Consider the following 200,000-nt stretch of genomic DNA (forward strand, 5'->3'; position numbering starts at 1 on the left):
GGGAACCCCGTGCTGCCGGCCCCCGTACTGACCGACATGGACTTCACCTGGAAAGGCGTCACCGAGCGTGACCTGAGCAGCGGGCAGAACCGGCTGGAAGTCATCGAGTACAGCGCCGAGCCCATGGAGGCCGCGCTGAGCGGGTACCACCAGACGCTGAGCCGCCCCGCCCGCTGGCGGCAGCTGGCCGTGCACGTCGCCGGGGACGGCAGCGCCGGGAACGCCGTGCTGGAAACCGGCGCCCTGCAATACCTGCGCGGCACTCTGGAGATGCAGGCCGTGAACGCCGCCGGAGGCAGTGGCCTGGGCGGCTTCCTGCGCGGGGCCGTCACCGCCGCCGCCAGCGGCGAGGGCCTGTACAAGACCGCCTTCCGGGGCAGCGGCACCCTGTACACCGAACCCACCCGCCTGCACCTGCTGCTGGGCGAACTGCGCGGCGAGAGCCTGATCGTGGACGACGGCGCGTTCGTCGCGTGCGTCGGGGACATCACCGTGGGCCGCCACGTGAACCACGGCTTCGCGCAGGCCGTCGGCAGTGGCGAGGGCCGGGTGCAGCCCAAACTGACCGGCAGCGGCCTGTTCGCCCTGCAGAGCCCCGTCCCCCCCGAGGAATTTCAGGTGCTCGACCTGCGCGGCGACACCCTGAAAGTCGACGGGAACCTCGTGGTGGCGTACACCGACGGGCTGGAATTCAAGGTGGAGAAGAGCGCGCGCGGGCTGCTCGGCAGCGGCAAGACCGGCGAGGGCTTCGTGCAGTCCTACCGCGGCACCGGCCGCGTATGGCTCGCCCCCACCCTCCCCCTGCACACCACCCACTGACCCGTCTGCACCTGAACGCCGCCCGCCCCGCCACGCGTGACAGCATGGCGGGGTGCTTCAGGCCCTGAGTAACGTCCTGCTGCCCGTCATGCTCGTCGCGGGGCTGGGCGCGCTCGTCTCGGCGCGCTTCCCCATTGATCAGGCGACCATCGCGCGGGTCACGCTGTACCTGCTGTCCCCGGCACTCGTGCTGAACGTCCTGCTGACCACCCGCGTGCAGGCGGGCGAAGTCCTGACGCTGGGCGCCGCGTACGCCCTGACCGTCGCGGGCAGCCTGCTGCTGGGCTGGCTGACCGGCCTGCGCGCCCCGCAGGCGCAGCGGCGCAGCCTCACCGCGAGCGTCGGCATCTGGAACAGCGGCAACATGGGCCTCCCCATCGCGCTGTTCGCCTTCGGACAGGCAGGCTTCGCGCACGCCACGCTGCTGTTCCTGATGTCCTTCGTGGGCATGTACGTCATCGCGCCCGTCGTGTACACCGCCCGCGTGCGCCGCCCCGACCAGCCGCCCCCCAGCGCGGGCCGGATGCTGCTAAACATGGTGCGCCTCCCAGCCGTGTGGATGGTCGCGCTGGGCGTCACGCTGCGCGCCCTGCACCTGCAACTGCCCGAGGGCCTGACGCGCGGCGTGGAGTTGCTCGCACAGGCGACCCTGCCGATGGTACTGCTCTCACTGGGCCTGCAACTCGGCTCGGGCGGCTGGCCGCGCCTGGACACCCGCGTGTGGCTGGCCACCGCCGCGCGGCTGATCGGCGGCCCCCTGCTGGGCGTCGCCGCCGGACTCATCTGCGGCCTGCGGGGCGAGGTGCTGGCCGTCCTCGTGCTGTCCGCCAGCATGCCCACCGCCGTCAACGCCCTGCTGATCGCCCGCGAGTACGGCGGGGACGCCGACACGGTCGCCCGCACCGCGTTCCTCAGCACCGTCCTGAGCGTGCCGACCATCGCAGCGGTCGTGGCGCTGCTGCCCCGCCTGACCGGCTGACGCGACTGCATACGCCGCATACCTCCAGACCAGAAAACACGTTCAGCACACGGTTCCCGGAACCCATATACCAGGGTTGACACGCCCTGCATACCACGATATCCTTTCCCTATCACCGTCCGCGAAGGACGGATTTTTCGTTCTGGAACCCCGAACGCTACAACGGAGGCTGCACCGGCCGCATCAGGATTCCCGAACCGCACCGGCGGGGAGCATAGGCCACCACACCGGTCCGCACGCCGCCAGAGGCCGCTACGCTGCGCTCATGACCGAGAATCTCTCGCTGGTGCCCGTGACCGAGTGGGCGCCGCTGGTGCCTGAGTTGATGACCCGTGACCTGGGGCGTTCGCTGGACGTGTACACGCGCGTGTTCGGCTTCACGCTGCACGACACGCGGCCCGGCTTTGCGTACCTGAGCCTGGGCCGCGCGCAGTGGATGCTGGAGCAGGCGCAGCCGGATGGCGCGTGGCTGACCGGGCCGCTGGAGGTGCCGTTCGGGCGCGGCATCAACTTTCAGATCGTGCACCCGGAGCTGGACGCCCTGCACGCGCGGCTGGTCGCGGAAGGCTATCCGCTGTTCCAGCCGCTGCGGACCGAGACGTACCTGGAGGGCGAGGTAGCGAACAAGCAACGCCAGCTGCTGATACAGGACCCGGACGGGTACCTGCTGCGCTTCACGGACTGATCAGGGCGTCACGCGCTCCTCGTGGATGTAGCCGTCCAGCCGGGCGAGGCGGCCCCGCAGTGCCAGGACGTACACCGCCGGGGGCACCTCCTCCCCCATCGTCCAGGCGCGGATGTCGTGCGCCTCGCCGACGGTCAGGAGCCGGTCGAGGAGGCACAGGAGCATGCGGCGGCCCTCGGCGTGCTCGGTCAGCAGCTCCGGGAGGGTCATGTCCGCCAGGGGCGCGGTGGGGCGCAGCGGCAGGCCGTCCAGGTGCCCTTCGAGACCGATGCGCATCTCCATCTGGATCTTGCGTTCCATGCCGGTGCAGTCGCGCAGGGTCTCCTCGGCGCCCGCACGCCAGGTTCCGGGCTCCAGCGTGGGGAGGGGACGGGCGTTCAGGTCGCGCTGCACGGCGCGCGGGTCGGCGTGGCGGGCCTCCTCGCGCAGCAGGTCCAGCGGGTGGGGATCGCGGGTGGTCATGCCGGACAGTCTGCCGCACGCGACTGTGGCCGGGTGCCGCACCTCGCCTATGCTGGCAGGCATGCAACACACCCGCACCTGGTCTGACGTGTATGGCAGTGCCCGCGCCCTGTTCGAGGGTCGCGCCGGGGGGCACGCGTGGCTGATCGCCGCGCCGCCCGAACTGGCAGGCGAACTCGCGGCAGCCATTGCGGGTGTGGACGGGAAGGGCCGCGCCGCGCTGGTCGTGCACGAGGGGCTGACGCCGCTGCTGGCCGCCGTGCAGGAGGAACGTCCGCGCGGCGTGATCGTGATCGCGCACACCGCGCTGGCAGGTGGCCCGGCGGTGAGCGTACCGGACACGCTGGTCGAGGACGCGGGTGGCCTTCCCTACCGCGAGGGCGGCGAGTTCCCCGCCTGGACGGGCGAGGACGCCGGTGAGGGCGCGCAGGGCGAGTGTCCGGCCGCGTCCGCCGTGGCGGGGCTGGGCGTGCCCGTGACCGTCACCACGCCCGCCGCACTGGCCGCCACCCTGACCGCCTGGATGGACCGCACCCCGCACGGCCGCTGACCGCGCCGGAGTGGGGATTCAGCGCAGCAGGAGGCAGGTGGTGGTGGCGTGCGCGTACAGCTTCCCGGCGTCGTCGACGATGCGGCCCTCGGCGATGGCGGTCTGGCGGGTGACCTGCACGACCTGTCCGATGGCCTGCACCTCGGGGCCACCCGCAAGCAGGGGGCGGATGCAGTTGAACTTCAGTTCCAGCGTGGTGTAGCCCACCCCGGCGGGCAGCGTGGTGTGGACGGCGCAGCCCACGGCGGAGTCGAGCAGCGTGGCGAACACGCCGCCGTGCACGCTGCCGATGGGGTTGTGGTGGAACTCCTGCGGTTTCAGGCGGAAGACGGCGCGGCCCTCGGTGAAGTCCTCGGCACGCAGGGGTTCCATGCCGAGCGTCATGCCGATGGGTGCGGGGGGCAACTCGCCGCGAGCGATGGCGTGCAGGTACTCCAGGCCGCTCAGGCGGCGGGCGGCCTCCAGGGCGGGGGTCATGTCGGCCCAGGTGTAGGTACGCTCTCGGGGCTGGTCAGTCATGCGCGGAGGATACGCGCGGGCCGCAGCAGGTTTCTGGACTGCCCCCCCTCGGGCTTCCCGCGCCGGGCGTGGAAGGCGGGTCACGGTTCGCGCGGGGGTGGGCGGTACACTGCCGCGCGTGAGCCTGCCTGCCCCCTCCCCCGCGCTGGATCCGGTGGTGCGGCACCTGTACGTGCACGTACCGTTCTGCCCGACCATCTGCCCGTACTGCGATTTTCACGTCCTGACGCGCCGCACGGGGCTGGTGGAACGCTACCTGGAACAGCTGGAGGTCGAGGCGGCGGGGCTGGCCGCGGTCTACACCGTCGAGCTGGACACGGTGTACCTGGGGGGCGGCACGCCCAGTTTCCTGCGGGACGAGGAACTCGCGGCGCTGGTGGGCAGCGTGCGGCGGCACCTGGGCTGGGGCCGCGTGGAGAACACGCTGGAGGTCAACCCGGGGACGGTCAGCGGGCCGCGCGCGGGGCACTGGCGGGCGCTGGGCTTCGACCGGGCCAGCGTGGGCGTGCAGAGCCTCGACGACGCCACATTGACATTCCTGGGCCGTCAGCATGACGCGGCGCAGGCGCGTGAGGCCGTGACGACCCTGATCGGTGAGGGCTTCCGCGTGAGTGGTGACCTGATCACGGCCGTGCCGGGGCAGCCGCTCCTGAGTGACATTCAGGGGCTGGTGGACCTGGGCGTGGGGCACGTCAGTGCGTACACGCTGACCATCGAGCCCGGCACCGAGTTCGCCCGGCGCGGCGTGACCGTGCAGGAGGACGACGAGCGGCGCGGCTTCGAGGAGACAGAGGCCGCCCTGACCGCGCTGGGCTTCGCCCGCTACGAGGTGAGCAACTACGCGCGGCCCGGGCAGGAATCCCGGCACAATCTCGCGTACTGGCAGGGCCGCACGTACCTGGGGCTGGGGCCGGGCGCGGCCGGACACTACCCGGCGGAAGGCGGGGCGCGGGGCACAGGGGACATGTTGACGGTCCGCCGGACGAATCCGCACCTGCACGGGTGGCTGACGGGGGCGGCGGGCGAGGCGGAGGCCATCGACGCGACCGAGTTCGTGACGGACGCGCTGTTCATGGGCCTGCGCCTGCGCGCGGGGGTGGATCTGGCGGACCTGTCGCGCCGCAGCGGTCTGGACGTGGCCGGGGTGTACGCCGCGCCCATCGCGCAGAACGTCGCGCGCGGCCTCCTGACCCTGGACGGCGACCGGCTGCGCGCCACGCCGGACGGCTGGTGGGTGCTGAACCGCGTGGTGACGGACTTCCTTGAGATCTGAGTCTTTTCTCCATCACCGATCAACCATCACCCATGTTTGACCAGTGGGAGTTGTGAATGGCGCCTGTCCAGCTATGGCGGCAGGTCAGTGACGGCTCACGGGGGGCGCGTTAGACTGCCAGCATGACGAAATCCTATGACTACGACGTGCTCGTGATCGGCGCGGGACCCGGCGGGTATCACGCGGCGATCCGCGCGGCGCAGCTGGGCCTGAAGGTCGCGTGCGCCGAGCGGGAGAAGGTGGGCGGCGTGTGCCTGAACGTGGGCTGCATTCCCACCAAGGCGCTGCTGCACGCCGGTGAGCAGATTGCCGCGGCGCGGCATGCGGCGGACTTCGGCCTGACCTTCGGCGAGCAGCGGATGGACATCGCCAAGCTGAACGGCTGGAAGGACGGCATCGTGAAGAAGCTGACCGGCGGGGTGGGCGCGCTGTTCAAGGCGAACAAGGTCACGCACCTGACCGGGCAGGCCAGCTTCGTGGACGACCACACCGTCAGGGTCGGCGAGCAGACGGTGACGGCGGCCAGCATCATCATCGCGACGGGCAGCGAGCCCGCCAAACTGCCGGGCCTGGACGTGGATCAGGAGAGCATCGTGGACTCCACGGGCGCGCTGGTCATGCCGGACCCGGTGCCCGCGCGCATGCTGTGCATCGGCGGCGGCGTGATCGGCTTCGAGTTCGCGCACGTGTACAACAACATGGGCAGCAAGGTCAAAGTGATCGAGTTCATGCCGAACGTGGTGCCCGGCGCGGACGCCGACGCCGTCAAGGAATTCACGAAGGCCATGAAGAAGCAGGGCATCGAGATCGCCGTGCAGACCAAGGCCAACAAGGCCGAGAAGAAAGCCGACGGCGTTCACGTGGAACTCGAGGACGTGAAGACCGGCGCCAGGACCGTGGAAGTCTTCGACCGCGTGCTGGTGGCCGTGGGCCGCCGCCCGCGCACCGACGGCCTGAACGCCCAGGCGGCGGGCGTGACCGTCACGGACCGGGGCTTCATCCCGGCGGACAGGCAGCAGCGCACGAACGTCCCGCACATCTACTCCATCGGGGACGTCGCCAGTAACCCCATGTTGGCCCACAAGGCCATGAAGGAAGGTCTGGTCGCGGCCGAGGTCATCGCCGGGAAACCCGCCGAGCAGGACGCCGTCGCCATTCCCGGCGTGGTGTACACCAGCCCTGAACTGGCCTGGGTGGGCCTGACCGAGCAGGAAGCCAAGGACAAGGGTTACACCATCAAGACCGGCGTGTTCCCCCTGTCCGCCTCGGGCCGCGCCATGACCCTCCAGCAGACCGACGGCTTCGTGAAGATGGTCGTCGAGAAGGACACGGACCTGCTGCTGGGCGTGCACATCGTCGGCCCGCACGCCAGCGACCTGCTCGGCGAGGCCGGACTGGCGCTGGAGATGGCCGCGACCGCCAGCGACATCGCCCTGACCATCCACGCGCACCCCACCCTGGGCGAGAGCGTGCTGGAGGCCGCCGAGGCGGTGCATAAGCAGGCGATTCATATCATGAACAGGTAATCGCCTCGCCGCCCGAAGGGCCGAGCAGAGCGAGGAGCGAACGAACCCCCGGGCCGCCCCGGGGGTTTGCCATACCTGAAGTGGTGGTCAGTGACCCTGAGGGGCAGGTGGCAGCTCGGGCGGCGCGGCGGGGAGAGTGAACCAGAAGGTGGTGCCCTGGCCGGGCGCCGAGGTCAGGCCCATGCGGCCGCCGTGGCCTTCGACGATGCGGCGGGCGACGGACAGGCCGATGCCGGTGCCGGGGTATTCGTCGCGGCCGTGGAGACGCTGGAAGACCGTGAAGATCCGCTCGTGGTATTCGGGGGCGATGCCGATGCCGTTGTCCTGCACGGTGAAGCGGACCTGTTCATCTTCGTGCTGCGCGCTGATGTGCACGTGGGGGGGCACGCCGGGGGCGTGGAATTTCAGGGCGTTCCCGATGAGGTTCTGCAGGAGGCGGCGCAGCTGCGTGCCGGAGGCCAGGACGTGCGGCAGGGGGTCGGCGCTGAGCGTGGCGCCGGCCTGTTCCAGCGGCGCGGCCAGATCGGCACGCAGCTGCGAGAGGACGTGGGTGGGGTCGGTGGGCCGCAGGGGTTCGCGCTGGGAGGTGACGCGCGCGAAGCTCAGGAGGTCCTGGATGAGCTGCTGCATGCGGGCGGTGCCGCTGCTGATGTGCGTGACGTACTGCGCCACGCGGGGGTCCTGGTGGTGGTCGAAGCGCCGGGCGAGCAGTTCGGTGAAGCTGGTGATGGTCCGCAGGGGTTCTTGCAGGTCGTGACTGGCGACGTACGCGAACTGTTCGAGTTCGGCGTTGCTGCGTTCGAGTTCCTGGGTGCGGCGGTGCAGGGCCTGGGCGTGCTCGGTGCGTTCGAGGGCGAGTTGCAGGCTGGAGAGGACCGTGTCGAGCAGGCGGCGGTTCACGCTGGTCCAGGGTTCGGGGGTGTGGCGGCCCACGACGAGGACGCCGCGCACGCGCTGGCCGCTCTGGACGGGGAAGGACGCGGTGGCCTGGATGTCGGTGATGTCCTCGCGGGCGGCGGCGACGGTGGCGGGGTCAAAGCGGTCCTGGTAGTGGGGGGTGCGGGTGGTGAAGGGCCGGTCAACGTTGACGGTCTGGCCGCGCGGCAGGCCGCGCTGGAGGACAGGCAGCAGGTTGGGGTTGCGGAAGTGGCCGCGGTGGCTGCGCAGCCGCCAGCGGTCGCCCTGCGGTTCGTAGTAGGTGGTGACGGCGTGCGGCAGGAGGCTCACGATGATCTCCTGCGCGCGTCCGACGAGGCTGACCGGGTCGGGTTCCAGGGTGAGGTCCCGCGAGAGTTCCGCGAAGGCTTCCAGGGCGCGGGTGCGGATTTCGAGTTCAGCGGCGTGTTCGCGCAGGGTGCGGGCCTGTTCGGCGCGTTCGATGGCCAGCCCGAGGCTCTGGGCGACGCTTTCCAGGACGGCCTTGTCGGCGCGGCGCCAGGGCTGGGCGTGGTTCAGGCCGAACGCGAAGATGCCGCGCGGCGCGCCCTTCACGCTGACGGGCAGTGTGGCGGTCGTCTGGAGCTGCTCCGTGACGGCTTCCAGACCGTCGGCGGCGCGGTCGTAGTGTTCCTGGTAGTGGGGCAGGCGGGTGCGCCAGGGGATCAGCAGGTTCGGTGTGCCCTCAAAGGAGATCCCGGCGTCCAGGATGGCCTGCAACTGCGGGTTGCCCAGGTCGCCCACCTGGGATTTCAGGCGCCACAGGTCGCCTTCGGGTTCGTAGTACACGGCGAAGCCGCTGGGCAGGAGCTGCTGGGCGAACTGCTGGGCGCGGCGGATCAGGGCGTACAGGTCACCTTCCAGGGTGAGGTCGCGCGTGAGGCCCGCGAAACCTTCAAGGACGGCGGTGCGGGCCTCGAGTTCGGTGTTCTGCCCGTGCAGCTGCGCGGCCAGCTGCGCCAGATCGGATTCGTTGCGGCTGAGCTGCGCCTGGGTGTCGGCGGCGCGGGCCTGCCGCTCGAGTTCCAGGGCGCGGCGTTCGCGCAGGTCGCGGACGTACCCGATGACCAGATCGTCCGTCTGGTCGTGGTACCGCAGGAGCTGCACCTCGACCGGGATGGCCTGACCGTGGCGGTCGAGCATGGTCTTCTCGTACCAGCCGCTGGCGCCGTGCGTGAACGCGCGGGCGAAGGCGGCCTCGTCCCCGGCGCGTTCGCTGTCGGGCGTGAGGGTCACCCAGTTGATGCGCCCGGCGTCGAAGTCGGCGCGGGTGTAGCCCAGCAGGTGCAGGTACGCGTCGTTGACCTCCAGCAGCTGCCCGTCCAGCGTGCCCGCCGCGATCCCGATGGGGCTGAGGGTGGCGAAGGTCTGCGCGCGGGTCAGGGCGACCTGCCCGGCCTGGGCTGATCCGAGCAGCGCGGCGTGCTGCAGGGCCAGCGCGGCGACCCGCAGCGCGGAGAGCAGTTCGCCACGTTCCTGCGCGCCGGGCGGGGGTCCGGTCAGCAGGGCCGCGTCGTCCGGCGTGACCCGCAGCAGCAGGCCGTGCGGGGTGACGCTGATGGCCGGCAGCGGCTCGTCGCCACTGTCCCCGGGGGCGGGGGCCTGGACGGGCGCAGCGCCGCTGTGGCTGGCAAGTGTCCAGGGCTGCTCGGCGCCGCGCCTCCAGCGCAGCCACGCCATGTCGAGCAGGGCTTCCAGTGGGCGCAGCAGGTGACTGTCCAGGTCGCCGGGGGCCGCGATGGCCGTGGCCGCGCCGGTCAGGGCGGGCAGGTGGTCACGCAGGCGGGAAGGGGTCACGCGGGCACGATAGTGCAAGTACGCCTGGTGGCGTGTCACCGCGCGCCGAGACGGAGGTCGTCCCCGGCTCACGGACGGCGGAGGTGGGGGGCGCCTAGACTCTTCGAATATGGCCACTTCCCTGTCCGACCGTCTGACTGCCGAGCTGTCCGGCCTGCGTGAGAGCGGGCTGCTGATCCATCCGCGCGTGCTGGACAGCGCGAACCGTGCCCGGACGCGCGTGGATGGGCGCGAGGTAGTGAACCTCGCCAGCAACAATTACCTGGGCTTCGCGGACCACCCGGCCCTGAAGGCCCGGGCCGCCGAGTACCTGGACCGGTGGGGGGTGGGGGCGGGCGCGGTGCGCACGATCGCCGGGACGCTGCGGATCCACGAGGAGTTCGAGGCGCAGCTCGCGGCGTTCAAGCACACCGGGAGCGCGCTGGTGCTGCACAGCGGCTTCACCACGAACCAGGGGGTGCTGGGGGCGCTGCTGCGCGAGGGTGATCTGGTCGTCAGTGACGAGCTGAACCACGCCAGTATCATCGACGGGCTGCGTCTGACGAAGGCCACGAAGAAGGTGTTCAAACACGCCGACCCGGACGATCTGGAGCGCCTGCTGAAGGAGCACGACACGGACGGCCTGAAACTGGTCGTGACGGACGGGGTGTTCAGCATGGACGGCGACGTGGCGCCGCTGGACCGGCTGGTGGCGGTCGCCCGGAAGTACGGCGCGGTGACGTACGTGGACGACGCGCACGGCAGCGGCGTGATGGGCGAGGCGGGGCGCGGCACCGTGCATCACTTCGGCTTCGAGTACGCCGACGACGTGATTCAGGTCGGGACGCTCAGCAAGGCGTGGGGCGGCGTGGGCGGCTACGCGGCCGGGCACGGGGACCTGCGGCAGCTGCTGATCAACCGCGCCCGCCCGTACCTGTTCAGCACCGCGCAGGCCCCCGCCACGGTGGGCGCGCTGGCCGCCGCGCTCGACGAGGTGCAGCGTGACCCCACCCTGATGGAGCGCCTGTGGGCGAACACCCGGTACTTCAAGGCGGAGTTGCAGGGCCTGGGCTTCGACATCTTCGGCAGCACAACGCCCATCACGCCGGTGATCTTCGGCGAGGCACCCGCCGCGTTTGAGGCAAGCCGCCTGCTGTTCGACCGGGGCGTGTTCGCGGTGGGCCTGGGCTTCCCGACCGTGCCGCGCGGGCTGGCCCGCATCCGCAACATCGTGACCGCCGAGCACACCCGCGACGACCTGGATCACGCCCTGCAGGCGTACGCTGAGGTGGGCCGCGCGCTGGGCATCATCTCCTGATCACCTGCCGCGTCCGCGAGTGGCCGGATCTGCCCGCGCTTGGGGAGCTCCGGTCGCTCGCCTGGGGGGGCGCGGACGACGGGGCACGCTGGGCAGCGGTGCTGCCGCGCAGCCTGACCTGGGTCACCGCGCATGACGGGGCGCGGCTGGTGGGCTTCGTGAACATCGCCTGGGACGGGGGCGCGCACGCCTTCCTGCTGGACACGACCGTCCACCCGGACTGGCAGCGGCGCGGCGTCGGCACGCAGCTGGTGCAGGCGGGCATCCGCGCCACGCGGGAGCACGCGGGGGTGGAGTGGTTGCACGTGGATTTTGAAACTCACCTGACGGCCTTCTACGCCGCGTGCGGCTTCACACCCACGGCTGCCGGGCTACTGCGCCTGCACCCGTAACTTCCGATGCGCTGCACCCTACCCGTCTGCGCGTTTCTCTACGAAATACAGCCGCTGCGCGTGAAGCGCGGTGCCCGCCTGGCTTCAGGAGCGGCCGGAAGGCAGGAGTGGTCAACTCAGGCGATCTTTCCAGTGACATCACTCGACTTTTAACGGGTGCATTGGGCAACCTATCGGACTGGGATTCTGGCGATACCGTCACGGATGGACATTGAGGAAGGGCTGGACATTTTGCCCGCCGGGGCACGTGACAACCTGCAGAGGGGCGTGGAGATCAATCTGTCGCCTGCTGCTGAGTTCGAGGACAGGGGTGAATGATCGATGAGGCCCGATCGTGCGCGGGATGCCAAGACATTTCAGTTGTGTCGCGCGTGACTGCCTCAAGTACGCAAGGTATAGGACTGTCTGCCAGGATGGCGTGATCGGCCACCGTTTCCCTGCCGGGTTCTCCTCGTCAAATCTTTCAGGGGCAGTCTCTTGCACAGGGAAGTCGAATGGATGAATATCCGCCGCTCTTTACTTGATGCCTTCCTGGCAGTCATACTCCTGAATCAGGAGGATATCTACTTATGGCTTACAAGAAACTCAGTGAACAGGTGATGGAACTCAGCAACCCCCAGCGCAGCGATACCTTCGTGAAGCTGTTCCAGGAAGCCGTGCGGTCCGGCAAGATTGACGGCGCGTACCTGCCCGAGCGCTTCACGATGCCCAAGCAGTTCACCCGCCGCGGCAGCACCGACACCTACCAGCGCGACACCCGCGAGATGATCTTCGACCACACGCCCGACTTCGACGCGTGGTTCGAGGAGACCAACCGTGACCTGGCCGCCGCGCGCCGGGGCGGGAACATCAAGCCCAGCATGGAAGCCGTCGAGTCCGGTCTGGTGGACTTCCAGACGATGGTCGAGGAGACGCGCCGCAAGATGCAGGCCAGCTTCGAGAAGGGTCAGGCGCTCGGCAAGGGCCGCGCAAAGACCACTTCCGGCAAGAAGAAGAAGTAAGCGAGGAGCCGGCGGGCGCGTGGCCTGTTCCCTGATGGGGCGGGCCGCGCGCCTGCTGCGTGCGGGTTTCCAGTCCTGGGGCCCCCCAGGTATGGTGTGGGGATGACGGTTTCCGAGACTCCACTTTCCACTCCTGCGCGGCGCGGGCTGCTGCTGGTCATGACCGGCGCGTCCGGCGTGGGCAAGGGCACGCTGCGTGAACGCTGGCTGGCCGGGCAGGACGTGTTCTTCAGTACCTCCTGGACGACCCGTTCAGCCCGCCCCGGCGAGCAGGACGGCGTGCACTACGTGTTCGTGAGCCCCGACGCGTTCGAGGAGAAGGCGCAGGCGAACGGCTTCCTGGAACACGCGGCGTTCGTGGGCAACCGGTACGGCACGCCGATCGAGCCGATCGAGGCGGCCCTGAGTCGCGGGCAGGACGTGGTGCTGGAGATCGAGGTGGAGGGCGCGATGCAGGTCAAGGCGCGCGTGGGTGAGGAGGCGATCCTGATCTTCATCATGCCGCCCAGCCTGACGGAGTTGCGCCGCCGCCTGGAGGGCCGCGCGACCGAGACGCCCGAACGGATCGAGAAGCGCCTGGCACGCGCCCGTGAGGAGATCCGCGAGGCGCACGAGTTCCGGTACGTGGTCGTGAACGACGACCTGGACCGCGCGGTGGAGGAACTCCTGGCGATCCAGCGGGCCGAGCGGGCGCGGCAGCTGCCCGAACCCGAGTGGACGGAAGCCGACCGGGAGGCGCGCGTGCGGGCCGATCACCTGCGCAGCTACACCTTCACGGACGCGCGGCTGGCCCAGGTCACCGGGGAGTAAGAGAGGCGTGCCGCTGGAACTGGTGCAGGGGGACATCGCGGCGCAGGACGTGTGTGCGGTGGTCACGGCGGCCAACAGGGAACTGGCGGGTGGGGGTGGCGTGGACGGCGTCATCCACCGCGCGGCGGGCCCGGAATTGCTGCGCGCCATCCGAGAGATCGGGGGAACACCGACCGGAACGGCGGTGATCACCCCGGCGTTCGGTCTGTCGGCGCGGGGCGTGCGGCACGTCATTCATGCGGTCGGGCCGATCTGGCGTGGGGGCACCCAGGACGAGCCGGAGTTGCTGGCCGGGGCGTACCGCCGCAGCCTGGAACTGGCCGCGCAGGCCGGATGCCGCAGCGTGGCGTTCCCGGCGATCAGCACCGGGGTGTACGGCTACCCGCTGCCGTCAGCGGCGGAGGTGACCCTGCGGACGATCACCGCGTTCCTGGCGGATCACCCGGACCTGCACGTGCGGGTGGTGCTGTTCGACGCGGGCACGCTGAACGTGTTCCGCCGGGCGTGGCAACGGCTGGAGGCCTGAGCGGCGGGTGTAGCCTGCGGGCATGGCCGACCTGACGCTGCCCACCCCGCTGGTTTCCGTGTCCTGGCTGCGCGCGCACCAGCGTGACCCGCGCGTGCGGGTGCTGGACGCCCGCTACGCCCTGAGCGACCCGCTGACCGGGCGGATCGCGTACCTGGGCGGGCACGTGCCGGGAGCCGTGTACGCCGATCTGGAGACGGACCTGAGCGGTCCGGTACAGCCGGATGGGTCGGGGGGGCGTCATCCGCTGCCGGACCCGGCGGCGCTGGCCGCGTGGCTGGGGAGCGTGGGCTTCGGGAACGACAGCCTGGTCGTGTGTTACGACGACCCCAGTACCGGGCAGGGCTTCTACGCGGCGCGGGCGTGGTGGCTGCTGCGCTGGCTGGGGCACGCGGGGGTGGCGGTGCTGGACGGCGGCTGGCCCGCCTGGGTCGCGGCAGGCGGTGACGTCAGTACAGAGGACCCCTCCCCCACCCCGGTCAGCTTCGTGCCGGACGTGCAGGCGGACCTCGTGGCGACTGCCGCCGACGTGCAGGCGCGCGGGGCGGGCACCCTCCTGATCGATTCGCGCGCGCCGGGCCGCTACCGGGGCGAGGTGGAACCCATCGACCGCAAGGGCGGGCACATCCCGGGCGCCGTGAACCGCGACTGGGCGGGCGCGCTGGACGGGTCGGGCCACTGGCGGGACGCGGGGGCGCAGGCGGCGCGGCTGGACGCGGGGGGCGCGCCGACCGTCACGTACTGCGGCAGTGGCGTGAGTGCCACGCCGAACCTGCTGGCCCGCGAACTGGCAGGTGTACCGCTGGGCCCGGACAACCGCCTGTACGCCGGGTCGTGGAGCGACTGGATCAGCGACGACACGCGCCCGGTGGCGACCGGCGAGGAATGAGAGTCACTCCTCGGCTCGCACGGGCACGCTGCCGTCAGTCCATTCCAGCGTGAGGGGCTGCCCGGGCGTGACCTGCGCGGCGCGGGTGACGGGTTGCCCGTCCGGGCCGCGGACGAGGGCGTAGCCGCGGGCCAGGGTGCGCTGCGGGGTGAGGCCCAGCGCCTGGCGCATCAGGGCGTCCACGTCCTGCGCGGCGCGGTCCACGTGCCGTCCGGCCGCGCTGCGGGCGCGGTCCAGCGCCCAGTCCGCGCCCGCCTGGGCGTCCACGAGGATCTGCGTGGCGTGCGCGCGGATGGTGCGGGCGTCCTCCTGCGCCTGCGCGGCGGCCCCCGCGACGGTGCGGACGATCAGCGCGGCGGCCTTGCTGGGCGTATCCACACGGGTATGGGCCACCTCGTCGGGGAGGGTGTCGTCCCGCGCGTGCCCCAGGCCCGTGATGACCGGCACGGGGAAGGTCGCCAGCGCGCGCGCGAACGCGAGGTCGTTCAGCCACGCGAGGTCCGTGACGGCCCCGCCGCCGCGCAGGACGACCAGCGCGTCCAGCGGTTCCTGCTCGTGCAGCGCGCGGGCCTCCCCGGCGGCGCGCAGCAGGCTGGGCGCGGCGTCGCGGCCCTGGAAGGTGGCCTCCAGGTAGACCGGGCGCAGCACCCCGGCGGCCTCCAGCGGGTCGATCTCGCGGCGGAAGTCGCCCAGACCGGCCGCCTCGCGCGGGGCGATCACGGCGAAGCGCCCGAAGTCCCCGGGGGCCGCCAGCAGGCGGTTCAGGCCGTAGACGCCCTCGCGGACCAGGGTCTCGCGGTGCTCGGCGAGGCGCAGCGCGGCGTCCCCCAGCGTGAATTCCGGCGCGACGTCCAGCACGTTCAGCGAGAAGCCGTACTGCTCGTGGAAGGTCGCCTCGGCAAACAGCAGCACCTTCAGGCCCGCCGTGAGGGTGCCGCCGGTCGCGCGGCGGAACTTGCCTTCCAGGCTGAAGCGTTCGCGGGCCCACACGGTCGCGCGGCACTTGGCGACCTCGCCGTCCTCTGCGGCCTGCACGAGATCCAGGTAGAGGTGGCGGCGGTCCGTGACGCTGGCGATCTCGGCGCGGACCCACACGGCGCCCGGCAGACCCCGCGCGACGACCTGCCCCACGTACGCGAGGAGTTCCGACAGTTCCAGGAACTGCTCCGGGGGTCGGGTCGCGCCGCTGCCTCCCCCCTCCCCGGTCTTCTTCTTGCGGCGGGTCACAGGCGTCCCCCCAGCGTGCGGCCCGCCACGGCCGCCAGGACGCCCAGCGTGACGCTGAGGCCCGCGTACAGCAGCGCCGCGCCGCCCCGCCCGTGGGCGAGCAGGTCGTCGAGTTCCACGCTGAAGGTGGAGAACGTCGTGAAGGCGCCCAGCACCCCGGTCCCGAACGCCAGCCGCGCCGCGTCCGGCCACACGCCCCGGCCCACCAGCGTCAGCGTCAGGCCCAGCAGGAACGACCCCAGGACGTTGATCAGCAGCACCGGCACGGGAAACGCGGCGCGCAGCGCCAGCGGCGCCAGCAGCACCTGCGTACCGTAGCGGGCCGCCGCGCCCACGGCGCCGCCCGCCATCACCCACAGCCACGCGTTCACCCTTTCAGCATAGTGGCCGGGCGGGAGTCTGCCATCCTGCGGGCATGATCAGGGCGCGGCGACTCAGCGACGGGCAGGACTTTCCCTGGAACGGGGAGCACGAGAACGTCTGGGTGGACACCCAGGACCCCACTCCGGCTGAACTGGCCGCGCTGCGCGCCGCGTTTCCCCTGAACCGCCTCGCGCTGGAGGACGCCCTGGAACGCGGGCACTGGAGCCGCGCCGAGGTGTACCCCGAGCACGCATTCATCACGGTGCGCTCTTACGTGAATCCGGATCAGGTGGACGAGTTCACGGAGCGGCTGAGTATCTTCACCTTCGATCACGCCGTGCTGACCCACAGCCCTGGCGGCACCCGCGCCCTGAGTGGGGTGTGGCCGCTGGCCGGACGCGACAGCGTGAACACCGCACAGGAAGTCACGTACGAGCTGCTCGATCACACCGCCGACACCTTCTTCACGGCTGCCGACGCGCTGGAGGCCCGCGTGGACGACCTGGAGGAACGCGTGTTCCAGAGGGTGCGGGAGAACCCGGTGCCGCACGTGTTCGAACTCAAGCACCTCGTGTCGCAGGCGCGGCGGCTGGCGACCGACGCGCGCGAGGCGACCGCGCTGCTGGGCCGCCACGCCACCTGCACCCCGGCCGACCTGGTGCGCTACCGCGACGTGCAGGACTCGTTCACGCGCGCCGCCGCACGCTTCGACACCCTGCGCGACCTCCTGACGAACCTGCTCGACCTGCACCTGAACCTCCAGAGCCAGCGCATGAACGAGGTCATGCGCACCCTGACCGCCGTCAGCGTGATCTTCCTGCCGCTGACCTTCCTGGCGGGCGTGTGGGGCATGAATTTCGAGTTCATGCCCGAACTGCGCAGCCCGCACGGCTACGCGCTGGCCTGGGGCACCTTCCTGCTGATCGGCGCGGCCCTGAGCGTGTACTTCAAACGCCGGGGCTGGTGGTAAACGAAAAGCCCCGCCGCAGGGGCGGGGTTCGTGGTGCACTCGCCGCGATTCGAACGCGGGGCCTGCCCCTTAGGAGGGGGCCGCTCTATCCAGCTGAGCTACGAGTGCGCGCGTGGGCCGGCGCGCGGCTGGCCGCCGGAAGTATAGCAGGGGCCCCCGTGCGGCGTTCACGTGCGCTCGGATGAGATAATCATGTAAGTCCGGTGTACCTATACTGGCTTGAGGTCCCTCATGACGAACGCTGTGTACACCATGACCGTCCGCGCCCTGGCTGGCGTGGTCTCCGAACGGGCGGCTGAAACGATGGTGCGGTCGGTGCTGCGCGAGCAGAACCTGCTGCCGGAGAACGTGAGTGCCCAGGAGATGCAGCGCATGCTTTCCGGGCCGCTGCTGTCCCGCCTGAGCACCGTGATGCCCGCCGCCCGCGCCCGCCGGGAACTGCTCGCGCTGTCCGCGCAGATGGCCGACCGGTACCCCAAGGCGCCCACGCTGTTCATCGAGAGTGGCCCCAGCGCCACCTGGGATGACGCCCCGGACACCGAGATGTGGAACGACCTGGGCCTGGGTGCCGACGACTTTGAATTCGACGATCCCGAGTACGCCGCTGGCCTCTCGGGCCGCTCGTACGACCTGAACACCACCATGGATCAGGACACGCTGATCCAGACGCTGGGGCGTCTGAGTGGCGTGCAGGGCGTGATGGTCTGCCGCGCGAGCGGCGAGGTGCTGCGCGTGCGGGCCGTGCGGGACGCGAACGGCCTGGCGGGCGTCGTGGCGGCCAGCGCGATGCTGTTCCAGAAGCGCGCGCTGCGGCTGCTGTCGGCGGACCTGGGCGGGCAGACGGTGTGCGTGTGCCCGCTGGGCGAGCACTGCGTGGCAGTGATCGCCAGTTCGCAGGCGAACGTGGGGAGACTCCTGGTGGAACTGCAGCAGATCAAGGTGGCCGCGTGACGCGCGGCGTGACGGCCGGGCGGCTGCGCCGGGCCGGGCTGGCCTGGGTGACGGCGGCCCTGATGGGCGCGGCGGGCGCACAGAACCTCACGGCGTACAGCGCGCTGGCCGGCAGTCTGGACGGAGCGGTGCAGGTACGCGCGCAGTCGGCCGAGCAGGCCCTGAACCGCCTGGACGCAGCCGGTCAGGCGCTGGATGAACTGGCGCCGACGCTGCGCAACCAGCAGATCGTGAGTGGGCTGCGTGACGCGCTGGGCCGCAGCCGCGCGGCGCTGGCGCGCACCCCGGCGGAACTGGAGGCGCAGGTGCAGCTGGCACGCGGCCTGATGCGCAAGGCGCTGTACGACCAGAGTCTCGCGGCACTGGGCGCGCAGCCTACGAACGCCGGCTCACAGCTGACGCTGCTGACGCGGGAATTCGGCCTGAGCGGCGACGCGGCCAGCGCCCTGAGCGCCGACGCGAAGGCCGGTCGACTGGAGCGCGTCGCGTGGCGGTTGCAGCGCGCGGCGGTGCAGAAGGTCAGCGCGGCCCTCCAGGCGACGCGGGCGCAGCAGACGACCGGGTCGTACGTGAACCTAGCGCGCGCGACCGGGTGGTTCACGGTCGTGCAGGATTCCACCAGTGTCGGCGACCTGAAACTCTCGCAGTTTGGGAACGCGCTGCGGCAGCTGACGTCCGGGGACACGGCGGGCCTGACCTCGTCGCTGGGCACGCTGCGGCGGGGCACGCAGGTGTTCGCGCAGGCGCTGGCCCAGCCGCCCGCGCTGACGCCCGCCCGGCCCACTGCGGGCACCCCAGCGGGCGCCGCCACCCCGGGCACCACGCCAGCCACCACCCCCGCGACATCAGCTCCGACTGCGGCCACTGACCCGGCTGCGCCGGCCACACAGCCCACAACGCGGGCTCCCGGCGCCGAGGCGGTGTACGCCGCGCTGGGCCGCGCTTTGGCGGCGAGCGGGCACGCCGACGGCCTGACCGCCCGCGCCGCGCTGCAGGACGCCAGCACGCAACTGGCCCGCGCGGGCACCCCCCTGCGCGACACCGCCGAGTACCTGACGCTGCAACAGGCGCTGGAGGGCGCGCAGAACCGTACCGCGCCGCGCCCCAGCGACGTGCAGGCCCTGATCGCGGGCCTCGCGAACGCCGAGCGGGCCGCGCGGGGCGAGCCGGTCAGCGCGCTCGACCGCGCGTCCCTGGGCACCGCCGGGTGGTTCAGCGGCTGGCTGCGTGCACTGATCTTCCTGCTGCTGGGCGTGGGCGTCGCCGCGCCGCTGTACCTGCTGAACCTGGCCTTCGGGGGACGCAACGTGTACTGGCGGGCCATCACGGCCGGACTGCTGCTGCTGCTGCTCCCGCTGTTCCTGGAGGGCGTGTTCGGGTTCCTGGGTGCGCTCGGGGACGCGATGGGCGGCGGCGCCCTGGCGGGCCTGACGAACGTGACGCTCTCGCAGGGCGCGTCCGCACTGCCCGTGTGGGCGCTGCTCGCGCTGGGCGCGCTGGGCCTGCTGGCCTTCGGGTTCCGGGGCCTGTGCCTGCAGTTCGGGCTGCTGGGCGACCAGGGCAGCACACACACCACCGCTCAACACACCGTGATCGACTGGGATGAGGACGTCTGATGGCCAGCCTGCACCGTTTACCCGTCCAGATGCTGGGGGACCTCGTGTCGCCCCGCGCGCTGGAACGCATCCTTCAGGAGGCCGCGCAGGCGCGCGGGTCCACCCTGGAACTGCTCGACATCGCGACCCTTGAAGACATCCTGAAAAAAGAGGTCTTCAAGCGCCTGCAGCTCAGCGTACCCGCCCCCCTGGCGAAAAAACGCGTCTCGGAGGTACTGGGCGAGCTGATCAAGGCCACGCAGGAACGCCTGCTGCCCGCGCAGGGCAGCCAGATTCCGGCGCTGGAGGAGGCCGCGCGGCGCTTCTCGCTGTACTTCGACTGGCCCGAGACGCAGCGCCTGCGCGGCGTGCTGACCGTCGCCCGGCAGGAGGAGAAGGACGGCCGGGACGTGGGCGACCTGGTGCGCGAGGCGCAGAACCTGATCGACGCCATGGACCGCCGCCTGCAGGAGGGCCTGATCGAGCAGGGTCAGGACCTCGCCGAACTCCGCGCGGCGTTCGAGCGGGTGCAGGGCATGGGCGGCAAGGACGTCCGCCGCCTGGACACCCTGATCGGACAGATCGACGAGGCGCAGAAACAGGGCACGCTACTGCCCGGCGAGGTGGAACGCGCTCGCACGATCACCTTCAACCTCCGCAAACTGCTGGAATCGTCGGTCGTGCAGACCGTCCCGTCAGATCAGGCGGTCATCCCGACGAGCGCCACGATCCTCGACCCGGACGCGCAGGCGCGCGTGCTGGCGCTGGAACAGGAGCACGCCGCGCAGCAGCTGAACCTGACCGAACGCGAGTACACGCCGCTCCTGCAGGGCCGCGCGGACCTGCGCGAGCAGCACGACCGCCTGCGCGCCCTGCACGCCCAGGGGCAGCTGACCGCGGAACTCGTCGAGGACTGGCGCACCCAGCTGAAAGTCGAGCGGGAACGCACGCTGGGCGAGCAGCGCGCCCAGCTGGCCCGCCTGGAGGACGCGCTAGCCCAGGCGACCGCCACGGCCGACATGCGCATCGCGCTGGACTCCGCGCGCCACCTGCTCGACAGCGGCAGCCTCGCCACGGACGAACTGCAGGAACTGGCCGGCATGCAGGCCGCGCTGGCCGCCGGCGTGAATGCCGCGCAGCAGCTGGAAACGCAGCGTGAACTGCTGGACATCGAACGCTCGGCCCGCAACGTGCCCGGCGCCAGCGAGGAACTCGCGCCGCTGATCACGCAGGCCCGCGCGGCCCTCGCGCAGGGCGCCGGGGTGGACATCACGGACCTCTGGACGCGCCTGGAACGCCGCATGGGCGCCGCCGCGCAGGAACGCGAGGACTTCGACGCCCGCGCCGACCGGGTCGTGCGCGAGTACGACATGGTCCGCGGTCTGGCCGGCGAGACCACCCAGCGCCTGGGCCGCATGGCCGACACGCTGCGCGCCCAACGCCGCCTGGGCCGCATGAGCGCCCAGGCCCGCGAACGCTACGAGCAGACCCTGCACGACGCCGAGGCCCTGCTGGCCGAGGCGCACGCCGAGTACCGCGCCGCGCAGGAAGTCACCGCCACCTTCGGCCAGGACGCCCTGAGCGGCCTGCTGGACGTGTTCGACTTCCAGGAGAGCAGCATCCTGGATACCGACCCCGGCCCGGCCATCGCCGCGCGCACCGACCCGTTCGGCTTCGCGTCCGCCCCGCCCAGCCCGGCCCAGCCCAGCCCCGCCGTGTCCAACCCTGCGGCGTCCGACCCGGCGATCCCCGCCGCCAGCGCCGCGTCGCTGTTCGACACGCTGCTCTCCGGCGGCGCCGCGCCGGTCACCACCCCCACGCCCACCACCCCGGACCACACGCCGGCCCCCAGCAGTGCCTTCTCGTTCACCGGGACCGCACCGGCTGAACCGGTCGAAACGTGGCTGTTCGTGCAGGGCCAGATCCAGCACGGCGCGCACACCCTCGCCGCGCAGGGCATGGGCGCCCTGCTGCAACAGGCCAGCGCACTGGGCCTGCACCGGCTCGACATGGGCGACGCCTCTCACGTCTGGTCCGCGCGCAGCAGCACGCCCGGCGAGTGGCGCGTGGGCCGCGCGCTGAACTGGACGGACCTGGACGAGCAGGTCGGACCCTGGCTCGACACCGGCGAGAGCTGAACCCCGGAATCAGGCAGACCCGTCCCGGCCGCGAGATGGCCGGGACGGGTCTGCCGGTCAATGTCGCGTGACCGTCCCGCCGAAATGACCTATTGTCAACCTCATTGCGGAGGACAGGTCATGTTTGAGCGTCAGGGCGCCACGCGCGCCAGGAACATCCCGAGATCCAGCACCCGGCACGCCGGGGAACCCGAACAGCTCCACCCGTTGCCGCTCGCCGCGCCCTTGCAGCGGTTCCTGAGCACGCCCACCCGCGCGCAGGGTCAGGCTGCCCAGCCTGTCCTGCGCGCCGCCACGCTCCAGCGGCAGGAGGAGGCCCGCCTGTCCGGCGCGCGTGCGGCCGTCCAGCAGCAGGTCGCCGCCTTGGGTGACGTCGCCCCCGTCCAGCGGCGCGCCGATCTACCCGTCCCCGCGAAGCCCGTCACGCCGTCCGACTGGGTCACCGTGATGCGCCACCGCGCCGAAGGTGTGGACGGTCAGCGTCTGGATACCCGCGCCTTCGGCGAGTTCCAGACCCTGCAACGCCAGGTCGCCCAGTCGCTGGGGCAGGGCTTCCGCGCGGACCGCGGTGACCCCGCCGCCCGCTACGCCACGTACGGCGAGCACCTCGCCACGCTGCAGCGCCACGCCCTGAGCGCCCCGGTCTCCCGCGTGGTCCTGGGCCTGGTCCCCCCGGCCGAGCGAGTGCCCCTCCAACGGGCGACGGATGAGGCGCGGCAACGCCAGATGGCGCGGGAGCAGGCGGCGCTGAACTTCGACACCCATGCAGCCTTGCAACGCCAGCTGGCCGGGCTGGATGCCGAGGCGACCCAGCCTGTCCTGCAACGCATTCAGGCCCGGCGGGGCGCGGGGAACCCGCTGCCGGAGGCGATCCGGCGGCATCTGGAGCAGGGATTGAACCATGACCTGAGCCGCGTACGGATTCACGACGATGCGGAAGCGGACAAGTTGGCCAAGGGCGTGAATGCGCTGGCGTTCACGACAGGGACGGACATCTTCTTCCAGTCGGGGCGGTTCGACCCGAACACGCGGGGCGGGCTGGAGTTGCTGGCGCACGAGGTGACGCACACGGTGCAGCAGAGCCAGGGCCGCGTCGGGCGGGGCATCGACCCGGACGCCGGACTGGAAGCCGAAGCCCGGACCATGGGCGCCAGACTCGCGCAGAGCGGCCCGCAGTTCGGCACCAAGCATCCCCCCAGACCCCGCGCGGCCCTCCTCACCCCCACCGCACCGACCGCCCCCACCGTGCAGCGCTGGGGCCTGGGCGACCTGAACAAGCTGGCAGGCAGTGCCGCCAACAACCTCAAGAGCGCCGTCAGGAACGTCCAGAAGGCCGCTCAGAAGCGCGTCCAGAAGACGGTCGCCCGCGTGAGGAAGGCTGCCGCACCGGCACTCAGGGCTGCACGTCAATCCATCAGTCAGACGCTCAGAACTGCACAGAAACTCCGGGCACAGGTCGGCGCGAGGATCACGAAGGCAGGACAGACCGCGCGTGAGTACGGGCGGCAGGCATTTCAGAACGTCAAGACGAAGGCCCGCGCAGCAGCGCAGCAGGTCAGGAGGCAGGCCACCCAGTTGCGCACACGCGCCCACCAGCTGGCCTTCCGTGCCGCCACCGCAGTAGCCAACACGAAACATCGTCTTCAACACCGGGCGCGCGCGGTGACCGGCGCCCTGCGGCAGGCAGCTTCGGTCACCGCGCTGCATGTGCGCGACAAAGCCAGAGCCGCCGGGCAGACCCTCAAGAAAGTGGCGACAGGCATTGTCGACGGCATCAAAACCCAGGCGCAGCGCACCCGGCTGCGCGCTCAGGCCCTCAGACAGCGCGTCCAGACACGGCTGAGCACCGCAGCCACCGTCGCAAAAACCCGAATCGCCGACGTGAAGACAGCAGCCAAGGCCAGAGCCCAGAGTATCCGGCGCCGCATCGGTGCCACCGCCACCCGCGCCCTGCGCACCACCAAGGGAGGCATGGGCAGATTCCTGAAAAGCCGCCCCGCCACCGCCCTCCTCCTCGGTGGAGGCGCAGCCCTGACCGCCTTCCAGGCCATCAAACAGGGTGGTGCCAGAGGCCTCTGGAATGCCGCCAAGGGCAAGGCCTCCGAAGCGTGGAAGTGGGCTTCCTCCACCGAAGGCAAGGCCACCCTGGCCCGCCTGGCCGTCACGGTGGGGGTCACGGCAGGCGCAGCCCTCCTGACGGGACTGACCGGCGGTCTCGCCGCGCCGCTTCTGATCATGGCTGCGGGCAGCGTCGCCGGAGGTGCCCTGGGACGCCTGACGCAGAACGCCGTTCTGCGCACCGATGACAGATACAAGGCCAAGTTGCCGCTGATGCGCGGCGTTCTCGATCCCAAAACGATGGCCCTCGACGGCGCACTGGGCCTCGTCATGGGGCCCGGCGGCGCGCTCGTTGGCGGCATCGTCAAAGGGGCCGCCGGAAACCTGGGCCGGTACGCCCTGCGCCCCGCAGGACAGGGGCTCGCCCAGGGTGCGCGACGCCTGCTGGGCGGACGTGCTCTTGCTGGTGCGACCTCTCGCACGGGCAACGTCATCACCACGCGCTCTTCCGCGTCCGCACTATCGATCCGGCAAAGAACTCAGCTGGTCTGGAAGGACATGAAGCAGTACAACGCCAAGCTGGCCAGGGAAACCTGGACGGACATGCAGCAGAGCCTCTACGGCAGTGCAGGTGTGGCCGGTCGTGCGACCAGGGACATCAGATCGCTGCTGGGTGGCCGGAAAGCACTGAGAACCCGGCAGTTCACTGTGGCACGCGATCGGGTGGCCGCCATGGACCACCGTGAGGTGCTGACGCTGGCCTCGCAACTGAAACTCCCCACGCGATTCCAGCAGGACAAACTGAGGGAACTGGTCGCGCAGGGCCTCGTGAAGACCAACCACCGGCTGGTCGCCCGCCCTATCGCCAGGGAAGCCCGCAAGGCGGCCCTGCGCGCCTCCAGGAAAGACCTCACCCGGGCTGCGTTCGGTGCGCCCCGCCAGCGCGGCGAGTCCCTGACACGCAGAGGCCTGCGAGGCACGGGCAATCTGTTGATGGCCGGCCCCCGAGCCACCTACCGTACCATCCTGGAAAAGGACGCCGGGTGGAGCAAGGCCATCAGCCAGGGCGTCGGCACGGGGCACCTACTCAGTTCCGTGAGCAATGAGGCTGCCAAAGGCGCGGCGCTGGTCGTGAAGACCGAAGCCCTCAAACCTGATGGGGAACAGCAACCTGTCAACGGCCAGAAGGTGATGACCGACGCCGTCCTGAACTCGCTGGGCTTCAACCCCGACTACCTGAGTGAAAAAGCCCTGGGCGCAGGCGCAACCGATGGTGCCAAAGCGGTCAACGCGGGGGTCGGAGCCGGTGGCATGAACGATCCCGTACAACTCGAAGACGCGCCACAGGTCGCCACCCCCTGATTATGTTCTGGAACAGAAAAAAATTTGTCGCCGCTCCCCCCTACACGGGTTCCGCTTTCGACTGCGCTGTCCGCTACTGCGAGCAGCACGAAACGGTGACTCACCGCACCGACTCAGAGATTCATGTTCAGCTTGATGGTCACACGGTCTGCATCTACCGCAATCAGGACGACGGGTGGCTAACGGCGCGCGCTCCTTTTGATAAGCCTACCATGGGAACCATGAACTCTGCCTATGCAGATCATGCAGATCTACAATTCAAGAATCTGACGCTTATTCTTGATCTTGAGCAGACAGGGAATGTAGCCCGCTACAGTCAACTCATGAGACATCAGGGCAACCCGGAGATGCAGGTCCGCAACATGCTCTCCACATACGACCACTTCTTTCATGGGCGCGATTCAAGAATATACCCTGTCGAAGAACTCAAATTTGGATGTAACGGCAGATTTTTTAGCACGGCATCAGATGCGCTCTTTTATTACATGGAAAATATAAGAAAAAGCCGGACTATCGAGGTGACACGTGGATATATTTCATATGAAACGGCAGGAGCATGCGCTTTGGCTGGCCGCACCGAGTTGTCACATGAGTTCACCATCAGGTACGCATTTTCAGATTTTGAAAAGCTGCTTCATGGGAATCAGCGTGCGCTCACCCCTCATTACTTCGCGGCAGCGTACCGGAAAGCTCCGCTCCACACGGCTTCGTACTGCTTCAGGAACGGCATTTCCGAACTGGCGATTTCAGGGACGCTGACGGCCGGCACGGAGGCGCGGCCCATCTTCACGGCGACCCTGGCGGCGCTGTATCAGGTGCTGCTGGACAGTACAGAGCGGATCAAGATGAATCCGGGCCTGCTGACGGGCAGGCAGCAGCTTCAGTCTGAGGAGGAGTCCATTCTTCAGGCGAAACAGTTCGAGGGCGACCGGACAGGTGGCGTGGAATTTCTCCGCGACGCCTGACATTCATTCCAGAGGAGTTCGTATGACTCAGACCATCAAATTTGGCCGTCAGGCTATTCGTCGTCCTGCGTTTTCGATTAATGAGCTGTCGTTTTCGTCGTTGCCGTTGTCGCTGGCCGAGGAGCAGCGGCTGGCGGGGGCTGGGGAGGGCGTGGCCGAGGACGCGGTGATGACCGGGGTGCTGGGCGTGCTGGTGGAAGTGCTGAACGCGCGGGCGGAGGGTGAGCTGGTGGATGCAGCGTGGTTGATGGAGAACCTGACGCCGTCGGATCTGGAGGGGATCGTGTCGCACCTGCGGGGCGAAGGCTAAGGAATCGGGGGCCGCGCGTCCCCGTGCCCACTGTCAGAATGTGGGCATGTGGACTCTGGTGCTGAATTGCGGGTCGAGCAGCGTGAAGTTCGCGCTGCTGGACGTGCAGGGTGGGCAGGTGCGGCTGTCGGGGCTGGCGGAGCGGTTGGGGTCGGCGGGCGCGTCGGCGCGCGTGGAGGTGGACGGCGCGCGGCGCGTGGTGGATCTGGCGGGCGGCAGTTACGCGGAGGCGTTCGCGGTGATCGCGGGTGCGCTGGATGAACTGGGCGTGCGCGCACAGGTGGGCGCGGTGGGGCACCGGGTGGTACACGGCGGGGAGCGCTTCAGTGCTCCGGCGCTGATCACGCCGGAGGTGCTGGCGGAGATCCGGGCGTGCGTGCCGCTGGCGCCGCTGCACAACCCGGCGAACATCGCGGGGATCGAGGCGGCGCAGGCGGCGTTCCCGGACGCGGCGCACGTGGCGGTGTTCGACACGGCGTTTCATCAGAGCATGCCGGAGGTCGCGTTCCGGTACGCGGTGCCGGGCGACTGGTACCGGCAGCACGGGGTGCGCCGATATGGGTTTCATGGGACGAGTCACGCGTTCGTGGCGGTCCGCGCGGCTGATCTGCTGGGGCGGCCGCTCTCGGAGTTGAATCTGGTGACGGCGCACCTGGGGAACGGGTGCAGCGTGTGCGCGGTGCAGGGTGGCCGCAGCGTGGACACCAGCATGGGCCTGACGCCGCTGGAGGGGCTGGTCATGGGCACCCGCAGCGGCGACGTGGACCCGGGGCTGCATGATTACATCGCGCGGCAGGCGGGCCTGAGCCTGTCGGAGATCACGGCGGCACTGAACCGCGAGAGTGGCCTGCTGGGCCTGTCGGGGTTGAGCAACGACATGCGCGAGCTGGAGGAAGCCGCGGGGCGTGGGCATGCGGGGGCGCGGCTGGCGCTGGACGTGTTCGTGCACCGCCTCGCCAAGCAGATGGCGGGGATGGCGGCGGCGATGGGCCGGGTGGACGGGCTGGTGTTCACGGGCGGCATCGGGGAGAACAGCGCCTGGGTGCGCGGCGCGGTGCTCGCGCGGCTGGCGGTGCTGGGCGCGCGGGTGGACGAGGCGGCGAACGCGGCGGCGGTGCGTGGACAGTCGGGCGTGATCAGCGCGCCGGGCGCCCTGGCGGCGCTGGTCGTGAACACGAACGAGGAACTGATGATCGCGCAGCAGACCCAGACGTTGCTGGCCGAGCAGAAGGGAGTTCAGGCATGAAAACGCTCTTCGTCGCCCCGACCCGCAACGGCGTGGGCCTGAGCAGCACCGCGCTGGGCCTCACCCGGGCGCTGGAACGGCAGGGCCTGAAGGTCGCGTTCCTGAAACCCATCGCGCAGACGCACGAGCTGAGTACCGACGACAGCGTGCATTTCGCGCGGGCGCTGGCGCACCTGAGCGTGCCCGACCCGATCGCGCTGGCGCTGGCCGAGGAGCAGCTCAGCCACGGAGGCGAGGAGGACCTGATGGAGAGCGTCGTGGCGCTCGCGCAGGAGGTCACGCAGGGGGGCGCGGACGTCCTGATCGCCGAGGGGCTGGCGCTGAACGAACGCAACACGTACGCCGGGGCGCTGAACGCCAGCCTCGCGCGGAACCTCCAGGCGGACACGGTGCTCGTGTCCAGTCTGGCTGGGGTCACGCCGGGCGAACTGGCCGATGAGCTGGAGATTGCCGCGCAGGCGTACCGGCGCAGCGACGGCTCGGGCCTCAGCGGGTACGTGCTGAACTTTGCCCCGCCGGGCCTGGATTACGGCACGCTGATGGCGGAGCTGCGCTCGCGCAGCCGCGTGCTGGCCAGCGGGGAACTGCCGCTGCTGGGCGTGGTGTCACAGTCGGTGGGCCTGAACGCGCCGCGCACGCTGGACATCGCGCGGCACCTGCGCGCCGACGTGGTGAACGAGGGTGAGGCCAGCGTGCGCCGCGTGACGAGCACCGTCGTCACGGCCCGCACGGTGCCGCGCATGGCGCACCTGTTCGTGCCGGGCGCGCTGGTCGTCACGCCCGGCGACCGCGAGGACGTCATCATGGCCGCCGCGCTGTCGCACCTCAGCGGCGTGCCGCTGGCGGGGCTGATGTTCACGTCCGGTAGCGGCCCCGAGGACAGCATCGAGCGGCTGTGCCGCGCCGCGCTGGGCAGCACCCTGCCCGTCCTGCGGGTGAACACGAATTCCTTCGAGACGGCCTCGCGCCTCTCGCGGCTGGACGCCCGCGTGCCACACGACGACCCGCAGCGCATGGACCGCATGCTGGACTTCATCGCCGACCGGCTGGACACCGTGCCGCTCGGCACGCGCCTGCGCGCCCCGCTGGACGGCGAGCGCCGCCTGCCGCCCAGCGCGTTCCGCTACGAACTCATCCAGAAGGCCCGCGCGGCCGCCAAACGCATCGTGCTGCCCGAGGGGGACGAGCCGCGCACCGTGAAGGCCGCGATCCGCTGCGTCGAGAAGGGCATCGCGCGCCCCGTGCTGCTCGCCAGGCCCGAGCGGGTGCGGCAGGTGGCCGAGGGGCAGGGCCTCACGCTGCCCGAGGGGCTGGAGATTCTGGACCCGGACACCATCCGCGCGCTGTACGTCGCCCCGATGGTCGAGCTGCGCAAGAGCAAGGGCCTGACCGCCCCGCAGGCCGAGGCGCAGCTGGAGGACACGGTCGTGCTGGGCACCATGATGCTCGCGCTGGGTGAGGTGGACGGCCTCGTGTCGGGCGCGATCCACACGACCGCGAACACCGTGCGGCCCGCGCTGCAGCTCATCAAGACCGCGCCCGGCTCGAAACTCGTCAGTTCCGTGTTCTTCATGCTGATGCCCGAGCAGGTCCTCGTGTACGGCGACGCCGCCATCAACCCCAACCCGAACGCCGAGGAACTCGCCGACATCGCCATCCAGAGCGCCGACAGCGCCCGCGCGTTCGGCATCACCCCACGGGTCGCCATGCTGTCCTACTCCACCGGGGAGTCCGGCAGCGGCGAGGATGTCGAGAAGGTCAAGGCCGCCACCGCCCTGGTCCGCGAACGCCGCCCGGACCTCCTCGTGGACGGCCCCATGCAGTACGACGCCGCCAGTGTCCTGTCGGTCGGGCAGCAGAAAGCCCCCGGCAGTCCCGTCGCAGGCCGCGCCACCGTCTTCATCTTCCCCGACCTGAACACCGGCAACACCACCTACAAGGCCGTGCAGCGAGCCGCCGGGGTCGTCGCCGTCGGCCCCATGCTCCAGGGCCTGCGCAAACCCGTCAACGACCTCTCCCGCGGCGCCCTCGTGGACGACATCGTGTACACCATCGCCCTGACCGCCATCCAGGCCACGCAGGTCTCAGGGGCGGACAGTTGATGGTTGATGGGTGATGGACAGAGAGGGGCGCGTGATCGACATTCACGCGCCCCTCTCCCCTGTCCGGTTACCGGCGGGCGCTGAGCCAGAGCAGCAGGCTGCCTGCGAGGACGGCGACGAGATCGGGGGCGTACGCGGCGACGGCACCGGGCAGGGCGCCCTTCTCGCCCATGACGTTGAAGACGCTGTACGTGGCGTAGTACGCAAAGGTCAGCATGAGGGCCCAGACGAAGCCGACGTTGCGGCCCGAGCGGAAGCTGAACACGGCGAGGCTGACGCCGAAGAACGCCAGGGCCAGGGCAGCGAGGGGCGCGGCGAATTTCTGGTGCAGCGCGGTGAACTCGGCGGGCGCCTGGATGCCCTGGGTGCGGTAGGTGCTCAGGCGGTTCCACAGGACGGGCAGGGGGTCGTTAACGGGCCGGGCCTGCGCGGCGCTGCCGAGGTCGGTGCCGGTGTCCTGAAGGGGCAGGGTGCCGGTCTCGAAGCTGAGGATGGTGACGGGCCGGGCGTCCTGGTACGTGACGCGCTGCCCGCCTTTCAGGGTGAGGGTGGTGCTGCCGGGGATGAGGCGGCCTTCGCGGGCGGTGATGACCTCGCGGGGGGGCAGGCCGTCTTGCATGGTGACGATGCGCAGGTCGCGCAGTTCCCCGCCGGGGAGGATCTGCCCGATGCTGATGGCGCGGCCCAGCGCGTCGCGCAGGACGACGTTCTGCTCGCCGAGACCCAGGACGCGGGGGTTGGCGAGGACGATCTGCTGCTGCACTTCCCGGATCTGCGTCTGTGCGCGGGGCACGAGGCCCTCGCCGAGCGCGAAGGCGAGCGCGGTGACGACCCCGCCGAGAATCAGCACGGGGCGGTAGAGGCGCGTGGCGGGAATGCCGGCGGCCAGGGCGCTCTTGATCTCACTGTCGGCGGCCAGGCGCGAGAGCCCTAGCAGCACGGCGAACATCAGGGCGATGGGCAGGGCGCGGGCGGCGGCCTCGGGGACGTTCAGGGCGAGCAGCCGCGCGACCAGGAGGGGCGGCGCGCCCTTGGCGAGCAGCGGCGCGAGGTAGCGTTCCAGGCTGGCGACGACCAGCAGGGCGATCACGGCGGCCAGCGCGCCGAACAGCAGCGGCGCGATCTCCGAGAGGACGTAGCGTTCGAAGGTCTTCAGGCGCGGCGCGGCGCGTGGGGCGCGCGGGGTGGCGGGGCGGGTCACCGGAGCCTCCAGGCGAGCGCGGCGGCGAGGATCAGGAACGCGATGTTCGGCGTCCAGGCGGCCAGGTCGGGCTGCACTGCCCCGGCGCGCGCCAGGCCGGGCATGGTCGTCCACAGGGCGTAGAACCCCACCAGGAACACCAGCACCGCGCCGAACGCCGCGGCGCGGTTGCGCAGCAGCAGGCCCAGCGCCCCGGCGGCCAGCGCGAAGATGATGGGCGTGACGGGGTCGGCGGTACGCTGCGCGACGGTAAACGCGGCCTCGCGGCGGTCGGTGCCGGGCAGGCCGGGGTCGGCAGCCCGGGCCCGCAGGACCGAGGTGGTGGTCTGTTCCACCTCGATGATGGCGGGGCGCAGGCGGTCGGTCTGCGGCACGGTGACCGGTCCGGTCAGGGCGCGGGGGGGCTGGCCGGGGCGGGTCTCCCAGGGGGCCAGCAGCGTCCAGGTGCGCGTGCGGGTGTTCCAGGTGCCGGTGCTGGCGGTCAGGATGGTCTGCCCGCGCTGCACCATGACGCCCTGCAGCTGCGCCTCGTCGCTGCCGGGCGGCGTGATGACCTTCCCGGCGTAGTACAGCGCGCCGGGCGGGGCGTAGGTGTAGCGCAGCTGTTCGGGGGGTGGGGGGGTCATGTTGTACACGCCGTACCAGGTGTTCCACCAGCGGGCCATGCCCTGCGGCGCGAACTGGTTGGCGTTCGCGTACGTGATGGCCGCGACGAGCAGGAACGGCAGCGCGATGGGCCACACGAGCCGCAGGGGGGGCACACCCCCGGCGCTGATGGCCTTGAGTTCGTTGTCGCTCTGCATGCGTGCCAGCGCCAGCAGGATCGCGAACGGCACGGCGAGCACGAGGCTGCGGTTCAGGAAGCTGGGCGCGAGGCTCAGGAAGGCTCCGGCGGCGGTGCTCAGGGCGGGTTTGTACGTGATGAGGTTGGCGACGGTGCTGCTCAGGGCGTCCGTGAGTTGCAGCGCGAGGAACAGCGCGACGCCCGCCGCGTACCAGCGCGTGACCTCGGCCAGAACGAGGCGGATCAGGAGTGACGGCACGTGCCGGATTCTAGCGGGACTGCATGAGGGCGGCGGGGGGCTTACGCGTCCACCCGCCGCCCACGCTCCTGGTTTACCCGGCCTGGGGAGGCTGTGCGCCGTGCCAGCCCTGCCGTTCGTGCCGCGCGAGGTGCTCGTGCACGCGGAGGATGGCGGCGTTGCCGTGCGCGCCGCGTTCCTGGATGGCGCGGGCGGTGGCGGCGTCGAGGTACGCCAGGCGCAGCAGTTCGGTGCTGCTCAGGCCGTCGCGGGTGTGCTTCACGCCGCGTTCGCGGCGGATGGTGGCGCTGTCGGTGCCCAGAACGCTGCGGTTGCTGATGCTACCCAGCTGGCCGAACACGTTCCCGGCGCCGCCGTGCCGCGCGACGGTGCTCATGAGTTCCCGGCGGGCGTGGGTGCTGTCCAGGCGGGCGGCCAGCCAGCGGCGCGCTTCGGGGTCGGGGTTGCGTTCGGCGATACTGGCGGCGAGGCGCACGTCGCCCTGCAGGGCGCGGGTCAGGAGTTCCTGCGCCCGCTTACGCCAGCGGCGGGCCTGGGTGGTGTCCAGCGCGAAGCACAGGGTGGTGAACGCGGGGACGCTCAGGGCGTCTTCCGGGCCGGCGCCGAAGTCGGCGCTGTCGGGGCTGAAGTCGTGGGCGGCGAGGGTCGTGCCGTGCGCGTCGGCGGGGACGCCCAGCTGCGTCAGGGCCGCCGCTGCGTGGAGGAGTCCGTCCGCGCTGACGGGCAGCCGGACGGTGCCGAAATCGAGGGTCAGGGGTACGTTCTTCACAAGAAAAGTATAGCATAAATTCTGTTAAAAGCATAATGACCCATGGGTAATCAGACTGCCCGAAAGGGCGAGACCTCCAGGCCAATCTGTCCTCCAGCAGCAGGAATTTCGCTCAGCCCCGGCACGCGGCAACCCGGATCCCACCCCCTCCACGTACACTGAGGATCACGCACAACCCACGCCCCTTCCCACCTGCCGGAGGACCCACCCATGACGGATGCCCCACGCCCCGACCGCTGGTTCGTACCCCAGTCCGTGCTGCGCCGCCTTCAGGGCAACCCCGACGCTGACATCGAGGCCGCCCGGCGCGACCCGGACGCCTTCTGGCTGGACCAGGCCCGCAGCTTCGAGTGGACGAAAGTGCCCACGACCGGCCTGACCTGGGACCGCCCGCACATGCAGTGGTTCGCGGACGGCGAGACGAACGTCACCCTCAGCGCCCTAGACCGCCACGCACGCGGCGAGGCCCGCACGCGCGCGGCGCTGATCTGGCTGTCGGAAACCGAGGAGGCGCAGGTCATCACGTACGGCATGCTGCACGAACGGGTCGAGCGGACCGCCGCCGGGCTGCGCGCGCTGGGCGTGACCGCAGGCGACCGCGTGGTGATCTACATGCCCCTGACCCCAGAGGGCGTGATCGCCATGCTGGCCTGCGCGCGGCTCGGCGCGGTGCATTCGGTCGTGTACGCGGGCCTGGGCGTGGGCGCGCTACGCGACCGCATCACGGACGCTGGGGCGCGCGTCGTCATCACGGCCGACGTCGGGTACCGGCGCGGGAAACTCGTGGACCTGTACGCCATCGCCTCGGAGGCCATCGCGGATCTGGGCGGCGTGGAGCACCTCGTGCTGTGGGAACGCATCAAGACCTACCAGCGCGAACACGACGCCCGCACCGTCCCCTGGGAGAGCCTCTTCACGCACGGGCGCGCCGGGGCCGTCCCCGTGAACGCCGAACATCCCCTGTACGTGCTGTACACATCCGGCAGCACCGGGAAACCCAAGGGCGTCATCCACACGCACGGCGGGTACATGGTCGCCAGCACCTACCACCTCGGGCAACTGTTCGACGTGCGGGCCGGGGACGTGTTCTTCTGCACCAGCGACATCGGCTGGATCGTCGGGCACAGCTACATCGTGTACGCGCCGCTGGCCGCCGGGGCGACCGTCCTCTTCCGCGAGGGCGCCCCGGACTTCCCGGACCCCGGCGTGTTCTGGCGCACGGTCGAGCGCTACGGCGTGAACGTGCTGTTCACCGCGCCCACCGCGCTGCGCCTGTTCATGAAACTCGGCCCCGACGTCCTGAAGGGGCACGACCTGAGCAGCCTGCGCGTGATCGCCTGCGCGGGCGAGGCCCTGAACCCGGAGGCGTGGCGCTGGGCGCAGGAGCACCTCGCCGGAGGCCTGGAGGAGGGCGCGCACGCCGTCGTCATCGACCACTGGTGGCAGACGGAACTGGGTGCGCCGATCCTGGGCACCCACCCACGCTGGCCCGCCCGGCCCGGCTTCGTGGGCCGCCCCCTGGCGGGCGTGGACGCCGACGTGGTCGACGAGCAGGGCCACAGCCTCCCCGACGGCGTTCAGGGACACCTCGTGCTGCGCCGACCCACGCCCGGCATGATGCGCGGCATTCACGGTAACCCCGACAAGTACGCGCAGGTCTGGACCGAGAACCCCGCCGGGTACCTGTCCGGGGACCTCGCCGTGCGGGACGAGCACGGGTACATCAGCATCCTGGGCCGCGCGGACGACGTGCTGAACGTCGCCGGGCACCGCATCGGCAGCGCGGATGTCGAGGACGCCCTGGTCGCCCACCCCGCCGTCGCGGAGGCCGCCGTGATCGGCGTGCCTGACGACCTGAAAGGCGAGAGTATCGTCGCGCACGTGATCCTGCGCCGCGGCTTCGAGGATCAGGTCGGGCGGGGCCTGCGCGCCAGCATCAGCGAACACGTCCGGCGCGAACTCGGCCCCATCGCCACGCCCGGCGAGATCCGCGTCGTCACGGCCCTGCCCAAGACCCGCAGCGGGAAGATCATGCGCCGCGTCCTGCGCGCCCAGGCGCTCGGGCAGGACCCCGGCGACCTCACCACCCTGGAAGGCTAGGTGGGGATAGAAATAAAAAAGCCGCCTCGTGGGCGGTGATGTCCAAGAATATAGCGCGGTATGCAGGGGCGGTCAAGCCTATCCACCCGAATCCGCCCTGCCCCGGTTCAGGTGCTGGGGCCTTCGCGGCGCAGGATCTCCAGCCAGTTCCCGGCGACCAGCCACGGCAGGAACGCGACAAGCACCCCGACGATGTTCACGATGGTGAGGAGAAGCAGGCTGGTGAGGTTGCGGGAATCGGAGCTGAACAGCGCGGGCACGAATTGAATCAGGAAGAACGGCAGGACGCCGCCCAGCACCACGGCCCCCAGGACGCCCTGCGCGGCCCGCCAGCCGGTGTCGCGGCGGCCCAGCCACACGCCGTACAGGAAGATCAGGCCCGCGGCGAGAATGCCGAACCCGACCACTTCACCGCCAAAGTTGAAAGAGGTACTCATGCCCTCACGCTACGCGGCCTGAACAGCCCGGGTTGCCGCACCTGCGGCACGGCCATGAGATCAACCATGGGCTCAAAACGAAAAATCCGCCCTTCTCGGACGGTGATAGAAACAGGATAACGCGGTATGCGGCGCGTGTCAACTCATGCACATACGCCTGAAAAATGCGTGCAGCACGACCTCTGCCTGATGCTTCACCTGGCGGTATGCAGCGATCATGGGGTGATCACGACCCGCCGCGTACTCTCCTGGCACATCACCAAGGAGGGCACCCCCATGAAGACACTGTTGACCCGCGCCGCCACCCTCACCCTCGGCCTCGCCGCCCTGAACGGCACCCCCGCCCACGCCCTGTGCGCCGCGCCCCCCGACCTGAACGGCACGTGGCGCGCCAACGACGGCGGCACGTACCACGTCCGGCAGATTGGCACGCAGGTCTGGTGGGTCGGCCTGAGCAGCGACGGTGGGAAAAGCTGGACGAACGTCTTCCACGGTACCCGCACCGGCAACACCGTCACCGGCAGCTGGGCCGACACGCCCCGCGGCGCGGCGCGCAGCAGCGGCACCCTGACCCTGAAACTCAGCGGTGTGAACGCCGTGCTGGGCTTCAAACGCACCGCCGCCACCGGGGGATTCGGCGGCAGCACGTGGTTCATGCCCTGCGACGACACCGTCCTGAACCCCGTCAACTGAACCCCGAAGGCAGCCGCCACCCCCGCTGCCTGCACTGTTCTCTCTGATCGCTCCAGCAGTGACACCAGTGCACGGCCCAGCCATGACCCGCTGAAACGTTCCTGCCGCACCGATGCCCGCACGGCCCGGTGCGGTAGACTCGTCTGTCGCAGGCCCCCTCACCGTGAGGCGCAGGCCGTTTCGGCGGAACCCCCCAGACGCCCGGGGTGGAACCGACACCGTACAAGGAGCGTCACCATGCATAAAGTCGCCATCGTCGGCCGACCCAACGTCGGCAAGTCCAGCCTGTTCAACCGCCTCATCGGCCGCCGCGAGGCCGTCGTCGCCGACTTCCCCGGCGTCACCCGCGACGCGAAAGAAGGCCTGATGCTGTACCACAACCACCGCATCACCCTGATCGACACCGGGGGCCTCTGGAGCGGGGACGAGTGGGAAGACGCCATCCGCCAGAAGGCCGAGTGGGCCATGGAAGGCGCGCAGGCCATCATCTTCGTGCTCGACCCCCGCGAAGGCCTGTCCGCCGCCGACTACGAGGTCACCGACTGGCTGCGCCGCCTGAACAAACCCGTGATCATCGCCGCGAACAAGATCGACAGCCCCAAGCACGAGGTCTACATGGCCGAACTGTGGGGCCTGGGCTTCGGGGAACCCGTCGCCATCAGCGCCGAGCACGCCCGCGGCCTCGACGACCTGCTCGACCGCGTCATGGAGCACCTGCCCGAGGACACCGAGGACGTCCCCGAGATCGCGCCCATCCGCATCAGCCTGATCGGCCGACCGAACGTCGGCAAGAGCAGCCTCCTGAACGCCATCACCCAGACCGACCGCGCCATCGTCGCCGACCAGCCCGGCACTACCCGCGACAGCCTGGACGTCGAATGGGACTACGGCGGGCAGCGCTTCGTGCTCGTGGACACCGCCGGGATCCGCAAGAAACCCGATACCGCCATTGAGGACTACGCCATCCAGCGCTCACAGGCCGCCATCGAACGCAGCGACCTGATCTGGCTGGTGCTGAACGCCGGGGAGCTCGGCGATCACGAACTGAAACTCGCGAACCTCGCGTACGACAGCGGCAAACCCGTCATCGTGGTCGTGAACAAGTGGGACCTCGTGCCCGACGAGGACCTCAAACGCGTCGAAAAGGAACTGAACCAGAAACTCAACCACATCAGCTACGCGCCGCGCGTGTACACCAGCGCCATCAACGAGTACGGCATTCACGACATGCTCGCCGAGGCCATGAAACTCCACGAGAAATGGCAGAGCCGCATCCCAACCAGCGAACTCAACCGCTGGCTGGAAGTCTGGCAGATGCGTCAGGCCGTCCCGAACTTCCACGGGAAGAAACTCAAGATGTACTTCATGACCCAGGTGGAAACCGCGCCCCCCACCTTCGCAATCTTCTGCAACCGCGCCGACTTCGTCACCCGCGCGTACGAAGGCTTCCTGCAAAACCGCATCCGCGAGGACCTGCAACTCGCCGGGATTCCCGTCCGCCTGAAATGGAAGGAAAAAGGCCCCTACAAACGCGAGAAGAAAAACGAAGCCGCCGAGTAACCACACAGCCCCCGCCCCGCGCGGGGGTTTCTCATGGCGCCGGATTCAGGCCCAGGAAGGTGTTGAGGTTACGGGACAGCGAGAGGGTTCCGGCGGGCTGCGCGGGATCGCTGAAGGCCAGGAGGGCCAGCGTGCAGGGTTCTCCCGTCTCGCTGTGGCCCTCGGCAGAGGCGCGGGTCAGAACGTCACTCAGGTCGCGGGCCAGCCGCGCGTAGCGTTCCGGCGTGAGGCGCAGCGTCAGGCGGTCCAGGTGGGCGCGGAAGGGTACGGGGATGGGGTCGGTCACGTCCTCGAGAGGCTGGGCAGGATGCTCCCCGTTCCCGAAGCCGAACACGTCCTCCTCGCCGTCGCGCATGTGGGCCCAGCAGCGCCCGTACGCCGCCAGGAACCGGCCCGTGAGGTCACGCAGGTCGCCCCGCCCGTTTCCGTCCGGGTCCTGTGGGGGCAGCAGGTCGCTGGGCACCCGAAAGGTACGGGCGCGCAGCTGGTAGTACACGCGTCCGGCCTCGCGCCGCTGCTCGAACAGCAGGCCCAGGCCCGCCAGTCGCCGCGCGTGGTGATGCGCGAGGTTCGCGGGCATCCCGGCGCGGGCCGCCACGTCACTGGGCGAGGCGGCGCTCAGGAATAGGCCCAGCAGGTGGGTGTCCTGCCGCAGGGCGCGGGCAGCGGATTCATCGGTGACGCGCAGGCTCTCCAGCTGGGCGGGGGTGAGTTCGGGCATGGGCGCAGCATGACCCGGAACGCTTTCAGCGCGCGACCGGCACCGCTGAAACGAGGCGTTCCAGTATGCCCAGCAGGTCCGGGGGCGGGGTGGTGTGGACGTGTCGGACGTTCCACAGACCGCTGCGGACTATTTCGTTGGTGGGGGAGTGACGGCCCAGCCAGTCACTGGAGGCTGGGTCGCCGTGCTGACTGAGAAGGCCAATGACGCCACGTTCGATCAGGGCGCGTTCGCTGTCCGGACCGGGTGGGTCGGGGATGGGCAGCAGGAGCACCTGCATGGCCCCGACCCGGCGGCTGACTTCCTCTTCCAGCGGGCGTTCCTGCGTGCGGCCTTCAGGCGTGCCGCGTGGGGTACCCCAGCTGGGGACCACGAAGTCCCCCCGGGCGATCAGTGCTTCGCCTACGTGGCGGCGCAGGATGGACGCGCGGTGATTGCCGCTGCCCGCGCGGCTGCCCCGGTGCTGCGCGAGTCGCGTCCAGAGGCTCGCGCGCGAGCCCCGGCTGACGGCGTGCGTGCCGACCCGCACGACGCGCGGTCCGCTGCCCGTGACGGCGCGGTCCTCGCCGGGCTCGTACATGAAGTACACGCCGCGCGGCGGGCAGTGCTCGCGCCGCAGGTCACTCAGGAGCCGCATCCCGCCGTGCCGAAGGGCAAGGTCGTCCAGGAGGGCATAGACCCTCAGCAGATCAGCGATCTGGCTGGGCGGAGCATCAAGTGAAGAGGGACACTGCATCGCTACAGTGTCCCTCTTCGTTTTCTGGTGGAGCTGAGGGGATTCGAACCCCTGACCTTCTGAATGCCATTCAGACGCGCTCCCAACTGCGCCACAGCCCCTGAGTGCCTCAGGGCTCAGGGAATGTATCACCCCGTGCGGCGCGTGTCCAGTGGGGGCGTGTGTGGGGCCGGTCCTGCGCGGTGGGGGTCGTCCGCGCTACGCTGTGGGGATGTCGGACGCACTGCTTACGCTGGAAATTGAGAAACTTGTAGCCGGGGGGCTGGGGCTGGCCCGGGACGAGTCCGGCGTGGTGCTGGTCCGGGGGGCGCTGCCGGGTGAGCAGGTCACGGCGCGGGTGCGCAGCGGGAAGGGCGTGCGCCAGGGCGTGACGGTGGATGTGCTGCGCCGCAGCCCGGACCGTGTGGACGGCCCGGACCTGCCCACGGCGGATCTGGCGCACGCGAGTTACGAGGCGCAATTGGGCTTCAAGCGGGCGTTCGTGGAGGAGGCCCTGAGCCGCATCGCGAAGGTGCGGCATGGGGTGGCGGCGACGGTGCCCAGCCCGCAGGAGTGGGGCTACCGGAACACCGCGCAGTACCTCGTGACCCCGCAGGGTCTGGCGTACCGCGAGCGGCGCGGCAGCGACCCGCTGGTGGTGCGCGCAGACCCGCTGGTGATGCCGGAGATTCAGGCGGTGCTGGACCGCATCGATCCCGAGCGGCTGGACCCGGCGACCGAGGTGGCGTTCCGTGCCAGTCGCCTGACGGGCGAGGTGGTGGCGGCGGTGATCGGCGCGGGGGAACCGAAGGCGTTCCTGCGTGCCAGTGATCACCTGATGGAGGCCGGGGTGGTGGGCGTGAGCCTGGCGCAGCCGGCGGGTCGGCGGTTCAGTGCGGGCGTGCGCCTGATCGCGGGTGAGGGGGAGATCACCGAGCAGTTCGGGGAGGTGCAGGTGCGGGTGTCCGCGACGGGTTTCGCGCAGGTGAACCCGGAGGCGGCGGGTCTCGCGTACCGCCGGGCGACGCAGCTGGCCGGTGAGGGCGAGCACGCGGTGGACCTGTACGGCGGGGCGGGCGCGATCGGTCGTCACCTTGCGAAGCACTTCCGGCGGGTGACGGTGCTGGATTCGTCGGCGGAGGCGCTGGCGCGTGGGCGGCAGGACGTGGCGAACACCGGCGAGGGGAACGTGACGTTCCGCAACGGGGACGCGGCGCGCTTCAGCGAGCTGGGCACGGACGTGATCGTGGTGGACCCGCCGCGCGCGGGGCTGGAGGAGGCGGCGCGGGATCACATTCACGCGAGTACCGCCGACCGGCTGGTGTACGTGTCGTGCGATCCGGCGACGTGGGCGCGGGACGTGGGGGATCTGGTGCGGCGCGGCTGGAAGCTGGGTGAGGTGGTCCCGCATGACTTCTACCCGCAGACGAGTCACGTGGAGATCGTGAGTGTCCTGAACCGCTGACGCGCCCGTCCCTGCTCGCCCTGCCCGGCCGCTCCAGTGGCCTGGGTGGGGCGACCTTCATGAAGCCCTCCATGAGCGGACGCTGACTCAGGCGTCGCCTTCAGGCGCTAGGCTGCCGCGCGTGAAGGCGCTTCCCCTGCTGCTGTGTTCCGTCCTGCTGTGCGGCTGTCAGGACCGTGAGGCCCGCGCCGAGAACGCGGCGCTTCAGGCGCGCGTGACCGAGCTGGAGGCGCAGGTCAGGGCCATGCAGGGCGAGCAGGAGACGGCCCTGCCGCCGGACGCGCAGAGCGTCACGGTGCGCGCGGCGGGGCAGAACTGCGCGAACGCCCTGACCCGCACGCTGGAGGTCTTCCGGGAGGACAGCCTGGATGACCGCTACCCGTCCGCGGCGCAGACGCAGCTTCCGGCGGAGTGCGTGGACCTGCGGGTGAACTGGGTGGTGCGCAGCGAGCGGGCGTACACGTTCACGGTGACGGACGGCGCGGGGCGTGAGCTGGCCCGCCAGAGCGGCGGGGCGCCTGCTACAACCTCGGCCAGCGGAGGCTGAGACCTGCGACCGGATCATTGCCGGTCTCCCCTTCCCGCAGGATCACGAAGGTACTCACGCGGGGCCCGGTGAAGCCGATGATCAGCGCCCAGACGGTCGTCGGGTCGCGCTGGAAGGTGGCGCTGCGGACGTAGAACGTCTCGCCGTCCTGGGTCAGGGTGCGTTCGCCGACCTGCTGCCGCTGCGCGCCGAAGGTCTGCACACCCGCCTCGCGGTACGCGCGGAAGTCCGCCAGGGTGCCCCACTGCGCGCGGACCTCGGGCGTGAAGGCCTGCCACAGGGCGTCGAGTTTCACGGCGTAGAAGTCCGCCAGCAGGGCGCGGCCACGGGTCAGGGCGGCCTGCTCGGCGGCGGCCTGCGTGGTCGGCCCGGCGGGGCGGGCCTGCGCTACGGAGTTCCGTGCCACAGGGGTCTGTGTCACCCCGGTCTGCGCCGCAGCGGTCGGCGTGGCGAGCAGGCAGAGGCTCAGGCCGACTCCCCGGCCCACGGTACGGCACACGTTCCGGATGCTGGCGTCCATGAGCCAGCGTACGCCCACCACGTCGGGGGCGCTGTCAGCGGGCGGACAGTTCCGGCAGCGCCTCGATCACAGCGGCCACGCCGTCCTCATCGTTGCTGGCTGCGACCTCGTCGGCGGCGCTCCGTGCGTCGGGGTGGGCGTGCGCCACCGCCACGCCACGCCCGGCCCAGGCGAGCATCTCAGCGTCGTTGGGCGCGTCCCCGAAGGCCAGAACCTCCCCCTGCTGGATGCCCAGGTGGGCGCACAGGCGCGACAGGCCCCAGGCCTTGCTGACGCCCGCCGCGAGCACCTCAATGAACGGCGCGCCGCTGTGCGTGACCGCCACGCCGGGCAGGTCCAGCGCGCGGGCCTCGCGCAGCAGCTCGTCGGGACCCAGGGTGGGGTGGCGGACGATCAGTTTCAGGCTGGGCGCGGCCAACACGTCCGCCAGAGGCAGGGCCTGCATCTCGTGCGGCCAGCGCTTGTGATCCTCGAAGTGCGCCAGCTCGGCGTACCCGGCCTGCGCGGCGAACACCTCGCCCCGCTCACGGACCGACACGAACAGCAGACCCCCGATCCGCTCGGTCAGGGCCGCCGCGACCGCCCGCTGGGCGAATGGCTCCACGTGCGCCTCGAACAGCGTCTCCCCGGTCCCCAGGTGCACGCCGTGCGCGCCGTTCCCGCACAGCGCCCAGCCGGTGAAGCCCGCCTGCGCCGCGATCAAGCCCAGACCACGCGGCTGCCGCGCCGTGACCGGCACCACCTCAATCCCCGCCGCGCGGGCGGCGTCCAGCGCCGCGCGGGTGCGGGCACTCACCTGCAGGTCCGAGTCCAGCAGCGTGCCGTCCAAGTCGGTGGCGATCAGGCGGGTCCTCAACGCGCCTCCAGGATCACGACCGCCGACGCGTGTTCCTTGGTGTGGGTGAGGGTCAGGTGCGCCACCCAGCCGCGCTCGGCCAGTTCAGCGGCGATGTCGGGCGCGAAGCCCAGCACGGGGGGCGCGAACGGGAAAGGGCCGCCCGGGGTGCGGTCGCGCTGCACCCACACGTCTCGCCAGCCGTGCGGGCGCGGCCAGACCTTCTGGAAGGCCTCCTTCGCGGCGAAGCGCGCGGCGAGGCTGGGAGCGGGATCCTGCAGGCGCGCGCAGTACTCGAGTTCGGTGGGCGCGAAGAGTTTCTCGGCGCGTTTCCCTTCGCGTTCGAGCATGCGCCGGATGCGGCTGATCTCGATCAGGTCATGCCCCACGGCGACGATCATGAGGGTCAGCATAGCGGCTGGCCCGGCCCGCGCCCCCTATCCTGGGGCGCATGCCCGCCGCCGAGCCGCTGTTCCCGGATCTCCGCCTGCCGACCATCGCGGGGGCGCTGCGGGAGGCGCGGCCGCTGTGGGAGGCGCTGGGCGTGGCGCGCGTGCGGGTGTTCGGGTCAGTGGCGCGCGGCGAGGCGGGCCCCGAGAGTGACATCGACGTGCTGATCGACTTCGGGCCCGGTCCGGCGCGGGGCCTGCTGGACCTGATGCGGGTGCGGGACCTGTTCGAGGACCTCCTGAAGCGCCGCGTGGACGTCATGACGCCCGGCGCACTGCGGCCGCCGCTGCGCGGGGAGATCCTCGCGGACGCGGTGGACGTCCTGGCAGTGCCGGACCCCGCGCCACGCTCGCACCGCCCGAAACGGTGGCGCTGGCGGGTGTTCGACCTGCTGGCGGCCATTGACCGGATCGCGGCGTTCACGGACGGACACTCCCTGACCACCTTCGAGCGGGACGAAGTGGTCCGGGACGCCGTGCTGCACAATCTGGCGCGGCTGGGCGAGACGACGAAGTTCATCCCGCAGAGCGTGCAAGACCGGCATCCGGAGGTGCCGTGGGTGCTGCTGCGCGACATCCGGAACACGGTCGCGCACGACTACTTCGGGATCGAGGCAGGCCTGATCTGGCACACGGCGTGCGTGGACCTCCCGGCGCTGCGGCCCGCGCTGCAGACTCTGGCGGACGGACCGCGGGAGGCCGGTGGGTCACTGCCAGGGCAGCGCTGAGCGGGCCGCCCAGTAGTCGGCCGGAGGGGAATTGAGGTCATGCAGCGCGTCTGCTGGGAGGGTCAGGCGCAGCGCGGCGAGGTTCTGCGCCAGTTGCATGGTGGTGCTCGCCCCGCTGAGCACCACGTCCGCCCAGGGCTGCGCGAGGACCGCCGCCAGGGCGATGGCGTCCGGCGTGACGCCGTGCTCGTGGGCCAGCCGGGCCACTGGCGCGGGCACGTCCCCCCGACCGGTCAGTCCATGGGCGGTCAGGCGGCCGTTCGCCACGCCCTCCTTCACCACGACCGTCCAGCCCGCCGCGTGCGCCTCGGCCAGCGCCGGGCCCGCCGAGGACTCCAGCACGTTCCAGGTGGCCTGCACCACGCTGAAGGGGTTCACGCCCTCCACCTGCGCCGCCAGCGCGCGGCGCAGCGTGTCGGCCTGCGCGGGCCCACTCGTGGACAGGCCCACCCGCACGCCCGACGCGACCAGTTCCGCCAGTCGACCCAGCACCCCCCGGTTCTCCAGCACACCGGAGTCCAGCGTCGCCGAGTGGATCAGGTACACGTCCGGCGTGCGCCCCAGCGCCGCCAGGGTTTCCGGCCACTGCCGCGTCAGGGTGGGCAGGTCGTGGGTCTTCACCTCGTGCGTCGGCGCGTCCGGGCGCCAGTCCGCGACGTACGTGTACCCCCACTTGCTGCCCACCCGCGCGCCCGACCCCGGCCCGAGCCCGCGCGCGGCCAGCCAGCCACCCAGGAACGCCTCGCCCAGCCCGTAACTGCGCGCCGTGTCGAGGTACCGCACGCCCGCCGCCCACGCGGCGTCCAGCACCGCCCACGCCTGCGCGCGCAGGCCCTCCACACTGCGGTCCGCGAGGTCCGCGCCGTGCCCGAGATTGATGTACCCGGGGCGGCCCAGCGCCGCCAGTCCCAGCCCCAGTCGGGGTGACTCAACAGGAAGGAAGGTCATGGCCCCAGTCTGCCGCGCCGCAGCTCCTGCGCCAGCCGGTCGTCCAGTGCGAGCCCCAACCCCGCTGCCAGGTCCAGCGTCCAGCCGACTGCCGCCGCGTACCGGCGTTCCAGCTCGTCCAGCGGGCCGGTCAGCGCCGCGAAGCGCGCCAGGGCTGCCGGGCTGAGTTCCTGCTCCGCGCAGCGGGTCGCGTTGCCCCAGTGCCCGGTCGCGCCCTCGTGCAGCCGTGCCAGTCGCAGCAGGCCACCCTTGACCCACCACAGCGTCTCGTGGGCACGCAGCCGCTCGCCGCGCGCCAGGACGTTCAGGCCCAGCACCAGCCAGTTCACGCTGCGCTCCAGGGTGGGCTGCGCCTCGGCGGCCGGGTCGGGCGACCGTCCGGCCAGCGCGAGCAGGTGCCGCGTCAGCTGCCCGTCCTCGTCCCGGACGCACATGGCCTCCGGGCGGACGTGTTGCGGCGTCCACGTCTCGACCTCAGGCAAGCGGGAGGCAGGGGCGACGTGCAGTTCCACGCGGCGCAGGCCGGGCAGCACCGCGACCGCCCCGCCGAACTCGGTCGTCAGCACCAGCAGGGGCGCGAGGTGCCCGCGCAGCCAGTCGGCGGCGTCCACGGCCGCGCCGGGCCTCAGGAACGCCCAGTACTTCAGGTCGCTGAACCGGTCGGCGTAGCCCTGCGGCACGCTGCCGTACGCCACAACGTGCGAGAAGCGCGCGTCGGCCCGCAGCGCGGCGCGCAGCCGGTCGTCCAACCGCCGAAGTTCACCCAGGGCACCCTCGGTCATGCGTTCCAGCGTGCCACGCGCCACACCGCCTGCCCAGCGGGGATGCCCGTCAGGGGATGATCGCCTCGGCCTCGATTTCCACGAGGTGCAGTGGGTCGATCAGCGCGGCGACCTGCACCATGGTCGTCGCGGGGCGGATCTCGCCGAAGACCTCGCCGTGCGCGAGGCCGATCTCCTCCCACTGGCGGATGTCCGTCACGTAGATGCGGGTGCGGACGACATCCTCCAGGCGCGCTCCGGCGGTCTCCAGGGCGCGGCGGATGATGCCGAGGACCGCGCGGGTCTGCTCGGCGGGGTCGCCCTCGCCGACGACCTCGCCGTTCACGGTGGCGGTCGTGCCGCTGACGTGCACGGCACTCCCGACCCTGACGGCGCGGGCGTATCCGATCTTTGCTTCCCAGGGGCTGCCGCTGCTGATGTTCTGCCGCATGCCCCAGGGTAGGGGCGGTCCCGGCGCGGCGCAGGGGATCTCGTCTGCACGGGCACTGTCACCCCGCGCGGCACACTCGCAGGCCAGGGCTGTTACCCCAGCGCCTTGACTTCGGCCTGCAGGGCATCCAGGTCGGCACGCAACTCGCCGGAGCGGGTGCGGGCCGCGTCCAGCCGGGCCTGCTCCTGCCGGGTGAAGCGCGTGAAGGGACTGATCGCGTCGTGCAGGCGCGTGTCGGCGCGGTCCTGCTCGCGTTCGAACTCGCGCCGCACGATGCGTTCCAGCGCCTCGCGCAGTTCCGCCACGCGGGCGCGCAGCTGCCGGTGCGCCTGGATGCGTTTGTTCGGCAGGACGAACAGGCCCAGGCTGCCCAGTGTCAGGCCCGCCAGGATGCCCCCGGTGAAGTCCAGCGCGCTGGCCCCCACGAGCGCGCCGATGCCCGCGCCGATCCCGACGCCGCCCGCCAGACCGCCGATCACGCCCTTCATGGCGTCCTCCGCGTCCCGCGAGAGGTTCCGGGCGAGTTCCTGCTCGGTGGTCGTCGCAAGGTGCTCGCGCGCCGACCCGGCGATGCCGTCGAGCAGCGCGGCGCGGTCGTACGAGAAGCGGGTGCGGGCCACCTCCTGGCTGGGCTGGCGGCGGATCAGGAACGCCTGCACGTCCTCCCAGAAGTGCAGGTTCGCCTCCACGAACCGGTCGATCATCGTGCCGAACTGCCGGTCAATCGCCTCCGGCAGGTCCGCGACCGCCTCGCGCCGGAAGTCCTCCTCCAGCTCGCGGCTGTTCAGCAGCCCCCGCAGGTTCGAGAAGCGCAGCCGCGCGTCGATGAAGCGGTCGGCGCGGACCTCGAACTCACTCAGGAGGCGAGAAACGCGGTTCAGCTGCCCGTCCAGTTCACCCAGCATCGTCTCGCCGTGCGTGGCCCGCTGCGCCTCCAGGTCGCCCAGCACGCGCAGGTCCTCCGTCAGGGTGGCGCGCGCCCCCTCCGCGCGGGTCGCCTCGCCACTCAGGAGCTGCGACACGGTGTTCAGCGGACTCAGGAGTTTCAGGCGGGTGCGTTCCGTCTCGGACAGCCGCTCCTGCAGCAGGGTGCGCAGCGCCGCAAAGCCCGCGTCCCCGCCGCGCTGCTCACCGCGCGCGCTGATCAGCAGCACCGGCGGGGTCAGGCCCAGCACGCCGCGCGCACCGGTCTCGACAAACGCGCGCACCTGCTCGCGCTGATCGGGGGTTTCCAGAAGATCGGCCTTGTTCACGACCATGATCACGCCGCGTCCCCAGCGGGCCGCGAGTTCAAGGAACTGCCGTTCGGACTCCGTGAATGGCCGGTCCGCCGACGTCAGGAACAGCACGAGGTCCGCGCGCGGCAGGAAGCCCTCGGTCAGCGCCTGATGCTGCCGCACGATCGCGTTCGTGCCCGGCGTGTCCACCAGCGCCACGCCCTCCAGACTCGGCAGCGGGTACGTCAGGCGACTCACGAAGGGATCACTGGTCGGTTCCATCTGACCCGGCTGCTCGCCATGCACCAGCACGTAAATGCGGTCCGTGGTGGGGGTCACGCCCTCGGGCAGCACCGCCGCACCCAGCAGCGCGTTCACGAACGAACTCTTGCCCGCATTGAACTCCCCGACCACCACCAGCAGGAACGCCTCATCGAGGTTGCGCAGCGCCTGACGGGCGTGCCCCACCACCTCCGGCGGCGCGCCCTGGGCCTCCAGAAACGCCTGCACGTCCCCCAGCAGCCCCCGCTCCCGCGACAGCACCCCCTGCACCCGATCCGATACCAGCATGAGACGTAGCGTACGCGGCCGGACCTGACGGCACCTTCAGGAAAAGGTCACGCCCCGCAGGCGCCCCCCCCATCCAGGGCCCACCCCCGGGGGAAGTAGCGATGGGGGTATTTTTGAAGAAGTTCACACGCTGCACACGTCGCCTGCCAGAAACTTGCAAGAGCGCATACGCGATATTTCCCACAGTGACCCGGGTGTCAGTCCCTGCCACCCACCCACAGGAGACCACCCAGAGATGAACATCCCAGCCCGCCGCCCCACCCCTGCGGCCCACACCACGCCGTTCAGCACCGTGCAGGGCATGAGCACCCTGATCACGGTGCTGGGCGCTTGCCTGGTGATCGCCGTGCTGCTCTCCATGACCGCCACCGTGATCCTGGGCAGCCAGCGCGGCGTGGCCGACAACCGCGCCGCACTGGAAGCCCAGTACGCCGCGGAATCCTCACTGGCCCGCGCCCAGGCCACCGCCGACGCCTTCGCGGACGTCCTGAACAGCATTCAAATCGCCAAGGGTACCCAGCAGGACGAGATCCTGACGGGCCTGGGCGCCGTGTGCGGCATGCCCGGCAAGGTCACCCTGCCTGCCAACGTGCCGAACCTGCCGCCCGCCGGGAACAAACTCTGCACCCCGCCCGGCCTGAGTGGCGCTGCCAAGGACAACCAGCTGGCCTTCCTGCGCGACCGCACCAAGATCCCCCCCGGCCTGACCGACGCCCAGTGGAAAGGGCAGTGGCGCAACATGTTCAGCGGCAGCAGCGGCGTGCTGGTCACCACCAGTGCCAGCACGCAGGGCACCGCCAGCGGCACCCTGACCACCGAGGTCCGCGGCGGCCTGAGCATCCAGTCCGTGACCATCACCCCCGACAACAAGGTGCGCCTCGTGCTCCAGAGCACGCCGCTGGTCTCCACCGCCACCCTTCAGCGCGGCGGGCGTATCGTCGCGCAGCGCCGCTACTCCTCGGGCGGACTCACCACCCGCGAGATCGTCATCTCACAGCCGCCCTTCTCGCAGTACCAGTACTTCGTGAACCGCCGCACCCTACCCGGCACCACCGCCACCGGCAACGGCGGGCGCCTGGTCTTCTGGGACGAGGACACCTTCGAGGGCCGCGTGCACGCCAACGGCGCTTTCGGCAGCACCGCCCCCGTGTTCTGGGCCAGCGCCGCCAACCGGGGCCCCCGCTTCCTGGGCAAGTACACCTCGACCAGCGCCACCCTGGAGTACTCCACGGCCGCCAGGCCCAGCGCCGACACCATGTTCACGGGCGGATACCAGCTGGGTGTGGACGCCATCGACCTGCCCACCAACGCCAACGATCAGCGGCTGGCCACCACCGGCATTCAACCCGGCAACTGCCCGAACACCGCCGCGTGCCTGAATACCGTGTTCGGCAGTGGCGCAGCCACCAGCGGGGTGTTCTACGCTCCTGGCACGGCCGCCACGCCCAACAGCGGCGGCAGCTTCGGCCAGAGCGGCAAGGGCGGCATCTTCGTGAAAGGCAACGTGGACAACCTGACTCTCTCCAAGACTGGCAGCTTCCAGCGGATCGAGATCGTGCAGGGTGGCAAGACCACCCGCTTCGACCAGACCGGCCCGAACAGCTGGAACGTGTACGAGAACGGTGTTTTGAAGAAAACCATGGGCGGAACCTTCAACGGCATGGTGTACGTGGACGGCAACATCGGCACCCAGACGCCGGCCGGCAGCGGCGGTCTGAAGGGCGACGGGACCGGCAATCCTGACATCGCCGCCACCAGCCAGATGACGGTCGCGGCCACCGGGGACATCTTCATCAAAGACGACATCACCTACACCGACGCGCCCAGTGTGTCCGACTCGAAGAACGTGCTGGGCGTGTACTCCGAGAAGGGCAACGTGAAGGTGAACGGCCCGCTGAACCGCGACATCACCATCAACGGGACGCTGATGGCCGCCACGACCGGCAAGGGCTTCGGGACGGTGGACTACACCACCGCGCGCACCACGGGCACCACCACCCCCAAGATCAACCTGACCGGCGGCATCATCGAGGAGCAGTCCCAGGGCGTGGGGCAGGTCGGCACGCCTGGACGCGGCTACTCCCGCAACTTCAAATGGGACCCCCGCCTGGCCAGTGGACTCACGCCGCCCTTCTTCCCCACCCAGGGCGCCTACGAGGCTGCCCCGGACTTCACCGAACTGACCATGCCGCGCACTTTCCGCGCCGAGGGTATGTAGGTGCGGCAGGGTTTCACCCTGGTGGAACTGCTGGTCACCCTGGCAATCCTGGGAATCGTCCTGGCGATCGGGACCTCTTCCATGCTGAGCTACTGGAACTCCCGGCAGTTGCAGGAGGGCGCCGCACAACTCGCCGCCGACGTGGAACGCGTCCGCAGCGGCGCCCTGCGGTACAACACCACCGCCACCTTCGAGCAGGTGACCGCCACCACGTACCGCCTGACCATCAACGGGGCCAGCAGCACCGTCACGCTGCCCCACAGCCTCTCGCTCACGAACGCGCCTGTTACCCTGACGTACAGTGCGCCGTACAGTGAACTGACCAGCGCTCCGGCGACCCTGGTGCTGCGCCACCCGCGCACCGCCCGCACCGCGCAGATGCGGACCGTCGGGGTGACAGGTAAGGTGATCCAGGATGGCTCCTGAACGAACGCAAGGTTTCACCCTCATCGAAGTGCTGATCTCCATCGTCGTGCTGGCGGTCGTGCTGGCCATGGTGTCCTCGATCATGACCGGCCTGTTCCGCGACAACCGCCAGGCCGAGCAGCGGCAGAACCTCAGTGCCCGCATGCAGACCGCCGCCGAGGACCTGCGCCGCCACTGGCTGGATCCCGCCGCGTCCGGCGTGGACCCCGACACCCGGGGTCGCTACCGGCTACGCCGCGCCTGCGTGGACGGCTTCAGCGTCCCGGCCGGGATGACCGTCACCGTCTGGGACGTCACGCCCGACGGCAAGGGTGATTTCACGGTCAGCGCCCCGTACGGCCTGTCGGCCAGTTGCGCCTCGGCGGCCGTGCGGCCCGCACGCAGCGTGCGGCGCGTGCGGGTGCAGAACGCGGCGGGCGGCACCACGAACGAGATCACCTTCGAGATGTATGGCGGCTGACGTGCGGACCCTTCAGCGGCCCCAGGCGGGCCTGACCCTGATCGAGATCCTGATCACGCTGACGCTGGGACTGCTGATCCTGGGTGCGGCGTACTCCCTGACAACCAGTACCGCTGACGCCAACGCCCTGCTGACCGCCCGCACGCAGCTGCGCGCCGACGCGATGGTCAGCACCCAGTTGCTCAGCGCGCGGCTGCGCGAGGCGTGCAGCGTGATCCCCGCAGGGACCAGCGTGACGCTGCCGAGCGTGCCGGGAACCAGGAACGCCGCCGGGACCCGCAGCTGGACGGTCGGTACCAACTTCGTGGGCCTGGTCGTCCCGGCGCGCGTGACCGATGCCAGCAGCACCCCGGTGCTGTATGCGTACTACCTGATGAACCGCGCCACGTACAACGACCAGATGCCCGCGCAGCAGAAGATCGCCTCGACCGGGGCCACGTCGCTGGTCCTGATGGAATTCCAGGTGCCGCTGCCGACAACGCCGAATCCTTGCGCCGTCCCGGCCTTGACGGCGGTCACGCTGCCGTCCAGCGGCGCGCGAGCGCTGCTGTTGGCTGAGCACGTGCGTCCCCCCAACGCGGCTGAGGTCGCCCTGACGGCCGAATCGGATCTGGCGTTGACGTACCGCCTGCGTTTCGAGAAGACTATCAGCGGGCGCGCCACGGTGTACCCGCCGCTGGCGGACACGCCCCTGCGGGCGTCCATCGTGGGACGCAACGTCCGCTGAAGGCCCGATCCTGGGTGGCCCGCGACACCGGTCGGAGCGGGCCACTTTGTTTTTCACTGTAGGTGGTAGCCTGTGGGGGTGACGTGGCTCAAGCCGGTGGAGATTGGTCAGGACGCGCAGGCGACCTACAACGAGTTCCTGCGTGATCTGGACGCGCGGCTGTCGGATCCGGGCACGGACCGGTTCGAGCTGGCGGCCGGGGTGCTCTCGGAGCTCATGTACGGCCGCTCTGTGGAGCAGCTCCGGGCGGACGCGCCGCTGGCGGCGCTGAACGTGGACGCGCGGAACGTGACGTTCGAGGCGGAGTATTACATGGCGACGGACACGGAGGCGTTCACGCGGGTGAAGCCGCTGCTGTGGCTGTGGAAGAACGCGGACCTGACGCCAGTGGGGCAGAATCCGGTGCTGGGTATTCCGCTGCGGCGGGTGCTGGCCGGGCACGTGTTCCGGCGGGTGGGGCGTGACTTCAAGTGCTGGCAGAACGTGGAGTTCAGCGTCGGGTACAACATGGAGGTCGGGAACGACGTGGTCGTGCACCGGCACGTGCTGCTGGACGACATCGGCGGCATTGAGCTGCATGACAACGCGAGCATCAGCGATTACGTGAACGTGTACAGTCACACGCACAGCGTGCTGGACGGGCCGGACGTGACGCTGCGGCGCACGGTGATCGGGCGGGGCGCGCGGGTGACGTACCACTCGACGGTGCTGGCGGGCAGCGTGATCAGTGACGACGCGATGCTGGCCACGCACGCGCTGCTGCGCGGGGATATCCCGCCGCATGGAATCGCGATGGGTGTCCCGGCGCGCACCACGCGCTTCAAGGTCCGTGAGCCGCAGGAGGTGCACGTGGATTCCCGGTCGTTCGTGCGCGCGGCGGACCGCAAGGCCAACCCGGAGTTCCCGGACCCCACGCCGAACCAGACGCGACTGCCGGAGGAGCAGGAGCAGCCGCGTCCGCTGGTGACCGGGCAGGGCTGAGGCCGAGCAGAACAGAGGGGGGCGACCGGGATTACAGTTCAGTCGCCCCCTCTCCCCTGTCCGGTGTTACAGCGGCGTTACATTACAGGGTGGTGTGCTCGCCGGGCTTCAGGATGCGGACGTCCACGCCGCGCGCCTCGCCCTCACGCTGGAAGACGGCGGGGTCGCCGGTCAGCGGGGGGAAGGTGCCGTAGTGCATGGGGATCGCCACCCTCGGCTTGAGGAGATCCAGGGTGCGGGCGGCCTCCTCGGGGCCCATGGTGTAGTGGTCGCCGATGGGCAGCAGGGCGGCGTCCAGGCCGCGCTGGCCGATCAGGCTCATGTCGCTGAAGAGGTTGGTGTCGCCCGCGAAGTACACGCGCTTACCACCCAGTTCGATGATCAGGCCGGTGGGCATGCCGCCGTAGGTGCCGTCCGGGAAGGACGAGGAGTGCCACGCGGGCGTCAGGGTGACGCTGCCCCACCCGGCGCGGTAGGTGCCGCCGATGTTCATGCCGACCGGCTGGGTCGCGCCGTTCTTCCCGGCGTACCCGGCGATCTCGGCGGTGGCGATCAGGGGCACGCCGGCCCGGGCGAAGTCCAGGGCGTTGCCCCAGTGGTCGCCGTGCGCGTGGCTGATCAGCACGGCGCTGAGCGTCCACTCCAGGGCTTCTTGCAGGGAGACGCTGGCCTGCGGGTTGCCCTCGATGAACGGGTCGATGAGCAGGCGGTGCCCGCCGCTCTCGAGCAGGAAGGTGCTGTGGCCGATGAAATGGATGTTCATGTGGGACCTCCGGTCGGGTCAGCTTCCCGCGTGGGGGTGGCGGGCGACTGTGGGCGTTCCCGCGTTCCGGCCCTGAACGTGCCCGGCGTCCATCTTCCGGGGGACGCGCGGGGCGTGGCCGCGACGTTCTCATGGGGCGCAGACCGTATAGTGGGCGCGACTTCGCTTGCCCAGCCCTGCCCCTCCGCCCCCGCGCCCGTGAAAGGAGTACGCCGCTGATGCCCCCGCTTGGACAGGTCAGTGTCCGGGACGTTCTGGACATCCTGCTGGTCGCGTTTCTGGTGTACCAGGGGTACCTGCTGGTCGCGGGCACGCGCGCCGTGAACGTCGTGCGCGGCATCCTGGTGTTCGCGGGCGTGTGGGTGGCGGCGCAGCTGCTGAACCTCACGACCCTGTCGTACCTGCTGGGCCGCGCCGGGACGGTGGGGATCTTCGCGCTGATCGTGCTGTTCCAGCCGGAGCTGCGCGCGGTGCTGGAACGCGTGGGCCGCCCGCGCGGACGCGACACCGGGGCGAGCGGCGCGGCGCTGCAGGACCTGGCACGCGCCATGGAACGCCTCGCGGAGCGCAAGACGGGCGCGCTGATCGCCATCGAGCGCCGCACGCCGCTGGGCGAGTACGCCGCGACGGGCGTGTCGCTGGACGCGCTGGTCAGCGTCCCGTTCCTGGAGGCGTTGTTCGCCCGCAACGCGCCGCTGCATGACGGCGGCGTGATCATCCAGGGGTCGCGGGTGATCGCGGCCGGGTGCCTGTTCCCGCTGCAGTCCAGTGACGGCACGTACCGCCGATACGGCACGCGGCACCGCGCGGCGATCGGCCTGTCGGAACTGACCGACGCGGTGGTGCTGGTCGTCAGTGAGGAGCGCGGCAGCATGCGCGTGGCGCTGGGGGGGCGGCTGGGCCCGGACCTGACGGGCGCGGAACTGCGCGAGCACCTGCGGACGCTGGTGTACGACCCGGCCGGGTACAGCCCCCTGCCGGACCCGGCGCCGGAGGTGCAGCCGTGAGCGTGGGGGACCGCGTGCAGGGGCGGCTGCACTGGCTGCGGCGCTGGCTGAGCCCCCGCTACGCCTGGGGGAGAACGACGCACAACCTGCTGCCGAAGCTGCTGGCGCTGGCGGTATCGGTGACGCTGTGGGTCGTGGCGACCGCCGACCGCCGCGCGAACGTCGAGCAGGGCTTTGACGTGCCGGTCACCGTGCGCGACACGACGGGCAACGGGCAGGAGAAACGCGCGACGAGCAACCTGAATCCGGCGTCCGTACGGGTGATCCTGTCAGGCCGCCCGGAGCGGCTGCGGGACCTGCAGCCCGACAGCATCGAGGCGGTGGTGGACGTCACCGACGCGCCGGAGGGCAGTTTCACGCGCACGGTGACCGTGACCGCGCCGGGCGGCACAGCCCTGCAACGCGTGACACCCACGCGGGTGCAGGGCTTCGTGGACACGCAGGTGGCGCGCACGCTGCCCGTGACGCTCAGCGTGACCAGTCCGCCCGATTCGAGCCTGCCCCGCTATCAGGTGACGCCGGGTGAGGCGACCGTGTCCGGGGCGGGGCAGATTGTCGTGAGCGTGGCGCGGCTGGCGACGAGTCCGGCCCCGCTGGGCGTGAATGCCGAGCGTGAGGTGCCGCTGATTGCACTGGACGCTGCCGGTCGGCCCGTCACCGGGGTCACCATGCGGCCCAGTACGGTCACGGTGCGCCGGTTGGATACCGGGGAACTGCCAGTCAAGACGCTGCGGGTGGTGCTGAACGACCCGCCGTCCGGGCTGCAGGTCACGGCGGTCAGCGTGCAGCCGGGCACGGTGCGTCTGGTCGCGGCGCCGGAACTGCTGGCCCGGCTGCGGGAGGTCGCGGGGCAGGTGACGTACCGGGAGGGGACGTACACGGCGCCCGTGCGCCTGAACGTCCCGGCGGGCGCGCAGGCGCTGGAGACCGTGAGCGTGCGTCTGACGGTGACACGCCGCACGGCCCCTTGATGCACCGGGCGGCCCTGCCCCCCGGAGGGCAGAGAAATGCCGCGTGACACGCTGATCAGACGGACGTCAGAAAGTGACCCGGGTGTCAGCTCGGTTCGGGGAAGCGGCGTATAGTCAGGGTCATGATGTGGGGAAGCGGCCACATACTCGCGTGATTGCCCAGGTGCTGCCCCCGCCCCCCGGCGTGGCGGCCTGGACAGGCTGGGAGGAACGGGTGCGGCTGATGGTCAAGCCGCGCCGCTACGAGCACGTGCTGCGCGTGGCGGAACTCGCGGCGCAGATCGCCCGGGCTAACGGCCTGGACGACATGCGTGCCTACGCCGCCGGGGTGCTGCACGACATTGCCCGCGACCTGCCCGATCACGAACTGCTGCGTCTCGCGCCTCCTGAATGCGACATCGACGCGGCGCACCCACTGGCCCTGCACGGCCGTGCCGCCCGCACCCTGCTCGAACGCTGGGGGTACCAGGACCGCGTGGTGCTCGACGCCGTCGAGGACCACACCACCGGCCCGCGTGGCGGCAACCCCGTCTCGTCGTGCGTGTACATCGCCGACGTGTCCGAACCCGGCCGCGGCGTGAACGCCGACATCCGCGAACTGGCCCTGACCGACCTGACGGCCGCGCTGGAACGCGCCATCGTCTCCAAGGTCACGTACCTCCAGGGGCGCGGCATTCAGGTCCACCCCCGCACCCTGAAGGCCTACCACGCCCTCCCCTGCAACGCCCACCTTCCCTGCCCCACGTGAACCTGTGACCCACCCCCCTGCCCCCCGCATCGCCGGGCTGCGCGCCCTGCAGGCGTTCGGCCTCTCCCTCTCCGCCCTGTCCCTGGGGGGCTTCGCGCTCCTGAGCGGCGCGGGGCCCTCGGCCGCCGCCGCCGTCACGCCCGGGCAGGCCCCCAGCTTCACCCTGCTGATCGCCGGGCGGGACATCGTGTACTGCTACTACCGCCAGCCCTGCAAGGACCAGGACCAGCGCACCGGGCTGGCACAGCCGCCGAACACCGACACCGTCATGGTCGTCAAGGTGCAGGGCACCACCGTGCACGCCCTGAACATCCCCCGCGACACCAATGTCGGCCCCTTCGACCGGTACCGGTCCGTGGCCCTACAGAAAATCAACAGTCAGTACTTCTCCGGCGGGCCCGAGGCTCTCGTGAAGGCTGCCGAGACCATCACGGGCGAACACATCGACTCGTACGTGATCGTCCGCACCGACTACGTCGAGCGGGTCATCGACGCGCTGGGTGGGCTGGACGTCACCGTGCCCGAACCCGGCATCGAGTGGATCGACAACGCGGCGGGCGTGAACCTGAACCTCGCGCCCGGCGCGCACCACCTGGACGGCAAGGACGGCGTGCTGTTCCTGCGCGTCCGCAAGGGATTCGGGGACGACTACGGCCGCATCGACCACCAGAAACAGGCCCTGACGCAGCTGGCCGGAAAGCTCCGCACGCCGCAGGGCCTCGCGGCGCTTCCCACCATCCTGGGCGGCATTGGCAACGGCGTCGAAACCAACGTGAACCCCGCCACCATCGCCGCGATGCGCCCCTACCTGAGCCAGATGAAACTCAGCTTCGCCACGCTGCCCACCGACGACATTCCCGGCACCTTCAACCTCGCCGTGAACCGCGAGCGACTCGCGCAGGTGTGGGGCGACGTGCCCGCCACACCCCCCAACCCGGACCTGAAGGTCACGGTCGTGGACGCCAGCGGCGAGAACCTCGGCCCGGCCCTGACCCGCGCCCTGACCGCGCTGGGCTACCGCAACGTGCAGGTCACGCCCGCCCCCCGCAGCGGCGAGGCCAGTCAGGTGTTCACCCAGCAGGACGTCGCCGACGCCGCGCAGCTGGCCGACACTCTGAACCTCGCCCGGCTGCAGGGCGAACGCTTCCCGGTCAGCGCGGGCGAGGTCGGCATCCTGCTCGGCGCGGACGCCGCCGAGAGCCTCGCTGGACTGAAAGGCCTGGGCGCCCCCACCATCCCCTGAGGCGCCACACCCCTGACCCCCGAAATGAAGTCACGGCAGGGGCAGCACCCGCCCCGCGCCCTGTAGACTGACCCATTGCAGCGCGCCCCGGCCCGCTCAGGCCACCCCAGGCCCGCGCCGCGCGCCCGACCACCCCCCGCCCCCACTCAACACCCGGAGCCCCCATGACCCCCGACACCAACACCATGAACCAGCTGCGCGCCATCGTGGACGCCGCCCGCGAACGCCGCGCCGAAGACGTCACCGTCCTCGACCTGACCGACGTCAGCAGTACCCTCGAATACTTCGTGATCTGCACCGCCACCGCCGGCCTCCAGCTGAACGCCGTGCAGGAGAACATCCGCGAGAAAGCCCAGGCGACCGGTCTGCCCCGCCCCAGCGTCGAAGGCCCCAGCGAACGCTGGCTGCTCCTCGCGTTCGGCGGCAGCGTCGTCGTGCACATCATGACCAAGGACGCCCGCGAGTACTACGATCTCGAAGGCCTCTGGAGCGACGCGCGCGTCCTCGACTTCCCCGAACCCGAAGTCAAGGCGTAATCACTCCGGTTGGATGGGGCGCAGCTCCGTTCAACCCGAGCGGATGCGAGTAGGAGTCAGGCGGGTTCCGGGAGTGGAGGTGGCCGATCGGCGCCCTTCCGATCAGCCACCGAAACGGACGGAATCCGCTCAGAAAATGCGTCCCAGCCCTCATTCGGCGGGGACGCTTTCCTTGTGGGTCACTCCTGCGCGGCCTGCGCGATTCCGGCGGGCAGTTCGCGGGCCACGCGCTCCAGGGTGCGGGCAGCGGCGGCGCGGATCATCTTCTCGAAGGCCGCGCCGCCCCAGCCCTGCGCGTCCGGCGTGGCGAGGTGCGCGCGGAACTGGAACGCGAAGTGCAGCGCACCCCCGTCCAGGCGGGCCTGACCGGCGACCTCCACCCAGGCCCGCTCGCCGCTGATGGCCTGCGGGGTGAGCGCCCCCCCGTCCGGCGTGGCGGTCAGGGCGCTGTGGAAGGGCAGGTCCACCTCGCCCAGGCCGGGGAGCGGCACGAGCAGTTCGCCGCGCACGCCCTCGCCGTCGGCACGCAGGTCCCGCAGGAAACGCACGCGGGCCAGCGCGCGGGCCGGGTCGCGCACGAACGCCAGCGCCGCCGCGTCGTCCCCGGCCCAGGGCAACGTGAAGTCCTGCGTCGCCTCAACGATCACGCGAGCACCGGAATCAGTCGACCCACTCGATCACGACTCGCTTCTCGGCCAGCGCCGCCTGCAACTCGGCGTCCCCGGCGCTGCGCAACCGGGGCAGGTGCGCGAATCGGGGCGTGGCGGACGCGAAGCCCAGCCGCACCACGACGTCGTCGCTGGCCTCGTCCTTCCCGATGCGCCACACGAGCTGCCCGCCCAGCGCGTCCAGCGCGCGCGCCAGTTCCGGCGAGGCGGCCTCCAGGGCACTGGAGTCCGGCAGCTCGGCAGGGTCGCCCGGCAGATCGGTCATGCCCGCCATTGTACGCGGCCCGCCGCGCAGCGTAGAGCAGTTCTCCGAATTCCGGCATCAGAACAACGGACTTCTGATGCCTCCATTCTCCATCCTGCTCGGCAACATTCACTCGCTCTGCTCGTCCATAAAGAACAGCTCTTTATGGCAGATGCTGTAGAACGGTGGGCATGACGAGCATCAGCTGGCGCGCCCTGGAAACCCACGTGGGCCTGAACGACCTGCCCGCCTTTCACCGCGCGTTCCTGACGTGGCGCGGCGTGGACGGCGCGGAAGGCATGCCGCTGCGGCGCGTGCAGCAGCGGGTGGAGGCCGAACTGAACCGACTGGTGCAGGCGGGGCAGGCCACTCGCGACGGCGAGGACTGGCAGCTCCAGCCCGGCGCACTGGACGGCTTCGCAGCTGCCGCGCCTCACCTGGGCTGAGCCGGGCCAAGTGCACCGTGCTCTATCCTGAAGGGATGACGTTCCCCTCCCCCACCCACCTCCGCAGGGGCCAGCGATGAAGCGGATTCCGTCTGTTCCGTGGCTCCCCCGGAACCCCACCGGGGCAGCCACTCCACGCCCGGAACCCGCACGACTCCCACTCGCGTCCGCTCGGGTCGAACGGCAGGCCGTGCAACCGGAGGGGCTGTGAGCCTGCGCATTCTGGGCGGCACCGCGAAGGGCCGTAGCCTGCAGGTGCCCGACAGCGCCCGGCCCAGCGGCGCGCGCGTCCGCAAGAGCCTGTTCGACCTGCTGGCTGCCCGCGCGCCCGCCGGGCGATACCCGGAGTTCATCGACCTGCACGGCGGGAGCGGCGCGATCGGGCTGGAGGCCGCCAGTCGCGGGTACCGCGTGACGCTGGTCGAGAAGGACGCGCGGGCCGTGCGGGCGCTGGAGACGAACGCCCGCGCGCTGGACCTGCGGGTGCGGATCGTGAAGGGGGACGCCGGGGCGCTCCTGAAACGCCTGGGGCAGTTCGACGTGGTGTTCAGCGACCCGCCGTACGAGGCGGACATCCCGAAACTGACCGCGCAGATCCTCGCCAGCGGCGTCCTCGCGCCCGGCGGACTGCTGGTGTGCCAGCATCCGGACCGGCTGCACCTGCCCGAGCACGCGGGCTTCACGCGGGAGGAACGCGAGTACGGCAGCAACACTTTGACGCTGTACTGGCACCCGGACGCCCCGGAACTGGACGCGGACAGCGACGATGACGGCGAAATCGGGTAAGGTGGCGGGGTTATGAACGCCGTTTTCCCGGGCTCGTTCGACCCGATCACCAGCGGGCACATGGACGTACTGACGCGCGCCGCGCGGATCTTCGACCACGTGACCGTGACGGTCATGCACAACGCCCGCAAGCAGGGCCGCCACCTCTTCACGCTGGACGAGCGCCTGGAGATCCTGCGCGAGGCGACCGCGCACTTCCCCAACGTCAGCGTGGACACCTTCGGGGGCCTGCTGGTGGACTACATGGCCCGCCAGGAGACCGGCAGCGTGATCGTGCGCGGCCTGCGCGCCGTGTCCGACTATGAGTACGAGTTGCAGATCGCGCACCTGAACCGCCAGATCGGGGACGCGGAGACGGTGTTCATCATGGCCGCCACCCGCTGGAGCTTCGTGAGCAGTTCCATGGTGCGCGAGATCGCCAGTTACGGCGGGAACGTCAGCGAGATGGTGCCCCGCGCCAGCGCCAGCGCCCTGCGCCGCAAGCACGCGGACGTGTACGAGGAACGCGAGGCAGAATTGCAGGCCCAGACGACCAGCCTCTAAAAAACAAGAACGCGAAAACAAGAGCGCGCCGCCCCCAGCCTGAACCGGGGGCGGCGCGGCCGTGTGGGTGGGTCAGTCCTGCTGCGCGGCGGCCTTGAGGGCCTCGGCCTTGTGGGTCTGTTCCCAGGGGAATTCGGGGCGGCCGAAGTGGCCGTACGCGGCGGTCTGCGCGTAGATGGGGCGGCGCAGGTCGAGTTCCGCGATGATCGCCTGGGGGCGCGCGTCGAAGTGCTCGGCCACGATCACGGCGAGGCGGTCGTCGCTGACGGTGCCGGTGCCGTACGTGTCGACGCGCAGGCTGACGGGCTGGGCGCGGCCGATGGCGTACGCGACCTCGACCAGCGCGCGCCGGGCGAGGCCCGCGGCGACGATGTTCTTGGCGATGAAGCGCGCGTAGTACGCCGCGCTGCGGTCCACCTTGGTGGGGTCCTTGCCGCTGAACGCCCCGCCACCGTGGGGCACGGCGCCGCCGTAGGTGTCCACGATGATCTTGCGCCCCGTGAGGCCGGTGTCGCCGTGGGGGCCGCCGATGACGAAACGTCCCGACGGGTTGATGAAGTACTTCGTGCCTTTGGTGAGGTACTCGGCGGGAATCACGGCCCTGATCACGTGCTCGATCATGTCGGCGCGGATCTGTTCCTGGCTCACGTCCTCGCTGTGCTGGGTGCTGATGACGACGGTGTCGACCAGCGTTTCGGTGGCCTCGTGGGGTTCGCCGTCGCGGACGACCGTGACCTGCGCCTTCGCGTCGGGGCGCAGGTAGGGCAGCGTACCGTCCTTGCGCAGCTCCGCGATGCGCCGCGTGAGCTTGTGCGCGAGGCTGATGGGCAGCGGCATGAGTTCCGGCGTCTCGTCGGTGGCGTAGCCGAACATCAGGCCCTGGTCGCCCGCGCCGACCATCGAGTGCGCGTTCTCTGCGAGGGCACGCTGCTCTTCGGTCATGCCGCGCCACTCCTCGCTGTGGTTCACGCCGCCCGCGATCTCGGGGCTCTGTTCGTGCAGGCTGACCAGCACGGCGCTGTATTCGGCGTCGAAGCCGTAGTTCGCGCGGGTGTAGCCGACCTGCTTGACGGCGTCACGGACGGTCTTCTGGACGTCCACGTGGGCGGTCTCGGCGGTGACCTCGCCCGCCACGACGGCCATGCCGGTGGTGAGCAGCGTCTCCACCGCGACGCGACTGCCGGGTTCCTGGCGCAGGAACTCGTCGAGAATGCTGTCCGAGATGAAGTCGGCCAGCTTGTCGGGGTGCCCTTCGGACACCGATTCCGAGGTGTAGTACTTCCGCATGTTCGCTCCTTGCGTGCGGGGGGGCGTCTCACAGAACCACCTGGAGAGGGATGTCGCTGCGGTCCCTGCACGGCTCCCAGCGCCGGGACTGGCGCGCGGTTGCACCCAGCAGCGTACCGCAGGGCGCCATGAGGCGACAGGGGCGAACGCCACCGATGTCCAGCCCGCGCCGCCTCACCCGAGGGGTCCAGGGCCACTGCGGTCCGGGTCAACTGTGGGCACGGGCTGACACTCGCCTGACCTGAGCCTTAAGAATGAAGGGACATGAGCCACGTCGTTGTCATCGAGGATGAGGGAACGGTCCGGGACGTCCTGCGCTTTCACCTGGAGCGGGCGGGGCTGCGGGTCACCGCCCTGGAGTCCGTGACCGGCGCGTTCGACGTGCTGCCCGGCGCGGACGCGCTGGTGCTGGACTGGATGCTGCCCGGCGAGAGTGGCCTGAGCTTCCTGCGCCGCCTGCGGGCCGACGCGGAACTGCGCCGCATGCCGGTGCTGATGCTCACCGCCCGCGCCGCCGAGGCCGAGCGGGTCGAGGGCCTGGAGTCCGGCGCGGACGACTACCTGACCAAGCCGTTCAGTGCGGCGGAACTCGTGGCGCGGGTGCGGGCGCTGCTGCGCCGCACGCAGCCGGACGTGCCCGCCGTCCTGAGCAACGGCCCCCTGAGCGTGGACGTGAGTGCCGCCGAGGCGCGGGTGGGCAGCCGCCGCATGAACCTCACGCGGCGCGAGTTCGACCTGCTGGCCTTCATGACGCAGCACGTGGGGCGCGTGTACTCCCGCACGGAACTGCTCGACCGGGTGTGGGGCGCGGACTTCCTGGGGGGCGAGCGGACCGTGGACCAGCACGTCACGCAGCTGCGCGCCCATCTGGGTGACGATCCGGGCAAGCCCGGCTTCCTGGAAACGGTGCGCGGCAAGGGCTACCGCATGCGCCCCTGGACGGACGGCGCGTGACGGCCCCGGACGCCACCGGCCGCGCGGTGGGCGCGCCCGATCACTGGATCGACGCGCTGCCGCAGGCGGTCCTGCTGACGGACGCGGGGCTGGTCACGCGCGTGAACGCCGCCGCCGCGCGGCTGTGGGGCGTGCCGCAGGAGCGCGCCTCGGGCCGCCCGGTGCTGGAGGTCGTGCGCCGCCACACCCTGGAGACCCTGCTCGAACGCGGCGGGGAGCTGGAACTGGAGGTCACGGGCCGCACGCTGCGCTGCACCGCCACCCGCGACGGCACGCTGGGCGCGCTGATCGTGGAGGACGTCACCGAGCACCGCCGCCGCGAGGCGGAACTGCGCGAGGCGACCGCCGTGCTCTCTCACGAGTTCCGCACGCCCGTCGCGGCGCTGCGCGGCGTGCTGGAGGCGCTGGAGTACGACATGCCCCGCGACCTCGCGCAGAACTTCGTCCGGCAGGGCCTCCAGGAAACCGAGCGCCTCGCGCGGCTGGCGGAGGACCTCGCCGTGGGCTTCCGGCCCACCCGCGCCCGCACCCTGCCGCTGGCCGAGGCCTTCGCGCGCGCCGAGCGGCTGCTGACGGCTGACCTGAACGCCCGCCGCGCCAGCGTGACGTTCGGGCAGGATCACCTCGTGCGGGCCGATCCGGACAAGCTGCTGCAGGTGCTGCTGAACCTCATCGAGAACGCCCTGAAGTACGGCCCGCCCGCCCAGCCCATTGAGGTGCAGACCCATGAACGCGGCACCTGGATCGAGGTGAGCGTCCTTGACCGGGGCACGCCCATTCCCGACACCGAGAGCCTGTTCAAGGCGCACACGCGCGGCCGCGCCGCGACCGGGCAGGGCAGCGGCATGGGTCTGTACATCGTCCGGAGCATCGTGCACGGTTGGGGCGGGCAGGCCTGGGCCGAGCGGCGCGGCGACGCGAACGCCTTCTGCTTCACCCTGCCCGGCGTGGGCGGCATCGGCTGAGCCGCCACATGCTGCCCCCGCGAAGCTGACCGTTCCCTGACACTCCCCCGCCGTGCGGGGTGCTACGTTCAACACAGGAGTCCCCATGCGTGAAGCCCTCGAAAACGATCTGCGTGCCGTCCTGAACGGCGCACTGAACATGCTCGGCACCGTCGAGCGCATGCTCCCCGTCGCCGGGGACGTCCTGCTGCGCGAGAACGTCGAACGCCTCGCGGAGGTCAAGGCCCTCGACCGCGAGGTGGACGCCCAGGAAGCGCAGATCGAGGCCGAGTGCCTGCGGATCATCGCGCTGCACCAGCCGGTCGCGCGGGACCTGCGGATGGTCGCCCTGATCCTCAAGAGCCTCAGCGACATCGAGCGCATGGGCGACTATGTCGTGCACGTCGCCGAGGACGGCGCGGAACTCGCGCAGGCCCCGGCGCTGAAACGCTACGTGAACCTCGCGCGGATGCTCGACCGGCTGGGCGAGATGAGCCAGAACCTCCGCACCGCCATCGCCGACCGTGACGTGGCGCGCGCCGAGGCGACCGTGCAGATGGACGACGAGGTGGACGACCTGTACGAGCAGATCCAGCGTGAACTCGTGACGTACATGCTCGAGGACCCGCGCAACATCAGCAAGGCGCTGATGCTCATGCGGGTGGGCCGCAGCCTGGAACGCGTCGGGGATCACATGGAGAACATCTCCGAACGCGTCCGCTACTGGGTGACCGGCCAGCGCGAAGGCTGACGCCCCGCCCACACACGCCGCCCCTTCCGGAAACGGGGGGCGGTTGTTTGCGCCTATCCTGTACCCGTGAGAACGGCTGATGAGCGTCCGTGCGTGCTGGTGATCGTGGGGGGGAGCATGGCGGCGGTGAAGGCCCCGTCGGTGCTGCGCCGGTTGCGGGAGCGTGGGGCGGAGGTGCGGGTGATCGCGACCCGCGCGGCGCTGGCGTTCGTCACGGAACTGAGCCTGAGCACGGCGGCGGACGGTCCGGTGGGCACGGACGCGCACTGGTTCGAGGCGCGGCCGGACGCGCTGCACCTGACACACGCGCGGGTGGGCGCAGCGGTGGTGGTGGGCGCGTCGGCGGAGTTGCTGGCGGGGGCGGCGCACGGGCACGCGGGGGATCTGGCGCTGGCGACGCTCCTGAGCGTGCGCGCCCCCGTATTGTGGGTGCCCGCGATGAACGAGCTGATGTGGATGCACCCGGCGGTGCAGGCGAACGTGGAAACGCTGCGCGGCTGGGGGCACGCCTTCCTGGGGCCGGAGGTGGGGGCGTTCGGCACGCGCGGCGAGGGGCGCGGCGTGGGCCGCATGAGCGAACCGGATGACATCGCGGACGCGACGCTGGCCCTGCTGAAGGGGTACACCTCCACTGCCCCAGTGCGGGATCTGGTGGGCGTGCGGGTGGTCGTGTCGGCCGGGCCGACGCGGGAGTACCTGGACCCGGTGCGGTTCATCAGCAACCCGTCGAGCGGGAAGATGGGCTTCGCGGTGGCGGAGGCCGCGCGGGACCGGGGCGCGGACGTGACGCTGGTGACCGGCCCGGTGAATCTGCCGGACCCGGCGGGCGTGCGGGTGGTGCGGATCGAGTCGGCGCTGGAGTTGCGGGACGCGGTGGTGGACGCCGCGCGGGACGCGGGCATCGTGGTGATGACGGCGGCGGTCGCGGATTACCGCGCGGCCACCCAGAGCGGCGAGAAGCAGGCGAAGGTGGCGGGCGACGTGACGATTCACCTGACGCCCAACCCGGACATCCTGGCGGAACTGGGCCGTGAGAAGGGGGACCGGGTCCTGGTGGGCTTCGCCATGGAGACACACGCCGGGGTGGAACGCGCGGCGGGCAAGGCGCAACGGAAGAATGCGGATTTCATCCTCCTGAACTACCCGACGCGGGAGGGCACGGCGTTCGGCGGGGACGACAATCAGGTGACGCTGGTGCGCGCCGACGGCTCGCATGAGGACTGGCCGCGCGTGAGCAAGCGCGAGGTGGCCGAGCGCCTGCTGACCGAGGCGGCGCGGCTGCTGCCCCGTCAGGGCTGAGCGGGGTTCTGCTCGTCGGGACGCCCGTCATTGAATTATGCAGTGCATATGCATATGCTGTGTGGAATGGCGGGTACGCTCAGCAAGGAACAACGTCAGAAACGCATTCAGGACATCATCGCCCGCGACAGTGTCAGTACCCAGGGAGAACTCGTCGAGCGCCTCCAGGCCGAGGGCATCCGGGTCACGCAGGCCACCGTCAGCCGCGACATCAACGAGCTGCGGCTGGTGCGCCTCCCGGTCGGGAAGGGCCGCCACCGCTACGCCCTGGCGCAGACGGCCGGGCACGTGGGCGCGCAGGAGGAACTCGCGCGGCTCTTCCAGAACTTCGTGCACGACATCGACCGGGGCGAGAACATGCTCGTGATCCGCACGGCGGACGGGCACGCGACCGGCGTGGCGCTCGTGCTCGACCGGGTGCGGCGGGATGACATCATCGGCACGCTGGCGGGCGAGGACACGATCTTCGTGGTGGCGCGCACCACGGCGGACGCGGAGAACATCATGGAGGAGTTCCACGCCATGATGCTGGGGTAAACATTGCGGTGAGTCGCAGACGAACCCGACCGGAGGGAGTAGCAATGAGGAACGGTATTCAGGAGATGGACGGTTATCCGGTGTGGTTCCGGATAACCGGGAATCGGATGAAGCCGTGACGGGGATGGACACGTCGGCCCTGCTGACCGCCGCCGAGGCGTTCGCGGGGCCGTTCTACGCCGAAGTGGGCCGGGCGTACCACACCGGGGCGCATGTGCGGGCGCTGCTGGACGCCCTGGCTGGGTGTGGGGTGTTGACGCCCGCGCTGGCACTGGCCGCGTGGGGCCATGACCTGATCTACGACCCGCGCGCGGCGGACAACGAGGCCCGCAGCGCGGACGTGTTCGGGGCGTGGCTGGCCGCGCAGGGAGCACCCGGGGAGCTTCAGGCGGAGGTGCGGGCGCTGATCCTCGCCACCCGGCACACCGCGCCGACGACCACGCGGGTGGAGGCGCTGTTCGTGGACGCCGACCTGAGTGTCCTGGGGGCCGATGCCGCCACGTTCGATGCGTACGACCGGGCCATCCGGGTGGAGTACGCGCACGTCCCCGAGGCTGCGTACCGCACCGGGCGGGCGGCGGTCCTGCGGAGCTTCCTGAACCGCGAGCAGCTGTACCTCACGCCGGAGTTCGCGGAGCTGGAACCTCAGGCGCGGGTCAATCTGGCTCGGGCGCTGAACCGCCTGAGCTGACGTCCGCACTGAGGCCCAGTTCCGCCAGCACCTCGCCGGTGTGCTGCCCGGGCGTGGGGGGCGCGCGGCGCACCTGGAGGGCCTCCCCGCCGAAGCGCCAGGGGGGGCTGGTGACGGTCGTCTCGCCCAGGGTGGGATGCGGGACGGGCACGGCAACGCCGCGCGCCTGCACGTGCGGGTCGCGGAAGACGTCGGCCAGGTCGTTCACGGGGCCGCAGGGGACGCCCGCGACCTCCAGGCGGGTCATGAGGTCGGCTCGGGTGTGGCGGGCCAGCGCGGGGAGCAGGCGCGTGTCGAGGTCGGCACGGTGCGTGACGCGGCCCTCGTTGGTGGCGAAGCGGGCGTCCGCGCCCAGGTCAGGGTCGTCCAGCGCCGCGCAGAAGCGCCGCCACAGCGCGTCGTTCCCCACGGCGATGTTCACGAACCCGTCCGCGCAGGGGAAGGTGCCGTACGGGACGATGGACCGGTGGTCGTTCCCGGTGGGCACGGGGACCTCCCCGGTGGCGAGGTAGCGCCCCACCTGCGAGGAGCCCAGCGCGATCACGCTTTCGAGCAGGTTCACGTCCACCCGCGCGCCGCGTCCGGTGCGTTCGCGGGCGTACAGCGCCGCGAGGATTGCCTGGGTGATCAGCGCGCCGCTGTAAACGTCCGCGACCGCCACCCCGACCCGCAGGGGCTCGCCGCCCGCCTCGCCGTTGTAGCTCATGAGGCCGCCCATGCCCTGCGCGATCACGTCATACCCGGCGCGGTCGCGGTACGGGCCGCTCAGGCCGAACCCGGTGATGCTCGCGTAGATCAGGCGGGGGTGCGTGGCGTGCAGGTCGTCCCAGCCCAGCCCCAGGCGCTCCAGCGTGCCGGGCCGGAAGTTCTCGACGAGCACGTCGCTGCCCGCGATCAGGCGGCGGGCGGCCTCCAGCCCCTCCCCGGCCTTGAGGTCCAGGGTGACGCTGCGCTTGTTGCGGTTCACGCTCAGGAAGTAACTGCTTTCGCGCGCGCCGTCCGGCCCCGTCTGGAAGGGCGGCCCCCAGGCGCGGGTGTCGTCCCCGCCGGGCGGCTCGACCTTGATCACGTCCGCGCCGAGGTCGCCGAGGAGCATGGTGCACAGCGGGCCGGTCAGGACGCGGGTGAAGTCCGCGACGCGCACGCCACTCAGGGGCAGGTCTGGGGTCATGTGCCCGGATGCTAGCGCGGGCGTAGACTCCGGAGGTTCCAAGCTCGCCCCTCTCCCCCTTCTTCTGGAGGTTTCACCTGTGACCACGCCTGAACTGTCGGCCCGCACGCACCTGGGCCGTCCGCGCAAGATCATCGACGGCCTGGAGAAACTCGTGGGCCGCGCGCCCTACGTCGCCGACCAGTGGCTGCCGGGGCTGCTGCACGCCCGGCCCGTGCTGTCCCCGTACCCGCACGCGCGCATCCGGGGCATTGACCGGACGGCGGCGCTGGCCGTGCCGGGCGTGCACTCGGTGCTGCTGGGCGCGGACCTGAACGTGAAGCCCATGCACTCGCGCCCCAGCCTGCTGCTGGCAGAGGACCTGGTGGTGTTCGCGGGTCAGCCGGTCGCGCTGATCCTGGCGGACACCGAGGCGCAGGCGGCGGACGCGGCGGCGCTGCTGGACGTGGACTACGAGGTGCTGGACGCCGTGGAGGACGCGGAGGCGGCCCTGGCGGGCGGGACGCTGGTGTGGCCGCAGGGCGTCCCGAAGGCCGACGGCGGCATGGCCGGGCTGCACGGCGGCGAGGCGGGCGCGCAGGTGGCGCGCGAGCCGAGCAACGTGGACGAGGACCGCACCTTCGGGCGCGGGGACGTGGACGCGGCCCTGGCGGGGGCGGCGTTCACGGCGGGCGGGTCGTTCCGGGTGGCGGGCGTGCATCAGGGGTACCTGGAGCCGCACGCAGTGGCGGCGCAGCCCGGCGCGCGGCCCGGCGAGGTCACGGTGTACACGAGCACCCAGGGGCAGTACGTGGTGCGCAGTGAGGTCGCGGGCGCGCTGGGCCTGCGTGAGCGGGACGTGCACGTGGTGCCGCTGACGGTGGGTGGAGGCTTCGGCGCGAAGTACGGGATCATGGACGCGCTGGTGGCCGCGGCGGCGCTGCATGCGCGGCAGCCGGTGCGGCTGGTCCTGACGCGCAGCGAGGACATGCTGACCACCATGCCCGCCCCGGCCATCGACGTGACGCTGCGGCTGGGCGCCGACGCGGACGGCACCCTGACGGCCGTGGACGCGGACGTACGCATCGAGAACGGCGCGTTCCGCTTCGGGCACGGGGGGATCATCGCCACGATGCTGGGCGGCCTGTACCGCTGCGAGAACGTGCGGATCCGCACGCGCGAGCTGCTGCTGAACCGCGCGCCGGTCGGGGCGTACCGGGCGCCGGGCGTGCCGCAGGCGCTGTTCGCGCTGGAGTCCGCTGTGGACGACCTGACCCGTCAGCTGGGCGCGGACCCGCTGGAGTGGCGGCTGCGCCACGCCGTGCAGGCGGGCGACCCGATGGGCACCGGGCGGCCCTGGCCGGACATCGGGCTGCGCGACTGCCTGGAGGCCGCCCGCGCGCACCCGCTGTGGCAGGGGCGCCGCGACCTGCCCGCGCACGAGGGGGTGGGGCTGGCGGTGGGCGGCTGGCCGGGCGCGTTCTCCCCGGCGGGCGCGGTGTGCCGCGTGGACACCGACGGCACGGTGCGGCTACACGTGGGCAGCGTGGACATCAGCGGCGTGCATTCCAGCATGGTGCTGATCGCCGCCGAGACGCTGGGGGTGGACCCGGATCAGGTGGAGATCGTGCAGGGCACCACGGACAGCGGGCCGTACGCGCCGAACTCCGGGGGGTCGCAGGTGACGATCAGCCTGTCGGGCGCTGTGCTGGACGCCAGCACGCAGGTGCGTGACCAGCTGCTGGACCTCGCGGCGCGGCATTTCGAGGCGCACCGTGACGATCTGGAACTCACGGGCGGGCAGGCGCTCGTGCGGGGGATTCCGGACCGCGCCATTCCGATCGGGAAGCTGGCGGCGCAGGCGCAGCGCGCGCCGGGCGGGCCGGGCCCGGTGGTCGCCGAGGGCCGCGCGGCCCTGAAGGCGGGCGCCCCGGGGTTCATCGCGCATCTCGTGCACGTGCGGGTGGATCCGGACACCGGGGCGGTCACCCTGCGGCGGTCGGTGGCGGCGCAGGACGTGGGCTTCGCGCTGAACCCGCTGCTCGTCGAGGGGCAGATCCAGGGGGGCAGCGCGCAGGCGCTGGGGCTGGGGCTGCTGGAGGGCCTGGACTACGCGGGCGGCACGCTGGCCAACCCGAATTTTCTGGAGTACGCGTTCCCGACGAGTACGGACATGCCGCCGCTGGAGGCCCTGCTCGTGCAGCGGCCCAGCGAGCACGGGCCGTTCGGCGCGCGGATCGTGGGGGAGCCGCCGATCACGGCGGGCGCGGCGGCCCTGGCGAACGCGGTGCGTGAGGCGGCGGGTGTGCGCGTGACCGAGCTGCCCTTTACCCCCGAGGCGGTCTGGCGGCTGCGGCAGGCGCAGTCCGGGGACTGATACGGACTCCGATGGAATGGCTTGCACAGCCGTTCCATCCGAGCGGCGCGAGTAGGAGCAGAACGGGTTCCGGACGTGGAGTTGACAGCTCGGTGGTGTTCCGGTCTGTTAACGGAACAAACGGACCCCGTATGAGGCCGGTCGAGGCTCTCACCACAAAACTGGACACCGGAGTAAATCAGTTTAAGTTCTAAAGCTAAGATGGGGCCATGACGACCTCCACCTCCTCCCCCACCCGGTCCGGTCAGGCCCCCCCGGACCGGGTCACCCAGACCACGCTGCTGCTCCTCTCGGCGCTTACCATCATGTCCGGGGCCACCATCGCCCCGGCGCTGCCCGCCATGCAGGCGCACTTCGCCGACACCCCGAACGCCGCGCTGCTCGTGAAACTGGCCCTGACCATCCTGGGCATCGTGATTGCCGTCACCGCGCCACTGTTCGGGGTGCTGGCCGACCGCTACGGCCGCCGCCCGGTCCTGCTGGCCTCGCTGGCGCTGTACGTGGTGGGAGGCGGCAGCGGCCTGATCGCGCAGAGCCTCGGCGCAGTGTTGCTGGGCCGCGTGGTGCTGGGACTGGCCGTGGCAGGGACCATGACGGCCGCCGGTGCCCTCGTGAACGACCTGTTCAGCGGCGCTGCGCGGGGCCGCTTCCTGAGCCAGCAGGCGGCCTTCAACAGCTTCGGCGGCGCGGTGCTCCTGCCGCTGGGCGGCGTGCTCGCCGCTGCAGGCTGGCGCGCGCCCTTCGCGCTTTACCTCGCGGCCGCGCTGCTGCTGCCGCTGCTGCTGCGCCTCCCGCGCGGCATTCCCGGTGAGGCCCACGACCCGGCGGCGCCCGCACAGGCGCCGCGCTGGGGCGTGATCACGCTGGTGTACGCCCTGGCGCTGGGGTACATGATCGTGTTCTACCTGATGCCCGCCCAGGGACCCTTCCTGCTGCGCGCCCTGCACGCCAACCCCGGCCTGACCGGGCTGATGCTGGGCAGCTCCACCCTGATGGCCGCCGTGACGTCCCTGGTGTTCTCGCGCTTCGCCGGGCGCTTCGATCCGCGCCGCCTGGCGGGGCTGGGCATGCTGGTCGTGGCGGTGGGCTGGCTGCTGGTGTTCCGCGCGCCGGGCCTGGTGGTCGTGGAGGCCGGGCTGCTCGTCGCCGGGCTGGGCGGCGGGCTGATCTTCCCGAACCTGTACGCGTGGCTGGCCGACCTGACGCCCCCCGCGTGGCGGGGCCGCGTGACGGCGGGCATGAGCAGCGCGATCTTCCTGGGGCAGTTCCTCAGCCCGCTGGTCCTGGCCGCGCCCGCCGGGCACGAGGCGCAGGGCTTCGCGGCGGGCGCGGCGCTGGCCGCCGGGATGGGCGCGCTGCTGCTGATCCTGAGCGTGCTGGGCCGCCGCGCTCCCACAGCCCCGGTGCCCCAGCAGGGCTGACAGCAACCGGCAGCACAGGAAACCGCCCCCCGACCAGGGGGCGGTTTCCTGTGCGGTGGGGCTTCAGTCGGCGGCGCTGCCGTGGCTCTGCGCGTTCTGCGCGTCGCGGGCGGCCTCGGCTTTCGCCTCGATCTTCGCCTTGATCTTCTTCTGGGTGAATCCAGCCTCGCGTTCGCGCTGGTCGAGCACGCTGCGGATGAAGCGGATGTCGTCCTGAATGCCGGGAATCACGACCTGCTCGAGCGCGTTCACGCGGCGGCTGGTCTTCTTGATTTCCTCGCCGATGCGGCGCAGTTTCGTCTCGGTCGCGGCGACCTTGACGATCGCCTCGAGGACACCGCCGAAGTCGGTGGCGGCCTGGATGGTGCGGGCGCCGACGTTGATCGGGCTGAAGTTCGCCTGCGCGGCGCGTTCGGGCACGCTGATGCGCGGCACCTTCACGCCGTACAGGTTGTCGATCTGCATGTCGATCTGGTAGTCGCCGCTGCCGGCCAGCGAGAGGCTCTCGACGGCTTCGGGGCTGTCCCAGGCTTTCGCGCTGAAGAGGCTGGTGTACGCGCCCTTGCTGACGCCGCTGAGCTGCTCGCGGGCGGCCAGCGCGTCCTTGACGAGCGCGAAGAATTCGCCGATGAGGGCGTCACGCTTGCGCTTGAGGAGGTCCGCGCCGCCGGAGGCGGTCTTCAGGCTGGCCTTGCTGGCCAGCAGGGCGCTGCGGGTGGGGCTGATCTGTTCTGCCATGTGTGTTCACCTCCTGACGTTCTGGCGGTCATGGTCGGGGGTTGAAGGGCGAGTCCGCAAGCGGCGGGGTCACCCTTCAGCCCCTCAGGGGGGTTACTTCGTGGAGCGGCTGCCCTTCCACATCTCGTCCATCTTCGTCCCGTAGTACTTGTCGATGGAGTCCTTGCCGATACGGGTCAGCTGGCTCTGGGGGAGCTTGCTGAGGATGCCCCACGCGACGGTCAGGCTGTCCTCGATGCTGCGGTCCTGGTCGCCCTGGCCGATGAAGTATTCCTCGAAATCGTTGGCGAACTTCAGGTACAGCTTGTCGGTCTCGGTCAACGCGTCTTCACCGGTGATGGCCACCAGTTTGCGCAGGTCCAGGCCGTTGGCGTACGCGGCGAACAGCTGGTCGGAGATGTTCTTGTGGTCGGCGCGGGTCTTGCCCTTGCCGATGCCGTTGCCCTGGAGGCGCGAGAGCGAAGGCAGGGGGTTGATCGGGGGGAACACGCCCTTGGAGTTCAGGGTGCGGTCGACCACGATCTGACCTTCGGTGATGTAGCCGGTCAGGTCGGGGATGGGGTGGGTGATGTCGTCGTCGGGCATCGACAGGATCGGCACCTGGGTGACCGAGCCGGGCTTGCCGTCCACGACGCCCGCACGCTCGTACAGGCTCGCGAGGTCGGTGTACATGTAGCCGGGGAAGCCGCGGCGACCGGGGATCTCTTCGCGCGCGCCGCCGATTTCACGGAGGGCCTCGCAGTAGTTCGTCAGGTCGGTCAGGATCACCAGCACGTGGTAGCCGTGCTCGAAGGCCAGGTACTCGGCGGTGGTCAGGGCCATGCGGGGGGTGAGCAGACGCTCGACGGCCGGGTCGTCGGCCTTGTTCAGGAACAGGACGGAGCGGGCCAGGGCGCCGGTGCGTTCGAATTCCTGCGTGAAGAAGCTGACTTCGCGCTGGGTCAGGCCCATCGCGGCGAACACCACGGCGAAGTCACCCTCGTGGCCGGGCACCTTGGCCTGGCGGGCGATCTGCGCGGCGAGTTCGTTGTGCGGGAGGCCCGAGCCGCTGAAGATCGGCAGCTTCTGGCCGCGGATCAGGCTGGTCTGCACGTCGATGGTGCTGATGCCGGTCTGGATGAACTCCTCGGGCTTGGCGCGCGCGGCGGGGTTCATGGGCTGGCCGTTGATCGAGAGGCGCTTCTCGGCAACCACGGCGGGCAGCCCGTCGATGGGGCGGCCCAGGCCGTCGAAGCGGCGGCCGATCATTTCCTTGCTGACGCCCAGGCGGGCCACGTCTTCGACGAGGCTGACGCTGGCGGTCGCGAGGTCCAGACCGCGGGTCTCTTCGAACACCTGAATGACGGCGTTCTGGTCGGTCACGGAGATGACCTGACCGCCGCGGAGCTTACCGCTCGCGTCCTTGATGTTCACGATGGCGCCGTACGCGAGATCGCTGGCGGCATTCACGAACAGCAGAGGGCCGGAGATGTACGCGACGTCGTTGTATTCCTTCTGGAGGAGGGTCACGCTTTCACCGCCTTGAAGCTGCTGTCGAGCTCGCCGAGGACGCTGTCGGTGTACGCGGCGAAGTCACCTTCGGGCGTGTAGCGGGCGCGGGCGAGACGCTCGATGATGGGGCTCTGGATGATTTCGTCGATGGTGCTGCCGCTCTTGAGGGCCGCGTCCGCCTGGTCGTAGAACTTCAGGAACATGCGCATCAGGCCGTAGTTCTTGGGCATGCTGGCGCTGGCGTCGACGGGGTCGAAGCCGTTCTGCTGCAGGAAGTCCTGGCGGAGCATGCGGCCGGTCTCGATGATCAGACGCTCGTTGTCCTGCAGGGCGTCGGGGCCGACGAGCTGCACGACTTCCTGCAGCGCGGCCTCTTCCTGGAGGATCGTGCCGATGCGCTGGCGCAGTTCCGGGAAGTCCTCGCCGACGTTGGCGCGGTACCAGGAGTCCAGGATCGGGGTGAACAGGCTGTAGGAGCCGTTCCAGTTGATCGCGGGGAAGTGGCGGCGGCGGGCGAGGCCGGCGTCCAGACGCCAGAAGGCGCCGGTGATGCGCAGGGTGGCCTGCGTGACGGGCTCGGACATGTCGCCGCCGGCGGGGCTGACGGCGCCGATCACGGACACCGCGCCGTCTTCACCGGCGAGGGTCTTGACGGCCCCGGCGCGCTCGTAGAACGCGGCCAGCTTGGCGCCCAGGTAGGGCGGGTAGCCTTCTTCGGCCGGCATCTCTTCCAGGCGGGAGGAGATTTCGCGGAGGGCTTCGGCCCAGCGGCTGGTGCTGTCGGCCATCAGGGAGACGCTGTAGCCCTGGTCGCGGAAGTACTCGGCCAGCGTGATGCCGGTGTAGACGCTCGCTTCGCGGGCGGCCACGGGCATGTTGGACGTGTTGGCGATCAGGATCGTGCGGTGCATCAGGGGCCCGCCGGTCTTGGGGTCTTCCAGTTCGGGGAATTCCACGAGCACGTCGGTCATCTCGTTGCCGCGTTCACCGCAGCCCACGTACACGACGATGTCGGCGTTGCCGTACTTCGCCACGCTCTGCTGGGTCACGGTCTTGCCGGAGCCGAAGGGACCGGGGATGGCGGCGGCGCCACCCATGACCAGGGGGAACAGGACGTCCAGGATGCGCATGCCCGTGAGGAACGGCAGGCTGGGGTCGAGTTTCTTGGTGACGGGGCGCGGGGCGCGCACGGGCCAGTAGTGGGCCATGCGCAGCTCGGTGCCGTCTTCCAGTTTGGCAATGGTCTGGTCGATGTTGTACTGACCGGCCGGGGCGATCCAGGCGACCTTGCCACCCTTGTCGGGGGGCGTCAGGACCTTGTGCGTGAAGCTGAACTCGGGCACGGTGCCCAGGATGGCGCTGCCGCCGACAGTGTCGCCGACCTGCACGCTGGGCGTGAAGTCCCACAGCTGGGTGCGGTCCAGGCTGGAGACCTCGATGCCGCGCGCGATGAAGTCGCCGCTGGCCTCGCGGATCTTGCCCAGGGGGCGCTGGATGCCGTCGTAGATGCCGTTCAGCATGCCGGGGCCCAGTTCGACGCTCAGGGGGAGGCCCGTGGTCTCGACGGGTTCACCGACGGTCAGGCCGCTGGTGTCCTCGTACACCTGGACGAAGGCGGTGTTGCCGTCCAGTCGGATGATCTCGCCCACGAGGCGTTCCTGGCCCACGCGGACGATGTCGTACATTTTCGCGCCGTACATCCCGTCCGCGATGACGGCGGGTCCGGCGATGCTCTTCACGACGCCGCTCTTGTTCTGCGTCATTACGTTCTCCTTCGGAGAGGTTGATGGTGGAAAGTGGATGGTTGACGGGTCAAGCGTTCAGTCACTGAAAGTCCTGTGTACCATCATCCCTCTGCTTTCGACCATCAACTCCTTACAGTTTGATATCGAAGCCGATGGTGTCGCGCACCAGTTTGCCCATGTAGGCCTTCGCGTCGACGGTGTCCGGGTTGAACGCGTCGCGCAGGCTGGGGATGGGCAGCAGGATCGGCAGGTCACGGCCGCGCATGACGCGGGCGGTGGCACTGGCCGGGTCCGGGATCAGGCCGGTGTCGACGGCGACGAGGCCGTACTGACCTTCGGTGATCAGGCGTTCCAGGGTGGCGAGGGCCGTGTCGGGGGTGGCCTCGATCACGGCGGCTCCGGCGAGGCGGTAGCCGGTGGCGGTCTCGGCGTCACTCAGCACCGCGACGCGTTGCGTGTTGGGCTGGGTCATGCCTGCACCTCGCGGCGGATCTGGTCGGTGGGCAGGTCGTAGAACTTGCCGCGCCCGATCAGGCGGAGTTTGGCGATCTCGATTTCCTTGCGGCGCAGGAAGTCCAGGATCACACCGACACCTTCCGGGTCACCGGCCGCGACGTTGCGGGTGGCGGTGTCCAGGGCGGTGCGGGCGGCGACCTCGGCGTCTTCGAGGCTGGGGGCGTCGAGGATCGCGCTGACGTCACTCAGGCCGCCCGCGTCGCCGCCGCTCAGGCGGGCGTAGCCGGCCGCGTCGAGCTTGCCGCCGGCGACGAACAGACTGGGGTCCAGGGGCTGTCCGGCGCCCGCGCGGGCGATCAGGGCGTTGGTGATGTCGATCTCGCGGCTCAGGTAGCGGCGCAGGCTGGTGTTGCGCGCCACGCTCAGGGCGTGCCGGTAGTAGCCCTGGTCCAGCGCGACTTCCAGGTCCAGCATGCGGTTGCTGCTGGCGTAGGCCTGCGCGGCCGTGCGCATCGCGGCGGCCAGCGGGTGGCCGCTCAGGGCGATGGCGGCGGCGGCGCCGGGCAGGTCGGTGCTCTGCGCGGCGGCCTGCAGCGCGGCGGGTTTCAGGGTGCCGCCGGGGATCAGGTTCGCCAGGATCGCGTCGGTGCCGCGGCCGGTGATGATGCCGCGGGCGACGGTCTTGAGGTTCACGAGGTCCCATTTCATGAGCAGGGCCTGGATTTCGCGTTTGGCGTCGCCGTCGGCGAAGCCCAGGACCTTGCGGGCGGTGTCGAACAGGTTGCGGCTGAGCGCCTGGTCCAGTTCGGCGAGGCCCGCCTGCTCGGTGGTGGTGTCGCGCAGGTTCGCGGCGAGGTCCGTTTCGGTCAGGACCCGCAGGAACTCCTGGTAGCTGCCCGCGGCGAGCGCCGAGTCAAGCGAGCGTCCGTCGAGCAGTTTGGTCCGCATGATGCGGACGCGCGTGTTGATGTAAGCGTAGTCGTCGGGCATGTCGGTCCTTACTCGGCCAGCAGTCGGCTGATCTGCGGGGCGAGGTCGCCGCGCACGCGGTTCAGTCGACCCACGAGCGTGTTCTGAATGCTGGCCTTGCCGCCCTTGCCGACCAGGCGCACGCCGGTCTTGACCTGCTCGTTGGGGCGCACGTCCAGGTGCCGGCCCAGCTGTGCCAGGGCCTGACGGACGGCGTCGTGTTCGGCCAGGGCCGCCTCGACCACCTCGGCGTCGGGCAGGACCTGCAGGGCTTCTTGCAGGAGCTTGCTGACGATCATGGGGTACTCGGCGGAGGTGGTCACGGAGTGCAGGTACTGCTCGGAGACCGTGAACGCCTGCGCCTGGAGGCTGTCGGCGGCGGCGAGACGCTGCGCGCTGCTGTCGAGGTCAGCGGCGCTGCGGGCGCGGACCAGTTCGGCCTGACGCGCGCCTTCCAGCTGGCGGGTGCGGGAGTCGATCAGGGCCTGGGCCTGTTCGTGGGCCTGGGCGACGATCTGCTCGGCGCGGCCCTGGGCCTCGGCGCGGATGCGCTCGATTTCCTGCTGGGCTTCGTTCTCGAGGAGCTTGTCGAGCGCCATATCAGTTCAGGATGAACAGCGCGAGGAAGCCGAAGATGACGAGGGTTTCGGGCAGCAGGAAGTACAGCAGCAGGCTGCCGGCCTTGCTGGGGTCCTCGGCGACGGCGCCGACGAGGCTGGAGCCGATGCGGGCCTGGGCGATGCCGGTGCCGATGGCGCCGAGGCCGAGGGCGAGGCCGGCGCCGACGGCGCGCAGGCCCTGGTACAGGCCGTCGTTGTTGGCGGCGCCGGCTTCAGCGGCGAGACCGGTGCTGACGAGGGCGAAGGCGAGGGAGGCGAGGACGATCTTGTTGTACTTGGTCATGGTGAACACTCCTGGGTTATTTAACCTGCCCCTGGGCGGGGCTGAGGCGACGAAGGGGGTTGTAGCGGGGGCTGGAGTCGGCGTTGAATCCGGTGGGGTTGAGGAACTCCACCATGTGAAGACGCAGCGGCTGCAGCACGTGGCCGATCAGGGTCAGGGCCAGCACCAGGAAGTGCAGGACCAGGCCCAGCAGGATACCGATGATGATGCCGAGGAAGCCGATGTTCTCGTACAGGCTCCAGCCCAGGTCGGTGCAGAGCTTGGCGAGAATGGCGGACACCAGACCCACGGCGAAGATACGGGCGTAGCTGACGACCGCGCCGCCCTGCGAGAGCAGTTCGATGGGCAGCAGCGGGTAGTGCTTGATGACGCGCAGCCAGCCGACCACGAAGGCGGCGAAGCCGACGTACATCAGCAGCACGCGGGGGTCGCTGAAGTTCGTAAAGGCGCTGAAGTCCTTGCCCGCCTTGGTGGCGAAGGCCATCAGGATCAGGGCGCCGACGCCGCCGAACAGCGCGATGCCTTCCCAGGTGTGCACGGGGTCCTTGTGCTTGAGGCCTTGCTGGATGCGGATGGCCCAGCCCCACAGGACCTGCAGGATGCCGAAGCACAGCGCGAAGACCAGGGCGACGTTGCTGAAGTACCCGGTTTCCAGGCGCGGGAAGAGGATCGGGAAGAGGTGGAAGAGTGTCTTGTGGGCCTCGGCCTCTTCGGGGTAGCGGATGCCGGTCCAGCCCCAGAGGCTGTTCAGCAGTTCCGGGTTGATGTAGAAGATGCCGAAGTGCTCCAGGAAGGTCCCGAAGAACTCGCCGGTCAGGAAGCCCCACAGGATGGTCCAGGCGGCCATGACGTTGGTCACGAAGCCCAGGTCGCGCAGGGTGGCGGGCGGCACGTACGCGCCGAAGAAGCTGAGGTCCCAGCCCTCGTTGCGTTTGGCCTTGCCGAGCAGCCACATGCCGAACCACAGGAACAGCAGGCCGTAGCCGATGTCGGCCATGATGATTCCGAAGAACAGGGGGAAGAACAGCGCCACGACCCAGGTGGGGTCGAAGGTGCCGTACTTGGGCGGCGTCATGAGGCCCATCACGGTCTGGAAGGGCTTGACGTAGCTGTTGTTCTTCAGTTCGACGGGCACGAGGTCGTCGTGGTGGTCGTCGACGGGGTGCAGGTCGTAGCTGACGGCGCTGCCGAAGCGGTCCAGGGCGCCCTTGAGGGCCGCCAGGCGGTCCTCGGGGACGTAGCCCTGCAGCGCGAGGCTGTACTTGCCGCGCGCGGAGACGGCCCGGACGTCGTGGATGGCCACGCGGTCTTTCAGGGCGTCGCGGATAGCGTACAGCGCAGGTGCGTGCGCCTGGGCCAGGCGGTCGCGCTCGGCGTTCAGTTCACCCAGGCGGGCGGTGCCGGTGCGGGCCACGCGGTCCATCTCGGCGGCGGCCTCGCCCAGCGGCAGACCGTCGAAGCGGCCTGGCAGGCGCAGTTCGCCCAGGCGGACCTTGCCCAGCGCGGCGCGCGCGAGGTCGCGTTCGCTGCGGCGGGTGGCGATCAGCCCGACGCGGTTGGCGCCGACGGTTTCGGTGGCCAGGACGTAGCGGTCGGCCAGTTCGGCCTTCAGCGCGGCGTCCAGTTCGCCGGAGTTGTCGGTGGCCTGCAGCACGAAGGGCAGCAGCGACACGCGCTGGCTGCGGTCCAGGCTGCCGGCCATGCGGCCCAGGGCGCGCACGGCGTCGCCGTAGGCGCTCTCGGCGTCCAGGTCGGCCTGGAGATCCTGACGCTGACGGGCTAGGGCAGCGGTGGGCTGCGCGGCCTGTTCGATCAGGTCGGCCCAGCCTTCTGCGGCGGGAAGGGAGGCGGGCGCGGGTCGGTAGCTGCCGAGTTCCGCGAGGGTGCTCTCCGCGCGGGCGAGCAGGCGCTCGTCCTCGCGGCGGCTCTGGGCGTCGGCCCCGGCGAGGCTGCCGGTGCTCAGCGGGCCGCCCGTGATGGGCTTGAGGTGCAGCACCCCGGCGTCCTGCAGCGCCGCAATGACCGCTTCACTGTCGCGTTTGCGCGTGGCGATCACGACCTGCTGCATGGGGTTGATCACGGAAGCACCGCCCTCATGATGGTGTCCACGGCCTCGCCCAGCTTGGCTTCCGCGCGGGCGCGGATGGCCTGCGCCTGCGTCTGGGCCTGCACGCTGGCGTCCTCGCGAACCTGCTGCACGTCACGTGCCAGCTGCTGGTCCTGCTGGGCCTGCATGGCCTTCACGCGGTCCTGCGCGTCGCGGAGGATGCTGGCGGCCTGCGCCTGGGCAGCGTCCACGGTCTCCTGCGCCTGCGCGCGGGCCGTTTCGATCTGCGCGTCCAGCGCTGCCTCGCGGCTGGCCAGTTCACTTAAGACTCGACTTGAGACGTCCAAAACTCACTCCTCCTTTCCCGTCGTGACTCAAGCACCCCGGTCAAGCGCCCCATGAACGTCATGGGGTGTGGCGGGGGTGCGGTGAGTTTTTCGGTGGCCCGACCCTGGTAATGGTGATGTCAGACTCACGTTGCATCCTAACACACCACCTTTCTGCTTCAGGCAGGGCAAGCGTCCCTGAGCGCCCCGACGCAAATCCCCCCGGGCGCGGGTCGGCCGGGGGGGGCAGCTGATACGGATTCCGTCTGTTTTGTTCACAACCCGGAACCACACCGGGCTGCCAACTCCACGCCCGGAACCCGTTTTTCTCCTGCTCGCTCCGCTCGGGTTGAAAGGTTGTGCAAGCCTTTCAACCCGAGGCCATATGAGGCGTGGGCGGGGTCAGTCGTGCCCGACGAACACCGGGGCGGCCAGGGGACTCTGGGCCTCCTGGTAGCCTTCCTCCTGGTGTTCGCTGAGGTCCACGCCGCGCACCTCCTGCTGCTGGGTGAGGCGCAGCGGGGTGATGAGCGCCGTGAGTTTCAGCAGGACGAAGGTGCCCGCGCCCGCCAGGGCGGCAGCGGCCAGCACGCCGATCAGCTGCTTGCCGACCTGCGCGGGGTTCCCGGCGAGCAGGCCCGTCCCGGCGGGGTTGATGGCGGGGCTGGCGAGCACGCCGGTCAGGAGCGTGCCGACGATCCCGGCGGTGCCGTGGCAGGCGAAGACGTCCAGCGCGTCGTCGGGCAGCAGGCGGTGCTTGTTGGCGACCAGGAACCACGAGACGGTGCTGGCGACCGCGCCGATCAGCAGCGCGCCGCCGGGCGTGACGAAGCCGCAGGCGGGCGTGATGGCAACCAGACCGACGACCGCGCCGGTCGCGGCGCCGATGGCGGTGGGTTTCCCGCCGCGCAGCTGGTCCCACAGCAGCCACACGAGCAACGCGGCGGCGGCGGCGGTGTTCGTGTTCAGCAGCGCGTACGCGGCGGTCTGCCCGGCCGCCAGGGCGCTGCCCGCGTTGAAGCCCAGCCAGCCGAACCACAGCAGGCCGGTGCCCAGCAGGACCAGCGGGACGTTGTGCGGCACACTGACCATGCGCGGGAAGCCCAGGCGCGGCCCGAGGACCAGCGCGGCGACCAGACCGCTGACGCCGGAGGCGACCTCGACGACGGTGCCGCCCGCGAAGTCCAGCAGGCCCAGCTTGAACAGCCAGCCGTCACTGCTCCAGACCCAGTGGGCCAGCGGGGCGTAGATGAGCAGCACCCACAGCGTCCCGAACAGCACGAACGCCGGGAAGCGCATGCGTTCCACGACGCTGCCGCTGACGACCGCCAGGGTGATGACCGCGAAGAGGATCTGGAACACCGCGAACAGTGGGGTGGGAATGGTGCCGGTCAGTTCACCGGCCATGTTGCCCAGGCCCGCGTGGCCCAGACCGCCGATCAGGGCGTTCCCGCCGGGTCCGAAGGCCAGGGTGTACCCCACGGCGACCCAGGCGACGCTGGCGACGCCCATGGCGGCGAAGCTCATCATCATGGTGTTCAGGACGCTGCCCGCGCGGACCAGACCGCCGTAGAAGATCGCCAGTCCCGGGGTCATGAGCAGGACCAGGGCCGAGCACAGCAGGATGAAGGCGGTGTCGGACCCGCTGAAGGTGGGGGTCTGGGCGGCGGCGGTACCGCCGAGCAGGGCCAGCAGGGCCAGCGGGCGGCGCATCAGGGCTGGTCCGGGCTGAGCTTGGTCTCGGTGACGGGCGTCAGGGCGGCCGTGTCCTCCTCACCGGTCCGGATGCGGATCACGCGCTCCATGGGCTGCACGAAGATCTTGCCGTCCCCGACCTCCCCGGTCCGCGCGCCCTTGCAGATCGCGTCGATGGCGGCCTGCACGAAGGGTTCGCTGACGACCATGCGGAACTCGACCTTGTCGTGGAATTCCACCATGACGCGGGTCCCGCGGTAGTGCTCCACGACGGACTGCTCGCCGCCGTGCCCGCTGACGCGGGAGAGGGTGATGCCACTGATGCCCGCCTGGAACAGCGCTTCCTTAACCTGCTGCACCCGCTCGGGCCTGACGACGGCCGTGACCAGTTTCATGCCCCGAGCGTAGCGGCGCGTCAAGGCCAGAGTGAAGATTTGTCCAACATCCGGCCTTCGACACGCAGCATTTCCGGTTTTTCAGCGCAGATTGTCACCGATCAACACACCATTCAGCCAGATCGGAGGAGACAAAGTGCTGGACCCCGGGGATGCGGTCGGGGGCCAGCGGACGTGGAGGGTCTGGGATTGAGGGTCGGGCCAGGTCAGGCCCCGTGAAGGTCAGGAAGGAGGGGTGGTTCAGTCGCCGCCGACGAAGACGGGGGCGCCCAGGCCGGTCTCGCTGTCGGAGTAGCCCTGCTCGCTGTGGGCGCTGACGTCGATCCCGGCGATCTCCTGGCTGACCGGCACGCGCAGCGGCATGACCAGCCCGACGAGTTTCAGCAGGATGAACGAACCCAGCCCGGTCCAGGCGATCGCGGCGGCCACACCGATGATCTGGATGACCATCTGCTCGCCGATGGGTTTGCCCGCTCCGGTCGTCCAGGCCAGCGCGCCGGTCAGCAGCGCACCGACGATCCCGGCGACGCCGTGGCAGGCGAAGACGTCCAGCGCGTCGTCGGCCTTCATGCGGGTCTTGAGCTGCACGGCGGCGAAGCTCGCGGCGGCGCCCAGCACGCCGACCAGCACCGAGGCCAGCGGGGAGACGAAAGCGCAGGCGGGGGTGATGGCGACCAGACCGACGACCAGACCGGTGGCGGCGCCCACGGCGGTGGGTTTCCCGGTGCGCACACTTTCCAGGCCCAGCCAGGTGAGCATCGCGGCGGCGGGGGCGATCAGGGTGGTCATGAATGCCAGCGCGGCGGTCTGGTTGGCGGCCAGGGCGCTGCCCGCGTTGAAGCCCATCCAGCCGAACCACAGCAGGCCCGCGCCCAGCAGCACGAAGGGGACGTTGTGGGGCACGTGCGCGGTCTTCGGGAAGCCGATGCGGGCACCCAGCACGGACGCGGCGACCAGCCCGCTGACCCCGGCGGCGATGTGGATGACGGTGCCGCCCGCGAAGTCCAGCGCGCCCAGCTTGAACAGCCAGCCGTCGGCGTTCCAGACCCAGTGGGCCAGTGGCGCGTAGATCAGCAGGCTCCAGAGTCCGCCGAACAGCACGAACGCCCCGAAGCGCATGCGCTCGATGACGGCGCCGCTGATCAGGGCGACAGCGATGATCGCGAACATCGCCTGGAAGGCCGCGAAGATGTAGCTGGGGATGGTGCCGGTCAGCTGCCCCGCCAGGCCGTTGAAACCGAAGTTGCTCAGGCCGCTGAAGAAGGCGTTTCCGCCGGGCGCGAACGCGATCGAGTACCCGCCGAGCAGCCACAGCACGCCGACCAGGCCGATGCAGACGACGCTCATCATCATGGTGTTCAGGACGCTCTGGGTGCGGCTCAGGCCGCCGTAGAAGAACGCGAGGCCGGGGGTCATCAGCAGGACCAGGGCGGAGGCGACGATCATCCAGGCGGTGTCGCCGGTGTCGAGTGTGGGCGCCTCGGTCTGCGCGAGGGCCGCGCCGCCCAGCATCAGGGCCAGCGGAAGGGTCTTGCGGAGGTGGGTCATGGGTGCACTCCTGTGGATTCCGCCTCAGGCGGGGGTGAGGCGGGTCTCGGTGACGGGGGTCAGGGCGGCGTTGTCGCGCTCGCCGGTGCGGATGCGCACGACCTGCTCGAGCGGCTGGACGAAGATCTTGCCGTCGCCGACCTCGCCGGTGCGCGCGCCGAGGCAGATGGCGTCGATGGCGGCCTGCACGAAGGGTTCGCTGACGGCCATGCGGACCTCGACCTTGTCGCGGAACTCGACCATGACGCGGGTGCCGCGGTAGTGCTCGACGACTTCCTGCTCGCCGCCGTGGCCGCTGACGCGCCCGAGGGTGATGCCGCTGATGCCCGCCTGGAAGAGGGCTTCCTTGACCTGCTGGACCCGTTCGGGCCTGATGACAGCCGTGACCAGTTTCATGGCGTCTCCTTTTTTCCGCGCAATTTGCAGTGACCGCATCCCTGCATGCCCCCAGCTTAGGAAGATGTGTGCGGAATGTCAAAATTTATTTGAGCATTTGGCTAGTCTTCTCTGAACAAGATGCAGCGAAACTTCATCCCGGTGCGCCAAGTGACCCTGCCACCGTGCACGGTGAACCGGAAACCGCGCACGACCTGCACGCCCCCCACAGCGGTTTCCAGTTCCATTGAAGGGCCAACGGCACGCCCCTGGGCTCCACTTCCAACCGCTGATGTTGACGGCTTCTCGCTCTGCTCGGGTTGAAAGATTTTGCAAACCTTTCAGCCGGAGTCCGTATCAGAGGCATTGAGCACACCCCTCAACGCCTCTGAACACCGCTGTCACAACGCAGCGGGGAGAGGCCACCCGCTCGCCTCTCCCCTCCCCTGTTCCCTGTCCCGGCCTACGTCAGGCGCCGCACGCGCCGCGCCGACCAGAAGCGGTACACGCCCACCACGATCACCACCAGCAGCAGCGCGGCCACCAGCGGCGCGAACACCGCCAGCGCACTGAGCAGCAGACTCGTGCCGTCCTCCACGGTGCTCACCACCGGGTTGCCCAAACCGGCCGTCGTCGCCGTCGCGACCGGCCTCACCGCCGTGCGGGTCGCCTGCACGCCCCCCGCCACGATCAGGCCCAGCGCCATGCTCAGCGCCGGGGGCACGTCCGCCACGCCCGACTGCGCCGCGAACAGCACCGCGCCCGCCGCCGCGTTCACCACCCCGCCCGCCACGTGCAGCACGTGATCCACCCCCGGAATCTTGTCCCCCACGAAATCCAGCAGGCCGACCACCGCCACCCCCAGCAGCACCCACGGATTCGCCAGCAGATCGAACGGCGCGTTCAGCTGAATGACATCCGCGCGGGACAGCAGCCCCACGACCAGCAGCGGGATGAAGGCGTTCAGGCCCGCCGCACCCGACAGACCCAGCGACGACAGCAGACCGGACAGGAGTTCCATACGCCCCCATTACGACCCGCGCCGCCCCCCGGTTGCCAGGGGGCGGCGTTGGGTGAACCCTGACGCAGCAGGGGGCCAGGATGCCCGGCTCAGCGCAGGTAGGCGACGAGCAGGTCCACCCCGGCGCGCAGGTCGTCCACGTGCACGGCCTCCACGACCGTGTGGATGTAGCGGGTGGGCAGGCTGAGGGTCAGGGTGGGTACGCCCTCGCGGCTGCGCTGGATGGCCGCGCCGTCCGTGCCGCCGAGCGCCAGGACCTCCAGCTGCGCGGGAATGCCGCGCTCCTGCGCGAGGTCCCAGAAGCCATCCACCAGCCCCCGGTGCGAGATCATGCTGGAGTCGAACACCTTGATGCCGATGCCCTGCCCCACCTGCGTGACGGCCTCGTCCGGCGCGACGCCGGGGGTGTCCACGGCCAGGGTCACGTCCAGGCCGATGCCGACCGTGGGCTGCACGCCGTACGCGGCGGTGATCGCGCCGCGCAGGCCGACCTCCTCCTGGGTGCTGAACACGGCGATCAGCTCGTGCCGCAGCTCCTGACCGCGCAGGGCGCGCAGGGTCTCCAGGAGCAGGAACACGCTGGCGCGGTCGTCCATGGCCTTGCCGCACACCAGCCGCCCGACCTGCCGGGCCGTCTGGTCCAGCGTGACCATGTCCCCGACGCGCACCTGCGCGCGGACCTCGTCGGCACTCAGGCCCAGGTCGATGAAGAACTCCTTGACCTCGGGGATCTTCTTGCGTTCCTCGGGGCTGGCGATGTGCACGGGCTTCCCACCGGGCGTCATGATGCCCGGCAGCGCCCCGCCGCGCGCGTGCACCGTGACGTCCCGCGCGAAGAGGTTGCGGGTATCGAAGCCGCCCAGCGCCTGCACCCGCAGGAAGCCCCGCTCGTCGATGAAGCGCACGAGGAAGCCGATCTCGTCCATGTGCGCGCTGATCATCACGCGCTCGGCCACCTCGCCCTTCCTGGGCTTGCGGGGCGCGCGGCGGGCGATGACGTTCCCCATGGCGTCCACGCGGACCTCGTCCACCAGGCCGTCCAGTTCGGCCAGCACGAGATCTCGCACGGCGTCCTCCTGCCCGGGCACGCCCGGCAGGTCCGACAGGCGCATCAGGAGATCCAGCCGCAGGTCCGTCATGGTCGCGGCGGGGACGGTCGCAGCCGGGGCCGCGTCAGCCTTCTTCTGTTTTTTCGACACGCCCGCCAGTATGCGCCGCCGTCCCCGCCGTGTCCTGCGGGGTTCGCCCAGCCGGGACAGCGTCCCCGTCCGGGGCGGCTTTCGGAGGTTCCGGCGGGGCGGGCGGTTTCGGGCGCAGGTCCGTTCCGTTGAACTGCCCCTGCGCCTCCGCCAGCCCGGACGCGGCCCAGACCTCGGCGGCGTTCGCGCCCAGCTGCACGAGTTCCGCCAGATCAGCCTTCTCCTCCTCGCGCCAGCGGCTCAGGACCCAGTCCGGCACCGCCCAGCCCGCTGGCGGGCGCGAGATCCCGATCTTGAGGCGCGCGAAGGCCTCGTGCCCCAGCAGCCGGATGATGTCCCGCACGCCGTTCTGCCCGCCGTGCCGCCCGCCCATCCGCACGCGCAGCAGCCCGAACGGACTGTCCAGGTCGTCCTGCAAGACCAGCAGCGACTCACCGCCCAGCTTGTAGAACGACACCAGCGGCGCCACCGCCTTCCCGGACGCGTTCATGAACGTCAGCGGGCGCACCAGCAGCACCTTCACGCCCACCCCGGGGCCCAGGCGCACCTCGGCGACCTCGGCGTCCTTCCCTTCCTTGCGCCAGGACGCCCCGGCGCGGCGGGCCAGTTCGTCCAGCACCAGCCAGCCCACGTTGTGCCGCGTCTGCGCGTACTGCGCGCCCGGATTGCCCAGGCCCACGATGATCTTCACGCTCATAATCCGGCTTACGCCTGGATGCCCCCCAGCAGCTCACGCCACTTCGCCTCGGTCTCGCGCACGCGGGCGTCCCCCTTGGCGCGGGTGTACCCGCCGCGGAACTCCGCGAAACGCGTGTCGGTCTCAGCGAACAGCAGGCCCAGCGCCTGACGCACGTCCGTCAGGTTCCGTTCGGTCAGGGTGGTGTCCTTGGCGTCCAGCACCTCGTCCAGGGTGGCCATCAGGCCCGACAGGGGCCGCAGCCACTGGAACTGCGGGTGGTTCATCACCAGCGAGTACAGCTCGAAGGGGCCCTTCACGGGGCCGTTCATGAACTCGTACTCGCCCTTGGCGACGTCCAGCAGCGCCGAGTGGAAGTGCCGCAGGGCCGGGACCAGCGCCGTGAGTTTCGCGCGGACGTCCGCGTCAGAGGAAGCAGTCATACCCGAAAGCGTAGCAAGGCCCCCGCCTGGCCCGCGCGTCCCCTTCCCTTCATCCCGCCCCGGCCGGTCATGTTGGCGTGCACCCGCGCGCCCCGCGTGCAACGCTGAGGGTCACCCCAATCCAGCCCACCGGGAGCCCCCATGACGGACGACCCGCACCGCGACCCGCGCGATCCCCAGGCGCCACCTCTCCAGGTCCCGCCCACCCTGACGGTCGCGTTTCATCCGCCGCAGTACGCGCAGATCCTGCCCACCGCCGCACTGGCCCGGCTGGACGCCCGGCTGGCGCACCTGCACGCCCGCACGCCCGACGATGTCCTGCACGCCACGCTGCGCGACGCGGCCCGCCTGCTGAGCGCGCACCTGACCTTCCGCGCCGCCGGGCGGAGTGCCCACGCGCACCCCTGGCAGACCGACGCGGCCCTGATCGGCGTCAGCGTGCGCCGCGCCGCGCACCTGCTGCAACTGCGCGGCGCCGCCCGCCACGACCCGGCCGCATGCCGCGCCGCCGTGAGCCGCTGGCCCGCCGGGACGCTGCTCGTCGCGCGGCGCGGCGTGATCTGCGCGCAGCTGAACCTCGCATGCGACCTCGACCGCCTGTCCCTGGACGAGGTGCAGACCAGCGGCGTGGCCCTGTACGCCCACCGCCTGCGGCCCGGCGGGCAGCTCGAGGCGTGGCGCACGCCCGGCTGGCCCGACCCCTGACCCCCGCCTTCAGGAGCGGTTCAGTTCAGCAGGGGCTCGCCGTCCCCCGCCCCGGCACTCCGCTCGGGCAGGTTAAGCGGCAGCGGCCCGCCCAGGTGCGGCGTCCACATGCTCGCCGGGCCCGGGCGGCCCGTCAGGTAGCCCTGCACCGCCCCGCAGCCCAGGTCCCGCAGGACCCGCAGCTGCTCCGGGGTTTCCACGCCCTCGACGATCACCGTCAGGTTCAGGCTGCGGCCCAGGCTGATCAGCGCACTCACCACCCGCTGCTCGATGGGGGACTCGGCGACACCCGTGATCAGCGAACGGTCCAGTTTCAGCTCGTTCAGCGGCAGTTGCAGCAGTGTACTGACCGACGACTGCCCCGTCCCGAAATCATCCAGCGACAGCTGCACGCCCAGGCCATGCAACTGCGCCAGCTGCCGCGCGGCCCGCTGGAGGTCCTGCACGCTCAGCCGCTCGGTGATCTCCAGTTTCAGCTGCCCGCCGTCCAGCCCATGCCGGCGAAGCGTCGCGTGCACCCGCTGCGTGAAGTCCTCCTGCGCGACCTCCAGCGCAGACACGTTCACCGCGATCGGCACGCGCAGGCGCCACTCGGCCGCCTGACGGCACGCCTCGTCCAGCACCCACGCGCCCAGCGGCCCGATCAGCCCGGCCTCCTCCGCCAGCGGAATGAACCGCGCCGGGGACACCAGCCCCAGCTGCGTGTCCGTCCAGCGGACCAACGCCTCGAAGCCCAGCAGCGCGCCCGTCGTGGTGTCCACCTGCGGCTGGTAGTGCAGGTGCAGCCCGCCCGCGTCCAGCGCCGCGCGCAGCCGCGCTTCCAGGTGCAGCTGCCCGTGCACCGCCGCGTCCAGGGACTTCTGGAAGAACTGCACACCGTTTTTCCCCTCGCGCTTGGCCTGCGTCATCGCCAGGTCCGCCTGCCGCAACAGGTTCGCCGGGAGGCTGCTGTCCGGCGGGCTGACCGCCACGCCCATGCTGCCGCGCACGTTCACCGGCTGGCCGTCCACGTCGATCGGCTGCGCCAGCGCCGCCTGAAGCCGCCGCGCCACGCCGCCCGCCTCGGGCCGCCCACCCACGTCGGGAATCAGGACCACGAACTCGTCCCCACCCAGGCGCGCCACGGTGTCCGACGGGCGCACGTCCTCCTGCAGGCGCCGCGCCACCTCGCGCAGCACCGCGTCGCCCACCGCGTGCCCTAGCGTGTCGTTCACCCGGCGGAACCCGTCGAGGTTCAGGTGGATCACCGCCAGCGCCCGCCCGTCACGCGCCGCGCGGCGCAGTTCCACCTGCAGGCGGTCGAGCAGCAGCGTGCGGTTCGGCAGGCCCGTCAGCGCGTCATGCTGCGAGTCGTGCGCCAGCTGCGCCGCCAGCAGCCGCAATTGCTCCTCGGTCCGCTTGCGGTCCCGGATGTCGCGGTCCTGCCCCAGGATCAGTTCGCGCCCGCCCACGGTCACCACGCTGCTGGCACTCTCGATCGGGAAGACCGTCCCGTCGCGGTGCAGGTGCGAGCCCTCACCGTGCACCTGCCCCTCCTCGCGGATCCAGGCGAACAGCTCGCCGCCCTCCTCGGCCATCATCGGGTACGGGTGCAGCAGGTCCACGGACTGCCCGACCAGCTCGTCCCGGGCGTAGCCGTTCATGCGGCAAAACGCCTCGTTGCAGTCCACGATCCGCCACGGCACCTCCGGATCGTGCGGGTCGATCAGCACCACGCCGTCCGCGGACTGCTCGAACAGCGCCCGGAAGCGGTCCTCGGTCTCCTGCCGCGCGCGGCGTTCCTCCCGTTCCCGCGTGACATCCACGCCAGTCGCCACCACCAGCGCCACCCGCCCCCGCGCGTCCAGCAGCGCCGTGTTCGACCACAGGATGTACCGCCACTCGCCCCTGCGGGTCTGCCAGTGGTTCTCGTACCGGTTCGGGTAATCCCCGGCCGCCAGGGACTCGAAGGCCTGCACGACGCCCGCGACCTCATGCTCGGGCAGCACGAACGGCCACAGGACCTGCCCGCGCACCTCCTCGAAACTGAACCCGCTCAGCCGCTCGGCCGCCGGATTGAACCGCACCACGCGCCCCTGCGGGTCCAGCACGACCACCAGCGTGTCGGTGATGCTCAGCACGGCCTCGGCCAGGCCCGCCCCACCAGGCTGGGTGGCGGACGCAATCGCGGCAGTCAGGCGGGTCAACATGCCTCAGCGTACGGGCACGGACCTCACAGAACATTGAATATTGACCAGCGTGAATGCACCTTAATCCTCGCGGCGGCCCCCACCCGCCCCCGGACGGCCCGGCGCCCCCTGCCGTTGCAGCGCGCCCGTGCTCCACAGCGCCCAGGCCACCAGCACCGGCTGGAAGAACAGCCGCGTCAGCCGCTTCTGATCCGTGTCCAGCCCGAACGCACTCTGGCGCGACACGTACTGCGAGACGTTCCCCGGGAAGATGAGCACGAAGAACGCCGCCAGCGCCAGCCCCACCGTCCGCCGCCGCCGACCCGAGAGCATCGCCAGCCCGAACGCCACCTCCAGCACGCCCGATCCCAGCACCACGGCGTCCCTGTTCACCGGCAGCCACGTGGGCACCTGCGCCTGGAACTCCTGCCGCTGGAACGTCAGGTGCCCCACGCCCGCCAGAGTCATGAAGGCCCCCAGCAGCACGCGCGCCGCCGAGCGCGGACGGGACGTGGAAGGGGCAGCAGGGCGGGTCGTCATGCCCCCACCCTACCGGGCGACCCTGGGCGGCGCGTGACACCCGCCACCGGGAAGCCTTGACCAAACGCCGCGCGGCCCCCCGCCCGGTGGGCAGAGGGGCCGCGTGACGCGCTGGGTTAGAGGGTGCCTTTGAGGGTCGTGGCGACCTTGAAGCGCACCTTCTTCCCGGCGGGGATGGTGATGCGTTCGCTGGTGCCGGGTTTGACGCCGGTGCGCTCGGCGGTGTGGGTGACGCTCAGGGTGCCCAGGCCGGGCAGGCCGACGCTGCTGCCGCCGCGCAGGGCGTCGACGATGCAGTCGATGACGGTCGCGACGGCGTCCCCGGCCTGCTTCTTGTTCAGGGTGGTCTTGTCGGCGACCATGTCGATGATCTGCGTCTTGGCGATCTTCCCGGCCTCGGCTTTCGGGGCGGGTTTCGCCGCGCCTTTCTTGGGGGCGGGTTTCTTCGCGGCGGGTTTGGTGCTCTTGGCCATACGTGCAACCTCCGGGAGTGGACTGCGAGCGGCACAGGGCGAACGCAATTGAATTGTGGGCTCAGGCGCACAGTAACACAGCTGCGGCGGGCGTCAAGAGGGGCTGGAGGTGCGCCCAGTGGGGGTGCAGCCCTGCCCAGGTTGCCCGCGGACGTGCTGGGCGGCGTGGCGTGGTCGGTGCAACCGGAAGAACGCCGATCTGGATGGCCTTTACGGCGTGTCGGCCTGGGCGCGCGCGCGCAGGGTGAGGGTCCGGGCGCGGCCGGTCAGGGCGTCGAAGGTCCACAGGCGGCCGCGCAGCGGCTGACCCACCCCGCCCAGGACCTTCAGGGCCTCCAGCGCCATGAGCTGCCCGGTCAGGGCCGGGACGGGCCCCAGCACGCCCGCCTCGTCGCAGCTCAGGTCGTCGCCGGGATCGGGGAACACGTCGCGCAGGCCCGCGTGGGGGCCGAACACGCTGACCATGCCCGCCGTGCCGCTGGCCGCGCCCCAGATCCACTCGCGGCCCTGCGCGGCGCAGGTGTCGGCGATCAGGTAGCGCGTCTCGAAGTTGTCGGTGGCGTCCACGACGAGCGTCACGCCGCCCAGCAGTCCCGGGAGGGTGTCCGGCGTGACGCGCGGCGCGGCGCGCACCTGCACGTGCGGGTTGATGCTCTGGGCGCGCGCGGCGGCCAGTTCTGCCTTGGGGCGGCCCACGTCGGGTGTGGCGTACAGCGTCTGGCGGTGCAGGTTGCTCAGGTCCACGCGGTCGTCGTCCGCGACGGTCAGGGTGCCCACGCCCGCCCCGGCGAGACTGGCGATCACGGGACTGCCCAGACCGCCCGCGCCGACCACGAGAACGTGCGCGGCCTTCACGCGTTCCTGCGCGCCGGCGTCCAGCCACTCGGGGACCAGCAGCGCGCGCGAGTAGCGGCGCAGCTCGGGGCGGGTCAGTCCGGGGGAGCGGGGGCCGGTCATGCGGGCAGTGTAGCGGGCGCGGAGGTGCACTCTAGAATGCGCGGCGTATGCCCGACCTGACTGACCTGCCGCCCGCCCCGACGCTGCTCGTGACGGTCCTGGCGTTCCTGCTGGGGTCGCTGGTCAGCGGCGTGCTGTACTCCCGCGCGCGCGGGGCGGACATCCGTGACCGGGACCTGCCGGGCGGGAGCGGCACGTGGCGGCAGTTCGGGCGCGGCGCGGGGATTCTGGTGTCGGCGGGGGACATCCTGAAGGGGATCGTGGCGGCGCTGCTGGCCCGCGCGCTCGTCCCGCAGGGCGGTGAGGCGCTGGCGGCACTGGTGACGGGCGCGGTCGTGGCCGGGCACTGCTACCCGGTCTTCTTCGGGTTCCGGGGGGGCGGGGGGATCGCGCCGCTGCTGGGGGCGCTGCTGGTGTTCACGCCGGGCGTGCTGCTGGCGCTGCTGCTGACCGCCGCCGTGGTCATTCCCACGTATAAGGCCACGCTGCAGGCCCGGCTGAAGCTGAACGCCGTGCCGTTCACGACGGCGGTCGCCGTGCCGGTGGGGCTGCTGGTGGGCGCGCTGACCGGGGGCTTCTGGCCGCTGCTGGCAGGCGGGGCCGTGATGGCCGTGCGGGCCGCGCACCTGCTGCGGGGCGGCGCGTGAAGCGCGTGCGGGCGCTGCTGGCGGGCCTGACCCTGACGGCGCTGCTGGGCACCGCCGGGGCGACCACCACCCTGGAGGGCCGGGTCCTACGGCACGAGGGCGCGGGCGGCACGTGGCAGCGGACCCTCCCGGACGCGCTGGGCCCCCTGAGTGGCCCGCTGGAGGTCGGGAACCTGGTGCTGCTGGGCGCCGGGCCTGCCGTGTACGCGCTGGGTGCGGGGGGCGTCGTGACGGGCCGCGCGGACCTGCCGGGTATCGTCAGCAGCCTGGACGCCGGGGGGGACGTCGTGACGGCCAGCACGCTGCTGGGCGGCGTCACGGAGCGCTTCACGCTGAACGTGAACCTGAACGCGCAGGGCGGCGGGCTGAGCGTTCAGGAGCGGGTGGCGCTGCCGCCCGACCCGGTCGTGACCGGCTGGCTGGCCAGCGTGGCCGATCAGGTGCCGCCCGCCACCCTGGCAGACGCGGCGCGGCTGGATCCCCTCAATCCGTTCCTGACGCTGCGGCTGGCGCAGGCGCAGGCCGACCCCTACGAGGCGCTCAGCCTGGTGCGCCGCACGCTGGGGGGCACGCTGCCCTTCCCGGCGTGGGTGCAGCTGGCCGCGCGACTGGACGGCGCGGGCTTCCCGTCGGCGGCGGATCTGGCACTGACGCAGGCGCAGGCGGACGCCTCGGCGCGCGGCGTGGACCCGGAGATCGCCGTGAGCCGCGCGGCGCTGGGCGCGTTCGGGAACCCCAGCGGGTACGTGGGGGCGCTGCTCGCGCAGGGCCGCGTGGACCGCGCCGGGGTGTGGATGACGTACCTGCGCCAGCTGCACCCGCGGTTCGAGGGCGGCGGCGCGCTGTACGAACGCTACGCGCGGACGCTGGACGCGCAGGGCCGCGAGGGCGAGGCCGCCGAGTGGCGGCAGTTCGCGCGGTCCCTGCAGCCCGGCACGCTGTACAACCTGGGCCTGGAGGGCCTGGGCGCCGTGCGGGACGCGGCGCGGCTGGCGAGTCTGGCGCTGGGCCTGAGTCTGCTCGCGGCGCTGCTGACCCTGGCGGTGCGGGCCTTTCCGGCGCAGGCGGACGACACCCGCGACCTGGGAGGCCGCTACCGCTCGTGGCTGCGCCGGCCGCTGGCGCGGGCGCGGCGGGTGTTCGTGGCCTACGCGTCCCCCAGCGAGCGCCTGACGGTGACGCTGCTGGCGCTGGCGCTGCTGGGCACGCTGGGCGGCGTGCAATGGGCGAACCTGTCGGGCGCGGCGCTGCGCTCGCCGGTCCTGTCGAGCGGCACGTACGGCGGCGGGTGGTGGAACGCGCAGCTCGAAACCCTGACGCTGCGGCCCGGCCCGGACGCGGCGCTCCTGACGGCACTGGGCGCGCAGCTGGACGGCGAGGACACCCGCGCCCGCGACCTGTACGGCGCGCTGGGGGACGCGTGCGTGCGCAACAACCTGGGCGTGATCGCCCGCACGCGCGGAGACGAACCGCAGGCCCGGGACCTGTTCCGCTCGGCGCTGGCGGCGCAGCCGGACCTGATGGCGGCGGCCTTCAACCTGGGCCTGAAGCCCGCGTCGCCCGAAGCGGCGTTCCAGCAGCGGCTGCGGCCCGGTCAGCCGCGCCTGTGCTACCCGGACCAGCGGCGCCTGACGCGCGCCGTGACCGGGGACCTGAGCGTCACGCTGCGCGCGGGGCTGCGCGCGCCGCTGGCACTGCTGGACCCGTCGGCGGGCGGGTCGGCGCGGCTGGGGCTGGCGCTGCTGGGCGTGTCGGGCCTGGGGGCGCTGCTGCTGCTGTCGCTGCTGCTGCCGCGCACGCCGCTCCCGGCGGCACGGTCGCGCCCGGCGGGCTTCCGGGTGCTGGGATTGCTGCTGCCGGGCGCGGCGCTGCTGGATTCCCCGTGGGGCGGGGTGCTGCTGGGCGCGTGGGGCGCGGTGGTGGCGGCGCTGCTGCCGCTGTCAGGTCTGGTGGTGTTCGCGAACCTGCCGCTGGTGGGCGCGCAGGCGGCGCTGCTGGGCGCGCTGGGCGGCACGTACGCGCTGAACACGCTGGCGTTCGTGCTGGCCGAGATCCGGCACGCGCGTAGCGCGGGACGCGAGCGGCGCGCTGAGGGGAACTGAGCGGCGCGTACCGTTGCAGCGGGGCGGGCCTGTTAGCCTGCCGGGCATGAGGCTGGTGGTGGGGGTGTCGGGCGGCAGCGGCATGCCGTACGCGGAGTCGATCCTGCGGGCGCTGCGCGACCTGGGCGTGGAGTCGCATCTGGTGGTCAGCAGCGGCGCCAAGCGCGTCATGACCGCCGAGGAGTCGGGGCCGCAGCTCCCGGACCTGACGGCGCTGGCGTCTGTCGTGCATGACGACCGGGATCTGGCGGCGGGCGTGGCAAGCGGCTCGTTCCGGACGGACGGGATGCTGGTGGTGCCGTGCAGCGCGGGGACGCTGGCGAAGATCGCGCAGGGGTTCGCGGACAATCTGGTCGCGCGCGCGGCGCACGTGACGTTGAAGGAGCGGCGGCGGCTGGTGCTGGTGCTGCGCGAGGACCCACTGCCGCGCCCCATGCTGCTGAACATGCTCGCCGCTCATGACGCGGGCGCGACCGTGATGACCGCCAGCGCGGGCTTCTATCACGCGCCGGGCAGCGTGGACGAGCTGCTGCATTTCGTGACGGCGCGGGTGCTGGACCAGTTCGGGCTGGACGTGCCGGGCTTCCGCCGCTGGCGCGAGGATGGCGCATGAGGGTCGCGGCGCTGATCCCGGCGGCGGGGTCCGGCACGCGGCTGGGCCTGGGCCCGAAGGCGTTCGTGGAGGTCGCGGGCCGCAGCCTGCTGGGCCGCAGCGCGGCGGCGCTGGCCCCACACGTGGCCGAGGTGCTCGTGGCCCTCCCGGCGGGCCTGGACCTGCCGGGGGACGTTCCGGCCCGCGCCGTGACGGGTGGCGACACCCGGCAGGCAAGCGTGCTGGCGCTGCTGCGCGCCACGGACGCCGAGGTGGTACTGGTCCACGACGCGGCGCGACCCTTCCTGCCGGGCGCGGTGGTCGGCGCGGTGATCGCCGCGGCGCGTGAGGTGGGCGCGGCGACGGCGGCGCTGCCGGTGGCGGACACCCTGGTGCGGGCCGGGCCGGGCGGCGACTGTGGCACCCTCTGGGGCACCCTCACCCCGCGCGAGGGGCTGTGGGCGGTGCAGACCCCGCAGGGCTTCCGGCGTGACCTGCTGCTCGCCGCACACGGGGCGGCGCTGGCCGACGGGTTCGCCGCCACGGACGACGCGGGCCTGATCGCCCGGACCGGCGGCGCGGTGCGGCTGGTGCCGGGGGACGCGCGGCTGTTCAAGGTGACCACGCCCGGCGACCTGGCCCTGGCGCAGGCGCTGGCCCCAGTGTGGGATGCGCAGGTGTGGGATGCTGGGGGGGCATGAGCGACCCTGCTGCCGTCACGTACTTCGCGCCCGCCAAGGTGAACCTGGGCCTCAGCGTCCGGGACCTGCGTTCGGACGGGTACCACGAACTGCACTCGCTGATGGTGCCCCTGAGCGTCGGCGACGACCTGGAGATCGCCCCGGCCGACACCCTGACCCTGCGCGTCGAGGGCGCCGACCTGCCCGAGGACGACGGGAATCTGGTGCTCCGCGCGGCGCGGGCGTACCTGGACGCGGCGGGTGTGGCGGGCGGCGCGGCGATCACGCTGCACAAGCGTCTGCCGCTCGCGTCGGGTCTGGGGGGCGGCAGCAGCGACGCGGCGACCACGCTGATGGCGCTGGCGCGGCTGTACCCGGCGAGCGTGGACCTGCCGGGCCTGGCGCTGCGGCTGGGCGCGGACGTGCCGTTCTTCCTGCTGGGCCGCGCGGCGGTCGCGTCGGGCGTGGGCGAGGTCCTGTCTCCCACCCCGGTGCCGCGCGCCGCCCTGGTGCTGCTGAACCCGGGCGTGGAGGTCAGCGCCCGCGACGCCTACGCGTGGCTGGACGCCGAGGAGACCTTCACGCCCGCCCTGGACATCGAGGGCATCCTGGCCGCACTCTCCAACGGCCGCCCGGTGCCGTACGTCAACGCCCTGCAGGGACCGGTCGCGGCGCGGCACGCCCCGATCCGCGAGGCGCTGGCCGCCCTGACGGGCGCCGGGCTGCACTCGCCACTGATGAGCGGATCCGGAAGCACCTGCTTCGCGCTGGCCCGCGACGACGCGCACGCACACGACGCCGCGCAGGTCCTCGCGGGGCAGCACCCCGGCTGGTGGGTGCAGCCCGCGCAGGTGCTCGGCTGACCCGGCCGTCTGCCTGCCCTGGACCCGGGCGGGCAGACGGGTGGCCCTTCAGGTTCCGGGTGGTAAGGGGGCGGTAAGGCGCGGCGGCCTACGCTGCGGCATCCCTGCGCGTGACTCCTGCGCTGGCGCCTGCCGGTGCGGGCCACCGCCCGGGGAACGGAGCCTGCGCGTGACTCGACATGAATCCCCGACCCTGATCACGAATCCCGCCCTGTTCGTGCCCACCCCGCCGTTCGAGCGGGTCAGTGCGCTGCCGCAGCGGCACACGCTGCCCGGCGCGGAACTCATGGTGTTCCAGTTCTCGAACGGGTACGGCGCCGCCGTGACCCGGCAGCTGTCCCGCCCCGAGGAGAGTGCCTTCGAGTTCTGCGTGCTGGACTGCATGCAGCCCACGCCGCAGCCGTGCTTCTCGACGACGGTGGCGACGTCGTTCCTCTCGGGCCTGTCGCACGAGGGCACCGAGGGCCTGCTGATGCTCACCGAGCGGCTGGGCCTGCACCCGCGCCGCGTGAAGGCGAACAGCAGCCTGCTGGACGAGGAATTCTGATCTCGGCACTTACCTAGAAGTGAACTGACCGCGCGGCGGGGGCATGCTACCCCCGCCGCGCGTTTTGGCAGGGCTGGGCGCGGGGCTATGCTGCGCAGGTCACATGAACACGAAAACGGTGGGGCCGCTGCGGCGGAAGGGGTCGTGGGGTCGCCGCGTGGCGACCGGCGTGCTGGGGACGCTGCTGCTGCTGGGCGCGGCGGGCGGCGGGGCGTACGCGTGGCTGCGCGCGACCAGCGAGCCGCAGCGCGCGGGCAACGTGGACCTGACCGGCCTGGGCGGGCGCGTGCAGGTCACGCGCGACGCGTGGGGTGTGCCGCACATCCGCGCGCAGACGGACGAGGACGCGGTGTTCGCGCTGGGGTTCGTGCACTGGCAGGACCGCGCGTGGCAGATGGACTTCCAGCGGCGCGTGGCGCAGGGCCGACTCGCCGAGGTGCTGGGTGAGGCCGCGCTGCCGCAGGACCGGTTCCTGCGCACCTGGGGCTTCCAGCGGGCCGCGCAGAGTGCCCTGCCTGCCCTGGACGCGCGCTCGCGCCGCCTGATCGCGGCGTACACGGCAGGCGTGAACGCCGCGCAGGGCCGGGGCAAGAAGGCGCTGGAATTCCGGATCCTGGGGTACACCCCGGAAGCCTGGCAGGACGTGGACACGGTGTCCTGGAGCAAACTGATGGCCTTCGACCTGGGCGGCAACTACGACGACGAGGTGATGAATGCGCGCGTCGCGCGTCGTCTGGGGGCGGGCGGGCTGGATCAGGTCACGGCGCCGTACCCGGCGAATGGACCGACGATCCTCAGCGCGGACGAGGTGGGCGCGCAGAGCGCCGCGCCGCAGACGGGCGCAACCTCTGACGCGCCCCGCCTGCCGGACACGCCCAGCCTGCCGGTGGAGACAGTCGCGGCGCTGCGGGCGCACCTGCGGGCCGCCGAGGCGCTGGGCATGCAGCACGTCCCGGGGAAGGGCAGCAACGACTGGGTGATCGCCGGGTCGCGCACGGCGACCGGGAAACCCATCCTGGCGGACGACCCGCACCTCGCGCTGACCGCGCCGATGCTGTGGTACCTCGCGGACGTGCAGGGCAGCGAACTGAAGGCCATCGGGGCGAGCATCCCGGGCCTCCCGGCCATCGTGATCGGGCGCAACGCGCGGGTCGCGTGGGGCGTGACGAACATGAACCCCGACGTGCAGGACCTGTACGTGGAACCCGAGGGGGCGCGGCTCACCAGCCGCCAGGAGGTCATCCGGGTCAAGGGCCAGGCGGACGTGACGATCACCGTCCGCGAGAGTGAGCACGGCCCGGTCATCAGCGACAACGGCGGGGGCGGCCTGAACTTCGCGGACGCCGGGCCGCGCGTGGCGCTGAAGTGGACGGCGCTGCAACCGGGCGACACCACCATGGACGCCTTCCTGGGCCTGAACTACGCGCAGAACTGGCCGGACTTCACGCGGGCGCTGTCACGCTACGTGGGGCCCAGCCAGAACTTCGTGTACGCCGACGTGGACGGCAACACCGGGTACTACGCGCCGGGCCGCGTGCCCATCCGCGAGGGCTGGGACGGCAGCCTCCCGGTACCGGGCGACGGCAGCCGCGAGTGGAGGGGCTTCATTCCGTTCGGTGAGCTGCCGCACACCTTCAACCCGGCCGACGGACTGGTCGTCACCGCGAACAACAAAGTCGTTCCCGACGGCTACCCCTACCTGCTCGGCAACACGCGTAACTGGGCTGAACCGTACCGCGCGCGGCGCATCACGGACCTGCTGACCGCCACCCCGAAACTGAGTGTCGCGGACGTGCAGCGCACGCAGCTGGACACCCGCAGCCTCGTGTGGGCGGACTTCCGGCCCATCCTGCTGGCCACGAAACCCGGCAGTGACCGCGCCCGGCAGGCGCTGGGCACCCTGCAGGGCTGGGACGGCAACATGACCACCGGCAGCGTGGGCGCCCTGCTGTTCGAGGCGTGGCTGATGCAGCTCCAGGAGATGGCCAGCGACGAACTGAACGACGCGACCGTCATGAACAGCCTGTCCGTCCTGAACCAGCTGCGCGGCGGTGGGGAACTGTGCGCGCAGGGCGGTCAGGGGGACTGCGCGGCCCTGCTGACCCGCACGCTGGACGCCGCCATAACCGACCTCCAGGCCCGCCTGGGGGACGACATGACCGGCTGGACGTACGGCACACTGCATCAGGTCGCCAGCAACCACCGCGCGTTCGGGAAGGTCAGCGCCCTGGCGTGGCTGTTCAACCACCACGCGCCCACCCCCGGCGGCACGAACACCGTGAACGTCGCCCGGCCCGAACACGGCACCTACGCGCAGACGCACGGCGCCAGCTACCGCCAGATCGTGGACCTGAGCGACCCCGACCGCAGCCTGTACATCGGTAGCCTGGGGCAGGCGGGCAGTCCCCTGGCGCCGCACGCCACCGACCAGATGAACCGCTGGATCGGCGGGCAGTACCTCCCCATGAGCACGAAACCCGCCGACTGGGGAAACACGCAGACCCTCACCCTTCACCCGGCCGGGCAGTAGGTAGACTGCGGTATGGCCGAACCTCACCGCGTGCGCGACGCCCTGCGCGCCAGCATGACCGCCTGGGCCACCCTCACCGTCCGGGACGACCAGGCCCGCGTGACCCTCGCCCCCGACCTCGACGTGCTCGCCCTGCAGCTCGACGCGATCGACCCCGGCTGGAGCCTCACGTGGGCGTGCGACCACCCGGCGCCGCCCATCGTGCGCGCCCGCCTCAGCGTCCTGGGCGCGGCCCGCGAGGGTCTCGCCACCGCGCACACCCTTCAGGACGCGAAACTGGCCGCGCTGGCCGACCTCGCCCGCTCGTACGGCGTCACCCCCACCAGCGACCCCATCTGGGTCGAGTACGACCCGGAAGACGGTGCGAACACCAGCGAACTGGAAACCGACACACCCGCCCCCCGCCCCGCCGCCGAGCGCCCCCTGCCCCCGCAACCACCCCGCGACCCGCAGATGGAAAAAGCCCGGCGGCATATCGAGGACCTGCTGGAACAGCTGAAAGTCGCCGGGCGCGGCGGGGAAGCCGCCCGCATCCTCATGCGCGGCTACGGCGAGACCCTGGAAGAAAGCCGCGCCATCTACAAGGACCTCCACGCCCTCCTGAAAGGCTGACCCCATGCGTAAATTCCTCGCCTTCGGCGACGTGCACGCCGACTTCGACCTCCTCTGGGCCGCCCTGCGCGCTGCCAGTTGCGCCACCCTGGACGGCCTCCCCACCCCGCCCGTCCAGGCCGGGCTGTTCCAGGTCATCCTCATCGGCGACCTTGTCCACCCCAAGAACGAACGCGACTACGCCCGCCTGACCGGCCTGCCGCGCTTCGACCACAAGAACCCCGACCACCTGTTCCTCGCGGCGCGCGAGCAGATCCGCCACCTGGAAAAACTCCGCGCGTACCAGGAGGCCGCGCCGCACGCCGTGCACATCATCCTGGGCAACCACGACGACGCCGTGCTGAACACCAGCTACGTCCTGGGCACCAGCGGCGGCATGGTCCACGTGGAATTCGACCCGGACCACGGCGGCCTGATCCTCCCCGACCACCTCGCGGCGTGGATGCGCAGCTTCCCGCGCGAGCTGCGGGTCGGCACCGTGCAGTTCGCGCACGTCTCGCCGCTGCCCGCGCACGCGCACTACGACGACCTGTTCTACGCCGACCACGGCCCCAAACGCTGGTTCCGCGAATCCCCCGAGTACGTCCGCATGGCCGGACTCGACTACGGCGTGTACGGCCACACCCAGATCGACGGCGGCATCCACCTCGACGAGGACCACCACCTCGCCATGATCGACGCGCTGCACGCCCGCGAGTACCTCGAGCTGCTGCTCGACCCCGGGCAGGACGAGCCGGTCCAGAATGTCCGCGCCGTCCCCTTCTGACCCCGCCCGCCCCGACCCACGCACCCACGCATTGACAACCGTGAAGTGCGCCGCTATCCTTAACCCCGCTGCTTTTGCAGCCCCCTTCAAGGCACGGTCCGGTAGTGTAGCGGTTAGCATATCTGCCTGTCACGCAGAAGGTCGCGGGTTCAAATCCCGTCCGGACCGCCAAGGAAGGCTAGGTAGCTCAGCTGGTAGAGCAAACGACTGAAAATCGTTGGGTCGCCGGTTCAAGTCCGGCCCTGGCCACCACCAAAGGAAACGCCCCCACCCGCGCGGTGGGGGTTTTTCATGTCCTCATGCGCGCGCGCCATGCTGGGCATCATGCGCCCACAGTTCACGCCTGAAGCCCTGCGCGCCGTCGCGGCGTTCCTGCCCGTCATGGCGGACCCGGCGTTCCGCTTCACGGATGGCCAGCCGCCCGCCGTGGTCCTGCCGGACGGCGGCGTGCAGATGCGTGGGTACGCGTACGACCCGCAGGTGGCGCGGCTGCTGCGCACGCTGGACGAGTTCGGGTGGGTGTATGGGGACGAGCGGTTTCAGTGGCCGCAGTGGGCGCAGTCGCCAGAGGCGCGCGCCCTGCGGGACGACCCGGCGGTGCTGGCCCGCGCGACCCCGGCGCAGCTGGCGCGGCTGTTGACTATCTTCGCGCGGCAGGAGCGGTTCAACGACGGCGCGCGCCTGGGCTTCTGGGAGTCCGGGCTCCTGCTGGGCATCCTGCGCCGCGCGGCGGCACTGGCGGACGCAGCGGGCTGAGCCCTCTCCCCTGCCGGGTGCCTGCACGCCTTTGTTCCCCGCCCCCTGGCAGGGATGCATGGACTTGTGGATAATGCGCGGTTGAGGTCGCGCCTGCGGGTGCGGACTCCCACAACCGGGTGACCTGTGCTGTCACCCCAGGCCCGCGCCGTTCAGGGTGCGGACCTGCCGGGAGGAAAGACATATGACGAACGTGACTGCCGGGGCCGACTGCGGACCCCAGAACCCTGGTTTTGACCGCCGCTACGACGTGCAGGGCCTTGACGCCATCGACGTGGCGGTGCTGGGCACCTTCCCGCACGTGCGCGAGGACGACCCCGTCCGCTACCCGGGCGAGCCGATGCAGATCGAGATCGTGACGGACGAGTTCAGCCCGGTGTGCCCCTGGAGTGGCCTGCCGGACTTCGGCCGCCTGGAGATCCGGTACCTGCCGCGCGAGGCGTGCGTGGAACTCAAGAGCCTGAAGTACTACCTGACCAGCTACCGCTTCGTGGGCATCTACCACGAGCACGCGACACGGCGGGTGCTGGCGGATCTGGTGAACCTGCTCAAGCCCCTGAGCATGGAGATCCGCTGTGATTACGGCATGCGTGGGGGCCTGAACACGATCTGCACCGTGAAGTACGTGGCGCCCGACCATCAGCCCCAGGGGGCGTAAGCGGATGCCGTGGAAACTGAGTTCGGAGTTCACGTTCGATTCGGCGCACGTGATCACCGGCTACGACGGCCCGTGCGGGCGGCTGCACGGGCACACGTACCGCGTCCGGATGGAACTCACCAGTGACCGCCTGCGGCCCAGCGCACACGTGAAGCGGGCCATCATGGTCGCGGACTTCAAGACCCTCAAGTGGGCCAAGAAGGACGTGGACGCGGGCGGCCTGGACCACGCCTACCTGAACGACCTCCCCGACCTGGGTGACGACACGACCGCCGAGGTCATCGCCGCGTACCTCCACCGCAGGACCATGGACCGCGTGCGCGCCGACCTGCCGGGGGGTGACGACGGCGCGGACCTGCGCCTGCACGTGACGCTGTGGGAAACCCCGGACAGCAGCTGCGAGTACTGGGAGTGACCGCATGAAATACCCGGTGTACGAGCGGTTCTACACCTGGCAGGGCGAGGGGGTGCACCTGGGCCGCGCGGCGTACTTCATCCGCCTGTACGGCTGCCCCCAGGCCTGCCCGTGGTGCGACAGTGCCGGAACGTGGCACCGCGACTACCGGCCCGACGGCGTGACCCTGATGGATACCGACGAGTTGGCCGAGGTGGTGCGGAACGAGAGCCCCGACGGTGCCGTCGTGGTCGTGACCGGGGGCGAGCCGATCCTGTTCGACCTGAAGCCCCTGACGGACGCCCTGCACGCCCTGGGCCGCCGGGTGCACCTCGAGACGAGCGGCATTGCGCCCCTGCGCGGGGATCTGGACTGGGTGACGCTGTCCCCGAAACCCTTTGGGCAGCCCCCACTGCCCGAAGTGGTGGCGGTCGCGGACGAGGTGAAGATCATCGTCCACGAGCCGGGCGACATCCAGGCCGGACTGGACACCCTGACCGGTCTGCCCGATGAAGCGGTGATCTGGCTGCACCCCGAGTGGAGTAAGGCCCGCGAGCGCGACCTGAAGGTGCTGAACGCGATCACGCAGGCGGTCAAGGAGAACCCGCGCCTGCGGGCCGGGTACCAGATGCACAAGCTGTACCGCGCCGACGACCTCGACGCGCACAGCGACAAACGCCTCATCCCCCTCGGCGGGAACGCCGAACTCGGGTACTGAACAGGGGTGCGGGCTGTAGGGTGTGGGAACGACAGCCTGCACCTCAGCTTTTCTCCTCCCCCTTGAGGGGGGAGGTCGGGTGGGGGTGAATCCCACCGGAGGACTGAACATGACGGAAGGGAAGAAGCGGGCAGTGGTGCTGCTGTCGGGCGGGCTGGATTCGAGCACGGTGCTGGGCATGGCGACCCGCGACGGGTACGCGTGCACGGCGCTGTCGTTCCGGTACGGGCAGCGGCACACGGTGGAACTGGAACGCGCGGCGACGGTGGCGGCGCACTTCGGGGCTGATCACCGGGTGATTGATATCAACATCGGGTCGTTCGGGGGGAGTGCCCTGACGGACGAGTCGATCGTGGTGCCAACGGACGGAACGGAAGATGGCGTGATTCCGCCGACGTACGTGCCGGGGCGGAACACGGTGTTCATCGCGGTGGGGCTGAGTCTGGCGGAAGCGATCGACGCGGAGCGGGTGTTCCTGGGGATCAACGCGGTGGATTACAGCGGGTACCCGGACTGCCGCCCGGAGTATCTGGCGGCGTACCAGACGCTGGCGGACCTGGCGACGAAGGCGGGCCTGGAGGGACGCGGCGCGGTGCTGACGGCGCCCCTGGCGGAGCTGACGAAGGCGGACATCGTGCGCGAGGCGCTCGCGGTGGGCGTGCCCATCGACGTGACCTGGAGCTGCTACCAGGGCGGCGAGGAACCCTGCGGCGTGTGTGATTCGTGCCGCATCCGGGATAAGGCGCTGATCGAGGCGGGCCGCCCCGACCTCGCCACCACCTACGCCCAGGCCCAGCTGTAATCCCAGCAGGAGAGGCGGGACGCGCCGGGGTCTCCCCACGCGTCCCGCCTCTCATTGACCTGCTTGCCTTACAGGACGCTCTTGACGACCTTGCTGACGTTCTGGACGCTGAAGCCGAACTTCTCGAACAGGACGCTGGCGGGGGCGCTGGCGCCGAAGGTGTCCATGCCGATGACAGCGCCGTCGGTGCCGACCCACTCGTACCAGGGACCCTTGGCGGCGGCCTCGATGGCGACGCGCTTGACGCCGGGGGTGAGGACGCTGTCGCGGTAGCTGCGGTCCTGCGTGCGGAAGACTTCCATGCAGGGCATGCTGACCACGCGGGCCTGGATGCCCTCGGCGGCCAGCGCCTCGGCGGAGTCCAGGGCGAGGCTGACCTCGCTGCCGGAGGCGATCAGGATGATCTGCGCACCCTCGGCGTCGCGCACCACGTAGGCGCCCTTCTTCACGCCCGCGTGGTTGCGGGGCAGGATCGGGAGGTCCTGGCGAGTGAGGGCCAGGGCGGTGGGGCCCTTGTCGTACTCGAGGGCCATCTGCCACGCGGCGGCCGTCTCGTTGGCGTCGGCGGGGCGGATGACGTGGGCGCCGGGGACGGCGCGGAGCATGGCGATCTGCTCGATGGGCTGGTGGGTGGGGCCGTCCTCGCCCAGGCCGATGCTGTCGTGCGTGAGGACGTACGTGACGGGCTGCATCTGGATGGCGCTGAGGCGGAAGGCGGGCTTGAGGTAGTCCGCGAACACCAGGAACGTGCCGACCATGGGGTGCAGGCCGCCGTACAGGCTCAGGCCGTTCGCGGCGGCGGCCATCCCGAACTCGCGCACGCCGAACAGCACGTTGCGGCCGGCCATGCTGCCGCTCTGCATCTCGCCGCCGTCCTTGATGGTGGTCTTCGTGCTGCCCGAGAGGTCCGCGCTGCCGCCCATCAGGCCGGGGAGGACCTTGGCCAGGGCGTTGATGACCTCACCGCTGGCGTTGCGGGTGGCGACGCCCTTGCCGCCCACCTCGTAGCTGGGGAGCGCGTCGGCGAGGTTGGCGGGCAGTTCGCGCTTCAGCATGGCGTCCACTTCGGCGGCCAGTTCGGGGTGCGCGGCGCGGTAGCCGTCCATCAGGGTGTTCCAGTCGGCTTCCTGTTTCGCGCCGCGTTCACGGGCGTCCATGTGCGCCTTGACTTCTTCGGGGACGGTGAAGGGCGGGTAGTCCCAGCCGAGGGCCGCTTTGGTCTCCGCGACGCCCTCGGCGCCCAGGGGTTCGCCGTGGGCCTTGCTGGTGCCCGCACGGGGGCTGCCGAAGCCGATCACGGTGCGGACCTGGATCAGGGTGGGGCGGTCGCTGGTCTGCGCTTCCTTCACGGCGGCGCGGATGGCGTCCAGGTCGTTGCCGTCGGCGACCTTCTGGACGTTCCACCCGTACGCGACGTAGCGGGCGGCGATGTCGTCGCTCTCGGCCTTGCTGGTGGGCGTGTCGAGCTGCACCTGGTTGTCGTCGTGCAGCCAGATCAGCTTGTTCAGGCGCAGGTGTCCGGCCAGCGCGGCGGCCTCGTGGTTCACGCCTTCCTGCAGGTCACCGTCGCCCAGGATGGCGTAGGTGTGGTTGTCGAAGATGGGGAACTCGGGGCGGTTGTAGCGCGCGGCGAGGTGAGCCTCGGCCATGGCCATGCCGACGGTCATCGCGGCGCCCTGGCCGAGGGGGCCGGTGGTGGCGTCGAGGCCGGGGGTGTGGAAGAACTCGGGGTGGCCGGGGGTCTTGCTGCCCCACTGGCGGAAGTTCTTCAGTTCGTCCAGCGAGAGGTCGTAGCCGGTGAGGTGCAGCAGGCTGTAGATCAGCATGCTGGCGTGCCCGGCGGACAGCACGAAGCGGTCACGGCCGGGCCATTCGGGGTGCACGGGGTTGAAGCGCAGGTAGTCCTGCCAGACGACGTACGCCATGGGCGCGGCGCCCAGGGGCGCGCCGGGGTGGCCGCTGTTGGCGGCCTGCACGCCGTCGATGCTCAGGGTGCGGATGGTGTTGACGCTCAGCTGTGGGATGTCGCTGGACATGCCGTTCATCCTACCCCGAGAAGAGTATGTGTACCGTGTACACTTTTTGGCGCTTTCTAGACGCTCGGATGAAGCGCTCCCACGACTGGCGCGGGTCCGCGGGACAGAAGAAGCGCTCCCGGCAACACGGGAGCGGGGAGAATACCGATTCAGAGCCCTCCGTCCTGGGGAGCAGGCGCACCAGCGGCACCTCCATTCCGGTACAGGCAGAATACGCCAGATACAGAATAGACGCAAGCTCTTCCGTGAATATCCACTGAGTCAACATGCAGTGACCATTGAGCCCGCCTTCATCCCAGGTAGGCCAGATGGCGTACCCGCGCCATTCGCGCCGCGCCCACACGCCAGCGCACAGTGAACGCATGCACCTCCGCTCCCCTGAACCGGCAGACGCGTACGCGGCCGCCCTGCTCCTCAACAGCACCCAGGAACCCCACTTCCATACCACCGCCACCCGGCTGTGCACCACCTGGGAACGCCACCCCACCCGCACGCTTGTCGTGGGTGAGCCCGGTCGTCCACGCGGTCTGCTCACATGGTGGGCACCGGAGTTCCACCCCACCCACCTGTGGACCGGTCTTCACCTGCACCCCGACCACCGCGCCGACGACACTGGTCCCACCCTTCTGCACGCCGCACGCGACGCCGCACGCGCTCAGGGCCGCACGCACCTGTGGCTGAGCGTCCGTGAGGACTACCTGGGCGCCGCCCCCGATCTGCCTACCCTGGGCCTGCGCGAGGTGCACCGCACCTTCGGCGGCGGGCTGCACCTGCGGGGCTGGACTGACCCCACCACCGACCTCCGCCAGCAGTTGGTGACCCAGGGCTATCACTTCACGCCCGCCCAGCCATACACCGACGACCCACGACTGCACGACCTGTACGCCCGCACCCGCGACCACAAAGTCACGGCAGCGCCGACCATTCCCGCCGCCTCCCCTGTCCTGGCCAACGGGGACGCCCTCTGGGACGCCGCGCATCTCGCGTGGCAGGGCGAGACCCTCGTCGGCATCTCCCTGCCGGAACGCTCGCGGCTGAACGCCTGGAACGCCGTCCTGACCGTCACTCCTGACCACCGCGGCCGGGGGGTGGGCCGCGCGCTGCTGGCCCTGACGGCCAGCATGCTCCGCGAGCAGGGCTTCACCTTCCTGAATGCCGCCGGCAGCGCCCGCGACGTGGCGTACCTGCGCGCCCTGCGACAGGTGGGCGCGCACATCGAACCCGACTGGATCGCCTGGGAGACGCCATGCTGAGCACCATGCGCCACCTCCGCCCGTTCCGCGCCGCCGACGCCTCAGCCGTCGCCCGCCTCGTGACCGCAGGGGTCCGCGGCCACTGGACGTACACTCCAGCGCACTTCCGGGAGGCGCAGCCCGGCACTCGCCCCACCCGCCTCGTCGCCGAGCAGGACGGCGTGGTGGTCGCCACCGCGCGCCTCGCGCCGTTCGGGGCGGGCGTGCCGGACGCGCTGCGGCTGGACGTCGCCGGGGACGGTGCGTCGTTCACGCCGCTGCTGTTGGCGCAACTGGCCGAGGCGCCGGGCGGCTTCCGGCGCGTGCTGGGCGTCACCCGCGAGGACTTCACCGAGCAGATGACCTTCTTCGCGGCGGCAGGTTTCCGCAACGCGTGGCAGTCCTGGGGAGCGCACCTTGACCTGACGACCTTCGACCCTGCCCCCTTCGAGCCGTTGCAGGAGCGGCTGTTCCTCGCCGGGTACGAACCCGGGCGCCTCAGCCCAGACGCGCCGGACGCCGACTGGGACGCCCTCTACGCCCTGCATCAGACCGGCGTGCGCGACCAGCCACGCAACCCGACCACCACCCCCGATCCCCTCACACGTGATGGCCTGCGGGACGTCCTCCGGCGTGAGGAGTCCGCGTTCGTCACGCGCTGGCGCGGGCAGATCGTCGCCCTGACCCGCCTCACCCCGCGCGGGCCCGAGGTGGACAGTGAAGGCAGCGTCACGCACCAGGGGCACCGCGCGCGCGGCGTGATGACCGCCCTGAAAGCCCACGCGCTGACCTGGGCGCAGGGGGCGGGCCACACGCACGCCGGGACGGGCGGCACCGTCCTGAACCTTCCCATGCTGCGCGTGAACACCCGCCTGGGCTACCGCGTGGACCACATGTGGATCACCTGGGAAAAGGAGCTCTGAGCCGTGAGCTCTGAGGGCAAGCGACAGCCGGAGCGTCCACTCTTCTCCTCATAGCCCATGGCGCACAGCCGGAAGCCTCCCCCCTGCGCTCAGTTCAGCATCCGGCCGCCGGTGCCGCCCTGCTGCGACAGGAGCGCCTCGGCCTTGCGCAGGTGCTCCAGCAGGGTCACGTGCCAGTCGTCGCTGTCGGGCGTGTGGGCCAGCGCCTGCTGCGCGTGCGCGTACGCGGCGGCCGGGTCGGGGAAGCCCTGCTGCGCCATGACGTCGGCGGCCATCTGGTGCGCGGTGACCCAGTCGCGGCTCTCGGGGGCGGCCTCGCGGATCACGCGGTCGTAGTGTTCAAGCGCCTCGTCCAGCTGGAAGTAGTCCAGCGCGACGCTGCCCAGCACGAGACTGGCGGGGATCACGGCGCCCTGCGCGAGGGCCTGCTCGGCCTCCAGCTGCGCCTCCTGCAGGCGGCCCAGGCGGTAATCGCACTCGGCGATGTCGGCCAGGACCTCCGGCTGGTACGGGTACTCCGGGTCGGCCAGCACAGCCTCCAGTTTCTCTCGGGCGTCCACGGGGCGGTCCAGGTCCAGCAGGGCGACGCCCAGTTCGTGGTTCGCGTAGGGCCGGTCGGCGTCCGTGGCGAGTTTCAGGGCGTCCTCGAAGGCGTTCAGGGCGTCCTGCTGGCGGCCCAGATGGGTCAGGACCTGCCCGCGCACGAGGGCCACGCCGTAGCTGGGGTCGCCGTGCTGCGTTTCCAGGCGGGCGGCCTCGCGGATCATGTCGTGCGCGGCGTCCGGCTGGCCCAGGTTCAGCAGCGCCTGTGCCCGCAGGTAGTGCCACGTGGCGAGGTTCAGCCCGGCGTCCTCGGCGTCGTGCACGCCGGGGCGCGTGGGGTACAGCAGCCGCGCCTGATCCAGGGTGTTCTTCGCGGCCTCGGCCTGCCCGAGCTGGAGTTGCAGCGCCGCCTGTTCCTGAAGCATCACGGCGCGGTTCAGGCCCTGCGCGAGGTGCGCGGCCTCGCCGTACAGGTTCGCGGCGTCGGCGGTCTGCCCCAGGCCCTCGTTCGCCTCGGCCTCCCAGGACCGCAGGCGCCAGCGCAGGTGCGGCGGCAGGTCGGACGCCGGGAGGTGGATGTCCAGCGCCGCCTGCCCCTCGTCCATCAGCACCAGGGCGCACAGCGCGTGGAAGCGGGCCAGTGGGTCGGCGGCCTCGCGGGCGGCCGCACTGGGGGGGGCGGCGTCGGGGCCGCGCGTGCGGGCGTCGAGTTCCGCCATGAGCGCCTGGTACAGGGGGTCCTCGCGCAGGCTGGGGTCGATGGTGCGGGCCTCGCGCAGCGTGGCGCCCAGGTCGGTGGTGGCGGCGTCGCCGTACAGGGCGTGCAGGCTGCCGAGCAGGAGGGTCAGGCGGGCGCGTTCGGGGCGGTGGGCTTCGCGCATGGCGGCGTCCAGCACGCCGAAGGCCTGCTCGTAGTCGCCGCCGGCGAGCGCCTCGCACACTTGCTGCCAGGTGGTGGCCACGTCAATCATTCCCCGTCAGGATACGGCACGCGCGCCCACAGGGGCGGACTCCCTGCACCTTTCGTCGCTTGCAGGCCGCGCGGGGGCTGGGGTGTCATGGGGGGATGAGACAACGTGGAGCGTGGGGGACCGTGGCGGGCGGCGTGCTGGCACTGGGCCTTCTGGGACTGGCGCTGCTGGCGGCGCTGGGCGTGTGGGGCCTGTCGTGGTGGTCGGGCGCGCGGGCGCAGGCCGTGCCGTACGCGGAGTTCCGGTCACTGCTGGAGGCCGGGCAGGTGGCGCGGGTGGTGGTGCGGGGCGAGACGGCGACCGTGACGCTGGAGCAGCCGGTCCCGGTGCCGGTCCTGACCCCGGGCGGCCCGGTGACGCGTGACGCGCGGAAGCTGCGGATGCGCGTGCCGGATGAGGTGCTTACGTCAGACACCCACCTGATGGCCCTCTTTCAGCAGCAGCGCGTGGACCTGCGCATCGAGCAGCCCACCCAGTGGCTCGGGATCCTGCTGAATTTCCTGCCAGTGCTGCTGTTGGTGGGCTGGGCGGGCACGGTCGCGGCCCTGCTGGTGGGGCTGGGGTGGTGGGCCGCGCGGCGCCTGAAGGTTGCCAATCCCTAAAGCACAGGTGTGAGGTGGGACAATTTCATACACCTTGAGTCTGGTAGACTCAACTTCAGCGGGGGCCTGCCCCCCACCTCGCCCCATTCACCCTCTTCTCTCCCTCCGGAGGACCTGTTCTTGAAACGGCTCAATCCCTGGCTGATCGTCCTGTTCGTCCTGGCCCTGTTCCTGATGTTCTCGCAGGCTCCACTGAGCGGGCGTTCCAGCGTGAACTACACCCAATTCAAATCCCTGCTGGAAGGCGGGCAGGTCGAGCGCGTCATCGTCCGCGAGAACAACGCGAACGTGACCCTCAAGCAGCCCACCTCCATCGATGTGAACACCGCCAGCGGCCCACAGGAGCGTGAAGTCAAGGACTTCAGTGTGCGCCTGCCCGGCAGCGTCGCCACGCCCGACGACAACCTGATCCCACTGATGCAGCAGCAGGGCGTGGATCTGCGCTTCGAGCAGCCCAGCCAGTGGCTCGGCATCCTGCTGAACTTCCTGCCCATCATCCTGCTGTTCGGCATGATGTACTTCTTCTTCATGCGCGCCCAGGGCGGCCAGAGCGGCGTCATGCAGTTCGGGCAGAGCAAGGCCAAGAAGTACGGCAAGGAAAACCGCGTGCCCACCAAGTTCACCGACGTGGCCGGGCATGAGGAAGCCAAGCGGGAACTCGTGGAGGTCGTGGACTTCCTGAAAAACCCCGGCAAGTACCACCAGATCGGCGCGGAAATTCCCAAGGGCGTGCTGCTCGTGGGCCCTCCCGGAACGGGTAAGACGCTGCTGGCCCGCGCGATCGCCGGTGAGGCCGACGTGCCCTTCTTCAGCGTGAGCGCCTCGGAATTCATGGAGATGTTCGTGGGGGTCGGCGCCAGCCGCGTCCGCACGCTGTTCGAGGACGCCCGCAAGAGCGCACCCGCGATCATGTTCATCGACGAGATCGACTCCATCGGCCGCAAGCGTGGCGCGGGGATCGGCGGCGGGCACGACGAGCGCGAGCAGACCCTCAACCAGATCCTGTCGGAGATGGACGGCTTCGACAAGAGCAGCAGCGTCATCGTGCTGGCCGCCACCAACCGTCCCGACGTGCTCGACCCGGCCCTGCTGCGCCCCGGCCGCTTCGACCGTCAGGTCACCATCGACCTGCCGAACCTCAAGGAGCGCGAGGCGATCCTGAAGGTGCACCTGCGCAACAAGCCCCTGGCGAGCGGCGTGGATGTCCCCGAAGTCGCCAAGAGCACGCCGTACTTCAGCGGCGCCGACCTGAAGAACGTCACGAACGAGGCCGCCCTGGAAGCTGCCCGCGTCGGCAAGACCCAGATCGACATGAGCGACTTCTACCGCGCCCTGGACAAGATCACCCTGGGCCTGGAGAACGGCAGCCTGACGATCAGCGACCAGGAGAAGAAGGCCATCGCGTACCACGAGGCCGGACACGCCGTCACCGCCGCCGTCATCCCCGGCAGCGACAAGCTCCAGAAGGTCAGCATCATCCCGCGCGGCCGCGCGCTGGGCGCCGCGTTCTACCTGCCCGAAGAGCAGGTCCTGATGAGCAAGGAGCGCCTGGAAAACCAGTTGATCGTCGCGCTGGGTGGCCGCGCCGCCGAGGAAGTCTTCATGGGCAGCGTCACCAGTGGCGCCGCGGACGACTTCCGCAAGGCCACGAACATCGCCCGCAAGATGGTCCTCGAGTGGGGCATGGGCGACAACTTCAAGAACATGGCCCTCACCACCGACAGCGGCCCCGTGTTCCTGGGTGAGGACATGGCCAAACCCAAGGCGTTCAGCGAGCACACCAGCCAGCTGGTCGACGAGGACGTCAAGCGCATCCTGACCCGCGCGTTCGAACGCGCCCGGGAACTCGTCACCGAGTACCAGCAGGCCATGCACGAGGTCGCCGACGCCCTGCTGACGCAGGAACTCATCACCGGCGACGTCGTGCGCGAAGCGGTCAGCCGCGTGGGTGGGCAGGCTCAGCCCATGCCGCAGACGACCGCCTGAATCTACAGCCGCACTCCGCGAACCGCTCCCAGATCATCGGGGGCGGTTTTTCATGGCCTGGACAGAACTTGCGGCAGCGGTCACCCGACGACCTGAACCTGTTGACGTGCAGTACGCGGGACGCTCACGCCCTCTCCCGATGCGACAGAGTGAGCGGGAAGGCGAGGGGGACACCAGGGAACCTGCAAGCTCGCGCCGGCACCTGAATCCCGTCGGGCCTCTCCCCCACCCTGTCCCGGCAGCAGGGCGCCGCCCCCGCATGTGGACGGGGGCGGCGTGGGTTCGGCTGCGGTCACTGGAGGCTGATGTGGACTTCGTTGCCGTGCTGGTCCTGCGCGTCGATCAGCGGGCCGGGGTAGGGGCTGGCCTCGATCAGCAGGCGCAGGGCGTCCAGGGTGAAACCGGCGCTCTCCAGGGCCGAGCGTCCGTGGGGAGGGATCAGGCGGTCGAGGTGCGGGGCGAGGCTGACGGGGATGTTCGCGTTGTACTCGTCGCCGTGCTGACTTTCCACCTTGATCCGCAGGATGCGGGGACCGGGGGGCATGTGGGGGTGGTGCATGTCGGGGTGCTGGCCGTGCAGTTCACGTTCGACCTGACCGGTGATGTTCTCGACCATGCTGTCAATTCCTCCGGTGATGCGGTCCACGAGGCCGTCGAGACCGCGGGGGCGCTGGCCGCCGATGACGACCTGGGGGCGGCGGGGCGGCTGTGGGGGCTGGGGCGGCTGGGGTGGGGTGAAGCCGAATCCGGCGTCCCGGACGCCGCGCAGCAGCATGATGTGCTCGGCGACCTGCCCCGCGTCGAGTTCGGGGCGGTCCAGCAGCGCGGAGATGAATTCGCGGTCGCTTTCGGTCAGGGCGAGTTTGGGGCTCAGGGCGGCCAGGAGCGGTCCGGCGTCGTCCAGGGTGAGTTTCCCGGCGCGGATCAGGTCAAGGATGCGGCGGATCTTCTCTTTCATGGCCGTCCTCCGAGCAGGGCGCGCTGCATGCGGGCGCGGTGCGCCTCGGCGTCCAGGGTGCGGCGCAGCTGCGTGCAGGCGTGGGCCTGGGCGGCGTCGGGGGTCAGGAGGCGCGTCAGGTGGGCGCGCAGGCTGGCGCGGAGTTCACGCAGGGTGGGCAGGTAGGGGGTGGGGTGCAGGGTGGTCATGCGGTCACGACCTTCAGGTTTCCGGCGGTGATCTGGCAGTGCAGGCGGGCGTCGCCGCTCCCGATCTGGCCGGTGTGGTGGGTGTTCAGGAGTCCGCCGCTGCGGCCCGTGGGGAAGTCGGCCTTGAAGGAGCCGAGGGTGACGCGGGCGTCGAGCTGGACGCTGCTGCCGGGTTGAAGGTGCAGTTTCGCGTTCCCGGCGTTCACCTCGACGCGGTGGTCGCCGCCGCTGAGCGTGCCGGCCCAGGTGAGGTTGCCGCCGTTGACGCTGGCGTTCAGGGTGGCGGCGCCGGTCAGGGTGAGGTTCCCGCCGTTGACGGTGACGGTGCTGGGGCCGCTCATCTCGGCGGCGTTCAGGTTCCCGCCGTTCACGTCGGCGTGGAGGCTGTGGGCGCGGCCCGCGCGGACGTTCCCGCCGTTGACTTCGGCGCGCAGTTCTCCGGCGAGGTCGGGCAGCGTGAGGTTGCCGCCGCTGATCTCGGCGTGGGTGTGGCCGGGCGTGAAGGGCACCGTGAGGATGGCCTTGAGGTTCGGGACGTGCCCCTGCTGGCCGGGGGTGCGGGCGACGCGCCAGCCCTGCGGGGTGTGGTCGAGGCTCAGGTGCCCGTCGAGGTTCACGGCGAGGTGCGGGGTGCTCAGGGCGGCGTCGGTCAGGACGGTGAGGGTGTAGCCGCGGACGAGCAGGTGCAGGTCGCGGGTGGCGTCGGCGGGGTGGTCGCCCGGCGCCAGGGGGCTGGTCGGCTGGGTCTGGGCGGTGGGGGTGTCCTGGGTGTCGTCCAGGAGTCCCTGGGCTTCCTCGGGGGTGAGTTTGCCTTCGGCCACCAGACGCTGGACATGGGCGTGGAACTCGCTTGCGGGATGCTGGTCATTCATGCTGCCCTCCTGAGCACCATAGAAACATCGATCTTCCAATCTGTCAAGTTCAGTTTTACAGACGATGAAGCTGGGCTTTCCGGTATCAACCCGGGGACCAGAAACACACCGGCCAGCACAGCAAACCGCCACACGCGGCTCCCTGAACACACCGCCGCCACCCCGACAACCTTGATAGTCGGATCAACGAATAGCAAGTCCGGCTTTCCATGCCCGCCCCGGGCCGCCTCGGCCCTATGCTCTGGGGCATGACCCTGCCCGACCTCACGCCCGCGCAGCGCACCGAGCTGGAACTGCTCGCCCGCGGCAAACAGGACAAGAGCCGCACCATGCGCGACCTGAAGCAACCCGAGACGCCCGAGGCCGCGCACGCCCTGCTGCTGCGCGCCGGACTGTGGACCGACGCCCGCACGCCCTACGCCGACCGACTGGGCGCCGCCCTGAATCCCGTCACGCTGGACGTGCCGCCCTTCACGCCCGAACAGCGGCTGGACCTGACTCACCTGGACGTGTACGCCATCGACGACGAGGGCAACCGCGACCCGGACGACGCCGTGGGCATCGAGGCGCTGCCCGGCGGCCTGACCCGCCTGTGGGTGCACGTCGCGGACGTCGCCGCGCTGGCCCCTGCCGACAGCCCGCTGGACCTAGAGGCCCGCGCGCGCGGCGCGACCCTGTACCTCCCGGACCGCACCATCGGCATGCTGCCCGACGCGCTGGTCGAGCAGGCGGGCCTGGGGCTGCACGACACCAGCCCCGCGCTGAGCATCAGCCTGGACCTCGACGAGGACGGCAACGCCGACGCCGTGGACGTGCAACTGACGACCGTGCGCGTGCAGCGCCTGACGTACACGCAGGCGCAGGAGCGGCTGGACGCAGGTCAGGAGCCGTTCGTGACGCTGGCCCGCCTGGCCGCCGCGAGCCGCGAGCTGCGCGTGCAGGAGGGCGCCCTGAGCATCGACCTGCCCGAGGTCCGCGTGAAGGCCGACGAGGCAGGCGCGACCGTCACGCCCCTGCCCAAGCCCGAGATGCGGGTGGTGGTGCAGGAATGCATGACGCTGGCCGGGTGGGGCGCCGCGATCTACGCGGACGACCACGCCATTGCCCTGCCGTTCGCCACGCAGGACCCGCCCCACCGCGAGGTGCGCGGCGACACGCTGCCCGCCCAGTGGGCGCGGCGGCGCACGCTGGCCCGCACCCGCTTCCAGCCCGCGCCGGGACCGCACGCCGGGATGGGCCTGGACCTGTACACGCAGGCGACCAGCCCCATGCGCCGCTACCTGGACCTGGTGGTGCACCAGCAGCTGCGCGCCCATCTGGCCGGGCAGGACGGCCTGAGCGGCAAGGAGGTGGCGGCGCGCGTGGCGCAGGCGCAGATGAACGCGGACGCCACCCGGCAGGCCGAGCGCCTGAGCCGCAGGCATCACACCCTGCGCTTCATCGCCGCGCAGCCCGAGCGGGCTTGGGAGGCGGTCGTGGTGGAGCGCCGGGGACCGCAGGCAACGCTGCTGATCCCGGATCTGGCCTTCGACCTGCCGCTGAGCACGCCCGCCGCGCCCGGCACGGCGCTGCGCGTGCGGCTGGGCGACGTGAACCTGCCGAACCTGACGCTGCGCGCGCGGGTCGTCACGGACTGACAGCAGTGTCCAGTTGCACTGAAGGGCCAACACCACGCCCTTCAATTCCACTTCCAACCGCTGGTGTTGTCAGGTGCTCGCTCTGCGGCGCAGCTCTTCGAGTCGGCTCGTTCGGGAATCTTGAAGGTGCCCTTCAAGATTCCCGAATTCTGCTGTGAGCCGATCAACCTGGGGTGGTGCGGGGAGCTGCATAAAATCACAGCGCCGAAGTTAGCAAATAACGAAAAACAGCGTGACAGACGCACAATCTGCTTCCCGAAACCTGATTCATCTTTCATTCATCCACCCCCGCGCATGACTACACTGCCAGTCATGTCCGCCGCGAGCACCCTCCCCAGCGACATCGTGTCCCTCCGCATGAGCCACTGCAGGGCCGAGCACGCCGCGCGTGAAGCGCAGTACCACCTCGCCGTGCTGCACTACCGCACCTGCCTGGAGGCCGCCGAACGCCGTGAGGACTGCCGCGCCGTGGAATTCTTCGCGCTGAAACTCGCCGGGTGCTACGACCAGATGGGCCTGAACGCTAAGGCCGCCAGCTTCCGCGCGCTGGCAGGCAGCGGCGACGCCCTCCTGCTCGGCTGAGCCGACCCCTGAACTGACCGCCGCGCCCCGTGAACCTGCAGGGGCGCGGCGGTCAGTTCCCCCTCAGCTTCGCGCGGCACACTCGGTGCATGACCAGCCTGTCCCTCACCCTGCTGCGCCGCGCTGTCCTGCCCCTCGCCCTGTTCGGCAGCGCCCACGCTGCCACCCTCGACCTGAAAGTCGGCCAGACCGGGCAACTGGGGGACGCGACCGTCACGCTGCTGCGCACGCAGGACAGCCGCTGCCCCATGAACGCCCGCTGCATCCAGGCCGGGGACCTGATCACCAGCGTCCTGGTGCGCGAGGGCAGCCGCGTGCGCCTGCTGCGCCTGAAACTCTCGGACACGACCGCCCACTCGGCAGGGCTGCATATCAGCGGCGCGACCGCCACCATGGCCGGGCAGCGCCTGCCAGTGACCGTGACCTTCAGCGACGGCGATTGATCAGAGGGAGGCGTCGATCAGAGGGTGGGGCGCTGACGGGAGGGGGCGCAGCCCAGCCCGCGTGAGCCATCCGGCCGGGTAGGCACCTCCGCCTAAATGTGGATACCCTCACGGTCACTTTTCCATACAGTGGGTCACATGAGAACCCTGCTGCTGAGCGTCGCGCTGACCCTGGGGGGCGCGTCCGCCCTGACCCTCTCCAAACCCGCCGTGTACACCGTGCCGGGCGCGGACTCGCACCTCGCGGCGTTCCTGCCGGGCGGGCAGGTGGCCGTGGACGCCGACAACGCCGTGATGATCCTCGACCAGAACCTGAAGACCGTCCGCGCGTGGTACGGCCTGCAGGGCGCCGTGCAGGCCCTGAGTGCCAGCCCGGACGGCACCCGCGTCGCCGCGCTGGGCCGGGACCGCTGGGTCGTGTGGGACGCCCGCACCGGCCAGGAGGTCCGCAGCGGCACCCCCGAGTACGACACCACCCTGGCGTTCGCCGCCGACGGCGCCCTGCTGATGCTGAACGACGGCACCCTGACCCGCATGGACCTGCAGAGCGGCCAGACCACCGACGTACTCGGTGACGGCGAGGCGTACGACGTGCGCGTCAGCGCGGACGGCACCCTGGCCGCCGTCATCTACGAGGACCGCGTGGACCTCGTGGCGCTCGCCGACGCGCAGGTCATCGCCAGCAGCGCGATCAGCGACGAGTGGGACGGCCTGGAGGCGACCTTCAGCCCGGACGCTCAGGCCGCCGTGATCCGCACCGGGTCCGAGACGCTGATCCTGCGCGGCGGCGCCGAAGCCACCGAGGTCGAGGGCGGCGAGGACCTCAGCCTGGACGGCAGCGTGGTCTTCCTGAACGACGCGCAGTTCCTGTACGCCGAGTACGGCGATGGACAACTGTTCGACGCGCAGACCGGCGAGGCCATCGGCGAGACGCTGGAACTCGACAGCTTCGACACGCTGGTCGGCGGCCCCGGCGGGCAGGTACTCAGCCTGGGCGGCAGCGTGGGCCGCCTGACCCTGGACGCCCTGGACGCCCCGGCGCGCCCACAGGTGAAACTGCCCAGCGGCAACACCTGGACCGGCGCGTTCATCGGCGGCGTGCCGCACGCGGGCCTGGGCGAGTTCATCAACCTGAAGACCGGCAAGGGCCTGAACGTCGGCAACCGCGACCGCCTGTACGCCGCCGAGACGCAGGGCGGACAGGTGTGGACCCTGAACGGCAGCGGCGCCGTGAACGTGTACCGCGCCGGAAAGATCGTGAAACTTCCCGCGCTGAGCAGCAAGGTGGACTTCGAGACGCTGCACACCTCCCCTGACGGGCGCTACGCCGCCCTGAGCGGCTACGAGGGCCTGGCGCTGCTGGACGGGCAGACCGCGAAGATCGTCGCGCAGTTCACGGCGGCGCAACTGAAAGTCGAGGACATCCACGACGCGCTCCCCACCACCGACGGCAAGGCCGTGCTGGTCATCCCGCACGAGGGCAACCCCCTGCGCCTGGACGTGAAAACCGGCAAAACCCAGGCCGCCGTGAAACTCCCGGCCGACGCCTCCAGCGACGAACTCCAGCAGAGTCGAGGCGGAACGCTCGCCGTGGCGTACTCGGTGGACGACGCGCCGTTCGTGGCCCTCGTCAAACCCGGCGCGACCACCGCCTTCAGGACCCTGAAGTTCACCGCGGACGTGCGCGCCCTGCGCTTCAGCCCCGACGGGAAACTCCTGGCCGTCCTGACGAACGACGCGAAGAACGCCCTGCACGTCTTCGACACCGCCAGCGGCACCCTGCTGGCCCGCGCCGGGCAGTTCAGCCTGCGCACGAACCTCCTGACCTGGTCCGACACCGGCACGCAGCTGATGGTCGGCGCCGGACAGGTCGGCCAGCCCGGCAGCGTCAGCGTGTACGACGTCAAACGCTGATACCCCCAGCAGAATGCAGAGGCGCCCCCACTGGACTGGGGGCGCCTCTGCACATCACCCACCCGGCGCATAGGCTTGACCGCCCCTGCATACCGCGCTATATTTTCGGACATCACCGCCCGAGAGGCGGCTTTTTTATTTTCCCGCCTTCTTCTTCGGCGGGGCGAATTGCTCGGCGCCTCCGGCCGCCGCGAACGCCGCGCGCAGCTCGTCCAGGGGCTGCCCGGGGCGGCTGGCCGGGTCGCCGGGAAGGGTCTTCGCGTGGATCTCCAGCGCGTCCGGGTAGCTGTCGCCGTCCGCGTCGGTATCGGCCTGCAGGAGGGTGGACAGCGCCTGTGGGAAGGTCAGGTGCCGTCCCTCTTTGGCCTCGCTTGCGAAGGTGGCCTGGATGGCCTGCCCGAAGGGATTCCAGGGGGCGCCGCCGTCCGGGTTGACGTGGCAGTACGTGCAGGGCATGACGCGGCGGTCCAGTTCCCACAGCTCGTTCCCTTCGGTCAGGTGCAGCTGCGGCGCGGCCTGGATGCGGTAGCGGGGCAGCGCCCCGGCGGTGCTGAGCAGGGGCGAAAGCAGCACCAGCCCCGCCAGCGTCAGTCCGACCCCCTTCACGCTGGCCCTGTGCACATGGGCGCCGTGCACGCGAGCGTTCACGCGATCCAGCGCGGTCCGGTGAAGGTGCCGCCCAGGATGCCGCGCGCGTCCAGGTTCAGCCAGCGGGTCAGGGCCTCGGCGTACACGCCCCGGAAGTCCTGCCTGTACTTGATGTCCCCTTCGGACAGGTCTTCGAGGTCGGGGCTGCTGCCGTGCACGCCGCCCTTCACACCCTGCCCGAACGCGAACATGACGCTGCCCTTGCCGTGGTCGGTCCCCGCACTGCCGTTCTCCGCGACGCGCCGCCCGAACTCGGAGAAGCCCATCACGATCACGTCCTTGGCGAGGCCCTGGCGTTCCAGGTCGGCCTGGAAGGCACTCAGGCCCCCGGCGAGGGTGCCCAGCAGGCCGTCCTGCTCGGCGCGCTGCCCGGCGTGCGTGTCGAAGCCGCCCAGCGACACGTAGATCACGCGCTGCCCCACCCCGGCGGCGATCAGGCGCGCCGCGTCGCGCAGCTGCGAGGCGAACTTCGTGTCCGGGTACGTGGCGCCCGCCTTGTACTTCCTGACGTTCTCCTGCACTCGGGCCGTGTTCTTCAGCATCTGACGGGTGGCGCGGGTCAGGTACGCGGCCTCGCCGCTGCGCGGGGAGTTCAGCAGGGACTGGAAGGGGGTCTCCATCCCGCCCGGGAGTTTCAGCTGGAAGTTGTCCACCGAGTCGATGCTGGGCAGGCTGAAATCGCTGGCCTGGAGGGCCTGCGGCGTGGCGGCCCCCAGATTGCTGGCGCAGAACGGGTCGCCGATCTTCTCCGCGATCCGCCCGATCCAGCCGTCCGCCTGCGCCTGCGCGGGGTCGGCGGTGTGCCAGATGGCCATGCTGGCGAAGTGACTGCGGTTCGGGTTGGGGTACCCGACGTTCTCCATCCACGCGAGGTGCCCGTCGTCCCAGAGTTTCATCAGAGGTCGCAGGGCGGGGTGCATGCCCAGGTCGGGCGTGACGGTCAGCACGTCCTTTTTCGGGATGGCGATGTTGGGCCGCGCGGCATAGTACGCGCCGTTGCTGTAGGGAATCAGGGTGTTCAGGCCGTCGTTCCCGCCGGTCAGCTGCACGACCACCAGGGTTTTCGTGCCGCCGGCCTGGGTGGCGGCGCGGGCCAGGAAGCCGGGCATGCCGCTCGTGGCGGCGACCGCCAGGGCGGACAGTTTCAGGAAATCACGTCGGTTGGTCACGGGGCACTCCTCCGGGGGGTCAGGCGAGCTGGAATTCGGGGCTGATCAGGCTCAGGTACGTGCGCTGGCGGCCCTTGAGGCTGCTCAGGAGCACCGCGCCCGCCGGGCGTTCCTGGCCGGTCAGGGCCAGCAGGCTGGGCGGGGTGTCGAGGTTGGGGGCCTTGGAGCCCATGGTCAATGCGGCGGCGACCTGCATGCGCAGCAGCAGGGTGGTGTCGTTGATCCACTCGCGGCCGCCGTCCCAGCCCTTGACGGTGTCGGGTTCCAGCAGCACCTGTCCCATGCGCCCGGCGGTGCCGGCGAGGTTCAGCAGGGAGCGCGCGTCGATCTTCGGCTGGCCCAGCGTACGGATACCGCCCACCAGGAACTCAATGGGCGAGCGGATGATGCGCGAGCGGCTGGCGTAGAAGGCCTCACTGGCGAGCAGTTCGGTCAGGACGGCCATCACGTCGCCCTTTGTGCGGGTCCAGGTCTCGGCGCTGCTCCGGATGGCCGCGTCGTCGGGGGTGTCGGCCAGGAACGCGCGGTGCAGTTTGCGGCTCACGAAGGTGGCCGTGGCGGGCTGCGAGGTGGCGATCCGGACGATGTCCTCGCCCTTCAGGGCGCCGCTCTGGCCCAGGTACGTCTTCTTCCCGTCGTCGTGCTGCTGCGGCTGGTACATGAAGCGCGGCTGCTCGAGGTACTGCTTGTTGCCGCGCCCCCCCTGGTAGGACCAGCCGGTCAGGGCGCGTGCGCCCTCACGCACGTCGTTTTCCGTGTACGCACCGATGCCGGTCGTGAACAGTTCCAGCAGTTCCCGGCTGAAGTTCTCGTTCGGCTTGCCCTTGCGGTTCTGGTCGTTGTCGAGGTACCGGAGCATAGCCGGGGACTGCGCGACCTCCAGCGTGAAGCGCTCGAAGGACCGCGTGGCGGCGTGGCGGCGCAGCAGGTTCAGGTAGTCCACCACGGCGGGCACGTTGCGGACCTTGTCGGTGGCGATCACGAAGTGGTTGCTCCAGGTCAGGGCCAGTTTCTCGCGCAGCGGGTGCGGGCCGTACGCGAGTTCGTACAGCCACGCGCCGCGCCCGAGTTGCAGGGCCGCGCCGGGCGTCGCGCCCTGCATGGGATCGAAGGGGTTGCCGGGCGCGACGCTCTGATCGAAGGCCAGGGCCGCGCGGGCCACGTCCTGGGCTTTCTGGCCGACCAGGGCGCGGATCTGCTCGTCGGTCGCGCCGAAGGCGGTGCGGCGCAGGAAGTGCGCGGCGTCCTCGGCGGTCAGGGGGCGGGTCAGGGGGGTCAGGGGCATGCGGAACTCCTTGAAAGGGGGCGTTATGGATTGGAGTCAGGAGAGGCCGAAAAAGTTCCCAGCGGGTCCGGGGTCGCGCTGCGCACCCCCGCCAGGGCCGCCTGAAGCGTCGGCTGCGGCAGGTTCCCGACCAGCCACACGAACACCTTCCCCACGCGGCGCGAGGCGACCCCCGGCGCGGCCTTCACGTCCTGCGGCGCAACGACCAGTGTCAGGCCGTTCAGGCCGTCGGTCAGGGCCACCTCCAGCCCCTGCCCGCGCGGCTGCACGCCCACGGGCGTGAACCCGGGCGGGAGCCTCAGGCCCGGCAGGGCGCGGGTCAGCGCGGCGCGTAGGCCAGCGGGCGCGGCCGGCGGGGCCGGGCGGGTCACGCGGGCCGTCTCTGACTGCACGCGGGTCAGGGCGGCGCGGCGGGCCAGGGTGCCGTCCGCGCCGCGTTCCTCGAAAGCCAGCGGCACGTTCCACTTCAGGTCCACCCACAGCGTCCAGCGCGCCGCGTCCCCGACCTTGGGGGTCAGGGTGAAGCGCGCCGCGTCGCGCCCGGCGACCTGCTCGGTGCCGGTTCGGGTCACGCTGAAGTTCTTCGCCAGCAGCGCGGGCCGCACGGTCAGGGCGGGCAGCTGCGCGGCGGCGCGGGTGGGGGTGGCACGCGGGGGGAACAGGACGGTCACCTCGGCCTGCCCGCGCGCCACCTGGGTGCGGGCCTGCTTCAGGGCGGCCTGCACGTCCTCCAGATCGCCCGCGTGCGCGGTGCCCAGCGTCAGCAGGAGCAGGGTCAGGGAACGTGTCACCAGTCGGCTCCCCACGCACTCTGGTAGGCGTCGTACGCGGCGCTGCTGGGCAGCGGGCCGGGCAGCGGCGCGGCGGGGCGCAGCACGGTCAGGCCCGCCACCAGGGCCGCCGAGGCGAGTACGCCGGTCAGCCACCCGGCGCGGCTGCGGGTGCGGGCGGCCCGGCGGCGGGTCAGGAAGCGGTCGGCGGCGCCCAGGTCGGCGGGGGTCAGCTGGCGGGCCTGCGCGAGCAGCGTGTCGAGATCGTCGAAGTCGTCTGTGTGACGGTCGGTGGGGTGGGTCATGGGGTCACTCCGGCGCGGGTGAGCAGGGCGCGCAGGGCCGCGCGGCCCCGGCCAATGCGGCTCTTCACGGTGCCGAGTTCCGCGCCGGTCAGCGCGGCGATCTCGGCGTAGTCCAGGCCCGACAGTTCCCGCAGGGCGACCGCCTCGCGCTGGTCGGGCGGCAGCTGCGCCAGCGCGCGGGCCAGCCGCTCGCGGACCTGCGCCTGCTCGCCCGCGCGGGCCGGATTGTGCGGCGCGTGGGGTTCCGGGGTGTCCGAGAGCGGCACCGCCTGCCGCGCGCCGAGGGCCCTGTGGCAGGCGTTCAGGGTGATGCGGTGCAGCCAGGTGCTCAGGCTCGCCTCGCCCCGGAAGCCTTTCAGAGACTTATGGGCGGCGATGAACACCTCCTGCACGATGTCATCGGCCGCGCCCGGCCCCACGAGGCTGGCGGCGAGGCGGTGCACCTGGGGCGCGTGCGTTCTCACGAGCGTCTCGAAGACCCGCTCGTCCCGCGCGGCCAGGCGCGCGAGGTGCAGGTCGGACAGGGTGTCGTGCGGGTCATTCAAGGGCACCTCATACCTTAGAGGAGGGGCGCCACGAAAAAGTTCCCATCTGCGGTGCCGCTACACTGGGCGGCATGACCGGCCGTTCCCTGTCCCGCTCGGCGGAGGATTACCTGAAGCACCTGTACACGCTGGGGCAGGCGGGGAAGGTGAACACCCAGGCGCTCGCGGCGGCGCTGGAGGTCGCGCCCGCCAGCGTGACCGGCATGCTCCGCAAGCTGACCGAGCAGGGCCTCGTGTCGCACGCACCGTACCAGGGCGCGCAGCTGACCGCCGAGGGCGAGCGGGTGGCGCTGGAGGTCCTGCGGCACCACCGGCTACTGGAACTGTTCCTGCACCGCGCGCTGGGCGTCCCGCTGGACGAGGTGCACGAGGAGGCCGAGCGCCTGGAGCACGCCCTGAGTGAGCGGCTGGAGGCGCGCATCGCGGCGTGGCTGGGCGACCCCACGCACGACCCGCACGGCGACCCGATCCCCACCCTGGCGGGTGAACTGCCGCACCAGCCGCAGCGGCGCCTGTCGCAGCTGGCCCCCGGGGACACCGCGACGGTGGCGCGCGTCCCGGACGGCGACACCGAGCAGCTGCGGGCCATGATGGCCGCCGGGCTCACGCCGGGCGCGCCGCTGCGGCTGGACGCCGTGGACGCCGCGCTGGGCACCCTGACCGTCTGGGCGACCGACCACACCCTGACCCTCTCGCTGGGCGTCGCCGCGCAGATCCACGTGCAGACGACCTGATGAGGAGGCCGCCTGTCCTCCCCCTCTGCGGGGCAGCTCTGCGAGTCGCCTCCGCTCGGATGAAACGGTCCGGGCAGAGCGTTCCACCGGAATGGGCCTGATGCGCGATCAGCTGCGCGCGGCGCATCTGGCGCTGACGTTCCTGACGACCCTGCCCCTGCCGCACGTCACGGAGGTGCGGGACGGGGACTTCGCGCGGGCCAGCGCGTACTACCCGCTGGCCGGGTACGCGGTGGGCGGCGCCGTGGCGCTGCTGCTCTGGCTGGACGCGCCGCTGCCGGGCGGGGTGATCGCCGCGCTGGGCGTGGGCGCGTGGCTGCTGCTGACCGGCATGCTGCACTTCGACGGGCTGGTGGACAGTGCCGACGCGCTGTTCGCCATGAAGACGCCCGCCGAGCGGCTGGTGATCCTGCGGGACGTGCACATGGGCGCGTTCGGACTGGCGACCGGTGGGCTGTACCTGCTGCTGCTCTGGAGCCTGCTCTCGGCCCCCATCCCGCCGCTGGCCCCGCTGGTGGCGGCCGTGGCGGCGCGGACGCTGCTGCTGCTGCCCATGAACACCTACCCGGCGGCCCGCGCCGAGAGCCTGGGCGCCCGTTCACGCGAGGGCCGCATCTGGGCGGCGGCGCTGATCGCCGCGCCCACCCTGCTGATCCCCGGCGCGTGGCTGGCGTGGCTGGCAGCCCTGGTGGGCGCGCTGCTGGTCGCGGCGTTCGCGGCGCGGCGGCTGGGCGGCGGCCTGAACGGCGACACGTACGGGATGATCGTGGTGACGGCCGAACTGCTCGCGCTGGGCGCGTTCGCCTGGGGCCGCTGAGCCGTGCCGGACGCCCTGACGCTGCACCTCGTGCGCCACGCCCCCACCCTCCCGAACGCGCAGCGCCGCTACCCGCACCCGCACGAGGACGCACCCCTCACGCCCGCCGGGGAGGCGCTGGCCCGCACCCTCGGCCTGCCCCGGCGCGCGCTGGCGTTCACGTCCCCGCTGGGCCGTGCCCGGCAGACCGCGCGACTGGCCGGCTTCCCGGGCGCCCTCCCCCACCCGGCGCTGGCCGAGGCGGAGTTCGGCGTGATGGCCGGGCACACCTGGGCCGAACTGGACGCCGCGCACGGCGACGCACCCCGCACCTGGATCGAGGCGCTGGCCGACCCCACCAGTCCCCACGGGCCCCCCGGCGGCGACACCGGGCAGGGCTTTCATGCCCGCGTGCAGGGGTGGCTGGATACCCTCCCGGCGGGCGAGGTGGTGGCCTTCACGCACGCCGGGCCACTGCTGGCCGCGCTGCGCCTGACCGTGAACCTCGCGGCGGTCGCCGCGCCGCCCGGCACGGTCGCCACCCTGCGCCGCGAAGCCGGACACTGGTGGCTGACCGGGCTGCGCCCACCCGCCTGAACGGGCAGAATGCGCGCTGATGCTTCCTGACCTGACGGCCCTCCTGACCGCCATCCAGCCTGCCGACGCCGACGCGATGACGCGGGCGCGGGCGCGGCAGGCGCAGCTGACGAAACCGGCGGGCGCGCTGGGTGACCTGGAGGAGCTGTCAGTAAGGCTGGCGGGCGTGCTGGGCAGCGAACGGCCCGATCCACGCGGCGTGGCGGTGATCGTGGCGGCGGGGGATCACGGTGTGGCGCGCGCGGGCGTGAGTGCGTACCCGCCCGAGGTGACGCCCGCGATGGTGGCGAACTTCCTGGCGGACACGCCCGCCGGACCGGGCGGCGCGGCCGTGAATGCGCTGGCACGGGCAGTGGGCGCACGGGTGTACGTGATGGACGCCGGGGTGAACGCGGCGCTGCCCGAGCACCCGGCGCTGGTGCGCGCGGCCCTGCGCCGGGGCACGCATGACCTGAGCGGGCAGGCCGCCATGAGCGCGGATGAGGCGCAGGCGCTGATCCTGGCGGGCGCGGCGCTGGCCCGCCGGGCGATCGCGGACGGCACGGACGTCCTGATTCCCGGTGAGATGGGCATCGGGAACACCACCCCGGCGGCGGCGATCACCGCCCGCCTCCTGAACCTCGACGCCGCGCAGGTGACGGGCCGCGGCACAGGCGTGGACGACGAGCGGCTGGCGCACAAGGTCGCCGTGATCCGCGTGGCGCTGGAGCGCACCCCCACCACGGACCCGCTGGAGGTACTCGCGGAGTTCGGCGGCTTCGAGATCGCCGCGATGCTGGGGGTCATGCTCCAGGCCGCCGCCAGCCGCCGGGCGGTGATCCTCGATGGCTTCGTGGAGGGCAGCGCCGCCCTGATCGGCGTGACCCTCGCCCCGCACCTGCGTGACTACCTGTTCCCCGCCGGAGAGTGCGCCGAGGTGGGGCACGCGGCGCAGCTGGCGCACCTGGGCCTGAAGCCCATGTTCCACCTGAACCTGCGCCTGGGCGAGGGTACGGGCGGCGTGCTGGCCGCGCCCATCCTGCTCGGGGCCGCCGCCACCCTGCGCGAGATGCAGACCTTTGCTGAGGCCGGGGTGCCGGGCGCCTGAGGGCCACCGGCGGGGGCTAGGCAGCCGCACCTGACCTGCGGTTCAATGGCCCATGAAGACCTTGAAGACGTGGGCGTGCGCGGCGCTCCTGCTGGCCTCGGCGGCTGGCGCTCAGGCCCTGCCGAAGGCCGTGCGGGAGCGGATCATCCAGGCGACCGTGATGCTGCTGCCCACGGACGCGAACGGCGACCTGGACGGCTCGCGCGGGTCGGGCAGCGTTATCAGCCCGCAGGGGTACATTCTCACCAATTACCACGTGGTCGGGGATCCGGACACCCGGCAGCTCTCGCCGTGGATTCAGGTGCGCGTCGTTCAGTTCGCCGACCGGGAACCGGAATTCACGTACTGGGGCAAGGTGGTCGCCGCCGACCCGAACCTCGACCTGGCCATCGTGCAGATCGTGGAAGACCGCAACGAGAAGCCGGTCGGGAAGCTGAACCTGCCGTTCGTGGAGGTCGGGGATTCGAACGCGCTGAGCATCGGCGATGACGTCTTCGTGTTCGGCTTCCAGGGGACGGGCGGGATGACGCTGTCGTTCTCGCGCGGGTCGGTGGGTGGCTTCACCGGGGAGGACCTGAGCAGCAGCGGACGGCAGTGGGTGAAGCACGACGCGCAGACCGGCCCGGGCAACTCGGGCGGCGGGGTGTTCGACGACAGTGGCGTGCTGGTGGGGGTGCACTCGGCGGGCGTGGCCGGGAACAACAACTCGCGCACGTCGTTCATGCGGCCGCTGGCGCTGGCGTGGGGGCTGATCACGCCGAACGTGACCGGGTTCGTGGTGCGCAAGGGGAGCGGCGCGGCCATCACGCCGGGCACGAAGGTGAGCGCCGGGTCGGGGGGCGGCGTGTGGCCCCCGGCGCTGGCGACCGGGCGGGCGGGCGTGACTGGCACGGTACGCGTCACGGGCGGCGCGGCGGCGGGCACCTGGACGACCGAGTTCACGGAAGTCATCGACGACGGCAGCCTGAAGGGCCGCGCCCGCAGCGGCAGCCGGGACCAGACCGCCTTTTTCTACTACGACGAGGACAACAACGAGGTCTGGGTGGAGTGGACCCCGGACGGCAAGGCCTACAGCAGCTGCGTGGTGGAACCCGGCGGTGTGAAGGCCGGCAGCGCCGACTGGACGGGCAACCTGTACAGCTTCACGGGTCTGGACTCGAAGGGCACGCGCACCGGGGACTGCGTGGTCAGCCTCAGGGCCCGGGCGGCCGGGACAAGCAGCGGGCCCGTGGCCGGGACGCCGGCGGCCTCCTCCGGTCCGGGCCTGCCGGCACTGGCGGCCGGGCAGACCTGGACGGTCACGTTCTCGCAGGGCGGGGCGTACAGCGTGACGCTGGGCGCCAGGGACAGCGACGGTGATTATCCCGGCCTGGCCACCCAGAGCGGCAAGACCGGCGACGCGCTGTTCACGCTGGACACCGACTCGCTGATCATGATCGTGGGCCGGGCGGACAAGACCTTCCTGACCTGCACGGTCGACCGGACGCTGCGCGGGAGCGCCAGGGCGTACCAGAACAGCAAGGATCCCGGTTCGGCGGCGGGCACCTGCACCCTGGCCAGCGGCGCAGTGGGCGCCACCAGCACAGGCACCTCCAGCTCAGGTGCCGCCCTGAAGTGGCCCCTGACCCTGAAGGTCGGGCAGCGGTGGGACGTGGCCTTCCCCGGCGTGGGGACCTTCACGGTCAACCTGACCGAACCGGATGAGGAGAGCGGTTTTGACGGTACGGCCACGCGCGGCAGCGAGAAGGGCAGCGTGCTGATGGACGCCGACGCGGACGAACTGCTGCTGATCGTGCAGCGCGCCGATCAGACCTTCCTGATCTGCAGCGCCGGAAGGAGCGGCCTGGGCGCGGGCAGCGTGAGGGGAGACGCCACCAGTCACCGTGACAGCACGGACAGGGGCACGGGTCTGGGCAGCTGCACCGTCACGCCCCGCTGACCGGTGCAGGCAGCAGGCGGCGCAGGTGCCACAGGTGCGCGCCCGCCCACTCGCGCCGGTCCTCGACCGCACCCTGAATCCCGTCGAAGTAGCCCAGGGCGCGGTACACCTCTCCGGCCAACGTGGCGTCGGCGTGCAGGGCACGCAGGTCGTCCAGCGGGGCGAGGTCGGTCCATTCGCGCAGGTACGCGTCCCTCGCGGTGTCCAGCATGGCCGGGTCGGGGTCGGTGCCGTCCGGGAACAGGTAGGCGGGGTTCGCGTCGAGGAACGGGTGGGTGAGGCTGGCGTCGGACCAGTCGAGCAGCGTCACCTGCTTCCCGCGCGTGGTGACGTTCCCCCCGTGCAGGTCGCCGTGCCCGAGGGTGAGAGGGACCGGGCTGACGCGCAGCCGTTCCAGCGCGGCCTCCAGGTCGGGGCGGCGGGCGCGCAGCGCGCCAGCCTCCTCGGGGGTCAGGGCGTCGGGGTGCGGGCCGTGCTCGTCGGCGTAGAGGCTCGCGTCACTGAACAGGGCGTCCAGCTGGGCCAGCAGGTACGCTGGGCCACGGTCCCGCAGGTCCAGCTCCGGCAGCAGGGGCAGGGTGGCGCGCTGCACCTGCGCCAGCTGCCGCAGGACAGCGGGGGGATCACCTCCGGCCTCGCCGCAGCCGTCCAGCAGCAGGAGGCCCCGCCGCGCGTCGGCGGCCAGAACGGGCGGGGCCGCGCCGGGCACCCCGGCCAGCGCGCAGGTGACGGTCACCTCCCGCGCGAAGAAGTCCGGGACGGCCTTGACGTACACGTCCCCCTGCCGCGTGGGTACGCGCCACAGCAGGCTGATCTGCCAGTGTTTCAGCACGACCGGGGTCCCCAGGCGCGGGCGGTCCTGCGCGGCGAGTTCGTCATCCAGCCAGCTCAGGGCGTCCGCGTGCCAGTGCGGCCCGAACCAGGGCGTGCGGGTGGAAGCCCGCGCGGCGTCCGCGAGTTCACGCAGCTCGTCCGGGACGGGCGCCGCACCGGTCAGGTCGGGGGTGAACAGCTGCCACGCACAGGTGGCGCGGGTCACGCCATCCTCCCCTGTTCCGTGCCCGGTGAAGGCCAGCCGCCGCCCCAGCCAGCCCTCCACGCCCGCTGCCCACGCGGCCTCCAACACATGCTCGCCGTAGTACGTGGGATGATCCACGGTCAGGGTCCGGCAGGCGACCTCGGTTCCGCCGGGCTGCGTCAGGAGGAGATGCAGGGTCGTCTCACGCCGTACGGGCTGGGTCATGCGCGCAGCCTCGCACGCGCCGCCCCCGGCGGGCATCCGTCAGATGACGCAGCCGCACGGCACCGACCCGGCTACGCTGGGCGCATGACCCGCCGGGCGGCCCTCCGTGCGGTCCTCTCGCCGCGCGTGGTGCTGGGGACCGCGCTGGACGCGCTGCTGATCGGGACGCTGTGCCTGCTGTGGCTCACGCAGCTGTACTGGGGGCGTCCCTACATGCGCGTGACCGATGAGTGGATGAAGTTCACGTTCTTCGTGCCCATCGCGGTTTCCGTGAGCGGCGCGGCGTGGCTGTGCAGCCTGGGGCTGGCGGCGTGGCACCGCCCGCTCGACAGGGCGAGGTGGCGGGTCGCGACTCAGGCGTTGATCACGGGCGCGCTGGTGTCGTTCGTGGCGGGCGCGCTGTTCACGCTGGCGGGCCTGTCGAGTGCGCCACTGATCTCCCTGATGCTGCTGCCGATGACGGCTGGCATGGCGGTCATCTTCGCGGCCGTGTCGGGCCTGCTGCCGGTGGTGGGCTTCCTGACGAACCGCAGCGCGGCGTGGGTGCGGCGCTGCTCGGGGGAGTCCGGCGGTGACGATCATAGTGGGGGGCGTGCCATTCAGGGAGAATGACGCGCATGAGTGACCGGGAACTGAATTTCGCGCGGGAGATCATGGGCAGCCGTTCCTACCGGGACGTGCCGGACGCCGAGGTGCTGAAAGAGGCCGAGCGGCTCCTGGACGGCTGGATGAGCGGCGAGCTGCGCATGGAACGCCCGAAGATCTACGACCATTACGCGCTGCTGCTGCTGGCCCTGACCCGGCAGGTGCGGACGCTGGAGGCGCGCGTGAGCGAACTGGAAGCCGCGCGGGGGCCGCAGTGACCGTGCAGGTGAAGGTGTGCGGCACGACCAGCGTGCGCGACGCCGTCCTGAGTGCCGAGGCGGGTGCGGACGCGCTGGGGTTCATCTTCGCGCCGGTCAGCAAGCGGCTGGTGACGCCGCGGGTGGCGCGTGAGGCGGGCCTGAGCGTCGGGCCCAGCGTGGCGCGGGTGGGCGTGTTCCTGGACCAAGGGCTGGACGAGGTGCTGCGCACAGCGGAGGCCGCGCGGGTGAGCGCCGTGCAACTGCATGGGCACGTGTCAGGTCTTTACGTGACCGCGGTCGCCGCGTATTATCCCGTTCTGCGTGTCGTGCGCCCCGCCGATCTGGCGGCGCAGGCGGACATGTGGCACGGGCACCCCAGCGTCACGCTGATGCTGGACGCGCCCGAACCCGGTGGCGGCATTCCGCTCGACTGGGACGCGCTGCGCCCCCTCTTTCCCCACGGGGCGTGGCTGGCTGGAGGCCTGGGTGCGGGGAACGTGGCGGCCGCCATGACGGCCCTGAGGCCCGCCGGGGTGGACGCCGTGAGCCGCCTGGAAGCAGGTCCTGGCATGAAAGACCCGGCCGCCGTGCGGGCTTTTGTACAGGAAACGCGCCGAGCAGCCCAGAGTTATCCACAGTGAAACGAGCACCTGTGGATAACTTTCCTGACCGTGGAACTCTTCCACGCAACCTCTGAAAAACGTGTTTCACACGAACAATTGATCGGTTCCTCAGGGGTGGGGAGTCGCGCTTATCCACAGGCTGTCCACAGCGCCTGTGGATAAACCTGTGGATAACCCAGTCCAGCGGCCCGGAAGATCGGCCCTGCGCGTGGTCCCTGCGGACCCTCTCTCACGTTGAACGGTTGCAGGGGGCACTCTAGCAGCGCCGCCCCCCACCCGGTCAAGCGTCCGGCAGGGGCGTGGGCAGCCCGAACCACCCGGCCAGCACCCGACCGGCCTCCACGACGTCGCCCGGCTGTCCCACGTCCACCCCGGCCCCCGCGAACGGCACGCGCGCGTGCGTGTGCCCCTTCGTCCGCAGGTCCTCCAGGTTCCCGTGGTCACTGCTGACCACCACCCGCGCCCCCGCGCCCAGCAGGCCTGAGAGCAGCGCGTCCACCCGCCGCAGGTACGACCGCCCGGCGGCCAGGGCGTCCCCCGGCACGTCTGGCGCGCCCGCGTGGCCCAGCAGGTCACTGAACCACAGGTCCAGTGCCAACAGGTCGAATGCCGTCGCCGTGCGGGCCAGCGCCGCCCCGTGCCGGGCCAGGGCGTCCAGCGCCGCCCCCTCCTCCCCCACCGCAGCCCAGGGCCGCGCGTACCCCAGGCCCAGCGTCGCGCCCAGAAGCGGCACGCCCGGCGGGTTCAGCGGCAGGCCCGCCGCGCGGAACGCGAACGGAAAGCAGCCCATGCGGTTGCGGCGACCCGCCCCCGATTCCAGCGCCTGAAAGTACGCGGGCACGTACTCGTTCCCCAGCGCCACGCGCGCCCCCGCCTGCGCCAGCCGCACCGGCAGCGCCTCGGCCTGGAGCAGCCGCTGCAGGGTCGGGCCCGGATGCGGCCCGAAATGCTCGCCCATCACGCGCACCGCGTCCCGCCCGGTCAGCCAGCACGCCTGCCCCGTCCCGGACTGCGGCAGGCCCGGCACGCCCAGCGTCGCGTCCAGGCACAGGCCCGCGTCCACCAGTGGCCGCAGGGTGTCCAGCGGCTGATCCCAGACACTCCCGACCGGCGCGTCCTGCGGGTGCCCCACGCCGTCCAGCGCCAGCCACACGATCCCGCTCAAAGCGTCCTCACGGGCCCAGGATACGCCCGCATACCCTTGACCAATCCTGCATACCGCGTTATATTCTTGGACATCACCGCCCGAGAGGCGGCTTTTTTATTGTCTGCCTCGCCTGCGCCGGATGGCGGATGCTCCGGCGCCCATAACCCGGTAGCGTGCGGGGTATGACCCGTGACCTGCCTCCCGGAACGCGCGTGGCGCTGCATGTGCCCCTGCCCGGGCTGGCGCAGGGCACCTGGGGCGTGGTGACCGGCGGGGCGGGCAGCGTGTACGACGTGGATTTTGCCGGGACGGTGCGGGCCGTGAACCGCGTGCACCTGAAAGTCGCCCGCGCGGACGCCGAGGCGATCCCGGCCGCACATGAGGACCTGCGCCCCTTCGTGCAGTACGCGTGCGTGATGGGCAGCCGCGCCTTCGGGCTGGGCACGGACGCGTCCGACACGGACGTGCGGGGCTTCTACCTGCCGCCCGCCCGGCTTCACTGGAGCCTCACGGGGGTGCCCGAGCAGCTGGAGTTCGAGTCGCCAGGCCGCGAGGAGGTGTACTGGGAGGCTGGGAAGTTCGTGCGGCTGGCCCTGAAGGCCAACCCGAACGTGCTGGAGGTCCTGGCCTCACCGCTGCCGCTGACGGTCACGCCGGTCGCGGCGGCGCTGCTGGACCTCCGGGACGCGTTCCTGAGTCGCCTGATCGTCACGACGTACGGCGAGTACGTCCGGGCGCAGCTGCGCCGCCTTGAGAACGAGCGGCGCACGCACGGCGAGGTGCGGCTGAAGCACCTCGTGCACCTGCTGCGCCTCCTGATCAGCGGCACGCACGCCCTGCGGACCGGGGAGGTCCTCGTGGACGTCACCCCGCACCGGGACGCGCTGCTGGCCATCAAGCGCGGCGAGATGACCTGGGCCGAGGCGGACGCGTGGCAGCAGGCCCTGCAGGCCGAGTTCGAGCACGCCGCCGCCCACACCCGCCTGCCCGAACGGCCCGACGCAGCGCGGGTCGAGGCGTGGCTGCTGGACGCCCGCCACGCCGCGCTGGACTGGTAAGCCGCCGCCCGGTGCCTCTGCCATCCGGCTCAGCGGGTGGTGCGCAGCTGGCCGATGCAGGCCCGCACAGGGCGCGGCTAGGCTGCCGGGCGGTGATGCTGCGTGAGAGTCAAGTACCCGTCTACCCCCCACCTGCCCTGGTCGCCCGGGCTTCAGAACGATGACCGACGCATTCCGTCCCTGAGGGACCTGGAGGGACAGGAGGTGGTCGTCACCGAGAAGCTCGACGGCGAGAACACCAGCCTGTACCGCGCGGACCTGCACGCCCGCAGCCTGGACACGCGGCCTCACCCGTCGCGCACGTGGGTGAAAGCCGAGCGGGGCCGCTTCGGGCATGAGATTCCGCCCGGCTGGCGCCTGTGCGGAGAGAACGTGTTCGCGGTACACAGCCTGCGGTACGAGGCGCTGGCCGGGTACTTCTATCTGTTCAGCGTCTGGGACGACCGGAACGTGTCGCGCCCGTGGGCCGAGGTGCGGGACTGGGCGGCGCGGCTGGACGTGCCCACCCCGCGGGAACTGTACCGGGGCGTGTGGGACGAGGCGGCCCTGCGGGCCCTGACGGTGGACACGGCGCGGATGGAAGGTTACGTGGTGCGCGTGACGGGCGAGATTCCGTACGCGCAGTTCGGGCGGCGCGTGGCGAAGTGGGTGCGGGCCGGGCACGTGCAGACCGACGAACACTGGCTGAGCCGCCCGGTGGAACGCAACGGCCTGCGGGACGAACCGGCATGAGGGGGCCAAGTGGGGCGGAGGCACTCCTCGCGCGGCTGGAGGCTGGGGAGGGGGTGCCGTTCGAGGCGATCAGCGGCGAGCTGACGTCGTTCGTGCCGCTGCTGGCCCAGCTGCCGGAGACGCGGCAGGACGCGCAGTGGCACGCGGAGGGCAGCGTGGCGGCGCACTCGGCACTGGTCGTTCGCTGGGCGCATGAGCTGGCGGACGGAGCGGACCTGCGCGGTGAGGCCCGGGCCGCGCTGATCCTGGCGGCGGCGCTGCATGACGTGGGCAAGGCCCTGACGACCCGGGACGTGCCGGACGAGGGGGGCGTGGTGCGGGTGCGTTCGCCGCAGCATGCGCGGCGCGGGCGGGACGCCCTGTCGTTCCGGCTGCTGGATTCTGGACTGCCGCCCAGCCTGATCCGGACCGTACTGGCGCTGGTCGCGGCGCACCACAGCCTGCACCGCGCGCTGGACGGCACCCTGGAACGCGGGGTGCCCGCCCTGGCACGCCGCGCGCCGCTGCCCCTGTTGACGCTGCTGGCCCGCGCAGACGCCCACGGGCGGGTGGTGCGCGGCGCGGACGCCCGGGTGGGCGAGGACACGGCCGACCTGCTAGAACTCGCCGCGCGTGAACTGGGCGTCTGGGACGCGCCGGAGCCACTGGCGGACTTCCGGGCGCAGGTGCGCTCCCTGCTGCCCGGCGCGGATGACGACCTGCTGGCCCTGGCGCTGGGGCGCGGCGTGGCCGACTGGGAGGCGGGCGTGATCCACACGCCACACGAGGCCGCGCAGCGCGTCCAGGCTGCCGCCCGGCAGGGATTCCCGCGCCTGACGGTGCTGTGTGGACCGTCAGGCAGCGGCAAGAGCACCCTGGCCGCCCAGCTGAGCGGGGCGCGGGTGATCAGCCTGGACGCCCTGCGCGCGCAGCTGGGGCGCGGCGCGCAGGACCAGCGGGTGAACGGGCAGGTTCTGCAGGCGGCTCGGGAGGCGCTGCGGGAAGGACTGCGACGCCGCGAGCATGTCGTGTGGGACGCCACCAGCCTGCGGCGGGATCAGCGGGCGCAGGTGCTCGGGCTGGGGCATGATTACGGAGCGCTGACGCGCCTGTGGGTGGCCTGGACGTCGCCGGGCGTCGCCGCTCAGCGCAACGCCGCGCGGGCGCGCGTGGTGCCGGGCGCGGTCCTGGCCAACCAGCTGCGGATGCTGGAATTCCCCGATCTCGGCGAGGCCCACGAGGTCACGCTGCACGCCCCTGGAGGTGACGTATGGACGCTGGATTCTCCTTTCCCCCTCAGTTGACTCAGGCCGTTCAGGAGCACGCCTTCCCGCTGGTGTTCGCCACAGTCAGCGGGGCGCACCTGTATGGGTTTCCCAGTGCGGACAGCGACTGGGACCTGCGCGGCGCGCACGTGCTGCCGCTGGCGGAGGTGCTGGGCTTGCAGGTGGGGCCGGGCACGCTGTCCCTGGAGCGGGATGACGGGGTGGTCGAGCTGGATCTGGTGACGCATGACGCCCACAAGTTCGCGGGCCTGCTACTGAAGCGGAACGGGTACGTGCTGGAGCAGCTGCTGTCGCCGCTGGTGGTGCACTCGTCGGCGGCGCACGCGGCGCTGGTGGCCCTGGCGCCGGGGGTGCTGACGCGGCATCACGCGGCGCACTACCTGGGGTTCACGGTGAACCAGTGGCGGCTGCTGGAGAAGGAGGCCGCCACGCCACAGGGCCCGCGCGTGAAGCCGCTGCTGTACGCGTTCCGCACGGTGCTGACCGGGCTGCACCTGCTGCGCACCGGAGAGGTGGAGGCGAACCTGGGCGCGCTGAACGCCGGGGCGCGCCTGCCGTTCCTGGAGGATCTGATGGCCCTCAAGCAGTCGGAGCGCGAGGCGGAGCCCCTGCCCGAGCCGCTGAACGCGTACCGCGCGGCGCACCGGAAGTTGCTCGCGGCGCTGGAGGCCGCGCCTCTCTCGACCCGGCTGCCGGACGCCGTGCCGGACGCGGCGCAGCGGGCGGTGAGCGACTGGGTCGTGCAGGTGCGATTGGGTGCCCTCCCGCTCACTGCGCGCTGAAGGGAGAGGTGCGGGTCAGGATCACCTCGCCCTGCCGGTTGTGCACGGTGAGGGTCAGGACGTGCGGGCCGGGGGTGAGGTCGGCGGGCAGCGTGAAGGCGTGCGGCAGGGTCTGCCCGACCGGGACGGGCTGCCCGTCGAGGGTGAGGGTCACGCGGGCGGGCGTGTCCACCGTCCTGATCCAGAGGTTCCCGCTGTGGGGCGCGCCGCTGCTGACCGTGGTGGGGAGCGCGCGTGGGGTGAGGGTGGCGCCTGCGCCGGGCCGCGTGAGGAACGCCGGGTGCGTGAGCAGTTCGCGGAACGCGGCGAGTTTCTCGGGGCTGCCGAGCAGGCGGTAGTCGTTGCGGCGCGTGACGGGGCGGGGCTGCACGTAGGGGCTGGTGAGCATGTTCAGGTCCAGCCAGTTGATGTTCTTCACGCGGGGGTACTTCAGCGCGGCGCCCCAGTAAGCTTCGCGGAGTTTCGAGGCGGCGAACGCGGCGTACCCAGTGGCGGGCTGCGCGCCGCTGCGGCTGGAGGCCGCGAACTCGCTGATCTGGATGGGGTGCGCGCAGGCGTAACGGCGGTAGATGACGTCCAGCGCGTCCAGCGGGCTGTCGGTCAGGGCGCTGTCGCGGACGTTGCCGTTGCGAAAGGGCGCGGCGTAGACGCTCAGGCCCACCCAGTCCACGGCGTCCGCGCCGGGGTAGTAGCTGCCCACGACGTCCAGGCGGGAGCCCATCGGCATCCAGACCAGCGCGACGTTCGGCGCGTGTCTGCGCATGACGCTGTGCACGAGGCGAAATTTGGCGCGGTACAGCGCGGGGTCGCGGCTCCACTCGTTGGCGGGGTCGTTGAACTCCCCGGCGAAGCGCAGGTAGACCGGCGCCCCGGAGGCGCGGGCGGCCTTCGCGAAGGGCGTCAGGGTCTGCTCGGTGACCTGCCGCAGCGGCATTCCGGGTTCCAGTGCAATGTGCACGGCCATCCCCGCCTGCCGCGCGGCGCGCACCCAGCGGGTCGGGAAGGCCTCGCCGCGGCCGGGGGCGCGCAGCGTGAAGTACCGGAAGCTCACGGCCAGCGGGCCGCCCAGTCCGGGCTCGGCGCGCAGCTGTCCGGTGGGGGTCAGGGCCTGCTCGTCGGCGTAGCGGCCCAGCAGGATGCCGGCGGTGGGTTCCAGCCGGGCGGGCCGGGGGGCGCAGCCGGGCGTGGGCTCTGGGCTGAAGGGGGCGGGGGCCAGCAGGAACGCCTGCCCCTCCTGCCGGTAGCGGGCGGCGATCAGGTCCGTGGCGCGCGCGGTGTTCAGGTCGCCCCGCGCGCGGGCGAGGTTCGCGGCCTGCGTGTAGGCCTGCACGGCGCCGTCGTAGTCGCGCAGCTGCACGCGGGTGTCGGCCAGGGCGCGCCAGTTCGCGGCGGTGGGGTTCAGGGTGGTCGCCTGGAGGTACGCGGCGTGCGCGGCCGTCCACTGTCCCGCACGGGCCTGCGTGCGGGCCTGGGTGTACCACTGGTCGGCGCTGCGGGGAGAGGTGGTGGCCGTGCTCAGCGAGCCGATCAGGAGGGGAAGCAGGAGGGCGGCGCGGCGCATCGCGCGCATAGTAAGGGCCGGGGGCCGCGTGAGGCTGCGGTGAAGCTCGCACGATCAGCTGCCGGTCAGCTTGCCGGCGCGGGTGACCGCCCCCTACCGGCCGGAAGCGGCTGTGCGAGGATACGGGGCGTGACCCTGACCGCCGCCCCCGATGTGATCGAGCTGCCTGCGCTGGCGCTGGTGCTCCTCGTGGGCGTGGCCGGCTCGGGGCGGGGGGCTTTCGCGGCGCGGCACTTCACGCCCGGCGAGGTGTTCGACGCCCGGGCCTTCCCGGACGCGGACGCCCTGCGTGCGGCGGTGGCGGCGCGGCTGGCGGCGGGTGAACTGGCGGTCGTGATCGCCCCGGCCACGCGGCCCCTGGAGCGGGCGCCCTGGTCGGCCCTGGCCCGCGAGCACGACGTGAAGGCGGTCGCGGTGCTGCTGGACGAGGACCGCGCCGTGCTGGACGCGCGCAGCGGGGGCCCCCTGAGCCGCGAGGAGCTGATCGCGCAGGTCTCGGAGCTGCGGCGCACGGCGGGTGGCCTGCGCGCCGAGGGGTTCCGGCAGGCGTGGCACCTGCGGGGCGCGCAGATCGCCCGTGTGGGCGTGCGGCGCGTGCCGCTGCGGGTGGACCGCCGGGACCTGCACGGGCCGTTCGACCTGATCGGGGACGTGCACGGCTGCCTGGAGGAATTGCGCGACCTGCTGACCCGCCTCGGGTACGTCCTTGATGGGGAGTCGATGACGCCTCCGGCGGGCCGCACGGCGGTGTTCCTGGGCGACCTGACCGACCGGGGGCCGGACAGCGCGGGCGTCCTGCGGCTGGTGATGGGCATGGTGGCGTCGGGCGCGGCGCTGTGCGTGACCGGCAACCACGACGAGAAGCTCCTGCGGGCGCTGAGCGGCAAGGCGGTGAAACCTCTGCACGGGCTGGACGTGACCCTCGCGGAGTTGCAGGCCGCCGGGCTCGCGTTCCAGGCGCAGGTGCGCACCTTTCTGGAGGGACTCCCGGCGCACCTCGTGCTGGACGGGGGGCGGCTGATCGCGGCGCACGGGGGCCTCCCGGCGCACCTGCACGGGCGCGGGAGTGGCCGCGCGCGGAGTTTCGCACTGTACGGCGACACGACCGGCGAACGCGACGAACTGGGCCTCCCGGTCCGGCGCGACTGGGCCGCCGGGTACACGGGCGCGCCGCTGGTCGCGTACGGACACACGCCGCACGCCGAGCCGCGCTGGGTGGGGAACACCGTGAATCTCGACACCGGCTGCGCGTTCGGCGGGGCACTGACCGCGCTGCGCTATCCCGAACGGGAGACGCTCAGCGTTCCGGCCCGCGCGGTGTACGCGCCGCCGCCGCGTCCGCTCCCGCCGGGGCAGCCGCCGCAGGCGTAGCTTTCGCGGGCCACTGGGCCAGCAGCGCCCCCGCAAGGATCAGCAGGCCGCCCAGCGCCGCGCCGGGGCCGGGTTGCTCGCGCAGGATGACGGCCGCCAGCGCCACCGTGACCAGGGGTTCCAGGGTGCCCAGCAGGCTGGCGCGCGTGGCGCCCAGCGCCCGGACCGCGCCGTACAGGGCGGGCACCGCGACGATGGTGGGCAGCAGCGCCAGCGCCAGGATCGGCCCCCACTGCACCGCGCCGACCGGAACGTGCAGCGCGCCCTGCGCGGCGGCCAGCACGGCGAACACCACGCCGCTGACCAGGGCCATGTGGGCGGTGGCGGCCAGGGCACTCACGCCGCCCAGCAGCCGCTCGCTGGCGACCAGATACCCGGCGTACAGCGCGCCCGCGCCCGCCGCGAAGCCCAGCCCTGCGGCGTCGCGGTCCGCGGCGGACGGCAGGCCCACCACCAGCGCCAGTCCCGCGCCCGCCAGCGCCACCGCGCCCAACTGCGTGCGGCGCGGCGCGCGGCCCAGCCCCCAGGACAGCAGGATCACGAACGCCGGGGCGAGGTACAGCAGCAGCGACGTCGCGCCCGCCGAGACCCGCTCCAGCGCCCCGAAGTAACAGGTGGTCGCCAGGGTGTACAGCAGGCCCACGCCCAGCATCCGCGCCCGCTGCGCGCCCGTGATCCCGCGCGAGCTGAGGGGCAGCAGCAGCGCCGCCACGATCAGGAACCGCCAGCCCAGCGTCGTGAAGGACGCCAGCCCCGCCTGACCCGCCAGTTTCCCCCAGATGCCCAGTGTGCCGAACGCCGCGGCGGACGTCACGCCCAGCAGCACACCCCGGCGGACATCCGCTCCTCCTGCCCCTCCGTTCATCCGCCCGAGGGTACCGCCTCACCGTTTCCCGGGGGTGGGTCGCGCTAGCCTGAGGCACGTGACGCCGCCCGCCCCTCCCCTTCTGGATTCGTGGCTGGTGGTCGTGAACCTGCCCATTGGGCCCTGCGGTTTCGCCCCGCCGCACGGCTGGACGGGCGCGGCGCCGCTGGGCTGCCGGGTGCTGGTGCCGTGGCGTGGCGCGCTGGAGGTCGGGCTGGTCGTCGGAAACGGGGACGGGCGCGGCGTGCACCGCCTGCGCGAGGCCGTGCACGTCCTCGACGACCCCACGAGTCCCTGGGTGACCCCGGCGACCGTGTCGGGCGTGCAGGGCTGGGCGGCGGACGCCCGCATTCCCGCCGGGCTGATCTGGGGTGACCTGCTGGGCGTGGGCTGGCAGCCCGAGGTGACGCACATGGTCCGCGCGGTGGAGGGCGCGGACCTGAGCGTGTTCGCGCGCCGCCCACCCACCGACCGCTGGACGGACGCGGGCGCCTTCCCGGACGCGCTGCTGGACGCCATCCGCGAGCAGGGGCTGCTGGAGGAACGCTTCACGCCCCGCCCCCGGATGCGCGGCGCGGTCGCCGCCCGCCCGCTGGATGAGGTGCCCGCCGGGAACCGCACCGCGACGGTCCTGAGCGCCGTGACCCCGGCCCCGGCGGGCCTGACGGCGAAGCAGGCGCAGGCCGCCATGTGGCTGGCGGAGCACGGCCCCTGCGACACGCTGAGCGCCTGGGCGAAGGGCGCGGGCGTCAGCAGCGGCGTGGTGACGGCGGCCCTGAACGCGGGCGGCGCCGAGTACACGCTGGTCGATGCCCCACCACCCCCCGCCTGGGCGTGGTTGCACGAGCACGGCCCGGTGGACACGTACGCCGCGTGGGCGAACAGCGCCTCGGCGGACGGGGTGCCGCTGACCCCCACGCAGGCGGGCACGCTGGCCCTGCGCGGCTGGGCCGACACCACCCTGGTCCCGCAGCCCCCACCCGCCCTGCCGGAACCGCACCCGCAGCCCGACCCCGCCGGGGCGCCCGACCCGCTGCCGGAAGCGCCGGTGTGGCGGCTGCACGGGGGCCGCGCCCGCGCGCGCTTCGCGCTGCTCGCCCCGCGCGTCACGCGGCTGCTCACGCAGGGGCGGAGCGTGCTGATCCTCGCGCCGGACCACGCGACGCTCCGCCGCGCCTGGGAGGGCCTCTCCGGCCTCGCCGCGCACGCGGGTACGCGGGCCGTGCAGCTGACCGGCACCCTCAGCGAGCCGCAGCGCGCCCACACCTGGCAGCTCATCCGCACGGGCGAGGCCCGGCTCGTCATCGGCAGCGGGCACGCGCTGGCCGCCCCGCTGGACGACCTCGCGCTGATCATCGTGCTGGAGGAGGCCAGCGACGCGCACAAGCTCCTGAGCGGCAGCCGCGCGTTCCTGCCGGACCTCGCCACGCGCATCGCCGCCGCGCACGACGCCGCCCTGGCCCTGGTGGGCACCACGCCCGCCGCCGAGAGCGTCCCGCACCCCGGCGCGGTCCTCCCGCCGCCGCGCGCCCGCGTGCACGTCGTCGATTACGCCAACCCACCCGAGCAGGCCGAACTGGGACCGCTATCCAGCGTCCACCTGCGCCTCGGGGATCAGGGGTACCCCCTCAGCCACGACCTCGCCCGCGTGCTGCGGCAGGTGCAGGAACGCGGCCGTCAGGCGGCCCTCCTCGCGCCCCGGCGGGGGTACAGCGCCCTGCTGCGCTGCCCGGGCTGCGACCACACCCCGCAGTGCCGCAACTGCGACGTCCCGCTGCGCTTCCACCGCGAGGGGCGGCAGCTCACCTGCCACCAGTGCGGGTACCACCAGCCCATCCCCGAACGCTGCGACCAGTGCGGCGATCCCATGTGGCAGGCGCGCGGCCCCGGCACCGAATGGATTGCGCAGGAGGTGCAGAAACTCCTCCCCGGCTTCCCCGTCTACCGCCTCGACCGGGACCGCCAGGATGACCTCACGCCCCTGATGCGCGGCGAGAGTGGTGTGGTCATCGGCACGCAACTCCTGCTGTCGCACGAACCGCCCCCGGACCTCGCCCTGATCGGCGTGACCCTGGCCGACACGTGGCTGAACGTCAGCGACTTCCGCGCCAGCGAACGCTACCACCGCCTGCTGCGCCAGCTCGCCGAGTGGCACCCCACTCGCGCGCCCATGATCCTCGTGCAGACCTTCCAGGCCGACCACCCCGCCCTGAAAGTCATGGTGGACGGCCGCGACACCCTCGCGTACCCCGCCGCCGAGGAACGCGCCCGCGCCGCCCTGAACTACCCCCCCCACGCCCGCCTCGCGCAGATCGAGATCAGCGCCCGCGACCAGCACAAGGCGCAGGCCGCCGCGCAGGACCTCGCCGACGCCCTCCACGGCGCCGGCGCCACCGCCCACGAGGTCCTCGGCCCCGCGCCCAGCCCGGTCGCCCGCGTGCGCGGCGTGTACCCCTACCACCTCTTCCTGCGCGCCCGCAACGACACCCGCCTCGGCGAACTCCTGCGCATCCTCGACACCCGAACCTGGAAAGCGAAGATCAGGGTGGACGTCAACCCGAGGGGCGGGCTGTAAGGCTCAGCCCGTCACCTCGGGCATGAGTTCGCCGCCCATCTAGCGTTCCAGCATGGCGTACGCGCCGCCGCGTCGGCGGAGGGTGTCGGGGTGGCCGTCCTCGACGATCATGCCGCCCGCGAGGACGATGACGCGGTCGGCGGTGCGGGCGAGGCTGGGGCGGTGCGTGACGATCAGCGCGGTGCGGCCGCGCGTGAGCTCGTCCAGCGCGGCGACGACCTGGGTTTCGCTCTCGGCGTCCACGGCGCTGGTGGGTTCGTCGAGCAGGAGGAGGCTGGGCCGGGCCAGCAGCGTGCGGGCGATGGAGAGCCGCTGGCGTTGCCCACCGCTGAGCCGCACGCCGCGTTCCCCGACGACGGTCTGGAGGCCGTCGGGGAGGGCGTGGACGAAGGTGTGAGCGTGCGCGGCGCGCAGGGCGGCGTCCACCTCGGCATCGGTGGCGTCCGGGCGGGCGTAGCGGACGTTGTTCAGCACGGTGTCGTGGAACAGGAAGGTGTCCTGCGCCATGACGGCGGCGTTCTCGCGCAGGCTGCGCAGCGTGAGGTCGCGCAGGTCGTGCCCGTCGAGCGTCACGCGCCCGTGCTGCGGGTCGAAGGTGCGGGTGACGAGGGCCAGGAGGGTGCTCTTGCCCGCCCCGCTCTCGCCGAGGAGGGCGACGCGCTGCCCGGCGGGAATGTGCAGCGTCACGTCCCGCAGGATGGGCCGGGCGGGGTCGTACCCGAACGTGACGTTCTCGAAGCGCAGGTCGCCCCGCACGGGCTGCGGCAGGGGCTGCGCGCCGGGCCGGTCCTGCACGGGGACGGGCGCGTCGAGCACCTCGAACACCCGCCGTCCGCTCGCCTCGGCCCGCTGGAGCAGGTCGCCGATGTTCACGAGGTCGTCGATCGGACCGTAGAAGTACCGCCCGTAGCCCCGGTACGCGAGGAGGCCGCCGAGCGTGAACTGCCCGGCCATGATCAGCCACGCGCCGCCGCCCAGCATGATCACGTTCCCCAGGTTCCCCACGAAGCGCGCGCGGGGGAAGGCGCGGTTGCGGATGGTGACGGCCTTCACGCCCTCGGCGTACAGCTCGTCCCCGAGGGCGCGGATGCGCTCGGCCTCGGCGTCCTCCCGCGCGAAGCCCTGCACCACGCGGATGCCGCTCAGGCGGTCCGTGATCAGCGCGCTCAGGTCCCCCAGGCGGGCGCGCGCCGCGCGGTATGCGGGCCGCACCGTGCGCGCGTAGCGGCGCAGCATGAGCGCCACGGCGATCATCGGCAGGGTCGTCAGGATGCCCAGCAGCGGTTGCAGGGCGATGAAGATCCCGATCACCCCGATGAGGCGCAGGGCGTTCGCCAGCACGGCGTCCGTGCCGCGCACCAGCACGTCCTGCAGCGCGTCCACGTCCCCCGTCACGCGGGCGATCAGGTCCCCGGTGCGCTGCCCCTCGAAGTACGCCGCCGACTGCCCCTGCAACTTCCGGTACAGCGTCAGGCGCAGGTCGCGCGTGAAGGCCTGCCCCGCCCGTTCCAGCAGTAGCCCCCGCCACGCGGACAGCGCCTGCTGCACGCCGAACACCGCCACCAGCAGGACCAGCTGCCACCCGATGAACGTCCAGTCGCGGTTCGGAATGCCGTGATCCACCACGCGGATCCACACGAGCGGCGGGTACAGTTCCGCCGCCACGCTTCCCAGCAGCAGCAGCAGCCCCGCGCCCACCGTGCGGCGGTACGGATTCAGCAGCCCGTACAGGCGGCGCAACACGGACGGACTGGGGGCAGGCATACGGGCGAGGATACGCGCCCAGGTTCAGATCATCCGGAGGGCAGCACGCACTTCCAGCCAGCTCTGCAAGTCCGGATGAAGAGGGTGAGGCAGGAACTTGGCCAGTTGAGAGAGAAGCTCAATAACGTTGTTGACGTGCGCCATAGCGTCCAGCTGCGTATCGTCCTGATGTTCACTGTTCTCGACCACCGATCGATATTCATCGGGCGTCCAGGGGATCAGCTTCAACGCGTCGGCGGTCCATATATGGGCATCCAGAAGCGGATGTCCGTTCTGAGGCCCGAACCGGGCAATCATGAGGAGACGGATGGACAGCGGTTCCCTCCAGCAGTCCGGGGAGGCTGAGACGAGCGCGAACGCGACTTCCGCCCAGGCCAGTGCCTGCTCCCCTTCTGTGTCGCGGGCATGACCATAGAGCCACTCCCAGAGGTGCAGAACGTCGTTCATCCAAACCTGTTCACCAGCTCTGAGCGCCGTCGTCATCTCCTGTGCCCGCACGAGCAGCGCTGCGTCCTTCACTCAAGCACTGTACCGCCCGGACCACGCCATCCCATTCCTTGATCCGGTCAGCCCGTATGCTGCGCGGCATGACGAGTGCGCGGCCGGATGACCGGATTCCTGTGGTGGTGGTGGGCGGCTTTCTGGGGGCCGGGAAGACGACGCTGGTGAATCACCTGATCCGGTCGCTGCCGCACCGGCTGGGTGTGATCGTGAACGAGTTCGGCGCGCAGGGCGTGGACGGTTCCCTGATCGAGCGGCTGCAGGATGACGTGACGGAACTGACCGCCGGGTGCCTGTGCTGCACGGGCCGCGACGACCTGCTGCGGGCGCTGGTGACGATCGCCATGCGGGAGCAGAAGCCGGACGCGGTGATCGTGGAGCTGTCCGGCGTGGCCGACCCGACGCCGGTGCTGACGACGCTGCTGGAACGCTCGGTGCGCGCGGCGTTCCGCGTAACGACGCTCGTGGCGGTCGTGGACGCCCGGCACGCCCTGCAGACGCTGCGGGAGCATCCGGAGGCGGCGCGGCAGCTGGCGTACGCGAACGTGGTCGTGCTGAACAAGACCGACCTCGCCGACCTGGCCCTGCTGGAGCACGCGCAGGGCGTGCTGAGGGGCGTGAATCCGCTGGCGGACCTCAAGCGGGTGGAGCAGGGGCAGATTGACGCGGAAGCGCTGCTGGCCCGCGACGATTTCGACCCGCGCGTGCTGGACGGCGTGGATACCCGCGCGGCGCACACGCCGGGCCTGAAGTCCTTCACGCTGCGCGCCGACCGCCCCCTGGACCCATACGCGTGGCAGCGGTTCATGACCGACTACCTGCTGTCCCGCCCGGCGGAGGTCCTGCGTGCCAAGGGGTTCCTCGACCTGTTCGGGTACCCGCAGCGCATCCTGTTCCAGGCGGTGCGGGACCTGTTCACCGCCGACGCCTGGGAGGCTGGTGACGGCACGTCCGAACTCGTGGTGATCGGCCGGGGCCTGGACCGCGCGGAGTTCGAGGCCGCGTGGGCCGCGTGCCTGACACCCGACCCGCACGACCTCATCCCGGACTGAACGGCGAAGCGGCCCCCTCGTCGTAGGGGGCCGCTTTCCATTGGAAATTACTTGCCCTGCTGGGCGAGTTTCAGGTAGTAGGCGCTGCTCTTGTCGGTGGGGTCCAGGGCGACGGCCTGGGTGTATGCGGCGGCCGCACCGGGGTAGTCCTTGCGTTCGTAGCGGGTGCGGCCCAGCCACGCCCAGGCCTTGGCGTACCTGGGATTCTGCTGGGTGGCAGCCTGGAAGCCCTCTTCAGCGGCTGCCTTGTTCCCGGCGGCGTATTTGGCGTACGCGTCGCGGTAGGTGCGGACCGCCTGGAGGCCGTACGTCTGCGCTTCCTGCGCCAGGGCGAGGTTGTACCGGTCGCTGGCGGTCGCGCCGGGCAGGGCACCCAGGGCCGTGTACGCGTCCAGCGCGGCCTGGGTGTTGTCCAGGTCCAGGGCGAGGCGTCCGGCTTCGCGCTGCGCGTCGGCGAAGTTGGGGGCGCTGCGGGCGGCCTCCTGGAATCCGGCGAGGGCCTGGGCTTTGCGTCCGGCGTCCAGGTCGCCGTACGCGCGGCTGAAGGCGCGGGTGGCGGCGGGGCCGTACTGCGCGGCCTTGTCGGTCAGCGAGCGGAAGTACGTGAGGGTCTTGTCGCCGGGGTTCAGGGTCAGTGCGCGGTCGTACAGGGTGCGGGCCTGAGTGTACTGCCCGGCTTCCAGCGCGGTGCGGGCGGCCCAGGTGGCGCAGGGGGCGCTGGCAGGGTCGAAGGTCAGGCAGGTGTCGAAGAACTTCGCGGCCTGATCCGGCTGGTTGCGGGTGTACGCGGCGTACCCGAGGTTGTACTGGACCGTGGCGGCGCTCTTCGCCTCGGGGGTGTTCCGCGCAGCGTTCGGGGCCGCCTGGAAGTACGCGGTCCAGGTGGTTTCCGCCTGTTTCCAGAAGCCGACCTCGGTGTAGATGTTCGCGCGGAGTTTCAGGTACTCAGGGTTGCCGGGCGCGGCGGCGACGGCGGCCTCGGCGGCGGCGGCAGCCTGCTTCCAGAGGGTCTGGTCGATGTTCGCGCTGCCTCTGGGGTAGGTGGCGCGGGCCTTGTCGGCCAGGGCGCGGGCGTCGGCGGCGAGCGCGGCGGGCGTCTGCGTCGTGGTGGTCTGGGTGGTGTCGGTCTGTGCGGCGGCGAATTGCAGGGGCGCGGTCAGGGCCAGGGTGGCGGTCAGGGTCAGCAGGTTGGGTCGCATGAGGGGCTCCTTGAATGCAGGACGGGGCTTGAGGGTCGTCCGGTCATCTGAGCAGGTCAGCCTGACCCCCGTGGGCCGGTTTCTTTAAGGCGCACTTCACACTCCCCCCACCCGCCGCCCGGCGGGATCTGGAAGGCAGGGCAGGGTCGCTTCTGGGGGCGTTCTGGTAAAACAGGAGCATTGTGAGCGACCCTGCCTCCCCCCGCGTGTACCCGCTGCGCCTGTACGGTGACCCCGTCCTGCGCCGCAAGGCCAAGCCCCTCCAGGCGACCGACACCCTGACCGTGCCGGGCTTCGATCCGCAGACGGTGCGTCAGGTGGCGGACACCATGCTGGAGACGATGTTCGAGGCGCATGGCGTGGGGCTGGCCGCGCCGCAGATCGGCCTGCCCGTGCGGCTGTTCGTGGCGGTCGAGTACGAGGACGACGAGGAGGAGAACGAGGGTCAGGAAAAGCCGCTGAAGTCCCGCGTGCTGCGTGACTTCGTGATGCTCAACCCGCTCCTGAAGGTCATCGACAAGAAGAAGGACCGCTCGTACCAGGAGGGGTGCCTGAGCATTCCCGGCATCTACGAGGAGGGCGTGCCGCGCGCCCGCGCGGTGCAGGTGAGTTACACCGACCTGGACGGCGCGGCCCGCGTGATCGAGGCGGATGATTTCCTGGCGCGGGTGTTCCAGCACGAGGCGGATCACCTGGACGGCGTGCTGTTCCTGGACCGCCTGCCCGCCGAGGTGACCGAGGACTACCGCAAGGAGCTGCTGGCGATCCAGCAGAAGTCCCGCACGTTCCTGAATGACCTGGCCGCGCATGAGCGGCAGCGCAAGGCGGGCCTTTGACCGGCGGCGGGCCGCGCGTGGCGTTCTTCGGGTCGCCCGCGTTCGCGCTGCCGGTGCTGGACGCCATCCGCGAGCACTTTCAGGTGGTGCTGGTCGTCGCGCAGCCGGACAAGCCGGTGGGGCGCGGCCTGAAGCTGACGCCCCCACCCGTCGCGGCCCGCGCGGCAGAACTGGGCCTGCCCCTCGCGCAGCCCAAAAAACTGCGGGGGAACGCGGCATTCGAGGCGACGCTGCGTGAGTCCGGCGCGGACGTGGCGGTCACCTGCGCGTACGGGAAGATCCTGCCCCTGAGCGTGCTGAACATTCCCCGCTACGGGTTCCTGAACACGCACACCAGCCTGCTGCCCGCGTACCGGGGCTCCGCGCCGATCCAGTGGGCGCTGGTGAACGGCGAGGCGGTGACGGGCACGACGATCATGCAGACCGACGAGGGCATGGATACCGGCCCGGTGCTGCTTCAGGAGGCGCTGCCCATCGCGCCCGACTGGACCAGCCTCGACTTGGCGGACGCCCTGAGCGCGCAGGCGTCGCGGCTGATCGTGCAGGCCCTCTCTAACCTGGATGGCCTCTCCCCCACCCCGCAGGACGAGGCCAGGGCCACGCACGCGCCCATGCTCGTGAAGGAGGACGGCTTCGTCCGCTGGGGCGACACCGCCGCGCAGATCGTCAACCGCTCCCGGGGCGTGGCCGCGTGGCCGCAGACGACCGCGTTCCTGGGCGGCGCCCGCCTGAAACTCGGCGGCCTGAGCGTCACGGCCGGGTCCGGCCAGCCGGGCGAGGTGCTGGGCGTCACTGAAAGCGGCCTGACCGTCGCCGCGCGCGACGGCGCCGTGCTGATCCGCACCGTGCAGCCCGAGGCCCGCAAGGCGCAGCCCGCGCACACCTGGGCGCAGGGCGCAGGCGTGACGCGCGGCACCCGCCTCGACGTGTGGGAACCGACCCAGAGCTGAGGCCGTACCCGGGGGCATGAGCCTCGCCTTCCCCCTGACGCTGGAATTCAAATTCAGTCTCTTCACCGAACTGCGCGTCACCGACGCGCGCGGGCAACTCGTCGCGGTGGTGAAGGAGAAGACCTTCAGCGTCCGTGACGAGGTCCGCATCTACCGCGACGAGCAGAAACAGGTGCAGACCCACCGCATGAAAGCCAAGGGCTTCCTTGCGGGTGCGCTGGACTGGAAGGCGTCGCGCCTGATCGAACGGCTGGACGGCACGCCCGTCGGCGCCCTGCAGGCGCAGGGCATGCGGACCCTGTGGGCCGCCGGGTACGACCTGCTCGGCCCGAACGGCGAACCACGCTTCACCATCCGCGACGACCACCCCTGGCTCGGCCTGATCGAGGGCGCGCTGGACGCCATTCCGTTCATCGGGGATTTCATCGCCATGGGCTTCGACTACCTCGTGAACCCCACGTACACCGTCACCGACACGGGTGGGCAGGCCGCGTACCGCGTGCACAAGAAACGCAGCTTCATGGCCCGCCGCTTCACCGTCGAGGAGTTGCAGCCGCGCGCCGGGCAGGACGACGAACTGGTCCTGATGGGCCTCATCCAGCTGATCCTGCGCGAACGCGAACGCGGCTGAGCATGCACCGCGAAGACCAGCAGACCGCCTCGGCGCTGCTGGCCTTCCTGGCCGCGTACCAACAGACCCTCGGGGCCGAGACAGTCGGCACCCGGCAGGTCGGTGTACTCCCGGAAGGCCACCCGCAGCCGCAGCCACCCTGCCCCGTCGTTCACGCTGCCCACCGGGAGGGCGAGGCACTGGCCCGCGCGCACCTGGGCTGAGGCTCAGCGGGGCTGGACGCCCGTGGCGTGCAGGATGGCGTCCACGGTCTCCTCCACCGTCAGTCGGGTGGAGTCGATGACGTGCCAGCCCGTCTTCGGGTGGCGTTCCAGTTCATCGTCCACGAACGCGATCGCCTGTTCCAGCAGCGGGCGGAAACTGTCCCCGTCCGTCCCCCGCGCGGCCAGTCGCGCCAGCGCGGCCGCCCGCTGGGGGCGCAGTAGCACGAGGTGCAGGTCCGGGCCGAGCACCCGCGTGTAGTCCGCCTCGGGCTGCGCCCCGAACCAGAAGTCGTCCAGCGCCACGGTAAACCCGCCCCGGGTGTACGTGCGGGCCATCAGCGCGGCCGCCTCGTGCGCCAGCGCCAGCTGGGCGAGCAGGTGGTCGCTGATCTCGAAACTCATGTCCACCAGCCCGGACGTCACCATGTGCCGCACGTCATCCACCGGGATGTGCACGCCCCGCGTGAAGCGGCGCGTCAGTGCCCGGGCCACCGTGCTCTTCCCGGCAGCGGGCGCACCCAGGATCAGGAAGGCGTCGCTCATGGGCCGAGCCTACCCCTTCCAGGCGGGCACCTGATCAGGGCATCCGGGCAGAGTCGTGCGGGATGACGGCTGTCAGGCCACGCGCTTTCAGGTACCGCTGGCGGCCGCGTTCCCCGAGGACGTTCATCAGCGGCGTCAGGCGGGGCAGCAGGCCGGGCCACAGCATCGCCAGTCGGCCGGACAGGCCGTCCCCGTACGGCACGTAACGTTCCAGTCGCGGGCGGTGGATGCTGGCCAGGACGGCCTGCGCGACCTGCCGGGCGGTCTGGGGTTCGCTCAGGAAGTTCAGTGGGCTGCCGCCGTGCGTGGCCTCGTGGCGCAGCATGCCGGTGTCCACCCCGCCCGGCAGGATGGAGCTGACGAGCACACCCTGCCCCGCGAAGCGCTGCGCGAGGGCCAGCATCAGGCCGCGCAGCCCGAACTTCGAGGCGGTGTACACGGCGCTCTCGGCGATGGGGATGATGCCCGCCATGGACACGACGGTCACGATCTGCCCCTGCTGCCACGCGCCGCCCTGGTCGCGGCCCAGGCGCAGCCACGGGAAGAATTCGCGGCTGAGCAGCGCGGGGGCCAGCAGGTTCACGTTCAGTTCCGTCTCGATGGTGTCGGTCCGGCTGGTCTCGAAAGGTTCCACGATCACGACGCCCGCGTTGTTGATCAGCAGGTGGCACGCGCCATGCCGGTGGATGACCTCCTCGCGGATGCGGGTGATGTCCGCCGCGCGGGTCAGGTCGGCGGCGATGAGCTGCGCGGGGCGGCTCAGGCGGGCCTGCACGGCCTCCAGGCCGTCGCGGCGCAGGTCCACCAGGGCCAGCTGCGCCCCGGCGGCGTCGAGGGCCAGGGCGATCTCGGTGCCGATGGCCCCGGCGGCGCCGGTCACGACGGCCACGGCGCCCTGCGGGGTGCGGCCAGAGCGGGGAGTGAGGGCGGCGCGGGTCATGCGCTCACCGCCTGGCGGGCGGGGACGCTCAGGGCCGCCTCGTCCGGTTCGGGCCAGTTCAGGCGGCGGCACAGGGCGCGCAGGTGCGTCAGGAACGCGCGGCGCTGCACGTACAGCGCGTGCCGGGGGCTGTCCACGTGCGCGCCGCCGGACAGGTCGGTGCGGTCCTCGCGGATCAGGGTGTCGAAGGGTTGCGGCCCGCCGGGGTACGCCCGCTGCTCCAGCAGGTACTGCGTGAGCAGGTGCGCCATCCAGTCGGCCAGGGGGTACAGGGACCCGTCGGTTTCCAGGTACCCCAGCCCGAACAGGTTGTGGTGCGCGCGGTTGAACATGGTCAGGTACAGGTCCGGGCGTTCGGATTTCCATTCGAAGTACCGGCGGGCGTAGGGGATGTTCATGGTGTACCCGGTGGCGCAGATGATCAGGTCCACCGCCTCGCGCGTGCCGTCGCGGAACACGACGTCCGGGCCGTCCAGGCGCGCCACGTCGCCCTTCACGCGGATGTCCCCGTGCGCGAGGTGGTGCAGCAGCTGGTCGTTCACGATGGGATGCGATTCGAACAGGCGGTGGTCGGGTTTCGGCAGGCCCAGTTTCGTCAGGTCGCCGGTCACGAGGCGCAGCAGGCCCTGCATGACGGGCCGCTCGATGAACGCCGGGAGGTGCGGACCCCCGGCCGCCAGGGTGTCGGCGGGCCGCCCGAACACCCGCTTGGGAATGAAGTGGTACCCGCGCCGCATGCTGATGAACGCCGCGTCGGCGCTGCGGGCGGCGTCGCAGGCGATGTCGCACCCGGAATTCCCGGCGCCCAGCACCAGCACGCGCCGCCCCCGGAACTCGTCGGGGCTGGTGTACGTGACGCTGTGGCGGACCTCGCCGCCGAACACGCCGGGCAGTTCCGGCATCTGCGGTTCCCAGTTCGTGCCGGTCGCGCAGATCACCCCGGCGTACGTGCGGACCTGCCCGTCCGTGAAGGCCACCTGCCAGCCGCCCGGCATCTCCTGCACGTCCAGGACACCCACCCCGAAGCGGATGCGGCCGTACAGCCCGAACGTCCGCGCGAACGACCGCAGGTACGCGAGGATCTGCCGGTTGGTGGGGTAGTCGGGGTAGTCGGCGGGCATGGGGAACCCCAGGAACGCCGAGGTGGTCTTCGACGAGATGAAGTGTGCCGAGCGGTACATGGGCGTGCCCGGGTTCTCGATGTCCCAGATGCCGCCCACGTCGGTGTGGCGTTCCACCTGCTCGTAGGACAGGCCCGCCTGCGTGAAGGCGCGTGCGAGGGACAGGCCGCAGGGTCCGGCCCCGATGATCAGGTACGTGGGTTCGTTCATGTATGCCTCCGGTCTCCCCGGACCGGCCGGGCGAGGGTGCCGGTATGGAATCACGCGGCCCAGCGCGCGCCCAGGGTTACACTGGAGCGCCAGGGGGACCGAATGGGCAATGATCGGGAGACCGGATCGGACAGCCAGCACCCACCATCACCAGCCCTGGCGCCGCCGCGCCCGCTGCGGTTCGCGCCCGTCCTGTGGCGCGCCCTGCTCGCCGCCACGCGCGACCTCCCCCCCACGCACCCCCTGACGCGGCACCTGCGGCACTGGCGCGCGGAACTGGACGCCGCGCAACCCCCACCGCAACTGAACGCCCCGCAGGTGAACACCCTGATCCGCGCGGCCCTGCCCGGCCTGCCCCCCCACGCACCCGGCCTCGAGATCGGCGCCGCGCAGACCCTGACCGCCTTCGGCCCCGCCGGGTTCGCCATGATGACCGCCCCCACCGTCGGCGACGCCCTGCACATCGGCCTGCGCTTCCAGCACCTGATCGGCACGCCCCTGATCCTGCGCGCCACCCAGCACCCGGGCGAACTGCACCTGCACCTGCGCGCCGGGGCGGAACTGCACGCCGACGTGGAACGCTTCCTGACCGAGGAATTCATCGCCAGCCTGCTCGGCATCCTCCGCCAGGAGACCGGGCGCGACCTGCGCCCCCACCGCACCGACCTGACCGGGCCGTCCCCACCGCTGGACGGCCGCCTGCGCTACCACGCGGCGTTCGGCCCCGTCACGTTCGGCGCGCCGCACAGCACCGTCGTCCTGCCCGGCGCGTGGCTGACCCTGCCCCTGCTGCGCGCCGACCCCGCCACGCACCGCGACGCCCTGGCGTGGTGCGGCCGCCTGACCCACGCGGCCCCCCCGCAGTCCGACCAGACCTTCGACGCGCAACTGCGCGACTGCCTGCGCCTCCAGCCACCCCACGACCGCGACCTGGGCACCGTCGCCGCGCTGCTGGGCCTACACCCCCGCACGGTCCGCCACCGCCTGTCCCGCCTGGGCACCACCTTCCGCGAGGTCCGCGCCGGGGTGCTCCTCGACGAGGCCCGCGAGTGGCTGACCCACACCCCGGACTCGACCGAGACGGTCGCGCAGCGCCTGGGCTTCAGCGACGCCCGCAGCTTCCGCCGCGCCCTGAAAGCCTGGACGGGCCACACCCCACAGGAACTCCGCCAGCACCCCGACAGGGAGTGAACGGCCCGGGTCAGTGGGGGCGGGTGTCCATGCGCTCGGGGGCCGCGCCGAACGCGGGGAACAGGTCTGCCAGCACGACGTACCCGTCCGGGGCGCGTCCGCCGGGTTCCTGAAGGCGCACCTCCCAGGTCTCGTCATGAAAACCGCTCAGGCGCCGCACCGTCACCCGGCCTGATTCCAGGCGGCGCAGGTACTCCCGCAGGAAGGTGTCGAGATCGGGCGCCAGCACGAACCGGTGTTCCTCGTCGCGGCCCGTCGTGATGACCTGCCCTGGCCGCCCAGTCGGGCCGGGATGAAGATCGAGCGCCACGTGGTTCCCGCCCCCGTCGTGCAGGAACGGCAGCCAGTCGCCCGTGGCATACAGCAGGCGGATCGCGCCGGGCGGGTGCGACACCACGACCTCGTCCAGATCGGTCATGCGGTCGGCGGCGAGTTCCGCCCACGCCACCCGCTGGAATTCCAGATGCTCCAGGCTCAGGAATTTCAGGCCGAACAGGTCGCCGCCGTCATGCCAGCGGTACAGGGCGCGCAGGGCCGGGGGCAGCGTCACGCCCTGCCGCACCTCGAAGGCGTCCAGCGCGGCGTCCGTCACGCCGGGGCGCAGCGTGGCGTGGTGCAGCGGGACCTCGCGCGCCACCCAGGCGTCCAGGCGGGCCAGCAGTTCGGGAATGTCACGGGGTTCGGGCAGGGTCACGGGTGTCACGCGGCGTATCTCCAATGGCGGCGGGCGGTCCGCCCACACGCCCGTCGTGGCGTACGGGATCGCCGGGACGATCAGCAGGGGCAGCAGCCAGCGCCACATGCCCCCAGCGTGACACAGCGGGCTAGGGCGCGCCGCCTCAACCCTTCCAGGCGGGCACCCCATCCCCGTACTGGGCGTGGGCGTCGCAGCGGGAACGCAGGACGCACGCGCCGCACTTCGGGTCGTACCACGAGCAGACCCGCTGCCCGTGCCGGAGCAGGTTCACGTGCAGTTCGTACAGGAACGCCGGGTCGGGCGGCAGCAGCTTCAGGAGGGCGCGGTGCGCGGCCTGTTCGCCCATCTTCGGGATGGCGCCCACACGGGTCGTGACGCGGTGGACGTGCGTGTCCACCGGGAACACCGGGCGGGCAAAATTGAACAGCAGCACCAGGCTGGCGGTCTTGATGCCCACGCCGGGCAGGTCCGTCAGGAATTTCAGGGCGTCCTTGACGGGCAGGTCGCGCAGGAAGTTCAGGTCGTACCCGCCGGGCGAGTCGCGCAGCGCGGCCAGGGTCGCCTGGATGCGCGGGGCCTTGCTCTCGGGGTAGTTGCTGCGGCGGATGGCGTGCGCCACGGCCTCCACGGGCGCGGCGATGATGGCGTCCCAGTCGCCCAGCGTCCGCAGTTCCCGGTACGCGGCTTCCTCGTCGGCGTGCGTGGTGCGCTGTGAGAGGATCGTGCTGATCAGTTCGTGCAGCGGCTCCCGGCGGGGCTTCAGGGGGCGCTCGCCGTACTCGGGCCGCAGGGTGCCGTGCATCCACACGAGCAGCGCGGCCCGCTCGTCATCCGGGCGGGCCACGTTCAGGGTCGTTTCAGCTGTCACGGCCTCAGGACTGGTTGGGGGTGCTGTCGCCCTCCACCTCGTCGCGGCCACCCTCGGCGGGTTCGGGCTTCGCAGCGGGGTCGATGTTCGGGTCCTTGCCCTTGGCCTCGTCGGGAATGGTGTGGCTCTGGCCCTCGGCGGGGCTGCTGTTGGCAGGGTCGTACCCGGTCTTCTGCTCGTCGCTCATGCCCTCAGCTTGCGCCGTCCCGGCTAGCGGGAAGATGCGAGGCGCCTCAGGAGCCCTTCATGCGAGAGGAGGCGAACCCGACTGGCCGGCCGCCTCTCCTCGCCCAGTCGGATTTACATCGCTTCGAGCATCAGCCGGTCGGGATTTTCGAGCAGGCGGATGACTTCCTTGCAGAAGCGCGCGGCCTCGGCGCCGTCCACGAGGCGGTGATCGAAGGACAGGCTGAGGTACATCATGTGCGCCACGACGATGTTGTCGTACTCGTCCACGATGGGCCGCTTCTGGATGGAGTGGATGCCCAGGATGGCGGCGTCGGGCACGTTGATGATCGGGAAGGAGAACAGTGCGCCGATCGAGCCGATGTTCGTGACGCTGAAGGTGCTGCCCGCCAGTTCGTCCGCCTGGAGTTTGCCGCCCTGGGCGCGCACGGCGAGGTCGCTGACTTCCCGGGCGAGGTCGAAGACGCTCTTGTGGTTCACGTCCTTCAGGACGGGCACGGTCAGGCCCGCGTCGGTGGCGACGGCCATGCCGATGTTGTAGTAGCGCTTCTGGACGATCTCCTGAGTGGCCTCATCGAAGCTGGTGTTCAGGCTGGGGAACTTCCGCAGCGCTGCGGCGACGGCCTTGAAGATGAACGGCAGGTACGACAGCTTCACGCCAGCCGCGGCGGCGTCGTCCTTGACGCGCGCGCGGAACTCGACGAGTTTGCTGAGGTTCACCTCGTCCACCGTCAGGGTGCGCACCGTGTACAGGTGGCTGGCCTGCATCTGGTTGCTGATGGCGCGGCGCATGCCCCGCAGCGGCACGCGGTCTTCAAGGTGCTCGTAGCCCTTGGGCGTGCGGTACTGCACGGGCGCGACGGGCAGGCCGCCCGCAGCGGGGGCCTTCGCGGCGGGGGCAGCGGCGGGCTGGGCGGCCTGTGCGGGCGCCTGGGCCGGGGCGGCGGGCTGCGCGGGGGCCGACTGGCCCTGGTTGATGCCCTGGTGGGCCAGCACGTCGCTCACGCGGATGCGGCCGTTGGGGCCACTGCCACGCACCTGCGTCAGGTCGAGGTTCAGTTCGCGCGCCAGCTGCCGCGCGGCGGGCACGGCCAGCACGCGGCCGTCCGCGCGGGTCGGCTGGGTGGGGGCGGCGGGGGCGGATAGCTGACGCGCGCCGAGGCCCTGCACCTGCACCTTCTCGTCACTGGAGAACGCCTTGAAGAGGCTGGTGGAATCGTCGTCGGCCCCCTTCTGGAGGTGTCCGGCCTCGACGATGCTGCCGCCCACCTGCTCGCGTTCCTCCTGCGCCTGCGTGCTCAGCGGCTCAGCAGCGGGGGCGGGGGCAGTGGCGGCAGGTGCGGGGGCAGCGGCGGCCCCGCCGGTCTCGTCGATCAGGGCGATGGCGGCGTGCACGGCCACCACGTCCCCCTCGCCAGCGAGGCGCCTACTGAGCACCCCGGCGACCGGGCTGGGGAGTTCCACGGTGACCTTGTCGGTCATGACCTCGCACAGGGGTTGTTCCAGGGCGATGGTGTCGCCCTCCTGCACCAGCCATTTCAGGATTTCACCCTCGACGACGCTCTCGGCCAGTTCGGGCAGCAGCACTTCTTTCATGGTGGACCTCGTTTATCGGTGGTCAGGGGTCTTGAGGGCGGTGTTCCCGAAAGCCCCTGACCCGAGCGGAGCGAGAAACCGTGATGCACAGCGGTTTGGAGTGGAGTGGACGGGAGTGCTTTCCTCACGGCCACGGAACGGAGAAACGCGGTGGTGTGTCGGTTCAGCGCAGCACGGTGGCGCGCAGCAGTCCGTAGATGAGCAGCAGGAGGCCCAGCCCCTGGATCCAGCGTTCCCCGCGGGCGTACACCCAGGCGCCCACGCCCAGCAGGGCGAACATGCCGCCAATGGCGGCGCTCTGCCAGGGTTCGGCCAGTTTTCCCGCGAGGGCGTACAGCGTGAAGCCGATCAGCAGGCCCAGGGTGCCCAGCAGGGGGCGCAGCAGGTCAGGTCGCATGGAGACAGCTTAGGGGCCAGGGGATGGGGTCAGTAGTTGAGCGCCTGGACGCAGGCGGCCACGATGCGGTTCGCGCCGGGCAGGTACACCTTGTCCTGCACGTACGGGTACGGCGTGTCGAAGCCCGCCACCTGCCCGACGGGGGCGGTCAGGGAATCGAAGGCCTGCTCCTGGATGACGTACGCGACCTCACCCATGAAGTTGCTGATGCGCGGCGCCTCGCTGACGAGGACGGCCCGGCCGGTCTTCTGGACGCTGGTCAGGACCCGGTCGCGGTCCCAGGGGACCAGGGAGCGCAGGTCGATGACCTCCACGCTGACGCCCTCGGCGGCCAGGGCGTCGGCGGCCTTCTCCAGATCGGGCATCACGCCGCCGTACCCGATGAGGCTCAGGTCGCTGCCCTCGCGGCGGATGGCCGCCTCGCCCAGTTTCACGACGTAGTCGTGGTCGGGCACCTCGCCCTTCGCGGCGCGGTAGAGGCGCTTGGGTTCGAAGTAGATGACGGGGTCCTCGCCGCGCAGCGCGGCCTTCAGCAGGCCCTTGGCGTCGTAGGGGGTGCTGGGCATGACGACCTTCAGGCCCGGGGTGTGCGTGTAGTAGCTCTCGGGGCTCTGGCTGTGGTGGTGCCCGCCCTTCACGCCGCCGCCCGAGGGGGTGCGGATGACCATGGGGGCCGTGAACTGCCCGCCAGAGCGGTAGCGGATCTTGGCGGCCTGCGAGATGATCTGGTCGAAGCCGGGGCCCATGTAGTCCGCGAACTGGATTTCCGCGATGGGGCGCAGGCCGCGCACGGCCATGCCGACGGCGGCGCCGACGATGCTGGCCTCGCTGAGGGGCGTGTCGAACACGCGGTTCTTGCCGAAGCGTTCCTGAAGTCCGGCGGTGGCCATGAACACGCCGCCGCGCGCGCCGACGTCCTCGCCGAACAGCACGACCCTTGAGTCGCGTTCCATCTCCTCGGCGATGGCCTCGGTGACGGCCTGGATGAGGTTGATGGTTCGGCCGGTCGTCATGGGGGCAGCCTCCGGGCGGGTCTGGGTGGCGGTCACGCGCGGCCTCCGGTCTGCTCGGCGCGCAGGAACGCCTCCTGCTGGCGCAGGTGGTCGGGCAGGTCGGCGTACACGTCCTCGAACATGATGCGCCAGTCGGGCTGCCCGGTCGCCTCGGCGGCGAGGACCTGTTCGTCCACCTCGCGGTGCGTCTGCGCGATCATCGCGGCGCGCTCCTCGGCGGTGACGGGGTGGCCCAGGTGCGCCAGGAGGTTCTCTAGGCGGGTGATGGGGTCGCGGGCCAGCCACGCGTCGACTTCCTCGCGGGTGCGGTAGTGCTTCTCGGCGTCCGCGTCCGCGTTGCTGTGCGAGCCGACGCGGTAGGTCAGGCACTCGACCAGCGCGGGACCCTGGCCGCTGCGGACCTGCTCGGCGGCGTATCCGCAGACTTCCATCACGGCGATGATGTCGTTGCCGTCCACGTAGTAGCCGGGCATGCCGTAGGCCTTGGCCTTGATGTGGATGGTCTCGCTGGCGGTCTGCTCGCGGATGCTGGTGCTGATCGCCCACTGGTTGTTCTCGCAGATGAACAGTGCGGGGGCCTGCGCGGCGCCCGCCATGTTCATCCCGGCGTGCCAGTCGCCCTCGCTGGTCGCGCCGTCCCCGAAGGTGCACACCGTGATCTCGTCCACGCCGAGGTACTTCTGCGCCATGGCGTTCCCGGCGGCGGGCGGCACCTGCGACGCGATGCTGGAGCTGATGGACACGAAGTTCTGGCGCTGCGCGGCGAAATGGTGCGGCATCTGGCGGCCCCGGCAGGAGTCGCTGTTGGTGCCCAGGCACTGGCTGATCAGTTCGGACATGGGGACGCCCATGGCGAGGCCCAGGGTGTGGTCGCGGTAGTACGGCCAGACCCAGTCGTGCCCGACGCGAATGGAGCGGGCGAGGCCCACCTGGGTGGCTTCCATGCCGCTGGACTGCGCGTAGAAGGTGGTGCGGCCCTGCCGGAGCAGCGTGATGAGTTTGCGGTCGAATTCGCGCGCCTGGAGCATCAGGCGGTGCAGGTCGCGCAGCACCTCGGGCGTGTAGCGCTCCGGGAGGGGCTGCACCGGCATCCCGTCTTCCGCGACGAAGCGGATGGGTTCGGGGGTGAAGGGTTGAATCATGGGCTGGGGCCTCCTGACCGGTGCGCCCCACCCGCGCGGCGGGGGAGGGACCGGAAGTTCATCTGTCTAGCAAACGCTCGTTAGGCATTTTAGACGGTTTGCCCATGAGGCGCGAATCCTGCCCCCTGAACCTGAACCGATTCCAGACCTGTTCCACTCCTCACGCCCCGCGCAGACACCCTTATGCGTCCTGCCAAGCTGGACATGACAGGCTCAGTGGGCGAAGAACACCAGATCGTCCGGCACGTGCGGGGGCACCACCCTCCCCTCCCCTGCCAGGTTCAGTCCCTCGGCCAGCGCACGCGCCTCCTGCAGGTACGCCGCGTAAGGCACCGGACCCGTCCCGGTCAGTGGCCGCACGTTCCCGAACAGATCCATCGGCGCGGCGTCCGCAGGGTGCGTCCACGCGCCCGAATTCCAGTCGAAGGCGTACAGCGGCACGAAGCGCTCCCCAAACTCTGCAATGAACTCGACCGCGTCCAGCAGGAACTGCACCTCGGCGTCCGTCGCCCAGGGCGCCAGGTTCAACCTCGTCCAGCCGGGCTTCACGCCGTCCACGTGGTTCAGCGCGCACTGCATGTACCGCTCGCTGGTCTGGTCGTCCACGTTCAGCAGCACGTGCCCGTACGGCCCGGCGCACGCGCAGCCACCCCGCGCCTGAATCCCGAACAGGTCGTTCAGCAGCCGCACCACCAGCCGCGGGTGCAGTTGCCGACCATCGGCCGTGAAGGTCAGGAAGGACAGGAACGCCAGCCGCGGCGCCTCCAGATTCCCCAGCAGCCGCACGCGCGGGTTGGCGGTCAGGCGGGTCAGGGCGCGGCTGAACAGCTCGTGTTCCCGCTCGGTGATCCGAGCGGCCCCCACTTCCGCCTTCACGCGGAACGCCAGCGCCGTGCGGATCTTCCCGAGAATCGCGGGCGTCCCGGCGTCCTCGCGGGCCTCGATGTCGTCCACGTAGATCTGCCGCTCGCGGTTCACGAAGCGGACCGTGCCGCCCCCCGGCGTGCTGGGCACCGCCAGCCGGTACAGGTCCTCGCGGAAGCACAGCAGGCCCGGCGTGCCGGGGCCGCCCACGAACTTGTGCGGGCTGAGGAACACCGCGTCATACCCGTCGGGGCGACCCGGTTTCATGTCGATGGTCACGTACGGGCCGCTGGCCGCAAAGTCGAAGAACGCGTACGCGCCGTGCGCGTGCAGGATACGCGCCACCGAGCGGGTGTCGGTCAGCAGGCCGGTCACGTTGCTCGCGGCGCTGAACGACCCGATCTTGGGTCGCCCCGCGTAGCTGGGGTCCTTCAGCGCAGCCACCAGGGCGTCCAGGTCGAGGTTCCCGCGTTCGCACAGCGGGATCTCCACGACCTCGGCCAGCGTCTCGCGCCAGCTGATCTCGTTGCTGTGGTGCTCGTACGGGCCGACGAACACGACCGGCCTCTCCCCCACCGGCATCCCGGCCAGGATCGCGGCGCGGTGGTGCGCACCCACCGTCAGGCCCAGGATGTCCTGCATGCGCCGCACGGCCGCCGTGCTGCCGGAACCGCAGAACACCAGCTTGCACGTCCGGTCACCGCCCAGCTGCTCCTTGACGTACTCGGCCGCCTGATGGGTCAGGTGCGTGGAATGCGCGCCAGTCGCGCTGTCCTCGGTGTGGGTGTTCGCGTACAGCGGCAGCGCCAGGGTCGCGACGCGCTCCTCGACGCTGCGCAGCGCGCGGCCCGACGCGACGTAATCGGCGTACGTGACGCGCCGCTCCCCGAAGGGCGTGCGGATCACGGTGTCGGTCCCGATCAGGTCGGCACGCAGCTGCTCGAAGTTCATCCCCCCATGGTAGGCGGGCGGTCAGCGCGACTCAACGGCCCTGATCGGCTGGGCCGGTCACCCCCGGCGGGGTCCATACCGCGCCGCACGGGATCACCGTTTCCCATGTGCCGGACAGGTACACTGGTGGGCTGATGAGCGGCTGGAATGTCTTGGTCATAGGTGGTGGGCACGCGGGACTGGAAGCGGCGTGGGCCGCCGCGAAGTTCTCCCGCGTGGCCCTGCTGATCGGGAACCCCGCCACCGTGGGCCGCATGCCCTGCAACCCCGCGGTGGGCGGCCCCGGCAAGAGCCAGCTGGTGTTCGAGTTGCAGGCCCTGGGCGGCCTGATGGGCCGACTGGCCGACGAGACCGCGATCCACACCCGTACCCTGAACGCCAGCAAGGGTCCTGCCGTGCAGTCCCTGCGCGTGCAGAACGAACGCGACGCCTACGCCGAGCGGGCACAGGACGTGATATTCGGGCATCCGAATATCGACATCCTGCGTGGCGAGGCCGCCGATCTGGAAAGTGACGGACAGGGGGGCTGGCTGGTCGTCACGACCGACGGGCGCCGACTGGCGGCGCGCAGCGTCGTGGTCGCGGCGGGGACGTTCATGCGCGGCGTGACGTGGTACGGGCGGCAGTCCCGCGCCGAGGGCCGCCAGGGCGAGCCGCCCGCACGCTTCCTGTCCGCGCCGCTGGCCCGCGCCGGGCACGTCCTGAAGCGCTACAAGACCGGCACGCCGCCGCGCGTGCGGGCCGACGCGGTGAACTTTGCAGAACTGCTGGAGATCCCCGCCGATCCGGACCCGCGCGGCTTCACGGGCACGCCGGGCCCGCGCGCGGCCGAGTCCCCCACCTGGCAGACGCACACGACCGCCGAGACGCACCGCCTGATCAACGAGAACCTGCACGAGTCCCCGATGTACTCCGGGGATATCGAGGGTCTGGGGCCGCGTTACTGCCCCAGCATCGAGGACAAGGTCGTGCGCTTCGCGCATCACGACCGGCACCTGCTGTTCGTGGAGCCGGACGGCGTGCAGACCAGCGAGGTGTACCTGCAGGGCTTCAGCTCGTCGCTGCCGCCGCACCTACAGGACGCGCTGGTGCGCTCATTGCCGGGCTTCGAGCAGGCGGTCATCCAGCGGTACGCGTACGCCGTGGAATACGACGTGGTGGACTCGCTGGAACTGTCCCTGAACCTCGAATCGAAGCTGATGCCGGGCGTGTTCACCGCCGGGCAGATCAACGGCACGAGCGGCTACGAGGAGGCGGCAGCGCAGGGCCTGATCGCCGGGACGGCCGCGGCCCGCCGCGCGCTGGGCGAGCAGGAGGCGTTCATCGGGCGCGAAACCGGGTACATCGGCGTGTTGCTGGACGAACTGGTGTTCAAGGGCAGCAACGAGCCGTACCGCATGATGACCAGCCGCGTGGAGCACCGCCTGCTGGTGCGTCAGGACAACGCCGACGAGCGCATGACGCCCATCGGGCATGCGCTGGGGCTGGTGGACGACGCGGAACTGGCGCGGGTGCAGGCCAAGTACGCGCGGGTGCAAGGCGGTATCGCGGCGCTGGAGGGGCAGCGGGTGCAGGGCCAGACCGGGGACGCGTGGCTGCGCCGCCCGGAGTTCAGCCTGCCGGACGTGGAGGCGCTGGGCGTGACCCTGCCCGAGCTGTCGCCCGCCGAGCGCGAGGCGGTGGAGATCCGCGTGAAGTACGCCGGGTACATCCGCCGGGCCGAGGTGCAGCTGCGGGCCGAGGACCGCTCGCGCGGCCTGAGCCTGGAGGGCATCGATTTCAGTGGGATCGCGGCGCTGTCGAACGAGGCGCGCGAGAAACTGGGCCGCGCCCAACCCCGGACCGTGGAGCAGGCCAGCCGGATTTCCGGCGTGCGGCACGCGGATATCAGCGCGCTGCTGGTGCACCTGAAGCAGCGGGGCGGAGACGTTTCACGGGAAACCTGACGGTGAAACAAGACGGATCGGAGGGTGATCTTCCCTCCGATCCTTCCGTCGCTTGACCACACCTGCGTTTCACGGGAAACTTGACGGTGAAACAAGGGAGGTTCGATGACCGGAGCAGTGAACACCACCAACACCCCCTTCGAGGACGGCCTGCTGCTGGGCATCCTGATCGGCGAGGGCCACTTCGGCGGGGACGGCAAGCAGCCGCAGATCACGCTGCGGATGCACACCCGCCACCAGAAACTCTTCGAGACGCTGCTGCGCCTGTGCCCCGGCTCGAAACTGTACGGGCCGTACAACCACGGCGGCAGGCGCTATTTTCAGTGGATGGCGCGCGGCGAGGTGCTGCGCGAGACGCTGCTGCCCCTGCTGGACCGGCTGCCGCTGGAGGACATCGATGAACACGTCTACGAGAGGTATCAGGATATGAAAGTCAGGTACGGCCTGTGACGCCCGAGGGCCAGGCACTCCTCGGTCAGGGCGCGGCAGAACTCGGCCTGAACGTCGAGGGGCAGCTGCCGCAGTTCGAACAGTTGCTGGACCTGCTGGTCGAGGCGAACAGCCGCGTGAACCTCACGGCGCTGAAGACGGAATCGGACATCGTCCTGAAGCATTTCGTGGATTCCCTGAGCTGCCTGCGCGGTGGGCATCTGGACGGCGCGGGCCTGCGGGTGCTGGACATTGGGACCGGGGCGGGCTTCCCGACGCTGCCGCTGGCGATCGTGCGCCCGGAGGTGGCCTTCACGCCGCTCGACTCCATCCGCAAGAAGATCGACTTCGTGCGCTCGGCGGCCGAGGCGCTGAACCTGACAGGTGTGACGCCGCTGGTGGGCCGCGCCGAGACGCTGGGCCGCGACCCGGAACACCGCGAACGCTACGACCGGGTGGTGTGCCGCGCGGTGGCGGCCCTGCCGATCCTGGCGGAACTGGGCCTGCCGCTGCTGAAGCCCGGCGGGCTGCTCGTGGCGCAGAAGGGGCCGATCAGCGAGGAGGAACTGCACGCCGGTCGCCGCGCGGCGGGCGAGGTCGGGGGCGGCGTGACCGAGGTGGACGCCTTCACCCTGCCGGTGCTGGGCGACGCGCGCACCCTGGTCGTGATCGAGAAGGTCGGACCCACCCCGAAGAAGTACCCCCGGCGCGAGGGCGTACCGAACGCGCAGCCGCTATTCTGGACGGCACGGTGAACGGCATGCGACACGAACACACGCGGGGGCTGCGGTGAAGGTCCTGGGCGTCGTCAATCAGAAGGGCGGGGTGGGCAAGACCACGACCGCCGTCAACCTCGGCGCGTACCTCGCGGCGGGCGGGAAACGCGTGCTGCTGCTGGACATGGACCCGCAGGCGAACGCCACGAGCGGCCTGGGACAGCGCGGCGCCACGCAGGGTCTGTACGAGGCGCTGGGCGAACCGGCCCGTGCCGCCGAGTACACCGTGGAGACCGTGCAGGCGAACCTCTTCCTGCTGCCCGCCACGCCGGACCTTGCGGGGGCGGGCGTGGAACTCGCGGAGGACCCGGACGCCCTGACGCGTCTGCTGGCGTCCATCAGCGGGTACGACGTGGTGCTGATCGACGCGCCGCCCAGCCTGGGGCCGCTGACCGTGAACGTGCTGGCTGCCGCCGACGCGCTGCTGATTCCCCTGCAGGCCGAGTACTACGCCCTGGAGGGCCTCGCGGGCCTGATGGAGACGGTCGAGCGCGTGCAGGGCGGCCTGAACCCCCGCCTGAAGGTGCTTGGCGTCGTGCTGACCATGTTCGACGGGCGCACGAACCTCTCGCAGGACGTCGAGAGCATGGTCCGGCAGCACTTCGGGGAGCTGGTGTTCTGGTCGGTCGTGCCGCGCAACGTGCGCCTGTCCGAGGCGCCCAGCTTCGCCAAGCCCATCAACGCGTTCGCGCCGCTCTCGGCGGGCGCGGCGGCGTACAAGCGCCTGAGCGAGGAGGTGATGCAGCGTGTCGAAAAAATCTAGCCTGGGCCGCGGCCTGGACGCGCTGCTCGGCAAACCCGCCGAGAGTGCGCCGGGTGCGCAGGTGCAGTCCCTGAAGATCGAGAAGATCGTGCAGGCGGCGTACCAGCCGCGTCAGGTGTTCACGCCGGAATCCTTGGCTGAACTCGCGCAGAGCATCCGCGACAAGGGCGTGCTGCAACCCCTGCTCGTGCGCCCGCGCGACGACCACTTCGAGATCGTGGCTGGGGAACGCCGCTGGCGCGCCAGTCAGCTGGCCGGGTTGACCGAACTGCCGGTGATCATCCGGGACCTCGGGGACCGCGAGGCGCTGGAGATTGCGATCGTGGAGAACCTGCAGCGCGAGGATCTGGGCGCGCTGGAAGAGGCCCGCGCGTACCAGGCGCTCATGGAGCAGGGCCTGAATCAGGAGGGCGTGGCGCAGGCGGTCGGCAAGAGCCGCAGCGCCGTGTCAAACGCCCTGCGCCTGCTGACGCTGCCCGCCCCGGCCCTGCGCGCGCTGGACGACGGGCAGATCAGCGCCGGGCACGCCCGCGCGATCCTCGCGCAGCCCGACACGGACCGCGCCTGGGCGCTGGAGCAGATCACGGCCCGCAGCCTGAGCGTCCGCGAGGCCGAGGCCCTCAAGCGCGAGAAGCGCGAGCCGACGCCGATCAAGGTGAACCCGCCGCGCGCGTTCCGGCAGGTGGAACTCGACCTGAGCCGCCGCACCGGCACCCGCGTGCGCATCACGGGTGAGGACAAGGGCCGCGTGGAACTGAACTACGCGTCCCGCGAGGAACTCGACCGGATTCTGGAGATCCTGGGCTACGCCGCCGAGGAATAACCGCATCGGCGAGGACAACAGGCGAGAGGCGGCCCCGGTGACTGGGGCCGCCTCTTGTTCACGCGGTCAGCGGGTGCCGACGAGGTAGATGTTCGGCCAGGGGCGGTAGGTGCTCTTGAGGGTGTCCTGCTTGAAGGCCTTGCCGTCCCGCATGAACTTGCGGGTGACCTCAATCACGGCGCCGGGCGCCGCCCAGTCCACCTGCTTGCGCTGCCCCCTGGCCAGCGTGGCGTCGGGGATCAGCCGGTCGGCGGGGGAGGGCGTTGTGCTCAGGGTGCGGGGCGCGCCGATCTCGACGGTGAAGTCGCGCGCCTTGCCGAACACGGTCACGGTCAGGGTGGAGGACTCGTCGTCCCAGTCGCTCTGGAACCACAGGGAGCCGCCGGTGTCGTTGGCGAACTTCAGGTCCAGGCTGGGCTGGTAGATGGTCGCGTCCAGGCCCTGTGGGTCGTAGTAGTGCACCTGATAGGAGTGGTTCTGGCGTTGCAGGACCGGCAGGCCCGCCGCGTACAGCGCGCGGAACACGGTCGTGCTGACCTGACAGATGCCGCCGCCCACGCCGTTCGCCGTTCTTTCTCCGGCAATCACCAGCCCGGTCACGAAACCCGCGCCGGTGGTGATGGGGCCGACCATCTGGTTGAACGACACGGTCTTCCCGTCCAGCAGACGGTCCTGGAAGCGGCGGGTGCCGACGTGGATGTTCGTGACACGGGCGGCGCTGCTGCCGTAGTAGTTCGTCTGCCCGGTGCCCAGGTGCGCGGTGATGCCGCGCGACGCGAAGTAGTCCAGCGTGCGTTTCGGCGCGACCTGCCCGGTCACGGGGACGCTCACCCTGATGCCTTTGGGATCCCTAATGGCGGCCAGCAGGTTCGCGCGGGCCTTCGCGGCGTCTACCTTCAGCCCATTGCGCTGCACGACCGCCCAGCCGTCCCAGAGTTCCTCGAAGCGGGCGTCCTGCGCGGTGGTGGGAAGGGCCTTCAGGAAGGCAGTCAGTTCCTGATCCAGACTCTCGGTAATCACGCCGCGCGCCCGGATGACCTCCACGCGCTTGCCGGGAATGGTCAGGGTGCGGCTGAACGGCACGGTCGTCTTCCTGCCGTTCACGAGCGCAGGCCACTGGGCCTCCACCGTGATCAGCAGCGGGGCCGTGATCTTCGCCGGGACCGGGGTGACCTGGGGCGTGGGGGTCGGCGGCGCGGGCTGAGGCAACGGGGTCGGGGCCGGGCTGGGTTCAGGCGCCGGGGTAGGTTCCGGGGTTGGCTGAGGTGATGGAGTCGGCTGGGGCTCCGGCGCGGGCGTCGGTGCGGGGGTCGGCTCCGGCTGTGGGGCGGGCGGCGTGGGCGGCAGTGCAGGGATGGGGAGGGCCGGGATGGTCTGCGCCGGTGGGGGAGGGGAGGGCTCCGTGCCCGTCTGGGCCAGGGCGGCGGTCACGAGGGAACCACTGAGCAGCAGGGCACCCAGGGTCAGGGCGCGCCGGGAGGCGGGGGTCATGCCGCGAGTATTCCACGCGCCCCGGCCCGCTCCATGAAAAGAACCTCCATGAAAGAGGCCGCCCGGCGGGATGGACCGGGCGGCCCCACGACTTGATTCAGGCGGGCTGCACGCCCCGCTCGGCCAGCTGCCGCGCGATCTCCGCGACGGCGTGATCGGCGTGGAAGCGGCCGTTCTCGATGAACACCTGATTCGTGCGGCCCGCGAAGCCCGCGCTACCCACCACGAACAGACCCGGCACACTGCTCTGGTAGTGCTCGTCCAGCACGAGGCACTCGTCCGGCTGCGTGGCGAGCCTCAGGCCATCCAGGAACGAGAGGTCGGGGCGGTACCCGGTCAGCGCGAACGTGAAGTCGGTCGGCAGCTCCCAGGTGGTACCGTCTTCGCGCTGCACGACCACGTGCTCGGGGTGGATCTCAACCACGCGGGAGTTGAAGTGCGCCGCGATGCTCCCTTCCTTGATGCGGTTTTCCAGATCCGGGCGCACCCAGTACTTGATGGTGCTCTTCAGTTCGGGCGCGCGGACGACCATGGTGACGTTCACGCCGCTGCGCCACAGGTCCAGCGCGGCGTCGGCGGCGCTGTTCCCGGCGCCGATCACGGTGACGTTCAGGCCCATGAACGGGTGCGCCTCGGTGTAGTAGTGGCTGACGTTCTCGCCGTCCTCACCGGCGATGCCCAGCGCCAGGGGGTTGTCGTAGTACCCGGTGGCGACCACCACACGCCGTGCCTCCACGACGCCGGGCGTCCCGTCGCGCTTCTCGACCTCCAGCGTGAAGCCCGCCGGGGCGGCGTGCACGCGCGTCACCTCGGTGTACTGCTCGACGTTCAGGGCCTCACGCTGCGCGACCAGCCGGTAGTACATCAGCGCGTCACGGCGGTCCGGTTTGTCGTGCCCGGTCACCATGGGGTGATTCCCGATCTCCAGTTCCGGCGCGGTCGTGAAGAACGACATGTAGGTGGGGTACTCGAAGATCGCGTTCACCACGCAGCCCTTCTCCAGCACCACGTAACTGAGGCCCGCACGCTTGCAGGCGATGGCGGCAGCGAGACCCACCGGGCCCGCTCCGACGATGGCGACATCCACCAGACTCATGAGCGGCATTCTGCCAGCCGCGCCCTGCCCCAGTCTGCGGGCAAGGCACGGTGACGGGATCAGGCGCGGCGGGTCAGGGTGCGGAACGTGAGGTCAAAGGGGTTCGCGTCGTCCGCCGCGCGCGTCGTCTCCCGCGTGACGACCCACCCGTCCCCCAGGTCCGGCATGACCGTATCCCCATCCAGCTGCGCGTGAATCAACGTGAGTTCCACCCGCGTCAGCTGCGGCAGATACAGGGCGTAGATCTCGGCCCCGCCGATGATCGCCACTTCCGGCACGTCCCCGGCCAGCGCCAGCGCCTCCTGCGGGGAATGCGCCACCTGCGCGCCCGGCGCGCTGAACGCCGCATTCCGGGTCAGGACGATATTCGCCCGGCCCGGCAGTGGCCGACCACCCAGCGAATCCCACACCTTGCGGCCCATGACGTTCGGCTTCCCGCGACTGTGCGACCGGAAGTGCGCCAGATCCGCCGGGAGGTGCCACGGCATCCCCCCATCCCGCCCAATCACGCCGTTCTCCGTGACTGCCACGATACCGACCAGTTCAGGCCCCACCCGTTCAGCCTCGCCCAGTTCAGGGGGCCGGGACATGCCGCACCTCGATCCCCGCGTCCCGCAGGATCTGCTCCCCGCTCGGCAGGCCCGACTCCACCCGGTTCGTCTCCCGGTACGCCGTCTCGAAGATCACGCGCCCCACCCGCCGTGAATTCACGATCAGGCGCGCACACGCCGCGCACGGCTCGTGCGTCACGTACAGCGTGTGGCCCTCACCGTTCCAGTTCGCGGCCAGCAGGGCGTTCACCTCCGCGTGAATGAACCCACTGTGCCCCTGCGACAGGCTCTCGCGTTCATTCGGTTCACCCGCCGCGCGCCCGTTGTACCCCACGCCCACCACCCGGTGGTGCCGGTCCAGGATGCACGCCCCCACCCGCACCTTGCTGTCCGCGCTGCGCGTCGCCCACAGCCGGGCAGTGGCCAAGCCCAGCTCATCGAAGGTCGGACGGGTCATGCGGGCTCCAGGGCGCGGCGCAGCCCCGCAGCCACCTCGTCCAGTTCCGCGCGGGTGGGGGACAGGGCGTCCACAGCGACACTCACGCCGTCCTCCGCATGCCGGGGGAAGACGTGCAGGTGCGCGTGAAACACGTCCTGCCCGGCTGCCGCGCCGTTCGCCATCCAGAGGTTGAATCCCTCACCCCGCACCTCGCTGCTCTGGATGGCCCGCGCGACCTCCTGCGCCAGTGCGGTCATGGCGGCGGCCTCCTCGGGGGTCAGGTCGGTGAAGGTCACCGCGTGCCGCCGGGGCACGACCAGCGTGTGCCCACGCGTGAACGCCCCGATGTCCAGAAACGCGACGGCCAGTTCGTTCCCTGCAACCATGCTGGCGGGCGCGTCCCCCGCCACGATCTGGCAGAAGATGCAGCCGCTCACACGGCCACCGGGGCCCTGATTCCGGGGTGCGGGTCGTAGCCTTCCAGGCGGAAATCCTCGTACCTGAACTCGAAGATGTCCTTGACGTCAGGGTTGAGGTGCATGACCGGCAGTGAACGCGGCTCCCGCGCCAGTTGCCGTTCCACCTGCTCCATGTGGTTGCTGTACAGGTGCACGTCCCCGCCCGTCCAGATGAACTCACCGGGTTCCAGCCCGCACACCTGCGCGACCATCAGGGTCAGCAGGGCGTAGGACGCGATGTTGAACGGGACGCCTAGAAACAGGTCGGCCGAGCGCTGGTACAGCTGGCAGCTGAGGCGACCGTCCGCGACGTAGAACTGGAACATCGCGTGGCAGGGCGGCAGGGCCATGTCGTCAATCTGCGCGACGTTCCAGGCGTTGACGATCAGGCGGCGGCTGTCCGGCGTGCGTTTGATCTGCTCGATGACCTGCGTGATCTGGTCGATGCTCCCGCCGTCGGGGGTGGGCCAGCTGCGCCACTGTACGCCGTACACGGGGCCAAGCTCGCCGTCCGGGGCGGCCCATTCGTCCCAGATGCTCACGCCGCGTTCCTGAAGCCAGCGGACGTTGCTCTCTCCGCGCAGGAACCACAGGAGCTCGTAGATCACGCTTTTCAGGTGGACTTTCTTGGTGGTGACCAGTGGGAAGCCGTCCCGGAGGTCGAAGCGCAGCTGCGCGCCGAATACCGAGCGGGTGCCGGTGCCGGTCCGGTCGGTCTTGTCGGTGCCGTGCTCCAGCACGTGGCGCATCAGGTCGAGGTACTGCTTCATCAACAGCAGTGTAGAACGCCTGGGGCGGCACCCTCTCGCATCCGAGAAAGTGCCGCCCTGAACGGAAAAATTACAGTTTCAGAAGGTAGGTCAGCAGCGCAGTGAATGCCGCGAGAGCGGTGAGCTGACGTGCCGAACCGGAGAGGAACGCGAAGACCTGAGCGAAGGGGAGTTTCACGCCGAGTGCGTGCAGCAACAGCATGAAGGCGAGCAGGCCGAAGAGGGCCAGGGAAGAGGAGTCGGTCATGGGTACGTGTATCTCCATGCCCATTCAATCGGCGCAGGCAGGCTTAGATTGCGTGGGCAATAGCGAGGAAATGCGCTCCCGTCGGAAGGAGTGCAGATCACAGAAACGTTGTTGTGGACGTTGTCGACGGCTGACTTTCAGAGGTGGCCGTCTTCTTCTTTTCGGAATGTCTTGCGCCCTTGATGCGCAGAGTGAGGCGTAGTGCCCGCGCCTGAACAAAGTATAGAACGGCACTCCCTTTCAGCCAGGAGTGCCGCTGCGCGTTGCTGGGGTTACTTTTTCTGGAGGACGTCGATGGCGTAGTAGCAGGGGTCGTTGTCGCAGGCGGCCATGGCGACCTCGATGGTGTAGTCGGCGGTTTTGGTGACTTTCACGGTGACGGCGGGGACATCGTCGTCTTCCTCGTCGGTGGCGACGAGGTTGCCTTTGGCGTCGTAGACGTTGATGTCGAGGTCGCTGCAGTCGTCGTCGCATACGCCGTAGATGAGGTATTCGCGGCCGGCGGTGAGGGTGTAGACGAGTTCGCTGTCGGTGTCGCCTTCGTCGAGGGCGTTGACGTCGAGCATGTCGGCGTTGACGGTCTTGTAGCCCTTGCCGAGGTAGTAGGTGGTGCTCTGTTTCAGCTGGGACTGGATGGCCTTCTTGGCGGCGGCGATGGCGGCGCTGTCGCTCTGGGCGTGGGCGGTGGGGGTGACGGGCAGGGTGAGGAGCAGGGTGGCGAGGATGACGCGGGGATTCATAGGGTCTCCTTGGGTGCAGCTGGGCGGTGTTCCGGCCCGTGGCTGTCCGGCCTGTGTCCGGCTGGAGTGTGCCCGGTGGGTGTGTGGCCGGGCGGGTCCAGTCAGGGTAGCTGGCCTGACGGTCAGCTGTTGCCTCAGGTGAGCGGCGCCCCGGACTGGGGGTGCGCCGGGGCGGGGGCGGCGCGGTAGGCTGGTTCATGTCGCCGTCCTCGCACCGCGCTGGCGGGCCGTCCACGTGGCGGCCCCCGGAGGAACTGCGGCGGACGCTGTACCTCCTGGCGATTGCGTTGGGGCTGGTGGTGGTCCTGATCCTGAACATCCTGGCCCTGCGTGCGGGGGGCATGAACCTGTACGTGCAGGTGGTGCTGCCGGTCACGATGATCCCGGCGCTGTTCAGTCTGGGCTGGTTGCTGCGGGGCGGGCCGCTGGACGTGCCGGAGCGGCTGATGTTCTTCACGGTGAATGTGCAGGTGTTGTCACAGGCGCTGCTGGAGGAACTGCGGCGGGTCAAGCCGGGGGGTGAGACGGACCTGCTGTACTGGTCCGTGGTGGTGAATGTCATGCTGGCGTATCTGATCTTCCCGAACCGCGTGGCAGCCGGGTACAGCGCAGCGCTGTTCGTGTTCAGTGCCGGGGTGCCGTGGCTGGGGGTGGCGCTGCGGGGTGGGGAGGTGTCGCCGGACCTGCCACGGCTTCAGCTGACGGTGGGGATCGTGCTGCTGTTCGTGCATGCACTGTCGTGGTACCGGGGGCAGTTCGAATCGCAACGCAGTGCTGTGCGGCTCATGGAGCAGCTGGCCTACACGGATCTGCTCACGAACCTGCCGAACCGGCGGGGCATGTACCCGGCGGTAGAGGCGCTGATCGCGTCGGGCGGCGCGGCGATGCTGCTGGACCTGGATCACTTCAAGCGCGTGAACGACGAGTACGGGCATCAGGTGGGGGACGAGGTGCTGGCGTGGGCGGCGCGGGTGCTGGAGGCGCAGCTGCCGCCCGGCGGCCGGGTGGGGCGCTGGGGCGGCGAGGAGTTCCTGATGACCCTGCCAGGTCTGGACGGGCCGGGCGCGGCGGCGCGGGCGGAGGCGGTGTGCGCCGCGTTCCGCACGCAGGCGGTGGCGGGGGTGGGGGTGGTGACGATCAGTGCGGGGGTGACGCTGGCGCGCCCCGGGGATACGCTTCCGGCACTGGTGGCCCGCGCTGACGAGTACCTGTACGCCGCCAAGCACGCGGGGCGGGACGGGTGGCGGGGGCGGGTCGAGCGGACAGAGGCGCTCCCGGCGTTCCCGGACGTGTGACACCCGGCGGCGTTTAGACTTGCCGCTGTATGACGACCTACCGCAAAGAGTCGGACACGATGGGCACCCTGGACGTGGATGCCAGCCGTTACTGGGGCGCGCAGACCGAGCGCAGCATCCATAACTTTCCGATCGGGCGCGACACGTTCGTGTGGGGCCGCCCCGTGATCCGCGCGCTGGGCATCCTGAAGAAGGGCGCGGCGCAGGCGAACGCGGATCTGGGTGAACTGCCGCGTGACGTGGCGGACCTGATCGTGCAGGCGGCGGACGAGGTGATCGCCGGGACGCTCGACGAGCACTTCCCGCTGGTGGTGTTCCAGACGGGGTCGGGCACGCAGAGCAACATGAACGCGAACGAGGTCATCAGCAACCGCGCCATCGAGATCGCGGGCGGCGAGCTGGGCAGCAAGAAGCCGGTGCACCCCAACGATCACGTGAACCGCGGCCAGAGCAGCAACGACACCTTCCCGACCGCGATGCACATCGCGGTGGTGCTGGAACTGAACGAGCGGCTGTACGGCAGCGTCGGCAAGCTGCGCGACACCCTGCACGCCAAGGCGCAGGAGCACGCGGGGCTGGTGAAGGTGGGGCGCACGCACCTGCAGGACGCCACGCCCATCACGCTGGGTCAGGAGATCGGCGGCTGGGTCGCGCAGCTCGACTACGCGCTCGCCGAGGTGCGGCATGCCGGCGAGGGCCTGCTGGAGCTGGCGATCGGCGGCACGGCGGTGGGCACCGGCCTGAACGCGCACCCGCAGTTCGGTGATCTGGCCGCGAAGAAGTACGCCGAGGAGACCGGCTTCGCGTTCCGCAGCGCGGAGAACAAGTTCGCGGCCCTGAGCGCGCACGACGCCCTGGTGCAGACCAGCGCGGCGCTGCGGACCCTGGCGGGCGCGCTGATGAAGATGGCGAACGACGTGCGCTGGCTCGCCAGCGGGCCCCGCAACGGCATCGGCGAGATCATCATTCCCGAGAACGAGCCCGGCAGTTCCATCATGCCCGGCAAGGTGAACCCCACCCAGTCCGAGGCGATGACGATGGTCGCCACGCGCGTGTTCGGCAACGACGCCACGGTGGCGTTCGCCGGGTCTCAGGGCAACTTCCAGCTGAACGTGTTCAAGCCCGTGATGGTGCACGCCGTGCTGGAGAGCATCCGTCTGATCAGCGACGCCTGCCTCGCGTTCAACGACAACTGCGCGGTCGGCATCGAGCCCGCCTACGAGAAGATCGAGCACAACCTCAGCATCAACCTGATGCAGGTCACTGCGCTGAACAAGCACATCGGGTACGACAAGGCCGCCGCGATCGCCAAGAAGGCCCACAAGGAGGGCAGCAGCCTCAAGGAGGCCGCCCTGAGCCTGGGCTACGTCACCGAGGACGAGTTCGCGCAGTGGGTCGTGCCGCTCGACATGACGCACAGCTGAACCCCGCACCGGCATGCAGAGGGGAGCGCCCAGCCGGGCCGCTCCTCTTTGCTGTGCCGGGGGGTTGCGTGCCGGGGTGCGCCGCCGGGCAGCCGTCAGGAAGACGCAAGAGCGTGCCCCCTACGCTGGGCGTGACCTGGGTGGGCCTTCAGGCCGGCGTCAGGTGCCGTTGTTACGCTGGGCAATCACAGGTTCCGTGTAACCTGAATGTCCGCCCTGCCCCCCGACCCTGACCCCGGAGTTCCCCTGATCCCATGCGCCGCTTCCTGACTGCCCTGCTGACCCTCCTGACCCTGTCCACCCCTGCGGCGGCCCTGCAACTGATCGTGTGGGACCGCGACCTGTCCACCAAACTGGGGGACGGCGAGAGCAGCGGCGGCAAGGTCACGGTGCGGCTGGCCGGGGATTACAGCGGCCCCGTGGTGGTCCTGTTCGCCCAGAGTGACGAGGAACGCGCCCGTAATGCCTTCCCCGGCCTGAAGAGCCGCTACGCGGGCAGTCTCGTGAACGGGCAGCTGAACATCCTGGCCGAGGACCGCGGCGCGGCGCAGTCCATCACGAAGTTCCTCGGCGCGTACAGGGTCACGGCGACCGTGCAGGTCGCCTCGGCGGCCCTGAGCCTGCCGGGCCTGCGCAAGGCGACCCCCCCGGCGCAGAACCGCTGACCGGCACCTGACGGAAGCTGTACGTGGGCCTCAGATATCGCGCAGATTTTATCAAGGTGCCCACGCGGGCGCGGCGGTAGGATCACGTCAACCGTGGCCACTCCCAGTGGTCGCCCTTCAAGGAGAAGCATGCTGGCTCAGATCCTCGTTGTCGAAGACGATCCACACCTCGGCCCACTGCTCAAGGAATACCTGTCGGCCGACTATCAGGTGCATCACGCCGCGACCCTGCGCGACGCGCAGGCGTGGCTGGGCACCCACACCGCGCAGCTCATCCTGCTCGACCTGAACCTCCCGGACGGGGACGGCCTGGATCTGGTGCAGGCGCTGCGGCAGTACTCCTCGACGCCCGTGCTGGTCCTCTCGGCGCGCAGCGGCGTGCAGGAGCGCGTGGCGGGCCTGAACGCCGGGGCGGACGACTACCTGACCAAACCGTTCGCGATGCCGGAACTCGACGCGCGCATCTCGGCGCTGCTGCGCCGCACGGCTGCCGGGACCGGCGTGAACCTGGGCAACACCAGCCTGTCCACCAGCAGCCTGCTGCTGACCGTGAACGACAAGAACATCAACCTCACCGAGCACGAGGCCCGCATCCTGGAACTCATGATGCGCACGCCCGAGCGGGTGTTCTCGCGGGCGGACATCGAGTCGCACCTGTACGGCTGGGAAACCCCGAACAGCAACAGCGTCGAGGTCCGGATCTCGCAGTTGCGCAAGAAGCTGGAGCAGGCGGGCAGTGACCTGCGCATCCGCACGATCCGCAACGTCGGGTACGTGCTGCAGGCCTGATGACCCCTGAGGCGCGGCCCGTCACGACCCCGGCCGGGGCGCGGCGGGCCGCGCTGCTCACGCCCGGCGCGGGCCTGTACTCGGCGCGGGTGGCGTGGCGGCACAGCCTGCGCTTCCGGCTGGCGCTGACCTACAGCGCCCTGAGCGCCGCGCTGCTGATGCTGATCACGCTGGGCGTCGTGTCGCTGCTGCTGTCGCGCATGGAGCAGCAGTTCGTGGACCGCCTGAACGACCGCGCCGACACGCTGGCCGAGGCCTTCACGAACCTGGGCGGCGGCTTCGGGCAGTCGGCGACGGGTCCCAGTGCGTACACGCTCGTGGTGGACCCGGACGGCCAGGTCATTGCGGCCAGTCCGGCCCTGCGGGAGTTCCAGAACTCCCCGTACCCGTTCGGGACGCTGTCGCGCGTGCCGGTGCAGGGCACGACGGTACGCGCCGTGAAACGCAAGGCGGGGGATTTCGGCACGCTGTGGGTGGGCCTGCCCGAGGACGACCTGATCGCCGCGCGGCAGAGTGCCCTGAGTGCGCTGCTGCTGGCACTGGTCACCGCGCCGCTGATCCTGCTGCTGACCGGCTGGTGGGTGGGGCGCCGCGCCCTGGCGGGCCTGGAGAACGCTGCGAATCTGGCGGACCGGCTGGACCCGGCGGTCAGCCTCGCCCCGCTGCCCCTCCCGGCCCGCGAGGACGAGGTGCAGCGCCTGCTCGTGGCGATCAACAGTCTGCTGGGCCGCATCGAGGCGCAGCAGGCGCGTGAGAAGCAGCTGCTGGGCCAGATCGTGCATGAACTGGGCGCGCCCCTGACCGTCCTGAAGGCCAGCCTGAGCCGCGCCGAGGCCCGCCTGGCCGATCCGGAGGTGGCCCGCGCGGCGCTGGTCGCGGACGAACTGACCTTCACCACGCAGGACCTGATGCAGCTCGCGCGTGGGCAGCTGGAACTGAAGCTGGCGTGGCATTACATCCCGGCGGGGACGCTGCGCGACCGGCTGGACCGCCTGGTGCCGGGCACGACCTTCACCGGTGACTGGGGTACCGGGATCCTGTGCGACCCGGACCGGCTGACGCAGGCGCTGCGCAACCTCCTGGCGAACGGGCGGCGGCATGCGGGCGCCGACGGCACCGTCACGCTGGACCTGCGCGAGACGCCGGAGCAGCTGTGTTTCCGGGTGCGGGACTCCGGCCCCGGCCTGCCGCCGGAGCTGGGCGAGCAGATCTTCGAGCCGTTCGTGAGCGGCGCGGGCAGCAGCGGCCTGGGTCTGAGCGTGGCGCGGCAGATCGCGCGGATGCACGGCGGGGACCTGAGCGGCACGAACCACCCGGACGGCGGGGCGCTGTTCACCCTGACGCTGCCCGGCGCGGCGCTGGGTGACGACGGGGACGATCTGGACGACGCGGACGTGCTGGACGAACCGCCCCTCACCCCGGTCGGGGGCACGGGCATCTGAGACAGGCAAGGACGGGCCGGTTCCCTATGCTGACCGGGTGACCAGCCCGCTGTTCGACTCGCCGGCCCCCGTCCCCCCCGACGAGCGGCGCGCCCTGCTGGCCCTGCGCTTCTGTGCCCAGCTTGGTCCCCGCCGCATCGAGGCCCTCCGGGGGCACTTCGGGTCGGCGGTGGCCGCGTGGCAGGCCCCGCTGCGGGAGCTGCGCGAGGTGCCGGGCCTGGACGCCCGCGCCGCGCAGGCCGTCGGGGCCCCGGAGGCCCTGATCCGCGCCGATCAGGAACTCGCCCGGGTGGCGCAGGAGGACGTGACGCTGCTGCTGCGCGGCCTGCCCGGGTACCCGGCGGCGCTGGACGCGCTGGGCGACCCGCCGCCCGCCCTGTGGGTGCGCGGCCCGCTGCCGGATCTGCCGACCGTGCCGCGCGCCATCGGGATCGTGGGGACCCGCGCGGCCAGCCCGCACGCGCAGGCGTTTACGCGGATGCTCGCCGCGGACCTCGCGCGGGCCGGGGTGATCGTCGTGAGCGGACTGGCGCGTGGCATCGACACCGCCGCGCACGGGGCGGCGGTCGAGGCGGGCGGGGTCAGCATCGGCGTGCTGGGCAGCGCCGTGAACCGCGTGTACCCCAGCGAGAACACCCGGCTGGCCGCGCAGCTCACGCTGGTCAGCGAGTACCCGCTGGACACCGGCCCCGCGCAGCACCACTTCCCGACCCGCAACCGCCTGATCGCCGCGCTGAGTGCCGGGACGGTCGTCGTGGAAGGGGAACGCAAGTCCGGGTCGCTGATCACCGCCACGCACGCCCTGGAATGCGGCCGGACGGTGTTCGCCGTGCCGGGCCGCGCCGGGGACCCGCGCGCCGCCGGACCGCACGCCCTGATCCGCGACGGCGCGGTGCTCACCGAGGGGGCCGCCGACCTCCTGACCGAACTGGGCTGGGGCAGCGTCCCGGACGCCCCACTGCCGGACCTGCCGCCCGAGCAGGCGCGGGTGCTAGCGGCCCTGACCGGACCGGTCACGCTGGACGACCTCGTGACGGCCACGGGCCTGCCACTGCCGGACGTGCAGACGGCGCTCGTCATGCTGAACCTGCTGGGCATCGCCGAGGAGGTCGGGGGCCGCTGGGTGCGGCGCTGACGGCGCGCCTAGGCGTGCTGCGGGCCGAAGTCCTTCTCGACCGTGACGCGCGGCTCACCGCTGATCGTCACGCCCTCCTGCGCGGGGTCGCTCAGCTGTGCCATCAGCAGCGCGAGACCCACCGCGAGCGTGCCCCCGTCTCCCGCCACGTCGTGCCCGGACGGGTCGAGGGTCAGGGTCCAGCCGCCGCCGGGCCAGCCCACGTGGGCGTGCAGCGGCTCGCCGCGTTGCAGGGCGGCCAGTTCCAGGTCGTCGATGCGGACGCGGACGCGTCCCGGCGTGAACCTCACCTTCATGGGTGACAGGATAGGCGCATGGACATCCTGGTTCTGGGCGGCACGCAGTTCGTGGGTCGGCACATCGTCCTGGCGTTCCTGGCCTCGGGGCACCGCGTGAGCATCCTGACGCGCGGCCGCACACCCGACGACTTACCCGCAGAGGTGGAGCGGCTGCGCGGTGACCGGGGCGAGGCGGGGGGCCTGGACGCCCTCGCAGGCCGGTCCTGGGACGCCTGCGTGGATGTCAGCGGGTACCTGCCGCAGGCGGTGCAGGCCAGCGTGGACGCCCTGCGGGAGCGGGTGGGGCGGTACGTGCTGATCAGCACGGTCAGCGTGTACGCCGAGCCGGACCGGCACCCGGTGCGCGAGGACGACCCGCTGCTGCCACCCGCCCCGGCCGGGACGACCGACGTGACGGGCGAGACGTACGGGCCGCTGAAGGTCGCGTGCGAGCACGTGGTGCAGGCGGCGTTTGGGGCGCGGGCGACCATCCTGCGGCCGCAGATCGTGGCGGGGCCCTTCGATCACACCGCCCGCTACCCGTACTGGGTGGACCGGGCGAGCGGGGGAGGGGAGACACTGCTGCCCGGTGACGGGCTGGATCACGTGCAGGTGATCGACGCGCGGGACCTGGCGCGCTTCACGGTGCGGGTTGTGGAGGGCGGGGTGGGCGGCATCTTCAACGTGGCGGGCCCGCGCCTGAGCTGGGGGCAGTTCGCGCGGCTGCTGGGCATCCGGGCGCCGGTGTGGGTGCACGCGGCGGCGCTGCGGGACCTGGGCCTGGGCTTCCGGGAGCTGCCGCTGTTCATCCCGGAGACCGGGGAGCAGGCGGGGCTGATGAATGTCAGTGCGGAGCGGGCGGTGCTGGCCGGGCTGACCCTGACCCCGCCGGAGGTCACGGCGCGGGATACGCGCGCCTGGAGTGAACACGCCGGGCTGACCTATACCCTGACCCCGCAGCGGGAGGCTGAAGCGCTGGCCACCGCGCGCCGCTGAGTCCCGAGAGAGAAACTGCTTCTCTCTCGCCACCTCTCTGAGGCCGGGAGAGAGGGGCGGGCGGTGGTATGCTGGCTCCCGCTCAAGAGTGCCTTAAGGGAGGTGCGCCTTATCTCGCAGGAAATCTGGTCGGACGTGCTGGGGTACGTCCGCAAGAACATTACAGAGGTCGAGTACCACACCTGGTTCGCGCCGGTGAAGAACCTGGGCGTGCAGGACGGCTCGCTGGTGCTGGGCGTCCGCAACTCCTTCGCGCAGGAGTGGTTCCGCAAGAACTACCTGAAACTGCTGGAGGACGCGCTGCGCAGCCTTGGCGCGCAGGATCCGCAGGTGAGCTTCCAGGTGCTGCCCGCCGCGCAGGACGCGCTGCTGCTGCCCAGCGACCCGCCCCCGCCGCCCAGCGTGCCCGCGCCGCGCGCCCCGGCGCCCATCTTCACGGAGAACCGCAAGGTGCTGAACCCGAAATACACCTTCGAGAACTTCGTGGTGGGCCCGAACAACAACCTCGCGCACGCGGCGGCGCTGGCGGTCGCGGAATCGCCCGGCAAGGCGTACAACCCGCTGTTCATCTACGGGGACGTGGGCCTGGGGAAAACCCACCTGATGCACGCGGTCGGGCACTACATGCTCGAACGCTTTCCTGGGAAACGGGTGGAGTACGTGTCGACCGAGTCGTTCACGAACGACCTGATCAACGCGATCCGTGACGACAAGATGACGCAGTTCAGGAACCGCTACCGCTCTGTGGACCTGCTGCTGGTGGACGATATCCAGTTCCTGGCGGGCAAGGAGCGCACGCAGGAGGAGTTCTTCCACACCTTCAACGCGCTGTACGAGAACCACAAGCAGATCATCCTGAGTTCCGACCGCCCGCCGAAAGACATCCAGACGCTGGAGGGCCGCCTGCGCAGCCGCTTCGAGTGGGGTCTGATCACGGACATCCAGTCGCCGGAGTACGAGACGCGCGTGGCGATCCTGAAGATGAACGCGGAGCACAACCGCATCGACATCCCGCAGGAGGTGTTGGAACTCATCGCGCGGCAGGTGACAAGCAACATCCGCGAGCTTGAGGGCGCGTTGATGCGGGTGGTGGCGTTCTCCAGCCTCAACAACGTGCCCTTCAGCCGGGCAGTGGCGGCCAAGGCGTTGAGCAACGTGTTCGCCCCGCAGGAAGTGAAGGTGGAGATGATGGACGTGCTGCGGCAGGTAGCCGCGCAGTTCAACATGCCGCCCGACGTGATCCGCGGTTCCGGGCGCGTGCGTGAGGTGGTGCAGGCGCGGCAGGTGGCGCAGTACCTGATCCGCGAGCTGACCGATCATTCCCTGCCGGAGATCGGGCAGTTCTTCGGACGGGATCACTCGACGGTCATGCACGCGATCAGCAAGGTCTCGGAGCAGATGGGCAAGGACAGTGAGCTGACGGCGGCGGTGGAGTTGTTGCGCCGCCGGATGAAGGGTCAGGAAGACGAAGATTCCGATGCGTAATTCGGCCGACTCATTCTTCTTGTCTCAGAATAAGTTCCATTTTCCGTTCCAAACACCTGTGCAGCATTTCACGAGCTGTGGAAAACCCTGTGGAAAAGCTGTGGATAACCGGGGGTTTCCCTGTGGATAAGTCTGTGGATAACCCGGCCCCCTGAGAGGCTGTGGATAAGTCCCGAAGTTATCCACAGGTTATCCACAGGAAAGTGCCAGTTATCCACAATTTTGTCCACAGCACAGATGTGCACCCAGCGCAATCCGAAGGCACTTATCCACAGTTTCCACAGGACCTATTACTACTACTACTATCTTTTTTTTAGAATAAAGACAGATAAAAGATAGGGACCAGACAGAGAGGCACGCATGAACGTACACGTCACCAAGAAAATCCTCAGTGAAGGCCTGGGCCTTCTGGAACGCGTCATCCCCAGCCGCAGCAGCAACCCCCTGCTGACCGCCCTGAAGGTCGAGGCCAGCGAAGCAGGCCTGACCCTGTCCGGCACCAACCTCGAAATCGACCTGTCCTGCTTCGTACCGGCCGAGGTCAAGGACCCCCGTAACTTCGTGGTGCCCGCCCACCTGTTCGCGCAGATCGTGCGCAACCTGGGCGGCGAACTCGTCGAACTGGAACTCAGCGGCTCGGAACTCTCGGTGCGGGCCGGTGGCTCGGACTTCAAACTCCAGACCGGCGACATCGACGCCTACCCCCCGCTGAGCTTCCCCGCGCAGGCCGACGTGAGCCTCGACGCGACCGAACTGGCCCGCGCGCTCTCCAGCGTCCGCTACGCCGCCAGCAACGAGGCCTTCCAGGCGGTGTTCCGCGGCATCAAGCTCGAGCACCGGCCCGAGGGCGCGCGCGTCGTCGCGTCCGACGGGTACCGCGTGGCGATCCGGGACTTCCCGGCCAGCGGGGATGGCCGCAACCTGATCATCCCGGCGCGCAGCGTGGACGAACTGATCCGCGTGCTCAAGGACGGCGAGGCCCGCTTCACGTACGGCGACGGGCAGCTGAGCGTCACGACCGACCGCGTGCACATGAACCTGAAGCTGCTCGACGGGGACTTCCCGGACTACGAGCGCGTGATTCCCAAGGAGATCCGCCTGCAGGTCACGCTGCCTGCCACGGCCCTGAAGGAGGCCGTGAACCGCGTGGCGGTGCTGGCCGACAAGAACGCGAACAACCGCGTGGAGTTCCTGGTCTCGGAGGGCAAGCTGCGGCTGGCCGCCGAGGGCGACTACGGCCGCGCGCAGGACACGCTGGACGTGGTGCAGGGTGGCAGCGAGCCCGCCATGAGTCTCGCCTTCAACGCCCGGCATGTGCTGGACGCCCTGGGCCCGATCGACGGGGATGCGGAACTGCTGTTCTCGGGCTCGACCAGTCCGGCGATCTTCCGCGCGGCGGGTGGCGGCGGGTACATGGCCGTGATGGTGACCCTGCGCGTCTGAGGCGGCGGGCAGGTGGGGCGCGCGGCCCCACCTGTCTGCACCGGAAGTTGAACCGGGTGCATCTTTCTGCGGGGGCACCCGCTTATAGTGTCTGAAGTACACCTACTCGCCTGCGGGCGACAGGGCCGTGATCCGGGAGGAAACAGGGATGAAGATTCAGAAAGTGATTGCCCGTGAAGTGCTGGACTCGCGCGGGAACCCCACCGTGGAAGCCGAAGTTCACCTCGACAGTGGCCTTCAGGGCCGCGCCATCGTGCCCTCGGGCGCCAGCACCGGCACCCACGAGGCCCTGGAACTCCGCGACGGCGGCAGCCGCTACCTCGGCAAGGGCGTGCAGCAGGCCGTGAAGAACGTCAACGAAGCCCTCGGCCCGGCCGTGGTCGGCCTGGACGCCAGCGAGCAGGCCGCCATCGACGCCGCGCTGATGGCCACCGACGGCACCCCCAACAAGGGCAACCTGGGTGGTAACGCCATCCTGGCCGTCAGCCTCGCTGCGGCCCGCGCCGCCGCCGCGGAGCTGAACATCCCGCTGTACCGCTACCTGGGCGGCAGCAACGCCAAGACCCTCCCGGTCCCGATGATGAACGTCATCAATGGCGGCGCGCACGCCGACAACTCCGTGGACTTCCAGGAATTCATGGTTATGCCCGTCGGGGCGCCCAGCTTCCGCGAGGCGCTGCGCTACGGCGCCGAGACCTTCCACAGCCTCAAGAAGGTCCTGTCGAAGAAGGGCTACAACACCAACGTCGGTGACGAGGGCGGCTTCGCCCCGGACCTCAAGAGCAACGAGGAAGCGCTGGACGTGCTCCTCGAGGCCATCGAGAAGGCCGGTTACGAGCCCGGCAAGGACATCGCCATCGCGCTGGACCCGGCCGTGACCGAGCTGTTCAAGGACGGGAAGTACCACCTCGAATCCGAGGGCCGCGTGCTCAGCACGGGCGAGATGGTGGACTTCTGGGCCGACTGGGCCAGCCGCTACCCGATCGTGAGCATCGAGGACGGCCTGGCCGAGGACGACTGGGACGGCTGGGCGCAGCTGACCGCCAAGATCGGCGACCGCGTGCAGCTGGTCGGCGACGACCTGTTCGTGACGAACCCCGAGCGTCTGCAGCGCGGCATCGACACGAAGGTCGGCAACGCGATCCTGGTGAAGGTGAACCAGATCGGCAGCCTGACCGAGTCCATGGACGCCATCGAACTGGCCAAGCGGCACCACTACGGCACGATCATCAGCCACCGCAGCGGCGAGTCCGAGGACAGCTTCATCGCGGACCTGGCGGTCGCCACGAACGCCGGGCAGATCAAGACCGGTTCGGCCAGCCGTTCGGACCGCATCGCGAAGTACAACCAGCTGCTGCGCATCGAGGACAGTCTCGGTGACCGCGCGGTGTTCCCCGGCCGCAAGGCGCTGCGCTGACCCCGGCGGGCGGGCGGCGGGGGAGACCCTGACCGCCCGCCGCTCTTCCTGCGCTTGGAAAGGATTCCAGATGAAACAGATTGACCGTTCCACCAAGATCGTGGCCACCGTCGGCCCGGCCAGCCGCTCCCCCGAGGTGCTGAGCCGCATGATCGACGCCGGCCTGAACGTCGTGCGCATGAACTTCAGCCACGGTGACCCCGAGGACCACCGCCAGACCGTGCAGATGGTCCGCGAACTGGCCGCCAAGAAGGGCGTGACCATCGGTATCCTTCAGGACCTGCAAGGGCCGAAGATCCGCGTGGCGCGCTTCAAGGACGGCAGCGTGACCCTCGCGCCCGGCGACAAGTTCACGATCACCATGGACGACGTCGAGGGCGACGAGACCCGCGTGGGCACCACCTACAAGGACCTCGTGCGGGACGTGCACCCCGGCATGGCCCTGCTGCTCGACGACGGCAACATGGCCCTGCGCGTCGAGGGCGTGCGCGGCAACGATGTGCTGACCACCGTCGTGATCGGCGGCGTCCTGAAGAACAACAAGGGCATCAACGTGCCCGAGGCCGACCTGAGCGTCCCCGCGCTGTCCGAGAAGGACGTGCAGGACATGGAGTTCGGCGCGGAACTGGGCGTGGACTGGGTGGCGCTGAGCTTCGTGCGTTCCCGCGACGACCTGCTGCTGGCCCGCCACTACATGTCCCGCTTCGGCAGCCGCGCCAAGCTGATGGCGAAGATCGAGAAGCCGCAGGCCGTGGACCGCTTCGAGGACATCCTGAAGGAAGTGGACGGCATCATGGTGGCGCGCGGTGACCTGGGCGTCGAGATGCGCCCCGAGCAGGTGCCGACCATCCAGAAGCGCATCATCCGCATGTGCCGCGAGGCGGGCAAACCCGTGATCACGGCCACGCAGATGCTCGAGAGCATGATCAGCCTGCCGCGCCCCACCCGCGCCGAGGCCTCCGACGTGGCGAACGCCATCTACGACGGCACTGACGCCGTGATGCTGTCCGCCGAGTCGGCTGCCGGGATGTACCCGGTCGAGTCGGTCGCCATGATGGCCCGCATCGCCCGCGAGGCCGAGGGCAGCGAGCACTACAAGATGCTCCAGCGGTCCCTCGTGATCGACACGGAACTGGCGCAGGACGCTATCGCGTCGGCGGCGTGCAGCATCGGCGAGAAGCTGGACTCCCCGGCGATCGTGACGTTCACGAGCACTGGCGGCGCGGCGGGCCGCATCGCCAAGAACCGCCCCCCGCTGGCGATCCTGGCCCTGACGCCCAACGAGCAGACTCGCAACCAGCTGGCGCTCTCCTGGGGTGTCGTGCCGGTCCTGAGCGAGGACCCCCGCAACACGGACGACATGGTCCGCATCGCGAACGAGGAACTGCGCCGCAGCGGTCTGGCAGACGTGGGCGACCGGTACGTCATCACGGCGGGCGTGCCGTTCGGTGTGCGGGGCACGACGAACATGCTGCGCGTCGAGCGTCTGCGTGAGGATCTGCTCCAGCCCTGACCGCGCACCACCTGAACAATCAGGGATTCGTCAGATTTTTATCCACAGGGACGGGCTTTTTCCACACCGACCCTGTGGATAACTGCTGGGTTGTCCACAGGGTTTTGCTGCGCCCAGTGGTCGTCCACAGGCAGGGACAGTTGTCCACAGCGCCCTGTGCATAACTTTCCCCGCCCATACAGACCTGAAGATTGAGTGAAGACCGGCTGCCCGGGGCTCTGGGAGGGCCATGAAGGCCCCATGAAGCCCCTGGGTGGATTAGGACCCCAGCACCAGTCGCGCGAACTTGTCCTTGCCCTTCTGAATGACCACGCCGCCCTCTGCACAGAGCTGCTCGCGGGTCAGGCTGGCCTGCGCGTCCGTCACGACCTCCCCGTTCAGCTTCAGGCCCCGGTTCTGCATCAGCTTGCGGGCCGCGCCGTTACTGGGTTCCAGGCCCGCCAGCACGACCAGTTTCACCAGGCTGATCCGCTCGGGATCGGCACTGTTCGCCAGTTCCGCCGCCGGGACCGTCACGGACGGGATGTTCTCGGGGATGCCACCCCTGGCGACACTGCGGAAGCGGGCCTCGGCGGCGTCCAGGTCCGCGTCGGGATGGAACCACGCCACCACCTCGCGCGCCAGTTCGCGGTGTGCGGCGACCGGATGCCCGGCCAGCAGCTCCTCGATGCGGGGGCGGGGCAGGTCGGTCAGCAGCGTGAAGTAGTTGTCCAGCAGCGGATCGGGGACCTTCATCAGTTTCGCGAACATCTCGTGCGGTTCGTCGGTCAGGCCGATGTAGTTGTCGAGGCTCTTGGACATCTTCTCGGTGCCGTCCAGGCCGACCAGCAGCGGCAGGGTCATCACCACCTGCGACTCCTGCCCGTAATCCCGCTGCAGCGCGCGCCCCACGAGGTTGTTGAACAGCTGATCGGTGCCGCCCAGCTCCACGTCGGCCTCCAGCGCCACGGAGTCGTAACCCTGCGTCAGCGGGTAGAGCAGTTCGTGCACGGCGATGGGCACGCCACCCTCGAAGCGCTTCTTGAAGTCGTCGCGTTCCATGATGCGCGCCACCGTGTAGCGGCTGGCGAGGCGGATCACGTCGGCGTACCCCATGGGTTCCAGCCACTCGCCGTTGAAGCGGACCTCCAGCACCTCGGGTTCCTGACGCAGGATCAGGCGGCACTGCTCCAGGTAGCTCTTGGCGTTCTCGCGGGTCTGCTCCAGCGTCAGCGGCGGGCGGGTCTTGCTCTTGCCGCTGGGGTCGCCGATCATCGCGGTGAAATCCCCGATCAGCATGATCACCTTGTGGCCCAGGTCCTGGAACTGGCGCATCTTGCGCAGGATCACGGCGTGCCCCAGGTGCAGGTCCGGGCGGGTCGGGTCGGCGCCCAGCTTCACGCGCAGCGGCTGGCCCTTGGCGAGTTTGCGGCGCAGGTCGTCCTCGGACACCAGATCCACGACGCCGCGGCGCAGCAGGTCGATCTGTTCGTCCACGGGCAGGTTCCATCGAATGGGGGCGGGTTCTTGCATCTTCACTCCATGGGGGAGCGGCGCATCAGGACTGTCCGGATGCGCCGCTCGGGGGTTGGATTTCAGGCTGTGACTGACCCTGCTCCCACCGGTGGCGGCGGGCAGGGATACGCACGTCGGGTCAGACGCCTCATGCCGCCCAGCATAACAGGCGCCGCCACCCGCTAGCATCGGGCGGTGAAGACCATTCAGGAGTTGCGCGACACCTTCCCCCGGTCCGGCGTGGTCGAGTGGCTGGGCCTGCGCCCCGCGCGCCGCGCGCCCGTGCAGGCAGTCACGGAGGTCGAGGCGCACCCGCTGGTGGGACTCATCGGCGATCACGGGAAACTCGCCCCGCCGCGCCTGACCGCTCTGACCGGCGAGGCTGGGGAGGATGCGCGCCCCGCGAATGCCCCCGCCATTCCCGGCGGCCCCGGGCGGCGGCAGGTGACGCTGATCCAGGCCGAGCACCTGCCCGTGATCGCCGCGCTGGCCGGGCTGGACGAGGCGAGTCCGGAGCAGCTGCGCCGCAACATCGCCGTGCGCGGCATTCCGCTGCTGGCCCTGAAGGACCGCCGGTTTCAGATCGGCGAGGTGATCCTGGAGGGCACCGGCGAGTGCCACCCCTGCTCACGCATGGAGGAGACGCTGGGTGAGGGCGGGTACAACGCCGTGCGCGGGCACGGGGGCCTGACCGCCCGCGTGATCCGGGGCGGTGTGATCCGCGTGGGGGACGAGGTGCGCCCCCTCCCGGGCGCCGTGACCTGAAGGGCCCGCTATGCTGGGCGGCATGCCCAGACGTCCCGCCCCGCCCCTGAGCCGCACGCGGCGCGTCACGCTGGCGGGCGCGTTCGGGTTCACGCGCCTGATCGTGGAACTGGGCGTGCTGAGTTCCTTCGCGTTCAGCCTCGCGCTGTTCGTCGCGGCCATCGCGCAGGCGTACGTGACGATCCGCGCGGCGCTGGGTGACCTGGGCGAGGCGCACACCACCAAGACCCTGATCGTCGCGGCGGTCGAGCAGGCCGACACGCTGCTTGTGGGCGTGGCGCTGCTGATCATCTCGTTCGGGTTGCAGGCGCTGTTCGTGGGCCGCGTGCAGAACGTGCCCCGCTGGCTGCACATCGACTCCTTCGACGACCTGAAGCAGAAACTGATCGGGATCGTGATCGTAGCGCTCAGCGTGAACTTCTTCAGCGTCGCGCTGGAATGGAAGGGCGGGTCCGACATCCTAGTGTACGGCGCAGCTATCGCCGCCGTGATTCTCTCAGTGGGCGCTTATTCCGTGATCCTCTCCCGGCAGGGTCACCGCCCGGACGCGCCCGACGACCAGCATGCCGAACCTTGACGCGCGCCTCCAGGCGGCCCTGCACCTGATCCAGGCGGACGCTCACGCGGATATCGGCAGTGACCACGCGCACCTGCCCATCCGGTTGGCACAGCTGGGCTGCATCACGCGCGGCGTGATCGTCGAGGTCAACCCGGGCCCACTGGAACACGCCCGCGTGAACGTCGCCCGCGCGGGCCTCACGGACCGCCTGGAGGTCCGCGCCGGGAACGGCCTGGCCCCGCTGGCGCCCGGCGAGGTGCAGAGTGCCAGCATGACCGGCATGGGTGCCCAGACCATGCTGGGCATCTTGACCCGCACGCCAGACCGAGTGCCGGACGCGCTGGTGCTGCAACCGAACGACAGCCCGGAACCGCTGCGCCGCTGGGCGCGGGAACGCGGCTACCACGTCGCGGCGGAGGTCCTGGCCCCCGGCTTCTGGCGCTACCCGGTCCTGAGGTTGGAACGTCAGTCCGGCCCCGACCCGGCCTACGTGGCTCTGCCGGAGGCGGCGGCCCTGCGCTACGGCCCGCTGCTGCTGCGCGAGGGCAGCGGGCTGCTGCGTGAACAGGTCGCGGCGGACATCGCCCGCCTGACCCCTCTGGCCGCGCCGGGCCGCGCTGCCGAGCACGACCTGCACGTCGCGCAGAGCGCCGCCGCGTGGCTCTCCGGGAGTGGAAAATAAAAAATCCGCCTTCTTCGGCGGTGATAGGAAAAATATAGCGCGGTATGCAGGCGGCGTCAAGCTTCGCGGGGCGGCCGGAGAAATGCCGTCCTGGAGAGCCTTCTTCAGCGATGCTCTCGCCGTGGTATGCAGTCCCGGTCACTCCCGAAGGAGCTGGTGGCGGCGCACCCGATGACAGGGACACATGGTCGCCGGGAGTCGCGGGGAATCAAAATAAAAAATCCGCCCTTCGCGGACGGTGATAAGAAAAGGATAGCGCGGTATGCAGGACTGGTCAAGTCCTGCGCGCCGCCCGGAAATCTGTCGTGCTGGACGTTCTTCCAGCAGGAGCAGCTGCCGGGGGCTATGCAGTCGGGTTCATCTGCACGGTGCTGATCGCCCCGTCGTCGCCGCCATGCGTCGAACTGGCCGCAGCAGGGGCCTGATCGGCGGGGGAGAGGGCCTCCCGGTGATGGATCGCGTGGGGAGGCTGGGACCAAAACGAAAAATCCGCCCTTCTCGGACGGTGATAAAAATAGGATACCTCGGTATGCAGGATGTGTCAATCCCCGTGTATCGACCTGAAAAAGCTCGTGCTGCACGGGTGATCTCTGACCGTGTTCCCAGCGGTATGCAGCGAAGAGGGCCGGAGCGCATGGCCCCGGCCCTCCTCTTCCCGTCTCTGCTCAGCGGGCGACTTCCACGGCGCGGCTCTCGCGCACCACGGTCACCTGCACCTGACCGGGGTACTCCATGTCCTGCTCGACGCGTCCGGCGATCTCGCGGGCCAGCAGGGTCGCCTGGGCGTCCGTGACCTTGTCCGGCTGCACGATCACGCGCACCTCGCGCCCGGCCTGGATGGCGTACGCCTGCTGCACGCCGGGGAACGACACGGCGATCTGCTCCAGCTGCTCCAGGCGGCGCACGTACGATTCCAGCTCCTCGCGGCGCGCCCCGGGCCGCGCGGCACTGATCGCGTCGGCGGCGGCGACGAGCACGGAGTACAGCGTCTCGCCGTTCTCCGGGTCGTGGTGGTGCGCGATCGCGTCGATGACCTCGGTAGGCTCCCCGAAGCGCTTGGCGAGGTTGATGCCGATCTCGACGTGCGTCCCGTCGATCTCGCGGTCGATGCTCTTGCCGACGTCGTGCATCAGTCCCGCGCGGCGGGCCATCCCGGCGTCCAGGCCCAGTTCCCCGGCCATGATGCCGGTCAGGTGCGCCACCTGAATGGAGTGCTTGAGGACGTTCTGCCCGTAGCTGGTGCGGAAGTACATGCGGCCCAGCAGCTGCACGAGGCCCGGCTTGATGCCCACCACGCCCGCCTCGATGGCGGCCTCCTCGCCCTGGGCGTGCATGAAGGCCTTCATCTCGTCCTGCGCCTTGTGCACCATCTCCTCGATGCGGGTCGGGTGGATGCGGCCATCGGCGACCAGGGCGTCCAGGACGTGCTTGGCGACCTCGCGCCGCACCGGGTTGAAGCTGGAGAGGATCACGGCTTCGGGCGTGTCGTCAATGATCAGGTCCACGCCGGTCAGCGCCTCGAAGGCGCGGATGTTGCGGCCCTCGCGGCCGATCAGTCGGCCCTTCATGGCGTCGTTCGGGATGGGCACCACGGACACGCTCAGGGCCGCGCTGGTCTCGGAGGCGCTGCGCTGGATGGCCTGCGCGATCACGTGCCGCGCCGAGCGTTTCGCGTCGGCACTGGCGCGTTCCTGCATGGCCTTCACGCGGATCGCCTTCTCCTCTTCCAGTTCGGCGTCCAGGCGGGTCAGGATGTCCGCGCGGGCCGCCTCGGGAGACAGTCCCGCAATCTCGAACAGTTTCAGCTCGGCCTGATGCAGGCGCGCGCCGATCGCCTGCTCCTGCTCGGTGAGGTGCCGCGCGCGGTCCTCGAGGCGTTCCTCGAGCGAGTCGAGTTTCTCGCCGCGCGCGTCAAGCTGCTCGGCGCGGCGGTTGAGCCGCTCGATCTCGCGTTTGAGTTCCTCGCGTTCCCGGCGGGTCTCCTGGCGGTCGCTGCCCAGCGCCTCGCGTTCCCGGGCGGCGTCCTGCTTGGCCTGCGCGCGTTCCTGTTCCAGCCCGGCGCGCAGGGCGCTGATCTGGTCACGCTGGCCCTGCAACTGCGTGAGCTGCGTGTCGAACTGCGCGAGTTGCACGTTCAGCTGGGCTTCGCGGTCACTGGCTTCCTTGATTCTGCGGGTGGCGTCCTGCCTGTCCTGATCGGCCTCGGCCCGCGTGGTGCGGGCGTCGGCGTCGGCCTGCGCGCGGATGCGGTCCGCGTCACGCTGGGCTTCCTGTTGCAGGCGGTTGTCGATCTCGGCGCGCTGCCGCGCCCCACGACTCTGCCCCGTCAGGAACCCCCCGACCAGTCCGAGCAGCAGCGCCACGATGATCCCGGTGATCTCTGGGGTCGTCACGGTGCGCTCCTTTGATGGTGTGTTGCATGGGGCGGCGCGCCGGCGTCGGGCACGCGCCCCGGGGTGAGAAACTGAAGGTGAACGTCTCCGGTCAGTGTGCTGTGGGGACGTTCGCCCCAAGTGTAGCGGGAAAGCCCGGCAACGCGCGAAGGCCTGCCCCGTCAGTCAGGGCAGGCAGGAGACAGGAACGACGGTTCTTCAGGGCCGCCTGAGCGGGTCAGAGAGAGTCAGGGTTGCACGGTGAAGGTCAGGGTGCCGGACACCCCGGGGTTCAGGAGCTTCATCTTCGCCGCGACTGCACCCAGCAGCGAACCCGTTCCCTGGGGGCTGACTGTGGCGAACGTCGAACTGGGGCTGGCGTAGTCGCTGACGCCGCTCAGGTTCAGTGGACCACTGCTGACGTACAGCAGCGCCGCGTGGACGCCGGTGGGGGCGCTGGCACGGAGGAAGAAGGTGCTGCTGGCCGATGGAAACAGCTGGGTTTGATCGGCATTCAGGCGCACCTGGCCGTCGGGCTGACGGTTCGGGAGGAGCTGGATGACGCTGCCGTCAGGCGACTCGATGAACAGGGCGACGTCACCGCTGACCGGGCTGCGCAGCGTGAACTGGATGTCCTGCCCGACCCGCGGTTCGGTGGGATTGAGGGTCAGGACTGCCGCAGTGGGCACCGTGGGCCAAGGTGCATCCTGAGGCGCGCAGCCAATCAGGGCAGGAATCAGGAGGGCGGACAGCAGGGCAGGGCGCATGCGCTGACCCTATCCGCCCGGGCAGGTGAACGTTGCCTCAGGTGCGGATGGAGTATTGAACGGGTGGGGAAGCAGAAAACCCCCACCACGGGGGCGGGGGTCAAACGCGCAGGGGCGTTTACTTCGCGGCGTGTACCACGAGCTTCATGGGGATGCTCACTTCGGGGTGGGCGCGGTAGGAGATGTCGTACTCGCCAATTTCCTTGACGGTTTTCGGCATCGTGATGCGGCGCTTGTCCACGTCGAAGCCCAGCTTGTCGAGCGAGTCGGCGACGTCCTGGTGCGTGACCGCACCGTAGATCTTGCCTTCGCCGGCGCGGACGCTAAGTTCCACGGCGACGCCGTTCAGGCGGCTGGCGAGGTCCTCGGCGCTGGCCTTCTCGGCCGCCAGGGTCTTCTGGCGGGCGCGGATGCGGGCCTCGAGGCTCTTCATGTTGCTGGCGGTGGCCGGCGTGGCGATGCCCTGGGGGATCAGCCAGTTGCGGGCGTAGCCGTCTTTGACGTTCACGACGTCGCCGGTCTTGCCGAGCTTGCCGGGTTCAAGAAGAATCACTTGCATGCAGGGTTCTCCTTATTTCCGGACGAGCTTCTCGGTGTAGGGCAGCAGGGCCAGCTGGCGGGCGATCTTGATCGTCTGCGCGATGCGGCGCTGGTGCTTGGCCGAGAGGCCCGTGCGGCGGCGGGGGAGGATCTTGCCCGTATCGCTCACGAAACGGCGCAGCATCTTCACGTCTTTGTAATCGGTGATTTCCAGTTCCCCGATGGAGAACGGATCGACCTTGGGCTTGCGGGGACGCTTGGGTCCCTTGCCGCGCGGTTTACGCTCGGCGCTGTTGGTCTGGGTCATGTGTTAGTCCTTGAAATCTGCGTTCCTGGCCCAAGCGGGGTTCAGAACGGCAGGTCCTCGTCCGGTGGGAAATCGTCGAGACCTTGGTCAATATCTAAGCCGCCCGAACGGTTCCCCGTGTTCGCTGCCCGGCTCGGCTGGCCGTAGCTGCCGCTCTGGGGGCGCGCCGCACTGCTCGCGGTCTGCGTGCGAGGTCCGGCGGGGGTGGCTGCAGGGTTACCGGCCCCTGCGCCTCGGGACAGGGCTTCGACTCGCGTCGCCTCTACTTTGGTGCTGTTGCGTTTGTTACCGTCGCGGTCGGTCCACGCTTCGTTGACCAGTCGTCCCTGCACGAGCACGGGATCCCCTTTGCGGAGGTCCTTCATGCGTTCGGCGAGGTCGCGCCACAGCGTCACGTCGATCCAGTGGGTCTTCTCCTGTCGCTGGCCCTGTCGGTCGTTCCAGGTCTCGTTCACGGCCAGGCCGAGTCCGAGCACGGCGTCGCCGGCGGGGGTGTAGCGCAGTTCGGGGTCTCGGGTGACGTTCCCGATGAGAATGACTTCGTTCATGCCGCTGCTCATGCGAACGCCGCCTCCGGCGTCCTGAACGAGTTCGGGTATGTACCCGAGCTGTTCCATGCGCAGGGCTTTCACGCGGACCATGCTGCGTTTGCCGCCTTCAGGGGCTTCCCACTGGCTGTACTCCACGCTGCCTTCGACCATCACGGCGTCGCCGCCTTTCAGGTTGCGTTCGGCCTGCCACTCGGCGGGTTTGCCGAGAATGGACACGCGGTGGTACCAGGGGAGTTTGCGTTCGCGCCCGTCGTTGCCGATGACGTGATCTTCACCGGCGATGGTGGCCTCGAACACGGCGGTGCCGCTGGGGGTGTAGCGCAGTTCGGGATCGCGGGCGAGTGCGCCGATCAGGTAAACGTGGTTCATGCCTCGGGCCATGACGTGGTCTCCTTTGTTGCTGGCTGAATCCGGCAGGATTCGTACTGGGGTCTTGAATGCGGCTGTCTGTGCGGCCCTTGCGGGTTGACCGTACGATAACAGGACCGATCTCATTACGTCAATAGCGTAAGGAGATCAGGCCTTCTTGGTCTTCCACTCCGGGCGGTCCTTGACCACCAGGACGCGGCGCACGTGGTCACGCAGACGCAGGGTGCTGGCGATGTCCGTTTCGGGGTTGCCGGCCGCCTTGATGGTGTACATCAGGTAGTAGCCCTCGCGGTCCTTGTTCACGGCGTAGGCGAGGCGGCGGTTGCCGAGCTCGTCCAGGTTGCTGATTTCCCCGCCCGCGTTCTTCACGGTGGTCTCGATGTAGTCCTTCTCGATGCCCACCTGCTCGGCGCTGAGGTTGGGGTTCAGGATCAGGTTCAGGTCGTACTGGTTCATAGTTCACCTCCTCTGTCGCCGCACGCAGGCGGAGTGTCCTGACAGGGTCAGGCCTCGCCGGGCAGCGCAACTCACCACATTACCAGAGTCCGCACGCGGTTGCCAGCCGTCAGATGACGCATGTCCAGGCCCGCCCCACCCCCGTACGCTGGGGGCATGACCACCCCCACCCCGTCGGCGTCCAGCGCGGTCAGCGGCATCCTCGACATCCTGCGTGAAGCTGTGGAGGGCGGTCATCCCGGTCAGGGCACCGCCTTCCTGGACGGCACGAAGGCGGACGGCAGCGGCAATCACGGCCTGCTTGCCACCCTGGACAGCCTGAGTGCCGAGCAGGCCAGCCGGGAGGTGCTGGGCAGTACCGTCGCGGCGCACGCCGCGCATGCCGCCTACCACCTGGAGGTCATCGTCCGCTGGGAACGCGACGGGGACCGTGGCCCCTTCGACTGGAAAGGCAGCTTCCAGCCCGCCCAGGTGGACACCGCCGGGTGGGAGGCCACCCGCGAGCGTCTGCGCGCCGCGTACGACGCCCTGGTGACCTTCGCCCGCACCTTCGAGAATCGACCCGCCGATGGCGACGTGACCGGCGGCCTGACCGGCGCGGTCGCGCACGTCGCGTATCACCTGGGGGCCATCCGGCAGCTGATCAAGGGAACGCCTTGACCCTCCCGGACGGCTGGACCCTGCGTCCCTACGCGCCAGAGGACGCCCAGGTCTTCGCCGCCCTCCTGTCACTTGGCGGGCGCAGCACGAGTGCCGATGACCTGCTCGCCGCCGACGCCCGGCGCGGCTCCGGGTCGCAACCCACGCGCGAGCTGCTCACCCGCAGCGGCGAGGTGCTGGGCGGCTGGCAGCTCCAGCCCTCGCTGTTCATCCCGCCGGACTTCCTGCAGGTGAGCGTGCTGGTTTTCCCGGCGGCGCGCGGGCAGGGTGTGGGTCAGCGGTTGTGGCAGGCGGCGCAGCAGACCGCCCGGAATTTGGGTGCCCGGGGCCTGAGCAGCGACGTTCCGGATGCCGACCCGGCCCACCGCGCCTGGGCCGAGCGGCGCGGCTTCATGCTGCGCACCCACCGCTACGCCTCCGAACTGGACCTGACTGGCGTGAGCCTCGCGGACTTCCAGCCGCAGCTGGACGCTGCCCGCGCGCAGGGCGTGACCTTCACCGACCTGCGCGGCGAGGGCGACGCGACCCTGGAGCGGTACGTGGATTTCGTCGCCGACCGCCTGACCGAGACGCCCGACCTCGCCGGGTACCCCCGCTGGACGCCCACGCAGGTCCGTGACGCCCTGCGCCTGGACACCGACCCCCGCCCCGACTGGCTGATCCTGGCCACTGGACCGGACGGCGAGTGGCTGGGCACCACCGCCATGATCCGCTTCCAGCACCTGCCGTTCGTGTACAACGAACTGACCGCCATGCACCCATCCGCGCGCGGGCGCGGGCTGGCGCTGCCGCTGAAACTTCAGGTCGTGCAGCGCGCCCAGGCCGGGGGATTCACAACCATGCGCACCAACAACCATTCCCTGAACGCCCCCATGCTGGCCGTCAACCGCCGCCTGGGTTTCCGGCAGCTCGCGGGGCGGTACGAGATGCATCACCCGCTGCGCTGAGGTTCGACCAGGCCTACTTCCGGCGCCGGAAGGGATTCCAGCGCGCTCCCTTCTCCGGTTCAGGCTCGGGTGCGGGGGAGGTGAGCGGGCGCACCTGCGCTGGCGCGTGTCGACCCATGGGCCGCGCGGCCTCTGCTTCCGGCTTGGCGTCTTCCTCGTACACCTCGTCCGCCGGGGTTTCACCCAGGGCGCTCAGGAGTGCGCGGCGGATCTGGTCGGCCGACGGCCGGTCCGCCGCACGTTTGGCCAGCGCCAGTTCCGCCAGTCGCCCCACCGGGCGCGGCACGAGAGGGTTGACCTGCGTCATGGACATCGGGAAGCGCGTCAGGTGCGCGACCATCAGTTCCTCGTACGTGTGTCCGTGGAAGGGGCGGTCCCCGCCCAGCAGTTCGTACAGCATCACGCCCAGGCTGTACACGTCGCTGGCGCTGCTGGTCGCCTCGCCCTGGTAGACCTCCGGGGCCATGTAGAAGGGACTGCCGCTGGTCTTGCCACCCTGCGCCACGAAGTACGTGTTGCCCAGGTCGCCCAGCGCCGCGCGCCCGTCGTCCGTGACGTACACGTTCTGCGTCTTCACGTCCTGGTGCACCGCGCCCTGATGGTGCAGGTACGTCAGAGCCGACGCGATGTCCGCCAGGATCCGCAGCGCCGCCGGGAGCGGCAGGGTCTTCTCGGGCAGTTCCGCGAGCTGTTCGTTCAGGGCGCCTTTCGGGTAATACGGGATGGCCAGGAACGCGCCCGGCCCGAAGGGCGTGCCGTCGAATCCACGCACGAGGTGTGGGTGACGGAACTGCAGCGTCAGGCGGACCTCGTTCCCGAACCGTTCGGCGGCGTCCTGTACGGCCAGTGTCTCCGGGTGGGGAATCTTCACGGCGACCAGCTGACCCTGCGCGCCAGTCGCGAGACGCACCAGTGAGGTGTTCCCACGCCCCAGCACGCGGTGCAGGGTGTACCCAGAGATGGTGCTGGTCTCGGTCATGCTTGCCCACAAGGGTGTCACGTTCCGCCTCCCCTGGCAAGCGAGAACACCTCATCCAGCACGAGATGAGGCGCGAGTGAAAGAGGCGCGCTGCTGGTGCAGACGCGCCTCAACTCCCCGGGCCGCCTCCGGGCTCAGGGAGTCAGCACGTTACTCGTCGTCGCTGCTTTCCTCCGCGACGCGCTTGCCGGCCATCCATTCCAGCCCGGCCCACTGCAGGTCTTCGAGGTCACCGTCGAGCACGTCGTCGGGGTTGTGCTTCATGACGCCCGTGCGGTGATCCTTGATGTACTGCTTGTCGAGCACGTACGAGCGGATCTGGCTGCCCCACTCGATCTTCTTCTGCTCGCCGCGCGCCTTGGCTTCCTCTTCCTCGCGCTTGCGCATCTCGATGTCGTAGAGGCGCTGCTTGAGGATCTGCAGGGCGATCTCGTGGTTCTTGATCTGCGACCGCGTCTGCTGCGACGCCACCGCGATGCCGGTCGGCAGGTGGGTGAGGCGCACGGCCGAGTCGGTCGTGTTTACACCCTGCCCGCCCGCGCCCTGCGAGCGGAACACGTCGCGGCGCAGGTCGCTGTCCGGAATGTGGATGTTGATCTCCTCCTCCGGCACCTCCGGCACGACGTCCACCGACGCGAAGGACGTGTGACGGCGGTTGTTGCTGTCGAACGGCGACACGCGCACCAGTCGGTGCACGCCATGCTCGGGCAGCATCATCCCGAAGGCTTTCTCGCCCCGGATGATGAATTCACTGCTGATCACGCCGGCCTGATCGCCGTCCACCTGATCAATCAGGTCCACCTTGTACCCGCGTCGCTCGGCCCAGCGCATGAACATCCGAGTGAGCATCCCGGCCCAGTCCATGCTCTCCGTGCCGCCCGCCCCACTCTTCACGCGCACGATCGCCGCCGTGTCGGCGTGCTTCATGGTGAACAGCGTCTCCTTGTACAGGTCGTCCACGCGTTTCTCGATGGACGTCTGTTCCTCCATGAGCATCTCGCGTTCGTCCGCATCGGCCATCTCCAGCATCTCGCTGAGGCCCTGCGCGTCCGAGCTCAGGGTTTGGTACCCCTCGACCACGCGCCGGAGCGTCCCGGCTTCCTGCGTCACCTTGCGGGCGCGGCCGGAGTCGTTCCAGAGCTCCGGGTCGCTCAGTTCACGGTCGAGTTCGTTCAGGCGACGTGTTTTTCCGGGAATGTCAAAGGTACTCCCGGAGCGACGCGAGTTTTTCCAGCAGTTCCTGCATGGGCGTGCCTCCCTTCCG

At 70.7% G+C, this 200,000-nt stretch carries 203 protein-coding genes and 4 tRNA genes; 114 read left to right on the top strand and 93 right to left on the bottom strand.

Annotated features, from left to right (window positions below; translation table 11 throughout):
- Positions 1-36 precede the first annotated feature (36 nt).
- The 3 genes from SY84_RS08080 (at position 37) to SY84_RS08090 (ending at position 2,483) form a co-directional block, all read left to right on the top strand.
- Positions 37-819, top strand: a complete 783-nt coding sequence (locus SY84_RS08080; protein WP_046843594.1) for an AIM24 family protein — start codon at positions 37-39, stop codon at positions 817-819.
- A gap of 52 nt (positions 820-871) precedes the next feature.
- A complete protein-coding gene (locus SY84_RS08085) occupies positions 872-1,798 on the top strand; it encodes an AEC family transporter (RefSeq protein ID WP_229756045.1) in 927 nt (308 codons plus the stop codon).
- Positions 1,799-2,063: 265 nt separating this feature from the next.
- Positions 2,064-2,483 carry a VOC family protein gene (locus SY84_RS08090; RefSeq protein WP_046843595.1) on the top strand — a complete coding sequence of 140 codons (420 nt, stop codon included), beginning with the start codon at positions 2,064-2,066 and terminating at the stop codon, positions 2,481-2,483.
- Here the strand turns inward: SY84_RS08090 and SY84_RS08095 are convergent, their stop codons facing one another.
- Positions 2,484-2,945 carry a hypothetical protein gene (locus SY84_RS08095; RefSeq protein WP_046843596.1) on the bottom strand — a complete coding sequence of 154 codons (462 nt, stop codon included), beginning with the start codon at positions 2,943-2,945 and terminating at the stop codon, positions 2,484-2,486.
- A gap of 61 nt (positions 2,946-3,006) precedes the next feature.
- Between SY84_RS08095 and SY84_RS08100 the strand changes: the two genes are divergently transcribed.
- Positions 3,007-3,495 (top strand): hypothetical protein, encoded by a 489-nt coding sequence (locus SY84_RS08100; RefSeq protein WP_046843597.1) that lies wholly within the window; start codon positions 3,007-3,009, stop codon positions 3,493-3,495.
- 18 nt (positions 3,496-3,513) lie between these two features.
- Here the strand turns inward: SY84_RS08100 and SY84_RS08105 are convergent, their stop codons facing one another.
- The gene (locus SY84_RS08105) at positions 3,514-4,014 is read right to left on the bottom strand and encodes a PaaI family thioesterase (protein WP_046843598.1); all 501 of its coding nucleotides are present in this window, start codon (positions 4,012-4,014) and stop codon (positions 3,514-3,516) included.
- Between the two features lie 118 nt (positions 4,015-4,132).
- Between SY84_RS08105 and hemW the strand changes: the two genes are divergently transcribed.
- Both hemW and lpdA read left to right on the top strand, forming a co-directional pair.
- A complete protein-coding gene (gene hemW / locus SY84_RS08110; RefSeq protein ID WP_046843599.1) occupies positions 4,133-5,287 on the top strand; it encodes a radical SAM family heme chaperone HemW in 1,155 nt (384 codons plus the stop codon).
- Between the two features lie 122 nt (positions 5,288-5,409).
- Positions 5,410-6,813, top strand: coding sequence for a dihydrolipoyl dehydrogenase (gene lpdA / locus SY84_RS08115; RefSeq protein WP_046843600.1), 1,404 nt, complete (start codon positions 5,410-5,412; stop codon positions 6,811-6,813).
- Between the two features lie 87 nt (positions 6,814-6,900).
- Here lpdA and SY84_RS15880 read toward each other — a convergent pair whose 3' ends face one another.
- The gene (locus SY84_RS15880; RefSeq protein ID WP_052751082.1) at positions 6,901-9,546 is read right to left on the bottom strand and encodes an ATP-binding protein; all 2,646 of its coding nucleotides are present in this window, start codon (positions 9,544-9,546) and stop codon (positions 6,901-6,903) included.
- A gap of 109 nt (positions 9,547-9,655) precedes the next feature.
- Here SY84_RS15880 and SY84_RS08125 point away from each other — a divergent pair, with 109 nt between their 5' ends.
- The 6 genes from SY84_RS08125 to SY84_RS08150 all read left to right on the top strand — a co-directional run bounded on the left by SY84_RS08125 (position 9,656) and on the right by SY84_RS08150 (position 14,461).
- The gene (locus SY84_RS08125) at positions 9,656-10,843 is read left to right on the top strand and encodes a BioF/Kbl family PLP-dependent acyltransferase (protein WP_046843601.1); all 1,188 of its coding nucleotides are present in this window, start codon (positions 9,656-9,658) and stop codon (positions 10,841-10,843) included.
- A gap of 98 nt (positions 10,844-10,941) precedes the next feature.
- Positions 10,942-11,235: a GNAT family N-acetyltransferase gene (locus SY84_RS08130; RefSeq protein ID WP_229756044.1), complete on the top strand. Its 294-nt coding sequence runs from the start codon at positions 10,942-10,944 to the stop codon at positions 11,233-11,235.
- A gap of 569 nt (positions 11,236-11,804) precedes the next feature.
- On the top strand, positions 11,805-12,236 hold the full coding sequence (locus SY84_RS08135) for a hypothetical protein (RefSeq protein WP_046843603.1): 432 nt from the start codon (positions 11,805-11,807) through the stop codon (positions 12,234-12,236).
- 102 nt (positions 12,237-12,338) lie between these two features.
- Complete coding sequence (gene gmk / locus SY84_RS08140; protein ID WP_046843604.1) at positions 12,339-13,046, top strand: guanylate kinase; 708 nt, start codon at positions 12,339-12,341, stop codon at positions 13,044-13,046.
- A 7-nt stretch (positions 13,047-13,053) separates the two neighbouring features.
- Positions 13,054-13,572, top strand: coding sequence for a macro domain-containing protein (locus SY84_RS08145; RefSeq protein WP_046843605.1), 519 nt, complete (start codon positions 13,054-13,056; stop codon positions 13,570-13,572).
- A gap of 22 nt (positions 13,573-13,594) precedes the next feature.
- Positions 13,595-14,461, top strand: coding sequence for a sulfurtransferase (locus SY84_RS08150; protein ID WP_046843606.1), 867 nt, complete (start codon positions 13,595-13,597; stop codon positions 14,459-14,461).
- Between the two features lie 3 nt (positions 14,462-14,464).
- Here SY84_RS08150 and xseA read toward each other — a convergent pair whose 3' ends face one another.
- Together xseA and SY84_RS08160 are read right to left on the bottom strand one after the other, a co-directional pair.
- The gene (xseA, locus tag SY84_RS08155; RefSeq protein WP_046843607.1) at positions 14,465-15,688 is read right to left on the bottom strand and encodes an exodeoxyribonuclease VII large subunit; all 1,224 of its coding nucleotides are present in this window, start codon (positions 15,686-15,688) and stop codon (positions 14,465-14,467) included.
- Positions 15,685-16,038, bottom strand: a complete 354-nt coding sequence (locus SY84_RS08160; RefSeq protein ID WP_046845047.1) for a fluoride efflux transporter FluC — start codon at positions 16,036-16,038, stop codon at positions 15,685-15,687. Before SY84_RS08160 ends, xseA begins: the two co-directional genes overlap by 4 nt.
- 65 nt (positions 16,039-16,103) lie before the next feature.
- Between SY84_RS08160 and SY84_RS08165 the strand changes: the two genes are divergently transcribed.
- On the top strand, positions 16,104-17,021 hold the full coding sequence (locus SY84_RS08165; protein ID WP_046843608.1) for a magnesium transporter CorA family protein: 918 nt from the start codon (positions 16,104-16,106) through the stop codon (positions 17,019-17,021).
- 31 nt (positions 17,022-17,052) lie between these two features.
- Here SY84_RS08165 and SY84_RS08170 read toward each other — a convergent pair.
- Positions 17,053-17,129: transfer RNA gene (locus tag SY84_RS08170), tRNA-Arg, on the bottom strand.
- Positions 17,130-17,252: 123 nt separating this feature from the next.
- Between SY84_RS08170 and SY84_RS08175 the strand changes: the two genes are divergently transcribed.
- The 8 genes from SY84_RS08175 (at position 17,253) to pta (ending at position 29,748) form a co-directional block, all read left to right on the top strand.
- Positions 17,253-17,972 carry a roadblock/LC7 domain-containing protein gene (locus SY84_RS08175; RefSeq protein ID WP_046843609.1) on the top strand — a complete coding sequence of 240 codons (720 nt, stop codon included), beginning with the start codon at positions 17,253-17,255 and terminating at the stop codon, positions 17,970-17,972.
- Positions 17,969-19,588 (top strand): hypothetical protein, encoded by a 1,620-nt coding sequence (locus tag SY84_RS08180; RefSeq protein ID WP_157882931.1) that lies wholly within the window; start codon positions 17,969-17,971, stop codon positions 19,586-19,588. Before SY84_RS08175 ends, SY84_RS08180 begins: the two co-directional genes overlap by 4 nt.
- Positions 19,588-21,705: a hypothetical protein gene (locus SY84_RS08185; RefSeq protein ID WP_046843610.1), complete on the top strand. Its 2,118-nt coding sequence runs from the start codon at positions 19,588-19,590 to the stop codon at positions 21,703-21,705. The genes SY84_RS08180 and SY84_RS08185 overlap by 1 nt, the downstream gene beginning before the upstream one ends.
- Before the next feature lie 120 nt (positions 21,706-21,825).
- Positions 21,826-25,125 (top strand): eCIS core domain-containing protein, encoded by a 3,300-nt coding sequence (locus tag SY84_RS16795; RefSeq protein WP_052751084.1) that lies wholly within the window; start codon positions 21,826-21,828, stop codon positions 25,123-25,125.
- 2 nt (positions 25,126-25,127) lie between these two features.
- The gene (locus SY84_RS16510) at positions 25,128-26,090 is read left to right on the top strand and encodes a hypothetical protein (RefSeq protein WP_157882932.1); all 963 of its coding nucleotides are present in this window, start codon (positions 25,128-25,130) and stop codon (positions 26,088-26,090) included.
- A 22-nt stretch (positions 26,091-26,112) separates the two neighbouring features.
- On the top strand, positions 26,113-26,400 hold the full coding sequence (locus SY84_RS08200) for a hypothetical protein (RefSeq protein ID WP_157882933.1): 288 nt from the start codon (positions 26,113-26,115) through the stop codon (positions 26,398-26,400).
- A 46-nt stretch (positions 26,401-26,446) separates the two neighbouring features.
- Complete coding sequence (locus SY84_RS08205; RefSeq protein WP_046843613.1) at positions 26,447-27,646, top strand: acetate kinase; 1,200 nt, start codon at positions 26,447-26,449, stop codon at positions 27,644-27,646.
- The gene (pta, locus tag SY84_RS08210) at positions 27,643-29,748 is read left to right on the top strand and encodes a phosphate acetyltransferase (protein WP_046843614.1); all 2,106 of its coding nucleotides are present in this window, start codon (positions 27,643-27,645) and stop codon (positions 29,746-29,748) included. The genes SY84_RS08205 and pta overlap by 4 nt, the downstream gene beginning before the upstream one ends.
- A gap of 67 nt (positions 29,749-29,815) precedes the next feature.
- Here pta and SY84_RS08215 read toward each other — a convergent pair whose 3' ends face one another.
- The 3 genes from SY84_RS08215 to ddrC all read right to left on the bottom strand — a co-directional run bounded on the left by SY84_RS08215 (position 29,816) and on the right by ddrC (position 32,761).
- Positions 29,816-30,904, bottom strand: coding sequence for an LptF/LptG family permease (locus SY84_RS08215; RefSeq protein WP_046845050.1), 1,089 nt, complete (start codon positions 30,902-30,904; stop codon positions 29,816-29,818).
- Positions 30,905-30,945: 41 nt separating this feature from the next.
- The gene (locus SY84_RS08220) at positions 30,946-31,992 is read right to left on the bottom strand and encodes an LptF/LptG family permease (protein WP_046843615.1); all 1,047 of its coding nucleotides are present in this window, start codon (positions 31,990-31,992) and stop codon (positions 30,946-30,948) included.
- Positions 31,993-32,065: 73 nt separating this feature from the next.
- A complete protein-coding gene (gene ddrC, locus SY84_RS08225; RefSeq protein ID WP_046843616.1) occupies positions 32,066-32,761 on the bottom strand; it encodes a DNA damage response protein DdrC in 696 nt (231 codons plus the stop codon).
- 210 nt (positions 32,762-32,971) lie between these two features.
- Between ddrC and SY84_RS08230 the strand changes: the two genes are divergently transcribed.
- Positions 32,972-34,861 (top strand): acetate--CoA ligase, encoded by a 1,890-nt coding sequence (locus tag SY84_RS08230; protein WP_052751085.1) that lies wholly within the window; start codon positions 32,972-32,974, stop codon positions 34,859-34,861.
- A 107-nt stretch (positions 34,862-34,968) separates the two neighbouring features.
- On the opposite strand, the gene SY84_RS08235 is transcribed toward SY84_RS08230, so the two are convergent.
- Positions 34,969-35,298 (bottom strand): hypothetical protein, encoded by a 330-nt coding sequence (locus SY84_RS08235; protein WP_046843618.1) that lies wholly within the window; start codon positions 35,296-35,298, stop codon positions 34,969-34,971.
- 276 nt (positions 35,299-35,574) lie between these two features.
- Between SY84_RS08235 and SY84_RS08240 the strand changes: the two genes are divergently transcribed.
- Complete coding sequence (locus SY84_RS08240) at positions 35,575-35,991, top strand: hypothetical protein (RefSeq protein ID WP_157882934.1); 417 nt, start codon at positions 35,575-35,577, stop codon at positions 35,989-35,991.
- Positions 35,992-36,228: 237 nt separating this feature from the next.
- Positions 36,229-37,551: a ribosome biogenesis GTPase Der gene (gene der, locus SY84_RS08245; protein WP_046843619.1), complete on the top strand. Its 1,323-nt coding sequence runs from the start codon at positions 36,229-36,231 to the stop codon at positions 37,549-37,551.
- A gap of 31 nt (positions 37,552-37,582) precedes the next feature.
- On the opposite strand, the gene SY84_RS08250 is transcribed toward der, so the two are convergent.
- From SY84_RS08250 to SY84_RS08260, 3 genes are all read right to left on the bottom strand, one after another.
- A complete protein-coding gene (locus SY84_RS08250) occupies positions 37,583-38,272 on the bottom strand; it encodes a winged helix-turn-helix domain-containing protein (RefSeq protein ID WP_046843620.1) in 690 nt (229 codons plus the stop codon).
- Positions 38,273-38,297: 25 nt separating this feature from the next.
- The gene (locus tag SY84_RS08255; protein ID WP_052751087.1) at positions 38,298-38,909 is read right to left on the bottom strand and encodes a hypothetical protein; all 612 of its coding nucleotides are present in this window, start codon (positions 38,907-38,909) and stop codon (positions 38,298-38,300) included.
- Positions 38,910-39,033: 124 nt separating this feature from the next.
- Positions 39,034-39,109 (bottom strand) — tRNA-Ala (locus SY84_RS08260).
- Positions 39,110-39,219: 110 nt separating this feature from the next.
- Here SY84_RS08260 and SY84_RS08265 point away from each other — a divergent pair.
- Both SY84_RS08265 and SY84_RS08270 read left to right on the top strand, forming a co-directional pair.
- Positions 39,220-40,452, top strand: a complete 1,233-nt coding sequence (locus tag SY84_RS08265; RefSeq protein ID WP_046843621.1) for a class I SAM-dependent RNA methyltransferase — start codon at positions 39,220-39,222, stop codon at positions 40,450-40,452.
- 121 nt (positions 40,453-40,573) lie between these two features.
- The gene (locus SY84_RS08270) at positions 40,574-40,999 is read left to right on the top strand and encodes a hypothetical protein (protein ID WP_245621293.1); all 426 of its coding nucleotides are present in this window, start codon (positions 40,574-40,576) and stop codon (positions 40,997-40,999) included.
- Here SY84_RS08270 and SY84_RS08275 read toward each other — a convergent pair.
- Genes SY84_RS08275 through SY84_RS08285 form a run of 3 tightly spaced genes read right to left on the bottom strand, consistent with a single transcriptional unit; the run spans position 40,974 to position 42,755 of the window.
- Complete coding sequence (locus tag SY84_RS08275) at positions 40,974-41,519, bottom strand: hypothetical protein (RefSeq protein ID WP_046843622.1); 546 nt, start codon at positions 41,517-41,519, stop codon at positions 40,974-40,976. The two genes, SY84_RS08270 and SY84_RS08275, sit on opposite strands and share 26 nt — an antisense overlap.
- A gap of 34 nt (positions 41,520-41,553) precedes the next feature.
- Entirely contained in the window at positions 41,554-42,375 is an 822-nt protein-coding gene (locus SY84_RS08280; RefSeq protein ID WP_046843623.1) for an HAD family hydrolase, read from the bottom strand.
- The gene (locus SY84_RS08285; RefSeq protein WP_046843624.1) at positions 42,372-42,755 is read right to left on the bottom strand and encodes a 4'-phosphopantetheinyl transferase superfamily protein; all 384 of its coding nucleotides are present in this window, start codon (positions 42,753-42,755) and stop codon (positions 42,372-42,374) included. Before SY84_RS08285 ends, SY84_RS08280 begins: the two co-directional genes overlap by 4 nt.
- Before the next feature lie 50 nt (positions 42,756-42,805).
- On the opposite strand from SY84_RS08285, the gene SY84_RS08290 reads away from it, so the two are divergent.
- The gene (locus tag SY84_RS08290; protein WP_046843625.1) at positions 42,806-43,531 is read left to right on the top strand and encodes a HepT-like ribonuclease domain-containing protein; all 726 of its coding nucleotides are present in this window, start codon (positions 42,806-42,808) and stop codon (positions 43,529-43,531) included.
- Here the strand turns inward: SY84_RS08290 and SY84_RS08295 are convergent.
- The 4 genes from SY84_RS08295 to SY84_RS08310 all read right to left on the bottom strand — a co-directional run bounded on the left by SY84_RS08295 (position 43,511) and on the right by SY84_RS08310 (position 47,478).
- On the bottom strand, positions 43,511-44,479 hold the full coding sequence (locus tag SY84_RS08295) for an aldo/keto reductase (protein ID WP_046843626.1): 969 nt from the start codon (positions 44,477-44,479) through the stop codon (positions 43,511-43,513). The genes SY84_RS08290 and SY84_RS08295 overlap by 21 nt on opposite strands.
- Positions 44,476-45,261 (bottom strand): hypothetical protein, encoded by a 786-nt coding sequence (locus SY84_RS08300; RefSeq protein ID WP_046843627.1) that lies wholly within the window; start codon positions 45,259-45,261, stop codon positions 44,476-44,478. Before SY84_RS08300 ends, SY84_RS08295 begins: the two co-directional genes overlap by 4 nt.
- Before the next feature lie 49 nt (positions 45,262-45,310).
- Positions 45,311-45,691, bottom strand: a complete 381-nt coding sequence (locus tag SY84_RS08305; RefSeq protein ID WP_046843628.1) for a RidA family protein — start codon at positions 45,689-45,691, stop codon at positions 45,311-45,313.
- A gap of 92 nt (positions 45,692-45,783) precedes the next feature.
- Positions 45,784-47,478 (bottom strand): dynamin family protein, encoded by a 1,695-nt coding sequence (locus tag SY84_RS08310; protein ID WP_046843629.1) that lies wholly within the window; start codon positions 47,476-47,478, stop codon positions 45,784-45,786.
- A 235-nt stretch (positions 47,479-47,713) separates the two neighbouring features.
- On the opposite strand from SY84_RS08310, the gene SY84_RS08315 reads away from it, so the two are divergent.
- The 5 genes from SY84_RS08315 to SY84_RS08335 all read left to right on the top strand — a co-directional run bounded on the left by SY84_RS08315 (position 47,714) and on the right by SY84_RS08335 (position 52,290).
- A complete protein-coding gene (locus SY84_RS08315; protein ID WP_046843630.1) occupies positions 47,714-49,696 on the top strand; it encodes a hypothetical protein in 1,983 nt (660 codons plus the stop codon).
- Positions 49,697-50,122, top strand: a complete 426-nt coding sequence (locus tag SY84_RS08320; protein WP_046843631.1) for a pilus assembly FimT family protein — start codon at positions 49,697-49,699, stop codon at positions 50,120-50,122.
- On the top strand, positions 50,112-50,582 hold the full coding sequence (locus SY84_RS08325; protein ID WP_081424544.1) for a PulJ/GspJ family protein: 471 nt from the start codon (positions 50,112-50,114) through the stop codon (positions 50,580-50,582). Before SY84_RS08320 ends, SY84_RS08325 begins: the two co-directional genes overlap by 11 nt.
- Before the next feature lies 1 nt (position 50,583).
- Positions 50,584-51,309, top strand: a complete 726-nt coding sequence (locus SY84_RS08330; RefSeq protein ID WP_157882935.1) for a prepilin-type N-terminal cleavage/methylation domain-containing protein — start codon at positions 50,584-50,586, stop codon at positions 51,307-51,309.
- Between the two features lie 78 nt (positions 51,310-51,387).
- Positions 51,388-52,290: an acyltransferase gene (locus SY84_RS08335; protein ID WP_046843634.1), complete on the top strand. Its 903-nt coding sequence runs from the start codon at positions 51,388-51,390 to the stop codon at positions 52,288-52,290.
- 82 nt (positions 52,291-52,372) lie between these two features.
- On the opposite strand, the gene SY84_RS08340 is transcribed toward SY84_RS08335, so the two are convergent.
- The gene (locus tag SY84_RS08340) at positions 52,373-53,053 is read right to left on the bottom strand and encodes a metal-dependent hydrolase (protein ID WP_046843635.1); all 681 of its coding nucleotides are present in this window, start codon (positions 53,051-53,053) and stop codon (positions 52,373-52,375) included.
- Between the two features lie 218 nt (positions 53,054-53,271).
- Between SY84_RS08340 and cdaA the strand changes: the two genes are divergently transcribed.
- From cdaA to rsfS, 5 genes are all read left to right on the top strand, one after another.
- Positions 53,272-54,060 carry a diadenylate cyclase CdaA gene (cdaA, locus tag SY84_RS08345; RefSeq protein WP_046843636.1) on the top strand — a complete coding sequence of 263 codons (789 nt, stop codon included), beginning with the start codon at positions 53,272-53,274 and terminating at the stop codon, positions 54,058-54,060.
- Positions 54,057-55,031 (top strand): YbbR-like domain-containing protein, encoded by a 975-nt coding sequence (locus tag SY84_RS08350; protein WP_046843637.1) that lies wholly within the window; start codon positions 54,057-54,059, stop codon positions 55,029-55,031. Before cdaA ends, SY84_RS08350 begins: the two co-directional genes overlap by 4 nt.
- A 151-nt stretch (positions 55,032-55,182) precedes the next feature.
- Complete coding sequence (gene yqeK, locus SY84_RS08355) at positions 55,183-55,779, top strand: bis(5'-nucleosyl)-tetraphosphatase (symmetrical) YqeK (protein WP_046843638.1); 597 nt, start codon at positions 55,183-55,185, stop codon at positions 55,777-55,779.
- Between the two features lie 4 nt (positions 55,780-55,783).
- Positions 55,784-57,022, top strand: a complete 1,239-nt coding sequence (locus SY84_RS08360) for an LCP family protein (protein WP_046843639.1) — start codon at positions 55,784-55,786, stop codon at positions 57,020-57,022.
- A gap of 164 nt (positions 57,023-57,186) precedes the next feature.
- On the top strand, positions 57,187-57,558 hold the full coding sequence (rsfS, locus tag SY84_RS08365; RefSeq protein WP_046843640.1) for a ribosome silencing factor: 372 nt from the start codon (positions 57,187-57,189) through the stop codon (positions 57,556-57,558).
- A gap of 179 nt (positions 57,559-57,737) precedes the next feature.
- Here rsfS and SY84_RS08370 read toward each other — a convergent pair whose 3' ends face one another.
- Together SY84_RS08370 and SY84_RS08375 are read right to left on the bottom strand one after the other, a co-directional pair.
- Positions 57,738-58,205, bottom strand: a complete 468-nt coding sequence (locus SY84_RS08370) for a DUF3809 domain-containing protein (RefSeq protein ID WP_046843641.1) — start codon at positions 58,203-58,205, stop codon at positions 57,738-57,740.
- A 13-nt stretch (positions 58,206-58,218) separates the two neighbouring features.
- Positions 58,219-58,491, bottom strand: a complete 273-nt coding sequence (locus SY84_RS08375; protein WP_046843642.1) for a DUF3248 domain-containing protein — start codon at positions 58,489-58,491, stop codon at positions 58,219-58,221.
- 170 nt (positions 58,492-58,661) lie between these two features.
- On the opposite strand from SY84_RS08375, the gene SY84_RS08380 reads away from it, so the two are divergent.
- The 3 genes from SY84_RS08380 to coaD all read left to right on the top strand — a co-directional run bounded on the left by SY84_RS08380 (position 58,662) and on the right by coaD (position 60,245).
- Complete coding sequence (locus tag SY84_RS08380; RefSeq protein WP_046843643.1) at positions 58,662-58,916, top strand: hypothetical protein; 255 nt, start codon at positions 58,662-58,664, stop codon at positions 58,914-58,916.
- A gap of 207 nt (positions 58,917-59,123) precedes the next feature.
- Positions 59,124-59,702 (top strand): RsmD family RNA methyltransferase, encoded by a 579-nt coding sequence (locus SY84_RS08385; RefSeq protein WP_046843644.1) that lies wholly within the window; start codon positions 59,124-59,126, stop codon positions 59,700-59,702.
- A gap of 12 nt (positions 59,703-59,714) precedes the next feature.
- Complete coding sequence (gene coaD, locus SY84_RS08390) at positions 59,715-60,245, top strand: pantetheine-phosphate adenylyltransferase (protein ID WP_046843645.1); 531 nt, start codon at positions 59,715-59,717, stop codon at positions 60,243-60,245.
- A gap of 72 nt (positions 60,246-60,317) precedes the next feature.
- Here coaD and metK read toward each other — a convergent pair whose 3' ends face one another.
- Entirely contained in the window at positions 60,318-61,532 is a 1,215-nt protein-coding gene (metK, locus tag SY84_RS08395) for a methionine adenosyltransferase (protein ID WP_046843646.1), read from the bottom strand.
- A 264-nt stretch (positions 61,533-61,796) separates the two neighbouring features.
- Here metK and SY84_RS08400 point away from each other — a divergent pair, with 264 nt between their 5' ends.
- From SY84_RS08400 to SY84_RS08425, 6 genes are all read left to right on the top strand, one after another.
- Entirely contained in the window at positions 61,797-62,486 is a 690-nt protein-coding gene (locus SY84_RS08400) for a winged helix-turn-helix domain-containing protein (protein ID WP_046843647.1), read from the top strand.
- Positions 62,483-63,451, top strand: a complete 969-nt coding sequence (locus tag SY84_RS08405; RefSeq protein ID WP_245621294.1) for a sensor histidine kinase — start codon at positions 62,483-62,485, stop codon at positions 63,449-63,451. The genes SY84_RS08400 and SY84_RS08405 overlap by 4 nt, the downstream gene beginning before the upstream one ends.
- Before the next feature lie 85 nt (positions 63,452-63,536).
- Complete coding sequence (phoU, locus tag SY84_RS08410; RefSeq protein ID WP_046843648.1) at positions 63,537-64,181, top strand: phosphate signaling complex protein PhoU; 645 nt, start codon at positions 63,537-63,539, stop codon at positions 64,179-64,181.
- A gap of 117 nt (positions 64,182-64,298) precedes the next feature.
- Entirely contained in the window at positions 64,299-65,480 is a 1,182-nt protein-coding gene (coaBC, locus tag SY84_RS08415; RefSeq protein ID WP_046845055.1) for a bifunctional phosphopantothenoylcysteine decarboxylase/phosphopantothenate--cysteine ligase CoaBC, read from the top strand.
- A gap of 66 nt (positions 65,481-65,546) precedes the next feature.
- The gene (gene argR / locus SY84_RS08420; protein ID WP_046843649.1) at positions 65,547-66,017 is read left to right on the top strand and encodes an arginine repressor; all 471 of its coding nucleotides are present in this window, start codon (positions 65,547-65,549) and stop codon (positions 66,015-66,017) included.
- 124 nt (positions 66,018-66,141) lie between these two features.
- Positions 66,142-66,708 carry a phosphohydrolase gene (locus tag SY84_RS08425; RefSeq protein ID WP_046845056.1) on the top strand — a complete coding sequence of 189 codons (567 nt, stop codon included), beginning with the start codon at positions 66,142-66,144 and terminating at the stop codon, positions 66,706-66,708.
- On the opposite strand, the gene SY84_RS08430 is transcribed toward SY84_RS08425, so the two are convergent.
- Positions 66,674-67,879: a CaiB/BaiF CoA transferase family protein gene (locus SY84_RS08430; protein ID WP_046843650.1), complete on the bottom strand. Its 1,206-nt coding sequence runs from the start codon at positions 67,877-67,879 to the stop codon at positions 66,674-66,676. The two genes, SY84_RS08425 and SY84_RS08430, sit on opposite strands and share 35 nt — an antisense overlap.
- 79 nt (positions 67,880-67,958) lie before the next feature.
- Here SY84_RS08430 and SY84_RS08435 point away from each other — a divergent pair, with 79 nt between their 5' ends.
- Both SY84_RS08435 and SY84_RS08440 read left to right on the top strand, forming a co-directional pair.
- Positions 67,959-70,235 (top strand): xanthine dehydrogenase family protein molybdopterin-binding subunit, encoded by a 2,277-nt coding sequence (locus SY84_RS08435; RefSeq protein ID WP_245621295.1) that lies wholly within the window; start codon positions 67,959-67,961, stop codon positions 70,233-70,235.
- A gap of 209 nt (positions 70,236-70,444) precedes the next feature.
- On the top strand, positions 70,445-71,656 hold the full coding sequence (locus SY84_RS08440) for an MFS transporter (RefSeq protein ID WP_046843651.1): 1,212 nt from the start codon (positions 70,445-70,447) through the stop codon (positions 71,654-71,656).
- 63 nt (positions 71,657-71,719) lie between these two features.
- Here SY84_RS08440 and SY84_RS08445 read toward each other — a convergent pair whose 3' ends face one another.
- The 17 genes from SY84_RS08445 to SY84_RS08525 all read right to left on the bottom strand — a co-directional run bounded on the left by SY84_RS08445 (position 71,720) and on the right by SY84_RS08525 (position 87,683).
- Positions 71,720-72,394: a V-type ATP synthase subunit D gene (locus SY84_RS08445; protein WP_046843652.1), complete on the bottom strand. Its 675-nt coding sequence runs from the start codon at positions 72,392-72,394 to the stop codon at positions 71,720-71,722.
- Between the two features lie 93 nt (positions 72,395-72,487).
- The gene (locus SY84_RS08450) at positions 72,488-73,903 is read right to left on the bottom strand and encodes a V-type ATP synthase subunit B (protein ID WP_046843653.1); all 1,416 of its coding nucleotides are present in this window, start codon (positions 73,901-73,903) and stop codon (positions 72,488-72,490) included.
- Entirely contained in the window at positions 73,900-75,648 is a 1,749-nt protein-coding gene (locus SY84_RS08455; protein ID WP_046843654.1) for a V-type ATP synthase subunit A, read from the bottom strand. The genes SY84_RS08450 and SY84_RS08455 overlap by 4 nt, the downstream gene beginning before the upstream one ends.
- Before the next feature lie 112 nt (positions 75,649-75,760).
- The gene (locus tag SY84_RS08460) at positions 75,761-76,102 is read right to left on the bottom strand and encodes a V-type ATP synthase subunit F (RefSeq protein ID WP_046843655.1); all 342 of its coding nucleotides are present in this window, start codon (positions 76,100-76,102) and stop codon (positions 75,761-75,763) included.
- A complete protein-coding gene (locus tag SY84_RS08465) occupies positions 76,099-77,076 on the bottom strand; it encodes a V0D/AC39 family V-type ATPase subunit (RefSeq protein WP_046843656.1) in 978 nt (325 codons plus the stop codon). Before SY84_RS08465 ends, SY84_RS08460 begins: the two co-directional genes overlap by 4 nt.
- Positions 77,077-77,084: 8 nt before the next feature.
- Positions 77,085-77,654: a V-type ATP synthase subunit E gene (locus SY84_RS08470; protein WP_046843657.1), complete on the bottom strand. Its 570-nt coding sequence runs from the start codon at positions 77,652-77,654 to the stop codon at positions 77,085-77,087.
- Between the two features lies 1 nt (position 77,655).
- The gene (locus SY84_RS08475) at positions 77,656-77,958 is read right to left on the bottom strand and encodes an ATP synthase subunit K (RefSeq protein WP_046845058.1); all 303 of its coding nucleotides are present in this window, start codon (positions 77,956-77,958) and stop codon (positions 77,656-77,658) included.
- A gap of 16 nt (positions 77,959-77,974) precedes the next feature.
- Positions 77,975-80,038 (bottom strand): V-type ATP synthase subunit I, encoded by a 2,064-nt coding sequence (locus SY84_RS08480; protein WP_052751088.1) that lies wholly within the window; start codon positions 80,036-80,038, stop codon positions 77,975-77,977.
- Positions 80,035-80,352, bottom strand: a complete 318-nt coding sequence (locus SY84_RS08485; protein ID WP_046843658.1) for a V-type ATPase subunit subunit G family protein — start codon at positions 80,350-80,352, stop codon at positions 80,035-80,037. The genes SY84_RS08480 and SY84_RS08485 overlap by 4 nt, the downstream gene beginning before the upstream one ends.
- A gap of 381 nt (positions 80,353-80,733) precedes the next feature.
- Positions 80,734-82,044: an ammonium transporter gene (locus tag SY84_RS08490; protein WP_046843659.1), complete on the bottom strand. Its 1,311-nt coding sequence runs from the start codon at positions 82,042-82,044 to the stop codon at positions 80,734-80,736.
- Positions 82,044-82,421, bottom strand: coding sequence for a P-II family nitrogen regulator (locus SY84_RS08495; RefSeq protein WP_046843660.1), 378 nt, complete (start codon positions 82,419-82,421; stop codon positions 82,044-82,046). The genes SY84_RS08490 and SY84_RS08495 overlap by 1 nt, the downstream gene beginning before the upstream one ends.
- Before the next feature lie 240 nt (positions 82,422-82,661).
- Complete coding sequence (locus SY84_RS08500) at positions 82,662-83,969, bottom strand: ammonium transporter (protein WP_046843661.1); 1,308 nt, start codon at positions 83,967-83,969, stop codon at positions 82,662-82,664.
- 24 nt (positions 83,970-83,993) lie between these two features.
- A complete protein-coding gene (locus SY84_RS08505; protein ID WP_046843662.1) occupies positions 83,994-84,365 on the bottom strand; it encodes a P-II family nitrogen regulator in 372 nt (123 codons plus the stop codon).
- Positions 84,366-84,807: 442 nt separating this feature from the next.
- On the bottom strand, positions 84,808-85,365 hold the full coding sequence (locus tag SY84_RS08510; protein WP_046843663.1) for a DUF4126 domain-containing protein: 558 nt from the start codon (positions 85,363-85,365) through the stop codon (positions 84,808-84,810).
- 89 nt (positions 85,366-85,454) lie between these two features.
- Positions 85,455-86,564, bottom strand: a complete 1,110-nt coding sequence (locus SY84_RS08515; RefSeq protein ID WP_245621296.1) for a M42 family metallopeptidase — start codon at positions 86,562-86,564, stop codon at positions 85,455-85,457.
- A complete protein-coding gene (gene pth / locus SY84_RS08520; RefSeq protein WP_081424685.1) occupies positions 86,539-87,255 on the bottom strand; it encodes an aminoacyl-tRNA hydrolase in 717 nt (238 codons plus the stop codon). The genes SY84_RS08515 and pth overlap by 26 nt, the downstream gene beginning before the upstream one ends.
- A gap of 14 nt (positions 87,256-87,269) precedes the next feature.
- Positions 87,270-87,683, bottom strand: coding sequence for a hypothetical protein (locus SY84_RS08525; protein WP_046843664.1), 414 nt, complete (start codon positions 87,681-87,683; stop codon positions 87,270-87,272).
- A gap of 141 nt (positions 87,684-87,824) precedes the next feature.
- Here SY84_RS08525 and SY84_RS08530 point away from each other — a divergent pair, with 141 nt between their 5' ends.
- A complete protein-coding gene (locus SY84_RS08530; protein WP_046843665.1) occupies positions 87,825-88,388 on the top strand; it encodes a hypothetical protein in 564 nt (187 codons plus the stop codon).
- A gap of 20 nt (positions 88,389-88,408) precedes the next feature.
- On the opposite strand, the gene SY84_RS08535 is transcribed toward SY84_RS08530, so the two are convergent.
- From SY84_RS08535 to SY84_RS08550, 4 genes are all read right to left on the bottom strand, one after another.
- On the bottom strand, positions 88,409-90,577 hold the full coding sequence (locus SY84_RS08535) for a putative bifunctional diguanylate cyclase/phosphodiesterase (RefSeq protein WP_052751089.1): 2,169 nt from the start codon (positions 90,575-90,577) through the stop codon (positions 88,409-88,411).
- Positions 90,578-90,637: 60 nt separating this feature from the next.
- Positions 90,638-91,096: a DoxX family membrane protein gene (locus SY84_RS08540; RefSeq protein WP_046843666.1), complete on the bottom strand. Its 459-nt coding sequence runs from the start codon at positions 91,094-91,096 to the stop codon at positions 90,638-90,640.
- A gap of 116 nt (positions 91,097-91,212) precedes the next feature.
- Positions 91,213-91,569: an HU family DNA-binding protein gene (locus tag SY84_RS08545; protein ID WP_046843667.1), complete on the bottom strand. Its 357-nt coding sequence runs from the start codon at positions 91,567-91,569 to the stop codon at positions 91,213-91,215.
- Between the two features lie 210 nt (positions 91,570-91,779).
- On the bottom strand, positions 91,780-92,526 hold the full coding sequence (locus SY84_RS08550; protein WP_046843668.1) for a HesA/MoeB/ThiF family protein: 747 nt from the start codon (positions 92,524-92,526) through the stop codon (positions 91,780-91,782).
- Positions 92,527-92,573: 47 nt separating this feature from the next.
- On the opposite strand from SY84_RS08550, the gene SY84_RS08555 reads away from it, so the two are divergent.
- The 16 genes from SY84_RS08555 to queC all read left to right on the top strand — a co-directional run bounded on the left by SY84_RS08555 (position 92,574) and on the right by queC (position 105,193).
- Positions 92,574-93,173, top strand: a complete 600-nt coding sequence (locus SY84_RS08555) for a glycerol-3-phosphate acyltransferase (protein ID WP_046843669.1) — start codon at positions 92,574-92,576, stop codon at positions 93,171-93,173.
- On the top strand, positions 93,170-95,275 hold the full coding sequence (locus SY84_RS08560) for a hypothetical protein (protein ID WP_081424547.1): 2,106 nt from the start codon (positions 93,170-93,172) through the stop codon (positions 95,273-95,275). Before SY84_RS08555 ends, SY84_RS08560 begins: the two co-directional genes overlap by 4 nt.
- Before the next feature lie 46 nt (positions 95,276-95,321).
- Positions 95,322-95,888: a UbiX family flavin prenyltransferase gene (locus SY84_RS08565; RefSeq protein WP_046843670.1), complete on the top strand. Its 567-nt coding sequence runs from the start codon at positions 95,322-95,324 to the stop codon at positions 95,886-95,888.
- Positions 95,885-96,568: a 2-C-methyl-D-erythritol 4-phosphate cytidylyltransferase gene (ispD, locus tag SY84_RS08570; protein WP_046843671.1), complete on the top strand. Its 684-nt coding sequence runs from the start codon at positions 95,885-95,887 to the stop codon at positions 96,566-96,568. Before SY84_RS08565 ends, ispD begins: the two co-directional genes overlap by 4 nt.
- Positions 96,565-97,410, top strand: coding sequence for a 4-(cytidine 5'-diphospho)-2-C-methyl-D-erythritol kinase (locus tag SY84_RS08575; protein WP_046843672.1), 846 nt, complete (start codon positions 96,565-96,567; stop codon positions 97,408-97,410). The genes ispD and SY84_RS08575 overlap by 4 nt, the downstream gene beginning before the upstream one ends.
- A 169-nt stretch (positions 97,411-97,579) precedes the next feature.
- A complete protein-coding gene (locus SY84_RS08580) occupies positions 97,580-97,957 on the top strand; it encodes a hypothetical protein (RefSeq protein WP_046843673.1) in 378 nt (125 codons plus the stop codon).
- A gap of 103 nt (positions 97,958-98,060) precedes the next feature.
- Positions 98,061-100,487, top strand: coding sequence for a penicillin acylase family protein (locus SY84_RS08585; protein ID WP_081424548.1), 2,427 nt, complete (start codon positions 98,061-98,063; stop codon positions 100,485-100,487).
- Positions 100,488-100,499: 12 nt separating this feature from the next.
- Positions 100,500-101,099, top strand: coding sequence for a hypothetical protein (locus SY84_RS08590; RefSeq protein WP_046843674.1), 600 nt, complete (start codon positions 100,500-100,502; stop codon positions 101,097-101,099).
- Between the two features lie 4 nt (positions 101,100-101,103).
- Positions 101,104-101,865: a metallophosphoesterase gene (locus SY84_RS08595; RefSeq protein ID WP_046843675.1), complete on the top strand. Its 762-nt coding sequence runs from the start codon at positions 101,104-101,106 to the stop codon at positions 101,863-101,865.
- Positions 101,866-101,960: 95 nt separating this feature from the next.
- Positions 101,961-102,036: transfer RNA gene (locus tag SY84_RS08600), tRNA-Asp, on the top strand.
- 5 nt (positions 102,037-102,041) lie between these two features.
- A tRNA-Phe gene (locus SY84_RS08605) sits at positions 102,042-102,117 on the top strand.
- Positions 102,118-102,189: 72 nt separating this feature from the next.
- Positions 102,190-102,621 carry a DUF6508 domain-containing protein gene (locus SY84_RS08610; RefSeq protein ID WP_046845065.1) on the top strand — a complete coding sequence of 144 codons (432 nt, stop codon included), beginning with the start codon at positions 102,190-102,192 and terminating at the stop codon, positions 102,619-102,621.
- A 184-nt stretch (positions 102,622-102,805) separates the two neighbouring features.
- Positions 102,806-103,279, top strand: a complete 474-nt coding sequence (queF, locus tag SY84_RS08615) for a preQ(1) synthase (protein WP_046843676.1) — start codon at positions 102,806-102,808, stop codon at positions 103,277-103,279.
- 4 nt (positions 103,280-103,283) lie between these two features.
- Positions 103,284-103,694 (top strand): 6-pyruvoyl trahydropterin synthase family protein, encoded by a 411-nt coding sequence (locus SY84_RS08620; protein ID WP_046843677.1) that lies wholly within the window; start codon positions 103,284-103,286, stop codon positions 103,692-103,694.
- Positions 103,695-103,698: 4 nt separating this feature from the next.
- Positions 103,699-104,391 (top strand): 7-carboxy-7-deazaguanine synthase QueE, encoded by a 693-nt coding sequence (locus tag SY84_RS08625; protein ID WP_046843678.1) that lies wholly within the window; start codon positions 103,699-103,701, stop codon positions 104,389-104,391.
- A 109-nt stretch (positions 104,392-104,500) separates the two neighbouring features.
- A complete protein-coding gene (queC, locus tag SY84_RS08630) occupies positions 104,501-105,193 on the top strand; it encodes a 7-cyano-7-deazaguanine synthase QueC (protein ID WP_046845066.1) in 693 nt (230 codons plus the stop codon).
- Between the two features lie 68 nt (positions 105,194-105,261).
- Here queC and tkt read toward each other — a convergent pair whose 3' ends face one another.
- Complete coding sequence (gene tkt / locus SY84_RS08635; protein ID WP_046845067.1) at positions 105,262-107,229, bottom strand: transketolase; 1,968 nt, start codon at positions 107,227-107,229, stop codon at positions 105,262-105,264.
- Positions 107,230-107,591: 362 nt separating this feature from the next.
- Between tkt and SY84_RS08645 the strand changes: the two genes are divergently transcribed.
- Positions 107,592-108,482, top strand: coding sequence for a GNAT family N-acetyltransferase (locus tag SY84_RS08645; protein WP_046845068.1), 891 nt, complete (start codon positions 107,592-107,594; stop codon positions 108,480-108,482).
- A 5-nt stretch (positions 108,483-108,487) separates the two neighbouring features.
- Positions 108,488-109,384, top strand: coding sequence for a GNAT family N-acetyltransferase (locus SY84_RS08650; protein WP_046843680.1), 897 nt, complete (start codon positions 108,488-108,490; stop codon positions 109,382-109,384).
- An 89-nt stretch (positions 109,385-109,473) separates the two neighbouring features.
- Here the strand turns inward: SY84_RS08650 and SY84_RS08655 are convergent, their stop codons facing one another.
- Positions 109,474-110,898, bottom strand: a complete 1,425-nt coding sequence (locus SY84_RS08655; RefSeq protein WP_046843681.1) for a tetratricopeptide repeat protein — start codon at positions 110,896-110,898, stop codon at positions 109,474-109,476.
- Between the two features lie 95 nt (positions 110,899-110,993).
- Between SY84_RS08655 and SY84_RS08660 the strand changes: the two genes are divergently transcribed.
- The gene (locus SY84_RS08660; protein WP_157882936.1) at positions 110,994-111,500 is read left to right on the top strand and encodes an ATP-dependent metallopeptidase FtsH/Yme1/Tma family protein; all 507 of its coding nucleotides are present in this window, start codon (positions 110,994-110,996) and stop codon (positions 111,498-111,500) included.
- Between the two features lie 120 nt (positions 111,501-111,620).
- Positions 111,621-113,486: an ATP-dependent zinc metalloprotease FtsH gene (gene ftsH / locus SY84_RS08665; RefSeq protein WP_046843683.1), complete on the top strand. Its 1,866-nt coding sequence runs from the start codon at positions 111,621-111,623 to the stop codon at positions 113,484-113,486.
- 292 nt (positions 113,487-113,778) lie between these two features.
- On the opposite strand, the gene SY84_RS08670 is transcribed toward ftsH, so the two are convergent.
- From SY84_RS08670 to SY84_RS08680, 3 genes are read right to left on the bottom strand one after another with little or no spacing between them, the layout of a single operon-like run.
- Positions 113,779-114,444, bottom strand: a complete 666-nt coding sequence (locus SY84_RS08670; protein ID WP_046843684.1) for an SHOCT-like domain-containing protein — start codon at positions 114,442-114,444, stop codon at positions 113,779-113,781.
- On the bottom strand, positions 114,441-114,632 hold the full coding sequence (locus SY84_RS08675; RefSeq protein WP_046843685.1) for a hypothetical protein: 192 nt from the start codon (positions 114,630-114,632) through the stop codon (positions 114,441-114,443). The genes SY84_RS08670 and SY84_RS08675 overlap by 4 nt, the downstream gene beginning before the upstream one ends.
- Positions 114,629-115,504 carry a hypothetical protein gene (locus SY84_RS08680; RefSeq protein WP_046843686.1) on the bottom strand — a complete coding sequence of 292 codons (876 nt, stop codon included), beginning with the start codon at positions 115,502-115,504 and terminating at the stop codon, positions 114,629-114,631. Before SY84_RS08680 ends, SY84_RS08675 begins: the two co-directional genes overlap by 4 nt.
- A 248-nt stretch (positions 115,505-115,752) precedes the next feature.
- On the opposite strand from SY84_RS08680, the gene SY84_RS08685 reads away from it, so the two are divergent.
- The 4 genes from SY84_RS08685 to SY84_RS08700 all read left to right on the top strand — a co-directional run bounded on the left by SY84_RS08685 (position 115,753) and on the right by SY84_RS08700 (position 120,080).
- The gene (locus tag SY84_RS08685; RefSeq protein WP_046843687.1) at positions 115,753-117,141 is read left to right on the top strand and encodes an RNB domain-containing ribonuclease; all 1,389 of its coding nucleotides are present in this window, start codon (positions 115,753-115,755) and stop codon (positions 117,139-117,141) included.
- Between the two features lie 312 nt (positions 117,142-117,453).
- The gene (locus SY84_RS08690; protein WP_046843688.1) at positions 117,454-117,723 is read left to right on the top strand and encodes a hypothetical protein; all 270 of its coding nucleotides are present in this window, start codon (positions 117,454-117,456) and stop codon (positions 117,721-117,723) included.
- 89 nt (positions 117,724-117,812) lie between these two features.
- Complete coding sequence (locus tag SY84_RS08695; RefSeq protein WP_046843689.1) at positions 117,813-118,166, top strand: hypothetical protein; 354 nt, start codon at positions 117,813-117,815, stop codon at positions 118,164-118,166.
- 138 nt (positions 118,167-118,304) lie between these two features.
- The gene (locus SY84_RS08700; RefSeq protein ID WP_046843690.1) at positions 118,305-120,080 is read left to right on the top strand and encodes a WD40 repeat domain-containing protein; all 1,776 of its coding nucleotides are present in this window, start codon (positions 118,305-118,307) and stop codon (positions 120,078-120,080) included.
- A gap of 135 nt (positions 120,081-120,215) precedes the next feature.
- Here SY84_RS08700 and SY84_RS08705 read toward each other — a convergent pair whose 3' ends face one another.
- From SY84_RS08705 to SY84_RS08730, 6 genes are read right to left on the bottom strand one after another with little or no spacing between them, the layout of a single operon-like run.
- Positions 120,216-120,686, bottom strand: coding sequence for a hypothetical protein (locus SY84_RS08705; protein WP_046845069.1), 471 nt, complete (start codon positions 120,684-120,686; stop codon positions 120,216-120,218).
- Positions 120,687-120,724: 38 nt separating this feature from the next.
- Positions 120,725-121,897, bottom strand: a complete 1,173-nt coding sequence (locus SY84_RS08710) for a DUF1501 domain-containing protein (RefSeq protein ID WP_046843691.1) — start codon at positions 121,895-121,897, stop codon at positions 120,725-120,727.
- A gap of 19 nt (positions 121,898-121,916) precedes the next feature.
- The gene (locus SY84_RS08715) at positions 121,917-123,182 is read right to left on the bottom strand and encodes a DUF1800 domain-containing protein (protein WP_046843692.1); all 1,266 of its coding nucleotides are present in this window, start codon (positions 123,180-123,182) and stop codon (positions 121,917-121,919) included.
- Between the two features lie 23 nt (positions 123,183-123,205).
- Complete coding sequence (locus tag SY84_RS08720) at positions 123,206-123,973, bottom strand: sigma-E factor regulatory protein RseB domain-containing protein (RefSeq protein ID WP_245621297.1); 768 nt, start codon at positions 123,971-123,973, stop codon at positions 123,206-123,208.
- Positions 123,970-124,257 carry a hypothetical protein gene (locus tag SY84_RS08725; RefSeq protein ID WP_046843693.1) on the bottom strand — a complete coding sequence of 96 codons (288 nt, stop codon included), beginning with the start codon at positions 124,255-124,257 and terminating at the stop codon, positions 123,970-123,972. The genes SY84_RS08720 and SY84_RS08725 overlap by 4 nt, the downstream gene beginning before the upstream one ends.
- Complete coding sequence (locus SY84_RS08730) at positions 124,254-124,802, bottom strand: RNA polymerase sigma factor (RefSeq protein ID WP_328512054.1); 549 nt, start codon at positions 124,800-124,802, stop codon at positions 124,254-124,256. The genes SY84_RS08725 and SY84_RS08730 overlap by 4 nt, the downstream gene beginning before the upstream one ends.
- A 71-nt stretch (positions 124,803-124,873) precedes the next feature.
- Here SY84_RS08730 and SY84_RS08735 point away from each other — a divergent pair, with 71 nt between their 5' ends.
- The 5 genes from SY84_RS08735 (at position 124,874) to SY84_RS08755 (ending at position 129,955) form a co-directional block, all read left to right on the top strand.
- A complete protein-coding gene (locus tag SY84_RS08735; RefSeq protein ID WP_046843695.1) occupies positions 124,874-125,536 on the top strand; it encodes a metal-dependent transcriptional regulator in 663 nt (220 codons plus the stop codon).
- A gap of 91 nt (positions 125,537-125,627) precedes the next feature.
- Positions 125,628-126,353, top strand: a complete 726-nt coding sequence (locus SY84_RS08740) for an adenosylcobinamide-GDP ribazoletransferase (RefSeq protein ID WP_046843696.1) — start codon at positions 125,628-125,630, stop codon at positions 126,351-126,353.
- 3 nt (positions 126,354-126,356) lie between these two features.
- Positions 126,357-126,929 carry a histidine phosphatase family protein gene (locus SY84_RS08745; protein ID WP_157882937.1) on the top strand — a complete coding sequence of 191 codons (573 nt, stop codon included), beginning with the start codon at positions 126,357-126,359 and terminating at the stop codon, positions 126,927-126,929.
- Positions 126,930-126,948: 19 nt separating this feature from the next.
- Positions 126,949-128,016 (top strand): nicotinate-nucleotide--dimethylbenzimidazole phosphoribosyltransferase, encoded by a 1,068-nt coding sequence (gene cobT / locus SY84_RS08750; protein WP_046843697.1) that lies wholly within the window; start codon positions 126,949-126,951, stop codon positions 128,014-128,016.
- 52 nt (positions 128,017-128,068) lie between these two features.
- On the top strand, positions 128,069-129,955 hold the full coding sequence (locus SY84_RS08755; protein ID WP_046843698.1) for a S1 family peptidase: 1,887 nt from the start codon (positions 128,069-128,071) through the stop codon (positions 129,953-129,955).
- Here the strand turns inward: SY84_RS08755 and SY84_RS08760 are convergent.
- On the bottom strand, positions 129,942-131,198 hold the full coding sequence (locus SY84_RS08760; RefSeq protein WP_046843699.1) for a phosphotransferase: 1,257 nt from the start codon (positions 131,196-131,198) through the stop codon (positions 129,942-129,944). The genes SY84_RS08755 and SY84_RS08760 overlap by 14 nt on opposite strands.
- 84 nt (positions 131,199-131,282) lie before the next feature.
- Here SY84_RS08760 and SY84_RS08765 point away from each other — a divergent pair, with 84 nt between their 5' ends.
- From SY84_RS08765 to SY84_RS08775, 3 genes are read left to right on the top strand one after another with little or no spacing between them, the layout of a single operon-like run.
- Complete coding sequence (locus SY84_RS08765) at positions 131,283-131,810, top strand: hypothetical protein (RefSeq protein ID WP_046843700.1); 528 nt, start codon at positions 131,283-131,285, stop codon at positions 131,808-131,810.
- Positions 131,811-131,815: 5 nt separating this feature from the next.
- Positions 131,816-132,061: a hypothetical protein gene (locus tag SY84_RS08770; protein ID WP_046843701.1), complete on the top strand. Its 246-nt coding sequence runs from the start codon at positions 131,816-131,818 to the stop codon at positions 132,059-132,061.
- A gap of 2 nt (positions 132,062-132,063) precedes the next feature.
- Complete coding sequence (locus tag SY84_RS08775; protein WP_046845072.1) at positions 132,064-132,684, top strand: phosphoribosylanthranilate isomerase; 621 nt, start codon at positions 132,064-132,066, stop codon at positions 132,682-132,684.
- Positions 132,685-132,946: 262 nt separating this feature from the next.
- On the opposite strand, the gene SY84_RS08780 is transcribed toward SY84_RS08775, so the two are convergent.
- Positions 132,947-133,831 (bottom strand): metalloenzyme domain protein, encoded by an 885-nt coding sequence (locus tag SY84_RS08780; protein ID WP_046843702.1) that lies wholly within the window; start codon positions 133,829-133,831, stop codon positions 132,947-132,949.
- 164 nt (positions 133,832-133,995) lie between these two features.
- Between SY84_RS08780 and SY84_RS08785 the strand changes: the two genes are divergently transcribed.
- The 4 genes from SY84_RS08785 (at position 133,996) to SY84_RS08800 (ending at position 137,650) form a co-directional block, all read left to right on the top strand.
- Positions 133,996-134,871, top strand: a complete 876-nt coding sequence (locus SY84_RS08785; RefSeq protein ID WP_046843703.1) for a DNA polymerase beta superfamily protein — start codon at positions 133,996-133,998, stop codon at positions 134,869-134,871.
- A gap of 204 nt (positions 134,872-135,075) precedes the next feature.
- Entirely contained in the window at positions 135,076-135,603 is a 528-nt protein-coding gene (locus SY84_RS08790; RefSeq protein ID WP_245621298.1) for an RNA ligase family protein, read from the top strand.
- On the top strand, positions 135,600-136,886 hold the full coding sequence (locus tag SY84_RS08795; RefSeq protein WP_081424550.1) for an AAA family ATPase: 1,287 nt from the start codon (positions 135,600-135,602) through the stop codon (positions 136,884-136,886). Before SY84_RS08790 ends, SY84_RS08795 begins: the two co-directional genes overlap by 4 nt.
- Positions 136,883-137,650, top strand: a complete 768-nt coding sequence (locus tag SY84_RS08800) for a DNA polymerase beta superfamily protein (RefSeq protein WP_245621299.1) — start codon at positions 136,883-136,885, stop codon at positions 137,648-137,650. Before SY84_RS08795 ends, SY84_RS08800 begins: the two co-directional genes overlap by 4 nt.
- Here SY84_RS08800 and SY84_RS08805 read toward each other — a convergent pair.
- Complete coding sequence (locus tag SY84_RS08805; protein ID WP_052751091.1) at positions 137,637-139,211, bottom strand: hypothetical protein; 1,575 nt, start codon at positions 139,209-139,211, stop codon at positions 137,637-137,639. The genes SY84_RS08800 and SY84_RS08805 overlap by 14 nt on opposite strands.
- Positions 139,212-139,340: 129 nt before the next feature.
- On the opposite strand from SY84_RS08805, the gene SY84_RS08810 reads away from it, so the two are divergent.
- The gene (locus tag SY84_RS08810) at positions 139,341-140,582 is read left to right on the top strand and encodes a metallophosphoesterase (protein ID WP_245621300.1); all 1,242 of its coding nucleotides are present in this window, start codon (positions 139,341-139,343) and stop codon (positions 140,580-140,582) included.
- On the opposite strand, the gene SY84_RS08815 is transcribed toward SY84_RS08810, so the two are convergent.
- On the bottom strand, positions 140,509-141,447 hold the full coding sequence (locus SY84_RS08815) for a DMT family transporter (RefSeq protein WP_046843706.1): 939 nt from the start codon (positions 141,445-141,447) through the stop codon (positions 140,509-140,511). The genes SY84_RS08810 and SY84_RS08815 overlap by 74 nt on opposite strands.
- 58 nt (positions 141,448-141,505) lie before the next feature.
- On the opposite strand from SY84_RS08815, the gene priA reads away from it, so the two are divergent.
- Positions 141,506-144,022 carry a replication restart helicase PriA gene (gene priA, locus SY84_RS08820; RefSeq protein ID WP_046843707.1) on the top strand — a complete coding sequence of 839 codons (2,517 nt, stop codon included), beginning with the start codon at positions 141,506-141,508 and terminating at the stop codon, positions 144,020-144,022.
- 39 nt (positions 144,023-144,061) lie between these two features.
- Here the strand turns inward: priA and SY84_RS08825 are convergent, their stop codons facing one another.
- Positions 144,062-145,786 carry an ABC transporter ATP-binding protein gene (locus SY84_RS08825; RefSeq protein WP_046843708.1) on the bottom strand — a complete coding sequence of 575 codons (1,725 nt, stop codon included), beginning with the start codon at positions 145,784-145,786 and terminating at the stop codon, positions 144,062-144,064.
- A 24-nt stretch (positions 145,787-145,810) separates the two neighbouring features.
- A complete protein-coding gene (locus tag SY84_RS08830) occupies positions 145,811-146,305 on the bottom strand; it encodes a hypothetical protein (protein ID WP_046843709.1) in 495 nt (164 codons plus the stop codon).
- A 68-nt stretch (positions 146,306-146,373) separates the two neighbouring features.
- Between SY84_RS08830 and SY84_RS08835 the strand changes: the two genes are divergently transcribed.
- Positions 146,374-147,339 carry a CobW family GTP-binding protein gene (locus SY84_RS08835; protein ID WP_081424552.1) on the top strand — a complete coding sequence of 322 codons (966 nt, stop codon included), beginning with the start codon at positions 146,374-146,376 and terminating at the stop codon, positions 147,337-147,339.
- Positions 147,340-147,386: 47 nt separating this feature from the next.
- Here the strand turns inward: SY84_RS08835 and SY84_RS08840 are convergent, their stop codons facing one another.
- Positions 147,387-148,538, bottom strand: coding sequence for a tetratricopeptide repeat protein (locus tag SY84_RS08840; protein WP_046843711.1), 1,152 nt, complete (start codon positions 148,536-148,538; stop codon positions 147,387-147,389).
- Positions 148,539-148,720: 182 nt separating this feature from the next.
- On the opposite strand from SY84_RS08840, the gene def reads away from it, so the two are divergent.
- From def to SY84_RS08860, 4 genes are read left to right on the top strand one after another with little or no spacing between them, the layout of a single operon-like run.
- Positions 148,721-149,374, top strand: coding sequence for a peptide deformylase (def, locus tag SY84_RS08845; RefSeq protein WP_046843712.1), 654 nt, complete (start codon positions 148,721-148,723; stop codon positions 149,372-149,374).
- On the top strand, positions 149,371-150,324 hold the full coding sequence (fmt, locus tag SY84_RS08850; protein WP_046843713.1) for a methionyl-tRNA formyltransferase: 954 nt from the start codon (positions 149,371-149,373) through the stop codon (positions 150,322-150,324). The genes def and fmt overlap by 4 nt, the downstream gene beginning before the upstream one ends.
- 16 nt (positions 150,325-150,340) lie before the next feature.
- Positions 150,341-150,955: a hypothetical protein gene (locus tag SY84_RS08855; protein WP_046843714.1), complete on the top strand. Its 615-nt coding sequence runs from the start codon at positions 150,341-150,343 to the stop codon at positions 150,953-150,955.
- A gap of 2 nt (positions 150,956-150,957) precedes the next feature.
- On the top strand, positions 150,958-151,158 hold the full coding sequence (locus SY84_RS08860; protein WP_046843715.1) for a hypothetical protein: 201 nt from the start codon (positions 150,958-150,960) through the stop codon (positions 151,156-151,158).
- A gap of 3 nt (positions 151,159-151,161) precedes the next feature.
- Here SY84_RS08860 and SY84_RS08865 read toward each other — a convergent pair whose 3' ends face one another.
- The 3 genes from SY84_RS08865 to SY84_RS08875 are packed head-to-tail and all read right to left on the bottom strand — an operon-like array spanning position 151,162 to position 153,972.
- Entirely contained in the window at positions 151,162-151,701 is a 540-nt protein-coding gene (locus SY84_RS08865; RefSeq protein WP_046843716.1) for an AAA family ATPase, read from the bottom strand.
- A 34-nt stretch (positions 151,702-151,735) separates the two neighbouring features.
- Entirely contained in the window at positions 151,736-152,641 is a 906-nt protein-coding gene (locus SY84_RS08870) for an SDR family NAD(P)-dependent oxidoreductase (RefSeq protein WP_046843717.1), read from the bottom strand.
- Positions 152,638-153,972: a flavin-containing monooxygenase gene (locus SY84_RS08875; protein ID WP_046843718.1), complete on the bottom strand. Its 1,335-nt coding sequence runs from the start codon at positions 153,970-153,972 to the stop codon at positions 152,638-152,640. Before SY84_RS08875 ends, SY84_RS08870 begins: the two co-directional genes overlap by 4 nt.
- Before the next feature lie 102 nt (positions 153,973-154,074).
- Between SY84_RS08875 and SY84_RS08880 the strand changes: the two genes are divergently transcribed.
- Positions 154,075-155,163, top strand: a complete 1,089-nt coding sequence (locus SY84_RS08880) for an AraC family transcriptional regulator (RefSeq protein WP_046843719.1) — start codon at positions 154,075-154,077, stop codon at positions 155,161-155,163.
- A 10-nt stretch (positions 155,164-155,173) separates the two neighbouring features.
- On the opposite strand, the gene SY84_RS08885 is transcribed toward SY84_RS08880, so the two are convergent.
- The 8 genes from SY84_RS08885 to SY84_RS08920 form a co-directional block, all read right to left on the bottom strand.
- Complete coding sequence (locus SY84_RS08885; protein ID WP_052751092.1) at positions 155,174-155,965, bottom strand: SMI1/KNR4 family protein; 792 nt, start codon at positions 155,963-155,965, stop codon at positions 155,174-155,176.
- A 37-nt stretch (positions 155,966-156,002) separates the two neighbouring features.
- Positions 156,003-156,662: an endonuclease III domain-containing protein gene (locus tag SY84_RS08890; protein WP_081424687.1), complete on the bottom strand. Its 660-nt coding sequence runs from the start codon at positions 156,660-156,662 to the stop codon at positions 156,003-156,005.
- Positions 156,663-156,732: 70 nt separating this feature from the next.
- Entirely contained in the window at positions 156,733-156,915 is a 183-nt protein-coding gene (locus SY84_RS08895) for a hypothetical protein (protein WP_046843721.1), read from the bottom strand.
- Positions 156,916-157,028: 113 nt separating this feature from the next.
- Entirely contained in the window at positions 157,029-158,510 is a 1,482-nt protein-coding gene (locus tag SY84_RS08900; RefSeq protein ID WP_046843722.1) for a dihydrolipoamide acetyltransferase family protein, read from the bottom strand.
- Between the two features lie 163 nt (positions 158,511-158,673).
- The gene (locus tag SY84_RS08905; protein WP_046843723.1) at positions 158,674-158,907 is read right to left on the bottom strand and encodes a hypothetical protein; all 234 of its coding nucleotides are present in this window, start codon (positions 158,905-158,907) and stop codon (positions 158,674-158,676) included.
- A 29-nt stretch (positions 158,908-158,936) separates the two neighbouring features.
- Entirely contained in the window at positions 158,937-159,956 is a 1,020-nt protein-coding gene (locus SY84_RS08910) for an alpha-ketoacid dehydrogenase subunit beta (protein ID WP_046843724.1), read from the bottom strand.
- Positions 159,953-161,062 carry a thiamine pyrophosphate-dependent dehydrogenase E1 component subunit alpha gene (locus SY84_RS08915; RefSeq protein WP_046843725.1) on the bottom strand — a complete coding sequence of 370 codons (1,110 nt, stop codon included), beginning with the start codon at positions 161,060-161,062 and terminating at the stop codon, positions 159,953-159,955. Before SY84_RS08915 ends, SY84_RS08910 begins: the two co-directional genes overlap by 4 nt.
- A 213-nt stretch (positions 161,063-161,275) precedes the next feature.
- The gene (locus tag SY84_RS08920; protein ID WP_046843726.1) at positions 161,276-162,877 is read right to left on the bottom strand and encodes an aminotransferase class V-fold PLP-dependent enzyme; all 1,602 of its coding nucleotides are present in this window, start codon (positions 162,875-162,877) and stop codon (positions 161,276-161,278) included.
- A 134-nt stretch (positions 162,878-163,011) separates the two neighbouring features.
- On the opposite strand from SY84_RS08920, the gene mnmG reads away from it, so the two are divergent.
- The 5 genes from mnmG to parB all read left to right on the top strand — a co-directional run bounded on the left by mnmG (position 163,012) and on the right by parB (position 167,614).
- Positions 163,012-164,823 (top strand): tRNA uridine-5-carboxymethylaminomethyl(34) synthesis enzyme MnmG, encoded by a 1,812-nt coding sequence (gene mnmG / locus SY84_RS08925; RefSeq protein ID WP_046843727.1) that lies wholly within the window; start codon positions 163,012-163,014, stop codon positions 164,821-164,823.
- A gap of 105 nt (positions 164,824-164,928) precedes the next feature.
- Entirely contained in the window at positions 164,929-165,273 is a 345-nt protein-coding gene (locus tag SY84_RS08930; RefSeq protein ID WP_046843728.1) for a hypothetical protein, read from the top strand.
- Positions 165,270-166,007 (top strand): 16S rRNA (guanine(527)-N(7))-methyltransferase RsmG, encoded by a 738-nt coding sequence (rsmG, locus tag SY84_RS08935; protein ID WP_046843729.1) that lies wholly within the window; start codon positions 165,270-165,272, stop codon positions 166,005-166,007. The genes SY84_RS08930 and rsmG overlap by 4 nt, the downstream gene beginning before the upstream one ends.
- Before the next feature lie 34 nt (positions 166,008-166,041).
- Positions 166,042-166,791 carry a ParA family protein gene (locus SY84_RS08940; RefSeq protein ID WP_046843730.1) on the top strand — a complete coding sequence of 250 codons (750 nt, stop codon included), beginning with the start codon at positions 166,042-166,044 and terminating at the stop codon, positions 166,789-166,791.
- Complete coding sequence (gene parB, locus SY84_RS08945) at positions 166,775-167,614, top strand: ParB/RepB/Spo0J family partition protein ParB (RefSeq protein WP_046843731.1); 840 nt, start codon at positions 166,775-166,777, stop codon at positions 167,612-167,614. Before SY84_RS08940 ends, parB begins: the two co-directional genes overlap by 17 nt.
- Before the next feature lie 66 nt (positions 167,615-167,680).
- On the opposite strand, the gene SY84_RS08950 is transcribed toward parB, so the two are convergent.
- The 8 genes from SY84_RS08950 to SY84_RS15890 form a co-directional block, all read right to left on the bottom strand.
- Entirely contained in the window at positions 167,681-169,105 is a 1,425-nt protein-coding gene (locus SY84_RS08950) for a VanW family protein (RefSeq protein WP_081424554.1), read from the bottom strand.
- Between the two features lie 97 nt (positions 169,106-169,202).
- Positions 169,203-170,201 (bottom strand): YpdA family putative bacillithiol disulfide reductase, encoded by a 999-nt coding sequence (locus SY84_RS08955; RefSeq protein ID WP_046843732.1) that lies wholly within the window; start codon positions 170,199-170,201, stop codon positions 169,203-169,205.
- Between the two features lie 59 nt (positions 170,202-170,260).
- A complete protein-coding gene (locus tag SY84_RS08960) occupies positions 170,261-170,791 on the bottom strand; it encodes a dihydrofolate reductase (protein ID WP_046843733.1) in 531 nt (176 codons plus the stop codon).
- Positions 170,775-171,209, bottom strand: a complete 435-nt coding sequence (locus SY84_RS08965; protein ID WP_046843734.1) for a deaminase — start codon at positions 171,207-171,209, stop codon at positions 170,775-170,777. The genes SY84_RS08960 and SY84_RS08965 overlap by 17 nt, the downstream gene beginning before the upstream one ends.
- Entirely contained in the window at positions 171,206-171,628 is a 423-nt protein-coding gene (locus SY84_RS08970; RefSeq protein WP_046843735.1) for an HIT family protein, read from the bottom strand. The genes SY84_RS08965 and SY84_RS08970 overlap by 4 nt, the downstream gene beginning before the upstream one ends.
- The gene (locus tag SY84_RS08975) at positions 171,625-172,419 is read right to left on the bottom strand and encodes a thymidylate synthase (protein ID WP_046843736.1); all 795 of its coding nucleotides are present in this window, start codon (positions 172,417-172,419) and stop codon (positions 171,625-171,627) included. Before SY84_RS08975 ends, SY84_RS08970 begins: the two co-directional genes overlap by 4 nt.
- Positions 172,420-172,489: 70 nt before the next feature.
- Positions 172,490-172,666 carry a hypothetical protein gene (locus SY84_RS16515; RefSeq protein WP_157882938.1) on the bottom strand — a complete coding sequence of 59 codons (177 nt, stop codon included), beginning with the start codon at positions 172,664-172,666 and terminating at the stop codon, positions 172,490-172,492.
- Between the two features lie 272 nt (positions 172,667-172,938).
- Positions 172,939-173,406, bottom strand: coding sequence for a hypothetical protein (locus SY84_RS15890; protein ID WP_052751093.1), 468 nt, complete (start codon positions 173,404-173,406; stop codon positions 172,939-172,941).
- A gap of 197 nt (positions 173,407-173,603) precedes the next feature.
- Between SY84_RS15890 and SY84_RS15895 the strand changes: the two genes are divergently transcribed.
- The 6 genes from SY84_RS15895 to dprA all read left to right on the top strand — a co-directional run bounded on the left by SY84_RS15895 (position 173,604) and on the right by dprA (position 180,156).
- A complete protein-coding gene (locus tag SY84_RS15895) occupies positions 173,604-174,701 on the top strand; it encodes a GGDEF domain-containing protein (protein ID WP_052751094.1) in 1,098 nt (365 codons plus the stop codon).
- A 29-nt stretch (positions 174,702-174,730) separates the two neighbouring features.
- Complete coding sequence (gene fumC, locus SY84_RS08990; protein WP_046843737.1) at positions 174,731-176,125, top strand: class II fumarate hydratase; 1,395 nt, start codon at positions 174,731-174,733, stop codon at positions 176,123-176,125.
- Positions 176,126-176,379: 254 nt separating this feature from the next.
- Complete coding sequence (locus SY84_RS08995) at positions 176,380-176,790, top strand: hypothetical protein (RefSeq protein WP_046843738.1); 411 nt, start codon at positions 176,380-176,382, stop codon at positions 176,788-176,790.
- A 129-nt stretch (positions 176,791-176,919) separates the two neighbouring features.
- Positions 176,920-177,579, top strand: coding sequence for a response regulator transcription factor (locus SY84_RS09000; protein ID WP_046843739.1), 660 nt, complete (start codon positions 176,920-176,922; stop codon positions 177,577-177,579).
- On the top strand, positions 177,579-179,021 hold the full coding sequence (locus SY84_RS09005; RefSeq protein WP_046843740.1) for a sensor histidine kinase: 1,443 nt from the start codon (positions 177,579-177,581) through the stop codon (positions 179,019-179,021). The genes SY84_RS09000 and SY84_RS09005 overlap by 1 nt, the downstream gene beginning before the upstream one ends.
- 37 nt (positions 179,022-179,058) lie before the next feature.
- A complete protein-coding gene (gene dprA / locus SY84_RS09010) occupies positions 179,059-180,156 on the top strand; it encodes a DNA-processing protein DprA (RefSeq protein ID WP_245621302.1) in 1,098 nt (365 codons plus the stop codon).
- A gap of 8 nt (positions 180,157-180,164) precedes the next feature.
- Here dprA and SY84_RS09015 read toward each other — a convergent pair whose 3' ends face one another.
- On the bottom strand, positions 180,165-180,452 hold the full coding sequence (locus SY84_RS09015; RefSeq protein ID WP_046843741.1) for a hypothetical protein: 288 nt from the start codon (positions 180,450-180,452) through the stop codon (positions 180,165-180,167).
- Positions 180,453-180,470: 18 nt separating this feature from the next.
- Between SY84_RS09015 and SY84_RS09020 the strand changes: the two genes are divergently transcribed.
- The 5 genes from SY84_RS09020 (at position 180,471) to pyk (ending at position 187,288) form a co-directional block, all read left to right on the top strand.
- Positions 180,471-181,430 carry an NAD-dependent epimerase/dehydratase family protein gene (locus SY84_RS09020; protein WP_046843742.1) on the top strand — a complete coding sequence of 320 codons (960 nt, stop codon included), beginning with the start codon at positions 180,471-180,473 and terminating at the stop codon, positions 181,428-181,430.
- A 111-nt stretch (positions 181,431-181,541) separates the two neighbouring features.
- Complete coding sequence (gene dnaA, locus SY84_RS09025; protein WP_046845081.1) at positions 181,542-182,915, top strand: chromosomal replication initiator protein DnaA; 1,374 nt, start codon at positions 181,542-181,544, stop codon at positions 182,913-182,915.
- Positions 182,916-183,275: 360 nt separating this feature from the next.
- Complete coding sequence (gene dnaN / locus SY84_RS09030; protein ID WP_046843743.1) at positions 183,276-184,358, top strand: DNA polymerase III subunit beta; 1,083 nt, start codon at positions 183,276-183,278, stop codon at positions 184,356-184,358.
- A 130-nt stretch (positions 184,359-184,488) separates the two neighbouring features.
- Positions 184,489-185,775 (top strand): phosphopyruvate hydratase, encoded by a 1,287-nt coding sequence (gene eno / locus SY84_RS09035; protein WP_368667979.1) that lies wholly within the window; start codon positions 184,489-184,491, stop codon positions 185,773-185,775.
- A gap of 70 nt (positions 185,776-185,845) precedes the next feature.
- Positions 185,846-187,288, top strand: coding sequence for a pyruvate kinase (pyk, locus tag SY84_RS09040; protein ID WP_046843744.1), 1,443 nt, complete (start codon positions 185,846-185,848; stop codon positions 187,286-187,288).
- Between the two features lie 258 nt (positions 187,289-187,546).
- On the opposite strand, the gene tyrS is transcribed toward pyk, so the two are convergent.
- A complete protein-coding gene (tyrS, locus tag SY84_RS09045; RefSeq protein ID WP_046845083.1) occupies positions 187,547-188,800 on the bottom strand; it encodes a tyrosine--tRNA ligase in 1,254 nt (417 codons plus the stop codon).
- Positions 188,801-188,977: 177 nt separating this feature from the next.
- On the opposite strand from tyrS, the gene SY84_RS09050 reads away from it, so the two are divergent.
- Genes SY84_RS09050 through SY84_RS09060 form a run of 3 tightly spaced genes read left to right on the top strand, consistent with a single transcriptional unit; the run spans position 188,978 to position 190,788 of the window.
- Positions 188,978-189,547, top strand: coding sequence for an MOSC domain-containing protein (locus SY84_RS09050; protein ID WP_046843745.1), 570 nt, complete (start codon positions 188,978-188,980; stop codon positions 189,545-189,547).
- Positions 189,548-189,569: 22 nt separating this feature from the next.
- A complete protein-coding gene (locus SY84_RS09055; RefSeq protein ID WP_046843746.1) occupies positions 189,570-190,124 on the top strand; it encodes a YqhA family protein in 555 nt (184 codons plus the stop codon).
- Positions 190,111-190,788, top strand: a complete 678-nt coding sequence (locus tag SY84_RS09060) for a tRNA (adenine(22)-N(1))-methyltransferase TrmK (RefSeq protein ID WP_046843747.1) — start codon at positions 190,111-190,113, stop codon at positions 190,786-190,788. The genes SY84_RS09055 and SY84_RS09060 overlap by 14 nt, the downstream gene beginning before the upstream one ends.
- Positions 190,789-191,453: 665 nt before the next feature.
- Here the strand turns inward: SY84_RS09060 and rny are convergent.
- The 6 genes from rny to rpsF form a co-directional block, all read right to left on the bottom strand.
- Entirely contained in the window at positions 191,454-193,181 is a 1,728-nt protein-coding gene (rny, locus tag SY84_RS09065) for a ribonuclease Y (protein ID WP_245621303.1), read from the bottom strand.
- Positions 193,182-193,408: 227 nt separating this feature from the next.
- On the bottom strand, positions 193,409-193,849 hold the full coding sequence (locus tag SY84_RS09070; protein WP_157882941.1) for a DUF4384 domain-containing protein: 441 nt from the start codon (positions 193,847-193,849) through the stop codon (positions 193,409-193,411).
- Between the two features lie 196 nt (positions 193,850-194,045).
- A complete protein-coding gene (gene rplI / locus SY84_RS09075) occupies positions 194,046-194,486 on the bottom strand; it encodes a 50S ribosomal protein L9 (RefSeq protein WP_046843749.1) in 441 nt (146 codons plus the stop codon).
- Between the two features lie 12 nt (positions 194,487-194,498).
- Positions 194,499-194,774, bottom strand: a complete 276-nt coding sequence (rpsR, locus tag SY84_RS09080) for a 30S ribosomal protein S18 (RefSeq protein ID WP_046843750.1) — start codon at positions 194,772-194,774, stop codon at positions 194,499-194,501.
- 41 nt (positions 194,775-194,815) lie between these two features.
- Positions 194,816-195,706, bottom strand: coding sequence for a single-stranded DNA-binding protein (locus tag SY84_RS09085; RefSeq protein WP_046843751.1), 891 nt, complete (start codon positions 195,704-195,706; stop codon positions 194,816-194,818).
- Positions 195,707-195,841: 135 nt separating this feature from the next.
- The gene (rpsF, locus tag SY84_RS09090) at positions 195,842-196,150 is read right to left on the bottom strand and encodes a 30S ribosomal protein S6 (protein WP_046843752.1); all 309 of its coding nucleotides are present in this window, start codon (positions 196,148-196,150) and stop codon (positions 195,842-195,844) included.
- A gap of 156 nt (positions 196,151-196,306) precedes the next feature.
- On the opposite strand from rpsF, the gene SY84_RS09095 reads away from it, so the two are divergent.
- Positions 196,307-196,810 carry a DinB family protein gene (locus SY84_RS09095; protein ID WP_046843753.1) on the top strand — a complete coding sequence of 168 codons (504 nt, stop codon included), beginning with the start codon at positions 196,307-196,309 and terminating at the stop codon, positions 196,808-196,810.
- Positions 196,807-197,757 carry a GNAT family N-acetyltransferase gene (locus SY84_RS09100; RefSeq protein ID WP_245621304.1) on the top strand — a complete coding sequence of 317 codons (951 nt, stop codon included), beginning with the start codon at positions 196,807-196,809 and terminating at the stop codon, positions 197,755-197,757. Before SY84_RS09095 ends, SY84_RS09100 begins: the two co-directional genes overlap by 4 nt.
- 13 nt (positions 197,758-197,770) lie before the next feature.
- Here the strand turns inward: SY84_RS09100 and SY84_RS09105 are convergent, their stop codons facing one another.
- Together SY84_RS09105 and prfB are read right to left on the bottom strand one after the other, a co-directional pair.
- Complete coding sequence (locus tag SY84_RS09105; RefSeq protein ID WP_046843754.1) at positions 197,771-198,736, bottom strand: serine/threonine-protein kinase; 966 nt, start codon at positions 198,734-198,736, stop codon at positions 197,771-197,773.
- Between the two features lie 150 nt (positions 198,737-198,886).
- A protein-coding gene (prfB, locus tag SY84_RS09110) for a peptide chain release factor 2 (RefSeq protein ID WP_157882942.1) occupies positions 198,887-199,982 on the bottom strand; the annotation gives its coding sequence in 2 pieces (ribosomal slippage) (positions 198,887-199,936 and positions 199,938-199,982; 1,095 coding nt in all).
- Between the last annotated feature and the right edge of the window lie 18 nt (positions 199,983-200,000).

Origin of the sequence: Deinococcus soli (ex Cha et al. 2016) (assembly GCF_001007995.1) — a bacterium.
Taxonomy (GTDB): Bacteria; Deinococcota; Deinococci; order Deinococcales; family Deinococcaceae; genus Deinococcus; species Deinococcus soli.

Excerpts from the sequence above, each read along its gene's own strand:
- SY84_RS08080 (WP_046843594.1), top strand. The coding sequence starts at position 37 with ATGGACTTCACCTGGAAAGGCGTCACCGAGCGTGACCTGAGCAGCGGG.
- SY84_RS08090 (WP_046843595.1), top strand. The coding sequence starts at position 2,064 with ATGACCGAGAATCTCTCGCTGGTGCCCGTGACCGAGTGGGCGCCGCTG.
- SY84_RS08095 (WP_046843596.1), bottom strand. The coding sequence starts at position 2,945 with ATGACCACCCGCGATCCCCACCCGCTGGACCTGCTGCGCGAGGAGGCC.
- SY84_RS08100 (WP_046843597.1), top strand. The coding sequence starts at position 3,007 with ATGCAACACACCCGCACCTGGTCTGACGTGTATGGCAGTGCCCGCGCC.
- SY84_RS08105 (WP_046843598.1), bottom strand. The coding sequence starts at position 4,014 with ATGACTGACCAGCCCCGAGAGCGTACCTACACCTGGGCCGACATGACC.
- lpdA (WP_046843600.1), top strand. The coding sequence starts at position 5,410 with ATGACGAAATCCTATGACTACGACGTGCTCGTGATCGGCGCGGGACCC.
- SY84_RS08125 (WP_046843601.1), top strand. The coding sequence starts at position 9,656 with ATGGCCACTTCCCTGTCCGACCGTCTGACTGCCGAGCTGTCCGGCCTG.
- SY84_RS08135 (WP_046843603.1), top strand. The coding sequence starts at position 11,805 with ATGGCTTACAAGAAACTCAGTGAACAGGTGATGGAACTCAGCAACCCC.
- gmk (WP_046843604.1), top strand. The coding sequence starts at position 12,339 with ATGACGGTTTCCGAGACTCCACTTTCCACTCCTGCGCGGCGCGGGCTG.
- SY84_RS08150 (WP_046843606.1), top strand. The coding sequence starts at position 13,595 with ATGGCCGACCTGACGCTGCCCACCCCGCTGGTTTCCGTGTCCTGGCTG.
- SY84_RS08160 (WP_046845047.1), bottom strand. The coding sequence starts at position 16,038 with ATGGCGGGCGGCGCCGTGGGCGCGGCGGCCCGCTACGGTACGCAGGTG.
- SY84_RS08165 (WP_046843608.1), top strand. The coding sequence starts at position 16,104 with ATGATCAGGGCGCGGCGACTCAGCGACGGGCAGGACTTTCCCTGGAAC.
- SY84_RS08175 (WP_046843609.1), top strand. The coding sequence starts at position 17,253 with ATGACGAACGCTGTGTACACCATGACCGTCCGCGCCCTGGCTGGCGTG.
- SY84_RS08185 (WP_046843610.1), top strand. The coding sequence starts at position 19,588 with ATGGCCAGCCTGCACCGTTTACCCGTCCAGATGCTGGGGGACCTCGTG.
- SY84_RS16795 (WP_052751084.1), top strand. The coding sequence starts at position 21,826 with ATGTTTGAGCGTCAGGGCGCCACGCGCGCCAGGAACATCCCGAGATCC.
- SY84_RS16510 (WP_157882932.1), top strand. The coding sequence starts at position 25,128 with ATGTTCTGGAACAGAAAAAAATTTGTCGCCGCTCCCCCCTACACGGGT.
- SY84_RS08200 (WP_157882933.1), top strand. The coding sequence starts at position 26,113 with ATGACTCAGACCATCAAATTTGGCCGTCAGGCTATTCGTCGTCCTGCG.
- SY84_RS08205 (WP_046843613.1), top strand. The coding sequence starts at position 26,447 with ATGTGGACTCTGGTGCTGAATTGCGGGTCGAGCAGCGTGAAGTTCGCG.
- pta (WP_046843614.1), top strand. The coding sequence starts at position 27,643 with ATGAAAACGCTCTTCGTCGCCCCGACCCGCAACGGCGTGGGCCTGAGC.
- SY84_RS08230 (WP_052751085.1), top strand. The coding sequence starts at position 32,972 with ATGACGGATGCCCCACGCCCCGACCGCTGGTTCGTACCCCAGTCCGTG.
- SY84_RS08235 (WP_046843618.1), bottom strand. The coding sequence starts at position 35,298 with ATGAGTACCTCTTTCAACTTTGGCGGTGAAGTGGTCGGGTTCGGCATT.
- SY84_RS08240 (WP_157882934.1), top strand. The coding sequence starts at position 35,575 with ATGAAGACACTGTTGACCCGCGCCGCCACCCTCACCCTCGGCCTCGCC.
- der (WP_046843619.1), top strand. The coding sequence starts at position 36,229 with ATGCATAAAGTCGCCATCGTCGGCCGACCCAACGTCGGCAAGTCCAGC.
- SY84_RS08250 (WP_046843620.1), bottom strand. The coding sequence starts at position 38,272 with ATGCCCGAACTCACCCCCGCCCAGCTGGAGAGCCTGCGCGTCACCGAT.
- SY84_RS08255 (WP_052751087.1), bottom strand. The coding sequence starts at position 38,909 with ATGCGGCTCCTGAGTGACCTGCGGCGCGAGCACTGCCCGCCGCGCGGC.
- SY84_RS08265 (WP_046843621.1), top strand. The coding sequence starts at position 39,220 with ATGTCGGACGCACTGCTTACGCTGGAAATTGAGAAACTTGTAGCCGGG.
- SY84_RS08275 (WP_046843622.1), bottom strand. The coding sequence starts at position 41,519 with ATGGACGCCAGCATCCGGAACGTGTGCCGTACCGTGGGCCGGGGAGTC.
- SY84_RS08285 (WP_046843624.1), bottom strand. The coding sequence starts at position 42,755 with ATGATCGTCGCCGTGGGGCATGACCTGATCGAGATCAGCCGCATCCGG.
- SY84_RS08290 (WP_046843625.1), top strand. The coding sequence starts at position 42,806 with ATGCCCGCCGCCGAGCCGCTGTTCCCGGATCTCCGCCTGCCGACCATC.
- SY84_RS08295 (WP_046843626.1), bottom strand. The coding sequence starts at position 44,479 with ATGACCTTCCTTCCTGTTGAGTCACCCCGACTGGGGCTGGGACTGGCG.
- SY84_RS08300 (WP_046843627.1), bottom strand. The coding sequence starts at position 45,261 with ATGACCGAGGGTGCCCTGGGTGAACTTCGGCGGTTGGACGACCGGCTG.
- SY84_RS08305 (WP_046843628.1), bottom strand. The coding sequence starts at position 45,691 with ATGCGGCAGAACATCAGCAGCGGCAGCCCCTGGGAAGCAAAGATCGGA.
- SY84_RS08310 (WP_046843629.1), bottom strand. The coding sequence starts at position 47,478 with ATGCTGGTATCGGATCGGGTGCAGGGGGTGCTGTCGCGGGAGCGGGGG.
- SY84_RS08315 (WP_046843630.1), top strand. The coding sequence starts at position 47,714 with ATGAACATCCCAGCCCGCCGCCCCACCCCTGCGGCCCACACCACGCCG.
- SY84_RS08325 (WP_081424544.1), top strand. The coding sequence starts at position 50,112 with ATGGCTCCTGAACGAACGCAAGGTTTCACCCTCATCGAAGTGCTGATC.
- SY84_RS08340 (WP_046843635.1), bottom strand. The coding sequence starts at position 53,053 with ATGAACATCCATTTCATCGGCCACAGCACCTTCCTGCTCGAGAGCGGC.
- cdaA (WP_046843636.1), top strand. The coding sequence starts at position 53,272 with ATGCCCCCGCTTGGACAGGTCAGTGTCCGGGACGTTCTGGACATCCTG.
- rsfS (WP_046843640.1), top strand. The coding sequence starts at position 57,187 with ATGACCCCCGACACCAACACCATGAACCAGCTGCGCGCCATCGTGGAC.
- SY84_RS08375 (WP_046843642.1), bottom strand. The coding sequence starts at position 58,491 with ATGACCGATCTGCCGGGCGACCCTGCCGAGCTGCCGGACTCCAGTGCC.
- SY84_RS08380 (WP_046843643.1), top strand. The coding sequence starts at position 58,662 with ATGACGAGCATCAGCTGGCGCGCCCTGGAAACCCACGTGGGCCTGAAC.
- coaD (WP_046843645.1), top strand. The coding sequence starts at position 59,715 with ATGAACGCCGTTTTCCCGGGCTCGTTCGACCCGATCACCAGCGGGCAC.
- metK (WP_046843646.1), bottom strand. The coding sequence starts at position 61,532 with ATGCGGAAGTACTACACCTCGGAATCGGTGTCCGAAGGGCACCCCGAC.
- SY84_RS08400 (WP_046843647.1), top strand. The coding sequence starts at position 61,797 with ATGAGCCACGTCGTTGTCATCGAGGATGAGGGAACGGTCCGGGACGTC.
- phoU (WP_046843648.1), top strand. The coding sequence starts at position 63,537 with ATGCGTGAAGCCCTCGAAAACGATCTGCGTGCCGTCCTGAACGGCGCA.
- coaBC (WP_046845055.1), top strand. The coding sequence starts at position 64,299 with ATGGCGGCGGTGAAGGCCCCGTCGGTGCTGCGCCGGTTGCGGGAGCGT.
- argR (WP_046843649.1), top strand. The coding sequence starts at position 65,547 with ATGGCGGGTACGCTCAGCAAGGAACAACGTCAGAAACGCATTCAGGAC.
- SY84_RS08425 (WP_046845056.1), top strand. The coding sequence starts at position 66,142 with ATGGACACGTCGGCCCTGCTGACCGCCGCCGAGGCGTTCGCGGGGCCG.
- SY84_RS08430 (WP_046843650.1), bottom strand. The coding sequence starts at position 67,879 with ATGACCCCAGACCTGCCCCTGAGTGGCGTGCGCGTCGCGGACTTCACC.
- SY84_RS08440 (WP_046843651.1), top strand. The coding sequence starts at position 70,445 with ATGACGACCTCCACCTCCTCCCCCACCCGGTCCGGTCAGGCCCCCCCG.
- SY84_RS08445 (WP_046843652.1), bottom strand. The coding sequence starts at position 72,394 with ATGGCAGAACAGATCAGCCCCACCCGCAGCGCCCTGCTGGCCAGCAAG.
- SY84_RS08455 (WP_046843654.1), bottom strand. The coding sequence starts at position 75,648 with ATGACGCAGAACAAGAGCGGCGTCGTGAAGAGCATCGCCGGACCCGCC.
- SY84_RS08460 (WP_046843655.1), bottom strand. The coding sequence starts at position 76,102 with ATGACCCAGCCCAACACGCAACGCGTCGCGGTGCTGAGTGACGCCGAG.
- SY84_RS08465 (WP_046843656.1), bottom strand. The coding sequence starts at position 77,076 with ATGCCCGACGACTACGCTTACATCAACACGCGCGTCCGCATCATGCGG.
- SY84_RS08470 (WP_046843657.1), bottom strand. The coding sequence starts at position 77,654 with ATGGCGCTCGACAAGCTCCTCGAGAACGAAGCCCAGCAGGAAATCGAG.
- SY84_RS08475 (WP_046845058.1), bottom strand. The coding sequence starts at position 77,958 with ATGACCAAGTACAACAAGATCGTCCTCGCCTCCCTCGCCTTCGCCCTC.
- SY84_RS08490 (WP_046843659.1), bottom strand. The coding sequence starts at position 82,044 with ATGCGCCGCCCGCTGGCCCTGCTGGCCCTGCTCGGCGGTACCGCCGCC.
- SY84_RS08495 (WP_046843660.1), bottom strand. The coding sequence starts at position 82,421 with ATGAAACTGGTCACGGCCGTCGTCAGGCCCGAGCGGGTGCAGCAGGTT.
- SY84_RS08500 (WP_046843661.1), bottom strand. The coding sequence starts at position 83,969 with ATGACCCACCTCCGCAAGACCCTTCCGCTGGCCCTGATGCTGGGCGGC.
- SY84_RS08505 (WP_046843662.1), bottom strand. The coding sequence starts at position 84,365 with ATGAAACTGGTCACGGCTGTCATCAGGCCCGAACGGGTCCAGCAGGTC.
- SY84_RS08510 (WP_046843663.1), bottom strand. The coding sequence starts at position 85,365 with ATGGAACTCCTGTCCGGTCTGCTGTCGTCGCTGGGTCTGTCGGGTGCG.
- SY84_RS08525 (WP_046843664.1), bottom strand. The coding sequence starts at position 87,683 with ATGACTGCTTCCTCTGACGCGGACGTCCGCGCGAAACTCACGGCGCTG.
- SY84_RS08530 (WP_046843665.1), top strand. The coding sequence starts at position 87,825 with ATGACGGACGACCCGCACCGCGACCCGCGCGATCCCCAGGCGCCACCT.
- SY84_RS08535 (WP_052751089.1), bottom strand. The coding sequence starts at position 90,577 with ATGTTGACCCGCCTGACTGCCGCGATTGCGTCCGCCACCCAGCCTGGT.
- SY84_RS08540 (WP_046843666.1), bottom strand. The coding sequence starts at position 91,096 with ATGACGACCCGCCCTGCTGCCCCTTCCACGTCCCGTCCGCGCTCGGCG.
- SY84_RS08545 (WP_046843667.1), bottom strand. The coding sequence starts at position 91,569 with ATGGCCAAGAGCACCAAACCCGCCGCGAAGAAACCCGCCCCCAAGAAA.
- SY84_RS08550 (WP_046843668.1), bottom strand. The coding sequence starts at position 92,526 with ATGACCGGCCCCCGCTCCCCCGGACTGACCCGCCCCGAGCTGCGCCGC.
- SY84_RS08555 (WP_046843669.1), top strand. The coding sequence starts at position 92,574 with ATGCCCGACCTGACTGACCTGCCGCCCGCCCCGACGCTGCTCGTGACG.
- SY84_RS08565 (WP_046843670.1), top strand. The coding sequence starts at position 95,322 with ATGAGGCTGGTGGTGGGGGTGTCGGGCGGCAGCGGCATGCCGTACGCG.
- ispD (WP_046843671.1), top strand. The coding sequence starts at position 95,885 with ATGAGGGTCGCGGCGCTGATCCCGGCGGCGGGGTCCGGCACGCGGCTG.
- SY84_RS08575 (WP_046843672.1), top strand. The coding sequence starts at position 96,565 with ATGAGCGACCCTGCTGCCGTCACGTACTTCGCGCCCGCCAAGGTGAAC.
- SY84_RS08585 (WP_081424548.1), top strand. The coding sequence starts at position 98,061 with ATGAACACGAAAACGGTGGGGCCGCTGCGGCGGAAGGGGTCGTGGGGT.
- SY84_RS08590 (WP_046843674.1), top strand. The coding sequence starts at position 100,500 with ATGGCCGAACCTCACCGCGTGCGCGACGCCCTGCGCGCCAGCATGACC.
- SY84_RS08595 (WP_046843675.1), top strand. The coding sequence starts at position 101,104 with ATGCGTAAATTCCTCGCCTTCGGCGACGTGCACGCCGACTTCGACCTC.
- SY84_RS08610 (WP_046845065.1), top strand. The coding sequence starts at position 102,190 with ATGCGCCCACAGTTCACGCCTGAAGCCCTGCGCGCCGTCGCGGCGTTC.
- queF (WP_046843676.1), top strand. The coding sequence starts at position 102,806 with ATGACGAACGTGACTGCCGGGGCCGACTGCGGACCCCAGAACCCTGGT.
- SY84_RS08620 (WP_046843677.1), top strand. The coding sequence starts at position 103,284 with ATGCCGTGGAAACTGAGTTCGGAGTTCACGTTCGATTCGGCGCACGTG.
- SY84_RS08625 (WP_046843678.1), top strand. The coding sequence starts at position 103,699 with ATGAAATACCCGGTGTACGAGCGGTTCTACACCTGGCAGGGCGAGGGG.
- queC (WP_046845066.1), top strand. The coding sequence starts at position 104,501 with ATGACGGAAGGGAAGAAGCGGGCAGTGGTGCTGCTGTCGGGCGGGCTG.
- tkt (WP_046845067.1), bottom strand. The coding sequence starts at position 107,229 with ATGTCCAGCGACATCCCACAGCTGAGCGTCAACACCATCCGCACCCTG.
- SY84_RS08645 (WP_046845068.1), top strand. The coding sequence starts at position 107,592 with ATGCACCTCCGCTCCCCTGAACCGGCAGACGCGTACGCGGCCGCCCTG.
- SY84_RS08650 (WP_046843680.1), top strand. The coding sequence starts at position 108,488 with ATGCGCCACCTCCGCCCGTTCCGCGCCGCCGACGCCTCAGCCGTCGCC.
- SY84_RS08655 (WP_046843681.1), bottom strand. The coding sequence starts at position 110,898 with ATGATTGACGTGGCCACCACCTGGCAGCAAGTGTGCGAGGCGCTCGCC.
- SY84_RS08660 (WP_157882936.1), top strand. The coding sequence starts at position 110,994 with ATGAGACAACGTGGAGCGTGGGGGACCGTGGCGGGCGGCGTGCTGGCA.
- SY84_RS08670 (WP_046843684.1), bottom strand. The coding sequence starts at position 114,444 with ATGAAAGAGAAGATCCGCCGCATCCTTGACCTGATCCGCGCCGGGAAA.
- SY84_RS08675 (WP_046843685.1), bottom strand. The coding sequence starts at position 114,632 with ATGACCACCCTGCACCCCACCCCCTACCTGCCCACCCTGCGTGAACTC.
- SY84_RS08680 (WP_046843686.1), bottom strand. The coding sequence starts at position 115,504 with ATGAATGACCAGCATCCCGCAAGCGAGTTCCACGCCCATGTCCAGCGT.
- SY84_RS08685 (WP_046843687.1), top strand. The coding sequence starts at position 115,753 with ATGACCCTGCCCGACCTCACGCCCGCGCAGCGCACCGAGCTGGAACTG.
- SY84_RS08690 (WP_046843688.1), top strand. The coding sequence starts at position 117,454 with ATGTCCGCCGCGAGCACCCTCCCCAGCGACATCGTGTCCCTCCGCATG.
- SY84_RS08695 (WP_046843689.1), top strand. The coding sequence starts at position 117,813 with ATGACCAGCCTGTCCCTCACCCTGCTGCGCCGCGCTGTCCTGCCCCTC.
- SY84_RS08700 (WP_046843690.1), top strand. The coding sequence starts at position 118,305 with ATGAGAACCCTGCTGCTGAGCGTCGCGCTGACCCTGGGGGGCGCGTCC.
- SY84_RS08715 (WP_046843692.1), bottom strand. The coding sequence starts at position 123,182 with ATGCCCCTGACCCCCCTGACCCGCCCCCTGACCGCCGAGGACGCCGCG.
- SY84_RS08725 (WP_046843693.1), bottom strand. The coding sequence starts at position 124,257 with ATGACCCACCCCACCGACCGTCACACAGACGACTTCGACGATCTCGAC.
- SY84_RS08735 (WP_046843695.1), top strand. The coding sequence starts at position 124,874 with ATGACCGGCCGTTCCCTGTCCCGCTCGGCGGAGGATTACCTGAAGCAC.
- SY84_RS08740 (WP_046843696.1), top strand. The coding sequence starts at position 125,628 with ATGGGCCTGATGCGCGATCAGCTGCGCGCGGCGCATCTGGCGCTGACG.
- cobT (WP_046843697.1), top strand. The coding sequence starts at position 126,949 with ATGCTTCCTGACCTGACGGCCCTCCTGACCGCCATCCAGCCTGCCGAC.
- SY84_RS08755 (WP_046843698.1), top strand. The coding sequence starts at position 128,069 with ATGAAGACCTTGAAGACGTGGGCGTGCGCGGCGCTCCTGCTGGCCTCG.
- SY84_RS08760 (WP_046843699.1), bottom strand. The coding sequence starts at position 131,198 with ATGACCCAGCCCGTACGGCGTGAGACGACCCTGCATCTCCTCCTGACG.
- SY84_RS08765 (WP_046843700.1), top strand. The coding sequence starts at position 131,283 with ATGACCCGCCGGGCGGCCCTCCGTGCGGTCCTCTCGCCGCGCGTGGTG.
- SY84_RS08770 (WP_046843701.1), top strand. The coding sequence starts at position 131,816 with ATGAGTGACCGGGAACTGAATTTCGCGCGGGAGATCATGGGCAGCCGT.
- SY84_RS08785 (WP_046843703.1), top strand. The coding sequence starts at position 133,996 with ATGACCCGTGACCTGCCTCCCGGAACGCGCGTGGCGCTGCATGTGCCC.
- SY84_RS08795 (WP_081424550.1), top strand. The coding sequence starts at position 135,600 with ATGAGGGGGCCAAGTGGGGCGGAGGCACTCCTCGCGCGGCTGGAGGCT.
- SY84_RS08805 (WP_052751091.1), bottom strand. The coding sequence starts at position 139,211 with ATGCGCCGCGCCGCCCTCCTGCTTCCCCTCCTGATCGGCTCGCTGAGC.
- SY84_RS08815 (WP_046843706.1), bottom strand. The coding sequence starts at position 141,447 with ATGAACGGAGGGGCAGGAGGAGCGGATGTCCGCCGGGGTGTGCTGCTG.
- SY84_RS08825 (WP_046843708.1), bottom strand. The coding sequence starts at position 145,786 with ATGCCTGCCCCCAGTCCGTCCGTGTTGCGCCGCCTGTACGGGCTGCTG.
- SY84_RS08835 (WP_081424552.1), top strand. The coding sequence starts at position 146,374 with ATGACGAGTGCGCGGCCGGATGACCGGATTCCTGTGGTGGTGGTGGGC.
- SY84_RS08840 (WP_046843711.1), bottom strand. The coding sequence starts at position 148,538 with ATGCGACCCAACCTGCTGACCCTGACCGCCACCCTGGCCCTGACCGCG.
- SY84_RS08855 (WP_046843714.1), top strand. The coding sequence starts at position 150,341 with ATGAGCCTCGCCTTCCCCCTGACGCTGGAATTCAAATTCAGTCTCTTC.
- SY84_RS08860 (WP_046843715.1), top strand. The coding sequence starts at position 150,958 with ATGCACCGCGAAGACCAGCAGACCGCCTCGGCGCTGCTGGCCTTCCTG.
- SY84_RS08865 (WP_046843716.1), bottom strand. The coding sequence starts at position 151,701 with ATGAGCGACGCCTTCCTGATCCTGGGTGCGCCCGCTGCCGGGAAGAGC.
- SY84_RS08870 (WP_046843717.1), bottom strand. The coding sequence starts at position 152,641 with ATGACCCGCGCCGCCCTCACTCCCCGCTCTGGCCGCACCCCGCAGGGC.
- SY84_RS08875 (WP_046843718.1), bottom strand. The coding sequence starts at position 153,972 with ATGAACGAACCCACGTACCTGATCATCGGGGCCGGACCCTGCGGCCTG.
- SY84_RS08880 (WP_046843719.1), top strand. The coding sequence starts at position 154,075 with ATGGGCAATGATCGGGAGACCGGATCGGACAGCCAGCACCCACCATCA.
- SY84_RS08885 (WP_052751092.1), bottom strand. The coding sequence starts at position 155,965 with ATGTGGCGCTGGCTGCTGCCCCTGCTGATCGTCCCGGCGATCCCGTAC.
- SY84_RS08890 (WP_081424687.1), bottom strand. The coding sequence starts at position 156,662 with ATGCACGGCACCCTGCGGCCCGAGTACGGCGAGCGCCCCCTGAAGCCC.
- SY84_RS08895 (WP_046843721.1), bottom strand. The coding sequence starts at position 156,915 with ATGAGCGACGAGCAGAAGACCGGGTACGACCCTGCCAACAGCAGCCCC.
- SY84_RS08900 (WP_046843722.1), bottom strand. The coding sequence starts at position 158,510 with ATGAAAGAAGTGCTGCTGCCCGAACTGGCCGAGAGCGTCGTCGAGGGT.
- SY84_RS08905 (WP_046843723.1), bottom strand. The coding sequence starts at position 158,907 with ATGCGACCTGACCTGCTGCGCCCCCTGCTGGGCACCCTGGGCCTGCTG.
- SY84_RS08915 (WP_046843725.1), bottom strand. The coding sequence starts at position 161,062 with ATGATTCAACCCTTCACCCCCGAACCCATCCGCTTCGTCGCGGAAGAC.
- SY84_RS08920 (WP_046843726.1), bottom strand. The coding sequence starts at position 162,877 with ATGAACTTCGAGCAGCTGCGTGCCGACCTGATCGGGACCGACACCGTG.
- mnmG (WP_046843727.1), top strand. The coding sequence starts at position 163,012 with ATGAGCGGCTGGAATGTCTTGGTCATAGGTGGTGGGCACGCGGGACTG.
- SY84_RS08930 (WP_046843728.1), top strand. The coding sequence starts at position 164,929 with ATGACCGGAGCAGTGAACACCACCAACACCCCCTTCGAGGACGGCCTG.
- SY84_RS08950 (WP_081424554.1), bottom strand. The coding sequence starts at position 169,105 with ATGACCCCCGCCTCCCGGCGCGCCCTGACCCTGGGTGCCCTGCTGCTC.
- SY84_RS08955 (WP_046843732.1), bottom strand. The coding sequence starts at position 170,201 with ATGAGTCTGGTGGATGTCGCCATCGTCGGAGCGGGCCCGGTGGGTCTC.
- SY84_RS08960 (WP_046843733.1), bottom strand. The coding sequence starts at position 170,791 with ATGTCCCGGCCCCCTGAACTGGGCGAGGCTGAACGGGTGGGGCCTGAA.
- SY84_RS08965 (WP_046843734.1), bottom strand. The coding sequence starts at position 171,209 with ATGACCCGTCCGACCTTCGATGAGCTGGGCTTGGCCACTGCCCGGCTG.
- SY84_RS08975 (WP_046843736.1), bottom strand. The coding sequence starts at position 172,419 with ATGAAGCAGTACCTCGACCTGATGCGCCACGTGCTGGAGCACGGCACC.
- SY84_RS16515 (WP_157882938.1), bottom strand. The coding sequence starts at position 172,666 with ATGACCGACTCCTCTTCCCTGGCCCTCTTCGGCCTGCTCGCCTTCATG.
- SY84_RS15890 (WP_052751093.1), bottom strand. The coding sequence starts at position 173,406 with ATGAATCCCCGCGTCATCCTCGCCACCCTGCTCCTCACCCTGCCCGTC.
- SY84_RS15895 (WP_052751094.1), top strand. The coding sequence starts at position 173,604 with ATGTCGCCGTCCTCGCACCGCGCTGGCGGGCCGTCCACGTGGCGGCCC.
- fumC (WP_046843737.1), top strand. The coding sequence starts at position 174,731 with ATGACGACCTACCGCAAAGAGTCGGACACGATGGGCACCCTGGACGTG.
- SY84_RS08995 (WP_046843738.1), top strand. The coding sequence starts at position 176,380 with ATGCGCCGCTTCCTGACTGCCCTGCTGACCCTCCTGACCCTGTCCACC.
- SY84_RS09000 (WP_046843739.1), top strand. The coding sequence starts at position 176,920 with ATGCTGGCTCAGATCCTCGTTGTCGAAGACGATCCACACCTCGGCCCA.
- SY84_RS09005 (WP_046843740.1), top strand. The coding sequence starts at position 177,579 with ATGACCCCTGAGGCGCGGCCCGTCACGACCCCGGCCGGGGCGCGGCGG.
- SY84_RS09015 (WP_046843741.1), bottom strand. The coding sequence starts at position 180,452 with ATGAAGGTGAGGTTCACGCCGGGACGCGTCCGCGTCCGCATCGACGAC.
- SY84_RS09020 (WP_046843742.1), top strand. The coding sequence starts at position 180,471 with ATGGACATCCTGGTTCTGGGCGGCACGCAGTTCGTGGGTCGGCACATC.
- dnaN (WP_046843743.1), top strand. The coding sequence starts at position 183,276 with ATGAACGTACACGTCACCAAGAAAATCCTCAGTGAAGGCCTGGGCCTT.
- pyk (WP_046843744.1), top strand. The coding sequence starts at position 185,846 with ATGAAACAGATTGACCGTTCCACCAAGATCGTGGCCACCGTCGGCCCG.
- tyrS (WP_046845083.1), bottom strand. The coding sequence starts at position 188,800 with ATGCAAGAACCCGCCCCCATTCGATGGAACCTGCCCGTGGACGAACAG.
- SY84_RS09055 (WP_046843746.1), top strand. The coding sequence starts at position 189,570 with ATGCCCAGACGTCCCGCCCCGCCCCTGAGCCGCACGCGGCGCGTCACG.
- SY84_RS09060 (WP_046843747.1), top strand. The coding sequence starts at position 190,111 with ATGCCGAACCTTGACGCGCGCCTCCAGGCGGCCCTGCACCTGATCCAG.
- rplI (WP_046843749.1), bottom strand. The coding sequence starts at position 194,486 with ATGCAAGTGATTCTTCTTGAACCCGGCAAGCTCGGCAAGACCGGCGAC.
- rpsR (WP_046843750.1), bottom strand. The coding sequence starts at position 194,774 with ATGACCCAGACCAACAGCGCCGAGCGTAAACCGCGCGGCAAGGGACCC.
- SY84_RS09085 (WP_046843751.1), bottom strand. The coding sequence starts at position 195,706 with ATGGCCCGAGGCATGAACCACGTTTACCTGATCGGCGCACTCGCCCGC.
- rpsF (WP_046843752.1), bottom strand. The coding sequence starts at position 196,150 with ATGAACCAGTACGACCTGAACCTGATCCTGAACCCCAACCTCAGCGCC.
- SY84_RS09095 (WP_046843753.1), top strand. The coding sequence starts at position 196,307 with ATGACCACCCCCACCCCGTCGGCGTCCAGCGCGGTCAGCGGCATCCTC.
- SY84_RS09105 (WP_046843754.1), bottom strand. The coding sequence starts at position 198,736 with ATGACCGAGACCAGCACCATCTCTGGGTACACCCTGCACCGCGTGCTG.